Origin of the sequence: Mesorhizobium sp. M0563 (assembly GCF_040321065.1) — a bacterium.
Taxonomy (GTDB): domain Bacteria; phylum Pseudomonadota; class Alphaproteobacteria; order Rhizobiales; family Rhizobiaceae; genus Mesorhizobium.
Map to the genome: position 1 here is coordinate 228,045 of NZ_JAMYQV010000002.1, position 221,165 is coordinate 449,209.

The window sequence follows — 221,165 nt, forward strand, 5'->3', positions numbered from 1 at the left end:
CTGCTCGTGCCGATCCGTACCGGCGTCGGCGCCCGTCTTGGCGTCAATCTCGGCTACCTCAAGCTCACCCAACGCGCGACCTGGAATCCGTTCTGACCTGCACGATGGCGCCACTGCGGTTGGCCCTGTGATCCCACGGTCTGAGCTTTGCCGCGGCAGACCCTTGCCGCGGCGCCGGATTTCCGTCATGCGAAGATGGCAAAGTCGAACTTTGACCATTGCCTGCCGCCCATAACGGCCGGCCATGCATAACGGATAGTCATCTTGGTCCAGTCGATCCTGTTCTTTGTCCTCGGCTTTCTCTGCGCGGGCTTTCTGGCGCTGATGATTGCCCCGGCCGTCTGGCGGCGGGCGGTGGCGCTGACGCGCAGGCGCGTCGAGGGTTCGATGCCGCTGACGCTGGCCGAGATCCAGGCGGACAAGGATCGCGTCCGCGCCGAGTTCGCCGTTTCGGCGCGCCGGCTCGAAATGACCATCAAGTCATTGCGCGAGAAAGCCGCCGAACAGCTGGTCGAGATCGGCCGCGACCGCGAAGCCCTGAAGGAATTGACGGCCGAGCGGCAGGACAAGAACCGGGTCGTCGCCGACCTCACAACCAGGAGCGAGGAGCTTCGCAAGCGCGATGAGCAGCTGCAGCAGCTGTCGGAGAGGCTTGCGGAGACCGAGCGCGCGCTCGAAAAGCGCGGGCTCGAACTGCGAAAACTGGAGCACATGTATGACGACGCCAGTTTTTCGTCCAGCAGCCGGCAGATCGAGCTGGTGGCGCGCGAATCCGAGCTGCAGAAGCTGGCAAGCGACATTTCGCTGCTGCGCGGCCAGCGCAAGGAGGCGGACAGGCGCAGCCAGGAATTGACAGCCGAAAGCAAGGTTTTGCGGGACGCGCTGAAGGCCGAGAAGAAAAGAACCGGCGACTTGGAAAAGAAGGTCGAACGCCTGCTCGCCACGTTGGCCGATCGCGAGGACAGGCTGGAGCGCCGCGAAAAGGAACTGGTGCGCCTTCGCGAAAGGGCGAAAGGCGCTGAAAGCCCGCCTGCGGCGGCCCTTGCCGGCATGCCAGGAAGCCAGGTCAATGCGACCGCCAACGGCGACATCGAAAAGGCAAGCGCCAAGCTCGATGCCGACCGCGAGCGGCTGGAGGCCAGGCTGACATCGCTGGCACGCGAGAACAGGAGGCTGAAGACAGATCTTGCTGCCGTCGAAACATCGAAATCACACGCCGGAGACGATACCGGCAGCGCCAGCGCGGCATTGCGCGAAGAGATGAACGATCTGGCAGCGCAAGTCGTCGCCTTGACGGCCAAGCTCGACGGCCCGGATTCGCCGATCGCCCAGGCGCTTGCAGCGCCTGAGGATGCGCGGCCGGAGAGCGGCGGACGCAGCCTTGCCGATCGCGTGCGGGCGCTGCAGAAGGCCGCATCGACCAACTGAGACGCCGCAAGCGCAAGAGCGAGACGCCCGGCTCTAAAGCGCGTCGTGTTCGACCGGCCTCATGCGACGCGCTTTATGCTCTTGTTTTGATGCATGTCGTTACCGCAAAACCGCTGCACACTTTTGCGCGACATGCATCAGGCCCCGGAAAAATGATGAAGTGCGATGGCTGACGCCGCTGCGACATTCAGGCTGTCGAAATCCTGCGCCATACCGATCCGCAGCGTCTGCAGGCGAGCAAGCAGGCTTTCCGGCAGGCCTTCGCCCTCGGTGCCGAGATAGAGAGCCAGCCGCTCGTTTCTCTTGGCATCGCGAATGTCGATTTGCCCGTGCGGCGACAACGCGAATTGGCTGAAGCCTTGCTGGTCGAGTATGGCGATGCAGCCGGCGGCGTCGGCAAAGGAGGCGAAGGGGACTTTCAAGGCGGCGCCCACCGAGACGCGGATTGCCTTGCGGTACAGCGGATCGCAGCAGGTCGGATCGAGAAGCACGGCATCCGCGCCAAAGGCGGCGGCATTGCGGAAGATCGAGCCCATATTGTCATGATTGGCGATGCCGACCAGCACAACGATCAGCGCGCGGGCGGGCAGCGCGCCGAGCAAGGCCTCAGCGGAGATGGCCGCACCTTTGCGGCCGATCGCCAATATGCCGCGATGCATGTGGAATCCGGCGATCCTGTCCATGATTTCGCTGGATGCGACATAGATCGGGAGCCCGGCAGGCGCCTTGCGCAGGACGTCATCGAGGCCGGCCAGCCGGTTTTCGAGTACCAGCACCGATTCTGCCTCGAAGCGCCGGGCGGCGAGCAGCGTGTCGAGCACCACCTTGCCTTCGGCGACGAAACGGCCTTGCCGGCCGGCAAGATCTCGCTCCCGGATGTCGAGATAGGCAGCGACGCGGGGATCCTGCGGGTCGTCTATGCGGATCGGATTCATGGCTTCCTCGGCCGACCATGGCATCGGCCGCGAATCGGGATTCGGTTTCGGAAGGCATGATGCCGGATCCGAAGCTCGGACCGTATCTCAGCGTCCAAATGGATGCACGCCGTTCGAACGGTCAAGCTCAATCACTGGACGCCGGGCCGAGCCCCCCCGACGACGAGAAATACTTGATTCCCGCGGCACAGCCCTTCGGCCAAGCCGCTTCAATTCAGAATTTCGATCGGGCGAAGGAACCACACAGGGCCATGCCGCGTCATAGAAGCGGGCTCCTGCTGCAGTCCTGGGAGGACATCGATGATCAGGCTCCTCCTCGTCTTCGCCGCCACGCTTGCCCTCGCATGCGGCGTGGCTCGCGCAGCCAAGCTCGATCCAGCCACCGTCAATCAGGCCCAATTCACTATGGGCGAACCGAAGGGTGTCGATCCGATGCTGCTGAAGGCGCAGATCCTTCTGGATCGCGCCCGCTTCTCGCCGGGCCTGATCGACGGTCGTCTTTCCCAGAACTTCGCCAAGGCCGTCGCCGCGTTTCAGGCGGCAAACGGACTTCCGCCCGACGGCAAGCTCGATCCACAGACCTGGAGCAAACTCATCGCAACCTCCGCCAGGCCGGTGCTGGTGACCTATGAGGTGATGCGCAAGGACGTGCGCGGACCTTTCACCAAGCGTATTCCGGCCCGCTTGGAGAGGATGGCCCGCTTGCGGCGGCTCGGTTACCGCAATGCGGTGGAGAAGTTGGCCGAGCGCTTCCATATCAGCGAACAATTGTTGAGAATGCTTAATCCTGGCACCAGTCTCAGGAAACCAGGCAGGACGTTGGTGGTGCCTGATGTCGGCAGGGGCGACCCTGCCGCCGGGGTTGCCGCCGTCGAGATCGACAAGGGCGCTCGCCTGGTGCGTGTGCTCGACCGTGCCGGCAAATGGCTGGCGGTCTACCCCGCCTCGATTGGGAGCGACGAGAAACCGGCGCCAAGCGGCACGGCAGAGGTCAAGCGCGTGGTGCACAACCCTACCTATCACTATGATCCGGACTTCGCTTTCAAGGGGGTCAAGACCAAGCGGCCCTTCACTATCGCTGCCGGGCCGAATAATCCGGTGGGATCGGTCTGGATCGATCTTTCCATCGAAAGCTACGGCATCCACGGCACGCCGGAACCGGGCAAGATCGGCACGACCTTTTCCCATGGCTGCATCCGGTTGACCAATTGGGATGCCGAAGACCTCGCCTCCATGGTGCAGCCTGGCACGAAGGTCGAGTTCAAGGACGAGATTGCGCAGGCCGCCGAAGAGCGCGCTCAGTAGCAGGCGGACTTGGCAGCAAAGCGGACTTGCCGGCCAAACGGACTTGCCGGCCAAACGGACTTGCCGGCCAAACGGACTTGGCGACCAAACGGACTTGGCGGGGCGTTCTCCGCCCCGGCCAATCAGGTCCCGGCGCGACGCAGCCGGTGAGCCATCTGCGACAGTTCACCTTCGCCGAAAATGCCGTCCAGCATGTGCAGCAGTTCGCGTACCGCGCCGGATTTGCAGGAATAATAGATCATTTGCCGGTCGCGACGGGTCTCGACAAGGTCGGAAGCCCTGAGCTTGGCCAGATGCTGCGACAAAGCGGATTGGCTGAGCGACACTTTCTCGGCTATGGCGCCGACCGACATTTCGCCCTCGGCCAGATAGCTCATGATCAACAAACGTTTTTCGTTGCCCATCAGCGTCAGAAACGCGGCCGCGGCTCCGGCGTTGGCGACTAGCTTGTTCGAGACCATAGATCCCCCATGCCTTCCTGCTCATCCGCCGCTATGGGGGCAATAGCGTCGGATTCCATAGACTTTCCCTATAGATGCACGCCAGCGATTCAGCGTCACTCGCAAAGGTAGAACATTTCGCTCAAATCTCAAGGCTTGCTTTCCATGCAAGCCGATTAACTGTGCGGCTGTGATCAATTTGCCGATCGGGCAGCCTTTGCCATGTCGACCAGGACAGGCCTGAGGTCGCGTGCCGCCTGCAGCGGATTGGGAAAAAAGACCCGGCAGACATTGTCGCCGGATACGAGATCCATCCCGTCGGCGTCGAAGCCGGTGACGATCCAGCCGTCGCGCTCGGCCCCGCCGAAATGACTTGCGTAGAGGGCAATCGCATCGAGATGGTCGGCGTTCATGTGGTCGAGTGCCGATTGCTCGCCGGCGGCAAGCTCTTCAACGATTGCTCCCGTCGCGACCAGATCGGCGCGTTCGAGCAGATAGGCCTTGCCGAAGCCGCCGTTCAGGCTGGCGCGCTCCGGTTCGAGCCGGAAGATCGAGAAGTCGCCGAGCCCGGCATAGAGCTTCGCCTTGGGATTGCGGTTGAGGTAGCGCCGCTCGGCGCGGGCGTGTTCGTTCGATCCGCGTTCGAGCCGTACGGCGCGGCAGACGAGCGTCAATCGCGGATGCGCCAGCGGATCGCCCTTGCCGGGTTCGCCGACGAGCAGCGAGCAGCGCGGGTCGGCAAGGATAGCGCCGGTATGGGCGGACAGCATCGACACCAGGATCAATGGCGTGCCGTCGATGTCGGTGGCGACACCGACCCTGCTGGCCAGCGGCGAACCGGTTCCTGGCTCGAGCACTGCCAGCGCGCCGAAACGGGCGCTGCGGATCAGCGTCTTTGCCAGCCTGATCGCCTCGGCGTCGGTCGCGCGGATCACGTCTTTCCTGGGTTCGTCCAAAGCACCACCGTCGCGTTTACTTCGGCGCCATGCGGATGGCGCCATCGAGGCGAATGGTCTCGCCGTTGAGCATCTGGTTCTCGATGATGTGCAAGGCAAGTGCGGCATATTCCGAAGGCTCGCCCAAACGGGAAGGGAAGGGCACTGCCGCACCGAGCGAATCCTGCACCTCCTGCGGCATGCCGGCCATCATCGGCGTCCTGAAGATGCCGGGCGCGATGGTGCAGACGCGAATGCCGGAGCGGGCGAGATCGCGCGCCACCGGCAGCGTCATGCCGACGACGCCGCTTTTGGATGCCGAATAGGCCGCCTGGCCGATCTGGCCGTCATAGGCGGCGACCGATGCGGTGTTGACGATGACGCCGCGCTCGCCGCCCTGCAGCGGCTCGAGCTTCGCGGTCCGGTCGGCAACCAGGCGGATCATGTTGAAGGTGCCGATCAGATTGACCTCGATCACCTTGCGGTATTGGTCGAGCGGATGTGGTCCGTCCTTGCCGATCGTCTTCATGCCGATAACGATGCCGGCGCAATTGACCAGGATGCGCGGCTCGCCGAGCGTCTCAGCCACTTCCGCGACAGCAGCGGCACCGCTTTCCGCGTCGCTCACATCACATCGGACGGCGATGCCGCCGATGTCGGCCGCCACCTTGGCCGCCCGCTCGATGCCGAGATCGAGGACGGCAACCCTGGCGCCGCCGGCGGCAAGTGCGCGCGCCGTCGCCTCGCCAAGGCCGGAGCCGCCACCGGTGACGATCGCAATCTGGCCGTTCGGGTTCATCTCGACATCCTCCTCCGTGCCCAGACTATGCTGCCAAGCCACCGTGCGACAGCACCGGCATGGTCACGCCATCGCCACGATGTGCCCGCCAATCCTTGCCTGGTCGGCGTGGCAAACCTCGCCCACCAGCCTTGCCACTGCGCCCGGCACGATCTCGTGCGCCAAAAGCCGGTCGGGGTCGACCGGACGCGGCATCGAGATCTGCCCGCGCGGCAGCCTCTTGAAGCCGAGCGGGCCGTAATAGGGTTCGTCGCCGACCAGCATCACGGCCGGCGCGCCGGCGCTGGCGGCGGCTTCCAGCGCGATTGCCACCAGCCGGCGGCCGATGCCGAGGTTCTTGAAGGCCGGCTGCACGGCGAGCGGCCCGAGCATCAGCGCGCGGCCGGCGCCCGCGGCGATGCGTGTCATCCGTACCGAGGCGACGACGGTTGCGCCGTCGACGGCCACGAAGGACAAAGCCCGTTCATGCGGGCCACCTTGGCGGATCCTGTAGGCAGCAAGCACGAAACGGCCCGGCCCGAAGGCTTCGTCATTGATGGCTTCGATTTCAGGATCATGCGCCGGAGTTTCCGGCAGGTATTTCACGTCGGCAAGGCTCATGGTCTTTGCGTTCCGGTATGCGAGGAAAGGTTTGCTGCAAGCGGCAGCGTTCGCCAGTCAGCGCTTCATCAAGCGCGGGCGCTCTTTCGTCGTCGGTCGAACCGGATTAGGGCAAAGTCGAACATGCGGATTGTCCGCTAGCACCAATTTTCAGCCGCCGCAATCGGCCGGTTGCGCTCGACGACGCAGCTGTTGACGATCTGTTCAGCGCTGGCGATTTCGGCAGGTCCATTTCATGCCCTACATCAGGCAGGAACGCGAAAGGACATTTCATGGGATTGCTAGTCGAAGGCCAATGGCAGGACCGCTGGTACGATACCGGGGAGAGCGGCGGCAAATTCGTGCGGGCGCGGTCGCAGTGGCGCGACTGGGTGACCCGCCACGGCTTCCCGGCCGAAGGGCGAAAACGTGGCTTCAAGGCCGAGCCCGGCCGCTACCACCTCTATGTCTCGCTCGCCTGCCCGTGGGCGCATCGGACGTTGATCTTTCGCGTGCTCAAAAAACTCGAGGACGTGATTTCCGTCGCGGTCGTCCATCATTTCATGGGAACCGACGGCTGGACGTTCCTGGCCGAGGACGGCGCCACCGGCGACACGCTCTACGGCCTCGATTTCCTGCACCAGATCTACACCAGGGCCGATCCCGGCTATTCGGGCCGGGTCACCGTTCCCGTGCTGTGGGACAAACGCGAGCAGACCATCGTTTCCAACGAATCCTCCGAGATTATCCGCATGCTCAATTCGGCCTTCGACGAATGGGGCGATGCCAAGCTCGATTTCTATCCGCAACCGTTGCGCGGCGAGATCGATGCGGTCAATGCGCTGGTCTATCCCGCGGTCAACAACGGCGTTTACCGTGCCGGCTTCGCCACCACGCAGGCAGCCTACGAGGAGGCGTTCGGCGAATTGTTCTCGACCCTCGACATGCTGGAGGACCGTCTGTCAAGGCAGCGCTATCTCGTCGGCGGCCGCATCACCGAGGCGGATTGGCGGCTGTTCACGACATTGGTCCGCTTCGACCCGGTCTATGTCGGCCATTTCAAGTGCAATCTGCGCCGCATCGCCGACTATCCGAACCTGTCGAATTATCTGCGCGACCTCTACCAGGTGCCAGGCGTCGCCGGCACGGTGAATTTGCACCACATCAAGTCGCACTATTACGGCAGCCACGAGACCATCAACCCGACACGCATCGTGCCGGTCGGGCCTGAGCTCGACTATGGCGCGCTGCACGACCGCGACAGGTTCAGGAAGGCGGCGTGAGACCGGCGCCCTAGCGGGAGGTTTCTGAGTCCATCTTTGCCCTTCTGACGAGATCAGCTTTCAATGTGGTATTTCCAAATCGATTGGAGTAGCCGAGCGACGTTGCCAGGAACGCCACGATGCCGCCGATCATGACGATCTGGACCGACATCTGGAGCGGGATTGCGCGAAACGATCCCGACAGCAGAAGCACGGCCATTCCCAAACCCATTTCTATCAGGCTTGAGAAGCCGACCATTTTCCAGAATTCAGTGCGAGTAAAAAGCCGAGCATGTCGCTTTATAAAAACGAAATATGTCACGAATGCCGCAAAAAGTTGTATTGCGAACTGGATGCCTCTTCCACTTTTTTCCAACCTTGATGGATCTATCCCAAGGACCATTGTCGAAATTAAGGCTGTAGCAAGAATTGTTGTCACAGTAATTACCGTGTAAAGTGAGATATATAGTACGATTCTAAACCTGTCGTTTTGGCTATGTTTCATTTTTCTCTTATCGCCTAATATATATATTGCTCTCGGAGAACAATGGATGTTGCCGGCCTAAACCGAAGCAGCCAAAGCTGTTGGAGAGATGATCTACCAGTAAGGCGATGCCGAATTCCCCTCAAAAACTTCGGCAATCCGCCGCAGCGTCGCCGGTGTCGTGCCTTCCGGCAAGCGGTCGAGCGGAAAGAAGCCGGCTTCGGCGATCTCGCGGTCGGGCAGCTTGGGTGCTGGCTGGTCGAACTCCTCGACCAGATAAAGGCCGACATGATCGCGGCGGCTGGCGCGGCGGTTGAAATGCAGCGATTTCAGCACCGGCGGTCCGGTCAGCGCGATGTTGCCTTCCTCGAAGACTTCGCGCGTCAGCGCCTCGATCATCGTCTCGCCCAACTCGACGCCACCGCCGGGCAGGTGCCAGCCAGGGACATAGGTGTGGCGGATGAGGAAGACGGAATTGGAAGGGCGGTCGTGGATCAAGCCGCGCACGCCGAGCGTCATCGGCCGCCGCAGTACGAAGTACAGGTGAAACAGCCTTGCCCTGAAGCCCGGCCAGCCGGTCTGGCGCAGGGCTTGCTCCGGATCCGGCGTCATCGTCCGCAAAACCGTGAGTGGAAAGCCGCGCGCGCCTCGCCTATGAAGAAAAGATGTTCAGGCTCGCGCATATTTCCGATGTCCACCTGGGGCCGCTTCCCGATGTAACCTATCGCGATCTCGCCTCCAAGCGCGTGGTCGGTTACGTCAATTGGCAGCGTAACCGCCGCCGCCACATGCACGACGCCGTCATCGACACGATCGTCGCCGACATGAAGGCCAGCGGGCCGGACCATCTCGCCATCACCGGCGACCTGGTCAATCTGGCGCTCGACGGAGAGATCGAGATGGCCAAGCACTGGCTGGAGACGCTGGGCTCGCCCAATGACGTGTCGGTCGTGCCGGGAAATCATGATGCCTATGTGCCGGGCGCCTTCGACAAGACCTGCCGGTCCTGGGCAGCATGGATGACCGGCGACGGCGTCAATACGCCGGTCGACCGCAACACCTTTCCCTATCTGCGCGTGCGCGGCGATGCTGCGCTGATCGGCGTCTCCACGGCGCGCGCCACGGCTCCGTTCATGGCCAACGGCTTCTTTCTGGAAGGCCAGGCGGAAAGGCTGCGCGACATGCTCGACGCCACAGGCAAGCGCGGCCTGTTCCGGGTGATCATGATCCACCACCCGCCGGTGCGCGGCGCCGTTTCGCAGAACAAGCGGCTGTTTGGCATCTCGCGCTTCCACAAGGTTCTTCACCGGCACGGCGCCGAGCTTGTGCTGCACGGCCATTCGCATGTGCCGTCGCTCTTCTTCATCGGCGCCCGCAAGGCCAAAATCCCGGTGGTCGGGGTCGCCGCCGCCGGGCAGGCCCCCGGCAGTTCGCATGCGCCGGCGCAATACAATCTGCTCGACATCGACGGTGAAAAGGACAATTGGCGGATCAAGCTGACGCGCCGCGGCCTGACCGGGCCGGCATTGCCGCCCAGCGACCTGCAGACAATGGAGCTTGGCGTCGAGGCCGAGGCGTCGATGGCTAGAGTAATTCCAGGAAAAGTGTGAAACGGTTTTCCGTCCGGAATTGCGTCAAAACAAAGAGATAGAGCCGTTCAGCGTTTCCGCTAAACGCTGAACGGCTCTAGAAGCTGATTTTCATTGCGACGATGCGGTCCCAGAACAGCACGAGCGAAATCGCCAGGCCGACCAGGGCGCCGGCGGCGATCAGGCCCAGGCCCGAGAAGAAGGCCGACCAGCCGTTGCTGCGCGCAGGGACATGCAGCGGCGGCTCGGCCTCCGCCACCAGGGCGCGTTTCAGGCCGGCGACGGCCTGCTCGATGCCGCCTTCCATCATCCTCTGGCGTTCGACGACGCGCTCGGCGACATAGCGCGTCACCTGATCGGCAACGACCTTCATCTCGGTCGACTCGGCGAGCACGACGCGGCCGATGCGCGTGTCCTTGAGAAAGCGGTAGGTGCGGCGGTCGCGTCCCATGGCGACATGGCTGACGGCGTCGATCCACAGCCTTGGCTGCAGGCCGGACGAGACGGCGAAGTCGAAACTGTCCATGTCGGTGGGTACGTCGCCGAACACCGGGGCGAGTTCGGCGGCAAGCAAATCGAGCCGCATGCGATGCGCTTCGCGCATGTCGACGACGACGTCGTCGCGGTCGGCGAAGGCGTTCTTGACGTCGCGAATGGCATCGGACAGTTTTCGCGACTGATCGATCTGAGTGATGTTCTCGCCTGCATCCTTCATCGGCGTTGCCTCGCGGGTTTGGTTAACACCGAATTAACACAGCCGCCGGCAAAATGCACTTGCGAGATCGATGGGTGGGCAAGGGTTCGCTGGAGCAGCACCAGCGCCGCCGCCGTGCGTGTGCGAAGACCGATCAGCTCGCCGCAGCGGCGAATCCCGGACGAAGCCGCCTGCTGCGGCGTCGCATATTGCGACGGATGGCCTCGGCGATCAGGCCGGGCGCTTCCTCGACCAGCATATGGCCGGCTTCCAGCACGTGGTGCAGATGAAAACGCTTCGGCAGGCCGTCCGCTTGGCTGACAGGCAGCACCGCGTCGTCCGTCCCCCAAACCACCATCACCGGCATGTTCAGCGTTTCAAGCCGCTCGCTCGGGATGACACCTTGCCGATCATCCCTGGTCATTGCAGCTGCGAGCTCGACAAGTGTCCCCAACTGGCCGGGACGCTGGCGCATCTCGTTGAGGAGATCGACCCGGTGCTGCGGGGGGTGGCTTTGCGGTCCCGACATGGCGGCAAGGCAGGCGCGGATTTCGTCGGTGCCGGCAGCGGCGGCGTAGCGGCGCAGCAGCGGGCCATTGATCTCAGGACCAAGACCGCCCGGTGCCAACAGCGTCAGCGAGGCCATTCTTTCGGGCTCGCTCAATGCCATCAGGGCGGCCACGGCGCCGCCCATCGAATGGCCGACGAGATGGGCCCGCTTTATCCCGCGTGCGGAAAGGTCCGCAAGGACGGCACTGGCTGCGATCCTGGCCGGACCGCCGTCCGGAAAATCGAGCGACAGCCCGTGAGCCGGCAGATCATAGGCCAAGGTCCGCGCGCCGGGCGCCAGGGACGCGACCACATCGCGCCAGTCGTCGTGGCAGCCACCGAAGCCATGCAGGAAGACAATCGTCGTCGGGCCGGTGCCCCGTTCGGCAGCGTAAAGGGATCGGGTCATGCAAACTTAATGGGTTTGTGCCGGGATCAGTCCGGATGCCGGGGGGATCAGTCTTTGTGCCGCGATTGGTCTTTATGCCGCGATGGGTTTGGGCCGGTTCAATCGTGTCTGAATTGCGCTTTGGCCGTGCGGATGGCCAGTAAAATTTTCGCGATCAGCTGACGTCGTTCGCGCGCCGGAAGACGTCAGCTGGCACCGCCAAGCCCGGCGGCGCGCAGGGCCTCTACCAGCCGGTTGGTCAGATCGGCGGGATATCTTCGCTCGACGAACGTTGCACGCGGATCGGCTGCGAATTTCGGGAATTTGGTCGTCAGTTCCTGCAGCAGCCTGCTTGCCAGCTTTTCGCGGCCGGCAGCGTTGGCACCGATCAGCCGCGCCGCCAGATAATGCGATTTCATTTCCGTCGTTCGCAAGCCGTCGCTGGCAAGCGTCGCCTTGTTCATGTCGCCCATCATGAACTCTCCTGCGAACAGCCCGTAATCCCACCATGTCGGATGGGCGCTGGCGATATCCACCGCGTGAGCAAGGATCGGGGTGCCCTCGCTGTACCTGCCGGCGAAAACGAGCCCGTAGCCATAGGCGGCGGCCATTGCGAGATCGTAAGGATTGAGTTCGTAGGCCTTGCGCATCCAGCGGATCGATTCCTCGGAATTGCCGATGCGCGAATTGAGATAACCAAGGGCGCGGTGCGCATAGGGGCTGGTGGGGCCCATCTGGATGGCGCGATGGGCAAACATCATCGCCTTTTCCATCGTCGCGTCGGCGGGGTAGGGGTAATGGTCGGTGACCGCCTCCAGATGCAAGGACGCGAGTTCCGAATAGACGAGCGACGACTTCGCCTCCCGGTTGGCAAGATCTTCGAGGCAGCGGTAGGCGGCTTCGTGCGTCTGCGCGTTCTGGTCGAGATAATATTTGCCGTTGAGCACCAGACACGCCGTCAGCCCGGTCTGGATGCCGCTCTGCTCGATGTAATTGTAGATCGTGCCCGAGGCGGGAAGAGCCGAGCTCAAAATGCCGGAGATTTGGTCCTCGATAGCGGTGTTTGCGCTGTCGCCGGCGGTCAGGTTGCGTGACAGCAGCACGCGGCCGGTCGCCACGCTCTGCAGCTCGAGCATAGTGTCGCCGCTGCGCGGCCCGGGCAGGACATCGAACACGAAGCTGGCGGCGTCGGTAAGTGGATCGGGCGGGCTGTCGGCATCACGACCGATGAAGTTGATGGTATCGAAGCCGCTAAGGCCGGCGCGCAGCGATGCGGCAACGCGGCGAGCCAGGTCGCTGTCGGCCTTGATGGTGATGTAGATTTGGGGGAGGTTTTCAACTGGAGGGGCCGCTATGCTGCCGGTCGCCACCGCGGTCTCGACCGCCGTGTCGCCGCCGGTCAGCAATACCACGCTGCCCTGGCGAAGGATCAGCACACCCAGCATGAGGATGACCAGCGCGATCGCCAGCCAGAAGAACTGCAAATGGCGCTGCAGTGACGGTGCGGCGGGGGTGAGCGCTGGAACGCTCAGCAACGCAGCCGGATGTGCCCGGTTGCGGGCATCCTCGAGCGATCCGGGCGGGGCGGTTGTCGCCGCGTCCTCTGTCGCCGGCTGCGGCTTGCTCTCTGCCTCGGCCTCCGCCGGCAAGCGAATGGCATTGAGTTCGTAGGATGGAACATAGCCGCCGCGCGGAATGGCGATGCGAACCGGTTCGGCAACGCCCTCGTTGGCGAAGTACTGCTGCAGCAGCTCGCGCAGCCTGCCGGCCTGCACCCGCACCACCGCATCGGTCGACGGATCGAAATCGCCGTCCTTGCCGAAGACGTCCATCGCTATAGAGAAGCCCTTGAGCCTATCGGCTTCGCCTGCCTGCTCGCGCTCGACCAGGTAGCGGAGCAGCTTGCGCGCGCGCTCGGATCGTCCGAACGTTTCGCTGGCAAGCAATCGCTCCAACGTTTCGCGCACTGCGGGGGCGGCAGGCGTGGTATGCTGCAAGTGTCGATCCCTTCGAATTCGGCACAGGTTGAGGTACGATCATATAGCGCTGGCGCCGCCTTACAAGCATGTGCTTATGGTGCGATAGCGTACCCACCGGATAAATATCCGGTGGCTGATGGCGCGGGCCTGGCAGTTTCGGCTAGCCGCCCTTCCGGCCGACGATGCGGTTGGCGGCCGAAACCACGGCTTCGAGCGAGGCGGCGACGATATTGGTGTTGATGCCGGCGCCGAACAGCTTGCCGCCCGGATGTTCCATCTCGACATAGGAAATGGCCGAGGCATTCGAGCCGCGCTGCATGGAATGCTCGGAATAATCGAGCACCGACATCGGCACCCCGACGTGGCGCGACAGCGCATCGACGAAGCCGTCGATCGGGCCAGTACCGGTGCCGGATATGGTCACCTCCTTGCCCCCGTCGAGGATCACCGCTTCGACCACACGCCGGCCCTTGACCTCGGTGTCGGGGTAGGTGTGGTGGTCGAGGAACTTCAGCCGCGCGCCGGGCTGGTCGACATAGGTGTCGAGAAAGCGCTCGTAGATGCGCTTGGCCGGCACCTCCTTGCCTTCGGCGTCGGTGATCGCCTGGATGGCCTGGCTGAACTCGATCTGCAGGTTGCGCGGCAGGTTGAGGCCGTAATCCGCATGCAGCACATAGGCGATACCGCCCTTGCCGGACTGCGAGTTGATGCGGATGATGGCTTCGTAGCTGCGGCCGACATCGGCCGGGTCGATCGGCAGGTAGGGCACCTCCCAGTGCGGCGTGTTGGCCTTGCGCAGCGCCTTCATGCCCTTGTTGATGGCGTCCTGGTGCGAGCCGGAAAAGGCGGTGTAGACGAGCTCGCCGACATAGGGATGGCGCTCGGGGATCTTCAGCTGGTTGGAGTATTCGTAGACGTCCTTCATGCGGTTGATGTCAGAGCAGTCGAGCCCGGGATCGACGCCTTGCGTGTACATGTTGAGCGCCAGCGTGACGATGTCGACATTGCCGGTGCGCTCGCCATTGCCGAACAGCGTGCCTTCGACGCGGTCGGCGCCCGCCATCAGGCCGAGTTCGGTGGTGGCGATGCCGGTGCCGCGGTCGTTGTGCGGATGCAGCGAGATCAACAGGTTCTCGCGGTTGTCGAGATTGCGGCACATCCATTCGATGCGGTCGGCATAGATGTTGGGCGTCGACATCTCGACCGTGGAGGGCAGGTTGATGATCAGCTTGTTTTCCGCCGTCGGCTGGACGATTTCGGTGACGGCGTTGCAGATCTCCAGCGCCACTTCGAGCTCGGTGCCGGTAAAACTCTCCGGCGAATATTCAAAACGATAGCCGCCGCCGGCCTTCGCCGCCATGTCGGTGATCATCTTGGCCGCATCGGTGGCGATCCGCTTGATGCCGGCGACGTCTTTCTCGAAGACGACGCGGCGCTGCAGCTCGCTGGTCGAATTGTAGAAATGGACGATCGGGTTGGTGGCACCCTTGAGCGCCTCGAAAGTGCGGGTGATCAGTTCCGGCCGGCACTGCACCAGCACCTGCAGCGAGACGTCGGTGGGCACGTTGCCTTGTTCGATGCACCAGCGGGCGAAATCGAAGTCGGTCTGCGAGGCCGACGGGAAGCCGATCTCGATCTCCTTGAAGCCCATGTCGAGCAGCAGGGCGAACATGCGCGCCTTGCGTTCCTGGCCCATCGGATCGATCAGCGCCTGGTTGCCGTCGCGCAGGTCGACCGAGCACCAGATCGGCGCCTTGTCGATCACTCTCGAAGGCCAGGTGCGATCGGCAAGGCCGACGGTCGGATAGGGCTGGTATTTGCGGGCGGCGTCCGGCATGCCCTTTACCGCAGGCTTGCTGATTTCCTCTACATTCAGGCGGATATCTTCTCGTGCGTTCATCGTCGTTTCTCCCGGCGGCTCGCGGATCCAGCTTCAGGCGGATTGGTGGCGAGCGGCGCCTTTACCAGAATTTCGTTCGCTTGATGTGACGTGCCAATTTGTGACTGGCCAAGGAGCGTGCGCGTGAGCGGCAATTCGACCGCCGGGCGCTCCTTCAGCGAACCCGGCGATCGCCGATAAGGCCGAGAAGCAGCAGGGTGGAGGCAAGCGCGCGAACGGTCTGGCCGGCAATGCCGGTCGGGCGGGACGCAAAAGAGGTGGCGCGCGGGCTCATGGCGGATTTCATACAGGAGCGGGCAAAGCGAGGCAAGTGGGAGCCTCGCCGTCGCAGAAGCTGCCGATCTCCCCCCGCAAGGGGGAGATTGGATGTCGCCTTGGTTTTCGCCAACATTCAAAGTTGAGGGTGGGGCAACTTTGTTCTTGCTTTGTGCCGGCAGCTATGCTACTAATCTGGCTATGGTGCTGATTGGCGCCGAGGACCCGCCGTCGAGGCGGGTTTTTTATTTCCGGCACCTCCCAGGAGGAAACATGACCACACCCGATCCGATCCGCCGCTTTGTCGAAGCCACCAATGCCGGCGATAGCGAAGCCTTCCTGGACAGTTTCACGCCCGACGCCTTCCTGAGCGACTGGGGCCGGTCGTTCAAGGGCCGCGAGCAGATTGCGCGCTGGAACCAGTCGGACAATATCGGCGTGCAGTCCAGGCTCAGCATCGTTCGCGTTGCTCCGGCGGGCGAGAGCTATCACGTGCGCATTGCCGTCACAGGCAACGGCTTCAACGGCGAGGGCGACATGGCGTTCACCCTGGACGGCGAGCGCATCTCCAGCCTGGTGATCAGCTGACGCGCTGCCCGGCTGGTCTTTACTCCCGAAGGCTTCTCGCCACCAGCCGCGCCACGCTTGGGCCGACCAGAAGCACAATCAGGAAGCGTGCCGATTGCAGCGCCATGACGAAGGAGATGTCGACATGCTGCGCGGCGGCGGCGATGATAGCGACGCTGTCCATGCCGCCGGGGCTGGTCGCCAGATAGGCGGTCAGCGGATCGATGCCGAGCAGGCGGCTGATCAGGAAGGCGAGGCCGCCGCAAAAGACGATCAGGGCAATGATCGAGCCGACGATCTGCGGCAGCGCGCGGGCCGCGTGGCGCAAGATGGCTCTGGTGAAATTCAGGCCGATGCTCCAGCCGATTATCGTATAGCTCAAGGCGAGCAGCCAGGGCGGCAGCTGCATGGTCACGCCGAGCCCGAGATGGATCACGGTGCCGAAAATGAAGGTGCCGAGGAAAAACGGCGACGGCAGCCGGAAAAAGCTTTCCGGCGAGGCCGCCGACCAGCGCCACGCCGAATGTTGCGGCCAAGCCCTGCGGGTCGACCGGCGGGAACCAGACGATGGCCGGCACCTCGATGCCTGAGGTGTCGACCCAAAGCTTGGCCACCAGGGCTGCCGTCATCGAGACGCAGATGACGCGCAGATAGAGCATGAAGGCGACGAGGCGCTGGTCGGCGTCGAAGGCACCGGCCATCAGCACCATGGCGGTGGCGGCGCCCGGCGACGAGCCCCAGACCGCGGTGGTGCCGGGCAGGATGCGCCAGCGGCTGATCAGCCAGCCGAGCAGGCTGGATGCCGCGACGGTCGCCATCACGACGCCGAGGAATAGCGGCCATTCCTTGTAGAAGACGGGAAAGATATCGGCCGAGATGGAACTGGCGATCAGGCAGCCGACGACCGCCTGGGCGGAGCCGAACAGAACCCGCGGCACGCGCACCGTGGCGCCGTTGGTGCCGGCAGCGATGGCAGCCAGCATCGGCCCGATCAGCAGTGCGGCGGGCAGGTTGGCGAGTTCCAGCGCGCCGGCAAACAGCACCGAGACCACCACCAGGACCGGCCACTGCCAGCCCTTGTGGATCCGCGCCAGATGCTCGATGGCCGGCGGGTTCGGGGAAGAATCCATAGATCGGCTCTTAGACCGGTCGCGAAAAAATGCGAACCCTTTTTGCGGGGGGAAAAGGGCTTGGGTGGTAATAGGACCACGAAGGCCGAAGTGACATTCAATCTCCCACTTGAGGGGGAGATGGCCGGCAGGCCAGAGGGGGGCGCTGTCCCGCCGGCCTCTCCCTCTATTCCGCCTTCGCCGGCAACCCAAACCCACCAACAGGATGCGTCTCCACCTGGAACTCGAACCCGGCGATGATCGGCCGTGCCTTGGCGATTGCCGCCTGGACTTCGGGCAGCTGCAGCGAAGCCTTGTGGCTTTCGGCGTCGGTCCACACTTCGGTCACCCAGATCGCGTCGGCGTCGGCCGGGTCGGTGGCGATGATGTAGTTCAGGCAGCCGGGCATGGCGCCGGTGCTGGCGAGCAGGACCTCCATGACCGCGTCGCGCTGGCCGCGCGTCGCCCGCATCTTGCCGATCAGTCCGTACATTCGCTTTGCTCCGTTGAGATTACGCAACCAGGAGTATGCAGTTCGCCGTCTACGGCATCAACTGGCCGCCATTCACCTCGATCACCTGGCCGGTGATGTAGCCGCTCAACAGATCGGAGGAGAGGAACAGATAGGCGCCAACGCAGTCCTCGGCGGTGCCGGCGCGGCCCTGCGGGATGGTGGCGATCATGCCTTTCATCTGGTCGTCGGTCGAGTAGCGCTCGTGGAAAGGTGTCGCGATCGTGCCGGGCGCCACCGCGTTGACGCGGATGTTGAAACCGATCAGCTCCTTGGCCATGCCGCGCGTGACGTTGGAGACGAAGGCCTTGGCGGAGCCGTAAAGGCCGGCGCCGCCACCGGCGCCGTTGCGCGCGGCGATCGACGAGGTGTTGACGATGAAGCCGCCCTGCCGCTTCAGCCATGGGATTGCCTTGCGCGAAGCTGTCAGCACCGAACGGGCGTTGAGGTCCATCACCGCGTCGTAATGCGCCTCGGTCTGCTCGGCATAGGGCACGCGGCCGAGCATGCCGCCGGCATTGTTGACGAGGCCGTCGAGCCGGCCGAAATGTTGCGCACTGTCCTCGACGACGCGCTCGACATCGGCGGGGATCGAGAAATCGCCGTGGGTCAGGAACACGTCGCCGCCACCGTTGCGAATGGTCGCCGCCAAGTTTTCGGCAGCCACCCGGCTCGAATTGTAGTGCAGTGCGACGCGACATTTCTGCGCGGCATAGGCAAGTGCAAGCGCCGCGCCGATGCCGGTCGATGCGCCGGTGACCAGCACCGCCTTTCCGGCAAGGTCGGGGATGACCAGAGAGGGGCTGACAAGGGTGGTGGTGGCTGGCACGTCTTATTCCTCCGGGGGACTCGGCCTGCTCTTCGTAGGCCCTCGCAGTCCTCGCGTTCAAGTCCGTAAAAGCCTATGGCCTGAGATAGGCGTAGCCCTGGCGCTGCAATTCGGCGAGCTTGACGACACCGCCTCTGTCGGCTGCATGGAAGCCGTCGAGCAGGTCGGCCAGGCCGATATCCATGCCGTGCATGGTATTGGCGCAGGCGTGCGGGCTGAGCCCGTCCTGGACAAGGCCGGCGAAACGCCCGGAAATGGCGGCGGATATGCCCTTCGACTTGAAGGCGGCAAGTGCTGGGCCGTGCACGACAAGCGCGATGTCGACCTTGCCGTCGGTACCTTCGAAGTGGTTCTTGATGTTGCCGAGCACGAAATTGACCTTGTCGAGATCGCTGAGGTGATAGGCGACCTTTTGCCTTTCCTCTTCGACGGGCTTGACTTCAATGGCTGCCGCCTTGGTGGGGCGCAGCCCGAAAAGCCCGGCGGCCCCGGCAAGACCGACGCGGAAAATATCGCGGCGTCGCATGGCTTCATCTCCCATTTAGCCGGCCCGCGCAAATTGCGTGGCCTCGGCCTCGATCCTAGCATAAATTGAAGCCACGTCTTGTCGGGGCAATGGAGGGGGTAGCATGACGTCGAGGACCATAATGGGGACCATTGTGGGCGCCGGGCTTGGGGTTGCCTTGCTTGCCGCCGTCGCCGGCACTGCTTTCGCCGACGACACGCTCAAACTCACCGAGCTCAGCCCCGACGGCAAGGACGCCTGTTTCGGCCGCGTCTACGACGCCGCGCATCTCAAGTCGCATCCACACCAGAAGGTGACGCGCATCTTCTTCTATTACGGCCGCGATCCGGTCAGCCGGCCAAACGAGGAGCCAAGCACCGGCATCGATTCCTCCTACAATGGCTTCATGGCGACGACGGTACGCGGCGCCAAGGCGCCGGAATGGCTCGGCGGTTGGTGCAGCCATGAATCGGAGGACGGCAAAACCAGTCCGATCCGTTGCGGCATGGACTGCGATCGCACCATGGCTTCGCTGAAGGTCGACGACAAGGGCCGGCTGATCGTCTCGGACGTGCAGCCCGATCTCTATCTCGACGCCGGATCGGAAGACGAGCTCGGCAAGGCGGAGTACGAAAGGCAGGCGTTGGGCAAGGACGACAACGGCTTCAAGCTCGACCCGATGCCGGCCGCGACTTGCAAGGCGGAGTTCGCCCGCATCGACCCGATCGATCCGGCACTTGGCCCGCCATTGCGCGAGCGGCTGAAGCCGGACCAGGCCTTCTGCTACGGGCGTGACTACGATGCCGCGCATCTCGGCTCGCATCCCGATCAGCTGACCCAGACGATCCGGGTTTATCGCGGACCGGTCGAGCTGGCGTCTTTCGCCGGGGCTGGCGATCCGGCCAATTGGCCAAGCGGCGCCGATATCGCCGTTTCGGTCACCACACGGCAGAAATCGGCCAAGGTCACGCAGGTCTATAACTGCCAGGGCGAGGGCGACCAGTGGCGCTGCGCGGCGAGCGCGAAGACGGGTGGTGCCTCCTGCGATATCGCGCAAAAGGAGGTCTTTCTTCGCCGCGGCGCCAACGGCACGATGATGCTGGGCAACCCGAACAGCGGCCTGCCGATCGTCGATCTGTGCTCGAAGGCGGCGGAAGGCGACACCAGCTCCGACGACAAGGTCTACCGGCTGGAGCCGATGCCGCAGGCCGCCTGCGGGCTGTAGCAACCGCAATGCTGGAGGGACAGCGCCCCCCTCTGTCCTGCCGGACATCTCCCCCACTTGGGGGGAGATCGGCCGTTACCGCCGCTTTCGCCAATCACCATCGTCGCCGGAGTGAGCGGCGCGCTGAAGCTGCCAATCTCCCCACTTGTGGGGGAGATGTCCGGCAGGACAGAGGGGGGCGCGAAGGATCACGACTGAGCGATTTTTCTGCGCGAATTGCTTCACGCGAACGGCACGGCCGTCGTGCCCTTGGGCAGTTTCGCTTCGTCGTCGGGCTCGACATGGATGATGACGCGGACGGAAGGGATCTCTGCCTGCAGTGCGTCCTCGATGCGGTCGCAGATGACGTGGCTGGCGCCGACCGACATGTCGGCGTCGACGACCAGATGGAACTCGATGAAGGTGGCGCGGCCGGCGATGCGCGTCTTCAGGTCGTGGACCTCGAGCGCGCCCTTGCAATTGGCAGAGATGATGTCGCGGATACGGATATGTTCCTGGGTATCGACGGCGCGGTCCATCAGCCCGTTCATCGACGAGCCGATGACGTGCCAGCCTTGCCACAGGATGTTCAGCGCCACGATCACCGCAAGAGCCGGATCGAGAACCTGCCAGCCGGTCAGCACGGCGCCGACCAGGCCGATGAAGACACCGACCGAGGTCGCTACGTCGGTCATGATATGCCTGCCGTCGGCAACCAGCGCCGGTGATTTTTCACTCCGTCCGGTGCGGATCAACGTCAAGGCCCAGACGGCGTTGATGACGGTTGCGACGCCGTTGACGGCAAGGCCGGTCCATGGCTGTTCGAGCGGGGCCGGATGCTGCCACGACCACCAGACCTCATTAAGGATCAGCAGGGCGGCAAGCACGATCAGCACGCCTTCCAGGACGGCCGAGAAATACTCGGCCTTGTGGTGGCCGAACGGATGGTCCTGGTCGGCTGGCTTGTAGCTGACCTGGATCGCCCAATAGGCGGCGGCCGAGGCAATGACGTTGACGATCGATTCCAGCGCGTCCGAATAAAGCGCAACCGAACCGGTGACGTACCAGGCCACCAGCTTGAGGCCGAGCACGACGAAGGCGACGACGATCGACCAGAAAGCGAGGCTGGCGACCTTCTGCCTGGCGGCTGCTTTGATTTCTGCCGCGGTCACTGGGGAAGAAATCCCAACACTGAGCCCTCGAATTAAGCGGCCTTTTCCTTGGCCTTGCGCGGCAGGTGCGCGACGATGTTCTCGATGATGCGCATGCCGGCATTGTGGCCGAGCGTCATGATCGATTCCGGGTGGAACTGCACAGCGGCGATCGGCTCCTTGCGGTGCTCGAAGGCCATGATGATGCCGTCCTCGGTCTCGGCGGTGACGACAAAACCATCGGGCAGCCGCACCGGATCGGCAAAGATCGAATGATAGCGGCCGACCGTCACCTCCTTGGGCAGGCCGGAGAAGATGATGCCCGGCTTCGACACGCGGATGCGCGACGGCTTGCCATGCATCGGGATGTGCAATTGCCGCAATTCGCCGCCATAGGCCTCGGCCAACGCCTGCAGCCCGAGGCAGACGCCGAAGATCGGCAGGTCGCGCGCACGGGCTCGCTTGATGGTGGCGGCGCAGTCGAAGTCCTTCGGCGTGCCGGGGCCGGGCGACAGCACGACCAGGTTGGGCTTCAGCCGGTCGAAGACCTCGTCCGGCACCGGCGTGCGCACCGTCGAGACATTGGCGCCGGTCTGGCGGAAATAATTGGCCAGCGTGTGGACGAAGGAGTCCTCGTGGTCGACCAGCAGGATGTTGACGCCATCGCCGACCCGCGCGGTGCTGCGTTCGGTGCTGGCGGCATTGCCTGACTTGGCGTCGCGGATGGCGGAGATCATGGCGGATGCCTTCAGTTCGGTTTCGGCTTCTTCTTCTTCGGGTATGCTGTCGAAGAGCAGCGTGGCGCCGGCGCGCACCTCGGCAATGCCGTCCTTGATGCGGATGGTGCGAAGCGTCAGGCCGGTGTTCATGTCACCGTTGAAATTGACCATGCCGATCGCCCCGCCATACCAGGCGCGCGGGCTCTTCTCGTTCTGCTCGATGAAGCGCATGGCCCATAATTTCGGCGCGCCGGTGACGGTGACGGCCCAGGCATGCGACAGGAAGGCGTCGAAGGCGTCCATGCCTTCGCGCAGCCGTCCCTCAATGTGGTCGACGGTGTGGATCAGGCGCGAATACATCTCGATCTGGCGACGGCCGATGACGCGCACCGAGCCCGGCTCGCAGACCCTCGACTTGTCGTTGCGGTCGACATCCGAGCACATGGTGAGTTCGGACTCGTCCTTCTTGGAATTGAGCAGCTTGAGGATCTGCTCGCTATCGGAAATGGCATCGTCGCCGCGCTTGATAGTGCCGGAGATCGGGCAGGTCTCGACGCGGCGGCCGTTGACGCGAACGAACATTTCCGGCGAGGCGCCGATCAGATATTCGCCCTCGCCGAGATTGATGAAGAAGGAATAGGGCGAGGGATTGATGCTCTTCAGCTTGCGGGAAATCTCGGAGGGCTGGGTTTCGCAGCGTTCGTAGAACATCTGCCCCGGCACCACTTCGAACAGGTCGCCGCGCTCAAAGCTCTTCATCGCCTTGCGCACCAGCTTGGCATATTCGCCGGGCTCGTGGTCACCGCGCGGCGGGATGCGGTCGGCGGTCCTGAACGGCTCGACGATTTCGTCGCGCGGCAGGCCTTCGGTCGAAAAGCCGTCGCCGGAATAGTCGTAGCGGTCGGTCCAGGCCTTGGTCGAATAATGGTCGACGACGAGGATCTCGTCGGGCAGGAACAGCACGAGATCGCGCTGGCTTGGCTTGCGCTCGAGCTTGTAGTCGACCGGATCGAACTGGAAGGCGAGGTCGTAGCCGAAGGCGCCATAGAGGCCGAGATTGGCGTCTTCCTCGGTTTTGAACAAAGCGGTGATGGCGCGCAGCACGGTGAACACGGAGGGAACGCGGCTGCGTTCCTCTTCGGTGAAGACACGGCCGGGCTTGGCGACCTCGAGGCGGATGAGTTTGTTCGACGTCTCGGCGATCGTGACGTCGTCAAGGCCGGCAAGCACCGTACCGATCACCGGCAAAAGCACCTCGCCACGGCGGTTCAGTGCCTCGATGCGCATGGCGCGGCCGCGTGCCGAGATCACCAGCGGCGGATCGATGATGGCGGTATCCCAGCGCGTATAGCGGCCGGGATATTCGTAATTCGAGGAGAACACGGCGCCGCGGCGCGAATTCAGGCCATCGACGTAGCCGTCGATCGCGCCCTCGTAAGGCCGGTCATGGCGCTGGCGGGTAATCACCACGCCACCCGCGGTGACGAAGCGCTCGGCGCCATTCTCCAGAATTTTCGTCGTCATTGCCGTCTCCATCAGCGTCTTTGGGGCAACGGACCCGGGAATGGCTTGAAAAAACAAATGGCCGCCCGGACATTCCGCTGCGGCCACCTTCTATTGTCACGCGAACGCGTTCGAACAGGCCGCTGTCAGCGAGCCCACCACCAAATGGTCTTGATCGAACGCATATTCATGGCGAAATCCATAGCCGCGAAAAGCGGTATGCGCAACAGGTTTGAAAGTCTGTGGGGTGGCTGCTGCTTTCGCAACCCATGGCACATGGCCAAGACCGGCAGTCCTGCCTAGACTCTGCATCAAACAGCAGGAAGACGGGAAAACATCGATGACCGAGCAGATCGACCGCGCACGGACGTTCCATTCCCTCCATGTCAAGGGCAACCCGATTGTCCTCTACAATGCCTGGGACCCAGGCTCCGCCAAGATCATCGCGCAAGCAGGGGCCAAGGCCATCGCCACCGGAAGCTGGCCGGTCGCGGCCGCTTTCGGATTCGCCGATGGCGAGAAAATCCCGTTGGAACTGGCGCTCGAAAACATCAAACGCATCGTTGCGGCGGTGGATCTGCCGGTAACCATGGACCTCGAGGGCGGTTACGGGGTCGCTCCGGAGGTTGTCGCCCGCAGCGTGGGGCTCGCCGTGCAGGCTGGAGCCGTCGGCTTTAATTTCGAGGATCAGATTGTCGGCGGCAGTGGGCTGCACGACATCGCCATACAGGTGAGGCGGATCGAAGCCGCCGCGGCGGCCGTGAAGACCTCGGGTATTCCGGCCTTCATTAACGCCCGAACCGACATTTTCCTGAAGGCGAAACCGGATGCGCACGACAAGGCTCTCCTCGATCAGGCGATCGAGCGGGCGCACGCCTACGAAAGGGCCGGAGCGCATGGCTTCTTTGCGCCGGGGCTTGCCGATGAAGGCCTGATCGAGGCGCTCTGCCAGGCAACGGCATTGCCGGTCAACATCATTGCACTGGCGCATGTGCCGCCGCGCCAGAGGCTTGCCGAACTCGGCGTCGCCCGCGTGAGCCATGGTCCGGTGCCTTACCGGCAGATGGCCGAATGGCTGGAGTCCAAGGCGCGACAGGCGATTTCGGGGTAGCCTGGCGGGTTGCGTCAGTCCTCCAGCGTCCCCGACCTTGCATCGGCACTCTTCCTGTCGCCGACCAGCTTCAAGAGGTCCTCGCCGGCGCGAATTATGCGGCGCGAGCGGCGTGTCAGGATGAGGCCGGCCTGGGGCGCCAACACTTCCGTGCGGCCGTCGGGCTCACCCGGCGCGTGGACGATGGTGGCAAGGCGCGCACCCTTGGTGACGCGGTCGCTCGGCTTCACGTGGTAGAGGATCGCGCCCGAACGGGGCGCCGGCATCATCTCGATATTTTCGATCGGCGCGACGAGTCCTCCGAAGCTGCCAGACGCGGGCAGCGCCTGATCCCGGATGACGCCGCGCGCCACCAGCAGCCGGTAGAGCCCTTCGGCGTCGGCGCTGGCGAGGGCGCCGTCGACGTCGAGTATGCCGCGATATTCGACGGTGGTGGCGACGCGCCGGTCCAGGCGCGCGACGTCGGCGGGGACGTTCTGATACGGCATGACCGAGGCGCCTTCGAAGGTGCCGTCGGGGTCTTCGTGCCACAGCATCACCGCATCGACGCCCATGGCCGCGGCACAATCCGCCATGGCCGGCCACAGGCTGGTGTGGACGTAGAGATAGGCGAGGCCTTCATCGTCACAGTGCAGGTCGAGCACGATGTCGTGGCCGATGGAGAGCTGCAGCAGCCGCGTCTTCAGCCGCTGATCGACCGTGCCGTGCGCCGGCAGGAGCGTGAGGTCGGGCGCGGCGAGCCGCGGAAAGCCGCGATTGAAATTGGTGCGCGTCCCCAGATGGAAGCGGCCCTGATGGTCGCCATAGAGATATTGCGCGCGGCCGATCGGATTGGCCCAGGGCACGATGGTCATATTGCCGCTGATGCGGCCTTCGGCTTCCGCCCTGCTGAGCATCGGCATCAGCGCATCGATGGCAACGACGCCCGGCAATTCGCCGGCATGAAGTGCCGCCTGCAGATAGGCCGAAGGCGCTGTCTTGTCCGTTCCGGTGAAGCGGAAGACGGGGAATTCGTAGGAAACGCCCTCGCTGTCGCCGGCGATGCGTTCGATGGATTTCTGCATGGACTGTCTCCAGGAAACGAGACCGAACACATGCCCTTTCGCCAATACACTGTCGATTGGTCCAGCTTTTCGCGCTATGGGCGCACGGCTCTATCCGGGCCTGGCGCTCAAAGGATCGCGAGATAACGCCTGCGCCCGGCCTATGCCAGCGGCTTCAATTCCTGGGCGATGGTCGGCAGAAGCTCCGAGACGTTCGGGTGGATGTGCACCGCGCGCGCCAGCGTACTGACCGGCGCCTTGGCATACATCAGATCGAGCACGCAGTGCACTGCCTCGTCGCCACCCGGGCCGAGCACCGAACAGCCGAGGATTTCCTTGGTGTCGGCATCGACCAGGATCTTCATGAAGCCTTGCGTCTCACCTTTTTCGACGGCACGGCTGACGCGGGTCATTGGCCGCTGGCCGACAAGGGCGCGGCGGCCGGATTTCCTTACCGCGGCTTCGGTCATGCCGCAGCGGCCGAGTGGTGGGTCGATATAGAGCGCATAGGCCTCGATGCGGTCGCTGACCTTGCGCGGATCGTTGTCGAGCAGGTTGGCGGCGACAATCTCGTAGTCATTGTACGAGGTGTGGGTGAAGGCGCCCTTGCCGTTGCAGTCGCCCATCGCCCAGATGCCGGGCACGCTGGTGCGCAGCTGGTCGTCGACGACGATGAAGCCGCGTTTGTCGACCTCGACGCCGGCTTTGTCGAGGCCGAGATCGTCGGTGTTTGGCGTGCGGCCCAGGGCCAGCAGCACATGCGAGCCGACCGCAGCCGCCTTGCCTGGCGAGAAGGTCACGGCGATTTCGTTGCCTCGCCTGGCGAAGCGGATATCGTCGGCGCCGAGATGGACGGCAATGGCTTCGTTTTCGAGGATCGACAAAATGGCGTCCGAGACGTCATCGTCCTCGCGGCCGATCAGGCGCGGGCTCTTTTCGATGACCGTGACTTCGGAACCGAAGCGGCGGAACATCTGCGCGAATTCGAGCGAGACATAGCTGCCGCCGACGACGATGAGATGGCGCGGCAGCACGTCGAGATCCATCATCGACGAATTGGTCAGGTAAGAAATGCCGTCGATGCCGGGCAGATCGGGCACCGAGGCGCGGCCACCGGTGTTGAGGAATATCTTTTCGGCGCTCAGCAGATCGTCGCCGACGCGCACCGTATTGGCGGTCACGAAGCGCGCATGGCCGCGATAGAGCGTGCATTTGTCCATGCCGGCAATCCAGTCTTCGAGATTGCCGCGAGCGTCGTTCGAGACTTTGTCCTTGCGCGCCTTGATCGCCTTGTAGTTGACGCCGACGGGACCGGAGAGCGTCACGCCATAGTCCGCGGCGCAGCGGGCGAGATGCGCGGCATAGGCGCTTGCCACCATCGTTTTGGTCGGCGTGCAGCCGGTGTTGACGCAAGTGCCGCCGACCAGCTTTCGCTCGATCAGCGCCACGCTCATGCCGGCCGCATTCAGCCGGCCGGCAAGCGGTGGGCCGGCCTGCCCGGCACCGACGATGATGGCGTCGAATGTCTTTGCCGTCATGCCACCGCCGCCACGATCAGAAGTCCGCCGACGATCGCCACCGCGTCCTCGATGAGGGCGGCGGGCGGGTCCTTGCCGAAGGCGGTGGCCAGGCGTTTACGCGCCTCGGCGCCGCCCAGCGTGCCGATCACCGCGCCGACGGCGCCGGCGATCAGGCCGCCGATGGTGGCGCCGCCGGTGGCGCCGATCACCGCGCCGGTGAAAGCGCCCGAGACGATGCGCGTGCCGAATTGCTGCGGCACCTTGCGGCTCGGCGCCGATGGCAGCTGGTCGGTGACCAGTTCGGCGATGGCCAGGATGGTGAAGATGCCGACGGCGATCCAGTGGCCCATGAAACTCGCCCAGGTGCCGGTGACCGGCAACCAGCCTAGCCAGGCGCCCCAGGCGACCGCGGCGGGCGCTGTCATGGCGCGAAGCCCGGCAACGATGCCAATCAGGAGTGCAAGAATGTACAGCATGATTGATCCCTCGATGGCCGGCTTGGGACAGGTCCGAGAGAGCAAGCTACCATAGGTCCGGTATTTGACCAGAGGTGGTGTCGCCGCCGGCGCTTCCGTATTTTCACCAGTTGTGCTTGGCAAAGATTGAGACTGGAGTTGCGGCCATGACGGGGAGCGAACGCACGAAAATGGCGGCGGGCGAGTGGTATTGCTGCCTCGACCCGGAACTGGAGGCGCTGCGGATCACGGCACGCGACGCGGTGTTCGAGCACAACAGCCTGCCACCACGACAGCGCGGCGATATCGGGCCTGCCTTGCGGGCGCTGCTCGGCGCTGCAGGCGAGGGCGCCCGGATCGAAGCGCCGTCCCACTGCGCTTATGGCTTCAACATCTTTCTCGGCGACCGCGTCTTCCTCAATGCCGGCTGCACTATTCTCGATACGGCGCCAGTGCGCATCGGCAAGGGAACGCTGCTCGGCCCGAATGTGCAGATCTATTGCGCCGAGCACCACAAGCAGGCTGCGGGGCGACGGGCAGGGCTGGAGATCGCCAGGCCGGTCGAGATCGGCGACAATGCCTGGATCGGCGGTGGTGCCATCATCCTCGGCGGGGTCAGGATCGGCGATTGCGCCATCGTCGGCGCCGGTGCCGTGGTGACGCGCGACGTGGCGGCGAACACCACGGTGGTCGGCAATCCGGCACGGGTAATCAGGAGCGGGTGAGCCGGATCAGCGTGAAGCGCCGCGTCTATCCAAATCGACACTCCTCGAGAATTCGCGCCGGTATTGCACGGGCGAGGTTCTGAGCCGCGCTGCGAAATGCTGGCGCAGCGAGGTGGCGCTGCCGAAGCCGGCCTCGAAGGCAACCGTATCCATCGATTTTTCCGTTGCTTCCAGCAGCCGCTGTGCGAGTTGCACACGCTGGTCGGTCAGCCAGTCGCCGAAACTGGTGCCGATCGTTTTCTGGAAACGGCGCGTGAACGTCCGGCGGGTGAGGCCGGCGAGACCGGCAACGCTGTCCAGACTGTGCGGATCACCCAGGGTTTTGCGCACCGTTTCGAGAGCCTGGGTGAAGCGGTCCGCATTGCCGGTTCTGGCGATGGGACGTTCGATGAATTGCGCCTGCCCGCCCTGCCGATGCGGAGAAAGCACAATCTGCCGGGCAAGGCGAAGCGCTGCCTCCGCGCCGTAACGAGCCCGTACGACGTGCAGGCAGCAGTCAAGCCCGGCGGCGACGCCGGCGGATGTCACGACATCGCCATCGTCGATGTAGAGCACTTCTGGTTCGACGAGAATGTCGGGATAGAGTTCCTGCAGCTGATCCGCGTAGGCCCAGTGCGTCGCGGCTCGCCGCCCCGAAAGCAATCCGGTCGCCGCGACAGCGAACGTTCCCAAGCACAGTCCGACAATCAGCGCGCCGCGCTCGTGCGCGCCAAGCAACGCCTCGATCAGTGTCGTCGGCGGTGAGATCCCGAGATTCTTCCAACTCGGCACGATGACGATGTCGGCATCATCGAGCGCTGAAAGCCCGTGCGGGACGCTGATGGTCAGCCCGGCATCAGTGCGGATCGGCCCGTTCTCAATCGCGCAGACCCGGAAGTCGAAGCGCGGCAGGCCGAGCGTCGTGCGATCCGCGCCGAACACGAGACACGGCACGGAGAGATGAAACGGGCTGATGCCATCGAAGGCGATGGCGGCAACGACAGGATCGGCCATGGGAGCTCCAGCAAAGGGTGACACCGATTGTCCCAATTCTTTCGAACAATGTCAATCGGGACACTTTTTGCGATCCGGCGCCGCGCTTATCGTCCACCCATCAATGCCAAACGGGAAAGGAAAACCCCATGTCGGACCCAGCCAAAGGCAAAGCTCCACGCCGCGCCCTCATCGTCATCGATGTTCAGAACGACTATGACGGCGGCAACCTCGCCATCCAGCATCCGCCGTTCCGCGAGAGCGTCGTCAATGTTGCGCGAGCGATGGACGCGGCCACCGAGGCAGGCGTCAAGGTGGTGGTCATCAAGCAGTTGGCACCGGAAACCTCATCGGTCTTCGCCAAGGGCAGCCATGGCGCCGAGTTGCACCCGGAAATCGCCAGGCGAAACCGCGACCACTACATCGAAAAGAACTTGCCCAGCGCCTTCACCGGCACGGATTTAGAGGAGTGGCTGCGCGCCAACTCTATCGATACGATCACGGTCATCGGCTACATGACGCATAATTGCGATCTGTCCACGGTCATCCATGCCGTGCATATGGGTTTTGAGGTCGAGTTCCTGTCGGACGCGACGGGGTCGTTGCCCTACGCCAACAGCGCCGGCTACGCTTCGGGCGAGGAAATCCATCGCGTCGTGACGATCGTATTGCAGTCGCGCTTCGCGGCCGTTCTCAAAACCGCCGAATGGATCGATTGCCTGAAGACCGGCGTGGTCCCCCAGCACGACACACCCTATGCCTCCAACCAGCGCGCGCTGGCGCGAAGCGCGGCGTAGGAGACTATTGCGAGCAGGCAGAAGGGCGCCGCAGCGTTGCGGCGCCCTTTGCCGTTCGAGCGTTGATATCCTTAGAACAGGCCCTCGATCTGGCCCATTTCGTTCAGGAAGATCTTTTCCGAGGATGGCGCTTTGGGCAGACCGGGCATGGTCATCACCTCGCCGCAGATGATGACGACGAAGCCGGCGCCGGCAGACAGCCTGACCTCGCGCACCGGCACGGTGTGGCCGGTCGGCGCGCCGCGCAGATTCGGATCGGTGGAGAAGGAATATTGCGTCTTGGCCATGCAGACCGGCAAATGACCGTAGCCGGCGTGCTCCCAGGCGTGGAGCTGGTCGCGCACCGATTTGTCGGCGATCGCTTCGGAACCGCGATAGATGCGCTGGACGATGGTGTTGATCTTCTCGAACAGCGGCATGGCGTCGGGATAGAGCGGGGCAAATTGCGACGCGCCGGATTCGGCCAACGCCACGACTCTTTTGGCCAGTTCCTCGATGCCGGCCGATCCCTGAGCCCAGTGCTTGCACAGGATCGCCTCTTCGCCCATCGAGGCGACATAATCCTTCATCGCCTGGATCTCTGCCTCGGTGTCGGAGTAGAAATGGTTGATGGCGACCACGGCCGGCACACCGAACTGGCGGATGTTCTCGATGTGGCGGCCGAGATTCGCACATCCCTTCTTGACCGCCTCGACGTTCTCCTTGCCGAGTTCCTCCTTCTTGACGCCGCCATTCATCTTCATGGCGCGAACCGTGGCGACGATGACCGCCGCTGCCGGCCTCAGGCCGGCCTTGCGGCATTTGATGTCGAAGAACTTTTCGGCACCGAGGTCGGCGCCGAAACCGGCTTCGGTGACGACGTAATCGGCAAGCTTCAGCGCCGTCGTGGTGGCAACGACGGAGTTGCAGCCATGCGCGATGTTGGCGAAGGGGCCGCCATGGACGAAAGCCGGGTTGTTCTCCAGCGTCTGCACGAGATTGGGCTGCATGGCGTCCTTCAAGAGTACGGCCATCGCGCCGTCGGCCTTGAGGTCGCGGGCATAGACGGCCGACTTGTCGCGACGATAGGCGACGATGATGTCGCCGAGGCGCTTTTCCAGGTCCTTCAGGTCGGTCGACAGGCACAGGATGGCCATGACTTCCGAGGCGACTGTGATGTCGAAACCGGCCTCGCGCGGGAAACCGTTGGCGACGCCGCCGAGCGAACAGATGATCTCGCGCAGCGACCGGTCGTTCATGTCCATGACGCGGCGCCAGACGACACGGCGGGTGTCGATGCCGAGCTCGTTGCCCCAATAGATGTGGTTGTCGATCAGCGCCGACAGCAAGTTATGGGCGGTGGTGATGGCATGGAAATCGCCGGTGAAGTGGAGGTTCATGTCCTCCATCGGCACGACCTGCGCGTAGCCGCCGCCGGCGGCACCGCCCTTGACGCCGAAATTCGGTCCGAGCGAAGCCTCGCGGATGCAGACGATGGCCTTCTTGCCGATGCGGTTGAGGCCATCGCCCAAGCCCACCGTCGTCGTCGTCTTGCCTTCGCCGGCCGGTGTCGGGTTGATGGCGGTCACGAGGATCAGCTTGCCGTCCTTGTTGCCCTTCACCGACTTGATGAACTCGGCCGAGATCTTCGCCTTGTCGTGGCCGTAGGGCAGAAGATGTTCGCTCGGAATGCCGATCTTCTGGCCGATCTCCTGGATCTGCTTCTTCCTGGCGCCGCGCGCGATCTCGATGTCGGACTTCACTTCGGCCATGACGGCTTCCCTCTGAATTGAACGGATTCGATTACTGTGGTCGCAAGCCCGGCACTGCAGGCGCGGGCATGTTCTACCCCTGTCGCTGCCGCGGCGTCAACTTTCATGCAACTATGTTTCCTACGAAGAAAGTGCCTCTGCGGTCGGCTGCCCTGCTACAGGTTCTTTTTTCGCGCCGGTCGCCGCGCCGTATAGAAGCCAGAGCAGGCGCGGTTCCGCCGTCTCAAAACAGCCGCGTAATACGCGAAAAGCGACAGAAGCAACGGCGCAAATTCACCAGCGCCGGCTGCGCGGAACAATCCGCTACTGCGTCAGCACGTTGCTGATCTCGACCATGTTCGAGCGGACCCTGAGTATGTAAAACCCCATCGTCGTCAGATGTGTCGGCAACAGCCAGCCGTCCTCGCGGCCATTGGCGATGATGAAGGGCTGGATGCGCAGCGCCGAGACGAATTGCGCGTCCATCGTATCCCACAGGTTCTGCAGGTGCTTTTCCTTGATGACGTCCTCGAAGTCGGCCTGCGCGCCCTTCATCAGCCCGTAATAGGCATAAAGCTGGCCATAGGCGAACCAGAAGCGGTCGTCGGCACGGGTGTCGAACCAGCCATTGTTGTGGTTTTCGGCACGCTCCTTGAGGATCGCCGAGGTCGAGCCGATGTCGGACGAGATGCGGTCGATATACTGCTTGAGATTGTCGGCGCGGGCATCGAACGTGGCCTGGCAGGCTGCCAGACGGGCGTTGAAGGAACGCAGCTTGCGCACCGCGTCGCGATAATAGCTCGGCGTCGGCGTCTTGGGACCAAACGGGTTCAAGCCGAAGTACCAGGTTTCCTCATCGAACTGCAGATTGCCGCGGGCGTCCTGCAGGTCGGCGTCGATCTGCGAGGTGGTGCGGACGCGGCCGAGATTGTCGGCAAGCTCGGTCGCCGTGCGCCGCACCGCCTGGTTGATGCCGCGCTGGAACGAAGCCTTGTTGTCCATGAACGGCGTGTGGTCCCAGTCGATGCCGAACAGGCCGAGCTTGTAGAGGATCATCGACGACACCCAGGCATTCTGGTTGACGTTGAAGTCGGTCAGGTCGGCCGCAACCTGGGCAATGGCTGAATTTCCGCAGGTCTTGGCCGTGTCGGTGCCGGCGCCTGCAGAGACCTGTTCACCGGCGGAGCTGTTGCGCTTTTCGAACGTGTATTTGTCGACGTAATTCGGGTCGAAATTGTTCCACCACTGGGTGGCGTAGAAGAAATTAATGTAGAGGCCGATCAGCACGACGACAGCCAGGCCGAGCACCGCCTTCAGGATCCAGCCGCGTTGCGTGTACCAGCGCCCCGCCCATAGGAACGGCCACAGGATCGCGCCGATGAGCAAGCCGATGCCGCGGCCAATCCACTGGAAAATCCGGGTGAAGAAATTCACGATCGGATCAAGCATGGCGATGTCACCCCCTCAGTCAGTCAAGCCGTAGAGGCGTGTGCGAAACGCCACCTTGTCCTTCAAATATGTGGTTTTCAGAACGTCCACAACATGCGATCGCCAAGCGTCGCTGAAGCCGTCATAATCCCTGTAGAAGCCCGGCTTGTTGAAGACGTAACGCGAGACGAAGTCCTGCGGCACGAAGTCCGAGATCAGCTGGTTGGTCAGCCAGGCGTCTTGATGGTCCGGCTTGGCGCGGATCACCAGGAAGCGCTGCTGCGGGAACACATCCTCTATCTTGAGATGGCCAAGTTGGGCGATCTCGCGCTTGGCGGCGTTGAGGAAGGGAAAATTGCCGTCCCTGGTGATCAGATCGGCGTGGCCGTGGATCCAGGTCTGCAGCCAGACCTTATCGACGTCGGTCAGATTGCGGTCGGGCTCGGCGTCGCGGATCAGGGCGCGCACCACCATTTCGGCGCGATGCTCGAGATAGCCGGAGGTTTCGATCCATGAGGCGCGAGGCAGCTCGATGCGGCCGGTCGAAGCGAGGAACTTGAACACCTTGTCGGCGTCATGGATCGAGAGATAGCTCACCTGCCACGGCCGCGAGCGGCGGAAGCCGGGCGCTGCCGGGTCGCTGATCACCGTCGTCACGTCGGGATCGACGAACACATAGAGCCCGCCGAAATGGCTGGTCCAATAGGCGTTGTGGCGGAAGATCACCTGGTCCGGCACCAGCGCATTCTCGCGGATGTCGCCGCAGACCTTCGCCAGCTCGACCATGTGTGCAAGCATGGCATTGTCGCGCCAGGCATCCGGTTCCTGCTTCAGCCGGTCGACCAGCTTGCCGAGCTCGGCGGCCTTGCCCAGCACGTCCTCGGCCGACAGCACCTTGAACTCGACCTGATTGATCGACAGCAGATCCTCGATGTCGTCGACCTTGGGGACTGAATCCTCGATCTCGCCGTAGATGACGTCCTTGATTGTCAGCGCATCGATGGCGCGCTGGTTCTTCGACATGAACTCGTACATCAGCAGCGAGGTGTTGGAGAAAGCCGTGTGCACCACCGGCAGGTCGATCTGCGACGGCGTCAGGATGATGAAGCGGCGGTTGACCTCGTTCGGATCGAGGTAGCTGTAGTCGCCGCATTCCTCGGCGACCTGCGGCGAAAAGCCGGTACGGTCGATCTCGAAGCTTTTCAGCTTGGTCGGCTTCAGCCCGAAGGCGACCATCGCCTTGTTGTAGCGCTGGATCAGATGCGGCTCGTCGACCGTCAGCAGCCGGCCGTAGATCAGCTCGTTGTCGCGTAGCAGGTCGGGTTTCTTGGCAGGGCTCATGCGCGTAGTCCCAACGGATCTTGCGCTGGATGACCGAGCTCCAACGCTGACGCCCCCCTCTCCCCGTTCTTCACGGGGAGAGGGTAAGGGTGAGGGGCAGCGCAAACGGTCAAGGACATGTCTCTCCATAGCCTTTGGCGGCGACAAATCGAAGATCACGCGTTTCGATATGGCGTTCGAGGCGCCCTTCGATCGCAGCCACCACTGTTTCAAGGACTGCTTCCCGCTCCTTCAATACGTCTACGTTCCAAAAGCGAAGGATAGACCAGCCATCGGAGACGATGAAGCGATCTCGGATTCGATCATATTGGCTGCCGACATGCTGACTGCCATCGACTTCGACGACGAGCTGGCAGTCTCTGCAGGCGAAATCGACGAAGTAAGAGCCTATCGGCAACTGCCGTACGAATTTATGGCCGTTCAGTCTGCGGTCGCGCAACTCCAGCCAGAGCGCGGTTTCTGCATCGTTGTCGGATTGACGCAGGCGCCTTGCGCGCTTGGTTGTGTCTATTTCTGGCCCACGCATGCGCTGCCCCTCACCCTTACCCTCTCCCCGTGAAGAACGGGGAGAGGGGGGCGTCAGCGTTTGAGCCACGTCTTTCAGCGTTGCTGTGGGAGCTTATGCATCGCACCGGAAACAGTGCTATCCGGTGAGAAGGAAGATCACGCATTCCACATTCCCTTCTTCTTCAACTCCTCGATCTCGCGGACGGCACGCTCCCGCAGACGGGTGTCGCGGATCATCTTGGTCACCGCCGCATCGTCCGACTTGTCGGAATAGCGGAATTCGGAATCCGCATAGCGGTTGATCTCCTGCATGACCATGTCCATCGAGAACGGCCCGCGCAGTTCCTCGATCATCGCCTTCTTGTCGTCGTAGCTTTTGTGCATGAAGGCTTCCGGCTTTTCGAACCACTCGTCGGGCAATTCGATGTCCATGGCGCGCATCTTGATCGCGTCGGTGACGTTCTTGATGGCGCGGCCGGTGAAACGCGGCTCGGCATCCTTGATCAAGTGCAGATAGGTGCCGATATCGGCCATCGACTTCGGCGCGCCGTTCTCCTTCATGTAGCGCTCATAGACCTTCATCAGCCCGTCTTCCTGCGGCTTCTCATGCTCCTCGTAAGCCTCCATCACCGCGCGCTGGATTTCCTGAGCGGCATAGAGCTTGTGGTCGCCGAGCGGGATCTTGTGGTTCTTGCCGGCGAGCAGGACGAAGATGTCGATGTAGTCGTCGCGGCTCTGCGGGCCGTCGACCAGCCAGCGGGCGCCGGCGCGCTGGCGCAATGCGTCGTCAACGTTTTCGGGATAGTTGGAAAACATGCCGAACGAGCAATTGCCGCGCACCACGGTTGCCGCGCCGGCAAATGCGTCCATCAGCACACCGGTGATTTCCTGCTGGCCGGCCGAGGCGCGGTCGTCTGAGCGGCGTGCGGCGACCTGGTCGATATCGTCGATGGTGCCGAAGCCGATGACGCGCGGGTTCAGCACATTGTTGATGAACTGGCGGCAGTTCTGGCCGGACTTGCCCTGGTAGGAGGAGATCTGGTCGACGCCGAAATTTTCGTAGGCGAAGGGATAGCCGGCGACTTGGCAGTAGCCGTTGAGAAGGCCGGCGATCATCTGGATCAGCGTCGTCTTGCCGGTGCCGGGCGCGCCGTCGCCGATAAACGTGAACAGGAAGCCGCCAAGCTCGACGAATGGGTTCAGCTCGCGCTCGAAGTCGTACGCCATCAGCATCTTGGCGAGCTTTACCGACTGGTACTTGGCGATGTGGTTGCCGACGACCTCTTCCGGTTTCTTGAAGGTCATCACCAGCGGTTTTGCCCGCTTGCCAGGGGCGACGTCGAAACCATCGAGGGTAAAATCGTCGACGTCGATGCGGATATGGGCGTTCTCGAACGGGCCGATGCCGTCGAAGCGGCCCTTTCGCGCCAACAGCCCGTCGATGGCTACGCGGGCAAAGGCGCGGGCGCGGGTCATCAGGTCGGCGTCGTCCTTCGAACCTGCTATCGCCCTGTCGAGCCCGGCCACGATCGACTTCACCGCATCCTGCGGGGTGTCGAACAGAAAGTCCGGCTCGGGCGTGTCGTTCGGCGCCTCGCCGTCGCTGTCGATCAGCTGGAACAAATAGGAGGCGAGGCTGAAGGCGGAGATGTAGGCAGAGGCCGACAGCAGCTTCTTGAAGGTGGCAGCTTCGTCGCCTTCGAGCGGCGCGCGGGCGTTTTTCGCCTGCAGGCTTTCGAGGTCCGAGCCTTCGGCGAAGACATCCGATATGGCTAGCGCTATTGCCGCCCCGCGCCGAGCGCGAAACAACAGCATGTGCTGCGGTATGGTCAGCAATTGGTCGTCGGGATGGACGGCGGCGACGGTTTTGGCGAGCTCGACCTCGCGCGTGCGGCGAACCGAGCCGACCGAGACGGTCGAGACGAAGCGGCGGTTGGTGCCGGCAAGCGCTGTGCCGGACTCGCGCGATGGGTCTTCCAGCACGACGATGCGGGTGATGAAACTTTGCGCAGTGGCGCGGTGCTTTTCAATTGCCGCTTCCGGGATGGTGGTCAGGCCGGTGTCCATGGAAGATGCTCCGCGATTTGACGGTCAGACGTCGCTGATGACCTGCCCTTTGGACAGGATGTGGACCTTGTAGCCCGAAAAGATCTTCTGCGCCTCGCCGGCGGCATAGAGCGCCTGATAGGCCTCGTGCGGGATCAGCGCATGGTTCTCATAGCTCGACACGCCCTGGCGCGCGGCCTCGAGATCGTCGGTATTGATGAAGAATTCCTGCGTCGTCTTTTCGCTCGAGAACAGCCCCTTGCGGCCTGGCTTCTCGGCCTTGGAAAAGACCTCCTGGATGGTCCAGGTCAGCAGCCAGGCGTTTTCCGGCTTGCGCACCTTGGCCAGCACTTCGCTTACCGTCGAATTGTTGTCGGTAATCCCTGCAGAATAGAACGGGCCGAGCACGACGCGACGCAGCTGCTTGGGATGCAGCGGTTCGAAATCCTTGTCGAGGTTGACCGCGATGGTCGCCGGCGACAGCGTGTAGGCGGAATTCTTCTCGGTGAAATCGTCGAAACGGTGGGCGAGCTCGGGATTGAGCAAGCCGTCGACCGGCAGCGGAATGTCGACCCTCTCATTAAGCTTGCCGCCGGAGTCGACCAGCTGCCGGATCATGTCGTCGGAGGAATCCTCGACCGTCAGCATATAGACCAGCGGCAGGTTGGCGCTGCCGTCGAAGCAGGCCCAGTGGACCAGATAATAGGGCCGCAACGTCTTCGGATTGACCGAAACCTTGGCCGTCTGGGCCAGCGTGAACGGGCCAAAGGTGGTCTCGCTCTTGACGTCTTCGAGGTAGAGCCGCTCGGCCATCGACTTCTGCAGCGCTTCGGGGAATTCCTTGTGGCGCAGGATGAAGTCCGCCATTTCCTCGCGCAGCTCGTCGGCCAACGGGAGGTTGGCGAGGCGCGCATCGGCCTGGCGGCGGTCGTTTTCCAGCTCGAGCAGGTTCTGGAAGACCGGAAAACCGCTTTCGGCGCGCGAGATGCGGAACGTCTCGGTGAAGCCCAGCCGGTTGCGCCAACACGAGAACGACTTGTCGAGCCGCGCGATGTATTCGGCGACGATCTTGGCGACGATGCCATGCCGGTAGAGCGGCGAGCGATCGTCGCGCATGAACACTTCGAGGCCGCCAAGTGCCGCCGCGATCGCCGAGAAATAGCGCGCCGCCGCTTCGTTTTCGGGGGTCATGCTGCCAGCCCTTGGGAGCAGTGCACGTGCAGCAATTACGACTGCACGTAATTTGCCGAATTGTGCTTCTTCATCACGTCGTCGAAGCGGCGGGCGAAGGCATCGTCGGCGAGCTTCTTGCGGCGCTGGATGTCGGCGGTGGCGACCATGTTCTTCTCGTGCATTTCAAGCAGATCGCCAATGTGCTTCTGCGAGGCAGCACCAATGCCGGCCATCGTCTCTTCGGCGGTGTTGTCGACCTGGCTGCCCAGCGTGTTGATCTTGTGGGCGACATCCTGTTGGGCGGCGGTCTTCAGCGAATCTTCCAGCGCCTTGTACAGCACGATGCGCTGCTCGGTATCGATGGTCAGCTTGTTGATCAGCGTCGATTGCGCCGCGATCTGGTTGTTGAGCGAATCGACGAAGGTCTGGAACATCGAGGTGTAGCGCTCCAGCGTCTGGCTTTCGGCCAGCAATTCTTGCTCCTTGGCCTGCTTCTCGTTGTATTCCGTGGCCAGTTTCGAACGCTCGCCTTCAAGCTGCGTGCGCTCCTTCTGGCTGGTCGAGGCGGCGATCTTGTTCTCGATGTCGAGCAGCATCGGGTTGAGCTCCTCGATGCGCTTCTGCACGGTCTCGAGATTGGACATCGTGGTCTTGCGGCGCTCGATCACCTGCGACAGGCTGGCCTCGGAGGTTTTGTAGCGCGTGTCGAGAACCTGCTTCTGCGCCTTGAGGATGCCGACGATGGTGTCGGACTTCGCCAGCAGTTCCTGCAAATTGCCGGCCAGCGACATGTTGCGGACGCGGTCGGTGCGCATGCGCTGCTTGCGCTGGCTGGAGAAGACGCCGACGAAACTTTCCCAGCCGGTGTAGTTCTTCATGCTCTCGAATTCGGCGCCGAAGACGTTGGTGGCGTCCTCGAGGCCGATGATCAGGTCGGCGATATTGCCTTCCATCACCTTCTGCTGCTTCAGCACATCCTCGATGCGGGCATTCTCGATGTCGAAATTGGCGTCGCCGATCCTCTTGTCGGCGGTGGCGAGCGTGTCGAGCACGGCACCGGACTGCTCAATCTTGGTGCGCATGTCCTGCACGACCTGCTTGGTCTTGGCAATCTCGGCATCGAAATTCTGCAATGTCGCCATTGGGGCCTCCCGCTTCGGCATCGGTTTCGTTTCGCAAACCGCCGCGAATATATGTGCCGGGTTTGGCGAATGAAAGACGGAAGACATGGGATTACAGGAAAACAAAGAATTTCAGGAGGCGACTGCAGGATAATCAAGCCATGATTACGCTGTAACTGCCGGCCGGTCAGGCACCGCTTCGACCTCGGCTGGACTTTTGCGCGGGAGCGACGCTCAGGGCTTGGGATCGGCTTTGAGGTAGGCGATGACGTTGGCGATGTCATCGTCGCTGGTCAGGCCGGAGAAGGCCATTTTGTTGCCGGGGATCTTCTGCCGGGGTGCGCGCAGGTATTCGGCAAGGTTTGCTTGGTCCCAGACCAAACCGGCGGCGCCGGCATCCTTCATCGCCTGCGAGTAACGGCTGAGATAACTGTCCGCGGTGCCGGCGGTGCGGCCGACGACACCCAGCAGATGCGGGCCGACCTTGTCGCGGTCGCTCGTTGCCTCGTGACAGACCATGCATCTGTTGAAGACCTTTTTGCCGAGAGCAGCATCGCCGTCGGCATGCGCGGCAACAACGCCGGCGATGAGGAAAGCAGTTGCAGACGAAATTACTCGAAGCATGGGAACTCCCGACGGCTCTGGCAGTGGATCAAAATAGGCGGCACGCTCAACAAAGGCTGCAATGGCGCGATTGCGGAACGAATGTCAGCCGGGAGGTCGGATGAAAGCAATAGCGCTGGTTTAGGCTTTGGTGAAGCCGATGAAATCGTCTGGGGCGGCGCGGCCCATTTCCTCTTCCCAATGGCGGCGGCAGAGCGAGACATAGACGTCCTTGCCGATCGCCACCTGTTCGCCCTGTTTGGCCACCTTGCCGTCGGCGCCGAGGCGCACCACCATCGTCGCCTTGCGGCCGCAGCGGCAGATGGTGCGCACCTCGCGCAGGTCGTCGGCGATCGCCAGCAGGGCGCGCGAGCCGGAAAACAGCTTGCCTTGGAAATCGGTGCGCAGGCCGTAGCACATGACCGGGATGTTCAGCCGGTCGGCGATGCGGGCGAGTTGCCAGACCTGCTCCTCTTCGAGGAACTGCGCCTCATCGATAAAGACACAATGGACCGTGGCGTGGTCATGATGCTCGGCGACCCGGGCGAATAGGTCGTCGCCGTCGCGGAACATCTCGGCTTCCGTCTCCAGGCCGATACGCGACGAGATCAGCCCGGTATCGCCCTTGCGATAGTGGCCGGCGATGAACAGCATCGTCGTCATGCCGCGCTCGCGGTAATTATACGAGGCCTGCAACAACATCGTCGTCTTGCCGGCATTCATCGTCGCATAGTGGAAGTACAGCTTGGCCATGCCGTCCTTTTAAGCCGAGTTGCAACAAAGCGGGGAGGGGGAGCGCCTACATTCCACCGGGAAAAGACGACTTCCATCCGGAAAGCGGCGGGCGTGTCGTTGATCGACCAGCCTGCGCCGTTGATCGTGGTTGCCTTAGTGCTTGAAACCGCAGCAGAATGGTGTTTGGCTGACGGAACAAAGGTGGAGATAAAACCGCCACTTCGCTTCACCGAGAACTGAAATGGGAGAATTTCTATGTCGCGCATGAATTCATTCGTCGCCGGTCTCGGCCTGGCGGCTTTTCTATCCACGACTGCGGCCTTCGCCGGCGATCCGGAAAGCTGCAAGGCGGTTCGTCTGTCGGATGTCGGCTGGACCGACATCCAGGCGACAACCGGTATAGCCTCGGTGCTGCTCACCGCGCTCGGCTACGAGCCGCAGGTAATCCAGCTTTCGGTGCCGGTGACGATGGCGTCGCTGAAGAACAAGGACCTCGATGTCTTCCTCGGCAACTGGATGCCGTCGATGACCAACGACATCAAGGACTACACCGCAGAAGGCTCCATCGAGACCGTGAGCGAGAATTTGAGCGGTGCCGGCTACGGCATCGTCGTGCCGACCTATGTCGCCGACGCCGGCGTCAAGACGCTGACCGATCTCGGCAAGTTCAAGGACAAGTTCGACGGCAAGATCTACGGCATCGAGGCCGGCAATGACGGCAATCGTATCATCCTCGACATGATCAAGAACCCGGCCGACAATCTCGAAGGCTTCGAGCTGGTCGAATCGTCCGAAGCCGGCATGCTCACCCAGGCCGAGCAGTCGATCAAAAACAATGAATGGATCGCCTTCCTCGGCTGGACGCCGCATCCGGTGATGGGCGCCATGAAGATCACCTATCTCGACGGCATGGGCGACACTGGCTTCGGCGCCGCCACCGTGCATACGATCGTGCGCAAGGGCTATACGACCGAGTGCCCGAACGCCGGCAAGTTCATCACCAACCTGAAGTTCAACCTGGACATGGAAGGCGAGATGATGGACGCGATCCTGAAGGGTGGCGACGCCAATACGGTCGCGACCGACTGGCTGAAGAAGCACCCGGACGCGGTTGCTCCCTGGATCGCCGGCGTCACCACCTTCGACGGCGGCGACGCGGCGGCAGCGGTGAAAACAGCGCTCGGAAGCTGACCTGACCGCTTGCACGACAAGACGAGGGGCAGCCACGGTAGAAATGGCTGCCCTTTTTCATATCCTGTGACAAGATGACCGTCCGGCAAAGGACGGCGCCGGCAGAAGAGGGGCTAGATGGATCCGATCTCCAAATTCCTGGTCAGCTACAAGATCCCCGTTGGCGCGTGGGGGAAGGCGTTTTTCGGCTTTCTCACCGACAATTTCGACACCGTCTTCAGGGCTTTCTCCAACAGCCTCAACTTCCTGCTCGACGGCATCGTCGACGGGCTGCTGTTGCTGCCGCCGGTTCTGCTGATCGCCCTGATCGCTTTGCTCGCCTATTTCCTGCAGCGTTCGAAAGGCCTGGCCCTAGCGGTGTTCATCGGATTGCTGTTCATCCTCAACCAGAACCTGTGGAAGCAGACGGTGGAGACGCTGGTGCTGGTCGTTGCCGCCGCCGCCGTCTCGATGGCTATCGGCGTGCCGCTCGGCATCTGGGCCGCGCACAAGCCGAAGATCTATCGCGTCATGCTGCCGGTACTTGACCTGATGCAGACGCTGCCGACCTTCGTCTACCTGATCCCGGTGCTGACCCTGTTCGGCCTCGGCAACGCGCCCGGCCTGATCGTCACCATCATCTTCGTCATCCCGACCTCGGTTCGGCTCACCCATCTCGGCGTCACCTCGGTGCCGAAATCGATCGTCGAGGCGGGCGAAGCGTTCGGCGCCACCAAGCGCCAGCTGCTGTGGAAGGTCGAGCTGCCTTCGGCACTGCCGACCATCATGGCTGGGCTGACCCAATCGATCATGTTGTCGCTGTCGATGGTGGTGTTCGCCGCCCTGATCGGCGCCGGCGGCCTCGGCACAGAGATCAACCGGGCGCTCGGGTCGCGCCGGATCGACCTCGGGCTTGAGGCAGGTCTGGCCATCGTCGTGCTCGCCATCGTGCTTGATCGAATGACGCGCATCGGCGTGGGAGGCAAGAAATGACCGTCGCCGTCGATTTCAGGAATGTCGACATCGTCTTTGGCGCCGACCAGGCCGGTTCGCTGGCGCTGATCGACAGCGGCGCCACCCGTGCCGAGATCCTCGAACAGACCGGTAACGTGCTGGGCTGTGCCGGTGCCAGCCTCACCGTGCACGAGGGTGAGATTTCGGTGCTGATGGGCCTGTCCGGCTCCGGCAAGTCGACGCTGCTCAGGGCCGTCAACCGGCTGAACGTCGTCTCGCGCGGCCAGGTGCTGGTCAAGGACGGCGATGGTACGGTCGACGTCGTCACCTGCGACGAGGCGACGCTTCGGCGGTTGCGGCAAAAGCAGGTGGCAATGGTGTTCCAGCAGTTCGGCCTGCTGCCTTGGCGCACAGTGGAGGAAAATGTCGGCCTTGGCCTCGAGCTCGCCGGCGTACCGGAAGCCGAGCGCAAGGAGCGGGTGAGCAAACAGCTGAAGCTGGTTCATCTCGACCAGTGGTCGAAGAAATACGCGCATGAGCTTTCCGGCGGCATGCAGCAGCGCGTCGGCCTGGCGCGCGCCTTCGCCACCGAGGCGCCGATCCTGCTGATGGACGAGCCGTTCTCGGCGCTCGATCCGCTGATCCGGACCAAGCTGCAGGACGAGCTGCTGCAGCTTCAGGCCGAACTGAAGAAGACCATCATCTTCGTCAGCCACGACCTCGAGGAGGCGCTGAAGATCGGCACCCACATCACCATCATGGAGGGCGGGCGCATCGTGCAGACCGGCGCGCCGGAAGACATCGTGCTGCGGCCTGCCAACGACTATGTCCGCGACTTCATCGCCAATGTGAACCCGCTCTCGGTGCTGACCGCCTGGAACGTCATGCGCGACCGCCGCGACCTCGAACATGGCGAAAACGGCTGGGTGTGGCTCGACCGCCGCAAGACGACGCGCTTCAAGATCGACGAGCATGGGCTGGTGGCGGCGGCCGAGCGCGACGGCAAGCCGGCGGTGTGGGTCTCCTGCGCCGACGTCGAGGCTCAGCCGGAGGAGACGGCGCAGGTGTTCTGGGCCAATCCCGGCACCTCGCTGAAGACGGTGATGCTGGCCATGCATCGCTCACAGACAGCACCCGTGGCGCTATTCGACGACCAATCGCGCTTCGTCGGCGCCATCGGCGTCAGGGATGTGCTGAGCGCGGTGTTGCGGCGGTAGTTTTTCTCCTTGGGGAGAGAACCAAGACCAACGCCGAGTTCTGTCGCGCCCCCCTCTGTCCTGCCGGACATCTCCCCCACTTGGGGGAGATCGGCGGTTTCGCAGACGGCTCTCACACTCCAACGTTTGTAGTTGGCGAAATCGGCGACGACAGCCAATCTCCCACCTGTGGGGGAGATGTCCGGCAGGACAGAGGGGGGCGCGAAGGAACGCCAGCTTAGCCCGATACCGCAAGCTAAACCGCCAGCGGCAGGCGCAGCTCCGTCAACAGGCCGCCATCGGGATGGTTGGACAGGCTGACTTCGCCGCCGGCGCCGCGGGCGATATTGCGGGCTATGGTCAGGCCGAGGCCGAGGCCGCCGGTCTGGCGGTTGCGCGACTGGTCCAGGCGTACGAACGAGCCGAACACGGCGTCGAGCTCGGCCTGCGGTATGCCCGGCCCCTCGTCGCGGATCGCCAGCGCGATGATCCTGTCCGATTGGCGCAGGTTGAGATGCGCCTTCTTGCCATAGGTCACCGCGTTCTGGACGAGATTGGTGACGCAGCGCCGGAGCGCGACTGGGCGCGCTATGCAGATCAGGCCGCGCGAGCGCGCATCGTCATTGTCGAACGAAACCTCTTTGTAGCCGTCGGCGACCGATTCGACGAGCGACCAGAAATCGATCCTCTCGCTCTTCTCTTCGGTCACCTCGAAAGTGGCGAAGTCGATGACCGAGCTGGCAATGCCTTCGATGTCGGCGAGGTCGTACCCCAGTGCGGCGCGAATGGTCGAATTCCTGAGCAGTTCGAGGCGCAGCCGCATCCTGGTCAGTGGCGTGCGCAGGTCGTGCGCGAGCGCCGCAGCGAGGTGCTCGCGGTCCTCGACATAGGCGCGCAGCCTTGCCTGCATGGCATTGACCGCCTTCGCCGCGGTACGCACCTCGCGGCTGCCGCTCTCGGCGATCGGCGGGCTCTTCAGGTCCTCGCCGATCCGCTTCACCGCGGTCTCCATCATCCGGTAGGGCGCCGTCAGCCGGCGCAGCGACCAGATCGAGGAAGCCACCACCAGCCCGGCGATCAAGGCATAGAGTGGCAGGCTATCGAAGCTCAGTATCGGCCCGGCCGGCGTGTTCGGTTCGGTGAAGTTCAGCCATTGGCCGTCGGCAAAGCGAAGCGAAGCGGTCAGCTTGTCGCTCTGGGCGAAATCGGCGGCCAGCACCAGCAGGTCGCGCTCGACCTGGCCAATATCGGGACCTGCGACCGTCCCACCGGGAGCGTCGGCTTCGTGCGTTGCCGGGTCACGGCGGACCCGCGCGTCGGTGATGCCGAACTTCGATAGCCGGCCGACCAATATGTCCTCCAATTCGGCCAGCTCGTCGTCGCCGGCTATCGACGAAGTAACAGCGGGCGTGCCGGAGACGGTGAGCGCGTAAGTGGCGTTGAACAAGCCGGAGGCCGTCGCCTTGCGCTGTTCCGGCGTGGCATCATGCATCAGCTGTACCAGCGAGAAGGCGCGGTCGTTGAGCCGGTAGAGATCGACGACGTCATTGGCGGCGGCACGGTCGCGCGAGACGATGTAAAGGGTCGCGATCTGGCTGATCAGCAGGCCGGCGATGACGATGAGCAGCACCCAGACCGGCAGCGTTTGCGGCAGGATGCGTCTCATTCGGAGGTCGTCTCAGGCAGGAACTGGTAGCCGCCGCTGCGCACCGTCAGGATCAGCTTCGGCGTTTTCGGGTCGTCCTCCATCTTGCGCCGCAGCCGACTGACCAGAATGTCGACGCTGCGGTCGAAGCTGTAGCCGCTGTCGCCGCCGGACAGCTCGATGAGCTGCTCGCGGCTCAGTACGCGCTGCGCGCTCTTGACGAAGGTCTGCAGCAGATTGAATTCGGCCATCGTCAGCTCGATCCTGACGTCGCCGGGCGCCATCAACCGGCGGCGCGAACAGTCCATCGTCCAGCCGGCGAAATGGTAGATCTGCCGCGAAGCGGCACGTCGTGGTTCGGCGGTGCCATTACGCCTCAAGACGGCACGAATGCGTGCGAGCAGCTCGCGCGGATCGAAGGGTTTCGGCACGTAGTCGTCGGCGCCCATCTCCAGGCCGACGACGCGGTCGGTGGTCTCGGTGACCGCGGTCAGCATGATGATCGGTGTCGAATAATTGGCGCGCAACTCGCGGCAGAGCTCCAGGCCGCTCTTGCCGGGCAGCATGACGTCCAGAACGATCAGGTCGACCTGGGCGCGGCGCAGCACGGTCTCCATCTCGGTGCCGTCGGCGGCGACCGATGTATGCAGCCCTCGCTTCTGGAAAAATTCCTGAAGCAGGTCGCGAATGCCCTTGTCGTCGTCGACGATCAGTATGTGGGGGTCGGATTTCACAGGAAACCTGTCATTTGTGGATCGCCCAAGCGGTGCTTCGGCCGTCAGCCAGACGATAGAATTCAGGCCATAAGTTGGCCAGTGGAGATCGGCGGCTTGATCCGGCCGCCCAGAAACAATCCAGAAACAAAATTCTACAATCCGGAAAAACTGCCGAAAAAAATCAAAGGCATAAGTGGTGCCGTGGCGGTCGGGTCATCGGCTGCGACACGCGTTACGGGATTACGGACAGACCAATGCAAAGGTTCTCGATCAGTCTGATGGGTGCGTTGCTTTCCATTTCGCTCGTCACGGCTGCGGTCGAACATGCCGATGCAAAGCTGGCCGATGCAAAGGCGGCCAATTCAAAGGCGGCCGATGCAAAGGTGGCGACCACCCGCAGCGAGCGTTGCATCGATCTGAACCGCCAGTTTGACGAAGCCCTCGAAACCCATGCCGCGGCAACGCAGGTCACCGCGGCGAAAGCACTTCAAAGAAAGGGAAACCGGTTCTGCGCCAACAAGAAACAGGCACAGGGAATCCGGATGCTCGCGAACGCTTTGAAGCTGCTTGGAGTGACACCGATCGATCCCGTTCAGTGACACTCAATCCGATCTGCACAAAAAGGAAGTGAAGCCATGAAAAAGTCCCTCCTCTCCGCCCTCGGTCTCGCCATCGCGCTGGCCCTCTCGATGCCGGTTCTCGGCGCCAGCAGCGCCAATGCCGCGACCACCACCTCGGCTGCGACGACAACGACGACCGCTGCGCCGGCCAAGGCCGTGAAGAAGGTCGCTGCCAAGAAGACCGTCAAGAAGCACAAGAAGCACGCGGTCAAGGCAGCTCCGAAGGCCTGATCAAGCGACATCTTCTGCCGTATGAGAAGACCGCTCCAGTTGCGATTTGCCTGGAGCGGTCATCTTTTGTTGGCGTGCAGACAGTACGGCCGGTCCCGGCCCACACCGCCGGTTGAACGCCAAACGGCAGTTCCCACATAGGCATGGATTTGTGAACTGCGCTCGCCGGGAAGCCGATCGCGCGCGGTTGAATGGACGACCGCTTTTGCCCATGTCAAAATGACCGCAAAGCTGTCGTACGCAATTGCCGGTCCAATGCCTGAAATCACGACAAAACCCCGTACCAGCACGAAGCCGAAGGTCGAACGGCCGAAGCTCTACAAGGTCATCCTGGTCAATGACGACTTCACGCCGCGCGAATTCGTCGTGACGGTGCTCAAGGCCGAGTTCAAGCTCAGTGAAGACCAGGCACATAGGGTTATGATCACCGCTCACCGGCGCGGCGTCTGTGTCGTCGCCGTCTTCACCAGGGATGTCGCCGAGACCAAGGCGGCGCGGGCAACCGATGCCGGCAAGGCTAAGGGCTACCCGCTGATGTTCACGACGGAGCCGGAGGAATAGAGCTCCTCCCTCGCCCCGTTTGCAGGGAGAGAGAAGGGAACTACCGTCCTTCGCGGTACCACATCGAGCCCATCGCCAGAAGCAGCAGGCCGAGGCCGAGGAAGCCGCCGAACAGCGGCACGCGCGAGACGGCCTTGAGCACGCTGTCGTCGGTGGTGCGCAGGCCGATCCAGTCGTTGCCGGAGGCAGCGCCCGAGGCACGAACCGGGACGATGGAGGGCAGCGTGACAGTGCTGGTGAGATTGCCAATCGCCGAGGCCGGCGCCAGCCGGCGAACGCTGCCGCCGGTTGCCTCAGCCGGCGGTTTCAGCCGGTTCTCGGTGGAGACGACGTCGGTGAATTCCGGCGCGTTGACAGGCCCGACATGGGCCAATGCCGTCAGGTCGCCATTGCCGACCTGATAGAGACCGATTTCGCTGGTCTCGACGCTGCCGAGGAAGACGCCTGGCTCGGATTTCTCGAGCCTGACGATCAGTGCCTTGCCGGACGGCGTGATGACCTGCGCCGGGCCGGGGTCGTCGCTCATCGTCTGGCGGCGAATTTCAAGCACCATGCCGCGGCCGTCGGCGGTCAGCCGCTCCTCCTCGAGTTCGGGCTCCTTCATCAGCCAGTGGGCGATGCGTCGGTAGAGCTGGACATGCGGGCCGCCGCCCTCGAAGCCGCGCGCCCATAGCCAGCCCTGATCGGACAAAAGCATGCCGACGCGGCCTTCGCCCTTGCGGTCGAGCAGCAGCAGCGGCCGGTTGTCGGCGCCCTTCATCACCACCTCGCCCTCGGGGTTCTCGACGCCGATGGTGCGGAACCAGCGGCTCCAGTGCGGCGGCTCGGTTGCGGAGCCGTCGAGCCCGCGCGTGACCGGATGGCGCTGGCCGGTATCGGTGAGACGTGGGTAGAAGGCCTTGTCGATGACCTCGCCGGTCGGCATTGCCGGCAGCGCCGACATCAGCGGCGTGCGGGCGATCGAGCTTTCGCCGGCATATTCGGGGCCTGCCGCGATTAGCAGCGCGCCGCCTTTTTCGACATATTCGGAAATGTAGTCGTAATAGAGGATCGGCAGCACGTCGCGGTGCTGATAGCGGTCGAAGATGATCAGGTCGAAATCCTTGATCTTCTCGACGAACAGCTCGCGTGTCGGGAAGGCGATCAGCGACAACTCGTTGATCGGCGTGCCGTCCTGCTTTTCCGGTGGGCGCAGGATGGTGAAGTGCACGAGGTCGACCGAAGCGTCGGATTTCAGCAAATTGCGCCAGGTGCGCTCGCCGGCATGTGGTTCGCCGGACACGAGCAGCACGCGCAGATTTTCGCGGATGCCGTCGATCAGCGCGATGGCGCGGTTGTTGGTATCGGTGAGTTCGCCCGGTTCGTGGTCGATGGCGAGTTCGACGATGTTGCGCCCGGCGCTGGGAATGGTCACCTGCAGCGGCATCGCCTGGCCGATGTTGGCGTGCTCGACCGATACCTGCTCGCCGTTGACCGATACGCGGACATCGACCGGGCCGGTTTCGTTGTTGGTGGCGATGACGCGATAGGTCATGTCGAGCGGCTTGCCGACGAGGCCGAAGCGCGGCGCATTCTCGAAGCGGATGCGACGGTCCTTTTCATGGTCGTTGCCGGTAATCAGCGCATGCAGAGGGGCATTGAAGTCGGGTGCGCCAAGCGGCGCGTCATGCACCTCGCCGTCGGTGATCATGATGGCGCCGCCAATGCGCGACGGCGGCACGTCTCGGAAAGCATTTTCGAGCGAGGAAAACAACCGCGTCTCGGTGCGCTCGTCGGCGGCTTCGGACTTGCCGGCTTCGACGACACGGACGTCGAACTGCTTGAAGCGGCCGAGACGCTGCTGAAGCCCGGCCAAGGCCGCGTCGGTCTGCTTGGTGCGGTCGCCTATATCCTGGCTCTGGCTGCGATCGACGACGACGGCGACGATACTTTTCAGCGGCTCGCGCTCTTCGTCGAGGAATACCGGATTGAGCAACGCCGCAGCCAGCGCAATCAGGGCTGCCAGGCGGAAGATCGCGCCGCGCTGGCGAAACCAAAGGCCGACCAGCGCCAGCAGCAGCAGCGGCAACAGAACCACGGCGAGCAGCGGCCAAGTGATGAGCGGTTCGAAGGCGAGCGACCAATTCATGGTCTATTGCCCCAGCCGTTCGAGCAGCACCGGGACGTGCACCTGGTCGGATTTGTAGTTGCCGGTCAGCATGTACATCATGATGTTGACGCCGGCGCGCAGCGCATAGATGCGCTGCATCGGATCCGACGGCACGGTCGGCAATAGCGGGTCGCCATTCTCGTCGACCGCCCAGGCGCCGGCGAAATCATTGGCGGTGATCATGATCGGGGAAACGCCGTCGCCGGTGCGCACCGGGCGGTGCTCGGTGTTGCTGGCTTCGAGCGATGCCTCGACCCAAAGCGGGCTGCCGGCAAAGCGGCCGGGAAACTCTGGAAGGATGTAGAAGGATTTGGTCAGCACGTGGTCCGAAGGCACCGGTTCCAGCGGTGGCACGTTGAGGTTGCCGAGGATGTCGCGCAGCCGCTCCGTTGCGGGGCTGGTCGAATCCGCACCAATGCCGTTGGCGAACTGGTCGCGGGTGTCGAACAAGACCGTTCCGCCCTGCTGCATATAGGCGTCGATACGGGCGATGGCGGCCTCGCTCGGCATCGGGGCGGCGGGATCGATCGGCCAGTAGATCAGCGGGTAGAAGGACAGTTCGTCCTTCGAGATGTCGACGCCGGCCGGTGCTCCGGGTTCGAGCGCGGTTTTTTCGATGAGAAAGCGGGTCAGGCCTTCGAGCCCGGCGCGGCTGATCGAGTCGACACCCGGCTCGCCGGTCAGCACATAGGCGATCCGGGTCTTTGAAATGTCCCCGATCGCCTCCGTATCTCCCGGTTTGGCGTCGTCGGCACGCGCGACGTCCGCGTGGCCAATCAAGGCGCCGAGCGCAATCAGCAGGACGGCTGCCGTCGCCGCAGCACCGGGACGGCGCGGGCGGCGCGACAACAGGCCGCCCATCCAGAATACGGCAAGCGTGTCGAGCACCATCAGCACCAGGGTGGCCGTGACAAGCGGACCTTTGAGGTTGCGCTGCTCGTCGAAGGCATACTGGACGGTGGTGACCGGCACGGTGATCTCAGGCCGGGCCAGCGGCGTGAATGCGCTGTCGCCACCGAGCAGATTGTGAGCGAATACCCCCGTCTCGGAGCCGTAGAGGCCGGGCGGGTTTTCCAGCGTCACCGGCAGCGGGCCGGCGCCGGGCACCAGCGGCCTGGCGTCCGGCGTCGGCGGCACCAGCGTGCCGTCGGCGGCGATCATGCGATAAGGTGCCAGCGACGTGGCGGCGGCTTCGGCATTGGCGACCGCCGCTCCCTGGTTGCGCGACAGTTGCACGATGCGCCGCAGCATCTCGACGAAGCTGCCGGAGATCGGCAGGTTGGACCATGTCGCCTCGGGGGTGACGTGGAACAGCACGAGCGTACCCTTGTCCTTCTTCATCCCGGTCACCAGCGGCGTACCGTCGGCAAGGGTGGCCCAGGTGCGCTCGACGATATCGGGCGTCGGTTCGGCCAGCACCTGCCTGGTGACGGTGACCTCGGTGGGCGGCGCGAGGTCGGCGAAGGGGCCGGTTTTCGGGAATTCGGTGACCGGCTGCGGCGCCGTCCATGACAGCGCGCCGCCCAGCGAGCGCTCGCCTGTGCGGAGCCGGACCGGCAGCAGGTCGTCGTCATTGCCGGCAGCGGCGAGCCGCGAACCGGCAAAACGCACCAGCGTGCCGCCCTTGTCGACCCAGTCGACCAGCCTTTCCCGGGCCTGTTCCGGAATGGTGCCGACATCGGCCATGACGATCATCGCCGGTTTCTGATCGAGCAGTTGCGGGATGGCATCGGCGAGATCGACGCTGGACGGCTCGACGAGATCGGCGAAGGGCTGCAGGGCGCGGCGGATGTAGTAGAGCGGCGACAGCAGCGGTTGCGCCTGGTCGGCCTCGGCCTGCGACAGCAGCCCGACGCGGCGGCGTTTCGAGCTCTCATCGAGCACGCGGACGGCACCGGCCTGGCGTTCGCCATCGAGCGCGATGTAGGCGAAGTCGTTGCGGAGTTCGAACGGCACCGCCATCGTGGCGGTGGCGGTGGTTATGCCCGGGGCAAAGGTCAGCGTCGCGTCGGCGATGCGGCGGCCCTTGTCGTCGAAGGCGCCGGCCGTCACCTGTGCAGGTGCCGGATCGCCCGGTGCGCGGATGGCGGTCAGGGCGAAGCCGTCGACCTGGTTATCGGCGCCGGTCAGGCCGGTCAGCGACAGTCGGTCGGAGACGGCCCAGACGACGCGTGCTGCGTTCTTCGACAACAGCGTGTTGAAGGCGGCTTCGTCGCCTTGCGCCGCCAGGCCATCGGCGAGCACGGCAACGCTGGTGCCCGGCAGCGACTCCAGGGCTGATGCGACGCGGGCATAGACGGCGGGGCGGTCGGTCGGGATCGGGCGCGGCTTTGCCGCGCGCAGCCGGTTGAGCGCGGCAGCGGCATCGAAGGGACCGATCTCGGCATTCGGCTTCTCGGCGGTGAAAGCGATGAGCACCGGCACACCGTTCGAATTGGCATCGGCGATCAGCCGCTCGGCGGTGGCGACGCGCTTACCCCAGTCGGCGGCACTTGCCCAGTCATTGTCGATCACCAGCGCCAGGGCAGCGCCCTCGGCCGGCAGCTTTTCGCGCGGGTTGAAGACGGGCTCGGCAAGTGCTGCCACGATAAGCGCGGCCATCAGCAGCCTGAGCAACGTCAGCCACCACGGGCTCTGCTGCGGCGTTTCTTCGCGCCTCAGCACGCGGGCGAGAATCCTGAGCGGCGGAAACACCTCGGTTTGCGGCCTGGGCGGGGTCAGCCGCAGAAGCCACCAGATCACCGGCAGCGCCAGCAGGCCCCACAGCACCATCGGCGCCCCGAAGGAGAGCGGCAGCCAACTCATGCGCGAGCCCTCCCGGCAAAGGCGCCCTCGGCGGTCATCGCCATGTGGATGCGCACCAGCGCCTCGGAGGCAAGGCGGTCGGTATGATTGACGGTAAAGCTCCAGCCAAGCCGTTTGCACCACGCGGCCAGTTCCTGGCGGCGGGCGGCATAAAGCAGGCGATATTCTTCGCCCAGCATTTCGGCGCGGCCGGCGGTCAGCTTGTCGCCGGTCTCAGGATCGGTGAATTCGGTGCGCCCCGCATAGGGGAAGCTTTCCTCGGCCGGATCGGCGACCTCGATCAGATGGGCGCGCACGCCGTGGCGGGCGAGCACGTCCAGCCAGGCTATGGTGTCCTCAACCGGGTCGAGGAAATCGCTGACGATGACGATGTCGCAGAAGCGGCGGATGCCGGACAGGTCGGGCTTTGCCGGCAGGTCGGCGGCGTGCATCAGTTGCGCCGCGATGCGCTCGGCGCCATTGCGGGCGGTGAACGGGTCGGTCAGGCCCGGCCAGGCAATGCGCTCGCCGCTGCGCGACAAAAGCTCGGCCATGGCCAGCGCCAGCACCAGAGCGCGCGACTCCTTGGAAACGCTGGCTCCGGTCGATTTGTAGAGCATGGAAGGCGAGGGGTCGGCCCACAGCCACACCGTATGGGCGGCCTCCCATTCGCGGTCGCGGACATAGGTGTGGTCGTCGCGCGCCGAGCGGCGCCAGTCGATGCGCGAGGAATCGCCTTCGACATAGGGCCGGAACTGCCAGAAATTCTCGCCGATGCCGCGCTTGCGACGGCCATGCCAGCCGGCAATCACCGTGTTGACGATGCGGCGCGCCTCGACCAGCAGGTCCGGCACCAGGGAAGCCCGCAACCGGCCTCTGGCGAGCGCATCGCGCGTCGCTGTCGGTGCCTGCGCTTCACCGATGCGCGCCATCAAATCCCTTTCGCGAGCTTCGCCACGACGTCGCGTACCGTGGTGCCCTCGGCGCGGGCGGCGAAGGTCAGCGCCGTGCGGTGCTGCAGCACCGGCTCGGCCAGTGCGCGGACATCGTCGACCGACGGCGCCAGCCGGCCGTCATAGAGGGCGCGGGCGCGGGCGCACAGCGTCAGCGCCTGACTGGCGCGCGGGCCCGGGCCCCAGGCGACGTGCTTGTCGGTATCGGCGTTGCCCTGGCCGGGACGCGCCGAGCGCACCAGCTTGAGGATCGCCTCGACGACGCTTTCAGGCACCGGCATGCGGCGGATGAGCGTCTGGATGTCCTTCAGCCGCGTCGGCTGCAGCACGTTTTCGGCCTTGGCATCCTCGATGCCGGTGGTTTCCAGCAGGATGCGGCGCTCCGCCTCGATCTCGGGGTAAAGGATGTCGACCTGCATCAGGAAACGGTCGAGCTGAGCCTCGGGCAGCGGATAGGTGCCCTCCTGCTCCAGCGGGTTCTGCGTCGCCAGAACATGGAACGGCGCCGGCAGGTCATGGCGCACGCCGGCAATGGTGACGTGGTATTCCTGCATCGACTGCAGCAGCGCCGACTGGGTGCGCGGCGAGGCGCGGTTGATCTCGTCGGCCATCAGCAGTTGCGCGAAGATCGGTCCGGAAATGAAGCGGAACGAACGCTTGCCGAATTCATCCTGCTCCATCACCTCTGAGCCGAGAATGTCGGATGGCATCAGGTCGGGCGTGAACTGGATGCGGCGCGAATCGAGGCCGAGCACGATGCCCAGCGTTTCGACCAGCTTGGTCTTGGCGAGGCCGGGCACCCCGACCAGCAGTGCATGGCCGCCTGCCAGCAATGCGACGAGCGTGCGCTCGACGACGCTTTCCTGGCCGAAGATGACCCGGCCGACGCCGTCGCGGACCCTCGAAATGTCAGCCAGCGCCTTCTCGGCCTGCGCCACCATGTCCTTTTCGCTGATCGGGCTTTCCTTGATCATAACGCTCATGCAGCATCGATCCTTCTGGTTGGAAATACCGCTTGGCACCTTGGGGGCCGCAGAATGCCGCGATTCGGCCTCGCATGGCGCCTGCAAAGAACTTAAATCACAGACTTAGGCTGACAAGCGGAACAACAGTGACTATTTCGTGACCATGACAGAAGCCGCCGAGCATCGTGAAGAGAGCCTGACGGCCGCGACCGAGGCGCGTGGGCTAGAGGCGCTGGTCTCGCGCGCGACGCGCGCCGGCAAGGGGCCGGCGCCGGTGGAACGCTGGAATCCGGCATTTTGCGGCGATCTCGACATGGAGATCAAGCAGGACGGCACCTGGTTCTATCTGGGAACGCCGATCGGCCGGATGCCGCTGGTGCAGCTTTTCTCCTCGGTGCTGCGCAAGGACGACGACGGCAAGACCTATCTGGTGACGCCGGTGGAAAAGGTCGGCATCCGCGTCGCCGACGCGCCCTTCATCGCCGTCGAGATGGATGTGTCGGGCGCCGGCGACGGGCAAATCATCACCTTTCGTACCAATGTCGGCGATGTGGTCGAGGCTGGGGCGGAGCATCCGCTGCGATTCGTCGACGAGGACGAGACAGGTGGCCTGAAGCCCTATGTGCTGGTGCGCGGGCGGCTGGAAGCGCTGGTGGCGCGGCCAGTGATGTACGAGCTGGTCGAGCACGGCGAAGAGATCGACATCGGCGGCAAGACGATGTTTGCCGTCCGTTCCAAAGGCGAGGTCTATCCGATCATGCCGGCTGAGAAACTGAAACGGCTGAGCGCATGATGGACCGCCTATGATGGATCAGGTGACGCCGGTGCCATTTTCCGCCGCCGAGTTTCGCCAGCGCGTCGTGGCGCAGCCGCAGGCGCATGCCGGTGACGATTTTGGCGACCACCGCTTCAATCCGGGTCATCCCAGGCTGAAACTGGCCAAGGCGCTGCGCGATGCCGCCGTGCTGATCCCGGTGGTCGACCATGGCCACGAGGCCACGGTCCTTTTGACCCGGCGGGCGGAAAAGCTGCGCAACCATTCGGGGCAGGTGGCTTTCCCCGGCGGAACCATCGATCCAACCGATGTGAGCCCGGAAGCGGCGGCATTGCGCGAGACGTTCGAGGAGATCGGTCTCGATGGGGATCATATCGAGATCCTCGGCCGCATGCCGGACTACGTCTCCGGCAGCGGCTATCGCATCGCCCCGGTGCTCGGGATTGTGCGGCCCGGTTTCAGCCTGACGCTGAATTCCGACGAAGTCGATGCCGTCTTCGAGGTGCCGCTGGGCTTTCTGATGGACCCCGCCAACCACACCAGGGACAGCCGCATGTGGAACGACCTCGAATGGTTCTTTTACGAGATGCCCTATGGCGGCCAGCGCATCTGGGGCGTTACTGCGGGCATCATCCGAACGCTTTATGAAAGGCTCTATTCGTGAGCGATCCGGTGTCGATCGCGGGCAAGGCCGGCTGGCTCGACGAAAGCCACTTGCAGCGCCTCCTCGCCGCGCTGACCGACGGTGGCGAGGAGGCGCGTGTCGCCGGCGGTGCCGTGCGCAATGCGCTTATCGGACAGCCGGTTGCCGACATCGACATCGCCACCACCACAGTGCCCGAGGAAACCATCCGGCGCGCCGAGGCGGCAGGCTTCAAGACGGTGCCGACCGGCATCGAGCATGGCACCGTCACCGCGGTCGCCCACGGCAAGGCCTATGAAATCACCACGCTTCGTGCCGATATCGAAACCGACGGCCGCCGCGCCAAAGTGTCGTTCGGCCGCGACTGGAAAGCCGACGCGGAGCGGCGCGATTTCACCATCAATGCACTCTACGCCGAAGCTGACGGAACTGTCGTCGATCTGGTCGGCGGTATCGCCGATATCGAAGCGCGGCGGCTGCGCTTCATCGGCGATCCGGAAGCGCGCATCCGCGAGGATTATCTGCGCATCCTGCGTTTCTTCCGCTTTTTCGCCTGGTATGGGGACGGCAGGCCGGATGCCGAAGGGTTGAAGGCTTGCGCCCGGCTGAAGCAGGGGCTCGACCAGCTCTCGGTCGAGCGCGTCTGGTGGGAGTTGAAGAAATTGCTGTCAGCGCCAGATCCGTCGCGGGCGCTGCTGTGGATGCGCCAGGCCGGCGTTCTGACCGGCGTTTTGCCGGAAAGCGAGAAATGGGGCATTGATGCCATCCACGGGCTGACCAAGACCGAGAAGGATCTGGCCTGGGCGCCGGACCCGCTGCTCAGGCTGGAAGCCATCGTGCCGCCGGATGCCGCGCGCATGAAAACGCTTGCCGAGAGATTGAGGCTTTCCGTGAGCGAGGCAAGCCGCCTGCGGTACTGGGCGATGACAGCTGCCATCGATCCGAAAACAACCGAAGGAGAGTTGGCGAAAAAGCTCTATTCTGGCGACCGCCAAGGCTTTGTCGATCGGTTGCGGCTGTCGCTCGCTTCCGCTCGAGCCCGCGCGGTCGAAGACAATGACGCACTGCTCGAAGCCGGCGGCTTCTCGCGCCTGCTTGCCTTCGCCGCAAAATGGCAAAGCCCTGTTTTTCCGATCAAGGGCGCCGATCTGACGACACTTGGCGCCTCACCGGGGCCGAAGCTTGGTGCAACGTTGAAGAATCTTGAAAAGGAATGGGTCGAGTCCGGTTTTGCGCTTGATCGCGGCGCGCTGCTCAAGCGCGCCGCAGAGGCACTCCAATCCTAACCATCACGCTGCGTCACGGACCTTTTCGATGCGCGAGCGGATCGCCTCGATCATCGTCTCGCGGATCACCGTCTCGCCATGCGTCTCGCGCAGATGCTCGACGGCACGACGCATGACCTCTGCCTCCTCCTCGGCGCGTGTGTGCCACTCGCAGCCGGGTACGAGCGACCCGCAATGGAATTCCTTCATCGGCTTCTCCTCATTTCCTCCTTGGAGCGCTGCGCAGCGCACTGACACGGAAGCTCCAGACCTTTGATCTCGCGCATGATCTCGAAACCGGGTTCCGGCATTCGGGTTATACGCTGGCCAGCTAAGCATAACACGATCGAACGGTTTTGGTTGCCTTAGAGCGCCGCGCGTCCAAGCCGACAAGCGGCGTTCTAGTGTACGGGTTTGCGAAAAGGCGGAGCATCGCTGCTCCGCCCTCTACGCTACCTCCGAGGCAAGACGTTGTCTTGCTCCAGCGGGCAGGCCATCACTTCACGATCTTGACTGCCTCGGCAATTTTGTCCTTGCCGCTCATATCCCACGTGACGCGGACCTTTTCGCCGACCTTCAGGCCAGGATCCTTGAAGGTCTGGGGCAACGTAAAGGTGGCTCCGTTATCCAGAACTAGGCTCATCGCCGTTCCATCAAAGCTTTTGATCGTGCCGGTGGTGTGCTTGACCGCGGCGAATGCGGCGGTACCAGAGGCGAGAACGGCAGCAGCGGCTGCGGTCATAATAAGCTTGCGCATGGCATGCTCTCCTGGAAAATGCGGGCACCTGCTTGGGAGAGGTACCCCACTTAATCATGGGCCGTCCGGTCACGTCGGGTCGCAGCTCTCGGGGGGTAAGAACCGCCGGCGTTTCCCGGCCCGACGCGACAAATAGCCCAATATTTTCAATAGTATATTAGACGAAAAAGATATTTTCTGGCGCGCCTTGCGCCACATTCGCCGTCAAATTCTCGGGATTTGGACCCGATTGCGGCTCACGTCGCGCTCACCGAGATTTTACGGCCATTTCACCTCTGGCGGCAGGCTGGACAGGATCGAGGCGACATTGCCGCCGGTCTTCAGCCCGAAGATGGTGCCGCGATCGTGAAGCAAGTTGAATTCGACATAGCGGCCGCGGCGGATGAGCTGCTCGTCACGGTCGCCATCGGTCCAGTTGTCGTTGAAGTTGGCGCGCACCAGATGCCCGTAGACGACGAGAAAGGATCGCCCGACATCCTGGACGAAGTTGAAATCGGCGTCCCAGCCGCCTTTGTCCTCGCCCGAATGCAGCCAGTCGAAGAAGATACCGCCGGTGCCGCGTGGCTCGTCGCGGTGCGGCAGGTAAAAGTACTCGTCGCACCAGGCCTTGAATTTCGCGAAGTCGGCGATCGCCGCGTTCTTCTCGCAGGCAAATTGCATCGCCCTGTGGAAGGCGATCGTGTCGGGGTCGTCCTGGCTGCGGCGGCGATCGAGCACCGGTGTCAGGTCGGCGCCGCCGCCGAACCACAGGCGCGATGTGACGACCATGCGCGTGTTCATATGCACGGCCGGCACGTTGGGGTTCCACGGATGGGCGATCAGCGAAATGCCGCTCGCCCAGAAGGACGGGTCGTCGTCGGCGCCCGGCATCTGCTTCCTGAACTCGGGCGAGAATTCGCCATGAACGGTCGAGGTGTGGACGCCGACCTTTTCGAAGACGCGGCCATGCATCATCGACATGATACCGCCGCCACCGTTGCCGGCATCGCGTTGCCACGGCGTCTTTTCGAAGCGGCCGGGCGACCAGCTGGCCTGCGGCCCCTGCAGGTCCTGCTCGATCTGCTCGAAGCTGGCGCAGATGCGCTCGCGCGACGTCTCGAACCACAGCCGTGCCTTCGTCTTCTTCTGTTCGATGTCGGCTGGCAGCCCCGCCGGTATCTCGGGTCGTTGCAAATGCTGTCTCCGGTTGCGGGCGCGCCCGACAAATGACTCGTCTTTTCCGGCCGCGATCCCTAATCTCTTGGATGCAAGGGTCAAGTTTGAATGGAGTTCTTTCGTGCGCACCCCGGCAAGACCGCCGCTGGATGGCCTGAAGAAAAGGCTCGACCGTTCGCGCGCCGAGAACGCGCGCATGCCGCGCGACGGCTTCCTGCGCGAGACCTTCGTGCTGCCGCGCTCCGACGCGCGCCTCAAGGCGAAAGAGTGGTTCGAGCGTTTTCCCAAGCAGGCCTATTGGACAGAGATCGAAAGCTGGTTCGAGCGGCCGGGCGACGTCATCGAATTCACCATCAGGCGGCTGCCGGCGGCGGATTAACGCTCGATCAACAGCCGTCTCGCTCCCGGCCCCCGGGTGCTCAGCCGATCGCCCTTGTTCCGCAGCGGGCATTTGTCAATCGACATGCAGCCGCAGCCGATGCAGTCCGTCAGCCCGTCGCGCAGCTTCTTGAGCTGGGCAATCTTCTGGTCGAGTTCGTCGCGCCAAGCCGTCGACAGCAGATTCCAGTCCTCGCGCGTCGGCGTTCGGCCTTCAGGCAGTGATCGAAGTGCTGTGCCGATCTCGGCCAACGAAATGCCGACCTCCTGCGCCACCTTTATGATCGCCACACGCCTCAGCACGTCGCGGCCGTAGCGCCGCTGATTACCGGCGGTACGGTGGCTGCGGATCAGCCCGCGCGCTTCGTAGAAATGCAGCGCCGACACCGCGACGCCGCTGCGCATCGCCACCTGGCCGACTGTTAATTCCGTTGCCGCAGCCATCTCCGATTTTCCGCTTGACCTCAAGTTAAGTTGAGCTTGTAACGAAGAAATTCTGGATAGGCAAACCGCAGGAGAAGGCGATGTGCGCCTGGGTTAGAATGACAAGCGAGGGCGCAGTCGTCGACCAGAAAGCGGCCGTACTCGCCGCGCGCGCTGACGGTCTGCAAATCCTATCCAAGCTGCCGCATCGCCTCGCCAGCCACCATGGCGACGGAAAGCGCGACGTTGATGCTGCGCGCGGTGCCCTGCATCGGGATGGTCAGTCGCGCATCCGCCGCCTCGTGGACATGATCCGGAACGCCTGCGGATTCGCGGCCGAACAGAAGAACGTCGGCGCCGGTGAAGACGAAATCCGTATAGGCGCTCGCGGCTTTGGTCGACAGCAGCACCAGCCGCCGCGCTTCGCCTTTACGCCAGTCCTCGAAGGCGTGCCAGTCGACATGCCGGGTCAGCGCCGCCATTTCGAGATAGTCCATGCCGGCCCGTTTCAGCGCCCGGTCGGAGAGCGGGAAGCCGGTCGGTTCGATGATGTCGACCCCAAGGCCGAGGCAAGCGGCGAAGCGCAGGATAGTCCCGGTATTGCCGGCGATATCCGGCTGGTAGAGCGCAATGCGGAGACGGTCGTTCATTTCCGCGTCTTTCTAATAAGTGGCAGATCAGCCACAGAGCTCTCGCGGTTTTGGAAATTCCTGGACTGGCGGGTGGTCATTTTCTGCGAAGTCGGTTATACGGCCAGCATTGTCAACCCGAACCGATGAAGGGGTAATTCATGATGGCCATGCACATCCACCACCCCTCTCGTGGGCTTACCAGCCCGACGGCGGTTTCGGTACGACGATTCTCCTGAACTTCTAGACTTCAATCGCACCGATTCCCGCCGAAACCTTTTTCGGCCTTCGAAGGAATCCGGCGATGTTTTTCAAGCTGTCGAAGGGGCTGAACGCCCCACCTGAACGTGCTTCGACCGATATCACCCTTGCCGCGCGGCGCGTGCCCACGGTCCGGGTTGGTTCACCCTTCTATCTGCATCTTCAACTGGAGGACGGACCGATGTTCGATCCCTGTAGAATACCCGGCTCAAGAAGCCTGCACGAGCGCAAAACCGCGACTTGGGCGCTTTTAATCGGCGAGACCTACTCGTCGGCGGTTCACGCCGAGACCCGCCAGCGTCCGCATCGCGGCATGCTGCCGGACGTCGATTTCTCGCATGCCGTTCCGGACTATAGCCGGCCGTCGCTGGTGCGCCGGATCATCAGGCTCATCCGGCCTGGTGCAAAAACCGGCGCGAAAATCCGGATCGTCAAAACGTCGTCAGCATCGTCAAACGAAACTGTCGGCGAAAGGCCCGCGACAACCTATATAGCGCGAAGCAGGACCGGCGAGGCGGACGATTCCGTATCGCCGGTCCTTGACGCCATGCGGTCTGGGCACGTCGTCCGTTCCCGTGCCGCGTGAGCGGAAACAATATTGTGAGCATCACTATGTTTAGCTGGTTTGAAAAAAGGCTCGATCCGTTTCCGGCTGCGGAACCGGTCGAGCCGCCGAGGACGCTGATCGCCTTCTGCGTGCATTATACGCGCGGCGCCTGGCCCTACATCGCTCTCGATGCGGTGCTGGTGACGGCCATCGCGCTGGCTGAGGTGTGGATGTTCGGCTTCATGGGCCGGATCGTCGACTGGCTGTCGGCGCAGAATCGCGAGACGTTCCTGCAGACCGAAGGCTTGAAGCTGGCCGGCATGGCCTTCATCGTGGTTTTCGCGCTGCCGGCGACGGTCTGGTTCCATTCGCTCCTCAACCAGCAGACGCTGATGGGCAACTATCCGATGCGTATCCGCTGGCAGGTGCATCGCTATCTGCTCAAGCAGTCGATGAGCTTCTATCAGGACGAGTTCGCCGGACGCATCGCGACCAAGCTGATGCAGACTGCGCTCGCGGTGCGCGAATGCGTCATCAAGCTCATCGACGTGCTCAATTATATCGTCGTCTATTTTCTCGGCATGCTGTTCATCGTCGGCTCGGCAGACTGGCGGCTGGCGGCGCCGCTTGCCGTCTGGCTTGCCGGCTATGTCCTGCTCTTGCGCTATTTTATCCCGCGGCTGGGCAAGGTCGGTGAGGAGCAGGCCAATGCGCGCTCGACCATGACCGGCCGTGTCGTCGACAGCTACTCCAACATCCAGACGGTCAAGCTGTTCTCGCATGCGCGGCGCGAAGCGTCCTTCGCCCGGGAAGGCATGGCCGGCTTTCTCGATACCGTCTATCGGTCGATGCGGCTGGTGACGCAGCTCTACGGCCTGCTCTACATCCTGAATTCGCTGCTGTTGTTTTCGGTCACGGCGATCTCGCTGTGGCTGTGGCTCGGCCAGGCCGTAACGATCGGCGCCGTCGCCCTAGTCATCGGCCTCGTGCTTCGGCTGTGGGGCATGTCGCAATGGATCATGTGGGAGATGTCCACGCTGTTCGAGAATATCGGCACGGTGCAAGACGGCATCAGCTCGATCTCGCTGCCCCGCCTCGTCGAAGACAGGCCTGGGGCCAAGGATATTGCCGTGACCAAGGGCGAGATCCGTTTTGAGGACATCCGCTTCCACTACGGCAAGCAGAAGGGCGTGATCGAAAGCCTGTCGCTGACGGTGAAGCCGGGCGAGAAGGTCGGCATCGTCGGCCGTTCGGGTGCCGGCAAGTCGACGCTGGTCAATCTTCTGTTGCGCTTCTACGACCTTGAAAGCGGCAAGATCCTGATCGACGGCCAGGACATCGCGGCGGTGACGCAGGACTCGCTGCGCGCCCAGATCGGCATGGTCACGCAGGACACCTCGCTGCTGCATCGTTCGGTGCGCGAGAACATCCTCTATGGCCGGCCGGACGCCAGTGACGAGATGCTGGTCGAGGCGGCACGCCGCGCCGAAGCGCTTGATTTCATATCAGGGCTTTCGGACGCCGGTGGCCGCAAGAATTTCGACGCGCATGTCGGCGATCGCGGCGTCAAATTGTCCGGCGGCCAGCGGCAACGCATTGCCATTGCCCGCGTTATGCTGAAGGACGCGCCGATCCTCATTCTCGACGAGGCGACGTCCGCGCTCGATTCCGAGGCCGAGGCGGCCATCCAGGAGAACCTCTACAAACTGATGCAAGGCAAGACCGTCATCGCCATCGCGCACCGGCTGTCGACGATCGCCGCCATGGACCGGCTCGTCGTCATGGACAAGGGCCGCGTCATCGAAGAAGGTTCGCATGAGGAACTCGTTGCCAGCGGCGGGCTCTACGCCCAGCTCTGGCAGCGCCAGTCGGGCGGCTTCCTGCTCGACGACGGCCCCTCTGCCAACGATGCAGCCGCCAACGATGCACTCGCCAAGGGTGAAGCCGCCGAATGATGACTGCCATCTACCGCTGGTTCGAGAACTGGGTCTATCCGTTCCGGGAGCCCGCGGACCTTCGGCCACCTGCCGGCGTCAGGGGTTTCCTCTGGCACTATGTCGGGCAGGCGAAGATCGCTTTCTTCGCCATGCTGGTGATCGGCGGCATCGCGCCGTTGGTCGAGGCCGGACTGTTCTACTTCGTCGGGCGGCTGGTCGACATCCTCGACCAGCTTCCTGGCGAACGTAGCTGGCATGCCTTGTGGACTGCCGCCGGCCCCGAACTTGTCTTCATGATCGCCGTGGTGCTGGTCATCCGCACCATCGTCGTCGGCCTGTCGGCGCTGGTCGACGAGCAGACGATCACGCCTGGTTTCTATAATCTGGTGCGCTGGCAGGCGCATCGCCATGTGTCGCGCCAGTCCTACGCCTTCTTCCAGAACGATTTTGCCGGACGTATCGCGACCAAGGTCTGGCAGGCGGGGCAGGCGACCGGCGATCTGATGGAAAGCTTCATCGAGGTCGTCTGGTTCATGGTCGTCTATACGGTGACGACGCTGGCGCTGGTCGCCGGGCTCGATCTCAGGCTGGCGGTGCTGGTGGTGATCTGGATCTCAGCCTTCGGCCTGCTGGCCAGACGCTATTTGCCGGCGATCCGCAAGCATGCCGAGGCCACCGCCGAAGCCGGCTCGATGATCGCCGGCCGCATCGTCGATTCCTATTCGAACGTGCAGACGCTGAAGCTGTTCTCGCCCGATGGCGACGACCGCTATATCAGGAACGGCTTCGACATCTATCTCGACGCGCTGCGCCCGTTCACCCGCCGGCTGACCGGCGTGCGCATGGCGCTGACCATGCTGTCGGGGATCATGATCACGGCGATCGCCTGCTTTGCCGTCTATCTCTGGGTCGAAGGCTCGATCACCGTCGGCGCCGTCGCCTTCACGCTGTCCTTGGTGCTGCGGCTGAACATGCTGCTCGGCCGGCTGATGATGCAGCTCAACAGTATTTTGCGGAACCTCGGCGTGCTGGAAAACTCGAAGGCGCTGATCTCGAAGCCGCTCGGCCTGACCGATGCGCCCGACGCGAAAGAGCTTCTCGTTGGCGGTGGGCGCATCGACGTCAGAAACGTCGAGTTCCATTACGGCAAGGGGTCCGGCGTGCTCAACGGCATCGACCTCGTGGTGCGGCCGGGTGAAAAGGTCGGACTGGTCGGGCCGTCCGGCGCAGGCAAGACGACGCTGGTCAACCTGATCCTGCGCCTCTACGACCTCGAGAGCGGCAAGATCACCATTGACGGGCAGGACGTCTCCAGGGTCACGCAGAATTCGCTGCGCGCTAATATCGGCGTCGTCAGCCAGGATACGGCACTTTTCCACCGTTCCTTGCGCGACAACATCAAGCTCGGCATGTCGGAAGCAACCGACGCCGAGGTGATCGCGGCAGCGGAGAAGGCCGAGGCGCAGGAGTTCATCCTCGGCCTGCGCGACAGTCGCGATCGTACTGGCTATGAAGCCTTTGTCGGCGAGCGCGGCGTCAAGCTCTCGGGCGGCCAGCGCCAGCGCGTGGCGATCGCCCGCGTCTTCCTCAAGGACGCACCGATCCTGGTGCTCGATGAGGCGACCTCGGCGCTCGATTCCGACATCGAGGCGGCAATCCAGGAGAATCTGGCAAGGCTGATGGAAGGCAAGACAGTCATCGCCATCGCGCACCGGCTGTCGACCATCGCGGCACTCGACCGGCTGGTGGTGCTCGACGAGGGCCGCATCGTCGAACAAGGCACGCATGACGAACTGGTTGCGCTCGACGGGCTCTATGCACGGCTGTGGAAACGGCAGTCCGGCGGCTTCCTGTTCAACGAAGAGAGCGCGTTGGCCGAGACCCGGCCGGCGGAGTAGTTTTCCATAAACCGGAGTGAGCCATGGCGGTGAGAATGCCATCGAATTTCGGACGGTCCGGCGCGCAGGAGAGCGCGTTGGATCTGCTTGGCCACGAAATCCTCGGCGAAAAGGCGGCAGCGCTCGGCCGCGCCGGCCGGCGCGTCGAGGAAACACTGACGAGGCTGCGCGAGAATGGCGACAGCGACGATCGAGCCCAGCTGCTCAAGGACGCAGCCGAAGCGGTGCACGGCTATTTCATCCAGCGCGAACTCTGCGGCCTGCGCAAGCACGACGCGGTGATCCGGGAATACAATATTCCCAAGGCCGTGCTGGCCAGGCTCGGCGCCAGCGTATGATCCGAACCGGAATCGGTTTGGGAGGCGTTATTCCAGCCACTCGGTGATGAAGCTGCCGTTCTCGTGTATGTCGGTGGTTTCCAGCGGGCCTGGCCCGAGATTGGTGAATTTGTGTGGCGTGTCCGGCGGTACGATCAGGATCTAGCCGGATGTGGCCTCGATCTGCCGGTCGCCGACGGTGAACAGGCCGGCCCCAGTCCGGATGATAAAAATCTCGCAATAGGGATGGCTGTGCAGCCTGGGGCCGCCGCCGATCTCAGGCAGGTAGTTGAAGATCAGGCAGCTGTTGGAGCCGTAGGCGCCGCACTGCAACTCGCCCTGCCAGTGGTCGGGCGCTTCGGCCCATTTGTCGCGGTCTATAACATGCGCCATAGGGCGAGGATAAACCGCGCCAGCGCCCGCTGTCGAGGCGAACGCAGTCGTTTGGTTTTCCTGCGATTTTCCAATCATTCCATCGGGCAAATTCCGTCCCCGCGACAATCTGCCCTTGTGCCTTCACCCGTCTGGACAAAAACAGGCTTCACGCATAAACCCAAGTCCCAAATGCCGGAGGAATTCGCTAGCCTGTTCGCCATGCGCTGTCGGGCCGGCGCGATTGAGCGGGAACAAGGCTCGGCCGCCGGCATGGAAGAGGCGAAAGGATCAGGCACCCGTGAGCGCAACCGACACCCAGGATCCCAACCGTCGTGATTTTCTCTACGTCGCCACCGGCATGGCCGCGGTGGTCGGCGCGGGCGCCGTCGCTTGGCCGTTCATCGATCAGATGCGTCCGGATGCCTCGACGCTGGCCCTTGCCTCGGTTGAGGTCGACGTCTCTTCGCTGACGCCAGGAATGTCGCTCGTTGTGAAGTGGCGGGGCAAGCCGGTGGTCGTGCGCAACCGCACTGAGCAAGAGATGAAGGACGGCGAGGCGGTCAATCTCGCCGAGCTCAAGGATCCAATTGCCCGCAATGCCAATTTGCCGGCCGACGCGCCGGCGACCGACGCCAACCGCACCACGCCGGGCAAGGAAGCGTGGATGGTGATGGTCCAGGTCTGCACCCATCTCGGCTGCATCCCGCTCGGCCAGGAAGGCGATTTCGGCGGCTGGTTCTGCCCGTGCCACGGTTCCGTATACGACACCGCCGGCCGCATCCGGAAGGGGCCGGCACCCGAGAACATGGCGGTACCGGTGTTCCAGTTTATTTCCGACACCAAGATCCGTATCGGCTGAGGCAAGGGATATTTCGATGAGCGAGGGACACTCGACCTATACGCCCAAGACCGGCATCGGACGCTGGTTCGATTCGCGCATGCCCCTGCCGCGGCTGGTCTATGACAGCTTCATCGCCTATCCGGTGCCGCGCAATTTGAATTATGCCTGGACCTTCGGCGGCATCCTCGCGCTCATGCTGGCGGCGCAGATCCTGACGGGTATCGTGCTGGCCATGCACTACGCGGCCGACAGCACTCTCGCCTTCGATTCGGTCGAGAAGATCATGCGCGACGTGAATTCGGGCTGGCTGCTGCGCTACCTGCATTCGAACGGCGCGTCGTTCTTCTTCGTCGCCGTCTACATCCATATCTTCCGTGGCCTCTACTACGGCTCCTACAAGGCGCCGCGCGAGCTGCTGTGGATCCTCGGCTGCATCATCTACCTGCTGATGATGGCGACCGGGTTCATGGGCTATGTGCTGCCTTGGGGCCAGATGAGCTTCTGGGGCGCCACCGTCATCACCGGCTTCTTCACCGCCATACCGCTGGTTGGCGACTGGATCCAGCAGCTTCTCCTCGGCGGCTTCGCGGTCGACAATCCGACGTTGAACCGCTTCTTTGCGCTGCATTACCTGCTGCCGTTCATGATCGCCGGCGTCGTCGTGCTGCACATCTGGGCGCTTCACGTCGTCGGCCAGAACAATCCGACCGGCATCGAGGTCAAATCGAAGACCGACACGCTCGCCTTCACGCCTTACGCGACCATCAAGGACGGGTTCGGCATGATCGTGTTCCTGTTCGTCTTCGCCTATTTCGTGTTCTACCTGCCGAACTATCTCGGCCATCCGGACAATTACACCGTGGCCAACCCGCTGAAGACGCCGGCCCACATCGTGCCGGAATGGTACTTCCTGCCGTTCTACGCGATCCTGCGCGCCATCACCTTCAATATCGGGCCCATCAACTCCAAACTCGGCGGCGTGCTCTGCATGTTCGGCGCGATTGTAATGCTGTTCCTGGTGCCGTGGCTCGACACCTCGAAGGTGCGCTCGGCTGTCTACCGGCCCTGGTACAAGCTGTTCTTCTGGCTGTTCACGGCCGACGCCATCCTGCTCGGCTGGCTGGGCTCGCAGCCGGCCGAGGGCAGCTATGTGTTCATGGCGCAGATGGCGACGCTGTTCTACTTCGCCTTCTTCCTGGTAGCGCTGCCGGTGCTTGGGCTGATCGAGACGCCGCGGCGGCTGCCGAATTCGATCACCGAGGCGGTGCTCGAGAAGAACAAGGGTGGCGGTGGACATCCTGCCGGCGCCACGGCCGCGCCGGAAACCAAAGGCTGAGCATGATCCCGGAAAGTGGAAACCGGTTTTCGGACAAGATCATGCTCGGGACGATGACCGCGCGTCAGAGAATCTCAAGGGGATATGGCATGAAGAAGATTCTCGCCTCGTTGGCGCTGCTTGGCCTTGTGGCCGCGGGCATTGGGGCCACAGGCACTGGAGCGAGCGCCCAGGAAGAGGCGCACAATGAGGCGGCGCCGACGCATTTCCCGATTGACGAACCGAAGGAAATGGACTGGAGCTTCGCCGGGCCATTCGGCACCTACGACAAGGCCCAGCTGCAGCGCGGGCTCAAGGTCTACAAGGAAGTCTGCTCGGCCTGCCATTCGATGAATTTGGTGGCGTTCCGTACGCTGGAAGGCCTTGGCTATTCGGATGCGCAGATCAAGACGCTGGCGGCCGAATATACGATCCATGACGGCCCGAACGATGCCGGCGACATGTTCGATCGTCCCGGCAAGCCGTCCGACCATTTTCCGCCGCCGTTCCCCAACGAGGAAGCGGCGGCGGCGGCCAATGGCGGTGCAGCACCGCCCGACATGTCGCTGCTGGCCAAGGCGCGCGGCGTCGAGCGCGGCTTCCCGCGCTTCGTGTTCGACATCTTTACGCAATATGCCCAGGGCGGCCCCGACTACATCCACTCGCTGCTGACCGGCTACGACCAACAGCCGCCGGCGGGCATGGTCATACCAGAAGGCACGCACTACAATCCGTACTTCCTGTCCGGCGTGTCGCTGAAGATGCCGAAGCCGCTCTCCGACGGCCAGGTTACCTATGATGACGGGGCGCCGCAGACGGTCGACCAGTATTCTCGCGACGTGTCGGCCTTCCTGATGTGGGCGGCAGAACCGCACCTCGAGGACCGCAAGAAGACCGGCTTTCGCGTACTGGTCTTCCTGCTGCTGTTCGGCGCACTGGTCTACCTGACCAAGCGCAAGGTGTGGGCCGGCGTGGCGCACTGAGCCCTGCGATATAAGAGAATGCGAGGGCGTCGAAAGGCGCCCTTTTCATTGCAGGCATGTCGATTCATCGCAGCCGGCGCTGAACAAGGCCCTTTGCCGGACAATTTTCCGTCAGGCGTCACATGGCGGTAGCCGGACTTGGCTGCACCGGGTTACGATTGGCCAATTCCTTTCACGTCTTTAGCCGAATCTGAATGGCCCGGAGAGCCGCTTGATGAAGTCCTCGCTCGAAGAGACGCTGCTTGCCGCGATCCGCACCATTCCGGATTATCCCAAGCCGGGCATCCTGTTTCGCGACATCACCACGCTGCTCGGCAATGCGCGGGCCTTCCGCCGCGCGATCGACGAACTGGTGCATCCCTATGCCGGCCTGAAGATCGACAAGATCGCCGGCATCGAGGCGCGCGGCTTCATCCTCGGCGGCGCCATCGCCCACCAGCTCTCAGCCGGCTTCGTGCCGATCCGCAAGAAGGGCAAGTTGCCTTACGAGACGGTGCGCGTCGCCTACAGCCTGGAATACGGGCTGGACGAGATGGAGATGCACAAGGACGGTGTTTCTCCGGGCGAGAAGGTAATCCTCGTCGACGATTTGATCGCCACCGGCGGCACGGCGGAGGCGGCCGTCAAGCTATTGCGGCAGATCGGCGCCGACATTCTCGCCGCCTGCTTCGTCATCGACCTGCCGGACCTTGGCGGCCGCGAGAGGTTAGAGGGGCTCGGCGTGCCGGTGAGGACGCTGATCGGGTTTGAGGGGCATTGAGCGTTTCTTCCTTCTCCCCCGTGGCAGAAGGGAAGAATTCCGCTCACCCCACCTTCACCAGCACGGCACTTTCGAATTCGATCACCTTGTCGCCCGTCGAATCGAAGGCCTCTGAGCGGAGCGTCAGCAGCCGCCAGCCCGGTCGCGAGGCAATGGGGCGGTGGGCCAGCGCCGTGCGGGTGAAAGTCACGGTTTCCCCGGCATAGACAGGTTTGGGCCATTTGAGGTTCTTGAAGCCGGGCGAGGGGCCGAATTCCGGCACCGGCCCGGGGCCGGGCCAGCGGGCGACCTCTGCCTCTATGCCAGCCTGGAGGTTCAATTTCATCCAGGTGGCGGCGGTGTGCCAGCCCGAGGCGCAGAGCCCGCCGAATATGCTGTTCCTCGCCGCCTCTTCATCGATGTGGAAAACTTGCGGATCGTATTTGCGGGCGAACGCCTTGATCGCCTCCGGTTCGAATCGATGCGAACCGAGTGTGACGGTGATACCGATGCAGAAGAATTCGTCGAGGCTCACGCACTGCCCTCGCGGGTGAGGAACATGACGGTGTTTTCGAGCTCGAAAACACCTTCGCCGCGCTGGTTGAACAACTCGCTGCGCATGGTCACCAGGCCAAGCCGGGGCTTCGATCTAGACAGGCGCTTGGCAAGGACGGTGGTGCTGCCGCTCAACAGGTCGCCGGCCAGGACCGGCCGTTTCCATTTGACCTGGTCGACGCCTGGCGCGCCCTGGGAGGTCGAGTCGAGCAGGAAGGCATCGCACAGCATGCGCATGAACATGGCGCAGGTGTGCCAACCCGAAGCCGCCAGCCCGCCGAGGATGCTGGCCTTACCCGCAGCCTCGTCGAGATGCATCGCCTGGGCATCGAACTCGCCGGCGAATTCTATGATTTCGGCGGCGCTTACCAGCTTGGTGCCGAGGTCGAGCGAAGCGCCCTCGACAAAATCCTCATAAGCCCAGGTCTTTGCGGTCATGGTCTGGAAATCCTGTTCAGGATTGTACGATCGCTGCGGGTCGGGGTCCCGGATGCAGGCAGCGCGGCATTTGGTCAAGCAATTTCTAGTGCGCCAGCCTGCGGCGCCCAAGCCGCAGCGGAGGTATTGATGACCCTACAGCCAGCCGCGGCGGCGGAAATACCAGAAGGGCAGGATTGCCGAAAGCACCATCATGCCGATGGCGAAGGGATAACCAAAGTGCCATTTGAGCTCGGGGATGATGTCGAAATTCATGCCGTAGATTGAAGCGACAAGCGTCGGCGGCAGGAAGATGACAGCGGCGACGGAGAAGATCTTGATGATGGCGTTCTGCTCGATCGAGATCATGCCGAGCGTCGCGTCGAGCAGGAAGCTGATCTTCTGCGACAGGAACGTGGCGTGGTCGGCGAGCGACAGCACATCGCGCGACAAGGTCTTGATGCGGGCGCGGGTATCCTTGCTCATCCTGGTCTGCGTGGAGGCATGGGCGAGGAAGCCGGCAAGGCGCTGCAGCGAGATCAGGCTGTCGCGGACCGAGGAGGCGAGATCCTCCTTGCGGCCAATGCCTTTCAACAGCTCCTGGAAGTCGCGGTTGCGCTTGGAAACCTTGGTCGAGCGTGCCTCGAAGATGTCGCGCGAGATCGCCTCGACGTCGCGGCCGGCGCGCTCCAGAATGTCGGCGAGGCGGTCGACGATCGCCTCCAGTAGTCCGATCAGGATGGTGTCGCCGCTGGTGCAACCGGTCGCCACCTTCTCGGCGCGCTGCGGAAAGGTCTTAAACGCCTTCGGTTCGTGGTACCGCACGGTGATCAGCCTGCTGCCGGCGAGCACGAAGGTAACCGGCGACATCAACGGATCGTCCACCTCGGTCTGCGCAGGCAGAATGGCGGTCATGAAGTAGGCGCCGTCCTCGACGTAGAGACGGCTCGAGATCTCGATCTCTTCCATCTCTTCGCGGGTCGGAACGGCGATGCCGAGCCAGGTCTCAATTGTCGTCTCTTCTTCCTTTGTCGGGTTGAAGAGGTCGACCCAGACCACAGTGTCGCTGTTCTGCAGGAGATCGTCGACCAGGCGCAGGCGATCATTGTCGACGACGAAGGCCTTGATCATCGCCGGGTCTCCCTTGCTGTTGCCAAAGAGCGTTCGTTGGAGGGGCGCGTCAGTCAGATCGCACGGACACGGGCAGGTGAGGCGCGAGGCCGGTGCAAAGGCCCCTTAGACCCCGCACGACGGCCCGTCAAGCAGCGCAAGAGGCACTGCGACCCCTGCTTTGAAGTTTGGCATCGAGCGGCGGCAATGGTGGCCGCTGGGCTCCCTCGCCTGGTCAGGTGTTGAACTTGAACAGCATGATGTCGCCGTCCTGGACGACATACTCCTTGCCTTCGTCGCGCGCCTTGCCGGCCTCCTTAGCCGCCACTTCGCCGCCCAGCCTGACGAAGTCGTCATAGGCGATGGTCTGGGCGCGGATGAAGCCGCGCTCGAAATCGGTGTGGATAACGCCTGCCGCCTGCGGCGCCCTGGCGCCCTTGTTCACGGTCCAGGCGCGTGTCTCCTTCGGCCCGACGGTAAAGTAGGTGATGAGCTGCAGCAGCTCGTAGCCGGCGCGGATGACCTTGTTCAAGCCGGGTTCGTCCAGGCCGAGCGTTGCCAGGAATTCCATTTCCTCTTCGTCCGAGAGCTGGGCGACCTCGGCCTCGATCGCCGCCGAAATCACAACGGTGCGGGCACCTTGCGCGGCCGCCATCTGCTCGACCGCCCTGGTATGGGCGTTGCCGATGGCGGCATCGGCTTCGGCGACGTTGCACACGTAAAGCACCGGGTGCGACGTCAAAAGGTTCAGTCCCTGCAGGATGCGCAGATCCTCAGCCGAGATGCCGTTGAGCAGGATGCGGGCGGGCTTGCCGGCCTGCAGTAGTTCAAGCGCCGCTTCCATCATGGGAAGTACGGTCGCTGCCTCCTTGTCCTTGCCGGCGGCACGCTTGCGGATCTGCACGATGCGGCGCTCGAGGCTGTCGAGGTCGGCAAGCATCAATTCGGTTTCGACGGTCTCGGCATCGGCGACAGGATCGATGCGGCCCTCGACATGGGTGATGTCGTCATCCTCGAAACAGCGCAGCACATGGACGATGGCGTCGACCTCGCGGATGTTGGCGAGGAACTGGTTGCCCAGCCCTTCACCCTTCGAGGCGCCGCGCACCAGGCCGGCAATGTCGACGAAGGAGATGCGCGTCGGGATGATCTCCTTCGACTTGCCGATCGCGGCGATCTTCTGCAGGCGCGGGTCGGGCACCGCCACCTCGCCGGTGTTCGGCTCGATGGTGCAGAACGGATAATTGGCGGCCTGTGCCGCCGCCGTCCTGGTCAACGCATTGAAGAGCGTCGACTTGCCGACATTGGGCAAGCCAACGATGCCGCATTTGAAACCCATTTTTGTCTGGTCCTATCGGGAAATCGAAATTTGATCAGGGCTATGGGCGAAAGCGCCGACGATCGTCAAGGCGCAATTCAATTCAGACGCTGCGCGATGTCATCGGTGCCTATCGCCAACGCGTGAACGCCGGACCTGCTCAGTATTTGCAGAAGATGCCAGAACGCGTCGACATCCGCGGTTCCGAAATCGATCGTCAGTTGCCCCTCGAGCAATTGCGCACTGTGAATGATGCTTCCTAAGGTCTCCGATGTTTCACGCTCGCCATCGATATCGAACCAGCCGCGAAACCATTCGTCGAAGAGATCGCCGTCAAGCTCATTTACGGGGAATTTGAAATGAACCTCGTCCCACTTGAACGGTGAGATGAGGACATCCATTCCACCGATCCCGGCGTGAATATCCGGAGAGAATTTCACATAGGTATCGCTATTGATGAACTGCGGATTTGGCTGTCCGTCATTGCCGACGAAATCAACCGCGATGAGATTTCGATAGAAGGAATCGACGTTCGAAAACTTGACCTCGGTCGCATGCGATCCTTGGCCGTTGCGAGCAAGTTCGCCGGCAGCGGCGACGAAATAATCAACATACTTCTGCCTCACGCGGCGAACCAATTGCTGGACGTCATCCATATTCATGGCTCAGTCCTTGCCGCCAAAAAGCTTCTTCAGCATCGCCGCCATCGGGCCGGTTTTGGGCAGCTTGGCCGCCGGTTGCTGCGGCCGTGCCTGACGGACGTGGCTTTGTGCCTTTGGCGCGTTGGGTGGCGGGCGGTCGTCGTCGTCCGTCGGCGTGAGCTTGTCGCGCAGCGCCAGCGTCACGCGATTCATGAACGAATTGTCGTCGCCCTTGGCAAGCAATCCGGCACCATCGGCGATTGCGTCGAGCAGCACGTCCAGCCATTCGCGGTCGGCCTTGGCGAAATCGCCGAGCACATGGCCATGCACCATTTCCTTGACGCCGGGGTGGCCGACGCCGATGCGCACACGGCGAAAATCCTTGCCGACGTGCTGGTCGAGCGAGCGGATACCGTTGTGGCCGCCGGAGCCGCCACCGACCTTGACCCGCACCTTGCCGGCGGCAAGGTCGATCTCGTCATAAAAGACAGTCAGCGCCGAAGGGCCGAGCTTATAGAAGCGCAAGGCTTCGCCGACCGATTGGCCGGACAGGTTCATGAAGGTCTGCGGCTTGATCAGGATCACCTTGTCGCCGGCAAGCGTGCCTTCGGCGATCAGCCCCTGGAATTTCTTCGACCAGGGCGAAAAGGAATGGCGGCGGGCGATCGCGTCCGCCGCCATGAAGCCGACATTGTGCCGGTTGTTGGCGTATTTCGCGCCCGGATTGCCGAGGCCTGCAAAGACAAGCATCGTCGCCTCCGGGCGGGAAGGGGTTACTTCTCTTCGGCGGCAGGAGCCGCTTCGGGCGCAGCCGCTTCAGTCGTCTCTTCTACGGCCTCCGGCTTCATCGCCGAGGAGCCGGCAATGGTCGCGATGGTGAAGTCACGGTCGGAGATCACCGGCTTGACGCCGGCCGGCAAGGTGACGGCCGAAATGTGGATCGAATCGCCAATATCGGTGCCGGTGAGATCGATGGTGATGAAATCCGGGATCGCATTGGCCGGGCAGTGGAATTCGACCTCGTGGCGCACGATGTTGAGCACGCCGCCGCGCTTGATGCCGGGCGACTTGTCTTCATTGATGAAGTGCACGGGCACGTCGACATTGACTTCGGTGTCCTTGCCGATGCGCAGGAAATCGACATGGACCGGGAAATCCTTGACCGGGTCGAGCTGGAAGTCCTTGGGCAGAACCTGGATCTTGTTCCCGTCGACATCGATCGTGGCGACCGTGGTCAGAAACCCGCCGCCATGGATCTTGTAGTAGATGTCCTTATAGGTCAGCGCAATCGCCAGGGGAGGCTGCTTGTCGCCGTAAATCACTGCAGGCACTTTACCGTTGCGGCGAACTGCACGGGCGGACCCCTTACCGACCTGTTCGCGCGCTTCGGCCTTGAGCTCGTAAGTATCGTGGCTCATGGCATTTCCTTTCGCGTTGTTCTGGAGCGTTCGCGGCCGGCAACGTGCCGGGGCCGTAAACGTCGAAAGCCGACATAGCTAACGCATGACCTGGTCCGAAAACCGGAATCCACTTTTCGGGATCATGCGGGAAGGCGGCCTTCCGCCGCGTTGCCTCCAAGGGTGTCTACGCGGGTGGCGGCTCTATAGCGGAAGGCGGCGCGAGGTGCAAGCGGGGCGGAAGGTGCCCAGGGACGGACCGTGTCCCATCAATGTCAGGCCGGAAACGGCAGTGCCGAAAGCAATGCTGCAATGTACAGTCCGACGCCAAAGGACAGATGGGTCATAAGGCTGCGCAGGCGCGCAGTGCGCGGATTGGGAACTTTCGAAGCCGCGATGCCGATCCCAAAAGCCGGTTGCATCACGAAGAACGGGGCGACGATGGTGCAGACGCCGACCAACAGGGCCGGAAGCACTGTCGGGTGCCGTGCCCAGTCGAGGCTCCACACTCCAATCAGCGCCGCGGCAAATACGATGCCGGTCGCGTAATGTGCGCTCCATCCAATGGCGGTTTCGCCGCGAACGCGAGCAGCTTGCGCGATATTCGCGTGCGCGAAACGGCCACGCGGAAAGTGTCCGATCCAGCGGCCGACCCAGGCGTAATCAAGCGATGGAATCGCGAGCATTCGCTTCAGAAACCATCCCCAAAGGTCCATCAGGGCTGTCGCGCCGATACCAATGACGGCCGCACGGACAACGAACTCCAACATTTTTGCTCTCCTGTTTCACCCGTCAGACATTAACCAATTAGAATCAATCATTCAACATATTGATTGATTGATTGATTAATGCTAGCCAAGTCAAATGAAAAGCACGGACGTTCACCACCCGATCTTCGACGAAGTAGCGGATCTCGCCCGCACCTTGGGGCATGCCCACCGGCTGGTTCTGCTGCGTCACATTGCCGATGGCGAACTGGCCGTCGAGCAGCTGACGCAGCTTTCGGGGATCGCATTGGCGAATACGTCGCAGCATCTTCAACATCTCAAGCGAGCGGGCCTGGTGCAGACCCGGCGAGACGGAAAACGCGTTCTGTACCGGCTTGCAGATGTCCCAATCGAAAACGTGTTCGCGGCGCTGCGAAGCCTTGCAAACCATAGACGCGAGCAGATCCGTGAGTTTATCAACGACAGCATTAGCCAGCCGGACAGGCTGGAAAACATCTCGCGCGAGGAACTCGTGCGCCGCATGCGAAACGACGAAGTCGTGCTGCTCGATGTCAGGCCGCAGAACGAATTCGCGACGGGGCATTTGCCGGGTGCGATCAACATTCCCGCTGATGAGCTGGAGCAGCGGCTTGCGGAGCTTCCACGAGAGAAGGTCGTTGTCGCCTATTGTCGTGGGGTCCAGTGCGTTCTGTCGGCCGACGCTTTGGCAATCCTGAGGGCACGAGGCTGGGCCTCGCGCCGTTTCGAAGGCGGCTTGCCCGAGTGGGCAGCTGCAGGCCTGGGTGTAGAGGGAACGAACTACGAAAGCGGCTGACGGCCGCCAAATCGGCGTCGCCGGGCCTGGCCCAAATAACCGCAGGCGGCTGGACGGGCGCGTCGGAAGAGGGGATTCGCTTAGAAACCGAACCCGGGCTTCACCCGACCGTGGTCACCTTCCTCGCTTCCTTCATGTTAGGCAGAAAAACCGTCAGCAGCCCGAGTAGCGGCAAATACGAGCAGACCTGGAAGACGAAATCGATGCCTTTCATGTCGGCGACGACGCCAAGCACGGCGGCCGCGATGCCGCCCATGCCGAAGGCGAAGCCGAAAAAGATGCCGGCGATCATGCCGACCCGGCCGGGCACGAGTTCCTGCGCGAAGACGACGACGTTCGAGAAGGCCGAGGACAGGATCAGGCCAATCAGCACGGTGAGAACCATCGTCCACTCGAAATTGGCATAGGGCAGGGCCAGGGTGAAGGGCAGCACGCCGACGATCGAGAACCAGATCATCGCCTTCTGCCCGTAGCGGTCGCCGAACGGGCCGCCGAGCAGGATGCCCAGGGCCGAGGCGCCGAGGAACAGGAACAGCATGACTTGCGACATCTGGACTGAAACGCCGAATTTATGGATGGAATAGAAGGTATAATAGCTGGCAAGGCTGGAAATATAGGCGTTCTTGGTCAGTACCAGCAGCGTCAGCACCAGCAGCGCTCCCATCACCTTGCGGCGCGGGAAGGGCGAGACGAAGCCTGCCGCCTTGCGGGTGCTCTGCGCGGCACGCAGGCGGCTGTACCAGCCGCCGACCTGCCACAGCACGATGATGCCGATCAGCGAGCCGCCGGCGAACCAGGCGATGCTGGTCTGGCCGAAGGGCACGACGATGAAGGCTGCCAGCAGCGGCCCCATGGCCTGGCCGAAATTGCCGCCGACCTGGAACAGCGACTGTGCCAGGCCGAACCTGCCACCAGAGGCGAAGCGCGCGATGCGCGAGGATTCCGGGTGGAAGATCGCCGAGCCAATGCCAATCAGCGAGGCGCCGATGAGGAGCAGCGAGTAATGTCCAGCATAGGCCAGCACGACCAGGCCGATCAACGAAGAGGCCATGCCGTAGGGCAGCGAATACGGCATCGGCCGCTTGTCGGTAATCATGCCGATCACCGGCTGCAGCAAGGATGCCGTCACCTGGAAGGTGAAAGTCAAAAGGCCGATCTGCCAGAAATCGAGACCGTAATTGTCCTTCAGCAGCGGATAGATCGCCGACAGCAGCGACTGCATGATGTCGTTGATGCAATGGCAGAAGCTCACCGCCAGGATGACGGTGAAGGCCGTCGCCTGAGCTGAAATGTGGCTGGCCGCTGCCGGCTTGGCGTCGGCGGTTGCTGTGGTATCGGTCAAGGCAGGCTCCGTGGTCTTTTTGGCGGGCGCTCCCGCAGGCGGTCTTATGGGCCGGCTGCCTTATACGTTGCTTGTCATGCGACTTCTTTCGTGGTTTGGTCCAATAGTTTCGCAAGTGGGCCATAGCTGATGCCGCATGGCAGGGAAATGTTCAGAGCGGGCGATACCGATCTTGGGCTGTTGCATGAGCGTCGCTGGCAATGGCTGGAGCAGGCCGTCGGGCCGGCGGTGGCGCTGCCGACCGAATATCCGGACGGCTATCACGTGCCGCGGCACCATCACAGCCGCAGCCAGTTGCTGCACGCGCTGGTCGGTGTCGTGCTGGTGACGACGCGGCATGGGCGCTGGATGGTGCCCCCCGACCACGCGATGTGGATCCCAGCCGGCACCGAACACTCGGTTGAGATGCTGGGCGACGTCAGCATGCGCTCCGTCTATGTGATGCCGGAGGCCATTCCCGGCCTGCCGGACGGGTTGCGCGTCGTCGGCATCACCGACCTGATGCACAGCCTGATCGTGGAATCGGAAAAGCTGCCGCAGGGCGCCGAGCTGGAGGGGCGGGGCGGGCTGATCATGAAGCTCCTGCTGCACGAAATCCCGAACCTGCCGCAACGGCCACTCGGACTGCCGTTCCCGTCCGACGCAAGGCTGGCAGCGCTGTGCCGGCGCTTCGTCTCGGCACCGTCACCGCACGCGACGATCGATGAATGGGCCGCTATCGTCGGCATGAGCCGCCGCTCTTTCACCCGCGCCTTTCATCGCCAGACCGGATTGTCGCTGTCGACTTGGCGCCAGCAGGCCTGTCTGTTCGCGGCGCTGCCACGGCTGGCCGACGGCGAGCCGATCACAAGGGTGGCGCTCGATCTCGGCTATGACAGCGTGCCGGCGTTCATCACCATGTTCAAGCGCATGCTGGGAGCCTCGCCACGCGGTTACATGCGCGGCGCCCGTGATGCTGGTGAAGGTGTGCGGCGAATAAGCGGTCCGGCTCGGCCTGAGTCGCAGCCCTAAAGCGCGTCGCGTTCGACCGGTCTCATGCGACGCGCTTTAGGGTCTTGTTTTATGCATGTCGTTGTCGCAAAACCGCTGCTCACTTTTGCGCGACATGTATTAATCGAACAGGCTCGACACCGATTCCTCGGTTGCCGTGCGGGAGATCGCCTCGCCCATCAGTTCGGCGATGGAGATGACGCGGATATTGGCGGCGTCCAGCACTGCCTGGGTCGGCTGGATGGAATCGGTGATGACCAGTTCCTGCAGTTTCGAGGCGCCGATGCGGGCGATGGCGCCGCCGGACAAAACGCCATGGGTAGTATAGGCGGTGACACTGGTGGCGCCGTCGGCAAGCAGCGCATCGGCCGCATTGCATAGCGTGCCGCCCGAATCAATGATGTCGTCGATCAACAGGCAATCCTTGCCGCGCACGTCACCGATGACGTTCATGACTTCCGATTCGCCGGGGCGCTCGCGACGCTTGTCGACGATGGCCAACTGGGCATCGATGCGCTTGGCGAGGGCACGGGCGCGGACCACGCCGCCGACATCCGGCGACACCACCATGACATTGGCGAGCTGCTTGTATTTCGCCTTCACGTCACGCGCCATCACCGGCACGGAAAACAGATTGTCGGTCGGGATGTCGAAGAAGCCCTGAATTTGCCCGGCATGCAGATCCAGCGTCAGCACCCGGTTGACGCCCGCCCGCGTGATCATGTTGGCTACCAGCTTGGCCGAGATCGGTGTGCGGCCGGAGGCGCGGCGGTCCTGCCTGGCATAGCCGAAATAAGGAATAACCGCAGTGATACGCTTGGCCGAGGAGCGCATGAAGGCGTCGATCATGATGAGCAGTTCCATCAGATGATCGTTGGTCGGGAACGAGGTGGACTGCAGGATGAAGACGTCCTCGCCTCGCACGTTCTCCTGGATCTCGACGAAGATTTCCTGGTCAGCGAAGCGCCTGACGCTGGCCTTGCCCAGCGGAATGTTGAGGTAGCGGGCGACTGATTCGGCCAGCACCCTGTTGGAATTGCCCGCGAAGAGCTTCATGCACCGTTCCTGGCGAAGGATTGAGAGACTCCGATAGCACTCCAGCCTCTTAGTCGGGCTTTTAGCGGCCCGCGCCGGTATTGCAAGCGTCGTGAATGGGAATCCGCCGGCTAATCTCAATAATCGCTTACGGCTTGACGATGCGGCGATAGGTCCACTTCGATGCCGACAGAATCGGGATAGCTTCTATCTTTCAGTCTGAGCATGCTCTTTTCCGAAAACCGGATTCCACTTTTCGGAATCATGCTCCAGGTCAGCCGGCGCCGCCGCCAAGCCAGGTGGCGAACTGGTCGATTGTCTGGTCGGCAATCGCCTGCATGGTCGCCGGCGCGACCGCCGCCCAGCCTTCGCCGCCACCGACGGAGGGCGCCTTCTGCTGGCCGTTGATGCGATGCAGCCGGTTGCCGGCCGGGTCATAGATGTCCCAGACATAGATGACGGTGGTGTCCTTGCCTTCCGTCATGGTCGAGAAATAGCCCTTGAGCACGTGCGTTGGGGTCTGGTCGGTGCTGCCGGCCAAGGTGATGCCACGCTGCCTGGCGCGTGTCTGAAGCTCGGCGGTCAGCGGTGTCGCGGCTTCTACCGAGGCGCCGACGATCGGCGCCACCTGCAGCCGGGTTCGCGCAATGGCAGCGGCGCTTTTGGCGGGCGGCACGGCTGCTGCCGCCGGAGGCTGCGCTGTATCTGCAGTTGGCGCGGTGCCGGAAGACGGCGCCGCAGTTGAGGGGGGCGTTGCGGCGCCGCCGGCTCCGGGCAGGGATTGGGTCGATTGCGGGGCGATGGCCGAGGGTTCGAGAACGTCCTTCGCATTGGTGCAAGCCGCCAGCGCCAGCGCCGCGAGCAATGACACGGTCGTCACATGCGATCGTCTCATTAGCCTGAAAACTCCTTGGCGACGAACGCCCCTCACACTTTTTCCATTATGGATTCACTGCACGATCAAGTCGAGATCATGGCGGGACAGCGGCTTCGGCTGGGATTCGGTCGTCAGGTAGGTGCGGCCAAGGGTCATCGCCGTTTCGGTTTCGGAGTCCATGATGATCATATGGGCGAACAGCGTCATGTTCGGCGCAATCGGTTCGGGATTACCCTGATAGAACATCGGCATATCCATCCAGGACGGGGTGAAGCGGGCGCCGAGCGAATAACCGCAGGCATTGAGCCGGTGCTTGGTCAAATTGTGGGCTTCGAGCGTGCGGGCATGGGCGTCGAACACGTCGCCGAACGTATTACCAGGTGTCATCGCCTTCTCGACTGCAAGTAGCGCGGCGCGGGCGGCATCGAACAATTCCTGGTGGCGTTTCGATACCTTGCCGGTCAACACCGTGCGCATCATTGCCGCATGGTAGTGATGGAAGACACCGGCCCATTCGAGTGTCAGCTGGTCGTTCTTGGTGAGCTTGCGGCGACCGGCCTTGTAGCGGCAGAGCAGGGCGTCGACGCCCGAGCCGATGATGAACTCGTTGGCCGGATAATCGCCGCCGCCGGCAAAGATCGCGCCTTGCATGGCGGCGAGGATCAGCGCCTCATCGCCGCCCTGCTTGATCAGCGGCAGTGCTGCGTCCAGCGCGTCGTCGGCCAGATTTGCGGCTTTTTCCGCCTTGGCGATTTCGGCCGGGCTCTTGAACAGCCGCAGCCGGCTGACAATGCCAGAGGCATCTGCGATCTGCCCGAAGGTCTGCAACTGCTCGTCGAGGCGCCGGCCATTATATGCCGTCAGGCCGTGGGTGTCGTATTCGACGCCGATGCGGGCGCCGAGCAGGTCAAGCTCGTTGAGCAAATTGCGCAGGTCGACCGCCGGATTGGCGCCGTTGCGATCCGTCCACAAAACGATGTTGTCGATGATCGAGGTGTGGCGTGCCTGGCGCAAATCGGCCGAACGCGTCAGCAGTACCATCGAGCCGTCGGCCTTGACCACCAGGCACTGGAAAAAGCAGAAGCCGAACGTGTCGTAGCCGGTTAGCCAATACATGCTTTCCTGCGCAAACAGCAGGACGGCGTCGAGCTTCTTTTCGGCGATCTCGATCATCAGTCGATCGCGCCGCGCGTCGAATTCCGAGCGTTCGAAATGCAGCGCCATCAGTCAGTCTCCAAAACGATTGCCGAAACCTGCCGTCCGTAGTCGGGCTCGTTGCGATGCGTGCTGCGCCGATAGGAGTAGAAAAGCTCTTCCTCGGCATAGGTGCAGCGGCCGAGCCCTTCGGCATTGACGCCAGCCTTGGTCAGCCGGTCGACCGTGTAGCGGTTGAGATCGAACATCGCGTGTCCGGCATTTGCGGAGGGCGCGAAATAGCGGGCATTACCGGCATCGGCGTCGACGAAGCGGGCGACGAATTCCGGTCCGACTTCGTAATTCTGTGGGCCGATGGAAGGACCGAGCACTGCGACGATGCGGTCACGCCGGGCGCCGAGGCTTTCCATTGCCGCGATGGTGTTTTCCAGCACTCCCGTGAAAGCGCCTTTCCAGCCGGCATGGGCGGCTCCGATAATGCACGCCTCGGCGTCAGCGAAGAGGACCGGTCCGCAATCGGCGGTCGAGGCCCCGATGGCAATGCCCGGCCGGTCGGTGACGATGGCGTCGGCCTTGGGACGCTCGCCGGCAAAAGGTTCCCTGGCGATGACGACGTCCGGCGAATGAACCTGATGAGCAGTCAGCAGATGGCTTGCCGCCACGCCCATCCATTCGGCGACGCGGCGGCGATTCTCGCGCACCAGCGTCTGGGCGTCGCTCGATCCGGTGCCGATGTTGAGGCCCCGGTAGATGCCGCTGGAAATGCCGCCGACGCGTGTGAAGTAGCCGTGGCGGATGCCTTGCACCGTTTCCAGCAAGGGCGACCGAACGGGATCCGGTTTGGTCTGATTCAGCATGGCGGCTTTGTTGTCCGTATGGGCGATTTCGTCAAGCGCGTTGAAGGCGGCGAGTTGAAGGTAGGCAAGTTGAAGGTAGGCGAGTTGAAGGCGGGCGCAGTTGAAGGCGAGTGCAGTTGATGTCGGGCGCAGCCGGAGAGGGGAGAGTGGTAGAGGCGACAGCGAAAAGTCAATCCGCGCTTGCGAACGGCGGAACGGCAATGCCGGAAGGAAGGATGGCAAGCACCTTGAAGAGCTCGCCCATGGCCTGCTGACCGGCGAGGCGCTCGACGTCGGCCGCGATCTTTTCACGAGCTGCCTGATCGGCATTGGCGCCGAGCCGGCCAGCTCGTTCGAGAAGCCCCATTTTGAGCAGGAATTCACCTTGCGTGGAGAGGTGGGCATCGAGGCTGTGTGCCCGAACGGTTGCCGCGAGGGCAGCGAAATCGACATGGGCGGTGAGATCGGCCTCCCCCGGATTGGCCAGCACGTCCTCATGATCGTGCTTGCGCAAGGCCTGCAAGGTGTCGCCGATGCCGGGCTGGAGGTGACCGTAGTCGAGAAACAGGCCGGCGCCGCCAAATCCGGCAAGTCGCCCGGCGATGGCCGCCATCAGAGCGGCGCGGGCCGGCGCCACCTCGACGATCGCACCTTGCGGCGCATTCTCGGCACCCTCCGGCAGCAGCATCGGATCGAGCGAGCCGGCGCCGACGAAAAAGCGCAGCCGGTTCGCATCGTCGAGACCGATCATCCGTTCGCGCCAGCCGGCTCCGGCGCGGACGAACTGGCGAATAGGCACCGCGTCAAACAGCTCGTTGCCAACAATCAGAAGCTGCCCCTGCGGTAGTGTGTCGATGGTTTCATTCCAGGCGATGGTGGCCGACGTCCCGGCAAGCGTCCGTTTCTGGACCTCGGTCAACCGCGGACTGGTCTCGATCAAGGCGAATGATGCGCTGGCGGTAAGCGTCGGATCGAGCCGCGAAAGCGTGCGCAGCATATCTCTCATCAGCGTGCCGCGGCCGGGGCCTATTTCGGCGATGGCGACCGGCGTCGGCCGGCCGATCGCCAGCCATGCCTGGTAGAGCCAGACGGCGACCATCTCGCCAAACATCTGGCTGATCTCCGGCGCGGTGACGAAGTCGCCGGCGGCGCCGAACGGCTCGCGTGTCGTATAATAGCCGTCCTGCGCATCGAACAGGCAGAGCGCCATGTATTCGCTGATGGGGATCGGTCCCACCGCACCGATCAGCTCGGCGATGCGTGTCTTCAGCGGCGTCATGCGGGCTGCGGTTTTGTCACCGGCTTGGCTGTAGCCATCGCCCAGATGCCGGCCAGCACCATCGGCAGCGACAGCACCATGCCCATGGTGAGCCAGCTCGTGCCAAGGAGATAGCCGAGCTGCTGGTCGGGCTCGCGGAAGAATTCGACGAAGACGCGCGAGGCGCCATAGCCGGCAATGAAGGCGCCGCCGACGAAGCGCGGCGTCTTCAGCTTGAGCCGCGAATGAGTGAGAAAGCGCAGGACAAGGAACAACACCAGCCCTTCGAGCAGCGCCTCGTAGATCTGGCTCGGATGGCGTGCAAATGGGCCGCCATTGGGGAATTCGAATGCCCATGGAACGTCGGTCGGTCGGCCCCATAGTTCGGAATTGATGAAGTTTGCCAGGCGAACGAGGCCAAGCCCCACCGGCACGCCGGCGGCAACAACGTCGAACAGCGACCATGTGCGGATGCCACGCGCCCGGGAAAACAGCGTCATGGCGAGAATGACGCCGAGCAGGCCGCCATGAAACGACATGCCGCCCTGCCAGACGGCGACGACATCGAGCGGATTGGCGATGTAACGCGGCAGGTCGTAGAACAACACGTAGCCGGTGCGTCCGCCGAGCACCACGCCGATGGCCGCCCAGACGATGAAGTCGTCGAGATCCACGGGCTTCATCGGCAGGGTGCCGTCGGGCCAGAGTTTCGGGTTGGTGACGAGGCGCTTGGCATACCACCAGGCGAACAGGATGCCGACGATGTAGCCGACGCCGTACCAATGCACCGCCAGCGGTCCGATCCGGACGATGACCGGATCGATGTTGGGGAAGGGCAGGGCAGCCAGCGGCAGCAAATATTCGCTCAACAGGGTCTCCCGGTTCCGGTCAGGTTCGGGCGCGGACCATGCGGCAGGGTTTTGGCAGGGTCAAGGCGAGCATATGCTTGCATTCCGCATCGTGCGCCACTACGTCAATTCGACCAAGCGAGGATTTGCCATGGCGACCGGACCGAACCGCATTCTCGATGAATTCGCCAAGCTGATGACCGACGCAGCCGGTGCCGCGCAAGGCGTGCGGCGCGAGGTGGAGACCGCCTTCAGGGGCCAGGCCGAGCGGATACTCAACTCCATGGACGTCGTGCAGCGCGAGGAATTCGAGGCCGCTCGCGACATGGCGGCGAAGGCCAGGGAAGAAAACACCCGCCTCGCTGCTCGCATCGAAGCGCTCGAGGCCAAGCTTGCCGAAATGACCGGTCAGGCAGCGCCTGTGGCTTCGGCAAAGCCGCGTGCAAAAAAATAATAAAAATATTCGTTAAACTTTTCCACAAAGCCGGATCGCAAAAAGCGCTTTGTCGTGAATCGCTTACCGGTACTGCGTGGATCTTTCCGACAGCGCCTTTCCACATGCGAATGACGCAGTGCGAAAAATTGGGCTGGTCACGCGACTCCCGATCAATAGACTGAATTTGTTGCATGATTCGGAGCAGGGTCATGCGCCGGGCGGTGGGGTCCGGTCCGGGGTCTTTGCGTTGACGAAGTCCTGGCCGTCCGAGTTCTAGGCAGAATTGTTCGAGTGTGCCTCTCCCGCGGAGCGTGTGGTGGCGCTCCCAGAACGACAGGAAGCATTTCATGGAACTTCTCGAACTCGAATTCTCCCGCGAAATCCATCCGGTGGATGTTATCGAGCAGGTGGCGCACAACAACGATTGGTCCTTCGAGCGGGCCGGCGATGACGAGATCTCGATCTCGGTCGCCGGAAGCTGGACCGACTACCACGTTTCATTCTCCTGGATGGAGGACTACGAGGCGCTGCACCTGGCCTGCGCTTTCGACATCAAGGTGCCTGAGGCGCGCGCGCTCGAGGTGATGCGGCTGCTTTCGCTGATCAACGAACAGATGCTGTTTGGGCATTTCGACCTCTGGGAGCAGGAAGGCGCCATCATGTTCCGCCAGTCGCTGCTGCTGGCCGGTGGGGTTGAGCCGTCGAGCCAGCAGGTCGAGGTGCTGCTGTCGTCGGCGCTGGAAGCCTGCGAATGCTATTTTCAGGCCTTCCAGTTCGTCGTCTGGTCGGGGACTTCGGCCAAGGACGCGCTGGCCGGCGTGCTGTTCGAAACCTACGGAAACGCCTGACCGTCGATGGGTTCGAGCAACGCGAGAAAAACCGAGATCAGCTTCGCCGATTTCGACCGCGTCGACATCCGCGCCGGCACGATCGTCGAGGCCGAGCCTTTTCCCGAGGCGCGCAAGCCGGCGATCAAGTTGAAAATCGATTTCGGTCCCGTGATCGGGGTGAAGAAATCCTCGGCCCAGATCACGAAATACTATACACCTGAAAGCCTGATCGGCCGGCAGGTGTTCGCGGTGGTCAATTTCCCGCCGCGTCAAATCGGGCCATTCATGTCGGAAGTGCTGACGCTCGGTTTTCCCGATGAAGAGGGCGCCGTCGTCCTCGGCGCGATCGAGCACAAGGTGCCGGACGGCGGCAGGTTATTCTAACTGCGGTTTGCTCAGGCGGCCAGTTTTCGCGTGGTACCCAGTGCTCCTTCGACCGTTTCCATGAACATTTCTGCACAGGCCTTCCAGCTGTAGCGCATAGCACGTTGCCGCGCCTCGGTGCGGTCGACGAGAAGCGCGGCGAGCGCTGCTTGCCTCAGGTCTTGCGAGACTGCGCCGCCTATGCCGTCGCCCACAATATCGATCGGCCCGGTGACGGGATAGGCTGCGACAGGCGTGCCGCTGGCCAACGACTCGATAATGACGTTGCCGAATGTGTCGGTGCGGCTGGGGAAGACGAAGACGTCGGCCGAGGCGTAGATCTCGGCCAGTTCGTCGTTCGGGCGATGGCCGAGAAAATGGGTATCGGGATATCTGGCCTTCAGCTTCGCCAATTCCGGCCCTTCGCCGACAACCACCTTGCTGCCGGGCAGGTCCAGGTCGAGGAAAGCCGGCAGGTTCTTCTCGATCGCGACGCGGCCGACGCAGAGGAAGATCGGTCCCGGAAGCCCCAGGTCCTTTCTTTTATCCGGCCGAAAATGATCGGTATCGACGCCACGCGTCCATGGCCGAAGCTTGGTGAAGCCGCGTGCCGCAAGATCGTCGGCAAGCGACTGGGTGGCGACCAGCGTGCCCTGTCCTGAATTATGGAAATCGCGCAGCCAGCGATAGGCCCATGCTTCTGGCACCGGCAGACGCGCGCTCAGATATTCCGGAAAACGTGTGTGATAGCTGGTCGTGAACGGACGGCCGGCGTTGCGGCAGTAGCGCCGCGCCATAATGCCGAGCGGTCCTTCGGTGACGATATGGATGTGATCCGCCTTGCGTGCCTCGATCAGCTGCGCCACGCGGTGCGGCGTCGTCAGCGCCAGCCTGATGTCGGGATAGGTCGGCAGAGGCAGGGTGCGAAAGATGTTCGGCGTCAGGAAGTCCGTCTCGACATCGAAGGATTTCAAAGTCTCCGAGAGGCGCTCCAGCGTGTGGACGACGCCGTTGACTTGCGGGCGCCAGGCATCGGTGACCATCAGGATGCGCATGGCGGTCCCTTGGCGGAGAGCTTGATTGCTTTGCCGCGATGCCTGAACGGCGACCACGCCGCCGCTCTGGCCTCGCACCAGCGCACCCGGGCAGGCGCGGGGTCGAAATGAGGCCGCAGGGCCGAATCAATCAGGATCGCGCGCTTCATTGGCGCTCTTCACCATGGTTTCATGACGGGCGGATGAAGGCCGGCCTCGCTCCCGTCAAGCCGGAACCTTGATCACCGCCCGCAGGCCGCCGAGCGGGCTGCGTTCGAGGACGATGTCGCCGCCATGGCTGCGGGCAATGTCGCGTGCGATGGAAAGGCCAAGGCCGGTGCCGCTGGCGTCGAGGTTGCGGGCCTCGTCCAACCGCACGAAAGGCTTGAATACATCCTCCCGCTTTTCGGGCGGAATGCCCGGACCGTCATCGTCGATAGTGACGAGCAGCGAACCGCGTCCATGATTGGCATTGATCTCCACCGTCTTGGCATAGCGGAATGCATTGCCGACGACGTTGGACAGCAGCCGGGCAAAGGCATTGGGGCGCACATGGACATGCGGATCGCCGGCAAGCACGGTCGACAGCTTGCGCTTGCGCAGCGCGGCTTCCTCGCGAAGCTTGTCGAAGAAGGCTTCGAGGTCGAACCGGCCGGCGTCTTCCGATGCTTCGCCGCGTGCAAAGGCAAGGTAGCCTTCCAGCATCGACTGCATGTCGTCGATATCCTGGTCGAGTGCCTGGGTGTCGGCCGCCTTGGTCCCGGCCAGCGCCAATTGCAGCTTGAAGCGGGTGAGGATGGTCCTCAGATCGTGGCTGACGCCGCTCAGCATGGCGGTGCGCTGCTCGAGCTGGCGTTCGATGCGTTCGCGCATCTGGATGAAGGCAAAGCCGGCGCGGCGGACTTCCTCGGCGCCGCGCGGGCGAAAATCGCGAGGCATCGGCCGGCCTTTGCCGAAGCTCTCGGCCGCCTCGGCCAGCGTCAGAATCGGCCGGATCTGGTTGCGCAGGAAGGGAATGGCGATCATCAGCAGCACCAGTGAGGTGCCGACCATCCAGATCAGGAAAATATGGGTGTTCGATGCATAGGCCTGGCTGCGGCGCACGAAGACCCGCAGCACCTTGTTCTCGAGCTGGACGCGGACCTCGACGATATTTGAATTGCCGACCGTATCGATCCAGAACGGACGGTTGATCTGGCGGGTGATCTCGGACGAAAGGATCTCGTCGAGGATCGAGAAGAACGGCTTTGGCCCGGGTGGCGGCAGCGGGTCTGGCGGCAGGAGGTCGACCTTCAACTGCATGCGATCCTGGGCGATGCGGATGACGTTGGCGTAGTCGGCGTCGTGCGGATAGGTCTCTATCAGGTCGATGATGGCGGCGATGTCGCGCACCGTGGCCTGCGACAGGCGCTGCGTCACGGTCTGCCAATGGCGCTCCATGAAGACAAAGGCGACGACCGACTGCAGCATGATCATTGGCGCGATGACGATGATCAGCGAGCGGGCATAGAGCCGCTTCGGCATGTAAAGCGACACCAGGCGCCAGAAACGGTTCCAAGCGCGCGGCACGGCCTTGAGCGCCCGCGTCGCGCGGGCGCTCAAGCCGCCATCTTCCGGCCGTTCGAGTTGCGTGGTCGCCATTCGTCTTTTCGCTCACCGGCGGCCCAGCAAAGGACCGCTGTCGGCGGCATTCTATTCCACGCTGAGCCGATACCCAATACCGCGCACGGTCTGCAGCCAGACCGGATTGGACGGATCGCGTTCGATCTTGCGGCGCAGCCGGTTGATCTGGACGTCGATCGTGCGCTCGCCGACCTCGGACTCGTCGCCGACAAGCTCATGCCGCGGTATCGTTTCGCCGGCACGCGCAGCGAAGATCGCCAGGATTTCCTGCTCGCGGTCCGTCAGCTTGAGCGCCTCGCCGCCGCGCTTCAGCTCACGCCTGGCGATCTGGAAGGTATAGGGGCCGAAGACCAGCTGTTCGACCTTGGGCGTCGTCGCGGGGCCGCCGCGGCGCAAGATATTGTTGATTCGCAGGATCAGCTCGCGCGGGTCGAACGGTTTTGGCAGATAGTCGTCGGCGCCGGCCTCGAGCCCGGTGATCCGGCTGTCGGTTTCGGACAGTGCGGTGAGCATCAGGATCGGTACGTTCTTTTCCGCCCGCAGCGCCTTGGTGAGATCGACGCCGCTTTCACCCGGCATCATGACGTCGAGCACGATCAGATCGAAATCGAGGCCGGTGAGCTTGCGCCGCGCCTCGCCGGAATTTCCGGCAACGGTGACGCGAAAACCGTTTTCGGTCAGATACTGTTTCAGAAGATTGCGGATTCGGGTGTCGTCGTCGACCACCAGCAGATGCGGCGCGTCGTCTTCCGGTGCTGTCGGATGATCAACCCTCTCAATGGTCTCCATGGCTTTTCCCTGACATCTTTGCGGGCACAATGTCGATCTGCGCCCTTAGTTCCGGATTGACCATCGCCTCAAGGAACCGTTCGATAACGGCGCGTTCGGTGGCTCCGGAATCCTCCAATGCAGCATGGATGCGGCGCGACTGTGGCCGCGCCAGTGCCAGCGCCAGCGCACGGCCCTTGGCCGTCGGATAAAGCTCGCGCTGGCGGCGGTCGCGAGGGCCCTGCAATTGCACGATATGGTCGGTGTCGATCAGTTGCTTGAGCACGCGCGCCAGGCTCTGCTTGGTGATCTTGAGCACGTCGAGGAGCTCGGCGACCGTCAGGCCGGGCCGGCGATTGACAAAATGCAGAACCCGGTGATGAGCACGGCCAAAACCGTAGTCGGCCAGGATCTGGTCCGGATCGGAGGTAAAGTCGCGATAGGCGAAGAAGAACAACTCGATGATGGCGAAATCGATGCCATCCTCGTCGGTGATCGCCGTCCTGATCGGCTCTGCGGCTGCGTGGCTCGTCATCTTTTCTCCGTGTGAAGCAGGAAATTATGTCAGCACTATTGACGTATTTACCGCGCGATGGTAATTTTTGGCAAGCTTTTCGGCGGATTGCGAACGAAAAGGCAAACGAAGCCCTTTTTTCCGGAACTTCCTGAGTTTGCCAGACCTTAAATATCCGCCTACGCTTTGAGACAATGGCCGCCCGCGGCGGCCGAGGCGAAACACGCAACGACACAATGATGTGCGGGCTGCCGCCCGCGGGAGGTTACCATGGCATCCGTTCCCTTCGACCAACTGGACGGCTTTATCTGGATGAACGGCGAATTCGTCAAATGGGCCGCCGCCAAGATCCACGTCTTGACCCACGGGCTGCACTACGCCAGCGCGGTATTCGAGGGCGAGCGCGCCTATGGCGGCGAAATTTTCAAGCTGACCGACCACACCGAACGCCTGCATGAGTCGGCGCGCCTGCTTGGCTTCAAGATACCCTACTCGGTCGCCATGATCGACGACGCCTGCCGCACGCTGTTGAAGAAGCAAGGTTTCCAGGACGCCTATGTCCGGCCGATCGCGTGGCGCGGCAGCGAACAAATGGGCGTTTCGGCGCAGAACAGCCGGATCAACTGCGCCATCGCCATCTGGCAGTGGCCGAGTTATTTCGACCCGGCGCAGAAGCTGAAGGGCATCCGCCTCGACATGGCCGAATGGCGCCGCCCCGACCCGCGCACCGCACCGTCGAAATCGAAGGCGGCCGGCCTCTACATGATCTGCACCATGTCCAAGCATGCCGCCGAGGCCAAGGGCTATGCCGACGCCATGATGCTCGACTGGCGTGGCCAGGTGGCGGAAGCGACAGGCGCCAACATCTTCTTCGTCAAGGACGGCAAGATCCATACGCCCAAGCCCGATTGCTTCCTCGACGGCATCACCCGCCGCACGGTCATCGGCCTTGCCAAGGACCGCGGTTTGGAGGTGATCGAGCGCGCCATCATGCCGGAAGAGCTTGAAGGCTTCCAGCAGTGCTTCCTCACCGGGACAGCGGCCGAGGTGACGCCGGTTTCGGAGATCGGCCCGTACCGATTCGAGGTCGGTGAGATCGCCAAGACGCTGATGAATGACTATTCTGCAGCCGTTCAACCCAACCACGCGATTGCTGCAGAATAACGAAAGTCACAGCTTTTTTATCAAGTAGGGGCGGTTTTCGGGCCGCCCCTTTTATTTAAGCGTTTGCGCATTTGACTTTCGTCCAATTCGGCGTCTCATGATGGCGTCGGCCCGGGAGGCTGGCAGCTATGGAGGGATTGGAAATATGGATATGAACACGCTTCTTCCGATCATTATTCAGGTGATTACGGGTATCATCGGTGGTCAGGCGGTGGGCGCGGCTATCAAGACGGCGGCGATGGGTCAGCTTCCCAAAATCCTGGGCGGCGCTGTTGGCGGCGTCGGCGGGGCGGCCATCCTCAGCAGCCTGCTGGGCGGTGGGGCGGTCGATCCGGCAGCAGCCGCCACGGCGGCAGGGGCCGGCAGCGCGTTGAACATTCCCAACATCGTTGGCGGTGCCGGCGGCGGCGCCATCCTGACCGGCATCATCGGTGCGGTCATGAACGCGATGAAGAAATAAGCTTTCGACGTTTCAGGCTTTTCAAATGGGCGGCTTCGGCCGCCCATTTCGTTTGCCGTTTGCGGGAGCGGTGGACGCCGTCCGCGTGTGTCTCTACATCAGGGCCTGATTCAACAAGGTTAGAGCTTTCCTGACGCGTTCGAGGGGACGCGCGGAGCTCCGACAGTGTGAAAGGACAAATATGGGTCAGCTCAACGCCGGCATCGTGCCGGTCACGCCGTTCCAACAGAACTGCACCATCCTCTTCGACATGGACGACAGACAGGGCGTCGTCGTCGATCCGGGCGGCGACATCGACAAGGTGCTGGCGGCGCTCAAGGACAATGCGATCACTGCCGGCGCGATCTGGATCACGCATGGCCATATCGACCATGCCGGCGGGGCCATGGAACTGAAGGAGGCGCTCGATATCGAGATCATCGGCCCGCATGCCGCCGACCGTCCGCTGCTCGCCAATCTCCAGAACCAGGCAAAGCGCTACGGCATCACCGATCCCGTGCGCAACTGTGTCCCCGACCGGTTCCTCGCCGAGGGCGAGACCGTTTCGTTTGGCTCACAGGTGTTTGAGGTATTCCATTGTCCGGGCCACGCACCCGGCCACATCGTCTACTATAACCGGGCGGCGAAGTTCGCCCATGTCGGCGACGTGCTGTTCCGCGGTTCGGTCGGCCGCACCGACCTGCCGGGCGGCGACCACGCCGCGCTGATCGCCTCGATCAAGGAGAAGCTGTTGCCGTTGGGCGACGACATCGGCTTCATCTGTGGCCATGGTCCCGGCGGCCGTTTTGGTGAGGAGCGGCGGAGCAATCCTTATTTGGTCTAAAGCCGGCCTGGTCTGAAACCGCGAAAAACAAAAAGCGCCACCCACCGGGCAGCGCTTTTGTTCAGGACAGGAAAACTGTCTTAATTGGCGGTGCAAAAATGCTGTTCGCCGTCATAGCCAGTGAACGTGCCGGTACGCGCGTTGAAGCTCTGGTAGCGGTCCGAGCAGTATTCGTACCAGCCGCGGGTCCACGGCTCCGCATAGCTTTCGGCATAGGCTACTCGCGGCTGCACGTAATAACGGCGCACCGGGGCAGGCCGGTAGTATTCATCATCATAGGCCGGGTCGTAATAGCGGGGCTGCGGGCTGGCGAGGGCACCGCCGATCAAGGCACCGGCCGCAAGACCAAGGACGCCGGCCGCAACGGCGTCGCCGTGGCCGTGGTGGCGGCGGTGATGGCGCCATTCATCGGCACTGGCCGCAGGCAAGGTCGCAAGCGTGGTCGCAACGACCGCGGCGGACAGGATGGCAGTCTTGAAAATTCCGTTCATGTCGGTCTCCTTCGTGCCGGCCCGGGTCGTTTTCGGGGGGGATGCGGTCCGGCTTTAACGAAGATTAATATGCGACCGTGGCTGAACGGGGGCTGAACGAAATTTGACCAAGCGGTTCATTTAACTGGGGTTCAAACATGCGGCAAACACCGCAGGCCAGACCGGCCCACGTCCATTCTGTCCGGGGCTGGTTCAGCCGATCGACAGGTTGACGGCTTTCGGACCCTTGCCGCGCTTGTCCGGCTCGGTGTCGAATGTCACTTTCTGCCCATCCTCAAGACCGGGAAGACCCGACGCCTGCACGGCCGAAATATGGACGAAGACATCCTTTGCCCCGTCGTCCGGCGTGATGAAGCCGAAGCCCTTGGCGTGATTGAAGAATTTGACGGTGCCGGTCTGCGGCATGGGAAGCTCCTTTGATCCCACAAGTCCAGTCTCGGGCCGGCAAATGCCCGGACGGAAATTTGTCCTTTATTTTAGTGCCATCGGCAAGAGAAAGTTTTGCGGGTGCCGGCAAGCATCCCGGAACACAAAAGGCGCGACGAAAACCGCCGCGCCTTTATAAAATTCGAGTTCACACCAAAAGCCTTGCAGCATCCTCACACACCCGAAAGGACGCGCGGCACGCCGCCGTTCAGGCGGCGCGGAGATTGACCGCTTTCGGACCCTTACCCATACGGTCGGGCTCGACATCGAAGGTGACCTTCTGACCGTCGACGAGCGTGCGCAGCCCGGAAGCCTCTATCGCCGAGATGTGGACGAATACATCCTTGGCGCCGCCATCGGGCGTAATGAAGCCGAAGCCTTTGGTAGCGTTGAAGAATTTAACGGTGCCGGTCTGGGCCATTGGGGAAACTCCTTCACCCGTGTCAGTCTTGGTGGTTCCGCCCGCCGCCTGGCGCCGTGGGCAAGTCCCGGTGGTTGCTTCGGCAGTCATGCATTGGCGCATGGTAAAACCCCCCGCCGAAAACGGGGCTGTCAGAGATTCACAGTATCGGGGAAAGGTCGTCCAAAACGTTCCGCTCTCCGGGTCGCAAATGCCCGAACACAAAATTTATCGCACGGAAACGTGATGCTTGCAAGATAGAGCCGCGGGCGGCCCAACAGGCGCATCCCGACGCATCGCACCGATAGAACTGGTTCTCCGCGCGGTCATCGGCCAGACGCAACCCAGGCATGGTCCAGCAAGCTGGGCCGGTGCTGTTTTGGACTTGCGCCGGCATACCGCCTTGGTTTGCATGCGCCAGGCTGCAAACGGGGTTGCATTTCGCAGCAGAATGGCGAGATTGACGAAGATCGGCCCGATGCAGGCGCGATTACGCGGGGGCGGGAGTTTCGAGGGAGGGAATATTTATGCGGCTTCTTGCGGCAATCTTCTCGCGGCAGGGTTTTTCCATCTTGTTCCTGTCGGCAATTCTTGCGGCCTGCACCGTCGTGGTCGATGAGGGGCCAGGGCCGCGCCCGCCACGGCCGGGGCCGCAATTCTGCACCAGGCAATATGACCCGGTCTGCGCCAGGCGCGGCGGCGACCGCCAGACCTTCGCCAATGCCTGCCTTGCCGAACGGGCCGGATACCGCATCATCCGTGAAGGCGAGTGCCGTGGCGGTGGCGGCGGCGGGGAGCAGACATTCTGTACCCGCGAATACCGCCCGGTCTGTGCCCGTCGCCATGGCGAACTGCGCACGTTCCCCAATGAATGCGAGGCCCGCGCGGCGGATTATCGGGTCGTCGATGATGGGCCGTGCTAGCGCACCGGCCTCACTGTTCGTCCGGATAGGCACCATCGGCGGGGCCGACGTAGAGCTCGGCGCCGTCCTCGTTGGAGATGCGCAGGCGATCGGGGATCTGCGGCATCATCAGCGTGTGAAGCAGCGTGGCGGCGCCTTGCAGGGCGGCGCGCAGGTTCGGTGCCTCCAGCGACACTCGATCGAGTGTCGCTTCGTCGGCATCGCGCGAGCGGTAGAACTCGATGACGAAGTTCAAGCACGCCTCCAGGCAGATTGTCGTGCGATCGAACCCTAGCCTTTGGACTTGGGTTTCACAGCGGTCTCCGCCTGCTTGACCGCCGAGCCGAAGGGCGAGGCTGGTTTTGCCGCCACCTTGTCCTTCTTGGGCTTGCGTGTCTCGCGATTGCTGCGCTGTTGACCCTTGGCCATTTTCTGATCCCTTATACGTGTTGCGGATTGCTTTCGGCTCAGTTGGCCGGGTTGTCGACCGGTTCGAGATTGTCTTCCGTGGTGACCCGCTCATAGGTCTCCTGATCGCTGCGAATGCGATATTGCGGCGAGCCGTCCTTGACCGGCAGCCGGCTCTTTATCTGGAACAGCTCCGCGGTCTTTTGGGCAAGGCCGGTGCGGCTCTTCATGCGAACAGTCTGGCCGACGGTGAAGATATGCGAGGGCGTGTCCGTGCGCCGCGCACTCTGCTGGAAGCGGATCATGTGGCATTCTCCTGGTCGTGCCGAAGCGCTGCTTCGAGTTCGGCGTGGTCGACGGCGACAAGCCGGCCGGTTGGGCTTTTCACCGTCCTTGCCGGCAGATGGATGAAGGTGGCGACGCGGCGCCAGGCAAGCCACGACATGCCGTCGATCAGTTCCTCGTCGTGGTCGATGTCATAGTCGCCGGCCGGCTGCATGCCATCCAGGCCGCCAAGCACGAAAGGTGCCGCGAAATGCGCGATGGAATGAGTGGTGCGGGCAGACATTCTCGTGCCTTGAAGTTTCTTTCCGGCCTGGCTCCGAAAGCGGAGCCTGCATTGCGGTACCAGGTGTCGGCGATTTGGATCAGTTTGGCGGGCCGAGAACCCTGACGCCGCGAGGGCCCAAGCATGACCCAAAAACGGTTTCATACCATTAGTCCGAAAATGCGGCTTATTCAAGAAGATTCCGGCCTCTTACCCCTACCAACGCAAAATTACTTTTCTATAGTTATTTGCAGAACGATGATACGATCCCGGTGCACCTCAAAAATTGTTTGAAGAACTTCCGGAAAAATTCCTCCGGCATTTGTATTTATTTAGGTATGAAAGGAAGAGAGTCATGAATTCCGCAAGAACACCGGATGTCCCGACAGTTGCAGTCAATCCCGTCGCAAAGCCGATAAAGGTTATGTCGCCGCGCCTCACGATAAGAAGCGACGAGGCGGCAAGGCGAAGGCTTGCCGACACCGATGGCACGGTGCGGCGGGCGCGCCAGCTTGCCGAAAGCAACCGCCTGATTTGACGCGCAGCCATGACACTCAATTTTCCCAATCCCAGCCGTTCCTACGACGCGGCGGCCAAGCGTATTCGTTTCGTCGGCCATGACGGCATGTTCGAAGTCCCGTTCTTCGTCGAGGTTGCGGCACTTTCGGCGGCAAACCCGGCCGCAAGCGGAGCCGAAGCCGAATTTCTCAGCGCCTTCGACGCCAAGCGTTCGTCGATCCACGATATTGCGCGCGAAGCCTACTCGCATGGCCGCAGGAACATGTATGTGCTGACGCCGGCCGACTTCCGCTAGTTTGGGGTTTGCTCCATAGTGCCCGTCGTCTGCTCTTGCACGCGCCGCAGCGATGGCCTAGATCGCGGCAGGCGGACAACACGGCAGGTTTCCCATCAACAGAAATCCGAGACAACCGGCAGGCGCACGTTACGGCTCAGGCGGGCAGCCGCCCCTGGGGCTTGACCAGTACGTGCAGCAGGCGCTGCAGCTGCACCAGGCGGGGCGCCGGCAGGAGGCCGAGGCGCTTTACCGTCAGGTGCTGGCGCAAAAGGCTAACCACTCGGCCGCCGCGCATTTCCTCGGGCTTCTGCTGCACCAGACCGGGCGCAGCGCCGAGGGGCTGGCGCTGATCGAACAGTCGGTTCGGCTGCAGCCGAACAATCCGGATTTCCTCAACAATCTCGGCACCGTGCTGCGCGACCTCGGCCGGGTCGCGGCCGCAGCCGATCTCTTCCGCAAGGTGGTGGCAACCAGGCCGGACCAACTGGCGGCGCGCGACAATCTCGGCTCGTCGCTGAAGCAGCTCGGCCAATTCGAAGGCGCCGAGGATATTTATCGCGGTACGATCGGCCGCAACCCGTTCCATGTCCGCGCCCGTGTCGGGCTTGCCGAGACGCTGCAGGAAGCGGGCCGGCTGGATGAGGCATTAGCTGTTTTTCGCGAGGCGCTGACGATCCGGCCGAAGGATGCCGATCTTTTGCATGGCCTGGGTGTCGGGCTGATGGAAAAGGGCAGTCTCGACGAGGCTGCGGATCTTTTCAGGCAGGCGCTGGCGGTGGATCCCGGCATGGCAAGGGCCTGGCTAATGCTCACCCAGGTCAAGCGCCAGAAGGAGCGCGACGCCGAGCTTGCCCGGATGGAGGCGGAGCACGCCAGGGCGCCGCAAGGCAGCCTGCCGCGCATGCAGCTTTCCTTCGGCCTCGGCAAGGCCAATGACGACCTCAGGGATTATGGTCGCGCCTTCGACTATTTCGCCGAAGGCAACGCGATCCGCCGCCAGGGCATCGACTACGACGCCGACAAGACGCGCGGCGAGTTCGAGGCGATGAAGGCGGTGTTCGACAAGGCCTTTTTTGAAAAGCACAGGCCGAGCGGGATTACCGACGACACGCCGATCTTCATTGTCGGCATGCCTCGTTCCGGTACCACGCTGGTCGAGCAGATCATCGCCAGCCACCCGCAAGTCTATGGCGCTGGCGAGCTCAGCATATTGAAGACGGCGGTCGGCAAGCAGTTTCCGCTCAGCATGAAGGGCGGCTTTCCCTGGGGCATCGCCGACATGTCCGATAAGGCCTATGCCGAGGCCGGCCAGGCCTATCTCGATATGCTGCACACCCGCTATCCCGGGTTCCGGCACGTCACCGATAAGATGCCCGGCAATTTCCTGTTGGTCGGTTTCATCCACATGATGCTGCCGCAGGCCAAGATCATCCATTGCGCGCGCGATGCGGCAGCGACCTGCCTGTCGATCTACAAGGTGCACTTCCGCGGCGACAGCCACCGCTACGGCTACGATCTCGGCGAACTCGCCGATTTCCACAATCTCTACACCGACATCATGGCGCACTGGCACGCCGTGCTGCCTGATGTCGTGCACGACGTTCGCTACGAGGATTTCGTCGCCGACCAGGAAGGCCAGTCGCGAGCACTGATCGCCCATCTCGGCCTGCCATGGGATGACGCCGTGCTGTCGTTTCACCGGACCGACCGGCCGGTGCGCACGGCGTCCGCCGCGCAAGTGCGGCAGCCGATGTATCAGGGCTCGGTCGATCTGTGGAAGCGCTATGGCGACCGGCTGAAGCCGCTGCTCGACAGGCTGGCTTAGAGCGCCGCTGGGCCTTAAAAGCGCGTCGCGCTCGATCGGCCTCATGCGACGCGCTTTAGATCCTTGTTTTTATGCATGTCGTTATCGCAAAACCGCTGCGCGACATGCATCAAAGCTCCATAAACGGCTGAAAGCCGCCGAAGATCATGCGCTTGCCGTCGAACGGCATCGTCGACCAGTCCGACTTGATGCGTGGGTCGGCCATCACCTTGGCCATCACCGCGTCGCGGCTCTGCCGCGATTCATAGACGACCCACGAGAAGATGACGACCTCGTCGTCCTTGGCCTGCACGGCGCGCGGGAACGAGGTGATCTCGCCATAGGGCACGTCGTCGCCGACGCATTCGACATAGGCAAGCGCCCCGTGCTCCTTCCAGACGGCGCCGGCGGTTTCCGCCAGCTTCTTGTAGGCATCGAGCTTTGCCTTCGGCACGGCAAGTACGAAACCATCGACATAAGACATCTGATTTCCTCCATGCGATTGTTTTCCGCCCTCTTGAGCGGTGATTTCCGGTACATACCTGTGTGGGGATCCTAAGCCGCTTTCACCGGCGCGTTCATTGCCCATTCGACGCCGAACGGATCACGCATATTGCCCCAGCGGTCGCCCCAGAACATCACCTGCAACGGCACGACTTCCTCGCAGCCCGCCTCGATGGCCCGCTTCCACCAAGCGTCGATGTCGTCGCTGCCGAGATGGAGCTGCATGGTGTAGCCCTGCGGCTTCACAGCGGGCATTCCATGCTCGGGATAGAAGTCGGAAAGCATCAGCGTCGAACCGTTGATGTGGAGATGGATATGCATGGTACGGCCCTGTTCGTCCGGCGGATAGGCAAAGACCTGCTCGGCACCGAAGGCCTTTTGGTAAAATTCGGCGGCTTTGAAAGCGCCGTCCAACTGAAGGTAGGGCGTCAATCCGCCAAGCACTTTGGCGGCGGGCTGGGTCTGCGCCTGGTCATTCATGTCATGCTCCTCTTTGCGTCTGGTTTGCCTTTGCGAACCACAGGACGAACGAAATGGCGACGATCCTACACGGCCGATGGTTTTTTGGATTCGAAATGGCGCCTGCCGCAACGGCCAACTGCCACCTTTCAACCTTCGATGCGAATCCGCGGGCTGTTTTGCGCGTCGACGACGATTTCCGGCCAGCCGATATCTTTGCGCAACTCGATCGGCAATGAAAGGATGGCGCGTTCGCTGCGATAACGGGCGCGAGCCGCCGAGTAACGCGTCACGGCGTGACCTATGGATGACAGAATAGACATGATGCTTTCTCCTCGATTGGCGCCGGCATCACCGTGTCGGCAACCCAAGGACGTGGCATGCGATCATCATCCGACAGAGCGCCGGAATTTTTTTTCCGCAATTTTTCAACCGCCGGTTTCGGCAACGTCCCGGAAGAAAGCTTCCGGGTCGTCGACCTCGGTCAGCCGCCGTTTCTCGATCAGCCAGAAGCGGTTGCCAACCGCGCGGATGAAGGAGCGGTCGTGCGAGGCGAGCAGACAGCTCGCCTGACGTTCCAGCAATTCCGCTTCCAGCGCTTCCTGGCCATCGATGTCGAGGTGGTTAGTCGGCTCGTCGAGTAAATAGAAATTGGGATTGGCGAGCCTGAGCGCCAGCATCATCAGCCGCGCCTTCTGTCCGCCCGACAGCACGCCAATCCTGCGCTCCTGCATGTCGATGCTGACGCCGGCGCCCGCGAGCAGCGAGCGGGCGCGCTGCTCGCCAACGTCGAATCTGTGCGAGAGCATCGCCAGCGGCGTGTCGTCGCCGCTGATGCCCGACAATGCCTGGTCGCTATAGCCGAGCACCGTCGACGGCGTCACCTTCAGGCTTTGCGCCGCCATTTCCGGCTCGACGATGGCGTTCCGGATCAGGCCGATCAGCCGTGATTTGCCGACGCCGTTACGGCCGAGCAGGACGATGCGGTCGCCTTGGCAGATGTGGCGCTTGCCGGTGCTGAACAGAACCGTGCCGTCAGGTGTTCCGACCACCAGATCATCCAGCGTGATCAGCACCTTGGCATGGCTGCCGCGATTGGCGAGCTTGATCGCGCCCGCCGATTTTTCGCGGTGTGCCGGCGCTGCCGCTTCTTCCAGGCGCTCTGCCCGCTGGTTGAGCTGCTTGGTCTTGACCGTCAAAAGGTCGCTGCCGGAATTGATGCCGATATTGTTGAGCTTGGCCGCCTGCCGGCGCAGCTTCTGCGCCACTTTCATGTCGCGCTGGAATTTTCGCTCGGTCGAAGCGTCGACCTCGTCCAGCGCAAGCCTCGCCCGTGAATAGGGCAGCGAGAACACCGGTGACTGTTCGGGGCGCAGGAACATGGTGCGGTTGGTCGTCGCATCGAGAAAAGCCCGGTCGTGGCTGGCAATCACAACCGGCACCTCGCGCGGCAGGGCGTTCAGCCAGGTCTCGAGCTGGCTGATCTTGCCGAGGTCGAGATGGTTGGTCGGCTCGTCGAGAAGCAGGACGTCGGGATCGGTGACCCAGACGCGGGCGATCAGCGCCAGCCTTTGCCAGCCGCCGCTCAAGGCCCGCATCGGCCGCTCGCGCATTGGCTCGGGCACGTCGAGCGAATCGAGGACCACATCGACGCGCCACAGCTCGCTTTCGGCGTGCTCGGACGGCAAGGCATCGGCCACCACCTCATGAAAGCTGCGCCCGGCCAGCGCTGCGGGAATGACCTGCTCGACATAGCCGACGCGCAGGCCGCGCGTGCGGGTGATGTCGCCTGATGTCGGCTCCATGTCGCCGGTCAGGCACTTCAACAAAGTCGATTTGCCGCGACCATTGGCGGCGACGATGCCGAGCCGGTCGCCGGCGCCGATGGTGAGATCAAGGTTGGAGAAGAGCGGCGCACTCATGGTGACGCCGAGGGACTTGAGGCTGATCAGGGCCATTTTGATTTCTCTGGTCTTGCCGGAGTCCGGCTCAATGCACTTTGACGGTGCGCGTGCTGGCCATCAGGCTCGGCGTTGCGGCACCACGAAGGGCAGACCAAAAAATCGAAGCGGGAAAACCCGGACCGTCCCTGGTCAGCCCTGCAAGCAAGCTCGCAGGGCAGAAATCGGGCCACGCTGACGATGGTGGTCGAAAGACACGCAGCCCTCCTTTCAAGAAGTTTGAGTGAGGGGAAGCGATTACACCAAAGGCAGGGCGGATGGCAAGGGAGGGGTGGAATGCGGGGTGTCAGCCTCGCCTGATCCCTTCGGCCCAGGCCACCAAGTCCTCCTCGCTGCTGCGCAGCCGCTTCATGACCCGTTGCATGGGCCAGCAGGTCACTCCACTTGCAACTTCGAGGGCCGCGTTGATTTCCCCTTCGGGATCGTTGTCATCCGTCAGCCAATGCCCACCGAGTTCCTTGCGGAGCACCTCACCGCAGTAACATCCCAACGCAAACAGGCGTGGCCCGACATCTTGTGAAATCAACCCGCCAGAGATGGGTTCTCCATCCTTCGTCTGCTCGCGAAAGAACCGTTCTACCTCCGATATGCTCCGTGGCGTGAAATCGACGCGATAGCCCGAACTTTGCAATGCGCTGGATATCCATTGCGCGGCGACCGGAATGTCGTCCTGCAAGCGCCGCGGCGCGCTCGTTGTTTGAGACGTCGCGCGTGACGGCAGGAAGGCTGCGGCAACGGCGGCGAGAAGTCCAAAGAAACGACGCGTCATCATCTGTAGCCACCCAAGCGGTGGCGTGAAGTTACATGTGTCGCTTGAGGAGCGCCATGGGTAGAATCGCTGCTATTTCCCTGGTCTGCCAGTCTTGCCAGGACGACGCTTTTCGCGCTGGGCGTCGCCTGGATCTTCGTAGGAGCCGATGCCGGCGCGCTGACGAACGACTGGCTTGACGGAATCGTCGCGATCCTTCGCGCCCCCCTCTGCCCTGCCGGGCATCTCCCCCACAAGGGGGGAGATCGGCTGTGGCTTGGCCGGCACTTTTCCTTCGACCGGTTTTTCCGTCCGCCGCACCGTCATTTCGTCCAGCGAATTCTTCTTGAACAGCGGCTTGTTTGGCTCGCCCGGGATGCCGAAGTCGGAGCCGTGTGCTTCCGATGCCGACTGCTTCTTGAACAGCGAGCGCGACACCGCGCCGGCCAGCGTCGGCATGTCGGTGCCCGGTCCCATGGCGTCGAGCGAGGGTTTGGCGAATAGCGGCTTCTTCACCGGCACGGCGCCGTCGGCGCCCATCTCGTCCAGCGCCGGCTTGCGGAAGAGGTTGGGCCGGGCAGCCTTGGCCGCTTCTTCAGCGGCATGTGCTTCGTCGAGCCTGCGGAAACGCTCCCGCTCCTCTGATGTACGATGTTTGGCCACGCCCTTGTTGTGCTTGCCCTTTTCGCGGCCCGAAACCGGGCTTTCCATGTCGGCATATTTGGCCAGCGGGTCGTCGGAGATGGACAGCTCCATCTCGCGCAGCCGCTTGATCTCGTCGCGGATGCGGGCCGCCTTCTCGAAATCGAGGTTGGCGGCGGCGTCGCGCATCTGCTTGTCCATCGCGTCGAGATGGGCTTTCAGATTGTTGCCCATCATCGCGCCGGCGCTGTCGGTGAACTGCGAGATGTCGGCGCGGACATGGTCCTTCTCGTAAACCGAGTCCAGGATGTCCGAAATGCGCGACTTGACCGATTCCGGGGTGATGCCGTTGGCCGCGTTCCACTCCATCTGCTTTTCGCGACGGCGGTTGGTCTCGGCCATCGCCCGCTCCATTGAGCCGGTGATCTGGTCGGCATAGAGGATGACCTTGCCGTCGACGTTTCTGGCGGCGCGGCCGATGGTCTGGATCAGCGATGTCTCGGAGCGCAGAAAACCTTCCTTGTCGGCATCGAGAATGGCGACGAAGCCGCATTCGGGAATGTCGAGGCCTTCGCGCAACAGGTTGATACCGACCAGCACGTCGAAGGCGCCGAGGCGCAGGTCGCGCAGGATCTCGATACGCTCCAGCGTGTCGATGTCGGAGTGCATGTAGCGCACGCGAATGCCTTGCTCATGCAGATATTCGGTCAAATCCTCGGCCATGCGTTTGGTCAGCACGGTGACCAGCGTGCGGTAGCCGGCCTTGGTGGTCTCGCGGATTTCGCCGACAACGTCGTCGACCTGGCTCTTGGCCGGGCGCACTTCGACCGGCGGGTCGATCAGGCCGGTCGGGCGGATGACCTGTTCGGCGAAGACGCCGCCGGACTGCTCCATCTCCCAGCCGCCGGGCGTTGCCGAAACCGCGACGGACAGCGGGCGCATGGCGTCCCACTCCTCGAAGCGCAGCGGCCGGTTGTCCATGCAGGACGGCAGGCGGAACCCGTACTCGGCCAGCGTCGCCTTGCGGCGAAAGTCGCCGCGATACATGCCGCCGATCTGCGGTACGGTGACGTGGCTTTCGTCGACAAAGACCAACGCATTGTCGGGGATGTATTCGAACAAGGTCGGCGGCGGATCGCCCGGCTGGCGGCCGGTCAGATAGCGCGAGTAATTCTCGATGCCGGCGCAGGAGCCGGTCGCCTCAAGCATCTCCAGGTCGAAGCGGGTGCGCTGCTCCAGCCGCTGCGCCTCCAGCAACCGACCGGCCCGTTCGAGTTCGACCAGCCTATGCTTGAGTTCTTCCTTGATCGACTTGATGGCCTGGTTCAAGGTCGGGCGCGGCGTCACATAGTGCGAATTGGCGTAGATCTTGACGCTCTTCAGCTCGCCGGTCTTTTGGCCCGTCAGCGGATCGAATTCGGTGATCGCCTCGATCTCGTCGCCGAACAACGAGATGCGCCAGGCACGGTCCTCGAGGTGAGCCGGGAAGATCTCGATCGTGTCGCCGCGCACCCGGAACGAGCCGCGGACGAAGTTTATGTCCTGGCGCTTGTATTGCTGGGCGACGAGGTCGGCGAGCAACGCGCGCTGGTCTAGGCGGTCGCCGATCTGCATCTGGAAGGTCATCGCCGTATAGGTCTCGACCGAGCCGATACCGTAGATGCAGGAGACCGAGGCGACGATGATGACGTCGTCACGCTCGAGCAGCGAGCGCGTCGCCGAGTGGCGCATGCGATCGATCTGCTCGTTGATCGAGGATTCCTTCTCGATGTAGGTGTCGGTCCGGGGCACATAGGCCTCAGGCTGGTAATAGTCGTAGTAGCTGACAAAATACTCGACGGCGTTTTCCGGGAAGAATTTCTTGAACTCGGAATAGAGCTGCGCGGCAAGCGTCTTGTTGGGGGCCAGGATCAGAGCAGGGCGCTGCGTCTCCTCGATCACCTTGGCCATGGTGAAGGTCTTGCCGGAGCCGGTGACGCCGAGCAAAACCTGGGTGCGGTCGTTGCTGTTGACGCCCTCGACCAGATCCTTGATCGCCGTCGGCTGGTCGCCGGCCGGCTCGAAATCCGAGACCATCTTGATGGCGATGCCGCCTTCGGATTTCTCCGGTCGGGCAGGGCGGTGCGGCGTCCACAGCACGCCGTCCTTGTGCAGCGGATTGCCGGATTCGATCAGCGCCGACAGCGCCGCGACGGTGGCGGTGACGCCGCCCGAAGCCATGGTCTCGGCCTCTTCCAGTGAGACATCGAGGCCGGCGACAGGATTGAGACCGGCCGCGGTGCGCTCCCGCGCCGAAGCCGCGCCGCCCATCGAGGTGCCGCGTGCCGTACGGCCGGGGGAAGACGAGCGCTCGGGGATCTTTTTCGCCGGCTTCGCTAATTTGCCGCCGACTTTGCCGGAAACGCGCCCTTCCTTCTCGGCTTCCTGCTCGATCTGCTCGGCCCAGTCGGCGATCGAGCCGGTTAGCGGCGCGCCGGTGAGCTCGGCCTGCGGCGCTTCGGCAAAGCCGTGCAGTGGCTCCGAGGCATCGAGGAAATCGGTCAGCGGGCTGCGCCGCTTGGGCGGCGAAGCGCGATCGTCATTCGCCGGCGGCGGCGTTTTCTTGTCAGAGAGTCTGGCCATGGCCCGAATATGGGAGGTATCGGCCAAAATGGAAAGAGCGGAGTGGTGAGGGGTGCTGCGCGCAATTTGGCTGCTGACAGCAGGGTGTCAGGAGCACCGTCCAAGCTTCCCGCTCAATTAAACCACAACGCGAACGTCAGAAACCCGGCGCCGCCGAATTGGCGCTGGATCTGGTCGAACTCCTCGCTGGTGAGAATCTTGCCGCGCTCGAGATAGGGCGCGATGGCCGGGCCGGTGATCGACAGCACCAGGTCGAAGGGCTTCGGCTCGTCGAAGAAGCGCTTCATGTTGATGCCTTTGTCGGCGATGCGGAAATGCGGCAGCAAGGTGCGGCCTTCCAGAAGATCCTCGGCCATGGCCAAGGCGGCGAGCCAGGCCTGCACCTGCTGCTCGCCGACGTCGAGGCCGGTGAGCGGGCTGGCGCCTTTCTGCTGCGGCCCGGGCAGCCATTCACGGTCATTGTCGGTTTCGGCGCGGATGGCTTTCCAGTCCTCGCGCGACAGCCGGATCATTTCCATGAGATGGCGGCGTGCCGCTTGCCGGCGCTCCGGCTCGACCACTTGCCAGTTGATGAGGTGCACCAGGGAGATGAAGTCGGCGAGGCGCCATTCGGACGTCAGGATGCCGCCGCCCATGCCGCCGTCCAGCGGCACGAGCGTGTCCTGAAGTGGCAGTTTGGCGTGGGGGAACAGCATGTGGAAGGAGCCGTCGAACGTGTTCCTGAAATCATGCGCCAGCCAGAAGTCGGCCTGCGCCATCAGGAACTCGGCATAGCCCTGCAGCCAATAACCGTCGGCGCGGTCGAAGCGGAACGTGAAGGCGGGTGCGGCCGCGTCTGGCGCACCGCCGCCGCGTGACAGAGACGCCATGACCGCGGCGGCACTTTCGTCCGGCGCGATCTGGCCGTCCTCGTTGAGGTCGATGCCGAGACGGGTCAGGTCGATGACCATGCCGATGTCGGCGTCGGCGGGTACCGAGCCCAGCGTGGCTGCGGATTTCTCCAACCGGTCGCGGAAGGCGACGAGAATGGCGCGGAATTGTTCGTAGGTCAGCGGCTCGGGATCGGCATTGTCCGGCACCGGCAGCCGCATCAGCGGCAGCATGAACGATTGCGGGCTTTCGAAACCGTGGCGGTGCAGACCGCCGGCCAGGATCTCCAGCGCGGTGAAGAATTCACCGGCGCCGGTGGCATAGGCCGATGCAGGATCGCCGGGCGCGGCGGCTTCCAGCGCGGCTAGCGCGCTGTCGCGCTCGGCCACGGTTTTTGCCTCGAACAGGGCCGCCGGTTCGGGAGCCGCGGCTCCGGCCGCGGACAGCGGCAGGAGAAGAACGATGGCGCCTGCCATCAGCCTGGAAAAACGCTTCATCGTGATCGCCCCTTTTGTCGCTCCGCAGTGGATCATACACGCATTTGGTTCGCGCGCCTGTAGCCCTGTGGTTCACCGATAACAGTCGAAGCTTCAATCAATCCGGCGGACGGTTTACACAGGGCAAACGATTGGGCGTCGCGTGTCGAATTATCCGCTTTCCTACAAACTGTCCTGGCTGCCCCGTTTCCTCCGGCCTTCGCTCGGCGGCGCAGCTCGCGGCTTCGCTCCGATGGCGGCAACCCTGCTCGAACCGGCGCCGGCGCGGACGGTACGGCTGGCTTTCGTCGGCGACATCTCGGCGGTGGCCAATCGCAGCGCGCCGGAATGCGATCCGGCGATCGCGGCGCTGCTCGCCTCGGCCGATCTGGTAGTCGGCAATTGCGAAAGCCCGGTGGTGGAACGGCCGAGCGCTGTTTGGGGCACAAGGCTTGGCACGCACCATGCGATGAGCGAGCGGTTTCTTGCCGAGGCGCTGGCCGCCGCCGGCATTTCGCCGGAAAGACTGGTGCTGTCGCTGGCCAACAACCATGTGCTCGACCAGGGCATTGCCGGCTTCGACGAGACCGTTGCCGCGCTGGCGCGGCTCGGCATCCGTACTGTCGGTGCTGGGGTTCCAGTCGAGCGGTTTGCCGTCGGGGCGCTGACCATCGGCCTTGCCGCCTTTACCTTGTGGCGCAATGCCGATGCGGTCCAGTTCGCGGGCCGTGTCTCGATGGCAAGCGATCCGGGACAATGGCCACGCGATACAGTTGAGAGTGTCGACCTCCTCTGCGCGGTACCGCATTGGGATTGGGAATTCCGGCATTTTCCACGTGCGAAGACGCGGGCACTGGCGCGGCTTCTGGCCGAACATGGCGTCGGCCTGGTCGCCGGACATCATGCCCATGTCGTGCAGCCGATCGAGCGGCTCGGCAAGACGCTCGTCGCCTATGGGCTCGGCGATTTCTTCGGCACCGCCTTCGCGCGCCAGCCATGGCCGGGCCGTATCGGCGCCATTCTCGTCGTCGACATCAGCGACGATCTCGACACGCGCGGGGCCATCGCCGCCTACCGGCTGCATGCCTTCATGCGGCTGCGCGCCGGCGATCATGAGCGGCTGGTCCCGGTTGAAGCGCTAGCGGGAAAATCGAGGCAAAGGGTTCTGGCCCGCCTTGATGCGATCTTCGCCGCGCGCTGACGGCTGCGCTGACGCGGTCCACAAAACCAGCTATCATGCGCTACGCGGGCAAGCTTGTGGCGGCGGGTGGGCGATGGAAACAGCGGATTTCATGCCGAGCGAAGCGGTGATCGCCGGCATCAGGAAGAACATCGAGGCCTACGAGGCCGAAAGAGCTTCGGCCCATCGCCAGACGCGCTGGCGGGTGCCGATGTTCATCGGACTGCTGCTGGTGTTCGTGGCGCTTGTGGCCTGGCTTTTCAACGGGGTTGCCGACCCGAACGAGCAGTGGTTCTCGACCCCGCATGTGTTCCTCTATATCGGCGGCTTCCTGGCGGCGATCCTGCTCTATTTCCAGGCGATCAAGCCGGCGGGCAAATTGCAGCAGTCGTTCCGCAGCACGCTGCTGCCGATCGTCTTCGGCTTCATCGAGGACATGCGGTACCGGCACAATATCAAGCCGAATTCGTTCGACCGGCTGCCGCGCGAGACGGTTGGCCCGTTCAACCGGCAGTCTTTCGACGATGTTTTTTCCGGCCGCTATGAAGGGTTTCCGTTCGAGCTTTACGAAGCAGATCTCCGGGAAGGGACGGGCAAGAGCACGACGGCAGTGTTCAAGGGCGTCATCGTCGCCTTCGAGACGATCGTGCCGTTCCCCGGCACATTGGTCGCCGCGCGCCGGACCAACAAGGTCGTCGGCTTCTTCCGCGGCATCTTCGGCAGCAAGATGCAGGAATTGTCCAGCGGCGTGCCGGAGCTCGATGCCGCCTACGAGTTCCGCACCGACAATATCGAGGCGGCGCGGCCGCTGGTGACCGGCCGGCTGGCGCAGGCGCTGCAATGGCTCGGCGAAACCCGGCCGAACGATCCGGCACGCGTTGCGCTCAGCGGCAGTGACGGTTTCCTGCTGCTGCCGCAGGAAAGGAATTTCTTCGAGCTGCCGGATATCTCCACGCGTCTCGACTACACCAAACACGTCGCGCCGATGATCGCCGACATGGGCGCGATCCTGGCGACCGCGGCACTGGTACGAAAGATCGGCGTGAAGGATGTAGAAGCCGGTTGAACTGGAATTCAGCCGTCAACAATCGAAGCCATAGTTCTGGCGATAATAGTCGGCGTCATCCTTCGACATCTTTTTGAAGAGAACGCAGACAGTGAAACTTCCCACCCGGCGGCCGTTCTTCATATAGCCCCAGTCGGAAATATCGTCCCGGCTGAATTCGATCTCCTGGCCTGCCACGACGTTGTGAACGGTCTGCGGCTCGTTGTCCAAGGTTCCCGCAAATCCGGCCGCCGTACGGTGGAAGGGAATGACCCAGAAATGTTCAGTGGCGTCCCCATCCCTGACCATGACTTTCAATTGGAAGTCGGCCGTTCCGGATGGCGGCGCGTCGGCCAATGCCAGGAAGTCGTCGAGACCGGCACGCGCCTGCTCGATAGCGGCCGCCATCTCCGGATCGTCGCCAGCTACGCTGACGACCTTGTCGTCGCCTTGACCAGGAGTCTGCGCGCCGGCTGATGATGCCGGAGCAAACGCGAGCAACATGGCAAGTGCGGTACGGGCTGCAAGCTTCATGGTGAGACTGCTTTCGACATTTCCGCCAGACAAACCGGATCATCATTCGCCGAACGTCTGATTGGCAACTGGTTTTTGTCTCCATCCGGCGCTATTCCTGGGACAGTGGGGTGGGGCTATGATCGAGGAACGCAAGGGGTTTCGCCTGTCGCGGCGGTTGCTGCTGGGTGCGGCGGTGGTCGGCGGCGCGATGGTCTGGGGCGGCACGACCGTGGCGCGGCTGGCGCGCGGCCCGTCGGCGCAGAAGAATTCCGGCCGCATTGCCGACATTGACGGCATCGACCTGGCGCTGAAGCCGCTGGAGAACGCGCCAGCCTACGATCCGGCGCTGCCATGGCTGACCAAGGGCGGCGACATCAACGATGCCAGCGGCCTGTCGATGACGCCGGTCTACGGCGTTATCGAAGTCAGCGAGGAAGACCACATTGCGAGCGCGTTGGCCTTTGCCCGCACCAATGGCCTGAAGGTCTCGGTCGCGGCGGTGCGCCATTCGATGGGCGGCCACGCTTTCGACGATAATGCGCTGGTCCTCGACATGCGCAAATTCAACAAGGTCAGCGTCGATGCGGCGGCGAAGACGATGACCTTGCAGCCGGGCGCGCGCTGGCACGACATCCAGGACCTTTTGCACCCGCGCTTCGCGGTGAAGGCGATGCAGTCGACCGACATCTTTTCGGTCGGCGGCTCGCTGTCGGTCAATGCGCATGGCATGGACCATCAGGCCGGCTCGGTCGCCGGCTCGATCCGTTCGATGCGGGTGATGCTGGCCGACGGCTCGGTGACGACCTGCTCACCGGCCGAAAACACCGAGCTGTTCCGCCACGTCGTCGGCGGCTACGGCCTGTTCGGCGTGGTGCTGGAGGCGACACTCGACATCGTCGACAACGCCGTCTACCGCACCTCGCGCGAGATCATCAAATCGGACGATTTCCCGACGTTCTTCGCCGAGGCGCTGGAGCCAAACAGGGCGATTGGTCTGTTTTATGGGCATCTGTCGACTGCGCCGGGCAATTTCCTCGAGGATATGATCGTCTATCGCTATGACAAGGTCGCCGACCAGCCGCCGGCCGACCAGCCGGCAATCGGTGAACCGGGCTCGGTTGGGCTCAAGCGGGTGATCATCAACCTGGCGAAATGGGGCAGCCTGTTCCAGGAGCTGAAATGGTTCACCGAAAAGACGCTGGAGCCGCAATTCGAGAGCTGCACGGTGGCGCGGACGACGGCAATGGCCGAGGGCGAGGCCTGCCTGGTCACGCGCAACAACCCGATGCACGATTCAGTGCCCTATCTGTTCAACGACCTGCTCGACGAGACCGACATACTGCACGAATATTTCATCCCGCGGGCGGCCTATAACCCGTTCATCGCGGAAGCGCGCGAGATCCTGCGCAACCAGAGCCTGCCGGTGCTCAACGCGTCGGTACGCATCGTCCACAAGGAGGATGTGGCGCTGAATTATGCGCCGGAGCCGGCCTATTCGCTGGTGCTCTACATCAATCAGCCGACCGACGCCGACGGCAATGCCAGGATGCGGGCACTGACAAGGGCGCTAATCGACGTGACGATCAAGCATGGCGGGCGTTTTTTCCTGCCCTACCAACTCCACTACACGGGCAAGGAGCTGCTTGCCTCCTATCCGGAACTGCCGTCCTTCCTGGCGAAGAAGCGCCAATACGATCCGGGGGAGCTGTTTTCCTCGACTTTTTACCGCGCCATCAAGGCACTGATCGGCACGGCCTGAAGTGCCGGTTACAGACCGTCAGGCAGCTTCGCCGCCAGCCAGTTCGCCGAGCGCCTGGCGATGCCGATCGTTGCCGATGCGGCGCGGCCGAAATCGGTCTTGACCACGGCGTACCCGGTCTTCGTGCGGTAGAGCAGGGCGCTGCCGCCATCGACCGCCGCTTCGTAGGCGACCGGCCGGACGGCTTCTGTTTCCGTCGCCGTCGCCTGCGTTCCGACCGCTGCACTGGGCCGATGGCTCAGTTCTGCTGGCAGCGGGTCTGTCGCGGCCGTGCTGGCCGTCGTCAATTCGGGCTCCGAAGTGGTCGCCGCGAGCTGCGATGACGAAGACGAGTTCTGTGTCCGGCAGATGCCCGAGACCAGCGGATAATCGAAATTGCGCTCGCGCAGCATCTGGCTTTTCATTGCCGCTTCGCATTCAGCGATGGTCGACCACTTGGCGGGCGTCTCGCCGATATATTCGCAAAGCCTGGCGTCGCAGTCGCAGCCGACGATGGTCATGGCGACAAGGGCGGTCTTGATCACGGTCTTGTCCCTCCGAATTGCCCGGCGCATGTGCGCAAGATCAAAGTGCTACGGCATCATCAATCGTTGCGGAACAAGGCGGGATTTGGCCGCGATTGTGGCATGAGCGTGGCGGAGCGTCACGCAGCGTCTTGCCGAGGCCGGCTGTGACTGAAAGGCCTCAGTAATCGTAGACGTGTTCGAGCCTGGCGCCTGCCGTCATCAGCGCCGGCAGCACGATGTGCAGCTTGCGCACGGCGACGGTCAGGCCGGTGCGGCGCGTCGAAGGTTCCGCCGGAAGCGGGTAGCTGAACAAGGTGCGTGCGCCTTGGGGAACATTGATCTCGTCATTGGAAAGAACGGTGACCATGATCTCGTCATTGCCGCCGATCTCGACGAAGGAGACGCCCTTGCCGATCAGGCGCGGGATCATGTCGGTGAACACCTGATAGCGCCTGGTGACGAAGACCGTGCCGTCGGCGCCGAGATCGCGCTCCAGCAAGGTGTCGGGCTCGTTGCGGGTCACCTCGCTGACCGGACCCTTGGCCCAGACGTGGATGTCGAGCAAGGCCGGGTCGGTGGTGGCGGCGAGCGCCGACTTGATCAGATCGGCGTAACCCTGCTTGATGGTGTAGGCGAGGCCGAAGGCGAGCTTGCGTTCGCTGGTGCGGACGGCGCTGTCGTCCGCTGCCGGCTGGACGGCAAACAGGCCGGCACGCTTTTCGGCATAGGGAAACTGGTACCACGGCACCTGGTCGAGAAAACCAGCATAGTCGGCCGCTACCTTGGCCTGGTAGATGTCGACGGCGGTGCGCTTGCCGGCCGTCGCTTCGGTAATGCGGCCGACCGTATTTTCATAGGCCCACTGGATTGCGTGCTCGATCGTGTGGCTGGTGCCGATGATCACCAGCATCTGGTGGTTGTTGAGGTTGAACTTGTAGGCGGAGCTGGCGCGGACGACCATCGCATAGTCCTGCCAGAAGCGGCCGATATAGGAGAGATAGGGAAAACCACTCGGCTGGTTCTTGTCGATGAAGCCGGCATATTCGCGGGCGGCGTAGACGATGGCCCATTCCGGATAGGTGAGAAAGGTCGATTCCTCCGGCCGCTGGTAGCCGGGGATCTCGGCACGGACCTTGTCGGCCAGCGCCTTTGGCGGGGCACCCTCGGCGATCCCCGGCAATGGTGTTGTGTCCAGCGACGGCGTCGTGAGAAAGCCGTAGGCCAGCCCGGCGATCGGGATCAACACGACAATGACGACGAGCCAGAGGATCGCCTTGATGATGCGCTTCAGCCAGCGGAACAGGAACATGGCCGCTCAGGCCGTGGCGAAATGGTCGTACACGCGTTTCGACAGCCAGAACCCGACATAGACGGCGAAGCCGCCGATGACGATGTGCGGCAGGTTGGCGAAGAAGCGGGCCGGGAATTCGATGTCGTTCAAGGAGCGGAAGCCGTTGATGAAAATGCCGCCATCGAGGCAGCCGGAACCGGTGACCAGGCCGAGCACGCCGTCGAACAGATAGACCGATCCGAACAGCTTGAAATAGAACACCGCCTGGCGGTGCGAGATGAAGGCGGCGGCCAGCGCCCACACGCCGGAGAAGGCGTGCAGCAAATCGTCATACCATTGCAGCGAGAACAGGCCGAACAGATTGCCGCCGGCATCGTTGAAGGCCGGCACATAGCCGATCGCAACAACACCGAAGAACAGGAAAGCATAGGCAACAGCAAGCTTCTGGATGAGCGTCATGAAGTATCCCCCTGCCGTCAGCCTTCTCAAACGGCCCCCGACGGCTAATGGATAGTAGCTGATTTTGGCGCAGGGTGAAGCGTCGCCGGCAAAATCGTCAGGCGGAGCCACAAAGACAGTCGGCGCCGGGATTTCTCCCAGCGCCTCCCTGTCAGATCAGGACACGGTCGCGGCGGCAACTCCCGAAAGATGTCCCGCCATGCCGGCCTTGATTTTGACGGTCCCGCCAGTCGCCACCCGAGGGCAGCGTCCGTTCCGGACCACGCCGGTCTCCACTCTTGCGAGCTTTGCCCAGCGCGCCATCGAAGGTTTTTGCCGTCCTTCATGGCAGCATCGGTCCGCCGTTGGCGTTCGCACGCTTTCCGCGGCCCCGTAGGTCTCGGCTTCCATCCCTCCAACAAGCAAGCCTGTTCTCGTTCAGGGCCGTACGGGCCTCAGGAAATCCGCCGTTCCGCTTTGCCTTTCGGCGTGGCGATCGGTAGCCGCCTGAGATGGGTTTAATGTACGCCGGATAAGCGTTTGGCGAAACTGCCGCAAGCCTGTGAATAGCGGGATTATCGGGGACTGACCCTGCCAAAATAGCGACTTTCCGATCTCTGCCGACGCCGGCCGGGATTTGCCGCCTCGATGCGGAGGCCGCATTGTCGGACATTCGATCTTGCCCCGCGGGCCGGCGCGGGCTTCAATGGCGGCAAATGATTGGAAGGCGTGTTCGATGGCCTTGGGGAGGCAGGCTTGAAGGTCGCGGTGGTTCTCAATCCGATCGCCGGCGGCGGCAGGCTCAAGCGGCATTGGCCAGAGGTTGCGGCTTCGCTGAAAAGACATTTCGGCGATTTCGAGCTGCGTGAAACGCAGGCCGAGGGCGATGCCGAACGGCTGGCGCTCGACCTTGCCGCCATCGGCTTCGAGCTGGTGATTGCGGCCGGCGGCGACGGCACCGCCAGCGAAGTCGCCGACGGGCTGCTGAAGGCTTTCCGGGAAAGCGGCCGGACGGCCGAACTTGGGCTGCTGCCGTGCGGCACCGGCATCGACTTCGCCCGCGGGCTCGGCCTATCGAATAATGTCGATCTGACACTGAAGCGGATTGCCGAGGCCAAGGGGCGCAAGGTCGATGCCGGGTGCATCAGCTATGTCGACGACCACGGCGCGCTGGCCAGCCGCCATTTCATCAACATCGCCAGCCTCGGGCTTTCCGGCGCCACCGACCGTGCCGTCAACGCCGACAAGCGCAAGGGCAAGGTTTCGGCCAAGGCGCTGTTCTACTGGCGCACGGTCTGGGAATTCCTTCGCTACCGGTTCCAGGACGTTGCGATCACCGTCGATGACGGTGCCCCGGTCGAGGCGCGCATGGCGCTGGTGGCGGTGGCCAACGGGAAATTCTTCGGCGGCGGCATGATGATCGCGCCCGACGCCGAGCTTAACGACGGCGAGTTCGACATCGTCATCCTGCGCGCCGCCGGCAAGCTGAAGTTGATCTGGGACATTCGCCTGCTCTATGGCGGGCGGCACCGCAACCATCCGGCGATCACCATTCTGCGTGGCAAGAAAGTGGTTGTCGAGCCGCTCGGCGATGTGCAAAAGAACGCCGCGCTGATCGACATAGATGGCGAATCGCCGGGTCGCATACCGGCGACCTTCGAGATACTGCCCGGCGCATTGACGCTGAGATATTGAATCAAGCTGTTAAGACTTTGATTCAGTTGACTGCGGCTCTGGTTCCGGCGATCTCTCCAATCGACTGAAATCAATTGATAATCCGGCCAATATCAACTTGCGAGTTTAGCCGGGAAACCGGGTGCGCGCAGGTCGGTGCCGACGGCATCCTCGAGCAGTTTCACGATCATTGTCGACCAGGCGCTGCCGCCATAGGCCTGCTTGCCTTGCCTGAAGATTGCGTCGACGCGCGAGGCAAGCTCGAGCGGCACGCCGAATTTTTCACCCATGCCGAGGGCGAAGCCGAGATCCTTCAACGCCGGGTCCATGGTGAAGCCGATGTCGTAGGAGCCGTTCAGCACCAGCTGGCTTTCGGTCTCATGGACGAAGCTGTTGCCGGAGGAGGCGACGATGGCGTGATAGGACTGGGCAAGGTCGAGCCCGCCCTGTTTGGCCAGCATCAGCGCTTCGCCGGCGGCGACCAGATGGATGAAGGCCAGCATGTTGGTGATGACCTTGATCACCGCCGCCGAGCCGACCGGACCCATCAGGAACGAGCGCGCGCACATCGCCTCGACGGCCGCGCCGTGGCGCGCATAAAGCGCTGCGTCGCCGCCGACCAGCGCAGTGATCTGTCCGGCCGCCGCCAGATGAACGCCGCCGGTGACCGGGCATTCGAGCGTCTCGACGCCTCTTGCCGAGGCGAGGGATGCAAGGCGCACGATCTCGTCTTGGCCATTGGTCGACATCTCGATCCAACTGCCGCCTGCGGGCAGGCCTTCGAGCAATCCGCCGGGGCCGGCCAGCACCGCCTCGCTGACTTTTGGCGAGGGCAGGCAGGTGACGGCATTGCCGGCGCGGCCAGCGGCCTCAGCTGGGCTGTTGGCGGCATCGGCACCAAGCATCACCAGCCGCTCGACGGCCGCCGGGTCGCGGTCGAATACGGTGACGGCAAAGCCGTTGCGGATCAGGTTGGCGGCGAGCTGGCCGCCGAGATGGCCAAGACCGATGAAGGCATAGCTCTGACGCGCGCTCACGGCATCAACGGCGTCTGCAGCATCTGCAAATGCAGGTCCTTGCCGGTCCAGGGATGCGCCTCGCAGACGGCTTCGTCGAGCTCGACGCCGAGGCCTGGCTCCTTAGACGGGATGACGTTGCCGTCCTGCCATTCGATTTTCTTCTTGAGCAGCTTCGCGTGAAAACCGTCCCACTGTTTCAGCGATTCCAGAATGAGGAAATTGGGTAGCGTCACCGCGAGCTGGATGTTGGCGGCGCCGACGATCGGTCCGCAATAGCAGTGCGGCGCGATCTGGATGTGATAGGCCTCGGCCATGGCCGCGATCTTCTTGGTTTCGAGAATGCCGCCGGAGCGGCCAAGGTCCGGCTGAAGAATGGTCGCCGCACGGTTCTCGATGACGCGGGCGAATTCGAACTTGGTCGTCAGCCGCTCGCCGGTGGCAATCGGGATCGAGGTCGCGCGGGCGACCTGCGCCATCACCTCGGGCATGTCGGGCGGCACCGGCTCCTCGAACCACAGCGGATCATAGGGCTCGATGGCGCGAGCCAGGCGCAGCGCGCCCGATGCGGTGAACTGGCCGTGCGTACCGAACAGGATGTCGGCTCTTGTGCCGACCGCCTCGCGGATCGCCTTGACCATGCGGGCGGAGAGGTCGATGTCGACGAGGCGCGGCTGGTGGCCGTCGAAGGCGGTGTAGGGGCCGGCTGGGTCGAGCTTGACCGCGTTAAAACCCTGCTCGACATATTCGAGCGCGCAGGCGGCGGCCAGATCGGGGTCGTTGTAGACGTTCTTGCCGCGGGCGTCCTCCGAATGGACGCTGCCGCTGTGCGGGTAGAGGTAGGTATAGGAACGCAGCGTTTCGTGAACCTGGCCGCCGAGCAGCTTATAGACCGGCTTGCCGGCCTCCTTGCCGATAATGTCCCAGCAGGCGATTTCGAGCGCCGAAAAGCATCCCATCCCGGACACGTCGGGGCGTTGGGTGAAGCCGGACGAATAGGCGCGGCGGAAGAAATTCTCGACGTCGTGCGGATCGCGGCCGATCAGATAGCGTTCGGCCATGTCCTCAACCATTTTCGCCGTGACATGAGCCGAAAAGGTGGCGTTGTAGGCCTCGCCATAGCCGACGACGCCGCCATCGGTGGTGAGCTTGACGAAGATGAAATACTTGCCGCCGATGCCGGGCGGCGGATTGCCCACCACCCAGGTCTTGACGTCGGTGATTTTCATTTCTGATCCTCCAGAACCAGTTCGGCGCCCTTCCATCCGGTCATGATCGCGGCGGCGTTGGTGTTGCCGGTTATGTTGTCGGGAAAGATCGAGGCATCGATGACGCGCAACGCCTGGATGCCGTGTACCTTGAGGCGCGGATCGACGACGGCGTGCGCCGCGTCCGGCCCCATGCGGCAGGTCGAGACCGGGTGATAGACGGTGCCCGAGCGCTTCCTGAAATCCTGAATGAGATCCGCATCGGAGGTGATCGAGGGACCGGGCAAAACCTCTTCCTCGATGATCTCGGCCATCGCCGGCATCGAGGCGATCTTCCTGACGAATTTCACCGCCGCCAGCATTTCAGCGACGTCCGCCTCGGTCGAAAACGCGTTGGCGACGATTTTGGGATAATCGCGCGGATTGGCGGAACGGATCATGATTTCGCCGCGGCTCGACGGACGGCAATTGGAGAGGCCGATGGAAAAGCCCGGCCATGGATCGGGCGTCAGGATCGGGCGTTCGCCGCTCTTCGGAATGACGGTCGAAAACGCCTGGAAATAGAGCTGCATGTTGGGCCGCGCCGCAGCCGGATCGGTGCGGAGGAAGCCGCCGGCATTGTTCATCGACAGCGACAGCGGGCCTGAGCGCAAAAACACGTATTGCATGCCGACCAGCAGCTTGCCCCACCACGGGCGCAGGATCTGGTTGAGCGTCGGCAGCCTGCCCTTGAACGTGTAGTTGATGCCGACATGGTCCTGCAGGTTTGCCCCGACATTCTCGTTGGCGTGAACGACGGGAATGCCGAGCGCGCCAAGAAGCGCCGACGGGCCGACACCGGAGAGCTGGAGAAGTTGGGGCGAATTGACCGAGCCGCCCGACAGGATGACCTCGCGGCCGGCGCGGGCGGTTTTCGTCGCGCCATTCTGGAGATATTCGATGCCGACGGCGCGTTTGCCCTCGAACAGGATCTTTGTCGCCAGCGCGTTGATCTCGACGCGGACATTTTTGCGCTTCATCGCCGGGCGCAGGAAGGCGCGCGCCGCCGACATGCGGCGGCCGTTCCTGGTGGTGATCTGGTAGATGCCGACGCCTTCCTGCGAGGCGCCGTTGAATCCGGGTTGAGCGGCAGGCCGGCTTGGTTGGCGGCGGCGAGATAGCGCTTGGTGAGCGGATGGACGGAGGTCGAGCAGTCGGTGACATGCAGCGGCCCGCCGACGCCGCGCCATTGGTCGGCGCCGGCCTGGTTATCCTCCAGCGCCTTGAAGGCGGCCAGCAGGTCATCGAAGCCCCAGCCGGGATTGCCGGCCGCTGCCCAAGCGTCGAAATCCTCACGCGCGCCCCTGATCCAGACCATGGCGTTGATCGAACTCGAGCCGCCGAGCAGCTTGCCGCGCGGCCAGTGGTCGGCATTGCCGGCCAGGCCGGGATCCGGCTCGGCCTTGTAGTTCCAGTTGACCGCCGGGTCGAAGAAGGTCTTGCCGTAGCCGAGCGGCATCTGCACGTAGAAGCGACGGTCGCTGCCGCCGGCTTCCAGCACCAGCACCGAGAAGCGGCCGGAAGCCGACAATCTTTCGGCCAGGACCGAGCCGGCCGAACCGGAGCCAACGATGATGAAATCATAGGTCTGCATGGTGGCTGCGGCTGGCTCCGGAATTCGGCTCTAACCTAGGCTTGGGCGCGACGCGGCGTCGCCGGGTCTTCCGGCATCCGTTGTGAAAAAAGCGACCGGGGATATTCAGTCTGAATGTCAGCCTGTCGCCTGCTGCCCGAGTTCAGTCGTGTTCGCGCCCATCCGGGTCGAACAGGGCCGCCGCCTCATTGGCTTCTTCCAGCAGGAAGGTGAACACGCTTGAGTAGGACTTGGTCGAACCGGACAGAGGATCATCACTCTCCCAGCGAAAGACCCCCCCGTCCGGATTCATGCCAATTAAATCGTCATTGTCCCCTAGCGCACCAATAAAGAGAACATCGTCTGGTGCATTGCCTGGTCGTCTCTTTATATTTGGTTCCAGTATGGAGAAGGGTTGTTGACCCGCCTCCACCAAATTCGTGCGTGACCAGCTACGTCGCAGCCCATAGACGCTTATATAATTCGCAAACAGACCTATCCCGTTGTGGAGCATGAGAAAGCAACGGAAATTATCTGGGAGTCGACGCGAAATTTCAGACTCCATCTGCCCAATTCCGATGGCGCCAAGTGGTGCGTACAGCTGATGCAAATACGCTTGAGGCGCTCGATGCGGGGTATGGCCAATCCACTCGGTTCCATCCGGATAGGTCTTGTATCCGAGGCGTTTCCATTTATCGACCAAGGTTCGGAGCTCTCGGTAGGCACGAGCGTCTTCTTCGCTTGACCATTCTTCCTGCCCAGGCATTTCCTTAATAGGCTCCATTTACCCAGTTCGACGGGTTCGTAAGGTCTAACCTGTCGAACGCATCCATCGCATCGAAAACTTTACCAAGTGGCTCTAGCGACCGGCCGGAAGCCGACAATCTTTCGGCCAGGACCAAGCCGGCCGAACCGGAGCCAACGATGATGAAATCATAGGTCTGCATTGTGGCTGCGGCTGGCTCCGGAATTCAGCTCTAGCCTAGACTTGAGCGCGGCGCGGCGTCGCCGGGTCTTCCGGCATCCGATGTGAAAAAAGCGACTGGCAACTTCGTTTGAATTTCGACTTTCAGCGCCAAGAAGATTGATGAAGACCTAACTTGCCCACGCATCGAGTTGATTGAGGACAGCAATGGCTGGATAGGATTTCCGGTTGGGATAAGCACGCCTGTAATAGGCATTCCAATAGCTTGTGGCCTTGCTGCGCATTGCACGCATTACGTCTCGGTTCTGTCGGACAAAACTGGCATAGGCTGAAGCGTCCAGACCAGGTACTGCGGCGTAGATGTCTTCGGCGATTTCGACGACATATTCGCCCAACAGCAGAACGACGAAGGCGATGCTCCAACTTTCGTTCAGCGACAGGATCACCTTGGCTGATTTCTGCCGCAAAAAGCCATCTGTCGATCGTGTCAGCAGGCAATGCGACGGAAATGAAAAGCCAAGGTGATGCTCTCGCACGCTTGGCAGAAAATGTAACCGATAAGGAATATAGATGACCGCTCCATCAGAAATGAGATGTCGGGACGTCGTTCGGTAAGTGTCGTCGACAAAGGGCGTCAGCTCCTCCTCTGCCATGGTGGTCAACATGCTGAATGGGAAAGCTGACTTCGCAGCGCCCGAGAACGGCTTGCGTCGTGTGAACCAATCCACGTTGTGCCTCTGACCAAAAGTTGAAAACGATCCGGCTTCATTTCGAAGTGCCTGCGCTTCCTCGACAAGCGATCCAAGCATTACAGGCGATGATCGGCAATCTGCTTGAAATCATAGCGCATGATCGGGCGGGCCGGCGTTCTGCGAGCGACGACCCGGAACCCGGCGCGCGCGAAGGTGGAGGCATATCCGCTGCCGGAAGCACTCGGCGATACGTCGGCCTCGAAAGGATAGGCTTCGAGTGCCGGAGCATTTGCGCGCCTTGCGACTTCCAGTGCTTCCGCAATCAGCTGGAATGTTACGCCCCGCCTGCGGTATCGTTTTCGCACGTAGAGGCAGGACAGGGACCAGACCGGCCTGTCGTCCACGCGCTTGAGCTGCCATAGCCGATCGAGCCAGGGCAGGGCATCTCGCGGCGTCAACTGGCACCAGCTGACAGCGGTATCGCCGTCGAAGGCGAGGATGCCCGGAGGCGGACCATGCTGGACGGCCTGCCGGAACGCGGCCTTGTTTTCCTCGCCGGGTCGCTTTCGATAAGAACTGCCGATCCGTCCGTACATACACCAACAGCGACTGCATACGGCGCTGTCACCGAATAGGTCCTCGAGCGCCGGCCACAGATCGGGCGTTAGTGGGCGAAAGCCAAGTTCCATGTCAGCCGTCATCCGCTATCGATATTGCCCAGTCTAGCCTGCACTGCGCGCTAGCGCATCATAGGTTTCGGTCCATGCGGGTGATGTTCGAAACAGCATTCACTCAGCAAACCCGTCGTGCTCCGCTCAGCGCAGAAAACCGAGCACGGCCTGCATGAATTCGGCGGGGTACTCGACGTTCGACAAGTGGACCGCGGGCAGAACAACCAGTTTCGCGCCGGGCACCGTCGCCGCGATTAGCTCGCTGTGGCTGGCGGCTGTGACAGTGTCGTGCCGGCCGGCGATCACCAGTGTTGGCCTGGAAATCAGCGCAATGGTTCGGCGAAGGTCCGCATCGCGAACCGCCGCGAACAGACCAGCCAAGCCTTGCCGGTCGATGGCCAGCAGCATGGCGCGAAATTCCTCGATGACGGGCTCGTTGGCCGCCAGCATACGCGCAGGAAACCAGTTGCCCAGGAACATCTCGGCGGTTTCGGACATATCCGGCGCCTGCAGCACGGCGGCAATCCGCTCGTCAAACTGCTTTGCCGGTCCGAGGTAGGATGAGGTGTTGCTCAGGATCAAGCGCTCGATCCGCTCGGGCGCGTGGATGCCGAGCCACTGCCCGACGAAGCCGCCCAACGACAGACCGAGGAAGTGTACGCGTTCAATGCCCAGGGCATCGAGCAACTCGATCACGTCGCGGCCAAGCCGGTCGAGCGAACAAGCGCCGGCCGGAACGCTCGACCCTCCGTGGCCGCGAAAATCATAGCGCAGAACACGGAAATGCTTCGACAGCTCGTTGACCTGCATGTCCCACATCCGCAGCGTGGTGGCGATGGAATTCGACAGCACCAACACAGGCTGCCCGGCGTCGCCGTCGATGCGGTAGGCGATGCGCGTGCCATCGCCGACGGTCACGAAATCCAGCTCATTCATGGTGAATACACCTTCCTTTTGGAGCTTTGAACGTGGCAAAGCCTAGCGGCGGCACGCTTTTGATGATATTACAAAGACGGGACCATCTCTGTAATAGAAGCTGACATGGCCGAATTCACCCTGCACGACCTGCAATGCTTCGATGCCGTGGTCCGCTGCGGCGGCTTTCAGCCTGCGGCGGCCATGCTGCATCGCTCGCACCCGGCTGTGTTCGCAGCCGTTGCAAAGCTGGAGCGGCAACTCGACCTCGTTCTCTTGGATCGCAGCGGCTATCGCGTGCGCCCCACCGAGGCAGGGCTGTCGTTCCATCGCAGGGCACAATCGCTGCTGCGCGAGCTCGAGGGCTTGCGGCTTCATGCTGCTCAGCTGTCAATGGGCGAAGAAAGCGAGATCCATGTGGTGATCGGCGACCTGTGCCCGCGCCCGCAGGCACTGGGCATGCTCGGACGGTTCTTCGCCCAGTGTCCGGGCACACGCCTGCACCTGCATTTCGAGGCGGTGGGCGGCCCGTGGGAGCGCCTCTTCGATGACGAAGCCGATTTGATCCTGCACTGGATCGACAAGAGCGATCCGCGGGTGGAATGGATCGATCTGTGCAAGGTGCCGTTCGTTCCCGTAGTGGCTTCGGGCTTTCTACCGGAGCGGATCAAGCACCCCATCACGCCGGATCAGATGCACGCGTTCACCCAATGTGTCATGCGCGACACGGCCCGCCATTCACCGCAACAAGACTACTTCATGATCGAGGGTGCGCCGCAATGCATGGTGGCCGATCAGGGCATGAAGAAGGAAATCATCCTGCAAGGCCTCGGATGGGGCCACATGCCCCGCTTCCTGATCGAGGAGGAACTGCGCGACGGACGCCTGCAATCCGTTGCCGGCCGTCATCTGCCAGGCCGCACCGAGGAGTTGGTGGTGGCGCGCCGCCGCGACCGGCCGCACGGGCCGATCTCGAACCGTCTGTGGGATCATATCGAGCAAGAGGCGCCGACGTTGCGCCGAGCGCTCGAACCCCGGCAACCTGTCCAGTAGGCGAAGCCAGGGCTCGGCGAGGCCGTTCAGCGGACGGCCGAACCAGCAGCCTTACCCGCTTAAGTCGATTGCTGCATAAGCTGCAGCAGTGAACTGCATCCCATCGCTATTCCCGCTGTTTATGAGGCGGATTATTGATGTCGCAAGGAGTTGGCCATGACCCGCGCCGACCGCCGCCGAAGGGTTGTCCGAGCGGTCGGCATCCGCCCCGGCAGCGACGACGTCTGGGACTAGCTTCATCTGCAATTCGAAGGACAAGACCATGAATATCGACCGTCGAACGTTCGGCATCGGCACCTTTAGTGCCGGCGCCCTGCTACTTTCCCCGATCAGCCTCTTTGGGAGCAACGCTGCGGCTGTCGCCGCCCGGTCTCCGGCTTCGCTTGCGAGCGCCCACAGGTTCACGCTCGGCGACCTCGAGATCACAGCACTGAGCGACGGCTACCTCAATCTCGGCCTCGAACTCTTCCCTTCCGCAGATACGGCTGCCGCCGAAGCGCTGCTGGCAAAGGCATTCCTGCCAAAACCACTCCCGACCTCGGTCAATGCTTACCTTGTCACCAAAGGTGACAGACGGGTGCTGATCGATACCGGCACGGCATCGGCGATGGGGCCTATGTTGGGACATATACCTGAGGCGCTCGCCGCCGCCGGCATCAGGCCGGAAGAAATCGAAACGGTAATCATCACCCACCTCCATCCCGACCATGCCAACGGCCTTGTCGGTATTGGAGGCAAGGCCGCCTTCCCGGCAGCGGAGGTCGTGGTTGCCGCGCCGGAATTCGCTTTCTGGCACGATGACGGGATCCGGTCCAAGGCGCCCGACCAGATGAAACCGTACTTCGAAATAGCGCGCAAATCGCTGGTGCCTTACCATGGCAAGGTCCGGAAGATCGAAGGCGAAGTCGAGATCGCGCCTGGGATCAGGGCGTTGCCTGCGCCTGGACACACGCCGGGGCATCTCGCGCTTCGAATTGGCTCTGGTGACGCCAACCTGCTGCTCTTCACTGACGTAATCCACGCCTCCGCGCTGCAATTTGCGCATCCGGAATGGGCAATCGCCTTCGACGTGGACCAGGAGGCCGCAATCGCCACACGCAAGAAGGTGCTCGACATGGTGTCGGCGGATGGCCTGCTCGTCGCAGGCATGCACCTGCCCTTTCCAGGCATCGGTCATGTTATTCGCGAGGGCAACGCCTACGCCTACGTCCCGACGCCCTGGCCCGCTTTGTGAAGCACGCCTATTGGTAAGCTTTCTTACCTCGGCCATGGAATGCAATCCTGCTGGTGCGCTCGTCTAGCTCCGCACAGCATCTTTTCAACACTGTCGACCGATAGCCGAACCTCAGGCCGCGACCTGTTCAGTGGCGCGTTGACCTGTCCGTGCCATGACGATACGGGATCGGGACAATCGGCTTCGAGAGGATTGGCCAAATGGTGCATTACGCGGACGGGCGGCCGATCGGCGATCTGACGCTCAGGACGCTGGCCATGCCTTCCGACGCCAATGCGGCGGGCGATATTTTTGGCGGCTGGGTGATGGCGCAGATGGATCTCGCCTGCGGCATCCGCGCCGCCGAGCGCGCCAAGGGCCGCGTGGTGACGGCGGCGGTGAAGGAAATGTCCTTCGCCAAGCCGATGAAGATTGGCGACACGCTGTGCATCTACACGCATGTCGAACGCGTCGGCCGCACCTCGATGACGCTCAAGGTCGAGGCCTGGGCGCAGCGCTATCTCTCCGACCTGATGGAGAAGGTCACCCATGCCGACTTCGTCATGGTGGCGCTGGACGGCGAAGGCAAGCCGAAGGCGGTTCCCGCGGAAGGCTGACCGGCCTGATTCCAGAAGATGGATTTAAACAGCCGTCTCTCCCGCGCGGGGGATGCGGGCAGCGATGCGGCGTGGTCTTTGACCAACGGGTTCCCGCATGCGCGCCTGCAGCGCGAGCGACGGGATCTTGGGAGGAAAGACAATGCGTCAACACATGCTGAACGCTGCCCTGGCCGGTGCGTTTGCAGCCTTGCTCTGCCTGTCGTCCGCAAGCGCTTTTGCCGAGGTCAAAAAAGGCGATCCAGGCGCCACCTGCACGTCGGAAAACCGCACCATCAACGGGCAGGCGGCCAAGTGCGAGATCTGCTCGGCGACGAAATGCGACACCAGCGGTACGACGGTGAGCAATTGCCGGAAGGAGACGACCACGACCTGCACGATTGGCGGCAAGGTGGTCAGTCCCAACCCGAAATGGAACCGGATCGAGAAGCTGCCGAAGAGCAAGATGCAATTACAGCAGTAGGGCTCATCCGGAGGATCCCCGTCAGGTTCAAACCCTTGCAGCGCAAGGGCTCAGCTGTGCATGGCGTCGAATTTTTCGCGCGCGACCTTGACACGCTCGGTGTTCTTGCGCGCCCATTCGCCGAGTGCACCGACCGGCACCAGAAGCTCGTAGCCAAGGTCGGTCAATTCGTAGTCGACCCGCGGCGGGATGGTCGGGAACACGGTGCGCGTGACGAAGCCGTCGCGCTCGAGCCCGCGCAAAGTGGTGGTCAGCATCTTCTGTGAAATGCCGCCGACCGCGCTGCGCAGCTCGTTGAAACGCAGCGGCCCGTCGCCGAGCTTGCCGACGACGAGCACGGTCCATTTGTCGCCGACGCGCTGCAGGATTTCCGAGATGGCGCGGCAGTCCTCGGTGCGGTGCGGGTGCCTTGGTAACAAAAAAGTGCCTCCTTGCACATTGAGCGGCCAGTTACTCATATAGCGCAGGTATCTAAACGATACCAGTATTCCTGTAAGGAGAGCCCCTCTATGTCAAAACCCAAAATCGCCATCGTCATTGGTTCGACCCGCGCCGCGCGCTTTGCCGACGTCCCGGCCCAATGGATTGCCAAGATCGCCAGGTCGCATGCCGACATCGATGTCGAAGTCGTCGACCTGCGCGATTTCCCGCTGCCGTTCTTCGATGAGGTCGCATCCTCCGCCTGGGCGCCGTCGCAGAACGAAGTGGCGCAGCGCTGGCAAAAGAAGGTCGCCGGATTCGACGGCTTCATCTTCACCGCCGCCGAATACAATCATGGCCCGACGGCCGTGCTGAAGAACGCCATCGACTACGCCGCCAACGAGTGGAACAAGAAGGCGGCCGGCTTCGTCGGCTATGGCAGCGTTGGTGGCGCGCGTGCGGTCGAGCAGCTGAGGCTGCATGCGGTCGAGTTGCAGATGGCGCCGGTGAAGTCCGCCGTCCACATCGCCTGGGCCGATTTCCTTGCCGTCAAGCAAGGTGAGAAGAAGCTCGATGAATTCGAGCACCTCAACCAGGCGGCAACCGCGCTCGTCAACGACATTGCATGGTGGGCCAGGGTACTGAAGACGGCGCGTCAGGCCGATGCCGTCGCCGAGGAAGTCAAGGCGGCCTGAGCGCAGGTTCGAACAATCCTCCCAAGGATTAATTCTCCCAAGGATTCAGGGCGGCGCATGCGCCGCCCGTTTTTTTTCAGACGGCATGCGCGTCCTGCGCTTGCCTTGGCCTGATGATGCAATCGGCAAGGCGGTCCATCTCATTCAACTCGTCGGCGTGGTGCTGACCCCACTGGCAAAGTGCCAGCAGGATGGGCTCGAGGCTGAGGCCGAGCCGCGTCGCCGAATATTCCACGCGCGAGGGGATCTCGGCAAAGATCTCGCGGCGAACGAGGCCGTGCTCTTCCATTTCGCGAAGCTGCTGGATCAGCACTTTCTGCGTGATATTGGGCATCAACCCTTGCAGCGCCGACAGCCGCCGCGGCCCGTCGAAGAGATGGTAGAGGATGATCGCCTTCCAGCGGCCCGAAATCACTTTCAGCGCGCGCTCGGCCGGCAGCATCGGCAGTCTCTTGATCAGCTTGGCCATGGTCACCTCCCGGTCAGCGGCGGACAAATCGGTGTGTGGTCGAAGCCAGGCAGATAGTGGCAAACAGCGGCCGATGCCAATAACGATCGGTGCATGTGATGAGAGCCATTCAACTGAACCGTTTCGGCGACCCTGACGTTCTCGAAATGGTTGAGGTGCCGAAGCCCGAGCCGCAAGCCGGCGAGGTCCTGGTCCGCGTTCGTGCGGCCGGGGTGAATTTCTTCGAAGTGCTGATGCGCGCAGATCGCTACGCGGTGGCGCCGCAACTGCCGATGATCCTTGGCGTCGAGGCCGCCGGGATCGTGGAGGCGCTCGGGCATGGGGTGGATGCTTCCTTGCTCGGCACGCGCGTCGCCGCGCCGTTGTTCGCCTCGAGCCGCCCGTTAGGCGGCTATGCCGATTATGTGACGATTGACGCAAGCCTGGCCGTGCCCTTGCCGGATGCGCTCTCGTTCGAAGCCTCGACGGCATTGATGGTGCAAGGACTGACGGCGTTGCATCTGTCGCGGCAAAGCCCGCCGGCCGGCAAACCGGTGCTGGTCGCCGCTGCCGCGGGCGGCGTCGGTTCGTTGCTTGTCCAGCTTGCGAAGCGGGCAGGGGCGAGCAATGTCATCGCGGCTGCCGGCAGCAAGGCCAAGCTCAATCTTGCTTTGTCGCTGGGGGCCGACGTTGCCGTCGACTACAGCAAAACGGACTGGCCAGAGCGCGTCCGGGCAGCGGCCGGCGGCGCCGGCGTCGACATAATCTACGACATTGTCGGCGGCCCGCTGACCGCGGTTGCGCTGGAGGCTCTAGCACCTCGCGGAGAGCTGGTGTTTGCCGCACTTGGCAGATACGCGCTCGGCGGCCCGGAGATGGAGGCGATGATCGGCCGCAACCAGTCGCTGAGAGGTTTTGCACTGCTGCCGCTGCTCTCTCCAGACGTGCTCCGTGACGACCTGTCGGGGCTCTTCAATCTGGCGGCAAGTGGTGAGCTTAAAGTGACCAACGGCGGTCGCTTCCCGCTCGACCAGGCCAGTCAGGCGCATCGCCTGCTGGAGGAGCGCGGCGCGACCGGCAAGGTCGTCTTGATACCCTAGTAGTGCTCGGCAAGGAGCCGGGGATCCGGGCTTGTGCCGTTCCGGCCGTCAGCGAACCCGATAGAACGGATTTGGCAACAGGAACAGCTTCTCGGCATGCCCCCCGAACAAGTCGGATGGCTGGTCGCCGACATTGGCAATTATCGTGTAGCCGGCCTTTTCGATTTCGGCTCTTATGGGTGCCTTGAAATCTGCGGCGGAACCATATTTGGCTCCAGGCTGGACCATGTAAAGGTGCTCATAGCCGGCATAGCCCGCCGACTGCAGGTTCTGTTCGGTTGCCTGACGCTGGTCCTCCGGACGTCCGGTGATGAAGAACACCGCGACTTTCGCCGTTCGCGCCTGCCGGAAGACCTCCAGCACCGGGTCAATGGCCGGATCCTTCGCAAGCTGGTCCCAGGCGGCCCAGCCACAGGGACCGTCGATTGCGATATCGCAGGCGCCGCTGATCGGGCGGCCGAAATTGTCACGTGTGATCACTTCCCAGTTGGCCAAAGCCGTCTCGTCGGTGTCGAGCACCAGTGCGGGGCGAGGCACCTCCGTCGCGCGCTTGACGACCCAGTCGCCGGCCTGCTTCGCCACTGCGGCAAGGTCGCGATCATAGTCGCCGGAATCATGATAATTGGCAGCCGCCAGCATCGCATCGCCGACATTGGCTGGCTGGGACGGGCTTGTGAGAAGGAGCGAATCGGAACGTGCCGGCACAGGAACATTTGTGCCGATCATCAGCACGATTGCCCCGACACGCGCAATTCTATTCCAACCAATCGCCCGCATCACGAGACTTTGCGGCCACGAGAAGTCCGCTGTCAAGCGAGACCGAACAGATGACCGTGCTCCCGGGTGAATTGTGACACGCTTTCGTAACCGACCGCGAACGCCGCGCTGCTCGCGGTCTTTTCCTCCGACAGGTGACGCACCGCCGAAATCTCCGGCGCAAGTGCGTCACCCCAGGTCATAGCCAACACGGCCTTGTCCGTGCCCTACGCCGCCTGAACGATCTCGACCAGTTCAACGTCGAACACCAGATCCCGCCCGGCCAACGGATGATTGCCGTCGAGCTTGACGCTGGCGTCGTCCACGCCGACGACTGTTACTGGCATCGGGCGCCCTTCTGGGGTTCTGACCTGCAATCGAGTGCCGATATCGACGTTGATGTTGTCTGGTACGCGGGCGCGGTCAACGGTCATGACCGCTTCGGGGCGGTGGGGGCCATAGGCGGCCTCGGCGGGAACAGTCACGGTGCTTTTCGCGCCCACCTCCATGCCCTCGACATGGGTTTCAAGACCGGGAATCACCTGTCCTTCACCCAGCGTGAATTGCAGCGGTTCGTTGCCGGAAGAATCGAATTGGGTGCCGTCTGCGAGGCGGCCATTGTAATTGATGCGCACGGTGTCGCCATTCTTGGCCTGTGTCATGGTAGTCATCCTTTTGGAAGGTTTTGAGGGGCCGGCCAGAGCTCACGGTCCCGTCCTCGATCATCCACGCACTCAAGTGCACGGCGCGAAACGTTAAAACTAGGTGCCTGGCTGCCGATGTAAACCCCGATTGAGCGACGCCGGCATGACGCCGCCGGCGCTCGCCGCCTCCGGCAGCAGTGCGCCGGACTGGCGGTCATGCCGCCTCAACCCATTCAGGCGGCGTGCAAATGGCGGCTAGATCAGGTTATGGCCGCCATCGATGCGGATTGTCTCGCCGGTCGTGAAGTCACTTTCCATGAGGTAGAGGTAGGCGGCGGCGACGTCCGCGGCGGTCGGAATTTTTCTCGATGGCAACCGGGCAGCCATGTCGGCAAAGAAGCCGGATTTGGCTTCTCCAACGATGTCCCACATCGGTGTGTCGACCCATCCGGGAGACACGACATTGACGCGTGTCGGGGCCAGTTCGAGCGCCAGGGCGCGGGCGAAGTAGCTGAATGAGCCGGCAATCGCGGAGACGACTGCACCTCCCGGCACCGGCGGCTTGTCCTTGTTGATACCCGACGTGAAGGTCATGGAGCCGCCGGCCCTCAGGGTGCGCACAGCGTGCTTGGCGAGCATGACGGCGCCAATCAGCTTGTTGTCGACGAAGCGCTGCACCGCCTCCATGTCGGCGCGCTCGATGGGGTCGCCGGGCGGCAGTGTTCCGGCGGTCGATACGAGGTGATCGAAATGACCGGCCTCTTCGAACAGGCGAGCGACGTCTGCTTCGTCGGTCATGTCGGCGACCAAACTTGTCACGCGATTACCCGCATTGAGCGTCCGTTCGGCCGCCTGCAGTTTCTCTTGCGACCGGCTGACGATCACGACCGTCGCTCCGCTGTTGAGCGCAGCTTCCGCGACGCCAAGACCGATGCCGGAGCTGCCTCCGACGACGATGACTTTCCTGTCCACGAGCGATGTCACGGGAGGTCTCCATTCGTTTGCGATGTAGGTGAGGGTCAAGCCTTGCCGGCGTAGGCGGCTTCGAGGTCGGCGATGATGATCTTGCGCATCCCATACATCGCCTGCCGGACGCGGTTGGCCTTTTCGCGATCCGGATCGGCACTGAGCCGCGGCAGGATTTCCGGGATGACCTGCCAATAGACGCCGAACTTGTCAGTGAGCCAGCCGCAGGGTTGTTCCCTGCCGCCGCCGGCGGTGAGCGCCTCATAGTAGTCGGTCTCGGCCTGGTCCTTGGTCTCGATGTAGAGCGAGAGCCGCTCGTTGAAGGGCGGCTGCGGCCCGGCGTTGAGCGCTGTAAGGTGCAGTCCCTCGAGCTCGAAATCGAAGGTGGCATGCGGGACCGTCTTGTTGGTTCCGGACACCCAGTCGGTGTATTCGATCGTCTCGAGCACTTTGCCGTTCTTGAAGACCGAGAGATAGAAATCGCGGGCCTCCTTGGCGTCGGTGTTGAACCAGAGGAATGGATGGATGGTGGCCATGTCCGTTCTCCGTTAATTCCTTGCGACAGCGATCTTTCGCGAAGAACCTGTCCGCCGTTACTTTCGTTCAGGCTAGCGGCGGTCCGACTGCCGATAGATCGAGCCGTCCCAGTCGCGGGCAAACCCGAGGTCTTCGAGCCGGCGGGTCGAGAAGCGTGCAATCAGCCGCTCGGTCCGGCGCCGGCTGCTCGAGGCGAGGATGCGGCCGGCCATGCCGGTCAGGACGTCGACGATGGGTTCAACTCGTTTGGCGCTCATGGTGCTCTCCGTGGATGTGGGCGGTTGCCCCGCGACTTTCGTCAGCGAGAGTATCAGTCACATCAGACTTGCCTCTTGCAGCGGCGGCGGATGACTGATTACGTGAGCAAACATGCCGTCTTCCGGTCTGGACGACAAACGATTTATCGGCGACAGTATGTGAGCAACGCTCACACATGCAGGTATCGAATCATGCCCCGGAAGCTGCCTCCCCTCACCACCTTGCCGAGCTTCGAGGCGGCGGCGCGCCTGTTGAGTTTCTCCAAGGCGGCAGAGGAACTTCATGTCACCCACGGCGCCATCAGCCGGGCGATCAAGAACCTTGAGGATCAGCTCGGTGTGCAGCTGTTCGAGCGCGGTACGCGTTCGGTGAGCCTGACCGCCGTCGGCGAGCCCTATGCGCGGGCGGTGCGCGAGGTGCTCGACCAGTTGGCCGCCGCCACCGCTGCAGCAACGGCCCGCTATTCGAGCTCGACACTGAACGTCAGTACCTCCGATGGCTTCGCGGGGAGATGGCTGGTGCCACGCCTCTATCGCTTTCACCGCGCGCATGGCGACATCGATGTGCGGGTTTCGACGAGCGGGAAGCTGACGAATTTCCTCGGCGACGGCATCGATGTCGCGGTCCGCTATGGCAGCGGAAATTATCCGGGGCTCACGTCAGAGTTTTTGACCGGCGAGGAGGTGTTTCCAGTGTGCAGCCCAAAGCTTCTTGAGGGTGCACATCCGCTCCGCACGCCTCAGGATCTCAAACATCACACGCTGATCCGTGACAGCTTTCCGATCGACTGGGCGACCTGGCTCGCAAGCGCCGGGGTCGAGGGCGTGGACCCGCAGAGCGGGATTACCTTCGACTCTGCCACCTTTGCCATGGAGTCGGCAGCACAAGGCGAAGGGGTGGTGCTCGGCCGGACCATGCTCGTTGCAGCCGACCTTGCCGCCGGGCGACTTGTCCGGCCCTTCGGCCACGCCCTGAAATCCCCCTCCAGCTTCTATCTCGTCTACCCGCCAGCGGCGATCCGTCAGCGCAAAGTCAAGGCTTTTCGGGATTGGCTGCTTTCGGAAGTCACGCCGTAAATGGGGTGACGGGAAGGCCGAGCCGAGGGGACAGTTCGCCTACAGATCAATGTCCGAAAAACCGCTACTATCAGCTCGCCCGAACTGCGGTGATGATCCAGGCACGCGAGTCGAAAAGCACGCCGTCCGCGGTCAAGCGCGCGTCGAGCAGTTCGCGCAACCGCCGCAGCGCCGCAGCGACATCCACATCCGCGCTAGCCAGCGGATGCTTCACCAGTTGCAGGCCAAGCAAAGCGTCATAAGCCGCGTCGACGTCCAGGCCATAGAAAACCGGTTCATGCACTTCGGCAAAGTCGACCGAAACAAAACCGGACGCACGCAAGACCTCCGCGGTGATGACGGGGTCACCGAGCGAAAACGGGGTGGTGGCGGCTGCCGATATGGCGGTCCCCGGCGCAATCGCCCGCTGAATGGCAGTCGCCCACTCGTTGCGGTCCTGGCCCTGCCATACCATCCACACAAGACCTGCCCCTGGTCGCATCGCCCGGCCGATATTGGCGAACGCCGCCGCCGGATCGGCAAAGAACATCACGCCAAAGCGACTGATGCACAGATCGAAGCCGGCAGGCGGAAACGCCAGCAATTGCGCATTGCCGCGCTCGAAGGCGACGTTTCGCAATCCCTCGTCCGCGCTACGCCTCCGGGCGAACTCGAGCATCTCGGCCGATACGTCCACCCCGAGCACGCTGCCTTCCACCGCGACGCGGGCAGCATCGCGAGAAGATTGTCCCGAGCCGCATCCGATATCGAGCACGCGATCACGCGTTCCCGCCTTGACGGCAGCCCTGAAGACCTCGTTGTGCCGTCGCAGCTCGGCGTCGTAAAACTCGGCGCAGTTCAACACCATCGCACGCCTGCCTGGACATGATGGGCACGGCGGCATTCCCAGCCGCTCCGCTCTGATCTTGTCGATGATCTCCTCAGCCGGGTGATGCACCGACTTCTGCTTCGGGTCACCCCAGCACTATCAGCCGCGCCGCGCTGCCTCGATCGCGGCAACGTCGATTTTCTTCATCTCCATCATCGCCTCGAATGCGCGCTTTGCTTCGTCGCCGCCGGCAGCCATCGCCTCGGTCAGAACGCGCGGCGTGATTTGCCAGGAGATGCCCCATTTGTCCTTGCACCAACCGCAGGCACTTTCCTGGCCGCCTTTGCCGACGATGGCGTTCCAGTAGCGGTCGGTCTCCTGCTGATCGTCGGTGGCGATCTGGAAGGAGAAGGCTTCGTTGTGTTTGAACGCGGGACCGCCATTGAGGCCGAGGCAGGGGATGCCGGCGACCGTGAACTCGACCGTCAGCACGTCGCCCGCCTTGCCGGACGGGTAGTCGCTGGGAGCGCGGTGGACGGATTTCACCAAGCTGTCGGGGAAAGTCTCGGCATAGAAGCGGGCCGCAGCCTCGGCGTCCTTGTCATACCAAAGGCAGATCGTGTTCTTGGCGATTGTCATTGCTGGTCCCTTTGCTTTTGAATCAAACCTGGGCTTTTGATCAACCTGGGCTTTTGAAATCAACCCGGGCCTTGAAGTCAATCCGGGCTTTTGCACAGCCAGCCTCGGCGTTGCACTACGAAAATGGAATGCGCTCGTGCCATCTGACGTTCCGACAGCAACACCTGCACGGCATCAAGGTATCACGGCTGGCACTTTTAAGACCAGATGTGGGCAGTGACTCGAACGGGCGACGGTCCGCCGGGTCCCGATCGGTGGCCTTCACTTTTTTGTCTGGGGCAGCTTTGTTTGGGGCAGCGCCGCTTTGCTCAAGGGCGTGCTGGCTTTCGGTTGGGCGCCCCGGTGCCTCAGGAGGCGCACAAGCAAGTTCCGTCTGCCCTTGCGCGGGACGAGATCGATATCGCTGACAAGCTTTGCGCCGCCCTCGCGACGCTCCAACGTGATCTTGCGGCTATGAAAGGTTTCCAGCTCGGCGCGATGCGCTACGCTGATGATGGTGACCTTCGGCAATTCGCGAATGATCATCTCCATCATCTTGTCCTGGCTCTTCTCATCAAGTGCTGAGGTTGCTTCATCCAGCACTATGATATCGGGGCTGTGCAGCAGAAGACGCGCGAAGGCGAGCCGCTGCTTTTCGCCACCCGACAAGGTCTGGTCCCATGGCGCGTCCTCTTCGATCTTGGCGTTGAGATAATCGAGTCCCACCTTGTCGAGAGCCGCCTTGATCTTTTTCAGCGTCCAGTTGTCGGCGGCGCCTGGATAGGCGACTGCGCGGCGAAGCGTCCCGGTGGGGATGTAAGGCCGTTGCGGCAACATGAACAACCGTCTGTCGGCGTGGATGTTGACGCTGCCGCTACCCCACGGCCACAGGCCTGCGACGGCCCGCACCAGCGTGCTCTTGCCTGAGCCGGATTCGCCGGCAACGAGCACCCGCTCGGCTGGTTTGATCACGACCTCGGTTTCCTTGACCACGGCGGTACCGTCGTCGAGCGACACGGAGAGATTGTTCAGCCCAAGCATCGCATCGCCTTGGGTTTCGCCGCGCTTAATGCGTCCAAGGGTGTTGCTCTGTTCCGCCCGCTCGAGCCCGTCGAGCGACATCATCAGCGAGGCGATGCGCCGTGCACAGGCATTCCAATCAGCGAGACGGGGGTAGTTGTCGACCAGCCATCCGAACGCGCCCTGCACGATGGCAAAGGCCGAGGCAGCCTGCATTACCTGTCCAAGTGTCATGCTGCCTTCGAGAAACTTTGGAGCGCAAAGCAGAACCGGCACGACCGGCGCAAACAGGCTCGACCCCTGCGACACCAGCGCTGTGCGCATGTGCTGGCCTGCAAGGAGCGCCCACTGCCTGAGCACATGGGCGAATGTCTTGTCCATGCCGCTGCGCTCCTCCTCCTCGCCGCCGAGCAATGCGATACTCTCGCCGTTTTCCCGCACGCGCGTCAGCGTGTAGCGGAACTCAGCTTCCGCCTGGTTTTTTTCCTCGGAGAGGTGGACGAAATGGCGGCCGATGACCGCCATCGAGGTGGACGTGATTGCGGCATAGATTACCGCGGTGACGACCAGGAAGCCGGGAATGGTGACGGTCGAACCTGCAATCGGCAGGGTCAAGGCGCCGCCGATCGTCCACAGCACCACGATGAAGGTCGAGGCCGACAGAAATGCGACGATGACACCGGCAATGAAATCGACGGGCGATTCTGTGGCAATCCGCAAATCCTCGGCGATGCGGGCTTCGGGATTGCTGTGGTCACCGCCGACGAGGTTCAGCTGATAGTAGCGGCCGCTTGCGAGCCAACGTGCGATGACTGCGGTGGTGAGCCAGGAGCGCCAGCGGCGCTGTATCGTCATACGAAAGAAGACTTGTGCCACCACAAGGCTTGTGCTTCCGAGCACGAGCGGCACGAAAACGGCGCTCAGCCGATATACGGTATGGGCGTTGCGTTGCTCAATGGCGTCGAAAATCGCGCGATTCCAGACATTGATCCCATACTGGAAGCCGACATTGGTGACGATCAGGACCAACAGCCCGATCGTGCACGGCCAAGCGAGCCTATCGCCAATGCTGCCCCAGTAACCGCGCGCGCTGATCCAGAAACGCTTCAGCAGGTACCTCTTGCGCGCCTGCTCGGCCTCTTCGGGTGTCAGCTCCGGATCGGGTTCGATGAAATCCGGCGGCGGCGCGGCCTCGCCGACGACCTCGGACGCGGCTTCGACAGTCGATTGTTTCTCGTGGCGCGACTTCTCGGCATCGCGCAATTGGGCGACGTCAACCGATTTCGGCTTGAATCTAGCCTCGGGCATCCGGCGATAACGGCTTAAAAATCAGAAGGTTTCATAGCGTCCGCTCGAGATGGTCAGCTGCCAACAGCGCCTGGGTTTCGCTCATGATTGCCGGCTGCCGTAGCGGCCTCGCTCCTGCATCGGCTCCTGTGACCGCGACGCAGCTCCGCCGGCAGGCGCATCGCATGGAGAAGCGCCGCGCAAAATTAGCTGCAAGGTCGGCCTGACATCGCTTTTCCCGAAGCGACTGCCTCAGGCCGCCTTCCGCTGGGATTTCCATGCTTCGTGGTGCTTTCCCCACGCCGACATCACTGTCACGGCATCGTTCAGGCTAAAGCCCAGCGGCGTGATCGAGTATTCCACGCGCGGCGGAACCTCGTCGTAAGAGCGCCGGCTGATCAGGCCGTCGGCTTCCATCTGCCGCAATTGTTGCGTGAGCACTTTCTCGCTGACGCCGGGCAGCAACCGGCGCAGTTCCGCGAAGCGGTATGGCCGCAGATGCAGTTCCCACAGCAGCGAGGTTTTCCATTTTCCGCCGATGGCCTGCAGTGCGGCGGCAAAACCGCAGCTGTCCGGTTCCTTGCATCTCATTTGGCAGTCCCTGTCATGATAGCGCTCGCTTACCTCAAGGTGCGTACTTCTCAGCGCATTGAGAATTTATATCTTCGGCTTGGGCGCGCCAAACATAAACGAACCCTCGTCGCGAGGGCCAACGCCTATCGGAGAAGTCATCATGATATCGAATGTCTGCGTGCTCGGCGCGGGCCGAATGGGCTCGTCCATTGTTCGAACGCTGCTCGGCTACGGCTATCCAACATGGGTCTGGAATCGGACCGCGGCAAAATGTGGCCCGTTGGCGGCTTTGGGCGCGACGGTCGCCCCTTCGGTGGCGGATGGATTCCGAGCAGCCGATGTCGTGATCATCAATGTTCTCGACTATGCCGCCAGCGACGCTTTGCTGAAGCAGGACGGCGTCGCTTCGGTATTGGCCGGTAAAGCCGTCGTGCAACTCACCTCCGGCTCACCGCGCCTGGCGCGGGAAGAAGCTCGCTGGGTGGAGGCGCATGGTGCCGGATATCTGGACGGAGCAATCATGGCCACTCCGGATTTCATCGGAAAACCGGAGACTGCATTGCTCTATTCGGGTTCCCGCGACGTTTACGAGGCGCACAAGCCCCTGCTTTTCGCGCTCGGCGGCGGTACCAGCTTTGTCGGGGAGATTCCCGGCCAGGCTTCCGCGCTTGATACCGCACTGCTCACCCAGATGTGGGGCGGGCTCTTCGGAGCATTGCAGGGGATGGCTATTGCCGAGGTCGAAGGTCTCAGCCTGGAGATGTTCCGGAGCCATCTCTCGGCATTCAAGCCGGTGGTCGATGCGGCTCTCTTCGACCTGGTCGATAGGACAAATGCCAGGCGCTTTGCCGGCGACGACGCAACGCTGGCATCATTGGGCGCCCACTACAGCGCCTTCCAGCACCTGCTCGAGGCATGCGAGGAGCGAGGGCTCGACGCGGGTATGCCTCGCGCCATGGATACGATCTTTCGGCAGGCGCTTTCGCTCGGGCGCATGGAAGATGATTTTGCATCTCTCGCGCCTCTGTTTCGGAACGGCTCACCGCATCAGAGCAGGAAAACGGCAAATGCATAGCGGCGGTAAGACGAGACGAACCGCGACCTGCTCATGCCGGGCGGTGGAACTTATCCTCACCGGAGAGCCGCGGGGTGTCTACGCGTGCAGTTGCCTGGAGTGTCAGCGATGTACCGGCACGGCGTTTTCGTACCGGGCCATCTACGCCAACGCGGCCCTCGTCGGACAGAAAGGGGAGACCAGATTTTGGCGCAGAACCGGGTCGTCGGGACAATGGTTGAAGCAGACATTCTGCACCATTTGCGGATCGGTCGTCTTCATGCGGGCAGAAGGATTGAAGGATGCGCTGTCGGTCTCGGTCGGCTGTCTGGAGGACCCGCATTTTCCGGCCCCGGCAACGCTCCACTGGCCTGACAGGAAACATAAATTGCTTTGTTTGGAAGGCTTGCCCAAGGTCGCTTGAGGAGCGAAATGGCGATGCGTGCAGACGCTGGCACAGAGTTGCAACAGAACTTCAGGGATCACTCTGCTGGACGAGCAGTCTCGACAATTCGCTTCAGGCTCTCAAGATTTATTCGCATGCCGCGTTCGAAGAAGCTGGACGCGAGCGGCGCGAGAAGCGCCATCGGCCCGGGAAGCCCTTTTCCGGTAATCGAACCCTCGAGGTGGAGATGCGTTCTGTGGCCTGTCGGCGCCAGCCGAAAGCGGTAGGTGAATGGCGTCGGCCCGCTCAAGCTGGACAAAGTCAGCAGTGCATCGACTTCGAACTCGGTGACCTCCACGATGTTTTCGAGGACCCGCCCGACCGGGCCGGCCGTGAGCTTGGCTACGGACTGCACAGCCGAGTACCAGGCCGGAGCCGCTTCAATATCCTCGATATGACGGAAGACGGTCTGGGCAGGCCTGTCGATCTCGATTGATATGTCGAACATTTGTGACTTATTCCTTCGGGAGATCGGATGATGGCCCATCGCGCCGGGCGATTGCGTTGCCGGCGGCTGTTCCGGCGACCAGAACTCGCAGCAGCCCGACGGCGGTTGTGACCTCGTTCGGCGTGAGCCGCTGGCCCAGCCATCCGTAAAGCCGGGATTCGACCTGCCGGATTTCGGCGGCGAGCCGGTGCCCCTCCTGTGTCAGTTCGAGCTCCACCTGCCGGCGATCGTCGGAGTTTTCCCGCCTGACGACGAGCGCCCGCTCGACCAGCGTGCTTACCAGCCGGCTGGGACTGCCGGTCTCGCAGACCAGCAGCTTGCCAACAGCATTGAGCGACATTGGTCCGCCGGCCTTCAGGCAGCTGATGACTTCAGCCTGGGAAGGGGTGACGCCAAGCGGCGAGAGCAAGTCGGTAAGCAGCCTGTTGCCTTCGCGCTGGGCGCCGAGAATGAGGAATCGCAGCTCCTCTTCCGGTTTCATGCCGCCGCTCCCAGTTCGAGCGGGGCGGTCACCAGCTGACGCGTCGCCAGCCGCACGGCGCTCTCCGGATCATGGGTCGGCAGATAGATCGTCGGCCGCTGCTGGGCGAGCTGCCGGACGGCCCTCAGGGTCGTCGCGGCAAGTTGGGTATCGGGTCCCACGCCGTCCACCTTGCCGGCAAGCATCAGTGCCTGGTTGTATGAGGTGTCGCCGGCGAGAAAGAGCGTTGCGTCGCCATCCTCCACCAGCACCGAAAGATGACCGGCAGTGTGACCAGGAGTTGCGATCGCCACGACGTCGCCCGCTTTGGTCAAGCGCTTGCTCGCCGCAAATTGGCCGAACGGTCCATCGTCGAGCTCGAGCCGTATGGGGTTGAACCAGTCGGGCCAGCGCTGCGGCAGGTAGCCGCGGAGCATTCCCATGAAACCCGACGCCGTGTCGATCTCACTGGGGGCGGCGAGTATCTGGCTATGGGGAAAATGCACCAGGCCCGCATCGTGGTCCATGTGCAGATGCGTGAGCACCACCCGTTTCACGTCGCGCGGCCCGATGCCCAGGCCACGCAGCTGCGGCCCGATCTCTTCTTCCGGCTCGATACGAAAGTGCACTTCCCAGCGAAAGAACGGATGCAGCGAGCGTCCGTGCCCGTTCAGCAGATGCGCCGCCTGTCCAGTGTCGACAACAATGACGCCTTCGTCATGCTCGATGGCCCAGGCGAAGGTCGGCAACCAGCCGGACCAGTTCCTGTCGGCAAAGATGCTGGCAAGCCCATGGCCGCGTCCTTCGATCTGGGCCGTCTTGATGCGGACCGACCCGGTCCGGATGGCATGTACTTTCATTTTTTCCTCTCCATTAGATGATATGTCATCGTATGACACGTCATATATTTAGGAGTCAATAGAACGGAGGAGAAAAGATCAGCGCGACAGCGATCGCGAGCATCTGCCGCTCAGCCCGACCGCGCAGGCGCTGAATTCCGGAACAAGGGTGCGATTTTGCCGTTGAGCCAGAACTGGAAGCGACCCGCATGTCCGAATTGCCGAATGAAGAGATCGAAGGGCGGCTGAACGCCCAGCGCGAGACTTTGGCGCTGGTCGTCGCACTGCTTGCCAGCAAGGATACGGCACCCGAGCGAATATGGGCCGAGCTGGAGGCCCGTTTTCAGTTTCAGAACAGTCAGGAGGACCCCGGCGTCCTGCCAAGCAGCGCATTCGCCATCGAGGCTGCGAAGATGCGGGAGTTCAAGCTGATCGCCGAAGAGGCGCGGGCGCGCACTGCGGAATGGAACGGCAGGGACAAGCCACAGGGCGCCAGCTGAAGCCCCGGCGAGTGGTTGCAGGACCGGCTATTTTGCGAGGGGCCGAGCAGGCGTCAGCTTTGCCCTAGAAGTGCACGCGCCAACTCTTCCCATTCCTCGTCAAGCGTTGAGGTCGACGGCGCGGCATTGCTGCGGCGATACCAATATTCGGCATTCGACTGGTCGCCTTCCTTGCGGTGGAGATAGGCATGCACGTGCATGCCCGCCGTATCGTCGCGCTGCTGCGCGCATTCGTGCGCCTTAGCCCAATCGCCCTTTGCCTCCCACCACAGCGCCTGCAGGGCAGGGCTCAAGCCGGCTGGCGGCTGTGGTTTTGCAATCGAATCCCTGAAGATTTGCAGATCCATTTTTCCACCCTAGCAACGTACAGGGCGCCGATAATACCTGCACCGGCAGCCGACCGATAGCGTGCATCGGGCGGGACAACCGGAATGGGTGTCGGGAGCCGATAACCGCACGGCCAGATGCTTGATTTGGTGACGTGCATGAAATAGTGCGCACCACGACACCATGATGCCTGAGACAGCGAGGATGGGTAGCGAGCCGATGAAAGCCACCGACAACGCACGCCAATTCTACCACGGCACCCGGGTCGACCTTAAACCGGGAGACCTGATAGAAGCCGGCTACAGCTCCAATTACGGCGCGAGAAAGCGGGCAGCCTGGGTCTATCTGACCGGCACTCTGGATGCGGCCATCTGGGGTGCCGAGCTGGCCGCTGGTGACGGACGGGAAAGGGTCTATATCGTGGAGCCAACCGGCCCGATCATGGACGACCCCAATCTTACGGACAAGAAATTTCCCGGCAATCCGACGCAGTCCTATCGCTCCCGCGAGCCGCTCAGGATCACGGGCGAGGTCGCCGAGTGGCAGGGCCACTCCCCCGAGCGGCTGAAAGAGATGAAGGACCATATCGAACGGCTGAAGGCGCAAGGCATCGAGGCGATCGATTGATCGCTAAGTATTGCCAGGCCTGGCTCTGACTTACGGTCGGTGGCAATCGCCGCGAAACACGGCTCGCCGTCTGCAATGGATCAGGACCCGACCGCACCGCCTCCTACCGCACGACCTCGCGGTGGGCGCCGGGCAGTCGGGTGGCGATGAGCTTGTCGATGCGGCGGCCGTCGAGGTCGACGACCTCGAAGCGCCAGCCTTGCGCGTCGACGCATTCGCCGGTCGCCGGCAGATGGTGCATATGCGACAGCACATAGCCGGCGACGGTTTCGTAGTCGCGGTTCTCGGGCAGGTCGATGCGGAGAACCTCCGCCATCTCGTCGGCCTGCATGTAGCCGGCGAGCAGCCATGAGCCGTCCTCGCGCTTGACGGCGTTTTCCTCGTCGCCGGCATCGAGGTCCGAGCGGAAGACGCCGGTGATCGCTTCCAGTATGTCGGCTGGGGTGACGATGCCTTCGAAATGGCCGTATTCGTCGTGCACCAGCGCCATGGGCACGTCGGATTCCTTCAGCGTCGCAAGCACATCCAGCGCGTCGGCCTGGTCATGCACGATCGGGGCGGTGCGCACGTGCCGGCGCGGGTCCAGGGCGCGGCCGCCCAGCATCGCGGCCAGCACGTCGCGGGTCTGGACGACACCAATCATGGCGTCGACGCCGCCGTCGCCGGCCGGCAGGCGCGAATGCTGGGTATCCATCAGCAGCTTCCTGATGGCGGCCTCGTCGGCTTGCAAATTGATCCAGTCGACCTCGGTGCGCGGCGTCATCACCGCGCGCACGGCACGGTCGCCGAGCCGCATGACGCCCGCGATCATGCGGCGTTCGTCGGATTCGATGGTGCCGTGGTGCTCGGCCTCGGCGACCAGCATCTTGATCTCCTCGTCGGTGACCTTCTCCTCGCTCTGGCCGCGCTGGCCAAGCAGCCACAGGAGGGCACGGCCGGAAAAGTCGAGCAGGAAGACCAGCGGCGCCGAGAAGCTGGCGAGGATGGTCATTGCCGGAGCGACCCTGACGGCGACCCGTTCGGGGTCGCGCAAGGCGATCTGCTTAGGCACCAGTTCGCCGATGATCAGCGAGCCATAGGTGATTAGGGCGACGACGATGCCGACGCCGAGCGGGTCGGCGAGGCTTTCGCGGATACCGGCCGACGCCAGGAAGGTGGCCAACCGCTCGCCAAGCGTGGCGCCGGAAAAGGCGCCGGACAAGACGCCGACCAAAGTGATGCCGATCTGCACCGAGGACAGGAATTTTCCCGGATTGGCGCCGAGCGCCAGAGCCCGGCCAGCGCCCTTGACGTTGCGGTCGATCATCGCCTTGAGGCGCGCCGGCCGCGACGAGACGATGGCGAGCTCGGACATCGACAGAAGGCCGTTCACACAGATGAGGACGACCACGATGGCAATTTCAGCATAAAGCATGCCGGGTCCATAGCATTGCCACGCGGTTTTCGAAAATAGGACGGTTGCGATTTTTCAGGGCAATCGCTTCAGGCAGAAAAGATAATGCCCAATTCGTCTTGGAGGTTATCAATTGTCGAAGTCGGCGCCGCCCTGGCAGCGCAAACCTTAAGCAATGGCCCTTTGTCTTTTCAACTAGCCGGCGGAGCAATCAAGCGGCATCCCAGGGCGGCGCGGAAAAATGCTCGATCAGGGTGTCGACGACGACGCGCACCTTTGGCGCGAGGTTGCGTGTTACCGGCCAGATGGCATGCACCACGGTATTTTCGACAAGACAGTCCGACAGAACCATTTCGAGCTCACCGCGCCTGATGCTGTCGGCCGTCAGCCATGTCGGCAGAAAGACGATGCCGCAGCCGGCCAGTACCGCATCGAGCATCGGTTCGCCGTGGCCGAGCACCAGCCGCGCCTTGGGCGCGAATTTTTCGAGACGGCCGTCGGCATGCCTGACGGTCCAGGGATGGACAGCGCCGTCGCGGCCGTAGCCGATGAGGCTATGCCTGGCGAGATCCTCGATCGATTGCGGCCTGCCATGGGCGTCGAGATAGGCGGGGACGGCGACGATGCCCGAACGCTGGGCATAGATGCGGCGCGCGGCGATCGAAAGGCTGTCGTCGAGATCGCCCATGCGCACCGCCAGATCGATGCCTTCCTCGATCAGGTCGACGCGCCGGTCGTTGAACGAGATTTCCATCGTCAGATCCGGGAATTTTTTGGAAATGTCGAACAGCACCGGGGCGACGCATCGCCGGCCGAAAGCCAGAGGCAGGTCGACGCGCAGCCGCCCGGAAGGCACCTGCTTGCGGGAAGCGAGCAGTGACTGGGCGGCTTCGATCTCGGCCAGCGCCCTGACGCAGGCTTCATAGTAGCTCAGGCCCTCGCTGGTTGGGCTGAGGCTACGGGTGGTACGGTTGAGCAGGCGAACGCCCAACCGCTGTTCCAGCTGTGCGATCGACTTGCCGACCGCCGATTTCGTGACATGCAACCGGACAGCGGCGCCGGTGAAGCTGCCAGCCTCCACGGTATGAACGAATGCGACGATGCCCTGCAGATTGGCCGATTCCAATGAAGCGCTCCTATTGTAGAGTTTCACTCATTAATCCGTTGCAAAACATGCCACATAGAAGCTCTTTTCTCCATAGTGAAACGGCGTAAATGTCCGCGCAGCCATCAACCGCGGAGCGCGAACCAAATGAGCACCGAAAACAAATCCTGGCAGATGAACGGTTTCGGTCTGTCCAGGCTGAAGCCGGCTGAGGGCAAGCTGCCCCAACCCGGGCGGCATGACCTGCTGGTGCGCGTCACAGCGGTATCGCTGAATTACAAGGACAGGATGATCGTCGATGGCGTGCTGATACCGGACCTCAGCTTTCCGTTCGTGCCGACATCGGACGCGGTTGGCGAGGTGGTGGCGATCGGCGGCAAAGTCAGCCGCTTCGGCATCGGGCAGCGCGTGCTCGGCCAGGTCATCGCCGACTGGCCGGACGGCGACGCGCCGCCCGTGCTGCACAAGCATACGCTGGGTTCGTCACTGCCCGGCACGCTGTCCGAGCATGTGCTGTTTCATGAGGATGCCGCCGTGGCGGCGCCGCCGTCGCTCAGCGACATCGAGGCATCGACGCTGCCGATCGCGGCGCTGACGGCCTGGTTCGCGCTGGTCGAGGCGGCCAAGCCGATCCCGGGCGAAACCGTTCTCATCCAGGGCACTGGCGGCGTGTCGCTGTTTGCGCTGCAATTTGCCGCCGCCTTAGGCCTGCGCGCCATCGTCACCTCGAGCTGCGACGAGAAGCTCGAGCGGGCGAAGGCGCTCGGCGCCTGGAAGGGAATCAATTATCGCAGCCAGCCGGCATGGGACGAGGCGGCGCGCAAGCTGACAAACGGCGCCGGCGTCAGGCATGTGCTGGAAATGGTCGGCGGCGACAATGCGCGGCGCTCGCTCAATGCGCTGGGCGCCGACGGCAGGCTGTCGCTCATCGGCCTTCTCGGCAGCATGGAGCTTAGTTTCCCGATCATTCCGATCCTGCGCAACCGGATCGTCGTACAGGGCATATCGATCGGCCATCGCCGCGCTTTCGAGCGGATGAACCAGGCGATCGAGACGCTTGCGATCAAGCCGGTGATCGACAAGGTGTTTGGCTTCGACGAGGTGCCGCAGGCATTTGAGCGATTGGAGACGGGACCGTTCGGCAAGATCGTGATCGCCGTGCCCTGAACCCCGTCGGCACGAAAATGGCTGTCAGACGGGAAGGCTGATGGCGCCTACGGCAGTTGCAGCAGCACGCCGACAATGGCCTTGCCGTCGGTGAAATAGGGATCGCCTTCGCCGTTGCGCCCGGCCTTTGTGGCGCCGACGCCTGGTATCTGGCTGGTCGAGATCAGCATGCCGGCAGCGGCGAGGTCGCGCATCAACCCGTCGCGCTCGGCGTCGATGTCGGGGCCGATGTGATGGGTGATCGCGCCGGTATCGTGGCTGAGGCCGACGCCGCGGTCGAAGCTTGCCGAGCCAAGCCAAAGCGGCCGGCCGTCGTCGCCGGTCGCATCGGTCTGCCAGAAACGGACGTGGTGGCGCCGGTCGGCGCTGTCGCCGACCGGCTTTTCGAAGGCGAGGTCCTGGGCGCGGCCTTCGAACAGCAGCCGGCTGACCGGCGCATCGGGATAGGGGCGGTTAAACAGCACGCTTTCGCCGATCTCGATCGCGGTCTTCAGCGTGATCGCGTCTGCCGTATCCCAGCCGGCGACGGCAAAAGCATGGACAAGCTCCTTCCTGGTGCCGACAAGGCCGACATTGATCGGATCGCCCAGAATGCCTTGCGGCGTGTGCGTCACCATCTCGAATTGCCGGCTGCGAAAATTGCGGTCCCGCAACGTCCAGAACTCAGGCGCGGCGAAATAGGCGAGCGAAAGATAAGCGGCACAGCATGCCACCAGCCAGGTCGTTGCACGTCGTCGAAGGCTTCGTTGGCTCATGCATTGGCGCTCGAATTGGCAGGCCCGTCAGGCCGTCGAAATCCTTGGCAAGCGGCGCGCAGCCGGTCTATCGTAGCATGAAATGGCGTAGAACCGGCTAGCACGAATGAGGGCGTGATGAAGGGCAAACCGGCGCGCGGCACTGCCATGGCGTTGACCGCCGACCTTGTCGCGCTGGTCGAACGTGTCGAGCCCGACCCCGGCCCCGAGCCCGGGACGACAGAGCACACCGACGCGGAGTTCGATGGTCTTGTCGAGCAACTGCTGCTGAAATACCGGCCCGAAATGCTCTGGGTCTTTGCCTACGGCTCGCTGATCTGGAATCCCGAATTCGACTATGTCGAGCAGCGCCCGGCCACGGCGCCAGGGTGGCACCGCTCGTTCTGCATGAAGCTGACCCGCTGGCGGGGAACCCGTGATGTTCCGGCCTTGATGCTGGCTTTGGACCGTGGCGGCAGCTGCAAAGGCGTTGTCTACAGACTTCCGGCAGAAGATCATTTCGGGCAACTCGGTCGGCTGATGCGACGGGAGATCGACGCCAACCCGCCTACCAACGTGCCGCGCTGGATCTGGGTCGAGACCAGCGATGGTCCGCTACGCGCCCTGGCATTCGTCGCGGCGCCCGACGGCAAGGCTTATGCCGGGCGGCTGCCGCTCGATCAGGTGGCACAGACATTGGCGCGCGCAGCCGGACATTGGGGTTCGTCCGCCCAGTATCTGTTCCGCACCGTCAGCATGCTCGAGGAAAGCGGAATCCGCGACAGAAACTTGTGGCACGTCCAGGGTCTGGTCGCGCAGCACATCAAGGCTTCCACCGGCGGCACGCAACGCAGCTGATCCGGACGCTCTCGCGAAATACTTGTTCCAATTTCATCTGAAAACCGGAACGGTCAGCGGCAGGCGCGGTAGCCGTTCTTGCGGTTCTTGATGTCGAAATGGAAATGGTTGCGGTGATCGTAATTGTAGCCGGGGCCGAGCACGGTGGTGAAGTACTGGCAGCCGTCGGCGCGCACATTGTTGAGGAAGCCGCGTGTGCGGAAGGCGAACAGGCCGGGCTTGCGGACGTCGATGTCGTCGCCATTGTTGAGCTCGATGCTCATCACGTCGAGCGCATTGCCCTTGCCGTGTTCCGACAAAACACCTTCGCCGGCAATCCTGCGGCAGGAATAGCTCGAGCCCTGGTGGATGGTCCTGACGCCTGAAAAATAGCGCCAGCGGGCCGACGGGACGAGTTCGTTCCTGGTCCAGCCGGCAAAGGTGGCGGCCATGTCGCAGGTCAGCGTCGCGGCCGGCTTCATCTCGACGCTGCCGATGGCCGAGACCTTGACCGGATAGTCGATGCCGCACTGGCCTTCGTGGATCGGCGCAACGTCGGTGTAGATGACGCCGAGGCGCTTCAGTTCCTTGCGGCAATCGATCTCTGCGGCCGGCATCTGTTCGGCCGGCGACATCGGGTTGTCCAAGCGCGGATAGGCGGCCGTCAAATAGGGGTTGGACGGGACGAGGCGCTGCATGCCGGAATATTCCGGGCCGGAATCTTGGGGGCCGGAATCTTGCGGGTCGGAATTGGGCGGAACGGCAGCGGTCTGGCTGCCGACATCGACGGCCGGCTGCAGCGACAATACGCTGCCGGTGTTGCAGGCGGAGATCGCCGCAATGGCAAGCATGGCGGCAAGCCTGTCGGCCATGCGCGCGCGTCCTGTGTGCCGCGCAGCGGCAAGCGCAGCGCCAAATAGCCCGGCCATCGGAAGGGTCCCTGTCCCTGGATGGCACAGACTCTAAACCTGAAGTGTAAAGGAAAAATCAGCGGCGCCGTTCACGCCTGCGGCCAAATTGCGGCGCCACTGTCGGCGCCCGGCGTCATTGGCAAAACGTGCCGCCATTGCGGCGCGGTTCGAGGTCGAAGTGGAGATGCAGGGAATGATCGGCGTCGCTGCCCGGGCCAAGCACGGTCTTGAACGGCCCGCAGGCGGCCTTGCGCACTGCATCCAGGAATTCCGCGTGCTTCTGCGGCGGCGTTGGACCGACATCGATCTCTTTCCCGTCGGAAAGCGTGAAGCTGGCGATGTCGAGGGCGTTGCCGAAGGCGTGCTCCGACAGTTTGCCGCCGGCGTGGCGCGGCCGGCAGACGAAGGCGGAGGCCTGGCCGATCGATTTGATATCCGTGCCGAACTCGGCCTTTGCGGCAGGCTGGATGACCGAAGCAGCAAAGCGGGCGGCCGCTTCCGCCATCTGGCAATTGAGCTCGGTTTCGGGACCGATGGCGATGGATTTGCCGAGCGTTTTCAGCACGACCGGGTAAGGGATCGAGCAACCGACCGCCGTATCATGCTCGGGCTTGCGCTCCTCGAAATCGACGCCCATCGACTTCAGCCGCCTGCGGCAGGCCAATTCTTCGGCCGGCATTTCCTTCCCGGCAATGGCGGCCGAGCGAGGATCTGGAAGGATTTCTTGCTCCGTCTTTTTGTCTGCCTCGGCCGGGTTTGGTGGCGCGGCCGGTGGGCTTGCCGGCGGCTCAGCCTGCGCCGGCTTTTCAGGAGGCTGTGGTGCAATCGCCGGCGGCTCCGGCTGCTGGGTCTTGGGCTGGCCATTTTGCGGCTGCTCGTTTTGGGGCGGCTCAGCCTCCGGGGCATCCGCCGGGCGCGGCTCGGGGACCGGGATGTCGGCTGGCGACGGCGGCGTGGCTTCCTGGTTGAACTGCGGAACCGGTGCAGTTTGCGGCAGTTCGGGCGCCTTGGCCAGAGCGGGTCCCGTCAGCGACGTAGCCGTAACGGCCAGCAGCAATCTACCCAATCTGAAAAAGCCAAACGCCGCCATTACTTCGCAACGGCCAGAATGCAGGGAAGTTGCCTTGGGCGAGGCGGGCCGGCGATCACAATCGGTAACCGCGCCGTCACGCGCCGATCGCTTCCAGGCCCTCCTCGAGCCAGTCCGCCAGCAGCGGCATGCCGAGCAGGTACTTTGCCGTGCGCTTGTTGGCGCGCTCGCGGGCGGCGGTCAGCGCGTCCGTCCATTCCGTCGCGTCATAGTCGCCGCGACCGACCCAGGCCAACGCAATCAGTTCGGCCGCTTCGTCGACATTGAGGTCGTCGATCAGTTCGCGCAGTTCCTCCTCCGTGAGATTTTCGGAGCTTTCCTCGGCAAGGCCGTCGTGATGGTGGTTGTCGTGCGCGTTGCCGTCGAGCTCTACCTCGTGCTCGGCGCCGTCGGCATAGTCTTCGTTGACGGCGGCGCTGAGGGCCTTCGCCTTCAGGATGAACAGGCGCACGGTGTCGGGACCGATCGAAAGCTCCCAGTCTCGTTCAACGCGTTGCTGCACCGGCCGTCTCCCTGCTTCGTGCTCGGTCGGCCCGATGATAGCGGATTTGCAGCGCTCGTCACGTTCTCTTGCGCGTCGGCGTTAATCGTGAACCATGATTTCCGACGCCCTCTGTTCCCGGGATAAGATGGCCTTCCTGGGAGAGATCGCGGTTTTGAGATAGAATGGCATTTTCCGGGGACGAAACGGCTTCGGCCCGGCGTTAGTGTTGCATTGTCAGGTTCAAAGGAGAGTGTAATGCGCAGACGACTGCTGATTCAGGTCATGGCCATCGCCGCCCTACCGCTGTTTGTGGCGCCGGCGTTTTCGGCTGGTGAAGGCGGGGGAGGTGGCGGCGGCGGCCAGAGCCAGTGCAAGAAGGGGGAGGTTTGGGACAAGAAGCAGAAGAAATGTGTCTCGCCGAAGCAAGGCATGCTGGACGACGACAGCATCTATGATGCCGGTCGCGCGCTGGCCATGGATGGACGCTATGACGAGGCGATCGCCGTGCTCAGCCTCGCCGCCAACAAGCAGGATCCGCGCATCCTCAACTATCTTGGCTATTCGCACCGCCATTCCGGCCGTGTCACCGTCGGCCTCGGCTATTACGAGGAAGCGCTGCGCATCGACCCGAATTACACGCTGGTGCGCGAATATCTCGGCGAGGCGCACCTGCAGATCGGCGATCTTGCCGGCGCCCAGGAACAGCTCCGCGAAATCGAGAAGCGCACGGGCAAGGGGTCTCGCGAATACGGCATGCTGTCGGAGCAGATCGATCATTTCATGAGGAGCTGATCCTCCGGAACGCTCCTCATAACCGGCTGTGAGCGATCGCAGCCGGTTTTTTGCTGTGCTGCGCACGTTTGGCCACAACCGTGATTTGGCATCACGGTACACACGATGCGATCTTGGAAACCCGCTTGACGTCGGGTCAGCCGCGCAATTGGTGGATGATTTTTCAAAAACCGACTTTTTGGACGTGAAAAACCCGCGAAGATTGCTATATCTTGCGAAATTGTGGTGAGACGGTTCCGTTAGCCCGAGGCTGCCGGACCGTTTTCTTTTTGTACCATCGACAAGGTCGCTCCCGATTGCGGGGGCGGCGGCAGGAAAGGTCAGGCATATGAACAAGGTCCCGATGACAGGCGAGGGGTTCGCGTCATTGAAGGAAGAACTGCGCTGGCGCCAGCAACAGGAGCGGCCGCGTATCATCGAGGCGATCTCCGAAGCGCGCTCGCATGGCGACCTCTCCGAAAATGCCGAATATCACGCGGCAAAAGAGGCGCAGAGCCTCAATGAGGGCCGGGTCAACGAACTCGAGGATCTGATCGCGCGGGCCGAGGTGATCGACGTCACCAAGCTCAGCGGCGACAAGGTCAAGTTCGGCGCCACCGTGGTGCTGGTCGACGAGGATACCGAGGAGAAAAAGACCTACCAGATCGTCGGCGACCAGGAGGCTGACGTGAAGTCCGGCCGCATCTCGATCTCCTCGCCGATCGCGCGTGCCCTGATCGGCAAGGAAGTCGGCGACGCCATCGAGGTCAACGCGCCCGGCGGCGCCAGGGGCTACGAGATCGTCCAGGTGCAGTTCATCTAGGACCTTTTGATAATTCTACTCTGGCGGCCGACTAGCGCGGTTTTCTGCGCTTCCGGTGCTCACGTACTTTAAGTACGCTCCGCTCCGGTTCTCGAAAACCACGCTATTCGACTCGCCAGAGCGAGTTCTGAAAAGGTCCTATGCAGCGCCTTGTAATTTAAGCGCCAGCAATCTCTCGGCTTCCGCCATCACCTCCGGCGGCGTGATGCTGCGGCCGGGTCTGGCAAGCAGCGTCGATGAGAACGGGCCGCGCGGGCCGGTCAGGCCGGGCTCGGTGGCGAGGAATACCGCCACCGTCGGCAGGCCGAAGGCGCTGGCGAGATGGGTCAGGCCGGTGTCGGCGCCGATCACCAGCGCTGAGCCGCCGATGACAGCGGCGATCTCGGCAAGCGGCGACCTGGGAACCACCACGGTTTGCGAAACGGCGCCGGCGATCGCCTCGGCAACTGCCTTTTCCCGGTCGTTCGACCAGGTGGTGACCGGCGTCATCCCCTTATCCACCAGCAGGCGGGCGGTTTCGATCCAGTCCGCGACCGGCCATTTCTTGTCCTCGCGGCTGGTGCCGTGCAGCAGGAAGGCGGTCTTTTCGCCGACAAAAGTCGATCTTCCGGCTGGCGGCACGATGCCGGAGTCAAGCCGGGAAAAATCCGGCTCGTAGCCGAGCGCCAGCCCGAACAGCCGTCTCGTGCGCTCGATGGCATGCAGGTCGCGCGGCACGGCGTAGCGATGGCCATAAAACAGGCTCGCCGAAGGCTCGCGGGCGCTCGAGCGGTCGAACCCGGCGATCGGTCCTGCCGCCAGCCGCGCCACCAGCGCCGATTTCAACAAGCCTTGCGCATCGAGAACGAGGTCGTAGCGGCAATCGCGCAAGGCGCGGCACAAGCCGACCACTTCCCGCCATGTGCCGGGCTCGAGCAGCTTCCTGCGCCAGCGCCGGATCGCCACGCTGTGGATGGTTTGGATGGCGGGATGCAGCGCCACGATGCCGGCAAAGGCCTCTTCCACGCACCAGTCGAACGACAGGCCGGGCCGGGCGCGGCGCGCATCCTCGATCGCGGGAAAGGTGTGGATGACGTCGCCCATCGACGACGTCTTGACGATCAGCACCTTCATGCGGCGGCCGGCATTTCCAGCAGCCGCTCCGCCGCCACCACGACGCGTTCGACGTCCAGCGTCTTCAGGCAGTTGAGATGACCGAGTGGGCAGGTCTTCCTGTGGCACGGCGAACAGGACAGGCCGAGCCAGACCAGTTCGCGACGCTCTGCGAGCGGCGGCGTGTTCTGCGGCGAGGTCGAGCCGTAGACGGCGACAACCGGCGTGCCGACCGCGGCGGCGACATGCATCAGCCCGCTGTCGTTGGAGACGGCGAGCCTCGCCGCGGCGATCAGGTCGATGGCATCCTCCAGCCGCGTCTGGCCGGCGAGATCGACGGCGCCCGGCGCAAGCGCGGCGATTTCAGCCGTCACCTCGGCGTCGTTCTTCGATCCGAACAGCGCCACGCCAAACCCCTTCGCCATCATCTCGCGGGCGAGGCCGGCATAGTGTTCGCTCGGCCAGCGCTTGGCCGGGCCGAATTCGGCGCCGGGCATAAGTGCCACGAATTTCCTCGCCGTCAGCCCGAAACGGCCGAGCAGTGCCGCCTGGTTATCCTGATCGACGGCAAGCTTGGGAGCCCGGAAGCCGCCGCCCTGGGCAAGGCCGAAATAGGCCTGCGCGGTGCGCCGTTTCAGGCGATCGGGCAAGGGCACGATGTCGGTCAGCAGCCCATAGCGCATTTCCTTGAGATGGCCGACGCGGCGCGGAATGCCGGCAAAGAACGGGATCAGCGCCGACTTCCAGCTGCCCGGCAGGATATAGGCCATGTCGTAGCGGCCGCGCAGCAGGCGGCCGAAGCGCCTGCGGACGCGGAATTCGAACGCGCCGGATTTCAGCGGCAGATCGATCTGCTGGCGTATTTCGGGCATGCGCTTGACCAGGGGGGCTGCCCAGGCCGGCGCCAGCACGTCGATGGCGGCGCTCGGATGAAGCTCCCTCAGCGCCTGGAACAGGCACTGCGCCATCACCATGTCGCCCACCCAGCGTGGGCCGATCACGAGGATCGTTGGGCTTTCAGCCATTCGACATAGTCTCTGACGCCGGTTTCCACTGTGCGGAACTGGCCATTGTAACCGGCTGCGCGCAAGCGGGACATATCAGCTTGCGTAAAGCTCTGGTAGCTGCCCTTGAGGTGGTCGGGAAATTCGATGAATTCGATCTGGCCTTGGCCGAGCGTATCGATCACCGTTTCGGCAATGGCGCGGAACGGCTGGGCCTTGCCGGTGCCGCAGTTGAAGATGCCGCTCGAGCCGCGTTTCCACAGCCACAGATTGACGTCGGCGACATCGCCGACATGGATGAAATCGCGGCTCTGCTCGCCGGGCCCGAAACCGTCATAGGCGCCGAACAGCTTGGGGTTTTCGCCGCGTTCGACCTGGTTGAACAAATGGAAGGCGACCGAGGCCATGGCGCCCTTATGCGCCTCGCGCGGTCCGTAGACGTTGAAATAACGCAGGCCCGCCACCGGGGAATAATCGGTATCGAACACGGTGCGGCGTACATAGTCGTCGAACAGCTTTTTCGAATAGGCATAGACGTTGAGCGGGCGTTCGTATTGCGGATCCTCGCGGAACTCGGCGCCGCCGCCGTAGACCGAAGCGGACGAGGCATAGAGGAAGGGTACGCGCAGGGCCAGGCAGGCGTGCAGCAAGTGCTTCGAATAGGTGTAGTTGACCTCCATCATGAACTTGCCGTTCCATTCGGTGGTGGTCGAGCAGGCACCCTGGTGGAAGACGGCCTCGATGCGGCCGAGGTCGCCGGCCTCCATCCGCGCCAGAAAATCGTCCTTGTCGAGATAATCGGCGATCTCGAGATCGGCGAGATTGGCGATCTTGTGGCCGTCGGTGAGGTCGTCGACGACGAGGATGTCGCTGAAACCGTCGGCGTTGAGCGCGGCGACGATGTTGGAACCGATCATGCCGGCGCCGCCCGTGACGATGATCATGAAAGCCTCTGGTACCTTGTGCCGGTTGTAGCCCTTGTGGGATTCTGGCCTTATAGGGGAGCCGGGCCGGGCTGTCGACAAAGCAGGTGGCGGGCGGCAGGATGAGCGTCATAGTGGCGCCGCAAAGGTCTCGTTTCGGTCGGCCTGCCGGCCGACCGGCGACAGGAGCAAGGTAATGCCGTCAACCGAACTGCTTGTCGCCTTTTTCGCCACCACGGCGATCTTCGCCTATATCCCCGGTCCGGCGATGCTCTATGCCGCCGCGCAAACCATGGCGCGCGGCCGCTGGTCCGGCCTGATGGCGGCGCTCGGCATCCATCTCGGCGGCTATGTCCATGTCTTCGCCGCCGCTGTCGGCCTGTCGGTGCTTTTCCATGCCGTGCCGGTGCTTTACATGGCGGTCAAGCTGGTCGGTGCACTGTATCTGATCTGGCTCGGTGTTTCGCTGTTTCGCGCCAAGGCCCAAGGCGATGCGGTTTTGCCGGGAATTCAGCCGAAATCCGCCCGCCGCGCCTTTTTCGAGAGCGTTGCCGTCGAGGTGCTCAATCCCAAGACGGCGATTTTCTTCATGGCGTTCCTGCCGCAATTCATCGATGCCTCGGCAGGGTTTCCGGTCTGGCTGCAGTTCGTCGTGCTTGGAACGATCGTCAATTTGATGTTCTCGTCGGCCGACATTGTTTGCGTGATGCTGGCCGGCGCGGTGACCGCCAGGCTGCGGCGCTCGAGCCGGGCGCAACGACTGATGCGGCGCGCCGGCGGTGCGGTGCTCGTCGGGCTGGGCGTGCATGTCGCGTTGCAGAAAAGCTGACGCACCGTCGCGCTGCCGCGATCGGTCGAAGGCCTGCCGTTGCGTTGGCTGGAATTGCGGTATATCGGCATCGCCATGAACGGCCGGCCCTGCCAATCGAATTTCCCTGTCACTGAAATCGGCTCTCCCGCGCGTTGACATGATCAAGCTGCCTTCACCCGAACCTCTTCACCGCGCCATCTCGCGCTTCGGCAGCGCCACTGTGCTGGTGGTCGGCGATTTCATCCTCGACCGTTTCGTCAATGGCGTAATCGAGCGCATTTCGCCGGAAGCGCCGATCCCCGTGCTGCACGGGCGCGGCGAAACGCTGGCGATGGGTGGCGCCGGCAATGTCGTCGCCAATATCGTTTCGCTCGGCGCCGCCGCCATACCGGTCTCAGTGATCGGTGCTGACGAGGCCGGCAAGAACCTCATGCGCATGCTCGACGAGTTTGGCGTCGACACCGGCGGGCTGGCGCAGGATGCCGATCGCATGACGTCGTCGAAAAGCCGCTTCAGCGCGCTCAACCAGCAGGTGCTGCGTTTCGACGAAGAGGAAATCAAGCCGCTGGGCGATGCCGAGCGGGCGATGATGGTCGGGCATTTCCGCGACGCGCTGGCGCGCGCCGACATCGTCATCCTGTCCGACTATGGCAAGGGCGTGCTGCTCGACGGCGTCGCCGGCGAGCTGATCTCGATCTGTCGGGAAGCGGGCAAGCCGGTGCTGGTCGATCCGAAGGGCAGCGACTATGCGCGTTATGCCGGCGCGACGGCAATCACGCCCAACCGTAAGGAGCTCGGCGAGGCGGTCGGCCGCGCGGTGTTCGCCGACGACGAGATCGAGGCGGCGGCGCGCCAGCTGATTGCGGCGCACGGTTTCGATTTCGTCGTCGCGACGCGCAGCGAAAAGGGCATGAGCGTCATCGGTGCGGACGACGCCCGGCATATCGCCACGCAGGCGCGCGAAGTGTTCGACGTTTCAGGCGCCGGCGACACGGTGATCGCGACGTTTGCACTGGCGCTTGCTGCAGGGGCGGATCGCGTCATGGCCGGATCGATCGCCAACGCCGCCGGCGGCGTTGTCGTCGGCAAGCGCGGCACGGCGCGGCTGACGATCGAGGAACTCACCGGCGCGCTGTTTCGCTCGCATGGTCCGGTTGCCCACAAGGATGCCATCCTCGATGCCGCCGCCGCCGCGCGGCTGGTGGCGGGCTGGAAGGACGAGGGCTTGAGCGTGGGCTTCACCAATGGCTGTTTCGATATCCTGCATGCCGGCCATGTCAGTCTGTTGCACGCGGCGCGCAGCCTGTGCGACCGGCTGGTGCTCGGCCTCAACAGCGATGCCTCGGTGCGCCGGCTGAAAGGGCCGGGGCGCCCGGTCAACGACCAGCATGACCGGGCCTGCGTGCTGGCAGCACTTGCCTCCGTCGACGCCGTCGTCATCTTCGAGGAGGATACGCCGTTTTCGCTGATCGAGGCGCTGAGCCCCGACATACTGGTCAAGGGCGCCGACTATACGGTCGATCAGGTGGTTGGCGCCGATGTCGTGCAGAAGGCCGGCGGGCGCGTCGTGCTGGTCGACCTCGTCGCCGGCAAGAGCACCACCGGCACCATTGGCAGATTACGCGCCGGAAACTGAGGATTTCATGTCCGAACTGAACGATTACCTGGCCCGCTCGGCGGCCGCCATTTCGGCGATGGTCGAGCGCGACCTGACCAGCGAGATGGAGCGGGCGGTCAGCGCCGTCGTCGCCGCGCTTTCGCAGGGCAAGGCGTTGCTGATCGCCGGCAATGGCGGCTCGGCCAGCGATGCCATCCACATTGCCGGCGAGCTGGTCGGCCGCTTCCTCAGGGAGCGCAAGGCCTACAACGTCATCGCGCTGCCCGCCAATGCGGCGGTGCTGACAGCCTGGGGGAACGACTACGGCTTCGACACGGTGTTTGCGCGCCAGGTCGAGGCGCATGGCTCGGCGGGCGCCGTGCTGCTCGCCATCTCGACCAGCGGCAATTCGCCAAGCATTCTCGCCGCCGCCCAGCAGGCGCGCATGATGGGCATGACGGTCATCAGCCTGACCGGCGACACCGGCGGCAAGCTGAAGCCGCTATCCGACATCCTGCTCAACGTACCCTCGACCTCGACGCCGATCATCCAGCAGGGGCATTTGTGCCTCTACCACCATCTCTGCGAAATGGTCGAAACGCGCCTCTGCGACGCGGGGTGATTGGGTATTCGATTAGGCGCCAGCGCTGAAGCTGCCGATCTCCCCCCTTGTGGGGGAGATGCCCGGCAGGGCAGAGGGGGGCGCTGTCCCGCCGACCTGTCGATGGATTTTCAATCATGCCCTCAGACATGTTATCGGCTGGTCGCAGGTGAACGAGGTTGGCGTTCCTTCACGCCCGCTCTGTCCTGCCGGACATCTCCCCCACGAGGGGGGAGATTGGATGTAGCCTCGGTTTTCGCCAATCTTCAACGCTGAAGACAATTTTGTTCTTGCTTTGTGCCGGCAGCTATGCTATTAATTTGGGTATGGTGATGATTTCCACCAACGACCCGCCCGCCGAGGCGGGTTTTTTGTTTCCGGGTTTTTGTTTCGCAGGCGCTTTGCCTGGTCTCTCAAGCTGAAAGTGCCACCAGCCCTTTGTCCTTGACCCGGCGGATGGTCAGCGCGGTTCGCACCGTATCGACCGAGGCGCTTGGGTCAGAGCACAATTAGTTGGCTTCTGCCAATGTCGCGAAGTTTAGGATTTTTGCGTCATCCAGCGGCGAAAAAGCCGGCCATCTATGATGAGCAGGCTTGCAATGATCGATGTCATCCCCGCGAACTCGAACGGCTCCAGCCTTTCCCCGAGAAACACTGTGCCAAGCAGGATCGCGCTGGCAGGCACCAGAAGCGTCACGAGGGAAGCGTTTGTCGCTCCGGCCGAGGCGATCAGGTTGAAATAGAGGATGAATGCCAGCGCCGTCGTGAAGACCGCAAGAACAGCCACTGCCGCCCATATGGGGACGCTTGACGTCACGATCGCCGCCGGACTGTAGAGAAGGAAAACGATCGGTAACATGACTATGGTGGAGGCAGTGAGTTGGCCGGTCGCCACCACCGATGGCTTCATGTTCTTGAACCGCTTGGCGTAGACGACGCCGAAGCCGTATGAGATGGCCGCCCCGATCACGGCGAGCTTCGCCCAGGCAGGGCCACCAAGATTGGACAGCAGCCCGGGGCCGATCATGATGGCGGCTCCGGCGATTCCGAGCCCCACTCCCGCAAGCTTGGTTGCCGACAATTTCTCATCCGCCGTCAGCAGGTTTGCAATGAGGATCGTCCACAGAGGTGTTGTTGCGTAGAAGATAGAGGCAAGACCCGCACCAATCTCGGTTTGTCCTGTGAAGATCAGAGAGAACGGAATCACGTTGTTGAGCAAAGCCAGGCACAGGAAGGAGCCGGACCTCGCCAGTGCGGGAGCGAACGAAATGCCACATGTCCTCAGCCATAAATGCAGAACCAAGGCGGCGATCGACACCCGATAAAGGACAAGGGCCAGTGGCGGAATCTCGGCTACCGCGATACGCGCGAAGAAGAAGGTGCCGCCCCACAGAAAACCCAGAAGCAGCAACTGCCCCCAGTCGCTTGCCGACATTGAGCGTGTCGGTGCTGTCGTGCTCAACGCTTCGCCTGTCTAATTTCGGAGTGTAAGTGCAGACGATAATACGAATTAAACTGGCGATTATATTGGAAGTTTTGCCTGAATCGACGAGATTTATTAGAATATTAATATTGGAATTAATATTCTAAAGTGTTTTAGAATTCCTATTGTCGAATATCAAAGCTTCCGTTGCTGCGGTCCGGATCAGGCGTGGAACGCCACTAGCCCTTCATCCTTGACCCGGCGGATGGTCAGCGCGGTTCGCACCGTATCGACATTGGCTGCCGAGGCCAGTTCCTCGATGACAAAGGTCTGGAAGGTGCCGAGGTCGCTCGCCACGCAATGCAGCAGGAAGTCGGACTCGCCCGACACCATCCAGGCATCGCGCACGATCGGCCAGCCGCGGGTGCGCTCGGCGAAGGTCTTGAGCTCGGCGTCGGCCTGGTGATGCAGGCCGATCAGGCAGAAGGCGACGACGTCAAGGCCGAGCGCCGGCGCGTTGAGCAAGGCGCGGTAGCCGCGGATGATGCCGGCTTCTTCCAGCCGCCTGACGCGGCGCAGGCATGGCGGCGCCGAAATGCCGACGCGGCTCGACAGTTCGACATTAGTCATGCGCCCGTCCTGCTGAAGCTCGCGCAGGATCTTCCAGTCGATGGCATCGAGATCGGCCTTGATCGGCATGGCGGCTTCCGTGCGGGCTTCCGTGGTGACGCGAAAGATTCTTTCGCGACTTTGTAGTTAAACGACTTTGCTGTCTATTCCATCCGGTGGATCGAGGATTTTCGCATCATCTTGCTACCGGTTGCTTGTCGCCGTCGCCGGTGCGGAAGCTTTCCGGGGACGAACGGCAACTTGCCTTGCTGGCGTCGCAGGCAACACTTACATTACGCGCAACAATCGACGAGAGTTCATGCCACAATCCATGGCTGCTCCCCCGCAGAGGCTTTTCATGATCACCAAGCACGCGCCTGTTCTCATCATCGGCTCCGGCCCTGCCGGCTATACGGCGGCGATCTATGCCGCCCGCGCCATGCTCAAGCCAATGCTGGTCGCCGGCCTGCAGCAGGGCGGGCAACTGATGATCACCACCGATGTCGAAAACTATCCGGGCTTCGCCGACCCGATCCAGGGCCCATGGCTGATGAGCGAAATGCTCAAGCAGGCCGAGCATGTCGGCACCGACATCGTCAACGACATCATCACCGAGGTCGACCTCAATGTGCGGCCGTTCCGCGCCAAGGGCGATTCCGGTACGACCTATACCGCCGACGCGCTGATCATCGCCACCGGCGCGCAGGCGAAGTGGCTGGGCATCCCGAGCGAACACACCTTCATGGGCTTTGGCGTCTCGGCCTGCGCCACCTGCGACGGCTTCTTCTATCGCGGCAAGGATGTCGCGGTGATCGGCGGCGGCAATTCGGCGGTGGAGGAAGCGCTCTATCTCTCCAACCTGGCCAAGAGCGTCACCGTCATCCACAGGCGCAGCGATTTCCGCGCCGAGCGCATCCTGCGCGAGCGGCTGCTGCAGAAGGACAATGTCCGCGTCATCTGGGATACGGTCGTCGACGAGATCACCGGCCGGCCCGGCAAGGCGCCGATGCCGCCTTCGGTCGAAGGGCTGAAGCTGCGCAATGTGGTGACCGGGCAGGAGATGCATCTCGTGGTCGACGGCGTGTTTGTGGCGATCGGCCACGCACCGGCGGTCGAGCTGTTTGCCGGCAAGCTGAAGCAGAAGCCGAACGGTTATCTGTGGACGGCACCGGATTCGACCCGCACCGACATGCCGGGCGTGTTCGCCGCCGGCGACGTGACCGACGATATCTACCGCCAGGCGGTGACGGCGGCCGGGCTTGGCTGCATGGCCGCGCTCGAGGCGGAAAAATATTTGGCGGGGATCGAGGTTCACCGCGAAGCGGCGGAGTGATTGTTGAACAAGCGGCTGAGAAAAGCCGCGCAAAAGCCTGATTTTTCATTCAGACGCCAAAACAGGCGGACGCCAGAAAACAGGACGAGGGGAAATCATGGCGTTGGATTGGGACAAGCTACGCGTGTTTCACGCCGCAGCAGAAGCGGGGTCGTTCACCCATGCCGCGGAAACACTGCATTTGTCGCAATCGGCGATCTCGCGGCAGGTCAGCGCGCTCGAGCATGACGTCGGCGTGCCGCTGTTCAATCGCCACGCCCGCGGCCTGGTGCTGACCGAACAGGGCGAGATGCTGTTCCGCACGGCGCACGACGTGCTGATGAAGCTCGAAACCATCAAGTCGCGGCTGACCGAGACTAAGGACCGGCCCTCCGGCGTGCTCAGGGTGACGACCACGGTCGGCCTCGGCGCCGGCTGGCTGACCGAGCGCGTGCAGGAATTCATCGAGCTCTATCCTGAGGTCAGCCTGCAGCTTATCCTCGCCAATGAGGAGCTCGACCTCACAATGCGCCAGGCCGATTGCGCCATCCGGCTGCGCCAGCCGCAGCAGCCCGACCTCATCCAGCGCCGCCTGTTCACCGTGCATTTCCATCTCTACGCGGCGCCCTCCTATGTGAACAAATACGGCAAGCCGAATTCGATCGCCGAGCTGAAGGCCCATCGCATCGTCACCTTCGGCGTGCCGGTGCCGGCGCATTTGTCGGAACTGAACTGGCTGGAAACGGTCGGCGATTTCGAAGGCGGGCAAAGGGTGCCGACGCTGCAGATCAATGACATCCTGTCGATCAAACGGGCGGTGCAGGGCGGCGCCGGCATCGCCATGCTGCCGGATTACGTGGTCAGCAAGGATTCCGGGCTGGTGCAGTTGCTGCCCGAGACCGAGGTGCCGTCCTTCGACACCTATTTCGCCTATCCCGACGCGATGAAGAACCAGGCGAAGCTGCATGTCTTCCGCGATTTCATCATCGCCAAGGCGCGCAGCTGGTCGTTTTAGTTTCTAGTGCAGCTCGTCGACTTTTCCGAGCAGCGCCGGCGATTGGCGAAAGCTTCGGTGAAAGCGTCATTCTCCCCGTATAGTGACGGGGAGAAGGGGGCCGTATCGCCGGTTTCGCTAATTGTCGGCGTCCAGAAATTACCCGCGCCAAGGCGTCAGGCGGGGCAGCCAACCGGGCACGGCGCAGCGGTAGGCTTCGTATTCGGCGCCGTAGCGGCGGGCAAGCGTCGGTTCCTCATATAGTTTCACGAAGGAGATCAGGGCGGCCGCGGCGATGACTAGATAGGCGGCGACCGCCCAGCTCGAAAACAGCAGTGCCTGGCCGAGGATGATCGACAGCACAGCGACATACATCGGGTTGCGCACATGGCGGTAGATGCCGCCGACCACCAGCCTTTCGGTCGGCGCGACCGGGGCTGGCGTACCCAGGCCCTCCAGGGCAAAACGGGCAAAGGCGTGCAGCAGTATGGCTGTGCCGGCGATAACCAGCAGCCAGCCCACAAGAACGAAACCGGGCAGTCTCGACCAGGGCAGGCGATAGCGGTCGGTCAGCAGCCAAGGCAGCAGTCCGGCGACCACGCCGGGCGCTACAGCAAGGAAGATGACGCTGCCGGCGATCGCCGAAGCGGGCCGCATGGAGGTCTCCTTACCTAGAGCCTGTTCCATCCCGATGAAATCGGGATGGGCTCTATCTTCCTGTTCGACCGGGATCATGCTCTAAGGCGCGCCCTTGAACGGTTTCCTGCAACGCTCCTCAGGTCTTGTCCTTATTCATGCATCACAAACCGCTGCACCCTCGGGTCAAGTCCGAGGCGGGATTTTAGGCAACATGCACCAGCAAGGTCTGGCTGCCGAAAAAACAAACGCGTGCTGCACGATTCCACGTCATCCTGTGTTTTTCGACTTTCGGAGCAAGAATCGCTGCTGATTCGCGGCTGCAGATCGATTTTTGCCTTGCCGCACGCCGCATTTCAGCGATTCAACTGGTCCTATTGCGCTTCGGGACGGATTAGACCACAGCCGGCGCCTTTTTGCATGTGTGTGTTGCAAAATAGATGCTTGTTTCTTGGGCATGAAGAGCACATATATAGATCATCTCCTGAGCGCGTTCTCCTCCCATTAGCGCTCTCGAGTGTTCCCCTCTGGAGGTTAGCCTTAACAGGCACTTCCAATCAAACTCAGCCGGGTCTTCATTGATCCGGCTTTTTTGTTGCCCGAAACCAACACATCGCCAGAAAATTGGCCGGAACGGTCGCGTAACAGTGACATGTAACCTCGGGTAACATGCCGCGGGCGCGCCAAATCGATTAAGCAGAACATAGGACGCGGTGTGGCTCGTCCGGGGGATGGGGGCATCACTCGGACGACCGGGCTCAGGCAGCTACCGCGTCCGAACCTTCTTCCGCCGCCACGCATCGGCGGCAAGCATGCGGCGGACCTGCCGTTTCGCCTCCCACGAAGACGGTCCGCAACGACACGGCGCCCGGATGATCCGGGCGCCGTTTCCTTGTGTGCTTCCTTGTGTTCTGGCCGCAAGCTGCCGTTTCAGGCGGCCTTGCCGTTGGCGTTCAGCGCTTCGTCGGCCAGCCGGCCGGTGAGTTCGGCCATGTGGTCGAAGACGGCCCGGTAGCTGGCGACACCCGCAGTGGCCGAGCGCAGCTCGATGATGAGGTCGCCGATCTCGGCCTGCGGCATGGTCGCCTCAACAACGTCCCATCCGGGCCAATCAGGCCGCGCGTCATAGCCGAGGATCTGGCCGCGCCGCTGCGGGATCAGTGCGATGATCTTCGACGTCGCGTCGGACGGCGTGACGATCTCGACCTTCATCACCGGTTCGAGCAGCACCGGCGAGCACGCGGCCATGCCTTCCTTCATCGCCAGCTTCGCCGCCATCTGGAAGGCCATATCGGAGGAATCGACCGCATGGTAGGAGCCGTCGGAAAGGTTGACGGCAACATCGACGACCGGGAAGCCGAGCGGCCCGGATTTCAGGTAATCGCGCACGCCGGTCTCGACCGACTGGATGTAGGTCTTCGGCACGACGCCGCCGGTGATCGTATCGGTGAACTGGAAGCCTGACCCGCGCGGCAGCGGTTTGATCTCGATCACCACGTCGCCGAACTGGCCGTGGCCACCCGATTGTTTCTTGTGGCGGCCCCGCTGCTGCGTCGCTTTGCGGATCGTCTCGCGGTAGGGCACGGCCGGCACATGGCCTTCGACCGGGATCTGGTTCTTGCCTTCCAGCCGCTCGCGCACGACGCGCAGATGCATCTCGCCATGGCCGGACAGCACGGTTTCGGCCGAATCCTGGTTGTGATGCAGGTTGAGCGAGGGATCTTCCTCGGCCAGGCGCTGGATGGCCGCCGACATCTTGACCTCGTCCTTGCGCTCTTTCGGCCGCAGCGCGAAGGCGAAGACCGGTTGCGGCGGCGCCAGCGTGACCAGCGGCTTGATGCCGCCCTTGGTCGAGCTCAGCGTCTGGCCGGTCCTGACGGCGTCGAGCTTGCCGAGCGCGACCGTGTCGCCGGCCTTGGCCGAAGTCAGCTTGATCTGGTCCTTGCCGAGCATCTTGTAGATGCCGGAGACCTTTGCCGTTTCGCCATTGGAAAGGAACAGCTCGGCGGCGTCGGCGACCTGGCCGGACAGGATGCGCGACACCGATAGCTTGCCGCCATGCGCGGTGTGGACGGTCTTCATCACCTGGACCACGGTGGCGTTGCCATCGGGCGCGCCGAGACGCTGGCGCGTCGCCTCGATGTCGGGTGCGTCGTGACGGATTGTCTTCAACAGGCGCAGCACGCCATTGCCCTTCTCGGCGGTGCCGATCAGCACCGGCGTCACTATGCCGTCGCGCAGGTCGGCGGCAAGATCGTCGAAGATGGCATCCTTTGGCGGTTCGATCTCGTCCAGCAATTGCTCCATCAGCCGGTCGTCATGGTCGGCGAGCGTCTCCAGCATGGAAAAGCGCGCCTCGAGCTCGCGCGCCTTGTCGTCGCTCGGGATCTGCGCGACCTCGCTCTCGGCATATTCGCGGTAGATGTAGGCTCGCTCCAGAGCAAGATCGATCGAGCCGATGACGACGCCGTCCTTGCGCAGCGGGATCTGGCGCAGCAGCAGAGGCACCGAGCTTGCAGGCTGGAGCATCTTCAGCGTGTCGCGCACGCCTGCTATCGCCTTGTCGACCTTGTTCAGGAACAGGATGCGCGGCACGCCGAGATCATCGAGCTTGCGCATGATCAGCTGCAGGGCAGGAATCTTCTTCTCGTCGGCTTCGGCGACGACCACGGCGACGTCGCAGGCGGCCAGCACCGGCTCGGCTTCGAAGGAGAATTCGATGGAACCGGGACAATCGACGAAGGTGAACGGCTCGCCCATGAATTCGGTGGTAGCGAAGGTCGCCTCGACGCTCATCGCATGGGCACGCGCCTCGGGCGAATGATCGGAAACGGTATTTCCCGACGAAGCGGGATTCTGGCGGGGAATGGCGCCTGTACGGGCGAGTATGGCTTCGAGAAGTGTCGTCTTACCGCTTGCGAAGGGACCGACTATGGCAATGCATTTCGGTCCCGTGCGTCGTCCTCCGGCGCGAGTACCCATGGCTGACCTCCACTCAGGCGTTTCCCTGTGAGCGGCGGCCGGCCTGTCGGCCGTCGCGGGCGAGGCTTTTTTCAATTTGCCACCTACCCAAAGGGCATCGTCCCACGGGCAGGCCGGGAGGGCAAGGGATTTGAAGTTGAAGGGATTTGAAGTTGACGTTCGGGTTCAGCCGGTGCCGGCTAGGCGCGACGCCAGCGGGGTTGCGTCCACGCGCTGCACTGCCACCGTCTCGGCAAAGCGCGCGAGCAGCGGATTGAACAGGTCCGCACGTTCCCAGAAAGGCGCATGCCCGGCGCCGGGGACGATTTGGCAATGCTCCCACAGCGAGCCGTAGGCGAGCGTCTCAAAATAGCCGAGCCGGACGAACGGATCGTTCTCGCCATTGACTATGGCGACCGGAAATGCGGCTTGCTCGACCACCTGTCGCTGGTCGGCGCCCTTGCCTGTGAGCATGCCGCGCGTCACCGCGGCGCGCAGCCGGCCGTCGGTGCGCAGGATGGTTTTGCGGAAGGACGGGTCGGCGGTGTCGCCGAAGCAGAGCGTTTCGAAGCGCTCGGCATCGCGTTCGGAATACGTCTTTTTGGACGCCAGCAGCATGTCCCAATGCGCATGGAAGCCGCGCAGCATGCCGAAAGGGCCCTTGGATACCGGCGGCGCGCCGGTTAGCATCAGCCCGCCGACGGCGCGGTGGAAACTCGCGAGCTCGATTGCCACGTGCCCGCCAAGCGACCAGCCGAAGACGACGGCGCGGCCGATCCCCAAGGCATCGAGGAGCTGAGCCGCCGACTGGGCAAGGCCGGCGATGGTGTAGTCCGTCGCCGGATCGCGGGCGTCAGACGATTCGCCATGGCCGGGCAGGTCGAAAGCAATCAATCGATGGGCAGCGGCCAACGGGCTGTCGAACTGGCGGGCGAATACGGCGCGCGAACTGCCCGAGCCGTGGATCAGGACAAGCGGGATGCCTGGTCCCGACGACTGGCTGAGGCGCAAATCCGCTTGCGGCGTGCGGATCGTGCGGTGGGAAACGGCCATAGCTGGTTGGACCTTCGGATTGTCTCGAGGTCAACATCGCATGCCGAGGTCACCATGTTGTTTAGAACGGTGGTTAAGAAATGATTTCTCGGTTTCTGCCGAGTATGATGCAGCGAATCCACCACAGCTAACCCCGGGACCCTGATGATGGAATCCACACTCGACCTTCTCCTCTCGATCAGCAGCATCGCCACGCTCGGCCAATATGCCTGGTCGATGCGCGCGCATTTCCAGTCATCGAGCATGTCTCAAGGCGCCATGATCATTTCGGCCGTCGTGGTCGGCACGGCGCTGTTCTTTCTTGCACTGCTGTGGATCGAGCGGCAGCCGGTTGCAGCGAAGATCGTCGGGCTCGCCATCGAACTGGCAAGCTCGGCGCTTTTCTGGTGGGCGATCTCGGTCTCACGCAAGGCGCGGCTGCGTTTCGCGTTCGATCCGGACAATCCCGACAGCCTGGTGACCGAAGGCCCTTATCTCCATGTCCGCCATCCGTTCTACACGTCCTACATCATCTTCTGGATCGGATGGGGCATCGCGACCTGGTCGGTGTGGGCGGTGGTGCCGGTCGCCGGCATCGTTACGATCTATGTGATCGCGGCCTTGGACGAAGAGCGAAAATTTTCGCGGACAAGGCTGGCCGATGCCTACAACGCCTACCGCACGCGCACCGGCCTGTTCTGGCCTCGCCTTGCCCGTAGCCGGGCAGGACATGCAGCCGGCATCGGACGAAAGTGGTAGGGTCTAAGTCCGCACACCGAGGAATCAAATCGAGGATTGCGACGATGAAGATCATTGCCTGCGGCAGCGTGCCGACGATCGTTGCGCCGGAGACATATTTCACCGGCCGGGTTTTGCAGACGCCGATCATCGAGAAAGAGGCGCCGGCGCGGCTCAGGGCCACGCTGGTCAGCTTCGAGCCCGGCGCCCGCACCCACTGGCACACGCATCCGCTCGGCCAGACGCTCTATGTCACGTCCGGTGCCGGCCTCGCGCAAAGCTGGGGCGGGCCGATCCAGGAGATCAGGGCCGGCGACGTCGTCTCCTTTGCGGCCGGCGAAAAGCACTGGCACGGCGCCGCGGCCAAATCGGCGATGACCCACATCGCCATGCAGGAGGCGCTCGACGGCTTGCATGTCGACTGGCTGGAGAAGGTCAGCGACGAGCAGTATGGCGGCTGAAACGTCTCAGGCCAGCGAGGCAGTAAAGCGCTGGATGCGCGTGCAGGCCTCTTCGAGCAGTGTCTCCGATGTGGCGTAGGAGATGCGGAAGTTCGGGCCGAGGCCAAAGGCCGAGCCGAAAACAACCGCCACGCCCTCGGCCTCGAGCAGTTCCGAGCAGAAGGTTTCGTCGCTGTCGATCACCTTGCCGCTCTTGGTCTTCTTGCCGATCAGCTGGGCACAGGAGGGATAGACGTAGAAAGCACCCTCCGGCGACGGGCAGGTGATGCCGCGCGCCTGGTTGAGCATCGAGACGACGAGATCGCGCCGGCCCTGGAAGATCGCCTTGTTCTTCGGGATGAAATCCTGCGGGCCGTTCAGCGCTTCGACCGCCGCCCATTGGGCGATGGTGCAGGCGCCGGAGGTCTGCTGGCCCTGGATCATGTCCATCGCCTTGATCAGCGGCACCGGGCCTGCCGCATAGCCGATGCGCCAGCCGGTCATGGCATAGGCCTTCGACACGCCGTTCATGGTCAGCGTGCGCTCATAAAGCTTAGGCTCGACCTCGGCGATCGTCTTGAAGACGAAGTCGCCATAGGTCAGATGCTCGTACATGTCGTCGGTCAGCACCCAGACATGCGGGTGCTTCAACAGCACGTCGGCCAGGCTCTTGAGCTCCGCTTCGGTATAGGCGGCGCCCGAGGGGTTGGACGGCGAGTTCATCAACAGCCATTTGGTGCGCGGCGTGATCGCCTTCTCCAGCACGGCCGCCGTCAGCTTGAAGCCGTTGTCGATCGAGGTCTCGACAAAGGCCGAGGTGCCGCCGCAGATCGCTACCATTTCGGGATAGCTCACCCAATAGGGCCGCGGGATGATCACCTCGTCGCCGGGGTTCAGTGTCGCCATGAAGGCGTTGAACAGGATCTGCTTGCCGCCGGTGCCGACGATGGTCTGCTCCGTCCGGTAGTCGAGATTGTTCTCACGCTTGAACTTTTTCGCGATTGCTTCGCGCAGCGGCACGATGCCGGAGACCGGCGGGTACTTCGTCTCGCCGCGGCGGATCGCCTCGATTGCGGCGTTCTTGATGTTGTCGGGGGTGTCGAAGTCCGGTTCGCCGGCGCCCAGCCCGATCACGTCCCGGCCGGCGTTTTTCAGCTCGCGCGCTTTCTGCGTCACCGCGATGGTCGCGGAAGGCTTTACGCGGGAAAGGGCGTCGGCAAGAAAGGCCATGAGAGATATCTCCAGAAAGCACCGGCGCGGCGAAGGCGCCGCGGCGCCTCTCATGTCGCATCATCTGGTCAAGCGCAAGCCCCGGCGCAAGCCCAGCGCAGGCATTGTCGAATGAGCCAACGCGCAATGCTGGCAACAATAAATTCATCAACGATCGGTAAAAGCTTGAACGGCAGGACCGTGGCCGGTCTGCCAGTCTCGTACAGCGAGGAACCGTGACGCGCAGCATCGAGCTTGCCCATATCATCCGCCATGATGACGGCACCGCCAGCGGTGTCTGGGGGCTCTATACGCTGCAAAGCGCTTTCCAGCCGATCTTCGCCTTCAACAAGGGCAAGCTTTCCGTCGTCGCCTTCGAAGGGCTGATCCGGCCGTTCCGCGACGGCGAGCCGCAGCAGCCGATGAGTTTCTTCAACAGCTGTCCGGCGGTCGACCGCCTGCATATCGAGGCGCTGACACGGACGCTGCACCTTCTGAACGCCGGCGCCTGCCTGCCGCGAGACGCCTCGATCTTCATCAATTTCGATCCGTCGGTGTTCACCGACCGCGGCATCGCCGACAAGGCGCTGCGCGACATGCGGCTGGTGCTGCACGAGGCCGACATCGATCCGCGCCGCGTCGTCTGCGAGGTCACCGAGCAGAAATCGGCGTCGCAGGAAACGCTCTACAATTTCGTCGAGGCGCTCAGGGGCAACGGTTTGCGCATTGCAGTCGACGATTACGGCGCCGACGAATCCGACATCAATCGTATCAAGGAACTCAGACCCGACATCGTCAAGTTCGATGCCGACTGGATCATGACGCTGATGGAATCCGGTGCCGGCTTCGCCTTGCTGACCGCCATGGTGACCAGCTTCGAAGAGCAAGGCATCCGTACGGTATTCGAGGGCATCGAGACGGGCTGGCAGCTCGAGCTTGCCGAAAAGTCGGGCGCCTCGATGGTGCAGGGCTACGTGCTGGCGCGCCCTGAGCTCGCGCCGACCAGCTTCCGCGTCTTCGACACGAGCGGGCAGGCGGCCGCGGTGTCGGCCGATGCGGAGAAGGTGCCTGCGGCGGTTCCGCCATCGCGACGGCCGATGCGGCCCTTTGGCCGCAGGGTGGCATCGTGACCGGGCAAGCCGACATGCGGCGCAAGGTCGGAGAGGCGATCTTTGCCGACGAGGTCGGCATCGAATATGGCGTCTACGGCGCATTCCGGCTGAGGAGCGCCTACCAGCCGGTCTTCGCGTCGCGCGGCAGATTTCTCGCCGCCGTCGCGGTCGAGGGACTGATCGAGCCGCATCGTGCCGGCAGGCCGGTGGCGCCGCAAATGTTCTTCGAAGGCGTGCCGGCAGCGGATCGGCTATTTGTCGAAACCATATGTCGGGTGCTGCATTTGCGCAACTTCCGCAACATCGGCGTCGACGGGCTCGACCTGTTCTTCAACTACAATCCGCTGATCAACGATGACCCCGCACGGGCGCTGGCCGAAATCAGGCTGATGACCAGGCATCTGGCGGATTTCGGCCTGCATCCCGGCATGCTGGTCTGCGAGATCACCGAGCAGGCTGCCGGCGACAAGGTGCTTGTCAGCCTGGCGCGCGAGATGCGGCGCGACGGCGTCCGTATCGCCATCGACGATTTCGGCACCGGGCATTCGACGGAAGAAAGGGTCGCGCTGGTGCAGCCCGACATCGTCAAGATCGACGGCACCTGGTTCGCCGAATTCTGCCGCCATGCCGCCGCCGAGCGGTTTTTCCGGCCGTTGGTTTCGACGCTGCACGACCGTGGCGCCAAGGTGCTGGTCGAAGGCATCGAGAACGCCACGCATCTGCGCGTCGCGCTGGATGGCGGCGTCGACCTGCTGCAGGGTTTTTACCTCGCCCGACCGGCGCTGGCCGGCACGCTGTTCGACGAGGAGCCGCTGTCGATCGACGGGCTGCTTGGCAGGGATAGCAACGTCATTCCCTTGTTCGGCTAGGATATGTCGAGATTCAAGTGATGCCGGCCTGCGAACGGCGGTTTCCTGCGCTTCCGGTGCTCACGTACCCAAAGTACGCTCCGCTCCGGTTCTCGGAACCCACCAGTCTGGTCGCTTCGCGCCCGTCTTCGACTCCGGCTCGGCCTGACTTGAATTTCGATATATCCTGAAATGCATCAGCGGCGCTGATGGTTACGCCAAAACAAATCACTGGATGAAGCCGCCGCTGCCGCGATAGAGGCTGGATCAAGCCCGGAGACGGGTGGTTGCGAGCAAGGGGGAGCACCGATGATACTCTATGGAATGATCGACAGCGGCAATTGCTACAAGCCGCGCCTGTTGATGGCCAAGCTCGGCATCGCTTTCACCAATGTCGAGGTCAGCTCGCACACCGGCGACACGCGCAAACCCGACTATGTCGCGAAAAACCCGAACGCCATGGTGCCGCTGCTCGAACTCGACGACGGCCGCCGGCTGGCCGAATCCAATGCCATCCTGCTCTACCTCGCCGAAGGCACGCGGTTCCTGCCGGCGGACAGATACGAACGCGCGCTGGCCTATCAGTGGCTGTTCTTCGAGCAATACAGCCACGAGCCCTATATCGCCGTGCGCAGAGCGCTGCTGACCTTCCCTGAAAGAGCCAAGGACGCGACGCCCGAGCGGCTGGCGCTGACGCTGGAGCGCGGCAACAAGGCGCTCGGCGTCATGGATAAGCACCTAGCCGGGAGCAGCTTCTTCGCCGGCAGTGCGCTCAGCGTCGCCGACATTGCGCTCTATGCCTATACGCATACGACCGAGACGGGCGGCTTTCAGCTCGACGCCTATCCGGCGGTCGCCGCCTGGCTGCAACGGGTCGAGGCCGACCCGGGGCATGTGCCGCTGGAGTGGTTGCCTTAGTTCTGTGCTCACGCTTGTCGCCGCTTCGCGGCTCGCTCCGGACGTCGCGCTTGTGGCTTCGGCCCGTGGCGTGAATGGTCGCGCGGCTATTTCAGCAGGCGATCATATTCGGAATGGGTGCCTATCCAGAACCAGACCACGTCATCGTGGTCGCGAACAGCTACGGCGCGGTAATTGACATCAACCCGCGCCGACCAACAGCGCCCGACCTGTTTGAAAAGCAACGACGGGTGGAACGGCCCAGAATTCAGTTTGGCGAAACGTCTGTTCGCCTTTGCTTTGATCAACGAGGGCAGTTTTGCGTAAGCCTCCCAAAACGAGGGAGTGGCAAAATGCTTCACAGCGGCCGAGTCCGGCCGGCCCGATGATCAGCCAAGGCCTGCTCGGCAAGCCTGTCCAGCCTGCCGGCCTTGGCGTCGGCTTCGAACTGACGGTCCCACATGTCGGCCTGCAGCGCCTCGAACCATGCGGCAAACGCCTTGAGCTCTTCGGGGTTTAGTTCGGCGACGGATTTCTCAATCTGTTCAAGCTTGCTCATGGGTTGATGATACCATGACCGGGGTAAAAACACCACAAAGTGGTCCCATAGGACCAAGGCGGTGGTTCATCGGAATCCAGACAGCAAAAAGGCGGGACAAAATCCCGCCTTCCCATGCTTGGTAGCCTGATCGGGAGCGTTTTGGCCGGGCCGGCAGCAATCTGCTGCGTCGACTTGTCGGGGTCTTTCGCTCCGGCGCGCTTCTCGCGCGACCGCCAGTACATCCGTGACTTGCCGCGCGCCCCGGGCTATCGCCCGGCGCGCACCATTCGCAAAATCAGGCTGCCTTGCTCAGAGATCCAGCGGACGACTTGCCAGTGCGGCGGTCCTGCTCGATCTCGAAGTTGATCTTCTGGCCTTCGACCAGGGTCGACAGTCCAGCGCGCTCGACTGCGGAGATGTGAACGAAAACGTCCGCGCCGCCGCTGTCAGGCTGGATGAAGCCAAAACCCTTGGTGGAATTAAACCACTTGACCGTACCTGTTGCCATTTCGATAGTCCTTTACGTTTGCTTTAGTTTGACTGGACCGAAACCCAGCCGGTTTGTATCGAGATTTTGGAGATAGAACGTCAGCAAACGCGAATATCGCGAGGCCCGGATCGATCGGCCGAAATATCAATGGACCGCATATAATATGCTTCCGCACAAAAAACAAGACGGGGCGGAAAATGGCGCCGCGGCAACGCTGCCCAACGGCCGCCCCAATCGCGTGAGAGCGTCGTCGTTGCGCGCCTGACGCGAGAGGATCGCGCCGGCTTCAGGCGCGACCGGGTTTGGGGAGAGGGCCATGAAAATCGTTCTACTTGCCGCTTGCCTGACGCTGGTGGCCGCCGAGGCGCAGGCGGTCTCGCGCTACGACCCGACGCGCATGAGCTGCGGCAAGGTGCAGGCGACGATCGCGCGCGAGGGTGCGGTCATCCTGCGCTACAGATCGGCGCGCGTGCCGGGGCTGGCGCTCTACGACCGCTATGTGCGGAGCCAGCAATTCTGCGACATCGGCGAGGTCAGGGCGCGGGCCTCGGTGCCGAGCGCCGATACGAATTCCTGCACCGTCTACAAGTGCAAGCGGGTGGAGATCGACCGGCGTTTCCGCCGGCGCCTGCTTCCGGATTAGGGGCGGTTGACGTCCCAGGGTGCCGGCATCACCTGAATATCGACATACCTAAAACCCGAACGACACCTGCGCGGGCGGCGGCGGGCCAACCCGCACGCCTTCCATGGCCAACATCTTTTCCTTGGTGGCCGAGCCGCCGGGCGCGGAAAATCCGCCGATCTTGCCACCGGCGGCAAGGATGCGATGGCAAGGGATGACCAGCGGCACTGGGTTGGCGCCGAGCGCCGCGCCCGTCTCACGCGCGAGCCCGGCATGGCCAGCGCGTTTGGCCAGTTCGCCATAGGTGGTGGTTTCGCCGAAGGCGAGCTTTCGCGCCGCGTCATAAATCGCCAGGCGGAACTCGTCGACGCCGCTGAGATCGACCGGCACACCGGAGAAATCGACGTCCTCGCCGGCGGCATAGGCCTTGATCGACGCGATCAGTTCGGCAACCCATTGCGGCTCGGGCTTCGCTGCCTGGTCGGCGGCGGCATGGCGCAGCAACCGGCGCTCGACCGCGTCGCGATTGCGCTGCGGCAGGCAGAGCCGGGTCAGCCCGGCCTCGCTCCAGGCGATGCCCATGAAGCCGAGCACGGTTTCGAAGACCGCGTGGCCGGCGGTAGCATGAGAGGCATTCATGGCGTGCTCCTTTCCGGAATCCTTCGAAGTACAAATCCAGAACAATATCGCATTTCCCGGCCCGGCTCGCCACCCGAAAACCACCATCTACCGCGGATTGCAGGGGGAAAGATGCTGGTGTAAGGACTTTCTTAACACCCGACGAACCGGACCCGAGCGCCGCTTGCCAGCAAAATTCCTCTTTCCCGTCCTTGCGGCGGTGTTGGCCGTGGCCGCTCTCAGCGGTTGCACCTCGACTTCGCCGGTGACCCCGGCGCCCGCCTTCATGGAAAATACGGCCAACACCGATGCCGGCTTCACGCTGGCGCTGCCCGACACGGTTTCGGTGCTGCCGGAACCGTCCGACCTCGCCCAGACGGCAGCGCTGCCGGTCGAGCCGGCCGCCGCCTTTGCCGGGCCGACGCCGCTGGCGGCTTCTGCGCCCGCCGTCATGACCGCCAATGCCCAGCCAGCCATCGCAACGGCCGCTGTCGCCATGCCGGTCACCGAACAGACCGCCGCCATGCCCGGCGTTCAGCCGGTTTCCTACACCGTGCCGCAGAACCCGGCCGCTCTGGCCGCGACCGACCTGGCAGAGGGCCAGTCGAACGCCGGCGGCCGCAGCGAGATCGAGCGGCTGATCGAGAAATATTCCGCGCTTTACCAGGTACCGGTCGATCTGGTGCGCAGCGTCGTCAACCGCGAGAGCACCTTCAACCCGAAAGCCTACAATCGCGGCCATTGGGGGCTGATGCAGATCAAGCACGCGACGGCGCGCGGCATGGGTTATGATGGACCGGCAAGCGGCCTGTTCGACGCCGAGACTAATTTGAAATATGCGGTGAAATATCTGCGTGGCGCCTGGCTAGTCTCAGGCGGCAACCCCAAGCGCGCCGACCGGCTCTACCAGAGCGGCTATTACTACGACGCCAAGCGCAAGGGGATGCTGGGCGAAACCGGACTCGGCAGCGACCGCCTGCGCCGCCGCATGCAGCCCGATGCCTGAGCCGCGTCCGCCGGCGCCAAACGAAATAAGACTGCGCAAGATCCTCGACGACACGCTTCTGGCGCCGCGCTGGCCGGAAGGTTTCTTCATGCGCGCCTTCGAAGCCGCCGATGCACTCGCTTTGCATACGCTGTTGACCGCGGTGTTCGACGACGGCGCCGACGGGCCGTTCGACGAATGGTGGCCGCGCATTTCGGGCGACGCGGAATTCGACCCGGCTTTGTGTTTCCTGGTCATCGATCGCAAGGGCCGGCTGGCGGGTGCCGCGCTCTGCTGGACGCGGGCTTTCGTCAAGGATCTTGCCGTCCATCCCGAGGCGCGCGGCAAGGGCATTGCCGAGGCGCTAATGCGGCACGCCTTCGCGGTGTTTCAGGCAAGGGGCGCGACGCATGTCGACCTCAAGACCAACACGGTGGAGAACGCGGCTGCGGTGCGGCTTTATGAGCGGCTGGGGATGGTCGAGGTGGACTGGGCGGGTGAGAGGTCGGGGCAAGCGCCTTGGTAAGTGCGGCGATGTTCAGCAGAGGCTCCGACGCTCGAAGGTAACGGCATGGATCCTAGGGTCTCCGCGACGTCGCTTCGCTCCTGCTCCGCCCTAGGATGACGAAGGTACAGTGCATAAGGCCAATCGCGGACGTTGGAGATTGGCTGGAAACCTCCCCTCGCTTCGTCATCCTAGGGCGGAGCGAACGCGGAGCGCAGACCCTAGGATCCATGCCGTTACCATGGCTGTGGAGCGCAGCGCCCAAAAGGCCCTCATGTGATTTGACGCTGCGGCGCGCTGACCTACCCTCTAATGCCGGAACCGAGGAGACGAGCGATGCAGTCACCTTTCAACCGGAGCGTCGCGCTGGCCGCGGCGGTGATCCTTGTCGCCGCCACCGCAGCCTATGCCCATCATGGCTGGTCGTGGACGCAGGACGGGTTTTTCGAACTCAAGGGCCGGATCACGGCCATCTATATCGGCAACCCGCACGCCACGCTGGATGTCGACGCCGAGGGCGCGGTCTGGCGGGTGGAGATGGCTCCGCCCTCCCGCACGATCGCTGCCGGCTTCACGGAAGGTGTTGCCAAGGTCAGCGACGAGGTGACGGCGATCGGCCATCGCTCGCGCGACGAGAGCGAAAAGCGCATGAAGGCAGTCCGCATCATCGTCGGCGGCAAGACCTATGATGTCTATCCCGACCGCGTGCCGCCGGCCTGAATGGACGGGTTTTTCGCCGGCATCGAGCAACTCGCTTTGGTGCGGGGGCTGAAGGCCTCCTTCGTCGCCTACCCCATAATCAATGCGCTGCACATCATGTCGATCGGCGCGTTGCTGACCAGCGTCTGGCTGATCGACCTCAGGATTCTGGGCGCCTTCCGGTCGCTGCCGCAGGCGGCGTTCGTGGCGCTGCTGCGCCGCACCGCATTGGGCGCGTTCGGCGGTGCGCTTGTCACGGGCTCGCTGCTGTTTTCGGTCAGGGCGAGCGAGTATGCGGCGATGCCGATTTTCCTCACCAAGATGACACTCATCCTCCTCGCCGGCGCCAATTTCCTCGTCTTCATGCGCCGCGCAAAAGGCGGTGACGAGCCGGCTGGTGGGGGCACGGCCGTGCTGGCTGTGCTTTCGCTGATGCTGTGGACGTCTGTGCTTTTCGCCGGGCGGTTTATTGGGTTTCTCGGCTGAGGCGAGCGAGGCGCTGGCGTTCGCAACGTGCGAGATGGTTCGTGGCTCGAAACGCAGACCGAGGCGTGGCTGAAAGGCGCTGAAACATTGCCTCGAAGCGGCCGGCACCTCGTTGGAAAACATAGTCATGGTGCGCATCTACGCCGTCAATTCCGGCTTCTACAAACCATCAACCGCGTCTATGCGAAGTATTTTTCGACGAACTCGCCGGCGCGGAGTTTTGTGCCGGTGGCCTCGTGGCCGATGGAGTTTGATATCCAGATCGAGTGCGTGGCGGTGGCGTGAAGCGTCAACTTCTGCCCTTCCAGGATAATTTCCGCTTGTCTTTAAAGTAAAGTCGTCCCCAAATCCATCTGGGGATAGGGAGGGCGAGTCATGAACAAGCTGCCGAAAAAATTCGTCGCTTCAGCTTGTCGAAAATGAAGTGATCAAACGCGACACAATTGACGGCGACAAGGCGAAGGAAGCTGTAACTAGGATGCGCAAGGCTGCAAGCAAGTTGGAGAGAACAAAGAACAAAATCGTGAAGGAAGCCGTCGTCGATGTTGTGGATTAGCCTACTAAAGTACCAGACATTTTTATGGATCAGGCTGCCGCTGGCGATGTTCGTCGCTTTTATGGCTTTGCCTCAACCCGCCACTGCAAAATGCGCCGATATTCCCATGGCAGTGGTCGGTCCTATGACCGGCGATTGGGCGTACGACGGTGAGGAGATGCGGCGGGGCGCTCAACTTGCAGTAGACGACATTAATGCCAAGGGCGGGGTACGAGGATGCAAGATAGTACTCACCGTGCTCGATGATCAGTATACACCAGCCACCGCGATAGCCCTCGCCAAGAGATTGGCAAAAGAGGGGGTTCGCTTTGTTATCGGCCATTTCAACTCAGGCAGTTCTGTCCCTGCCGCGATGATCTATGCCAAGAACAACACTTTGATGGTCAGCCCCGCGTCGACAAATCCCGCTCTTACCGAATTCAAACTTTGGAATGTCATTCGCACGGTCGGTCGTGACGATGTTCAGGGGATGTTTGCCGGCGAGTATATGGCCGATCATTTCTCAGCACAAAATCTTGCCATCGTTAGCGATGGTACGCCCTATGGTGATGGCTTAGCGAACAAGGCAAGAAAAGCGCTGCGAGCAAAGGGGCATCCTGAAAAGCTGGCCAAAAAGATCAAACCCGGCCAAGGCGATTTTGCAGACCTCATCAGCAAACTTAAATCGATGAAGATCGAAGTTCTCTTCTTCGCGGGGCTTGCCGACGATTTTGGTCCGCTCGTTCGCCAAACCAAGGAAGCTGGGCTGAAGGTTCAGTTCATCTCCGGAGATGGAGCTCTAGTTCACGATCTGCCCGGGAAAGCGGGCCCCGCATTGGAAGGCGTGCTAATAGCATTTTCGCTCGAGGACCGGAGCAATCCTGCCGCAGCCGACGTTGTCGCGCGCTTTCGTTCTCAAGGATTCGAGCCGGCAGACTACACGCTGAAGTCCTATGCGGCAGTCCAAGTGGCGGCCAAGGGTATCGAAATGGCAGGTGGTCAGGCGCCAAGGGCTGTTGCGGCTTCTATAAAATCCGGCCAGCCAATTCCGACCGTGTTGGGGAACCTGACCTTCGACGCGAAGGGAGATCGAAATCAGCGTGACGTAACAATGTACGTCTGGAAAAGGCGGGGAGACGGCACACTCATGATGGATTTCCAATCCCCATAGCTTACGCAAAATACTCCTGCAGCGGCCGCACTTCCAAACTCCCCGCCCGCAGCGCCGCAATCGCCTCCGCCACCGCAGCTGCACCCGACAGCGTCGTGTAGTACGGCACTTTCTGCATCAGCGTTGCGCGGCGCAGCGATTTCGAATCCGATACCGCCTTCTGGCCGTCCGTGGTGTTGAAGACGATTTGCACCTGGCGGTTGCGGATGGCGTCCTCGATGTGCGGGCGGCCTTCCAGAACCTTGTTGATTTTCTCGGCGGCGACGCCGTTTTCGGCGAGGAAGCGGGCGGTGCCAGAGGTGGCGAGCACCTTGAAGCCCTGGCCGGCGAGCCGCTTGACCGCCGGCAGGATGCCTTTCTTGTCCTCGTCGCGCACCGAGACGAACAGCGTGCCGGAGCGCGGCAGGTCGACGCCGGCGCCTAGCTGGCTCTTGGCGAAGGCCAGTGCGAAGTCGCGGTCGAGGCCCATGACCTCGCCGGTCGAGCGCATTTCCGGGCCGAGCAATATGTCGACGCCGGGAAAGCGGGCAAAGGGGAATACCGCTTCCTTGACCGCGATGTGGCCGGGATTGCGTGGGTCGGGCATGGCGCCGTAATGGGCGAAGGCGTCTTCCAGGCTTTCGCCGGCCATGATGCGGGCAGCAATCTTCGCGATAGGCCGCCCGATAGTCTTGGCGACGAAGGGCACGGTGCGCGATGCCCGCGGATTGACCTCCAGCACATAGACGGTGCCGTCCTTGATCGCGTACTGCACGTTCATCAGCCCGCCGACATTGAGCGCGCGGGCAAGGGCTGCCGTCTGGCGCTCCAGCTCGTCGACGAGCTCCGAGGGCAGCGAATGCACCGGCAGCGAGCAGGCGCTGTCACCGGAATGGATGCCGGCCTCCTCGATGTGCTCCAATATGCCGGAGACGTAGGTCGCCTTGCCGTCGCAGAGGCAATCGACGTCGACCTCGATGGCGCCTGAGAGATAGGTATCGAACAAAAGCGGGTTCTTGCCGAGCAGCGTGTTGATCTGGCCGGTCTTGTCGTTGGGGTATTTCTGCTTGATGTCCTCCGGCACCAGGCCGGGCACGGTGTCGAGCAGATAGGATTGCAGCATGCTCTCGTCGTGGATGATCTGCATGGCGCGGCCGCCGAGCACGTAGGACGGGCGCACCACCAGCGGGAAGCCGAGCTCGCCGGCGACGAGGCGGGCCTGCTCGACCGAATAGGCGATGCCGTTCTTCGGCTGGCTGAGGCCGAGCTTGTGCAGCAGCTTCTGGAAGCGGTCGCGGTCCTCGGCGAGATCGATCATGTCGGGCGAGGTGCCGAGGATCGGGATGCCGGCCTTCTCAAGCGCGTCGGCGAGCTTCAGCGGCGTCTGGCCGCCGAACTGGACGATGACGCCGACCAGTTCGCCGGCCGCCTGCTCGGCGCGCAGGATTTCCAAAACGTCCTCCGGCGTCAGCGGCTCGAAATAGAGCCGGTCGGAAGTGTCGTAGTCGGTCGAGACGGTCTCCGGGTTGCAGTTGATCATGATCGCCTCGAAGCCGGCGTCACGCAGCGCAAACGCCGCATGGCAGCAGCAATAGTCGAACTCGATGCCCTGGCCGATGCGGTTGGGGCCGCCGCCGAGGATGACGACCTTTTTGCGCGACGAGACCTGCGCCTCATTGGCGAGCGCGCCGGCGAACGGCGTCTCATAGGTCGAATACATGTAAGCGGTGGGCGAGGCGAACTCGGCCGCGCAGGTGTCGATGCGCTTGTAAACCGGATGCACGTCGAGTTTTTCGCGAATCTTCTGGATTTCTTCGACGTCTTTCCTGACCAGGGACGCGAGGCGGGCATCGGAAAAACCCATCGCCTTCAACATGCGCAGATTGGCGGCGTCCTCGGGAATGCCGTGCTCGCGGATGCGCGCTTCCATATCGAGAATGCCGGCGATCTGTTCGAGGAACCACGGGTCGATCTTGCACATTGCGTGCACGTCTTCCAGCGAGGTGCCCATGCGGATCGCTTGCGCCACCATGCGCAGCCGGTCCGGCGTCGGCGTGCCCAAAGCGGCGCGAATGGCGTTGCGGTCGTCGACGTGGCTGGCGGCCGTGCTGCCATGGCCGATGCCGGGGATCTCGATTTCGTCCAGACCGGTCAGGCCGGTCTCCAGCCCGCGCAGCGCTTTCTGCAGCGATTCCTGGAAAGTGCGGCCGATGGCCATGACCTCGCCGACCGACTTCATCGAGGTGGTCAGCACCGGCTCGGCGCCGGGGAATTTCTCGAAGGCAAAGCGCGGGATTTTGGTGACGACATAGTCAATGCTCGGCTCGAACGAGGCCGGCGTCGCGCCGCCGGTGATGTCGTTCTCCAGCTCATCCAGCGTGTAGCCGACGGCGAGCTTGGCGGCGATCTTGGCGATCGGGAAGCCTGTCGCCTTGGAGGCCAGCGCAGACGAGCGCGAGACGCGCGGGTTCATCTCGATGACCACCAGACGGCCGTCGGCCGGGTTGACGGCGAACTGCACGTTGGAGCCGCCGGTCTCGACGCCGATCTCGCGCAGCACCGCGATCGAGGCGTTGCGCATCATCTGGTATTCTTTGTCGGTCAGCGTCAGGGCCGGGGCGACGGTGATCGAATCGCCGGTATGGACGCCCATCGGGTCGATGTTCTCGATCGAGCAGATGATGATGCAGTTGTCAGCCTTGTCGCGGACAACCTCCATCTCATACTCCTTCCAGCCGAGCACGCTCTCCTCGATCAGCACTTCGGTGGTCGGCGAGGCGTCAAGGCCGGACTGGACGATCTCGTAGAATTCGGCGCGGTTGTAGGCGATGCCGCCGCCGGTGCCGCCCATGGTGAAGGACGGGCGGATGATGGCGGGCAGGCCGACATGGTCGAGCGCTTGTGCTGCGATCGCCATGCCGTGGCTGATGTAGCGCTGCTTGCGGTCGCCCTCGCCGAGGTTCCAGCGCGTTTCCAGCGCGTCGAGTGCGGCGTCAAGATTTTCGGGCTTCTCGGCCTTCAGTGCGGCGCGCTCGGCTTCATGCGTCTTGCGGTCGGCGTTCTTGACGTCGGTGGCGTTGGCCAGCATCGACTTCGGCGTTTCCAGGCCGATCTTGTTCATCGCCTCGCGAAACAGCGCGCGGTCCTCGGCCTTGTCGATGGCGTGCGCGTCGGCGCCGATCATCTCGACATTGTAGCGATCGAGCACACCCATGCGGCGCAGCGACAAAGCGGTGTTGAGCGCGGTCTGGCCGCCCATGGTCGGCAGCAGCGCGTCGGGCCGCTCCTTGGCGATGATCTTGGCGACAACTTCCGGCGTGATCGGCTCGATATAGGTGGCATCGGCCAGCTCCGGATCGGTCATGATGGTGGCCGGATTGGAGTTGACCAGGATGACGCGAAAGCCCTCTTCCTTCAGTGCCTTGCAGGCCTGGGTGCCGGAATAGTCGAACTCGCAGGCCTGGCCGATGACGATGGGGCCGGCCCCGATGATCAGGATCGACTTGATGTCGGTGCGTCTTGGCATGTCGAGGTCCGTTCGGCGGGCGGCTTGCACGAAAAGCCGGACGGGATGACCCGGCCGGTTGTGCTCGCGATTCTGGTATCAGGCTAGGAGGGCCTTATAGGGAAGAGTTTTGCCGGATGTAACCCCCTAAAATGCGGGTAGGGCAGTAGGGCAGTAGGGCAGTAGGGCAGAGGTTCGAGCGCCCTTTAAACATATTGCCCTACTGCCCTACTGCCTTATTCCCTTACCACTATCCCCCAACGCCAAAACATCCGTGATCTCGAAACGTTCGGAAACGCCGACGCGGATCATGTTCAGGCTGCCCTCGCGGGTGAAGCGGAATTCGCCGGGCCCGTTTGAGCCGGCCGGCTTGCCGGCCTTGAAGCTGATGATGCGCGTGCCGCCATCGGGCCATGTCACGGTCACGTCGGTCTTGTCGCCGGTGCGCACGCCCGCCGCCTTGCAGTTGGTCATCGGCTGGCCGAGATAGCGCGCGCAAGGGATGGCGTTGCCAGCACCAGGGACCGGTGTCCCCGGCGGCTGAAGCCGCGCAACGGTCTGTGCGTCGGGCGGAGGCGCCGCGTTGGCCGCGCCGAAATTTTGGACGGGACCCATTGCCGCGGGCGCCGATCCATCAACCTGTCCGGTCGAGGGGTTTCCAGCGGCCAGGGCCAGGCGGTAAGCATCCTCGATCGCCACCCTGCCGATTGCGTCAGCGGAGTTCAGCTCCGTTTCGGGAGCGGTCGCGCCGAGGCGCGTTGTCAGATCGGGCAGCGGTTGAGAGGCAGGGCTCTCCGTATTGGCCGCCGCCTGGGGTGTCACTTGCTGGGGATTGATAGGGTCGAGGTAGCGCGCGGGCGCCCATCCGCTCAGCTTGGGGTCGTCAATGTCTTCAACCTTGCACCACCGATGGCCGCTGACGTCGCCGCAGCCGAGATTTTTGACGCTCGAACCAATCGGCAGCCGCGCCTCGATCTTGCCCATCGCCGATGCCGTGGCGCGCACGTTCAGGAGATCACCCGGAGCGAGACCAGTCACAATCGAGACGATGGGCTCCGGCTCCTGGGCACTGGCCGGCGGGCCCGCCAACATCAGCGGAGCGGCAATCAGCGCAAGCAGCGGGGATCGGAGTGTTATTGTGCGCCTAATCATCTGCCATGGGCGGTAGGTTGCATTGCCGAAGGCGCGGCCAGGCACGGAAACGCCATCGCACGCCAGCCGGTTTTTATAGGCGACGAGGCGGCGCTGCGTAAGCCCGAAAATGAGTAAGGTGCCGCGTGTTGAATCGCGGAGCAAGCCACTTTCGTGAACTAAAAGCCGGCAAAATATTGCACATTTCATGTAAATATGCACTCTCTCAAGTAAGGTTGAGGAGGGCAATATGGTCGACCTTGAAATATTGGCGCAGGTGGAAAACATAGTTCGCCAGCGTGTCAAGAAAACGCGCGCCGAGATTGAGGCTTCACTTGGTCACATCGCCAACGGTAATCCGCTGGCCGCCGAACAGACCCTCTCCAGGCGGCTCGACAGGTTGCAGGTAAAGGCGTCGCTCAGCCGCACCGAAGCGGAGATGATATCGGCAGCGATCGACATGAGGTCTGCCGGTGAAAGAAAGGCCGCCGCCAAGCAGCCGGGGCCGGAGGCAATTCTCGGCCCAACGCTCGACTTCATCGGGATCGCATTCCTCGAGCGTGGGCGTCGTGCTGCCGATGCGGTCGGCCGCGTTGCCTTTCTCAACGGCAATCCACAAGGATCGGGTTTCCTGGTCGGGCCAAGGCTGTTCCTCACAAACAACCATGTGATTTCGTCGCCGGCGGATTCCCGGCGCTTCCAGGTCCAGTTCGATTATGAGCAGGACGGTGCGAATGCCGTGCGTACGCCGACGACGTTCCTGTTCGATCCTGAATCCTGTTTCGTGACCGATAGCATAGAGGGTCTGGACTATACGCTGATCGGGGTCGGTGAGCGGCGCTCCGGCCCAAAGGAACTGGGGGAGTTCGGTTTTATCTCGCTGTCGGATGCGCGCGACAAGCATATGCTTGGCGAAATCGCCAACATCGTTCAGCACCCCGATGGCCGCTTCAAGGAACTGGTGCTGCGTGAAAACCGGCTGGTGGCCCGCGACGAAACGGTTCAAGTGCTGCACTATGTTGCCGATACCGAACAGGGTTCCTCCGGTTCACCGGTTTTCAACAACGAATGGGAGCCTATTGCCCTGCACCATTGGGCCGGCCCGTTCCACGAGGTGACGGGCATAGGTGGCTATGCGCTTGCGCGCGAGATCAACGAAGGCATACGGATCAGCGCCATCGTTGACGATCTCGGCGCTAGAAAGTCCAGGCTGCCGGGCTCCTCGGCATCGGCGGTTTCGCAAGCTCTGGCGATTTGGGCCGGCACGCCGCGCATGATGGACGAAACAGTTCGGCTGAACGCCGACATTCGCGAAGATGTGCCGGACAAGCCGGTGCAGCGGCCGGAACCGGATGACAATCCACCGGCGACGAGACACAACGCCGATGGCTCGGTCACCTGGACTTTTCCCGTCGAGATAAATGTCCGGGCGCCCTTGATCGACCGCGACGGAGGCGATGCAAGACGAAACGACGGCAAAGGCCCGGCAAGCGAACCCGCGAAGGTGGCCATCGCCGAGGCCGCGGGTTGGAAAACGGAGGATTTCGACGATCGTGGAGGGTATGAACCCGGCTTCATACCAGGCTTTGTCCTGCCAATGCCGACGGTTGCCAATTCACCCTACCGGTTGGCCAAAAACCTCCTTGCCAAACCGGGCGAGGACCCACACGAATTGCGCTATCATCATTTTTCGATCTTGATGAACGCCGATCGCAGGCTTGCCTTCGTCACCGCCTGCAATATCGATGGATCCCGCACCAAGGCGGTCAATCGTGAGGACAAGACCGTCATCGACAACCCGTCGCTTGTCCAATTGGGGGTAGAGTCGATTTCCGGTTCGGAAGCCAGCGACGCTTTCCGGCCCGACCGTCGCATCGACCCTGGCGAGCAGATGACCCACGAATTCTATTCGAGCCAGAATGTGCCTGGATTTCCCGAGCCAAAGTCCAAGGAACGAATAGCTCGAATGTTCCAGAAGGGCCATATTACGCTTCGCGGCGACCCTGCATGGGGAGTGGATCAGGAGGCGGTCGCGGCAGAACGGGACACGTTCTTCTATCCCAATGCTGCGCCGCAAGTCGGCTTTTTCAATCAGGGAAGCTCGCTTGACCATCCCGGCTCCAAGGGGAAACTGAGATGGCGCGCGGTGGAAACCTATGTGCTGCGCAACGCCTATACGATGCGAGGCCGTGTCACGGTGTTTGCAGGCCCAGTGTTCCGCGAGGACGATCCTCCTTACCGCTTCGACACCCATATTCCGCTCAAGTTCTGGAAGATCGCGCTGTGGTCCGATCAAACTGGCCTGCGCGCCATCGCGCTGCTGGCGGACCAGAAGCCGGTTTTGGAAGTGATGCCCGAAGCGTTCGGTGGGCGTGCCGAGGCATTCGACGACCCGCTTGAAATTGCCAGGGTATCGGAGTTCCTTTCGACGGTGGCCGAGATTGAACGGCTGACCGGCCTGAACTTTGGCCAGCAGGTGCGCGCCGCCGACATTCGGGCCGGCTCCGAATCGGTTCCGGCACAGACTTTCAACCCAAAGCAACTGGCGCCCAGTGCGTCACGGCCAAAGGCTTCATCGCCCAAGACTTCGGCGGCCAAGACTTCGGCGGCCAGCACCCGACGTCCTGCCAGGCGATCGAAGCGATCCGCGTCCGACAAGTGAAGATGGACCGGTCGCGGCCATTGAGGCTGCTTGCCTGCCGCTCGAAGGCGGTCATCCGTTCAGCCTGGCATGAGCAAGCTCAGCCCGGCATGAAGCCGGTGCGCAGCGCGTGAGCCCATTCCGGCCGTCCCGCCTGATCGGCCTGACGCGCTGCCGCCTCATGGTCGTAATCGACGGCGATGGCCTCGAAGCGATCGGGATGCAGGTCGACGATGCCATAGCGGGCGTGCGGCGAGCCTTGTTGGGAGACATGCGCCGGCGGCGTGTCGTCGTGATAGGCCGGGCAGCCGATGCTGCCTGGATTGAAAATGACCGGACCGCCGGGAATGCGGACCAGCTCGCTGCGGTGGCTGTGACCGCAAAGCATGATGCGGCAGGCGGGATCGATCGCGCCGAGTCGCCGTTCGATGGCGGCCAGTGGGGCGCGCACCAGCCGGCCGTCGACTATCGCGTCAGCCAGGTATTTTTCATCGTGGTCGGGCCGGGCATGGAAGGCGAGCACGCCAGGCGCCACCTCCAGCGTGACGGGCAGCGCGAACAGCGCCTCGCGCTGGGCTGCCGCCAGCCGTTCATGCGCGTAGCGGTCGGAAGGCCACATGGTCTCGTCGGCGGTGTCGTAGGCAACGCGGCGGTCGTGGTTGCCGCGCACCGTCGGCAGCTCGAGCGCCTCGAGCCGCTCCATGGTCTCGCGCGGCCACAGCGGGCCGGAAACGCAATCGCCGAGATTGACGATGAGGTCGGCGCCGCCGCGTCGCCGCAGATCATCGAGCACGGCGTCGAGCGCCAGGACATTGCCGTGGATGTCGGCGAGGACGGCAATGCGCATGGCAGGCTCCGTTTGTTGGAATGGCTGGAGGACAATTATCTTCCTCACCTCGCGAAGCGGGCGAGAGCGGAATGCAGCTTCGGGGTCGCTCTAGGCGCGGACTTCGATCTCATGGCCGCCGACCGCCGGCAACGATGCATCGTCGCCGGCCGCGGCAATCACGCTGTCGAGCAGGCCCGGGAAGCGGCGGTCGAGATCGTCACGGCGCAGCGTGATCAGCCGGCTGGTGCCAACCGCCTCGGTGCGGGTAACGCCGGCCTCACGCAGCTTGGCCAAATGGTAGCTCAGATTGGTCTTCGAGCAGAGGTCGAGGAACCGGCTGCAATTCAGCGGCACGCCCTCCTTGCTCGCGAGATAGCGCACGATGGCCAGTCGCGTCGGGTCGCCGAGCACGGCAAGCACGTTCGGCAGGCTGATCTGGTCGGCGGTGGGATGGGGCAAGGTCATGACCAGGAATTAAGCACATTCGGGGCCGATTTCAACGCATCTGATCCTTCGCGGTTCTGGTGGTATTCGGGCCTGTCCTGACACAGGGCTGTCAGTAGGGTTCGATTAGTCTGCACAAGCTCATTGACATCATGCCCTGTTATGTCCAATTGTTCAATAACCTTTGAACTAAGGAAATTGCCATGGATAAGCGCCTCATCTGGCTTGCGCTCGGATCATTCACGATTTCGACCGAAGGTTTCGTCATCTCCAGCCTTTTGCCCGACATTGCAAAGGATGCCGCCATCTCCGTTCCGCTCGCCGGCACGCTGATCACGGCGTTTGCGCTCGCCTATGCGATCGGCACGCCGATCCTGGCAACGCTGACTGGCGAATGGGACCGGCGCCGCGTCATCCTGTGGACGCTGGTGTTCTTCGTGTTGGGCAACGTCGCCGCGGCGCTGAGTTCCTCCTTCGAATTGCTGTTGATCGCGCGCATCGTCATGGCGCTGTCGTCAGGCCTGTTCGCGGCGACCGCGCAGGGAACGGCCGTTGCGCTTGTCGACGATCATCACCGCGCCCGCGCCATTGCCGTGGTCGTCGGCGGCACCACGGTTGCGGTGGCGGTCGGCGCGCCGCTTGGCGCGCTTGTTGCGACGGTTGCCGGCTGGCGCGGCACCTTCTTTGCCATTGCCGGCCTTGGCGCGCTCGCCGGCGCGATCCTGTGGTACCGGCTGCCGCGCGGCATCGTCGGCACCAGGCTGCCGCTCCGGATGCGATTGGCAGCGGCACTTCGCCCCGGCGTCATGCCCATCCTGGTGACGACGATCCTGGCACTGATCGGCGCCTTCACTGTCTTTGCCTTTGTCGCGCCGCTCGCCATCGAAGGCGGCGGCCTGAGCCCGATCGCGCTACCCGGAATGCTGCTCGCCTTCGGCGTCGGCGCGGTCATCGGCAATATCGGCGGTGGGCAGGCCGCCGACCGTTTCGGCGCGACGCGCACCGTCTGCTGGTCGCTGGCGCTGAGTGCCGCCATGCTGGTCACGTTTTCGCTGATCCCGATATTCCTGCCACGCGAGATCGCCGGGCCGGCACTGATGGCCATGATGGTGCCGTGGGGCATCGTCGGCTGGGCATTCCCGCCGGCGCAAGCCAGCCGCATCATCAAGCTGGCGCCCGATGCCGCGCCCATCGTGCTGTCGCTGAACGCTTCGGCACTCTATCTCGGCGTCGCACTGGGTGCCGTGGTCGGCGCCGCGGTGCTGCGCTATGGCGCACCGGCCGACCTCGGCGTGGTCGCGGCGGCATTCCCGATCATTGGTTTGGGCGTGGTGCTGGCGGGCTACCTGGCGGCGCGACCGGTGGCGATGCCGGCCGAATAAGGCTTGTTAGCAAAGCTTGGCTGCCGGCCGCCGACAATTCAAGTCGCGGCCGGCGGTGCGTCAAAATCCAGCGCGGCGATTTCGTCCAGTGCCACTCGCAGGCTTGCCGCCTGCTCTTTTCCAAACATCTCCTCGAAGCGCTGCTGGGCGACTTGCCACAGCTTCAGGGCTTCTTCGAGCTTGGTCCGGCCCTGCGGCGTCAGCCTGACGCGCCTGATGCGGCGGTCGGCAGGGTCGGCGAAGGCCTCGACATAACCGTCCCGGATCAGCGGCTTCAGCGTATGACCGAGGGCCGACAGATCCATGACGAGGGCCGCGGCAATCGCACCCATCGTCGGTTCATTGCCGACGTGGATTTGATAGAGCAGGCCCTGCTGCGTGGCCTTAATGCCCGAGGGTGCGAGCACATCGTCATAGAACTGGCCGAGTTTCCGCGTCGCGCGGCGCAGCATGGCGTTGTTGCAAAACACCAGGCCGGGCAGGGTGGTTCGGGACATTGGCGGATTTCCGATGAGGGGACCGGGAGGGACCCTCGATGCGAACCAGAAATAGTCCTTGCTCCGCGGATTGACAAGATGGTGGCATATGCCTACGTACGGATAGTGGCATATGCCTTTAATTAGCCTGCCGGTCGAAGCAAGGGTGTTGCCCCGCGGCACCGGCATTTGGAATCGAACCAGAAGGAACAAGACAATGAGCGAACAGAACAAAGGCACGGCGGTCGTCACCGGTGCCTCGTCGGGCATCGGCGCGATCTATGCCGACCGGCTCGCCGGCCAAGGGTATGATCTGGTGCTGGTGGCGCGGCGCGCCGACCGGCTGGAGGAATTGGCGGAGAGGCTCCGCTACGCGTATGGCATCAAGGTCAGCGTGATCAGCGCCGACTTGGCCGACGACGGCGATCTGCGACGGGTCGAACAGGCGATATCAACCGACGACAGCGTGACGCTGCTGGTCAACAATGCCGGCCTTGGCGGCGCGCCGGTGGTGGCAACGGCCGACGCCGATGTGGCCGAGCGCATGATCAAGGTCAATGTCGTGGCTTTGACTCGTTTGACCCGCGCGGTCCTGCCGGAGCTGCTGGCGCGCAACCGCGGCGCCATCGTCAACATCGCCTCGGTGCTGGCTTTCGATACCTCGTTCGGCGGCATCTACAGCGGCACCAAGGCCTATGTCGTCAACTTCACCGAGGCCCTGCAGCAGGAAGTCGCCGATAGCAAGGTCGCCATACAGGTCGTGCTGCCGGGGGCTACGCGGACCGAGTTCTGGGAAGTCGCCGGAAGCGATATTGCCAATGTGCCCCAAGAGATTGTCATGACTGCGGACGATCTGGTCGATGCCGCGCTTGCCGGCCTGGCCAAGGGTGAAGCGTTCACGGCACCGGGTCTTGCCGACGTTGCCGGGGTGGATGCCTTTCTTGGCGTCCAACAAGGCTTCTTCGGTAGCCTGCTGGCCGGCAAGCCGGCGGCACGCTACGCTGCCTGAAATAACTGGTCTTACGCTGTCCGCCACATCGGAATGATCGAGGCGGCCAGCAGCAAGCCAAGCACGGCGTTGAGGATGCGCCACTGCCGCTCGGTTCGCAGCAACCGGGCGAGCAGCGTGCCGGCCACGCACCACGCCGCCAGCGATAGGGCCGCGGCAAGACCGAAGACCGTGCCGAGCAGCAAGGCGAGCTGCAGCGGCCCGTTGGCGAGCGCGGCAAAAGATGCCGCCGCTCCCAGCCCCATGGCCCAGCCCTTTGGGTTCATCCATTGCAGGCCGGCGCCACCCAAAAAGCTGTTCGGCTTTGCCATGGCCACGTCCAGATTGGGCGGGCCGCTGCGGCCGATCTTGAGGGCAAGCCATACCAGATAGAGGGTGCCGGCTATTTTCATTGCCAGTTGCAAAGAAGGGGCGGCGGCCAGCAGACCGGCGAGCCCGGCAGCACCTGCCGCAGCCACCGTGGCCAGGCCGGCCGCACTTCCGGCCATCAGCGGGATAGAGCGGCGAAAGCCGAACTGCGCGCCGGACGCCGTCGACAAGGTCGTGGCCATGCCGGGCGTTGAGGTTGAGACCAGCGCGAACAGGACGAGGGGAAGGACAGTTTCAAGCATGCTGCTTCCTTTGAAGCCTGCACGGTAGGTCTTTTGGCTCATCAGTAAATGCAATGTTTGCAATGGTTGCTATTAAGAAGCATAATAGTCAGATGGCTCGCAATCTCGATACCGCCTTGATCCGAACCTTCGTCACCGTTGCGGATAAGGCCAGCATGACGGCAGCGGCCAACGCGCTGCATGTGACCCAAGGCGCCGTCAGCCAACATATCAAGCGCTTGGAAGAGGTTCTTGGCTGCAGCCTGTTCGAGCGCGACCGGCGTGGATTGCGGTTGACCCGCTCTGGCGAGCGACTGCTCGGCAAGGGCAAGCGCCTGCTTTCCCTCAATGACGAGATCTTGGCGGAGATGGCGGGCGATGCGGTTGCCGGTCAGGTGCGGCTTGGCGTGCCGTATGACCTTGTCGGCACCTTGCTTGCGCCGGTGCTCAAGGCCTATGCCGAGGCGTATCCGCAGGTCGAGATTTCGCTGATCTGTGCTTCGTCGCCGGAGTTGGCTGCGGCCTTGGCGGCCGGCACGATAGAGCTCGCGGTGGTCGAGGAGGCGATCGGTCGGTCGACCGGCGAATGCCTTGTTGTCGACCGGCTGGTTTGGGTCGGCGCCAAAGGCGGCGGGGCTCGCAGCAAGCGCCCGTTGCCGGTTTCGATGGTGGCCGAGACCTGCGCGTTCCGCCCGGTGGTGCTGGAGGCGCTTAACGAGCACGGGCTGGAATGGCGCACCGTATTCGAAAACGGCACCATCGACGCGACGACGGCGACGGTGCGTTCGGACTTGGCCGTCACCACCTGGTTGGCGTCGACCGTGCCTGCCGACCTCGATATTTTGGCCAACGATCCGGAACTGCCGTCGCTGCCGAATTTTTCGATCAATCTGCATTTGCCGAAGCACGGCCTTGCGCCGGCTGCACTGGCGTTCGCGGGCCACCTCCGCGATGGGTTGGCACGACGACGGGAGGCGGCTTAGAAAACAGCAAAAAGGACGGCCAGTGTTCAGCCGTCCTTGATCGCCTCGGCAGCCTCTATTTCCAGTTCTTGCGCCGCTTGATCTCGGCTTCGGACGGCTGCTCCGTGGCAAAGGACCCGGTCTTGATCTCGCCGGAGCGTTCATAGCTCGCCATGAGGACGCCGGTGGTCGATGCCTGCGAACGGGTCAGCTTGAAGGCGGCGGGTATGGTGCCGCTGCCGAACAGTTTTTTGCCCTTGCCCAGCACCAGCGGGAAAATCAGCAGGCTGATCTCGTCGATCAGGTCATTGGCGAGCAAGGTCTGGATCAGTTCGCTCGATCCCTGAATGAGCAGGTCCGGGCCGTCCTCCTGCTTCATCCGGCGCAATGTCGCCACGACGTCGCTGCCGAGCGGCTGGCTGTTTTGCCAGGACAGCGTATCTGGCCTGTGCGTCGCCACATATTTGGTGACGGCGTTGAAGCTGTCGGCGATCGGGTCATTCTTCTGATAAGGCCAGTGGGCGGCGAAGATATCGTAGGTCTTCCGAGCAGCAGCACGAACGGTTTTGAAAACGTCTCGCCCATGGCGGCGCCCATCACATCGTCCCAGTAGTGGAACGTCCAGCCGCCGAACTTGAAGCCGCCGACCGGGTCCTCTTGCGGGCCGCCGGGCGCTTGCATGACGCCGTCGAGGCTGACGAATGTTGCGGCGATGATCTTCCTCATTGGAGCTCCTTCCCTGATCCGTGCCGTCATGGCCGGACTTCGAGCCAAGGACGAGCGAACGGACATTTGTCCGACAGCGGCCGGCAAATTTCCAGGGCTGGAAGGGCGGATGACTGCCGACCTCGTTGCGTCAGTTTGGAGCAGACGCTCAGCCTAAACCGACGACCGTATCGTAGAGCAGCTTGAAGTTGAGCACCAGGATGAGGGCGGCAACCACCCAGGCCAGCACGGCGACGGCGCGGGAAATGGCGAAATTGCCCATTTTGCGCTTGTCCGAGACGAATTGCACCAGCGGGACGACCGCGAAGGGAAGCTGCATCGACAGGACCACCTGGCTGAAGACCAGCAACTGGCCGGTGCCCTTCTCGCCATAGAGGGCGGTGACGACCACCACCGGGATGATGGCGATGCCGCGCGTCAGCAGGCGGCGCGCCCATTGCGGGATGCGCAGCCGCAAGAAGCCTTCCATCACGATCTGGCCGGCCAGCGTCGCCGTCACCGTCGAGTTCAGGCCGGAGGCAAGCAGCGCCACGGCAAACAGAATGGAAGCAATGCCGAGGCCGAGTAGCGGCGACAGAAGCTCGAAGGCCTGGCCGATCTCGGCGACGTCATGATGACCGGTGCCGTGGAACGCCACCGCCGACACGATCAGGATGGAAGCATTGACGAACAGCGCCAGTATCAGCGCGATGGTCGAGTCGGTCGTCGCCCATTTGATGGCGTCGCGCTTGCCGCGATCGGTGCGCTCGTAGGCGCGGGTCTGCACGATCGAGGAGTGCAGATAGAGATTGTGCGGCATCACCGTGGCGCCGATGATGCCGATGGCAATGTAAAGCATCGCCGGATTGGTGACGATCTCGGACGACGGCACGAACATGGCGTGCAGGATGGAGCCGACCGGCGGCGCGGCGGCGAAGATCTGAATGGCGAAGCAGCCGAAGATGATAATCAAAAGCGCTATGATGAAGGCCTCGAGGAAACGGAAGCCCTTGTTCATCAGCAACAACAGCAGGAAGGCATCGAGCGCGGTGATGATGGCGCCGCCGATCAGCGGAATCCCGAACAGCAGTTGCAAGGCGATCGCCGTGCCAATGACCTCGGCCAGGTCGCAGGCGATGATGGCCAGTTCGCAAGCGACCCACAGCATGAAATTGACCGGCCGCGGGTAATAGGCGCGGCACGCCTGCGCAAGGTCACGGCCGGTGGCGATGCCGAGCCGGGCGGCGAGCGCCTGCAGCAGGATCGCCATCAGGTTCGACAACATGATGATGAATAGCAGCGTGTAACCGAACTGGGCACCACCGGCGAGGTCGGTCGCCCAATTGCCCGGATCCATGTAGCCGACCGAAACCATGTAGCCCGGCCCCACGAAGGCGAACAGCCGGCGAAGCCATATCCCCGAGTGCGGCACCGCGATCGTTGCGTTGACTTCGCGAAGGCTGGGCTGCTCGTCGTCTTCCGGGCGGGCAAATCGCCACATGGATCGGGGGGCTGAGGTGGCTTCGGCTTCCGACATGAAATGGCTTTCCACTGGAACGATCGATGTTGTCTCCTTATCTATGCCACGGCTGAACATTATGCAATATGCTATATTTCATTGTTCGTGCTTTTTCGTATGGCCGCTTGACGGTGCGACCGGAACGGCAGTGAACGCCGGTTGCGCCGGCCACCGAATGGAAATAAACGGCCAGAACCAATAGGGTTCCGTGTTATGACTGCAATGCCGATTCAAACTGCCGGGAGGAGCGCGTATTGGCGCTGAAGAAAAGACCGGTTCCTCGCGAAAAGCCGCTGCCTGACGCAGAAATCCACTCGGAAGGCTTCCGGCAGACGCGTGAAGCGCGCCGCAGCGCGCTGGTCGAGGATTATGTCGAGCTCATCGCCGACCTGATCGAGGACGGCAACGAGGCGCGCCAGGTCGACATCGCGGCACGGCTCGGCGTCGCCCAGCCGACGGTGGCAAAAATGCTCACGCGGCTGTGCGCCGACGGGCTGGTCTCTCGGAAACCCTATCGCGGCGTGTTCCTGACCGATGCCGGCCGCAAGGTTGCGGAAGAGAGCCGCATTCGCCACCAGACGGTCGAGGCTTTCCTGCGCTCGCTCGGCGTCAGCGCCGAGACGGCGCGGATCGACGCCGAAGGCATCGAGCACCATGTCAGCGCCGAGACGCTCGAAGCCTTTCGCAAGGCAATAATCGCCGCCCGCTGATTGATCGAAGCGATATGCAGTGCGACTGACCTGCTCACTCGTTCGTATCCTGCACCCAGTTGCGCGGGTGACCATCGACGCGAAACTGGAAGATGAAATAGGGTGGGATGCAAGTGCCCTTGCCGGGCTTTGCTTCCGGCAGATCGTCAAAACCGGCGGTGCAGATATAGTCCTCGCGGCAGGGATGGGCCTTGTCGCAAGCACGCAGGCCAGCGGTCTTGGTGAATTCCCTGGTGCAGAATTTGTGGTCCTTGCCGGAGCCTATGCAGTCGTTGAAGCCGGTCTTGGCGAGGCGGCCGCAGCTTGCCTCGTCGGGCAGCTTTTCGCAGGTCGCCTTGCGCAGCATGCCGCCGGGAAAGCCGCCAGTCTTCTGCTCGGGATTATCGTAACGCTGGCGCGCCGCGCCATAGCCGGCGAGCTTTATCGGCGGTTTTCTATCCCTGGCCGGGTCGATGGCGCAGGCCTTCGCGGTTGCCGGTGACAGACGGCAATATTGGTCGTTGCCCCATTTCGACATCCTGATCTCGCCGAACTCCACCGGATCGCCAACCGCGGTGCCGGCCTCGCTGACGCAGGTACCAAAGCCCGGATGGATGGCGCTCTCGTGGACCCCGGCGCAACGCAGGCCTTCGTCGCAGGTCCAGTCTGCGAAACTTGGGTCGGTGCCGCGATAGCAGATCGAGCCCCATCCATTGTAGAGATCGGTGCCTTTCAGCGCTTCGGCGTATTTTGCCTCCGGACGGCCGGCAAAGCCGCGGCTGAAATCCGGGTGTCTGCCAGCGGCGAACGACTCGACAATGGCGCGGCGGCGCGGCAGGTCGGCAAAAAACACAGCCGAGCCCGGCACGAACACCGCGTTGCGGCGCGGTTCGCTGGCCGGGTCGGCGCCGGTGTAATGGAACCCGGCGATGCCGTGCGTCTGGTGACAGCCGGTGCAGGTCATCTCGTTGAGGCGCAGATTGAAGCCGGCCACCGATTTGACGGTGCGAAGCGTATTGCCCTTTGCGACATAGTCCTTGAGCGCTTTGTCGATAGCATCGTCGTCGAGCAGCCCAAAAGCCAAATTGTTTTGCGACCGGCTCATACCGCCGGGTGCCACCGAAACCGCGGTGGTCGCGAGGAATTTTTCGTCGATCACCAGGCGGCCACGGTCGAGATCATAGATGTTGCGGTCGGTGAGCAGCCATCTTTCGAAGGTTTGCCTGTCGGCCAGCACCAGCTTGCGGTCGATCTGGTTCTCCATTTTCGCTTCCTGGAAAATGGCTTTGGCTGGGTCCCACTTGAATACCTTCAACAGATACTCGGCGTGGCCGCCGAAATCGCGCCGGCTCGAAGCCGATAGGCGCACGACCTGCATGTTGAGCTCGAGCCGCATGATCTGCGAAGAATTCAACATCGCACTGGAAAGCGGGCCTTCTTCCGAGCGCAGCCAGACCGCCAGTTGATCCGGCTCCAGATTCTTCTGCCCGGCGACAAGCCAGCGCTTCGCCACGTCCGCGCAGGAACCGTTAGCCGAGCGCGGACGGTCCTTCGAGGCGCGAGTCTGTGCCGAAGCCGGTATGGCGTTGAAGACCAGGCTCAGGGTCAGCGGCAGGCGCGACGAGATGCGTTGCCCAGGCTTCTCCTCGACCGAATAGTGGAAGCGGTAGATCAGCCTGATCTCGCCGCATTCGGTGTGGCCGAGATAGCCGCGATCCATGCGATTGACGATGCCGGTCAGGTCCAGCGTCGAACCGTCGTCGTCGATGTATTTCGGATTGAACTTCTGGGTGATGTCTTTTCGAGTTTGCCAGAGCGGCTACATAGGAGTCGGGGCTGTTCCTTGGTTCGTCTACGATCTGCTGTTTGACGGCGTTGCGGACCGGGCTCAGCGCGCGCACCGAAAACAGCCCGCGATTGTCGACGTCGCGTGTCAGTCCGAGCGCTGGCCCAAGCAGACGGCTGATCGATAGCCCGCCGCGCTCGAGCGCCTGCAAGGTCTCGGGATCGGTGATTGCGACACTGGAATCGAGAGTGACGGCGCTGGCCGGCGCGGGGCCTAGGCAAGACAATGCCGCAAACAGCAACAGAACCCGCCCGATCATCCGCAAGCGCCCCCTCGCTTCCACAGCCACGGTGGATGCTACAGACCTTGCGACGTCTAAGCCAGAGCAGACCCGCGTCAGCCGGCATTGCTTGTTAGCGCGAAAAATACTGTGACTTGGCGTAACCATTGGGATAATTGTTTGCTGGGTTGGAACCGGCCAGGACATCGGCGGGTTGATTGCAAACATGCATCACGGGGTTGCCATGCTCTGGAAGGGCCGTCGTCAGAGTGACAATGTCGAGGACGAGCGCGGCCAGAGCGGCGGGCTTGGCGGCGGGCCGGGGCAGTTTCGCATCCCGATCGGAGGTCGCGCCGGCGGCGGCGGCATGTCGGGCATCATCATCGTAGGATTGATTTTCCTGGCAGGGTGGTATTTCGGCTTCGACCCGAGTCAGATCCTCGATAACAGCGGCTTGCAGCCCGGCGGCGGCGGCCAGATCACCGACAATAGCGGCGAGCAAGGCGGCGGTACCGGTGCGCCGGCCTCCGACGAGATGAAGCAGTTCGTGTCGACCGTGCTGGCCGAGACCGAGGATACCTGGACTGGTATTTTCCAGTCCGAGGGCCTGACCTATCAAGATCCAAAACTGGTCCTGTTCAGCGGCCAGATTCGCTCCGCCTGCGGTTCTGCCTCGTCAGCGGCCGGACCATTCTACTGTCCCAACGATCGCAAGGTCTATCTCGACACCACCTTCTTCCAGCAACTCGATCAGCAGTTCGGTGCCTCGGGCGATTTCGCACAGGCCTATGTTATCGCGCATGAGGTTGGCCATCACGTGCAGAACCTCGTCGGCATCCTGCCCAAATTCAACCAGATGCGGCAGAATATGAGCGAGGCCGACGCCAACCACATGTCGGTGCAGGTCGAGCTGCAGGCCGACTGCTTTGCCGGCATCTGGGCACATTTCACCGGCCAGAAGGGCATTTTGGAACAGGGCGACATGGCGGAGGCATTGAACGCCGCAAAGCAGATCGGCGACGACACGCTGCAGAAGAAGATGCAGGGCTACGTCGTGCCGGAAAGCTTCAACCACGGCACGTCGCAGCAGCGGCAGGCCTGGCTGGCGCGAGGCTTCCAGAACGGCAAGCTTTCGGACTGCGACACGTTCAACAATCCGATCTGAGCCGACGGTTTTCTCGCGAATCCGAGAGACTGGATAGCAGTCAGGGGATGTCAGGATGAAAACACCCTGCCCGTTCCCTCATTGTTCCCAGCGATGTGTTCGCCTATAAGGTGCGTTCGCCTTCGCCCCAGGCGGCCCGAGGAGATACCATCATGATAGACCCCAAAACCGCCAGGCGGGGCCTTGCGCTTGTTTTCACCACCCTGCTGCTCGACATCATCGGCTTCGGCATCATCATGCCGGTGCTGCCGGCCTATCTCAGAGAATTGACCGGCGTCGGCATCAGTGAGGCGGCTATCGAGGGCGGCTGGCTGTTCTTCGCCTATGCGGCGATGCAGTTCATTTTCGCACCAGTGATGGGCGGGTTGAGCGACCGGTTCGGACGGCGGCCGATTCTGCTCGCCTCGGTGCTGACGTTTTCCATCGACAATCTGATCTGCGCTATCGCCTGGTCCTATCCGATGCTGTTCATCGGCCGGGTGCTGGCCGGCATTTCCGGCGCCAGCTATTCCACGACATCAGCATTCATTGCCGATATCTCGACCGACGAAAATCGTGCGAAGAATTTCGGGCTGCTCGGCATTGCTTTCGGCGTCGGCTTCGTCATCGGGCCGGTCCTGGGCGGGTTGCTCGGCACGTTCGGGCCGCGCGTGCCGTTCTATTTCGCTGCCGGGCTTGCCTTCGTAAACTTTTTGATCGCGCTGTTTCTGTTGCCGGAAACGCTTGATAGCAAGCATCGTCGCCGCTTCGAGTGGAAACGCGCGAACCCGGTCGGCACGCTCGTCCAGATGCGCAACTACGAAGGCATCGGCTGGATCGGGCTTGTCTTCTTTCTGATGACGCTGGGGCACATGATGTATCCTGCGGTCTGGTCGTTCGTCTCCAGTTATCGCTATGGCTGGAGCGAACAACAGATCGGCTTCTCGCTCGGTGCCTTCGGCCTGTGCGGGGCTATCGTCATGGCGACGGTCCTGCCGCGCGTGATCCCCAAGCTCGGTGAGTGGAAGACGGCGGTAATCGGTCTGGCATTTACGGCACTCAGCGCCTTCGGCTACGCATTCGCGTCGCAAGGCTGGATGATCTATGCAGTGATCGTCGTCGGCTGCCTCGAGGCGTTGGCCGATCCGCCGCTCAGAAGCCTTGCCGCCGCCAAGGTGCCGCCTTCGGCACAAGGCGAACTCCAGGGCGCGATGACGTCGATCTTCTCGATCACCTCGATCATCACGCCGCTGCTTTATACGGCGATCTTTTCCTGGTTCACGGGGCCGAACGCGCCCGTGACCTTCGGCGGCGCACCCTACCTGCTCGGCGCGATTTTCCTGACGCTGGCGCTCATCGTCTTCGTCACGAAAGTAGCCAAGCCGGCGGCGCTCAGAAACGTCACGTCCGGCGTTGCTGAAGACGGAGCACAGATATGAGCCATGACGGCCGCATCGCCCTGACCAAGGACGGGCTGTGGAGACAGATCCGGCCAACGAAATGCCCGTCACACTGGTTCTTCGGGAGCCTTCTTCTCTTTGCGCGACTTAAACAGACCGGTTGACCGGTTTTAATGGCTTCATTGAAAAAAGGCGATAGGAATGAGGGCAACAACGCAACTCCGGTAATCGCGCAGTCCGGCCTCGAGGCATTCGCGCGCATTTTGTAACTCTGACCATTCGAACTCCCGCCCTAGTTTACGTCAGAAGCAACAAACGCGGGGCCTGGATCGAAGACGAGAGGAGAGCAACATGTTGAACCGGATACTTCATCGCGCGGCGCTCATGGCTGTGGCTGTCTGCGCGGTGCTCGTTGTAGTGGCGGCTCATGCGGCGCCTGCTGGACGGGCAGGTCAGGTGCCGCCCGGGTTCACCTCGGCCAAAGCCGCGGTGAACGGCAGCAGCATGCACTACCTGCGTGGCGGGCACGGACCAGCCCTTATCCTGGTGCATGGATTTCCGGAAGATTGGAACGAATACCAGGCCGTCATGCCGAGACTGGCGCAACGCTTCACCGTCGTTGCCGTCGACCTGCCCGGCATAGGCCGCTCGGAGCCTGCCAGGGGCGGCTATGAAGCCGCCAATCTTGCGGCGCAGATCCATGGGCTTGCCGACGCTCTGCATCTGGAAAAACCCTATGTGGTGGGTCACGACCTTGGCGGCATCGTCACCTATGCCTATCTCAGGCGCTTTCCCGACACGCTGCGCGGTGCGATGATCCTCGATGTTCCGATGCCCGGCATCGACGGCTGGGACAAGGCGATATCAGGCACGTGGCATATCGGTTTCATCCAGGCGCCCGGCGGCCTCGCCGAAAAGGTGGTTCCCGGTCGGCAGGCCGCCGTGCTTGGCTGGTTCCTCGACTTCGGCAAGTTCACCAGGCAGGAACGCAAATACTATTTTCGCATCTATCGAGCGCCTCAACTGCATGCCGCGTTCGAGATCTACCGCGCCTTCCCCAGCGATGCCGAATGGAACGCCGCCCAGACGGCGCCGAGCACCGTTCCGCTCGTCATCGCCTTCGGCCAGAAGTCCCCCTTTGTTGCGCTGCTGCCGACCTTCCTCGCCGGCTACCGCGCCAAGGGCATGAGCCATGTCGAGCGCGCCGAGATCCCCGATGCGAGCCACTATGTACTGGCCGACAATCCTGATGCGGTTGCCGAGCTGATCGAGAAGCGGGGGGGCGCCGGCGCGCCATGACCGGGATCAGCTAAAACCAAGGGAGAAGAAGCCGCAAACCAGTGTAGCATCACCTGGTGCTCAATCCATTCACTTGGAATGTCGAGCGCCTTGACCAGCATTGCACCTCTCTACGCCGATAGTTTGCGGTGATTGGACCCCAGGTCCGACAGAAAACCCTGGCTGACGCCGATCATGGCCGCCAAATCGGCTTGCGTCAGCCGCCGCCAGTTGCGCAGTGCCTTGAGCCGGCTGGAGCCCCGCAAGATGTCCATGGTCACGTCCGCGGGCAGTGCCCTTTCCGCTCGGAGATCAGCCTTACGCTCGTCGTAGATCGCCGCATCGGCAGCGTCTTCCAGAGCTTCTTCGGCGGCACGCAAAAGGATCTCGTAGTCCGCCTTGGGATAACGACCAGTTCCTCGCCGGTTGGGGTCTTGATAATTTGCGGGGCGTTCATGGTGTTCTGTCCTACTATGGCCGACGGTAGGTTGTCGTTTCGCGTGTGCCGACATAGACCGCAAGGATCGTGGCGCGGTCTTCGTCAAATATGACTCGGTAGCGACCGATCCGAAGTCTGTAACCTTTCCTGCCGACAAGACGCTTGGTATCTCCGCGACCGCCGACTGCGTAAGAAATCGGACCTTCCGAGACCTGCTCGCGGACGTCCGGCGGCAAGTTGTCCAGATCACGCGCCGCCGAAATATTATAGCTGATGCATCCGCTTGGTCAGCGCTCGGCCAGTGCCGGCTCGCCACGCTTTTCGCGGATCAGGTTGACGAAACGGCGGAACAGATAGTGCGAATCCTGCGGGCCGGGCGAGGCTTCGGGATGATGCTGGACCGAGAAGACCGGCTTGCCGGTGAGCGCGATGCCGCAATTCGAACCGTCGAATAGCGAGACATGGGTTTCCTCGACGCCGCTCGGCAATGAGTCGGCGTCGACGGCAAAGCCGTGGTTCATCGAGACGATCTCGACCTTGCCGGTGGTGTGGTCCTTGACCGGATGATTAGCGCCGTGGTGGCCCTGATGCATTTTTGCGGTCTTGCCGCCCAGCGCCAGCGCCAGCATCTGGTGGCCGAGGCAGATGCCGAACAGCGGGATATCGGTCTTCAACAGATCCTGGATGACCGGAACGGCGTAGTCGCCGGTGGCTTCCGGATCACCGGGGCCGTTGGATAGAAAGATGCCGTCGGGCCGCATCGCCAGGATCTCCTCGGCGCCGGTCTTGGCCGGCACCACGGTGACCCTGGCGCCGAGGCCGGCAAGCAGGCGCAATATGTTGCGCTTGACGCCATAATCGATGGCAACGACGTGCATCGACGGGTCGGCCTGTTCGCCAAAGCCCTCGTTCCAGACCCAGGGTGTCTCGCGCCAGACCGAGGATTGGCCGGAGGTGACCTCCTTGGCCAGATCAAGCCCGATAAGCCCCGACCATGCGGCGGCGCGGCGCTTGAGGTCATCGATGTCGAAGATACCGTCTGGGGCGTGCGCGATAACGGCATTGGGCATGCCCTTTTCGCGGATCAGCGCGGTCAGCGCGCGCGTGTCGATGCCCGAAAGTGCAACGATGCCGCGCTTCTTCAGCCACTGGTCGAGACCGGTTCCGGCGCGGTAATTCGACGGGTTGGTGACATCGGCCTTGAACACGGCGCCGACGGCGCCGGCGCGGGCCAGCGGATTGAGATCCTCGATGTCTTCGTCATTGGTGCCGATATTGCCGATATGCGGGAAGGTGAAGGTGACGATCTGGCCGGCATAGGACGGGTCGGTGAGGATCTCCTGATAGCCGGTCAGCGCAGTGTTGAAACAGACCTCGGCGACGGCGGAGCCGGAAGCGCCCAGACCACGGCCCTCGATGACGGTGCCGTCGGCCAGCACCAGCAGAGCGGTCGGCTTGTCGGTGGCCCAAGGGGGGGTCGATGCGGCGGTCATCGTTGCCATGGCGGCACTCCTAAAGGCTGCGCCCCTCAATCGGCGCAACAAAAAGCGCGAAGCGGCAATCTCACAGCCTCGGCGCGCTGCATGTCGTTGCCCCAAAACCGCTACGCACTTTTGGGCGACGTGCACTAGAATTCAATTCATGCAAGGCGCAGTACATAGGGGAAGGCGCCAAGGCGGTCAATGATGCCGCGCCGTACGTGCCTGGATTTATTTCGTCGAACAATATCAGGGATTTGCCGGACAGACTTGAATTTGCCTTGGGCTTTCGGCACGGCTATTGTCCGCCGCATTCGAAGGAGAAAGCACCATGCGAGGCAAAATCGCCGAATCCCTGAAGAGCGCGATGAAGGCGCAGGACAAGCGCCGGCTGCCGACATTGCGGCTGATCCAGGCGGCCATTCATGATCGCGACATCGCCAATCGCGGCGCCGGCAAGGAGCCGGCCAGCGACGACGAGATCCTGCAGATCCTGGCCAAGATGGTGAAGCAGCGCGAGGAATCGGCCAAGGCGTTCGATGACGGCAAGCGGCCGGAACTTGCCGCGCAGGAGCGCGACGAGATGGCGATCATCCGCGACTTCCTGCCGACGCAACTGGGCCAGGCCGAGACGGAAAGCGCCGTCCGTTCCGCTATCGCCGAGACAGGTGCCAGCGGCGTCAAGGAGATGGGCAAGGTGATGGCGGCGCTCAAGGAGAAATATGCTGGCCAGATGGATTTCTCCAAGGCGAGCGGCATCGTCAAGAGCCTGCTTCAGTAGGGATTTTTCCCGCCTTAGCGGTGCTCATGAGACTCGAAGAGACCATCGCGAGGAGCCAGGCCAGGAGCGGGCGGAGCGGACGGCAGTTCGCACCGACATGTTCATCGCCACGGCCGCGCGAATGAACCTGTATGTTCGACGTCTGGCGTCTCACGACGGCATCGATGCGGCGAGCCGTTTGCTTGTTAGGCCTCGTGCCGATGCCGGGCGGCAACGTCTCAAGTCGAGGAGGAACCTTCCTCCCTGCGGACACGTTTGCGAGACGATCATGCGAAAATGGAGCTTCGATTTGGCGGCGCGTTTGTTGAATATTATCGGTGCGGCCACGAGTGCCGGCGCCTATTCGCCGGGTCAGGAACAGGCGCCCGCGGCCTTTCGGCGAAATGGGCTCGCGGAAGCGATCACGAACCGAGGCAGATCCATCAGGGATCATGGCGATGTTGCATCGTTCCGATGGCGACCGGACCCTTCGCGGTCGCAGGCTATGAACCTGGAAGCCGTGCGCGACGCCTGTGAGTTAGTCGCAAGCCACGTAGCGACGGCGATCGCAGCGCAGGAAGACGTGCTTGTTTTAGGTGGCGATTGTACTGTGGAACTGGGGACGGTCGCCGGGGCGAATGCGGCCGGCGCGCGGATCGGACTCGTTTACATTGACTTCGACGCCGATCTCAACACACCTGACACGAGCGACGGCGCCTTGGACTGGACCGGCGTCGCCCATCTGCTCGATATCCATGGATGCGAGCCTTCGCTCGCGAGGCTCGGCCCGACCCGCCCGATGCTCGTGCCTCAGCAACTCCTCTATTTCGGCGTCGAGAACATCACCCCGCCCGAAGCGGCCGTGATCGGAAATGACGCGATCAAGATCATATCGCGTGAGGAAGCTTTGAGTGACATCGAGGCGGCGTCGGCGCGCGCGGCCGAATGGGCGGCGCGCTTTGACTGCGTGCTTATCCACTTCGATGTCGATGTGCTCTCCTTTATCGATTTTCCGATTGCGGAGAATGTGCGCCGTTGCGACGGTCTCAAACTGGAGCAAGTCGCCTTTGTCCTAAAGCAGCTGACAGCCCTGCCGCAATGGCGCGGCCTGACCATCACAGAAGTTAATCCGGCCCATGCGCCAGACGAGTCCGCAGCGTTCGCACGCTTGAATGAGGTGCTTGCAGACGCCCTTGGATAGTTCGAGATCCATCTCACGGTCGTTCGCCGGCAATTGGCCGGCTTGCTTCATCCAAGCGGGGCCAGCCTTATGCGCCCGGTCGCAATCATTGCGCGACATGGGCGCAATGCGGAAAACTTGGGAATTGCGGTCGATGGCGGGGCAGTTTTGTCGTCGCTACAGCCGCACGCCCGCCGTTGAGGGCGGACAGCCAAAAGCTCGCGCTCATGATCGAACTCGTCAAACCGGCGTTTGAACACCTGCCGTCCTACAAGGCGGCCCTCGAGCGCGGCTGGTCGCCGGACAATGTGCGGCTGCTCGACGCGACGCGCGAGCAGCTTGCGGCTATCGAAAAGGATCCAGCGACTTTCCTTGCCGATCTCGACGATCCTGAAGGTAAGGGACCGCCGATCGCCTTGCCGGACGGTTCGACGGTGCCGCGGCTGCCTGGATTTCGGCGCTGGATCTGGGACGGGGAAGTCTCAGGCTCGATCGGCTTGCGCTGGCAGCCCGGAACCGCGGCGCTGCCATCGCACGTGCTCGGCCACATCGGCTATGCGGTGGTGCCGTGGAAACAGGGATGCGGCTATGCGACGGAGGCGCTGCGGCTGATGCTGGAGGAGGCGAGGGCGGTTGGCCTGCCCTTCGTCGAAATCACCTGCAAGCCTCACAATGTGCCCTCGCAGAAGGTCGTTCTGGCCAATGGCGGCGGGCTCGTCGGGCGTTTCTTCGAGGATGCTTCCTATGGCGGCGCGGAAAGCCTGCGTTACCGGATCGATCTGTAGCCCTATTCGGCGGCAGCCGGCAGCGGCGGCGCAGCCCGGCTCCGCCATTCCCAGACATGCGAGGCAAGCGCAACCGCGACCGCGACCAGCATGGCGATCGCGCCAACCACCGGCAGGCTGCGATAGCCATAGCCGGCATTGAGCACCGCCGCGCCGAGCGATGCGGCGAGCGCGATGCCGACATTGAAGCCCGACGGAATGAGCGACGAGGCGAGATTGGAGGCGTCCGCGGTCCAGGTCAGGATGCGGGTCTGGATCGGCGTGCCGATGGCGAAGTTGAGGCCGCCCCAGACGAAGATCGCCATCACCATCGGCAGTGGGTAAGAACTGACGGCGTAGATCAAGGCGAGCACTACCGCCTGCAGGAAAAGCATGACGATGAGCGACGGCATCAGCTTCCAGTCGGCGAGGCGCCCGCCGACGAAGACGCCGATCGTCGCGCCGACACCGTTGAGCAGGAGCACCCAAGGTATCCATTTCTCGTCGAGGCCGGTGAGCTCGAGCAGCGTCGGCGTGATGTAGGTGAACAGGCCGAACTGGCCGATCATCAGCATCAGCATCATGATGAGCGAGGTCCAGACCTGCTGGCGTGCGAGCACGCGTACCTCGCTGCCAAGGCTGACGGACGGGCTCGACGATCCTGTCTTGCGCGGCAGCAGGGCGCCGATGGCGGCGAAGGCCACCACGCCGAGAGCGCACATCACCCAGAATGTCGCACGCCATCCCCAGATGTTGCCGATTGCCGTGCCGGCCGGAACGCCGATGACATTCGATACGGTGAGGCCGGACAGGATCAGCGCCACCGCCATCCCGCGCTGGTCTTCGCGCACGAGGCCGACGGCCACCACCATGCCAACGCCGAAATAGGCGCCGTGTGCCACGGCCACCGCAATCCGCAACAGCAGCATCGAGGCGAAGTCGGGCGCCAGCGCGCAGGCCGCCTGGCCGATGGTAAAGGCTGCAGTCAGTCCAAGCAGCAGGGCCTTGCGGGAGAACCTTTTGGTGGCGAGCGCCAGCAGCGGGCCGCCGACTGCAATGCCGCCGGCATAGCCGGAAACGAGATAGCCGGCGGTCGGGATCGCGACGCCAAGGCCATCCGCCACCTGCGGCAGCACGCCGGCGATGACGAATTCGGTGGTGCCAAAGGCGAAGGCGGCAATGAACAGGGCAATGAGGGGAAGCATGGCGGGAAGGCGATCCTCGGATAAGGTGACCTCAAACCACGGATAAGGGCACCGGGCAATCCAGAAATTGGCGACGCCGCTTTAGATTTTCTTGCTTACCGGTCAGGTGCCTGCGGCGGCGGCAAGAGCTACGCGGCCGCCTTCCTTCCGTAAGGAATTTTCAGCCACGCCCGCTCATGAAGGTAGTAGAGCAGCGACTTGGTGACGACCTCGGTCAGGCCGATGGCCGCGGCGAGCTTGATGCTTCCCGTCACGACGAGCGAAATGATCATCGTGTCGATGGTACCGGTGACGCGCCAGGAAAGCGCTTTGGCGAAGCTGCGAGAATGGGTGTCCATCGACTTTCCTTCCGGTAGATCTGGCGATCTTTAGCCGACAGAGAGGAGGTGGCGCAAAGGTAATTTTGCGCATTGGCTCACAGCATAGGCGAGCTTCTGAAGCTACCGGCCTGTGGACGCAATCTATCCGGCCTTCAGCCGCGAACCGGTTAGCAGGCCGCGTTCCTCAAGCACGGGATAGGCCATCGAGGCGAGCAGCGAGTTGATCTGCTTGAGGTCGCGAATGGTGTCGAGATGGATGGAACTGGTCTCGACGCTCTTGGCGGTGCCGTCGCGCAGCCGCACGAAATGGCTCTGGCTGGTTTCCTTCTCGCGGTCGCGCAGCCGGTCCTTTTCCAGCACCAACTGGCGAGCGGTCTCCGGATCGCGGGACACCAGGACGTTGAAGGCTAGCCTGGCATTGGCAAGCACCAGGGCATGGAAGGCGCAAAGCTCGCGCCAGCCTTCCGGCGTGAACTCCAGTCCGCGCTCGAATTTCTTCTTCACATGGACCAGCATGTTGCGCACGATGATGTCGCCGACCTGCTCCAGCTTGACGCAGGCGCCGATCAACTCCTGGCAACGCAGGGCCTCGTCCTCGCTCAGCGGGTTCTTGGTGACCTTGGCGAGATAGAGCTTGATCGCCGCGTGCTTCCTGTCGACACGGTCGTCGAGCGCGGCCAGCGCACTGATCTTGTCGGCGTCGGCGCTCTCATAGAGTTCGATGATCCGTTTCAGCATGATCTCGACCGTCTCGCAGACCCGCACTACCTCGCGGGTGGCATTGGCGAGTGCTTGGCTCGGCACGTCGAGCGCACTTTCGTTGAGCGCCGAAAGCTCGATGACGTCGAGCGCGTTGGCGGGCTGGGGCCTGGTGCCCAGCGCCACGATCTTTTCCGAGGCACGATAGACCAGGCGCGCCAGCGGCAGGCCGGCGATCAGGATCAGGATGTTGAAGACGATGTGGGCATTGACGATCTGCTCGGGCACGGTGCTGCCCAAGAAGGCGACTGGCGGCTTGAACGTCAGGAACAGGATCAGCATGATCAGAGAGCCCATGCCGCGCATCAGGAGATTGCCGATCGGCACGATGCGAACGCCGGGTTCTGCGTTGCGGGTTAGAAGCGGCGCGATGATCGAAGAGCCGAGATTGACGCCGAGCACCAGCACGATGCCGAGTTCGGGCGGGATGAAACCGCGGCCGGCGAGCGTCACCATAAGCAGCACCGCGGCGATCGAGGAATGGAACAGCCAGGTGACCAACGCCGCCAGAAGGTAGGCGGTGACCGGATCGCCGGAGAAGTAATCGACGATGAGCGGCATCAGCGTGCTCTGGCGCAGCGGCTCCGACGCCTGGCCGATCATCTCCAGCGACAGAAGCAGCAGGCCGATGCCGACCAGGATGCGGCCGAACTGGCGCCAGTCGCGCCGCTCGGTGGCCATGAACATGACGGTGCCGGCGACCAGGCAGACCGGTACCAGCAGCGACAGATCGAAGGTAAGCAGCTTGACCACCAGCGCCGAGCCGATCTCGGCACCGCGCACCGCAAGCTGGCCCGACATGCCGCTGACAATGCCGGAGCCGGCGAATGAGCCGACCAGCAAGGTAACGGCGGTCGAGCTTTGCAGCGCGACCGCCAGGCCGCAGCCGGCCAGAACCGCCATGAAGGGATTGCGCATGGTGGCGCGCAGTTTGTGGCGCAGCACATCGCCATAGGCGCGCTCGACGCCGGTCTTCACCAAACGGGTAGCAAACAGCATCAGTGCCACCGCACCGGCAAGGTGCAGCAAAACGACGGAGCCACTCATGCCAGGCCCCGCAACGCGACAGGTGCCAGCGACGCGGGCGCCGTGACGTCAAGGGGGCAAAAGTGGGCGCGAATCGTGGACATTGCAGAGGTTGATATTACTCCGATTTATTTTAGCCGAATAATAAATTTTGCCCGGTTCGGACGCCTGTTGGCACGCGACGGGGCGTGTCGGAAATGGATGGTCGGCAAAATGGTTGCATTGGCTGCGAGGCTGCGGACGGTCACGCAGCCAGCCCGAATGATCGCTTTAAAGATAGTGCTGAATTAGGCGTGCTAAATGTAAGAAATCATTACGAAAACGTAATCTCTGCGTTCAGTTTCGGTTCATCGTTCCGGCTCTATTCCAGAGGCATCGACAACCAAGGAGTACCCGCTATGAAACGCATCGTTTTTTCTGCCATTGCCTTCTCGATGCTGGCTGCAACGGCCTTGCAAGGCCAGGCTGCACCGCTGAACACACCAAACGCGCCGCAATCGAGTTATAGCCAGGTCGACTGGCAAAAGCCCGGCAGGCATGTCGACGTGAACAAGCAGGTCGAGGTGAACAAGCGCGTCGTAGTGACGAAGAAGATCGTCGTGAAGCGCAGCCATTGGCGCAACGGCCAGAGATATTCGAGCTGGAAGCGTCACCAGCCGATCCGCGACTATCGCCACTATGGCCTGCGCCGTCCCGGTCCCGGACAGGAGTGGATCCGGGTCGGCAACGACTATCTGCTGGTCAGCGTTCTCTCCGGCCTGATCTTCGGCGCCATCGCCGCGCAGTAGGTGCGGAACGGCTGACCGGCGCTGCGCCGGATTAGATCGAGAAGGCGGCCCGCGGGCCGCCTTGTCTTTTTGGCCCTGTGAAAACCGGGTATGGTCGCCATTAGGAGTCGTCGGGCTTGGCCCGTGTGATTATATGGAGGCCAAACGAGCTGTCCCTCATGCGCTTTCCGCCTGCTTTCCTCGACGAGATCCGCGACCGCGTGCCGATTTCTTCGGTGATCGGCCAGCGCGTCGCGTGGGACAGGAAGAAGACCAATGCGCCGCGCGGCGATTATTGGGCGTGCTGTCCGTTCCATGGCGAGAAGAGCCCGTCCTTCCATTGCGAGGACAAGAAGGGCCGCTATCACTGTTTCGGCTGCTCGGTTTCGGGCGACCATTTCAAGTTTTTGACCGAACTCGACGGGATGAGCTTTCCCGAGGCCGTCGAGAAGATCGCCGACATGGCCGGCGTGCCGATGCCGGTTCGCGACGCCGATGAGGAACGGCGCGAAAAGGAACGCGCCAGCCTGACCGATGTCATGGAGATGGCGACGGTGTTCTTCCAGGAACGGCTGCAGGGACCGGAAGGCGCAAAGGCCCGCGCCTATCTGCGCGACCGGGGACTGACACCGGCGACGCAGCAGTCCTTCCGCCTCGGCTATGCGCCCGACAGCCGCAACGCGCTGAAGGAGCATCTTGCCGGCAAGGGCGTCCTCAAGGCCGACATCGAGGCGTGCGGGCTGGTGCGCCATGGCGACGACGTCCCGGTTTCCTACGATTGGTTCCGCGACCGCATCATGTTCCCGATCCCGGATTCCAGGGGCAAGATAATCGCCTTCGGCGGGCGGGCGCTGGCGCCGGATGCGCTGGCCAAATATATGAACTCGCCCGATACGGAGCTCTTCCACAAGGGCAACGTGCTCTACAATTTCGCTCGTGCGCGGCAAGTGCTGGGAAAGGGGGCGCTGGGAAAGGGGGCGCTGGCCAAGGGCGGCACGGTCATTGCCGTCGAAGGCTACATGGATGTGATCGCGCTGGCGCAGGCCGGCTTCGAAAACGTGGTGGCGCCGCTCGGCACCGCATTGACTGAAAACCAGCTCGAACTTCTATGGCGCATGGCCGGCGAGCCGGTGCTGTGCTTCGACGGCGACCAGGCCGGGTTGAAGGCAGCGTGGCGCGCCGCCGACATGGCGCTGCCGGCGGTCCAGGCGGGCCGCTCGGTTCGCTTCGCCCTGCTGCCGGAGGGCAAGGATCCCGACGATCTGGTCAAGGGTGACGGACCGGATGCGTTCCGCGCCGTGCTTTCCGAGGCGCGGCCGCTGGCCGACCTCTTGTGGATGCGCGAGACGGCCGGCGGCATCTTCGACACGCCGGAACGGCGAGCCGAGCTCGAAAAGACGCTGCGCGAACTGACCAGCCGTATCCGCGACGAGAGCCTTCGCTATCACTACCAACAGGAAATGCGCGAGCGGGTGCAGAGCTTCTTCGGTGCCCAGCGCGGACGCCAGGGGCGTCAGGACGGACGGCCCGGCGAACGTTTCCAGGGCAAGGGTTCAGCACCCGGCGGACAGTTTGCGCGCGGCGGCAATTCCGGTGGGCGCACCGCGATCACCGAAAGCCTCGGTCGCTCGGCGTTGGTCAAGCGCGGCGGCGAGGGCATGTCGGTACGCGAGGCGACGATCATTGCCGCCCTCGTCAACCATCCCGTGCTGATCGACGAGAATTTCGCCCATGTCGAGTTCCTCGATCTCGCCAACTCCGATCTGAAGCGGCTGCATGCGGCGATCCTCGACGCCATGGCGCATGATATGGCCAATGACCGCGACGCGGTGATCGCGACGATCGAGCGGGCCGGCTGCGGCGAGATCTGGCAGCGTGCGGTGGCGCTGATCAAACGTGCGCGGCAATGGCCGGCGCTGGAAACGGCGGCACTCGACGATGCCCGCGATGCGTTCAGCCAGGCCCTCCACTTGCAGCGCAGCGCGCGCACCTTACATAAGGAGCTGAAGCAGGCGGAAGCAGCGCTCGCCAGCGACCCCACGGACGAAAACTACCGGCACCTGGTCGAAATCCAGGCGCAATTTCGTGATGTGCAGGCAACGGAAGCGCTGATCGAAGGGTTTGGCGTATCGTCGGGCAGGGCTGGGCGCGTTTAGATCGAAGCCTCCAGAAGACTGAATGTAAGGACGTGCTTGCGCGTCGAATCAAGCGTGCGGCGCTCTAAGTCGGGTAATTGATTCGCTTTTTTCATGCGAATCATGCGAGAGGCGCTTGACCTTCCGGCAGAATGGCGGAATCAGGTCGATTCGAAACGTTAACCCGCCCCGGCATCGACGGGAATGCAGCGATGTAAGGTACTGATCACTGGACAGGCAGTCAGCTTGCCACAGATATCAGGGTTAATCTGGACTTAACGAGAGATGCAGTTACTGGCCCGGTAAAGCGCGTTCTGGAAAGAGCGCATCCAATTTGACCGGACCGGCAGCTTACGCGGCTTTGATACTCAGCCGCTTGGAGAAAATAAAGACTATGGCGACAAAAGAAAAGGAAGAAGTCGAGACCGAACGCGAGGCCGCGACCGATGGCCCTCTGCTCGACCTTTCCGACGATGCTGTCAAGAAGATGATCAAGGCCGCCAAGAAGCGCGGCTATGTCACCATGGACGAGCTGAATTCGGTGCTGCCCTCGGAGGAAGTGACCTCCGAGCAGATCGAGGACACGATGGCCATGCTTTCCGACATGGGCATCAACGTGGTCGAGGACGACGAGCAGGGCGAGGAGCCCGAAGCCGCCGATACCGCCGCTGACGCCGAGGAGGATGCCAACGAGCTGGCCGAGCAGACCGGCACCGCCGTCGCCGCCACCACGACCAAAAAAGAGCCGACCGACCGCACCGACGATCCGGTTCGCATGTATCTGCGCGAGATGGGCTCGGTGGAGCTTCTGTCGCGCGAGGGCGAAATCGCGATCGCCAAGCGCATCGAGGCCGGCCGCGAGACGATGATCGCGGGCCTCTGCGAAAGTCCGCTGACCTTCCAGGCCATCATCATCTGGCGCGACGAGCTCAACGAATCGAAGATCCTGCTGCGCGAGATCATCGACCTCGAGGCGACCTATGCCGGGCCGGAGGCCAAGCAGGCGCCGGTGGTCGAGCGTATCGAGGAAGCCAAGACCGAGGAAAAGCCGCGCCGTTCGCGCGAGGACGAGGACGACATCACCAATGTCGGCGGCGACACCCGTGGCCTGGTGGACGACGACGAGGAGGACGATGACGAGGCGAGCCTGTCGCTGGCGGCGATGGAAGCGGAACTGCGCCCGCAGGTGATGGAGACGCTCGACGTCATTGCCGACACCTATAAGAAGCTGCGCAAGCTGCAGGACCAGCAGGTCGAGAACCGGCTGGCCGCCGCCGGCACGCTGTCGCCAAGCCAGGACCGTCGGCTCAAGGAGCTGAAGGACCAGCTGATCAAGGCGGTGAAGTCGCTGTCCTTGAACACGGCGCGCATCGAGGCGCTGGTCGAGCAGCTCTACGACATCAACAAGCGCCTGGTGCAGAACGAGGGCAAGCTGTTGCGGCTGGCCGAAAGCTATGGCGTGCGCCGCGAGGAGTTCCTCAAGGAATATCAGGGCTCGGAGCTCGATCCGAACTGGACGCGTTCGATCGGCAATCTGACCTCGCGCGGCTGGAAGGAGTTCACCAAGAACGAGAAGGACGCCATCCGCGACCTGCGCGCCGAGATCCAGAACCTCGCCACCGAGACGGCGATTTCGATCCAGGAATTCCGCAAGATCGTCAACCAGGTGCAGAAGGGCGAGCGCGAAGCCGCGATCGCCAAGAAGGAAATGGTCGAGGCCAATCTGCGTCTCGTCATCTCCATCGCCAAGAAATACACCAATCGCGGCCTGCAGTTCCTCGACCTGATCCAGGAAGGCAATATCGGCCTGATGAAGGCGGTCGACAAATTCGAATACCGCCGCGGCTACAAGTTCTCGACCTACGCGACATGGTGGATCCGGCAGGCGATCACCCGTTCGATCGCCGACCAGGCGCGCACCATCCGCATTCCGGTGCACATGATCGAAACGATCAACAAGATCGTACGCACCTCGCGTCAGATGCTGCATGAGATCGGCCGTGAGCCGACGCCGGAAGAACTGGCGGAAAAGCTCGCAATGCCGCTGGAAAAAGTGCGCAAGGTGCTGAAGATCGCCAAGGAGCCGATCTCGCTCGAAACGCCGGTCGGCGACGAGGAGGATTCGCATCTCGGCGATTTCATCGAGGACAAGATGGCGATCCTGCCGATCGACGCGGCGATCCAGGCCAATTTGCGCGAGACGACGACGCGCGTGCTGGCCTCGCTGACGCCGCGCGAAGAGCGCGTGCTCAGAATGCGCTTCGGCATCGGCATGAACACCGACCACACGCTTGAGGAGGTCGGCCAGCAGTTCTCGGTCACCCGCGAGCGCATCCGCCAGATCGAAGCCAAGGCGCTGCGCAAGCTCAAGCACCCGAGCCGGTCGCGCAAGCTCAGAAGCTTCCTCGACAGCTGAGTCTGGGTGACGGATAAGCAGTTTAAAGGGCGCCGGTGGCGTCCTTTTCCGTTTGGGCACAGGCGATCACGATTGGACGCGCCGCTCTTGCGGGTCGTGCCCTACGAGAGGATAATTCCGCGACGGATGCATTTTCTGGGCGACAAACCCGGATGCCCGCCCCGGCTGTGACGCCGTGCTCCGTGGCCCCGGAGGGAGGTGTGCCATGACAACTTACATCGTGCTGATCAACTGGACGGAGCAAGGCGCCAAAAACGTGCGCGAGTCGCCGAAGCGGCTCGATGCCGCCAAGAAGCTGTTGGGAGACATGGGCGGGTCCTTCAAGGCATTTTATCTCACCATGGGGGATTGCGACATGGTGGCGGTGGTCGAAGCCCCCGACGATGCCGTACTAGCTCGTTTCTCGCTGATGCTGGCGGCGGGCGGAAACGTCAGGACGCGGACACTCAAGGCTTTCCCGGAGGATGCCTATCGCGAGATCATTACCTCGCTCGGCTGAGTGCCGTGCCTGAAGCGCGTCGCGCTTGAACGGCCTCTTGCGACGCGCTTTACGCTCTTCTTTTTAAACAGGTCGGTATGGCAAACCGCCGCGCACCCTCGGGCCAGGCCCGAGGACATGTTTTTGGGGCGACGTGCATTAGCCGAAGCCGGGACATTCCGCGGTGTCGCGTCACGTTGCGGCGCAACGGCATTTGCTGGATAGTCGTCGCGCGTCCTCCGCTGGTGTTGCGAACCATGGCCAAGCCTCTGCTGACCGTCTGGTACAATACGCGCTGTCCGGTCTGCGATGCCGGCATCAGCCGGCAGAAGCGGCGGCTGATCGAGGCGGTCAAGGCGGGGCGGATCGAATTTCGCGACATCAATGCCGAACCGACGGCGCTGGCCCGCTACGGCATCGGGCTGGAGGATATCCGGCGCCGGCTGCATGCGACCGACGCCGGTGGCAAATTGCTGGTCGGCGCCGATGTTGCCGTTGCGGCTTGGCTGATAACGCCGGGCGAGGGCTGGTTGGCGACGCTGTTCGGCAATCCCGCCACGCTGCCGTTGACGCGCTATGCCTATGATCGCTTCGCCGATCTGCTCTATGCCTGGAACCGCCGCAAAGGCCGTTGGTGATAGTGTCCGTTCACTTCGCACTGAAAGACCCGTAAGTTGCTTCGGGCCCTTGGCGCAGCCTGCTATCGAGCCACGGGCTCGCAAAGCCAGCCAACGATGCGGCGCACCGCCGGCAGCAACAGCAGCAGCGTCGGAAAGGCCACCATCCAGGACAGGCCCCAAGCCGTCAGCCAGGTGGCCGGCAGGTCGGAAGCCAAGGCTTTTCAGTGTCGAGATGAACGACACGATGAACGTCATCAGCAACGACGCCACCAGCGGGCCGAGGACGGCGGCATAGCGCGCAGGCAGCTTCCTGCGCGGGGTTTTCATGGTCATTTGGATTTTTCCCTGAAGCATCCGGTCCGTCGCATTGGCATCCATTCGCCGGTCTTCCGGCGTAACTGCCCGGAAACGACCGGGGTGGATGCGTTGCTTCACGTCAGACGCTTACGGAGGGGTCTTCGACCCTCACGCGCTTCCTAGCTGCCCTTGCCGGCGAAATCAATCCTGCTGGCGCACTTTCAGATACATCGTAAGATATATCTTGACTCGATCGTGGCGAGCACCTAATTGAGATATATCGTAAGACATAACTCAAGGAGCAGACAATGCACAAAGACAATCATTTCGGGCATCATCGTTTTGGCGAACACGCCGAGCGCGTTTTCATGCATATGGCCGGCAAGTTCGGCGGACGCGGCGGGTTCGGCCCGTTCGGGCATGGCATGAGAGGCGGCGGCGGACGCGGCGGACCAGGCGACATGTTCCGCGCCGGGCGTATGCTGGCTGACGGCGATCTCAAGCTGATCACGCTGTCGCTGCTGGCCGAGGCGCCGCGGCACGGCTACGACATCATCAAGGCGCTGGAGGAGCGCACCAGCGGCGTCTACAGCCCGAGCCCCGGCGTCGTCTATCCGACGCTGACCTTCCTGGAAGAGGCCGGCTATGCCGTTTCTGCGGCGGAAGGCAACAAGAAGGTGTTTTCGATCACCGAGGCAGGGCAGGCGCATCTCAACGAAAATCGCGAGATGATCGACCACGTGCTCGACCATCTCGAGCGCTTCGGCCGCAAGATGGCGAAGGCGCGCGAGTGGTTCGGCTGGAACGACGACGGCGACGGTGGCCGGCGCGGCCGCGGCCGCTCGGAAAAGCGCGACGAATTCCGCGCCGTGCGCCACCGGCTGCGCGCCGCGCTCGGCGAAATCGTAGATGCGCCTGAAGCAAAGCAGGCCGAGGCAATCAGCATATTGGAAGCTGCCGCAGAGGCCCTGGAAGCGCTGTCGCGCGACTGACCCCTGAGTGCCAAGCCAGCTGCGGCCCTTGCCCGCTCGGCCAAGGACCGGTACTGAAAATCATCCTGCACCACGCTATGTGGTGCAGGATGATTGCCGTTGGAGGATACCCCATGTCTTTTCTGAAGCGTCTTTTCGGCGGCGGCAACGAAGCCGCTGAGCCAAAGACAGCGGCGCCGGTAAAGCAAATCGAGCACAAGGGATTTTTGATCAGCGCCACGCCCTACAAGGCGGAGGGCCAGTACCAGACCTGCGGCGTGGTTTCGAAGGAGATCGACGGCGTGATGAAGGAGCACAAATTCATCCGCGCCGATCGCTTTGCCGGGCTTGATGACGCTGTCGACATCTCGATCAAGAAGGGCATCCAGCTGGTCGATGAGCAAGGCGAGAAGATCTTCGGGTAGATCGTTATTACAGCCTTGGGTCGATTGGCTCGCTTTCCAGCGCCAGCACGGCGAAGACACACTCGTGAACGCGGCGTAGCGGCTGCTTGGCGACAAATCGCGTCAGCGCCTCGTGACCGAGCGCGAACTCCCTGAGTGCCAGGCTGCGCTTGCCGCTCAGGCCGCGTTCTCGCAGGCGGATGAGATTGTCCGGCGCGTCATATTCGGGACCATAGATGATGCGCAAATATTCCGGGCCGCGGACCTTCAGCGCCGGCTGGATGAGTCCCTTCTTGCCACGGCTGACGAAGTCGCGTGGTTTGACCACCATGCCTTCGCCGCCCGAGCCAGTCAGCGCCTCCCACCAGGCAATAGCCTCCGCACACGCGCTGCCGTCGGCCAGATCAACCGTACGCCATCGGGTCGGCGTGACCACGCCAACATGGGCAGCCAGACGGTCCGCGAGCGACATGTGCCAGACATGATCCTGGTCAAACCAAACACGTCCCTCGCTGGCGAGCAGGTGGAAAGGCGCGACCTTAAGGTCGTCGACGCCGGAGACCGGCCACACGTAAGGCGCCCAGGCCGTGGCGTATTTAGCCGCACGGGCGGCCCGGTCTTCAAGGCGTGCGTTCAGGCCGGCCGCATCGACGCCGCGCGCCATCGCACGGGCTAGCGCCTCGCGGCTGACCTTGAAACCGGCGGCTGAGGATGTCGCCACCGGCGCATACTGGCTTTCGATCAGGCTGCCGGCCTTTGCCGACCAAGGCATTATCTCGGTGTCCAGCAGCAGCCAGTCGCTGTTCAATTCCGTCCACAGATCCGCCGCGTCGACCTCGACCCGGAGACGGGCGAGCAGGCCTTCCGTCATGGTGCCGTCGTTGAAAAAGGAACGTCCGGTGCGGGTCCAGATTGCGCCGGTCTCGTCGCCCGGGATCCCGAAGCGGCTGCGCGCCGCCTGCGCGTTCCGGCACAGCGCGACCACCGCCCGCGAACCCATATGCTTTTCCTCGCACACGACCTGGGCGACGTCGCGTTCGCGGAAATAAGCGAAGGCATCTTCCGGACGTTCCAGCCAGCCGTGTTGGCTGCTGGTCTCGGACGGCGACATGGTCGGCGGCAGATAGATCAGCCATTGCGGCGACAGCGCGAAGCGGCTCATCACTTCCAGTGCCGCCGAGGCGTTCTCCTCGGCCACCACAATCCGGCCCCTCAGCCCGGTCTCGATCCAGCGGCGACCGGAGACATCCTGGTAATCGAGCACGCCGTCGGCGTCGGCCTGTGCCGATTTGCCCAGACAGGACCCGCCCAGCGGACGTATCGGCTCCGACCATGTCTGGATTGCCGGCACCTCTACCAGTTCGCGTTCCGGCCAGCGTAAGGCCGTCAGCTTGCCGCCGAACACGCATCCAGTGTCGATACACAGGGTGTTGTTGACCCACTCGGCCGACAGCGTTGGCGTATGTCCATAAATTACGGCTGTCTTGCCACGGTAGGCTGCGGCCCAGTCCGCGCGGACGGGCAGCCCGAACTCGTCAGTCTCGCCTGTGGTCTCGCCGTACAGAGCGAACTCGCGCACGGCGCCGGAGCCGCGTCCGATCATTTCCTCCTTGAGACCGGCGTGGGCGACGGCGAGGTGTCCGCCGTCCAGCCAGACGTGGCTGCGCAGGCCGTCGAGAAAGGCCGGCAGCGCCTCTCGCAGGCCGCGGTCCTGCGTGTTCAACTGGTCTATCGTCTGCTCGAGGCCGTGGGCGACCGTGACCTTGCGACCTTCCAGCCAGCGGCCGAGTTTGCGTTCATGGTTGCCCTGGACACAATAGGCGGTCCCGGCCGCGACCATGCTCATGGCGATGCGCAGTACGTCGGGCGAGTTGGGGCCGCGATCGACGAGGTCGCCGACAAAGACGATCTTGCGGCCCTGCGGCGGGATCACAGTGGCCGTTCGGTCGCCCTGATGTTCAGACCAGGCGACGCTGTAGCCCAGTCGAGCGAGCAGCATCTGAAGTTCATCCGAACAGCCGTGGATGTCGCCAATGATATCGAACGGGCCGTGGTCGTCGCGCTTGTCGGTCCATAGCGGCTGCCGCGACACCTCGGCCGCGTCGATGCTGGCCTCGCTGGTAAGCGTCCAGACCTGGCGGAAGCCCTCGCGTTGCAGGCCGCCAAGACCCTTGCGGATCTCGGTTGTCATGCGCTGGGCGACCCCGGCGCCGACCGGCCGGTCGGCTCGCACCGCATTGCGTGCGACGCACACCTCGACGCCTGGATCGAGGACCACGGCGACGGGCAAAGCGTGCCACTTGCGCGCCAGCTCAATCCAGGCCTTGCGGTCGGCGGCTCGCACGTTGGTGGCGTCGATGACGGCCAGCCTGCGGTGTTTAAGCCGCTTGCCGGCTATTTCGCGCACCAGATCGAAGGCATCTGCAGAGACGTCCTGGTCAGTCTCATCGTCGGAGACCAGCGCCCGGCACTGATCCGAGGAGATGATCTCGGTCGGCAGAAAATGCCTGGCCGCGAAAGTCGACTTGCCCGATCCGGTCGAGCCGATCAGCACGACGAGGGCAAAGTCAGGAATGGCGAGATCGGTCTTGTCCAGTTCTCTCATCGGGTGAACACCGCCATCTGCGTGGGCGCGCCGAGGGTAGAATCCTGGGCTCCGATACCGCTGAAGGTGGCTGCATAGCCATAGATCTCACCGATTTTGGCCGCCCAGGTTTCGAACTGAGCCCGGCTCCATTCGAAACGGTGATCGGGATGGCGAAATGCGCCAGGGGCCAATCTGGGAAACAGAGCGTTGTAGTCCGCGTTCGGAGTGGTCACGATGACGGATTTAGGCGCCGTCTCGCCGAAAACGATGCGTTCGACCAGGGGCAGCCTGTCCTCGTCGAGATGCTCGATGACCTCGACCAGCACGGCGACGTCGGCTGCCGCCCAGCGGCCGTCCCGGTATGTCAGAGATCCGTGCAGCAGCGTAACCCGGCCCTCCGGCGGCCCGCCAAACTCGTTCAGCTTGAGACGCTTTGCAGCCCATTCCAGTTCGCGTGCCGCTGGATCCAACCCGAACAGCTTATGGACCCATCGCTCGCGCACGAGCCGATAAAGTAGCTTGCCTTCGCCGCATCCCAGGTCCGCAACCGTGGTTGCACCCGTTGCCTGGATGGCTCGGACAACAGCTTCCATGCGCAGATCGTTGAGCCGGATCGGCGTCTCCAGCGCTTCCTCAGGTGTGACACGCAGTTCGGGCGGCAAAGTCTCCCTGGCCGTTTCAGGAACCAGTCGTTCCAGAGCGATGCGGGCCAAGGCACCGCGGTTGCGCAAGTATCGGCGAACTATCAGGTCCTTGGCGGGATGTTTTTCCAGCCAGCCCTCTCCCTTGGACAGCAGCTTGTCGACCTCTGCTTCGCCGACCCAATAATGCTTGGCATCGTCCATCACCGGGATCAGTACGTAGAGGTGGTTCAACAAGGCGCTGAGCCGGCCCGTGCCGGTCAGCTTCAGATGGCCGTACCGGGACTCGCCTGCACCAGACCCGATTCCCTCGATTGGCGTCAGATCGACTGTCCAGCCCAAGGGTTCGAACAGGCTTCGAACCAGAGCCTCACCGCCGCGCATCGGCAGTGGAGTCACGACTGCCTCCAGCGGCAGTTCGCCGCTAGCCAGTTCCTGGCGCTCCTTTGACATTCCGGTCATCGCCGTCCGCAGCATTTTGTTTAGCGCCACGGACAGGAAAGACGATGCCGCGTAAGGCCGGTCGTTCACATATTGGTCCAGCAAGCCTTCCGCCCGCCCCTTGCCGCGCACTAGCCCTATCGGGTCGACATCGAGCAGGAGTGCTGCCTCGCAACGCTCTTCGGTCGCTTCGGGATAGAATAGCCACCCTTTGCCAAAGGAGAGGTCGGTCTCGTGCAAACGATCGGGATGCTTGTGCAGCAGGAAACCGAGATCGGTGGCCGGACGGTGCGTTGTGGCAACGGACAGGAACATCCGCGACCGATAGCGCAGACAAGCGGAATAACCAATGGCAGTTGTTGGCCCACCACAATAGGTTGTCGCCAACGACAGCAAGGGCAGGCACCGAGCGCCTGCCCTTGTTCAATTCAAACGATGCTGGCTTTACGCCGCGGCGGCGACGCGCTCGGCGCTTCCGGTCGCGGCCACAATGGCGTCGACCTTGGTCGAGGCCTTGGCCAGCGCTGCTGCTACCGCATCGGCGCCCATGCCGACTCCTTCGATGCGGATGACCTCGACATCGGTCATGCCGAGAAAGCCGAGCACGCTGCGCAGGTAGGGAATGGCGTGATCGAACTGCACGGCCGCACCTTCGGAATAGATACCGCCCGAAGCCAGCACGATATAGACCTTCTTGCCGGTGACGAGGCCTTTCGGGCCAGCATCGCTATAAGCAAAGGTTTTGCCGGAGCGGGCGACGTGGTCGACCCAGGATTTCAGCGTCGACGAGATGTTGAAGTTGATGAAGCCGGTGGCGAGAATGACGGTGTCGGCCGCAAACAGCTCGTCCAGTACAGTATCGGAAACGCCGACGACCTCAGCCTGGCGCTGGGTGCGCGCTTCGGCCGGCGTATAGATGCCGGTCGAATAGTCGGGGTCGATATGCGGCAGCGGGTTGGCGACGAGGTCGCGGGCGACAAGCTTGGCCGAAGGATCGGCGGCAAGCAGTTTGTCGGCGAGTTCGTTGGCGACGCGGGTCGAGTGCGAGGCGGCGCCGCGTGGGCTGGATGTGACAAGAAGGATGGACATGGTGACTCTCCAGGGTTGGATTAAAATCTCCCGGCAAATATGTGTGCGCAGACCCATTTGAAAAACTGGTATATTTTGTATATGATCCATCTAAATTGTGGATTGAAAGATGCAGCCCAACCCGACGCTTGACCAACTGCAGATCCTGGTTGCGGTGGCCGACACCGGTTCCTTCTCGGCTGCCGGCCGTAAGCTCAACCGCGCGCAGTCGGTCATCAGCTACGCCATTGCCA

230 protein-coding genes and 7 pseudogenes (2 of these 237 cut by a window edge) are annotated in these 221,165 nt (G+C 62.9%); 97 read left to right on the top strand and 140 right to left on the bottom strand.

The features are described from left to right. Positions 1 to 96: the end of a DUF1134 domain-containing protein gene (locus NKI50_RS03715; protein ID WP_245278600.1), read on the top strand. It extends 441 nt beyond the left edge of the window; only the last 96 of its 537 coding nucleotides appear in the window; its start codon lies beyond the left edge, outside the window; its stop codon occupies positions 94 to 96. A gap of 168 nt (positions 97 to 264) precedes the next feature. Beyond that, positions 265 to 1,428, top strand: a complete 1,164-nt coding sequence (locus NKI50_RS03720; protein WP_352715446.1) for a coiled-coil domain-containing protein — start codon at positions 265 to 267, stop codon at positions 1,426 to 1,428. A gap of 137 nt (positions 1,429 to 1,565) precedes the next feature. Here NKI50_RS03720 and NKI50_RS03725 read toward each other — a convergent pair whose 3' ends face one another. Beyond that, complete coding sequence (locus tag NKI50_RS03725; RefSeq protein ID WP_023719270.1) at positions 1,566 to 2,363, bottom strand: TrmH family RNA methyltransferase; 798 nt, start codon at positions 2,361 to 2,363, stop codon at positions 1,566 to 1,568. Between the two features lie 300 nt (positions 2,364 to 2,663). Here NKI50_RS03725 and NKI50_RS03730 point away from each other — a divergent pair, with 300 nt between their 5' ends. After that, entirely contained in the window at positions 2,664 to 3,668 is a 1,005-nt protein-coding gene (locus NKI50_RS03730; RefSeq protein WP_352715448.1) for a L,D-transpeptidase family protein, read from the top strand. Between the two features lie 122 nt (positions 3,669 to 3,790). Here the strand turns inward: NKI50_RS03730 and NKI50_RS03735 are convergent, their stop codons facing one another. The 4 genes from NKI50_RS03735 to NKI50_RS03750 form a co-directional block, all read right to left on the bottom strand. Next, the gene (locus tag NKI50_RS03735) at positions 3,791 to 4,129 is read right to left on the bottom strand and encodes an ArsR/SmtB family transcription factor (RefSeq protein ID WP_023719268.1); all 339 of its coding nucleotides are present in this window, start codon (positions 4,127 to 4,129) and stop codon (positions 3,791 to 3,793) included. Positions 4,130 to 4,302: 173 nt separating this feature from the next. Beyond that, positions 4,303 to 5,109, bottom strand: coding sequence for a HugZ family pyridoxamine 5'-phosphate oxidase (locus tag NKI50_RS03740; RefSeq protein WP_198030492.1), 807 nt, complete (start codon positions 5,107 to 5,109; stop codon positions 4,303 to 4,305). Next, complete coding sequence (locus tag NKI50_RS03745; RefSeq protein ID WP_352642757.1) at positions 5,081 to 5,842, bottom strand: 3-hydroxyacyl-CoA dehydrogenase; 762 nt, start codon at positions 5,840 to 5,842, stop codon at positions 5,081 to 5,083. The genes NKI50_RS03740 and NKI50_RS03745 overlap by 29 nt, the downstream gene beginning before the upstream one ends. A gap of 63 nt (positions 5,843 to 5,905) precedes the next feature. Then, positions 5,906 to 6,442, bottom strand: a complete 537-nt coding sequence (locus NKI50_RS03750) for a GNAT family N-acetyltransferase (protein ID WP_352642759.1) — start codon at positions 6,440 to 6,442, stop codon at positions 5,906 to 5,908. A 272-nt stretch (positions 6,443 to 6,714) separates the two neighbouring features. Between NKI50_RS03750 and NKI50_RS03755 the strand changes: the two genes are divergently transcribed. After that, complete coding sequence (locus tag NKI50_RS03755; protein WP_352642761.1) at positions 6,715 to 7,704, top strand: glutathione S-transferase family protein; 990 nt, start codon at positions 6,715 to 6,717, stop codon at positions 7,702 to 7,704. Between the two features lie 10 nt (positions 7,705 to 7,714). Here the strand turns inward: NKI50_RS03755 and NKI50_RS03760 are convergent, their stop codons facing one another. Both NKI50_RS03760 and NKI50_RS03765 read right to left on the bottom strand, forming a co-directional pair. Next, positions 7,715 to 8,188: an ABZJ_00895 family protein gene (locus NKI50_RS03760; RefSeq protein WP_352642763.1), complete on the bottom strand. Its 474-nt coding sequence runs from the start codon at positions 8,186 to 8,188 to the stop codon at positions 7,715 to 7,717. A gap of 93 nt (positions 8,189 to 8,281) precedes the next feature. Continuing rightward, on the bottom strand, positions 8,282 to 8,779 hold the full coding sequence (locus NKI50_RS03765; RefSeq protein ID WP_352642764.1) for an NUDIX domain-containing protein: 498 nt from the start codon (positions 8,777 to 8,779) through the stop codon (positions 8,282 to 8,284). A gap of 53 nt (positions 8,780 to 8,832) precedes the next feature. Here NKI50_RS03765 and NKI50_RS03770 point away from each other — a divergent pair, with 53 nt between their 5' ends. Next, positions 8,833 to 9,777 carry a metallophosphoesterase family protein gene (locus tag NKI50_RS03770; RefSeq protein ID WP_352494797.1) on the top strand — a complete coding sequence of 315 codons (945 nt, stop codon included), beginning with the start codon at positions 8,833 to 8,835 and terminating at the stop codon, positions 9,775 to 9,777. 76 nt (positions 9,778 to 9,853) lie between these two features. On the opposite strand, the gene NKI50_RS03775 is transcribed toward NKI50_RS03770, so the two are convergent. The 4 genes from NKI50_RS03775 to leuA form a co-directional block, all read right to left on the bottom strand. Further along, complete coding sequence (locus tag NKI50_RS03775) at positions 9,854 to 10,471, bottom strand: hypothetical protein (protein ID WP_352494772.1); 618 nt, start codon at positions 10,469 to 10,471, stop codon at positions 9,854 to 9,856. Between the two features lie 133 nt (positions 10,472 to 10,604). Further along, on the bottom strand, positions 10,605 to 11,408 hold the full coding sequence (locus NKI50_RS03780) for an alpha/beta fold hydrolase (RefSeq protein ID WP_352482044.1): 804 nt from the start codon (positions 11,406 to 11,408) through the stop codon (positions 10,605 to 10,607). A 185-nt stretch (positions 11,409 to 11,593) separates the two neighbouring features. Continuing rightward, entirely contained in the window at positions 11,594 to 13,384 is a 1,791-nt protein-coding gene (locus NKI50_RS03785) for a tetratricopeptide repeat protein (protein WP_352640741.1), read from the bottom strand. A gap of 142 nt (positions 13,385 to 13,526) precedes the next feature. Further along, entirely contained in the window at positions 13,527 to 15,203 is a 1,677-nt protein-coding gene (gene leuA, locus NKI50_RS03790) for a 2-isopropylmalate synthase (RefSeq protein ID WP_352640817.1), read from the bottom strand. Positions 15,204 to 15,794: 591 nt separating this feature from the next. Between leuA and NKI50_RS03795 the strand changes: the two genes are divergently transcribed. Then, positions 15,795 to 16,109 (top strand): nuclear transport factor 2 family protein, encoded by a 315-nt coding sequence (locus tag NKI50_RS03795; protein WP_352640743.1) that lies wholly within the window; start codon positions 15,795 to 15,797, stop codon positions 16,107 to 16,109. Between the two features lie 19 nt (positions 16,110 to 16,128). Here the strand turns inward: NKI50_RS03795 and NKI50_RS03800 are convergent. The 4 genes and pseudogenes from NKI50_RS03800 to NKI50_RS03815 form a co-directional block, all read right to left on the bottom strand. Continuing rightward, positions 16,129 to 17,218 (bottom strand): annotated as a pseudogene (locus NKI50_RS03800) (AbrB family transcriptional regulator). 166 nt (positions 17,219 to 17,384) lie between these two features. Further along, a complete protein-coding gene (locus NKI50_RS03805) occupies positions 17,385 to 17,690 on the bottom strand; it encodes a putative quinol monooxygenase (protein WP_352640747.1) in 306 nt (101 codons plus the stop codon). Between the two features lie 49 nt (positions 17,691 to 17,739). Then, complete coding sequence (locus tag NKI50_RS03810; protein WP_352640749.1) at positions 17,740 to 18,537, bottom strand: SDR family NAD(P)-dependent oxidoreductase; 798 nt, start codon at positions 18,535 to 18,537, stop codon at positions 17,740 to 17,742. A gap of 73 nt (positions 18,538 to 18,610) precedes the next feature. Next, a complete protein-coding gene (locus NKI50_RS03815; protein ID WP_023719252.1) occupies positions 18,611 to 19,063 on the bottom strand; it encodes a DsrE family protein in 453 nt (150 codons plus the stop codon). 103 nt (positions 19,064 to 19,166) lie between these two features. On the opposite strand from NKI50_RS03815, the gene NKI50_RS03820 reads away from it, so the two are divergent. Further along, on the top strand, positions 19,167 to 20,267 hold the full coding sequence (locus tag NKI50_RS03820; RefSeq protein WP_352715457.1) for a hypothetical protein: 1,101 nt from the start codon (positions 19,167 to 19,169) through the stop codon (positions 20,265 to 20,267). Between the two features lie 221 nt (positions 20,268 to 20,488). Here NKI50_RS03820 and NKI50_RS03825 read toward each other — a convergent pair whose 3' ends face one another. Further along, the gene (locus NKI50_RS03825; RefSeq protein WP_502897764.1) at positions 20,489 to 21,418 is read right to left on the bottom strand and encodes a cation diffusion facilitator family transporter; all 930 of its coding nucleotides are present in this window, start codon (positions 21,416 to 21,418) and stop codon (positions 20,489 to 20,491) included. Positions 21,419 to 21,450: 32 nt separating this feature from the next. Then, positions 21,451 to 23,640, bottom strand: a complete 2,190-nt coding sequence (locus NKI50_RS03830; RefSeq protein ID WP_352640752.1) for an anthranilate synthase — start codon at positions 23,638 to 23,640, stop codon at positions 21,451 to 21,453. Positions 23,641 to 23,959: 319 nt separating this feature from the next. Here NKI50_RS03830 and NKI50_RS03835 point away from each other — a divergent pair, with 319 nt between their 5' ends. Further along, positions 23,960 to 24,730 carry an isocitrate lyase/PEP mutase family protein gene (locus NKI50_RS03835; protein WP_023719246.1) on the top strand — a complete coding sequence of 257 codons (771 nt, stop codon included), beginning with the start codon at positions 23,960 to 23,962 and terminating at the stop codon, positions 24,728 to 24,730. 14 nt (positions 24,731 to 24,744) lie between these two features. Here NKI50_RS03835 and NKI50_RS03840 read toward each other — a convergent pair whose 3' ends face one another. The 3 genes from NKI50_RS03840 to NKI50_RS03850 form a co-directional block, all read right to left on the bottom strand. Beyond that, positions 24,745 to 25,794, bottom strand: coding sequence for a M14 family metallopeptidase (locus tag NKI50_RS03840; protein WP_352640754.1), 1,050 nt, complete (start codon positions 25,792 to 25,794; stop codon positions 24,745 to 24,747). Positions 25,795 to 25,934: 140 nt separating this feature from the next. Further along, positions 25,935 to 27,311: an FAD-containing oxidoreductase gene (locus tag NKI50_RS03845; RefSeq protein WP_352482056.1), complete on the bottom strand. Its 1,377-nt coding sequence runs from the start codon at positions 27,309 to 27,311 to the stop codon at positions 25,935 to 25,937. Beyond that, positions 27,308 to 27,769, bottom strand: a complete 462-nt coding sequence (locus tag NKI50_RS03850) for a DUF4126 domain-containing protein (RefSeq protein ID WP_352640755.1) — start codon at positions 27,767 to 27,769, stop codon at positions 27,308 to 27,310. Before NKI50_RS03850 ends, NKI50_RS03845 begins: the two co-directional genes overlap by 4 nt. Before the next feature lie 146 nt (positions 27,770 to 27,915). On the opposite strand from NKI50_RS03850, the gene NKI50_RS03855 reads away from it, so the two are divergent. Further along, complete coding sequence (locus NKI50_RS03855; RefSeq protein WP_352715462.1) at positions 27,916 to 28,473, top strand: sugar O-acetyltransferase; 558 nt, start codon at positions 27,916 to 27,918, stop codon at positions 28,471 to 28,473. Positions 28,474 to 28,479: 6 nt separating this feature from the next. Here the strand turns inward: NKI50_RS03855 and NKI50_RS03860 are convergent, their stop codons facing one another. Beyond that, positions 28,480 to 29,466: a helix-turn-helix domain-containing protein gene (locus NKI50_RS03860; RefSeq protein WP_352482060.1), complete on the bottom strand. Its 987-nt coding sequence runs from the start codon at positions 29,464 to 29,466 to the stop codon at positions 28,480 to 28,482. A 128-nt stretch (positions 29,467 to 29,594) separates the two neighbouring features. On the opposite strand from NKI50_RS03860, the gene NKI50_RS03865 reads away from it, so the two are divergent. Beyond that, positions 29,595 to 30,242, top strand: a complete 648-nt coding sequence (locus tag NKI50_RS03865; protein ID WP_352482061.1) for a cysteine hydrolase family protein — start codon at positions 29,595 to 29,597, stop codon at positions 30,240 to 30,242. Positions 30,243 to 30,313: 71 nt separating this feature from the next. On the opposite strand, the gene NKI50_RS03870 is transcribed toward NKI50_RS03865, so the two are convergent. From NKI50_RS03870 to NKI50_RS03910, 9 genes are all read right to left on the bottom strand, one after another. Further along, positions 30,314 to 31,993 carry a formate--tetrahydrofolate ligase gene (locus NKI50_RS03870; protein WP_352494783.1) on the bottom strand — a complete coding sequence of 560 codons (1,680 nt, stop codon included), beginning with the start codon at positions 31,991 to 31,993 and terminating at the stop codon, positions 30,314 to 30,316. A gap of 303 nt (positions 31,994 to 32,296) precedes the next feature. Then, positions 32,297 to 33,421 carry a DUF2333 family protein gene (locus NKI50_RS03875; RefSeq protein ID WP_023719239.1) on the bottom strand — a complete coding sequence of 375 codons (1,125 nt, stop codon included), beginning with the start codon at positions 33,419 to 33,421 and terminating at the stop codon, positions 32,297 to 32,299. Between the two features lie 15 nt (positions 33,422 to 33,436). After that, a complete protein-coding gene (locus NKI50_RS03880; protein WP_023719238.1) occupies positions 33,437 to 34,741 on the bottom strand; it encodes a DUF6638 family protein in 1,305 nt (434 codons plus the stop codon). A gap of 109 nt (positions 34,742 to 34,850) precedes the next feature. Beyond that, entirely contained in the window at positions 34,851 to 35,267 is a 417-nt protein-coding gene (locus NKI50_RS03885) for an endonuclease domain-containing protein (protein ID WP_084642682.1), read from the bottom strand. A 137-nt stretch (positions 35,268 to 35,404) separates the two neighbouring features. Next, entirely contained in the window at positions 35,405 to 37,315 is a 1,911-nt protein-coding gene (locus tag NKI50_RS03890) for an AAA family ATPase (RefSeq protein ID WP_352591707.1), read from the bottom strand. A gap of 24 nt (positions 37,316 to 37,339) precedes the next feature. Next, positions 37,340 to 38,485 (bottom strand): hypothetical protein, encoded by a 1,146-nt coding sequence (locus NKI50_RS03895; RefSeq protein ID WP_352591710.1) that lies wholly within the window; start codon positions 38,483 to 38,485, stop codon positions 37,340 to 37,342. A gap of 35 nt (positions 38,486 to 38,520) precedes the next feature. After that, on the bottom strand, positions 38,521 to 39,609 hold the full coding sequence (locus NKI50_RS03900) for a hypothetical protein (protein WP_352715467.1): 1,089 nt from the start codon (positions 39,607 to 39,609) through the stop codon (positions 38,521 to 38,523). A gap of 213 nt (positions 39,610 to 39,822) precedes the next feature. Then, on the bottom strand, positions 39,823 to 40,212 hold the full coding sequence (locus NKI50_RS03905) for a c-type cytochrome (protein ID WP_352640760.1): 390 nt from the start codon (positions 40,210 to 40,212) through the stop codon (positions 39,823 to 39,825). 120 nt (positions 40,213 to 40,332) lie between these two features. After that, positions 40,333 to 40,944 (bottom strand): thymidine kinase, encoded by a 612-nt coding sequence (locus tag NKI50_RS03910; RefSeq protein WP_023719232.1) that lies wholly within the window; start codon positions 40,942 to 40,944, stop codon positions 40,333 to 40,335. A gap of 93 nt (positions 40,945 to 41,037) precedes the next feature. Here NKI50_RS03910 and NKI50_RS03915 point away from each other — a divergent pair, with 93 nt between their 5' ends. The 4 genes from NKI50_RS03915 (at position 41,038) to choV (ending at position 44,267) form a co-directional block, all read left to right on the top strand. Beyond that, positions 41,038 to 41,166 carry a hypothetical protein gene (locus NKI50_RS03915; RefSeq protein ID WP_280940418.1) on the top strand — a complete coding sequence of 43 codons (129 nt, stop codon included), beginning with the start codon at positions 41,038 to 41,040 and terminating at the stop codon, positions 41,164 to 41,166. Positions 41,167 to 41,181: 15 nt separating this feature from the next. Continuing rightward, the gene (choX, locus tag NKI50_RS03920) at positions 41,182 to 42,117 is read left to right on the top strand and encodes a choline ABC transporter substrate-binding protein (protein ID WP_352591725.1); all 936 of its coding nucleotides are present in this window, start codon (positions 41,182 to 41,184) and stop codon (positions 42,115 to 42,117) included. Positions 42,118 to 42,234: 117 nt separating this feature from the next. Next, a complete protein-coding gene (gene choW / locus NKI50_RS03925) occupies positions 42,235 to 43,089 on the top strand; it encodes a choline ABC transporter permease subunit (RefSeq protein WP_352640762.1) in 855 nt (284 codons plus the stop codon). Further along, positions 43,086 to 44,267 (top strand): choline ABC transporter ATP-binding protein, encoded by a 1,182-nt coding sequence (choV, locus tag NKI50_RS03930; protein ID WP_023719229.1) that lies wholly within the window; start codon positions 43,086 to 43,088, stop codon positions 44,265 to 44,267. The genes choW and choV overlap by 4 nt, the downstream gene beginning before the upstream one ends. A 235-nt stretch (positions 44,268 to 44,502) precedes the next feature. On the opposite strand, the gene NKI50_RS03935 is transcribed toward choV, so the two are convergent. Beyond that, positions 44,503 to 45,912, bottom strand: coding sequence for an ATP-binding protein (locus NKI50_RS03935; RefSeq protein WP_352640764.1), 1,410 nt, complete (start codon positions 45,910 to 45,912; stop codon positions 44,503 to 44,505). Next, entirely contained in the window at positions 45,909 to 46,625 is a 717-nt protein-coding gene (locus tag NKI50_RS03940) for a response regulator (RefSeq protein ID WP_023719226.1), read from the bottom strand. The genes NKI50_RS03935 and NKI50_RS03940 overlap by 4 nt, the downstream gene beginning before the upstream one ends. 236 nt (positions 46,626 to 46,861) lie before the next feature. Here NKI50_RS03940 and NKI50_RS03945 point away from each other — a divergent pair, with 236 nt between their 5' ends. From NKI50_RS03945 to clpS, 3 genes are all read left to right on the top strand, one after another. Then, entirely contained in the window at positions 46,862 to 47,206 is a 345-nt protein-coding gene (locus NKI50_RS03945) for a hypothetical protein (RefSeq protein ID WP_023719225.1), read from the top strand. Between the two features lie 36 nt (positions 47,207 to 47,242). Further along, entirely contained in the window at positions 47,243 to 47,458 is a 216-nt protein-coding gene (locus tag NKI50_RS03950) for a hypothetical protein (protein ID WP_352640766.1), read from the top strand. Positions 47,459 to 47,713: 255 nt separating this feature from the next. Then, positions 47,714 to 48,019, top strand: a complete 306-nt coding sequence (gene clpS / locus NKI50_RS03955) for an ATP-dependent Clp protease adapter ClpS (protein ID WP_023719223.1) — start codon at positions 47,714 to 47,716, stop codon at positions 48,017 to 48,019. Positions 48,020 to 48,059: 40 nt separating this feature from the next. Here the strand turns inward: clpS and NKI50_RS03960 are convergent, their stop codons facing one another. From NKI50_RS03960 to NKI50_RS03975, 4 genes are read right to left on the bottom strand one after another with little or no spacing between them, the layout of a single operon-like run. Then, complete coding sequence (locus NKI50_RS03960; RefSeq protein WP_023719222.1) at positions 48,060 to 50,147, bottom strand: membrane protein; 2,088 nt, start codon at positions 50,145 to 50,147, stop codon at positions 48,060 to 48,062. Positions 50,148 to 50,150: 3 nt separating this feature from the next. Then, the gene (locus NKI50_RS03965; protein ID WP_023719221.1) at positions 50,151 to 52,973 is read right to left on the bottom strand and encodes a DUF4159 domain-containing protein; all 2,823 of its coding nucleotides are present in this window, start codon (positions 52,971 to 52,973) and stop codon (positions 50,151 to 50,153) included. Next, entirely contained in the window at positions 52,970 to 53,884 is a 915-nt protein-coding gene (locus tag NKI50_RS03970) for a DUF58 domain-containing protein (RefSeq protein WP_352546818.1), read from the bottom strand. Before NKI50_RS03970 ends, NKI50_RS03965 begins: the two co-directional genes overlap by 4 nt. After that, positions 53,884 to 54,888, bottom strand: a complete 1,005-nt coding sequence (locus NKI50_RS03975; protein WP_352715473.1) for an AAA family ATPase — start codon at positions 54,886 to 54,888, stop codon at positions 53,884 to 53,886. The genes NKI50_RS03970 and NKI50_RS03975 overlap by 1 nt, the downstream gene beginning before the upstream one ends. A 145-nt stretch (positions 54,889 to 55,033) precedes the next feature. Here NKI50_RS03975 and NKI50_RS03980 point away from each other — a divergent pair, with 145 nt between their 5' ends. From NKI50_RS03980 to NKI50_RS03990, 3 genes are read left to right on the top strand one after another with little or no spacing between them, the layout of a single operon-like run. Then, complete coding sequence (locus NKI50_RS03980) at positions 55,034 to 55,663, top strand: DUF1285 domain-containing protein (RefSeq protein ID WP_023719218.1); 630 nt, start codon at positions 55,034 to 55,036, stop codon at positions 55,661 to 55,663. Between the two features lie 13 nt (positions 55,664 to 55,676). Next, the gene (locus NKI50_RS03985; RefSeq protein ID WP_023719217.1) at positions 55,677 to 56,309 is read left to right on the top strand and encodes a CoA pyrophosphatase; all 633 of its coding nucleotides are present in this window, start codon (positions 55,677 to 55,679) and stop codon (positions 56,307 to 56,309) included. Further along, positions 56,306 to 57,574: a CCA tRNA nucleotidyltransferase gene (locus NKI50_RS03990; RefSeq protein ID WP_352482077.1), complete on the top strand. Its 1,269-nt coding sequence runs from the start codon at positions 56,306 to 56,308 to the stop codon at positions 57,572 to 57,574. The genes NKI50_RS03985 and NKI50_RS03990 overlap by 4 nt, the downstream gene beginning before the upstream one ends. 3 nt (positions 57,575 to 57,577) lie before the next feature. On the opposite strand, the gene NKI50_RS03995 is transcribed toward NKI50_RS03990, so the two are convergent. The 3 genes from NKI50_RS03995 to hemF form a co-directional block, all read right to left on the bottom strand. After that, positions 57,578 to 57,763, bottom strand: coding sequence for a DUF1059 domain-containing protein (locus NKI50_RS03995; RefSeq protein ID WP_023679490.1), 186 nt, complete (start codon positions 57,761 to 57,763; stop codon positions 57,578 to 57,580). A 286-nt stretch (positions 57,764 to 58,049) separates the two neighbouring features. Then, a complete protein-coding gene (locus NKI50_RS04000) occupies positions 58,050 to 58,310 on the bottom strand; it encodes a DUF1344 domain-containing protein (RefSeq protein WP_023679489.1) in 261 nt (86 codons plus the stop codon). A 258-nt stretch (positions 58,311 to 58,568) separates the two neighbouring features. Continuing rightward, positions 58,569 to 59,483: an oxygen-dependent coproporphyrinogen oxidase gene (gene hemF, locus NKI50_RS04005; RefSeq protein ID WP_352640771.1), complete on the bottom strand. Its 915-nt coding sequence runs from the start codon at positions 59,481 to 59,483 to the stop codon at positions 58,569 to 58,571. A gap of 103 nt (positions 59,484 to 59,586) precedes the next feature. Between hemF and NKI50_RS04010 the strand changes: the two genes are divergently transcribed. Then, positions 59,587 to 59,844 carry a hypothetical protein gene (locus NKI50_RS04010; protein WP_023679487.1) on the top strand — a complete coding sequence of 86 codons (258 nt, stop codon included), beginning with the start codon at positions 59,587 to 59,589 and terminating at the stop codon, positions 59,842 to 59,844. Here the strand turns inward: NKI50_RS04010 and soxR are convergent. Both soxR and NKI50_RS04020 read right to left on the bottom strand, forming a co-directional pair. Further along, positions 59,841 to 60,287: a redox-sensitive transcriptional activator SoxR gene (gene soxR, locus NKI50_RS04015; protein WP_023719213.1), complete on the bottom strand. Its 447-nt coding sequence runs from the start codon at positions 60,285 to 60,287 to the stop codon at positions 59,841 to 59,843. The genes NKI50_RS04010 and soxR overlap by 4 nt on opposite strands. 170 nt (positions 60,288 to 60,457) lie before the next feature. Next, positions 60,458 to 60,916: a tRNA (cytidine(34)-2'-O)-methyltransferase gene (locus NKI50_RS04020; RefSeq protein WP_023719212.1), complete on the bottom strand. Its 459-nt coding sequence runs from the start codon at positions 60,914 to 60,916 to the stop codon at positions 60,458 to 60,460. 283 nt (positions 60,917 to 61,199) lie between these two features. On the opposite strand from NKI50_RS04020, the gene NKI50_RS04025 reads away from it, so the two are divergent. The 4 genes from NKI50_RS04025 to NKI50_RS04040 are packed head-to-tail and all read left to right on the top strand — an operon-like array spanning position 61,200 to position 65,876. Then, the gene (locus NKI50_RS04025; protein WP_352482080.1) at positions 61,200 to 61,742 is read left to right on the top strand and encodes a hypothetical protein; all 543 of its coding nucleotides are present in this window, start codon (positions 61,200 to 61,202) and stop codon (positions 61,740 to 61,742) included. Between the two features lie 26 nt (positions 61,743 to 61,768). Then, on the top strand, positions 61,769 to 63,658 hold the full coding sequence (locus NKI50_RS04030) for an ABC transporter ATP-binding protein (protein ID WP_352482081.1): 1,890 nt from the start codon (positions 61,769 to 61,771) through the stop codon (positions 63,656 to 63,658). After that, entirely contained in the window at positions 63,655 to 65,538 is a 1,884-nt protein-coding gene (locus NKI50_RS04035) for an ABC transporter ATP-binding protein (protein WP_352715477.1), read from the top strand. Before NKI50_RS04030 ends, NKI50_RS04035 begins: the two co-directional genes overlap by 4 nt. Before the next feature lie 23 nt (positions 65,539 to 65,561). Continuing rightward, the gene (locus NKI50_RS04040; protein WP_023719208.1) at positions 65,562 to 65,876 is read left to right on the top strand and encodes a DUF6665 family protein; all 315 of its coding nucleotides are present in this window, start codon (positions 65,562 to 65,564) and stop codon (positions 65,874 to 65,876) included. Between the two features lie 27 nt (positions 65,877 to 65,903). Here the strand turns inward: NKI50_RS04040 and NKI50_RS04045 are convergent. Next, a pseudogene (locus NKI50_RS04045) lies at positions 65,904 to 66,248 on the bottom strand (cupin domain-containing protein). Between the two features lie 280 nt (positions 66,249 to 66,528). Between NKI50_RS04045 and petA the strand changes: the two are divergent. From petA to NKI50_RS04065, 4 genes are all read left to right on the top strand, one after another. Continuing rightward, complete coding sequence (petA, locus tag NKI50_RS04050) at positions 66,529 to 67,089, top strand: ubiquinol-cytochrome c reductase iron-sulfur subunit (RefSeq protein ID WP_023719206.1); 561 nt, start codon at positions 66,529 to 66,531, stop codon at positions 67,087 to 67,089. 16 nt (positions 67,090 to 67,105) lie between these two features. Then, positions 67,106 to 68,407 carry a cytochrome b gene (locus NKI50_RS04055; protein WP_352715480.1) on the top strand — a complete coding sequence of 434 codons (1,302 nt, stop codon included), beginning with the start codon at positions 67,106 to 67,108 and terminating at the stop codon, positions 68,405 to 68,407. Positions 68,408 to 68,496: 89 nt separating this feature from the next. Next, a complete protein-coding gene (locus NKI50_RS04060) occupies positions 68,497 to 69,369 on the top strand; it encodes a cytochrome c1 (RefSeq protein ID WP_023719204.1) in 873 nt (290 codons plus the stop codon). A 214-nt stretch (positions 69,370 to 69,583) separates the two neighbouring features. Beyond that, complete coding sequence (locus tag NKI50_RS04065; protein WP_023719203.1) at positions 69,584 to 70,129, top strand: adenine phosphoribosyltransferase; 546 nt, start codon at positions 69,584 to 69,586, stop codon at positions 70,127 to 70,129. Positions 70,130 to 70,172: 43 nt separating this feature from the next. Here NKI50_RS04065 and NKI50_RS04070 read toward each other — a convergent pair whose 3' ends face one another. The 8 genes from NKI50_RS04070 to NKI50_RS04105 all read right to left on the bottom strand — a co-directional run bounded on the left by NKI50_RS04070 (position 70,173) and on the right by NKI50_RS04105 (position 76,316). Further along, positions 70,173 to 70,643, bottom strand: coding sequence for a MaoC family dehydratase (locus NKI50_RS04070; RefSeq protein WP_023719202.1), 471 nt, complete (start codon positions 70,641 to 70,643; stop codon positions 70,173 to 70,175). Continuing rightward, a complete protein-coding gene (locus NKI50_RS04075; protein WP_352482086.1) occupies positions 70,640 to 71,101 on the bottom strand; it encodes a MaoC family dehydratase in 462 nt (153 codons plus the stop codon). The genes NKI50_RS04070 and NKI50_RS04075 overlap by 4 nt, the downstream gene beginning before the upstream one ends. Before the next feature lie 135 nt (positions 71,102 to 71,236). After that, positions 71,237 to 72,211, bottom strand: coding sequence for a magnesium/cobalt transporter CorA (gene corA, locus NKI50_RS04080; RefSeq protein ID WP_023719200.1), 975 nt, complete (start codon positions 72,209 to 72,211; stop codon positions 71,237 to 71,239). A 214-nt stretch (positions 72,212 to 72,425) separates the two neighbouring features. Further along, positions 72,426 to 73,529 carry a redox-regulated ATPase YchF gene (gene ychF, locus NKI50_RS04085; RefSeq protein WP_023719199.1) on the bottom strand — a complete coding sequence of 368 codons (1,104 nt, stop codon included), beginning with the start codon at positions 73,527 to 73,529 and terminating at the stop codon, positions 72,426 to 72,428. Positions 73,530 to 73,606: 77 nt separating this feature from the next. Next, positions 73,607 to 74,170 (bottom strand): hypothetical protein, encoded by a 564-nt coding sequence (locus NKI50_RS04090; RefSeq protein ID WP_023719198.1) that lies wholly within the window; start codon positions 74,168 to 74,170, stop codon positions 73,607 to 73,609. Positions 74,171 to 74,173: 3 nt separating this feature from the next. Next, complete coding sequence (gene pth / locus NKI50_RS04095; protein ID WP_352715484.1) at positions 74,174 to 74,899, bottom strand: aminoacyl-tRNA hydrolase; 726 nt, start codon at positions 74,897 to 74,899, stop codon at positions 74,174 to 74,176. 23 nt (positions 74,900 to 74,922) lie between these two features. Further along, positions 74,923 to 75,567: a 50S ribosomal protein L25/general stress protein Ctc gene (locus NKI50_RS04100; protein WP_023719196.1), complete on the bottom strand. Its 645-nt coding sequence runs from the start codon at positions 75,565 to 75,567 to the stop codon at positions 74,923 to 74,925. A 254-nt stretch (positions 75,568 to 75,821) separates the two neighbouring features. Next, a complete protein-coding gene (locus NKI50_RS04105; protein WP_023719195.1) occupies positions 75,822 to 76,316 on the bottom strand; it encodes a DUF2938 domain-containing protein in 495 nt (164 codons plus the stop codon). Between the two features lie 94 nt (positions 76,317 to 76,410). Here NKI50_RS04105 and NKI50_RS04110 point away from each other — a divergent pair, with 94 nt between their 5' ends. Further along, the gene (locus NKI50_RS04110; RefSeq protein WP_352496089.1) at positions 76,411 to 77,088 is read left to right on the top strand and encodes an ArsR/SmtB family transcription factor; all 678 of its coding nucleotides are present in this window, start codon (positions 76,411 to 76,413) and stop codon (positions 77,086 to 77,088) included. Between the two features lie 100 nt (positions 77,089 to 77,188). Here NKI50_RS04110 and NKI50_RS04115 read toward each other — a convergent pair whose 3' ends face one another. Next, positions 77,189 to 78,430, bottom strand: a complete 1,242-nt coding sequence (locus NKI50_RS04115; RefSeq protein WP_352496090.1) for an MFS transporter — start codon at positions 78,428 to 78,430, stop codon at positions 77,189 to 77,191. A gap of 129 nt (positions 78,431 to 78,559) precedes the next feature. Here NKI50_RS04115 and NKI50_RS04120 point away from each other — a divergent pair, with 129 nt between their 5' ends. Beyond that, positions 78,560 to 79,441, top strand: a complete 882-nt coding sequence (locus NKI50_RS04120) for an AraC family transcriptional regulator (protein ID WP_023719192.1) — start codon at positions 78,560 to 78,562, stop codon at positions 79,439 to 79,441. Between the two features lie 99 nt (positions 79,442 to 79,540). Here the strand turns inward: NKI50_RS04120 and NKI50_RS04125 are convergent, their stop codons facing one another. The 6 genes from NKI50_RS04125 to lgt form a co-directional block, all read right to left on the bottom strand. Next, on the bottom strand, positions 79,541 to 80,476 hold the full coding sequence (locus NKI50_RS04125) for a ribose-phosphate pyrophosphokinase (protein WP_023678427.1): 936 nt from the start codon (positions 80,474 to 80,476) through the stop codon (positions 79,541 to 79,543). A gap of 253 nt (positions 80,477 to 80,729) precedes the next feature. After that, a complete protein-coding gene (locus NKI50_RS04130; RefSeq protein ID WP_352591747.1) occupies positions 80,730 to 81,350 on the bottom strand; it encodes a hypothetical protein in 621 nt (206 codons plus the stop codon). Positions 81,351 to 81,404: 54 nt separating this feature from the next. Continuing rightward, on the bottom strand, positions 81,405 to 82,556 hold the full coding sequence (locus tag NKI50_RS04135) for a M24 family metallopeptidase (RefSeq protein ID WP_023678425.1): 1,152 nt from the start codon (positions 82,554 to 82,556) through the stop codon (positions 81,405 to 81,407). Then, positions 82,556 to 83,344 carry a peptidoglycan editing factor PgeF gene (pgeF, locus tag NKI50_RS04140; RefSeq protein WP_352640780.1) on the bottom strand — a complete coding sequence of 263 codons (789 nt, stop codon included), beginning with the start codon at positions 83,342 to 83,344 and terminating at the stop codon, positions 82,556 to 82,558. Before pgeF ends, NKI50_RS04135 begins: the two co-directional genes overlap by 1 nt. Positions 83,345 to 83,513: 169 nt before the next feature. Then, entirely contained in the window at positions 83,514 to 84,602 is a 1,089-nt protein-coding gene (locus tag NKI50_RS04145; RefSeq protein WP_352640782.1) for a class I SAM-dependent methyltransferase, read from the bottom strand. Continuing rightward, positions 84,599 to 85,450 carry a prolipoprotein diacylglyceryl transferase gene (gene lgt, locus NKI50_RS04150; RefSeq protein ID WP_352483082.1) on the bottom strand — a complete coding sequence of 284 codons (852 nt, stop codon included), beginning with the start codon at positions 85,448 to 85,450 and terminating at the stop codon, positions 84,599 to 84,601. The genes NKI50_RS04145 and lgt overlap by 4 nt, the downstream gene beginning before the upstream one ends. Before the next feature lie 130 nt (positions 85,451 to 85,580). Between lgt and NKI50_RS04155 the strand changes: the two genes are divergently transcribed. The 3 genes from NKI50_RS04155 (at position 85,581) to NKI50_RS04165 (ending at position 87,079) form a co-directional block, all read left to right on the top strand. Then, positions 85,581 to 85,883: an accessory factor UbiK family protein gene (locus NKI50_RS04155; RefSeq protein ID WP_352640821.1), complete on the top strand. Its 303-nt coding sequence runs from the start codon at positions 85,581 to 85,583 to the stop codon at positions 85,881 to 85,883. A gap of 329 nt (positions 85,884 to 86,212) precedes the next feature. After that, a complete protein-coding gene (locus NKI50_RS04160) occupies positions 86,213 to 86,713 on the top strand; it encodes a type III secretion system chaperone family protein (RefSeq protein WP_023678420.1) in 501 nt (166 codons plus the stop codon). Positions 86,714 to 86,719: 6 nt separating this feature from the next. Next, entirely contained in the window at positions 86,720 to 87,079 is a 360-nt protein-coding gene (locus NKI50_RS04165) for a tRNA-binding protein (protein WP_352483084.1), read from the top strand. 11 nt (positions 87,080 to 87,090) lie between these two features. Here the strand turns inward: NKI50_RS04165 and NKI50_RS04170 are convergent, their stop codons facing one another. The 4 genes from NKI50_RS04170 to NKI50_RS04185 form a co-directional block, all read right to left on the bottom strand. Continuing rightward, positions 87,091 to 88,113: a glycosyltransferase family 4 protein gene (locus NKI50_RS04170; RefSeq protein ID WP_352715488.1), complete on the bottom strand. Its 1,023-nt coding sequence runs from the start codon at positions 88,111 to 88,113 to the stop codon at positions 87,091 to 87,093. Positions 88,114 to 88,317: 204 nt separating this feature from the next. After that, positions 88,318 to 89,733, bottom strand: a complete 1,416-nt coding sequence (locus NKI50_RS04175; RefSeq protein ID WP_023719184.1) for an ATP-binding protein — start codon at positions 89,731 to 89,733, stop codon at positions 88,318 to 88,320. A 51-nt stretch (positions 89,734 to 89,784) separates the two neighbouring features. Continuing rightward, the gene (locus tag NKI50_RS04180; RefSeq protein ID WP_023719183.1) at positions 89,785 to 90,504 is read right to left on the bottom strand and encodes a response regulator; all 720 of its coding nucleotides are present in this window, start codon (positions 90,502 to 90,504) and stop codon (positions 89,785 to 89,787) included. Continuing rightward, a complete protein-coding gene (locus NKI50_RS04185) occupies positions 90,491 to 91,018 on the bottom strand; it encodes a MarR family winged helix-turn-helix transcriptional regulator (RefSeq protein WP_023719182.1) in 528 nt (175 codons plus the stop codon). The genes NKI50_RS04180 and NKI50_RS04185 overlap by 14 nt, the downstream gene beginning before the upstream one ends. A 249-nt stretch (positions 91,019 to 91,267) precedes the next feature. Here NKI50_RS04185 and NKI50_RS04190 point away from each other — a divergent pair, with 249 nt between their 5' ends. From NKI50_RS04190 to NKI50_RS04200, 3 genes are all read left to right on the top strand, one after another. Beyond that, positions 91,268 to 92,161 (top strand): branched-chain amino acid aminotransferase, encoded by an 894-nt coding sequence (locus NKI50_RS04190; protein ID WP_352483089.1) that lies wholly within the window; start codon positions 91,268 to 91,270, stop codon positions 92,159 to 92,161. Between the two features lie 145 nt (positions 92,162 to 92,306). After that, entirely contained in the window at positions 92,307 to 92,621 is a 315-nt protein-coding gene (locus NKI50_RS04195; protein ID WP_023719180.1) for a hypothetical protein, read from the top strand. A 181-nt stretch (positions 92,622 to 92,802) separates the two neighbouring features. Continuing rightward, the gene (locus tag NKI50_RS04200) at positions 92,803 to 93,444 is read left to right on the top strand and encodes an MBL fold metallo-hydrolase (RefSeq protein ID WP_023719179.1); all 642 of its coding nucleotides are present in this window, start codon (positions 92,803 to 92,805) and stop codon (positions 93,442 to 93,444) included. 80 nt (positions 93,445 to 93,524) lie between these two features. Here the strand turns inward: NKI50_RS04200 and NKI50_RS04205 are convergent, their stop codons facing one another. From NKI50_RS04205 to NKI50_RS04215, 3 genes are all read right to left on the bottom strand, one after another. After that, positions 93,525 to 93,935, bottom strand: a complete 411-nt coding sequence (locus NKI50_RS04205; RefSeq protein WP_023719178.1) for a BA14K family protein — start codon at positions 93,933 to 93,935, stop codon at positions 93,525 to 93,527. Between the two features lie 192 nt (positions 93,936 to 94,127). Beyond that, positions 94,128 to 94,340, bottom strand: a complete 213-nt coding sequence (locus NKI50_RS04210) for a cold-shock protein (protein ID WP_006202521.1) — start codon at positions 94,338 to 94,340, stop codon at positions 94,128 to 94,130. A 229-nt stretch (positions 94,341 to 94,569) separates the two neighbouring features. After that, positions 94,570 to 94,782 (bottom strand): cold-shock protein, encoded by a 213-nt coding sequence (locus tag NKI50_RS04215; protein ID WP_006202520.1) that lies wholly within the window; start codon positions 94,780 to 94,782, stop codon positions 94,570 to 94,572. A 506-nt stretch (positions 94,783 to 95,288) separates the two neighbouring features. On the opposite strand from NKI50_RS04215, the gene NKI50_RS04220 reads away from it, so the two are divergent. Continuing rightward, entirely contained in the window at positions 95,289 to 95,684 is a 396-nt protein-coding gene (locus NKI50_RS04220; protein ID WP_352483091.1) for a Kazal-type serine protease inhibitor family protein, read from the top strand. A 10-nt stretch (positions 95,685 to 95,694) separates the two neighbouring features. Here the strand turns inward: NKI50_RS04220 and NKI50_RS04225 are convergent, their stop codons facing one another. The 4 genes from NKI50_RS04225 to NKI50_RS04240 are packed head-to-tail and all read right to left on the bottom strand — an operon-like array spanning position 95,695 to position 96,639. Then, positions 95,695 to 95,919 carry a hypothetical protein gene (locus NKI50_RS04225; protein WP_254819206.1) on the bottom strand — a complete coding sequence of 75 codons (225 nt, stop codon included), beginning with the start codon at positions 95,917 to 95,919 and terminating at the stop codon, positions 95,695 to 95,697. Between the two features lie 35 nt (positions 95,920 to 95,954). Next, a complete protein-coding gene (locus tag NKI50_RS04230) occupies positions 95,955 to 96,092 on the bottom strand; it encodes a hypothetical protein (protein ID WP_023719175.1) in 138 nt (45 codons plus the stop codon). 38 nt (positions 96,093 to 96,130) lie between these two features. Continuing rightward, positions 96,131 to 96,376 (bottom strand): hypothetical protein, encoded by a 246-nt coding sequence (locus tag NKI50_RS04235; RefSeq protein ID WP_023719174.1) that lies wholly within the window; start codon positions 96,374 to 96,376, stop codon positions 96,131 to 96,133. After that, positions 96,373 to 96,639, bottom strand: coding sequence for a hypothetical protein (locus tag NKI50_RS04240; RefSeq protein ID WP_023719173.1), 267 nt, complete (start codon positions 96,637 to 96,639; stop codon positions 96,373 to 96,375). The genes NKI50_RS04235 and NKI50_RS04240 overlap by 4 nt, the downstream gene beginning before the upstream one ends. Positions 96,640 to 96,973: 334 nt before the next feature. On the opposite strand from NKI50_RS04240, the gene NKI50_RS04245 reads away from it, so the two are divergent. The 3 genes from NKI50_RS04245 (at position 96,974) to NKI50_RS04255 (ending at position 99,239) form a co-directional block, all read left to right on the top strand. After that, positions 96,974 to 97,156 (top strand): hypothetical protein, encoded by a 183-nt coding sequence (locus NKI50_RS04245; RefSeq protein WP_023719172.1) that lies wholly within the window; start codon positions 96,974 to 96,976, stop codon positions 97,154 to 97,156. A 9-nt stretch (positions 97,157 to 97,165) separates the two neighbouring features. After that, positions 97,166 to 97,432, top strand: coding sequence for a DUF1488 family protein (locus NKI50_RS04250; RefSeq protein WP_023719171.1), 267 nt, complete (start codon positions 97,166 to 97,168; stop codon positions 97,430 to 97,432). A gap of 172 nt (positions 97,433 to 97,604) precedes the next feature. Next, on the top strand, positions 97,605 to 99,239 hold the full coding sequence (locus tag NKI50_RS04255) for a tetratricopeptide repeat-containing sulfotransferase family protein (protein WP_352640789.1): 1,635 nt from the start codon (positions 97,605 to 97,607) through the stop codon (positions 99,237 to 99,239). 109 nt (positions 99,240 to 99,348) lie between these two features. On the opposite strand, the gene NKI50_RS04260 is transcribed toward NKI50_RS04255, so the two are convergent. The 7 genes from NKI50_RS04260 to NKI50_RS04290 form a co-directional block, all read right to left on the bottom strand. After that, complete coding sequence (locus NKI50_RS04260; RefSeq protein ID WP_023719169.1) at positions 99,349 to 99,702, bottom strand: DUF1428 domain-containing protein; 354 nt, start codon at positions 99,700 to 99,702, stop codon at positions 99,349 to 99,351. Between the two features lie 71 nt (positions 99,703 to 99,773). Further along, the gene (locus NKI50_RS04265; protein ID WP_352483095.1) at positions 99,774 to 100,202 is read right to left on the bottom strand and encodes a VOC family protein; all 429 of its coding nucleotides are present in this window, start codon (positions 100,200 to 100,202) and stop codon (positions 99,774 to 99,776) included. A 128-nt stretch (positions 100,203 to 100,330) separates the two neighbouring features. Beyond that, complete coding sequence (locus NKI50_RS04270; RefSeq protein WP_023719167.1) at positions 100,331 to 100,504, bottom strand: hypothetical protein; 174 nt, start codon at positions 100,502 to 100,504, stop codon at positions 100,331 to 100,333. 105 nt (positions 100,505 to 100,609) lie between these two features. After that, positions 100,610 to 102,139: an ABC-F family ATP-binding cassette domain-containing protein gene (locus NKI50_RS04275; protein ID WP_352640792.1), complete on the bottom strand. Its 1,530-nt coding sequence runs from the start codon at positions 102,137 to 102,139 to the stop codon at positions 100,610 to 100,612. 289 nt (positions 102,140 to 102,428) lie between these two features. Then, a complete protein-coding gene (locus NKI50_RS04280; protein WP_023719166.1) occupies positions 102,429 to 102,914 on the bottom strand; it encodes a hypothetical protein in 486 nt (161 codons plus the stop codon). A 69-nt stretch (positions 102,915 to 102,983) separates the two neighbouring features. After that, on the bottom strand, positions 102,984 to 106,154 hold the full coding sequence (gene uvrB, locus NKI50_RS04285; RefSeq protein WP_352640795.1) for an excinuclease ABC subunit UvrB: 3,171 nt from the start codon (positions 106,152 to 106,154) through the stop codon (positions 102,984 to 102,986). A gap of 113 nt (positions 106,155 to 106,267) precedes the next feature. After that, positions 106,268 to 107,521, bottom strand: a complete 1,254-nt coding sequence (locus NKI50_RS04290) for a hypothetical protein (protein WP_352640797.1) — start codon at positions 107,519 to 107,521, stop codon at positions 106,268 to 106,270. Between the two features lie 142 nt (positions 107,522 to 107,663). On the opposite strand from NKI50_RS04290, the gene NKI50_RS04295 reads away from it, so the two are divergent. Further along, positions 107,664 to 108,701, top strand: a complete 1,038-nt coding sequence (locus NKI50_RS04295; protein WP_352640799.1) for a CapA family protein — start codon at positions 107,664 to 107,666, stop codon at positions 108,699 to 108,701. Between the two features lie 73 nt (positions 108,702 to 108,774). After that, a complete protein-coding gene (locus NKI50_RS04300) occupies positions 108,775 to 109,746 on the top strand; it encodes a hypothetical protein (protein WP_352640800.1) in 972 nt (323 codons plus the stop codon). 15 nt (positions 109,747 to 109,761) lie between these two features. Here the strand turns inward: NKI50_RS04300 and NKI50_RS04305 are convergent, their stop codons facing one another. After that, positions 109,762 to 110,259, bottom strand: coding sequence for a YegJ family protein (locus NKI50_RS04305; protein WP_023719161.1), 498 nt, complete (start codon positions 110,257 to 110,259; stop codon positions 109,762 to 109,764). Positions 110,260 to 110,377: 118 nt separating this feature from the next. Between NKI50_RS04305 and NKI50_RS04310 the strand changes: the two genes are divergently transcribed. Continuing rightward, a complete protein-coding gene (locus tag NKI50_RS04310) occupies positions 110,378 to 112,000 on the top strand; it encodes an FAD-binding oxidoreductase (RefSeq protein ID WP_352640802.1) in 1,623 nt (540 codons plus the stop codon). A gap of 8 nt (positions 112,001 to 112,008) precedes the next feature. On the opposite strand, the gene NKI50_RS04315 is transcribed toward NKI50_RS04310, so the two are convergent. The 3 genes from NKI50_RS04315 to NKI50_RS04325 form a co-directional block, all read right to left on the bottom strand. Further along, positions 112,009 to 112,524 (bottom strand): hypothetical protein, encoded by a 516-nt coding sequence (locus tag NKI50_RS04315; RefSeq protein ID WP_352640804.1) that lies wholly within the window; start codon positions 112,522 to 112,524, stop codon positions 112,009 to 112,011. 160 nt (positions 112,525 to 112,684) lie between these two features. After that, complete coding sequence (locus NKI50_RS04320) at positions 112,685 to 113,815, bottom strand: hypothetical protein (protein ID WP_352640806.1); 1,131 nt, start codon at positions 113,813 to 113,815, stop codon at positions 112,685 to 112,687. A 6-nt stretch (positions 113,816 to 113,821) separates the two neighbouring features. Beyond that, on the bottom strand, positions 113,822 to 114,256 hold the full coding sequence (locus NKI50_RS04325; RefSeq protein WP_023719157.1) for a DUF4383 domain-containing protein: 435 nt from the start codon (positions 114,254 to 114,256) through the stop codon (positions 113,822 to 113,824). A gap of 735 nt (positions 114,257 to 114,991) precedes the next feature. Here NKI50_RS04325 and NKI50_RS04330 point away from each other — a divergent pair. Next, positions 114,992 to 115,930, top strand: a complete 939-nt coding sequence (locus tag NKI50_RS04330; protein WP_352640808.1) for a diacylglycerol/lipid kinase family protein — start codon at positions 114,992 to 114,994, stop codon at positions 115,928 to 115,930. 92 nt (positions 115,931 to 116,022) lie between these two features. Here NKI50_RS04330 and NKI50_RS04335 read toward each other — a convergent pair whose 3' ends face one another. From NKI50_RS04335 to NKI50_RS04370, 8 genes and pseudogenes are all read right to left on the bottom strand, one after another. Next, positions 116,023 to 116,946 (bottom strand): NAD(P)-dependent oxidoreductase, encoded by a 924-nt coding sequence (locus NKI50_RS04335; RefSeq protein WP_352640810.1) that lies wholly within the window; start codon positions 116,944 to 116,946, stop codon positions 116,023 to 116,025. Beyond that, on the bottom strand, positions 116,943 to 118,154 hold the full coding sequence (locus NKI50_RS04340) for a mandelate racemase/muconate lactonizing enzyme family protein (RefSeq protein WP_352715497.1): 1,212 nt from the start codon (positions 118,152 to 118,154) through the stop codon (positions 116,943 to 116,945). Before NKI50_RS04340 ends, NKI50_RS04335 begins: the two co-directional genes overlap by 4 nt. Continuing rightward, positions 118,151 to 118,801: a GMC family oxidoreductase gene (locus tag NKI50_RS04345; protein ID WP_352715645.1), complete on the bottom strand. Its 651-nt coding sequence runs from the start codon at positions 118,799 to 118,801 to the stop codon at positions 118,151 to 118,153. The genes NKI50_RS04340 and NKI50_RS04345 overlap by 4 nt, the downstream gene beginning before the upstream one ends. A 141-nt stretch (positions 118,802 to 118,942) precedes the next feature. Then, a pseudogene (locus NKI50_RS04350) lies at positions 118,943 to 119,766 on the bottom strand (GMC family oxidoreductase); the annotation flags it as partial. 142 nt (positions 119,767 to 119,908) lie between these two features. After that, the gene (locus NKI50_RS04355) at positions 119,909 to 120,529 is read right to left on the bottom strand and encodes an SMI1/KNR4 family protein (protein ID WP_352640815.1); all 621 of its coding nucleotides are present in this window, start codon (positions 120,527 to 120,529) and stop codon (positions 119,909 to 119,911) included. A gap of 311 nt (positions 120,530 to 120,840) precedes the next feature. Beyond that, a complete protein-coding gene (locus tag NKI50_RS04360) occupies positions 120,841 to 121,479 on the bottom strand; it encodes a hypothetical protein (protein WP_352639983.1) in 639 nt (212 codons plus the stop codon). After that, a complete protein-coding gene (locus NKI50_RS04365) occupies positions 121,479 to 121,958 on the bottom strand; it encodes a GNAT family N-acetyltransferase (protein ID WP_352639982.1) in 480 nt (159 codons plus the stop codon). Before NKI50_RS04365 ends, NKI50_RS04360 begins: the two co-directional genes overlap by 1 nt. A 219-nt stretch (positions 121,959 to 122,177) precedes the next feature. Next, entirely contained in the window at positions 122,178 to 122,969 is a 792-nt protein-coding gene (locus NKI50_RS04370; RefSeq protein ID WP_352715500.1) for an alpha/beta fold hydrolase, read from the bottom strand. A 105-nt stretch (positions 122,970 to 123,074) separates the two neighbouring features. On the opposite strand from NKI50_RS04370, the gene NKI50_RS04375 reads away from it, so the two are divergent. The 4 genes from NKI50_RS04375 to NKI50_RS04390 all read left to right on the top strand — a co-directional run bounded on the left by NKI50_RS04375 (position 123,075) and on the right by NKI50_RS04390 (position 126,294). After that, positions 123,075 to 124,001 (top strand): LysR family transcriptional regulator, encoded by a 927-nt coding sequence (locus NKI50_RS04375; protein WP_352639980.1) that lies wholly within the window; start codon positions 123,075 to 123,077, stop codon positions 123,999 to 124,001. 262 nt (positions 124,002 to 124,263) lie between these two features. Beyond that, entirely contained in the window at positions 124,264 to 125,235 is a 972-nt protein-coding gene (locus NKI50_RS04380; RefSeq protein WP_352639979.1) for an MBL fold metallo-hydrolase, read from the top strand. 200 nt (positions 125,236 to 125,435) lie between these two features. Continuing rightward, positions 125,436 to 125,831: an acyl-CoA thioesterase gene (locus tag NKI50_RS04385; protein WP_023678380.1), complete on the top strand. Its 396-nt coding sequence runs from the start codon at positions 125,436 to 125,438 to the stop codon at positions 125,829 to 125,831. A gap of 97 nt (positions 125,832 to 125,928) precedes the next feature. Further along, positions 125,929 to 126,294, top strand: coding sequence for a hypothetical protein (locus NKI50_RS04390; RefSeq protein WP_245278591.1), 366 nt, complete (start codon positions 125,929 to 125,931; stop codon positions 126,292 to 126,294). Between the two features lie 50 nt (positions 126,295 to 126,344). Here the strand turns inward: NKI50_RS04390 and NKI50_RS04395 are convergent, their stop codons facing one another. Further along, positions 126,345 to 126,713, bottom strand: coding sequence for a winged helix-turn-helix transcriptional regulator (locus NKI50_RS04395; RefSeq protein ID WP_352494900.1), 369 nt, complete (start codon positions 126,711 to 126,713; stop codon positions 126,345 to 126,347). Positions 126,714 to 126,803: 90 nt separating this feature from the next. Between NKI50_RS04395 and NKI50_RS04400 the strand changes: the two genes are divergently transcribed. Then, positions 126,804 to 127,409, top strand: coding sequence for an NADPH-dependent FMN reductase (locus tag NKI50_RS04400; protein ID WP_023719141.1), 606 nt, complete (start codon positions 126,804 to 126,806; stop codon positions 127,407 to 127,409). Positions 127,410 to 127,485: 76 nt separating this feature from the next. On the opposite strand, the gene NKI50_RS04405 is transcribed toward NKI50_RS04400, so the two are convergent. Further along, the gene (locus NKI50_RS04405; RefSeq protein WP_352639978.1) at positions 127,486 to 127,878 is read right to left on the bottom strand and encodes a winged helix-turn-helix transcriptional regulator; all 393 of its coding nucleotides are present in this window, start codon (positions 127,876 to 127,878) and stop codon (positions 127,486 to 127,488) included. A gap of 98 nt (positions 127,879 to 127,976) precedes the next feature. Here NKI50_RS04405 and NKI50_RS04410 point away from each other — a divergent pair, with 98 nt between their 5' ends. Then, positions 127,977 to 128,957: a quinone oxidoreductase family protein gene (locus NKI50_RS04410; RefSeq protein ID WP_352639977.1), complete on the top strand. Its 981-nt coding sequence runs from the start codon at positions 127,977 to 127,979 to the stop codon at positions 128,955 to 128,957. A 48-nt stretch (positions 128,958 to 129,005) separates the two neighbouring features. Here the strand turns inward: NKI50_RS04410 and NKI50_RS04415 are convergent, their stop codons facing one another. The 6 genes and pseudogenes from NKI50_RS04415 to NKI50_RS04440 all read right to left on the bottom strand — a co-directional run bounded on the left by NKI50_RS04415 (position 129,006) and on the right by NKI50_RS04440 (position 132,117). Further along, positions 129,006 to 129,683, bottom strand: a complete 678-nt coding sequence (locus NKI50_RS04415; RefSeq protein WP_352715504.1) for an HAD family acid phosphatase — start codon at positions 129,681 to 129,683, stop codon at positions 129,006 to 129,008. An 83-nt stretch (positions 129,684 to 129,766) separates the two neighbouring features. Continuing rightward, a pseudogene (locus NKI50_RS30510) lies at positions 129,767 to 129,850 on the bottom strand (helix-turn-helix domain-containing protein); the annotation flags it as partial. Positions 129,851 to 129,940: 90 nt separating this feature from the next. Continuing rightward, the gene (locus NKI50_RS04425) at positions 129,941 to 130,375 is read right to left on the bottom strand and encodes an FKBP-type peptidyl-prolyl cis-trans isomerase (protein ID WP_023719136.1); all 435 of its coding nucleotides are present in this window, start codon (positions 130,373 to 130,375) and stop codon (positions 129,941 to 129,943) included. A gap of 237 nt (positions 130,376 to 130,612) precedes the next feature. Further along, the gene (locus tag NKI50_RS04430; RefSeq protein ID WP_352639975.1) at positions 130,613 to 131,341 is read right to left on the bottom strand and encodes an SDR family oxidoreductase; all 729 of its coding nucleotides are present in this window, start codon (positions 131,339 to 131,341) and stop codon (positions 130,613 to 130,615) included. Between the two features lie 35 nt (positions 131,342 to 131,376). After that, positions 131,377 to 131,859 (bottom strand): VOC family protein, encoded by a 483-nt coding sequence (locus tag NKI50_RS04435; protein ID WP_352639974.1) that lies wholly within the window; start codon positions 131,857 to 131,859, stop codon positions 131,377 to 131,379. 72 nt (positions 131,860 to 131,931) lie between these two features. Then, entirely contained in the window at positions 131,932 to 132,117 is a 186-nt protein-coding gene (locus NKI50_RS04440) for a DUF1127 domain-containing protein (RefSeq protein ID WP_352483125.1), read from the bottom strand. A gap of 192 nt (positions 132,118 to 132,309) precedes the next feature. Between NKI50_RS04440 and NKI50_RS04445 the strand changes: the two genes are divergently transcribed. Beyond that, the gene (locus tag NKI50_RS04445; protein WP_352639973.1) at positions 132,310 to 133,194 is read left to right on the top strand and encodes a transcriptional regulator GcvA; all 885 of its coding nucleotides are present in this window, start codon (positions 132,310 to 132,312) and stop codon (positions 133,192 to 133,194) included. Between the two features lie 70 nt (positions 133,195 to 133,264). Here NKI50_RS04445 and NKI50_RS04450 read toward each other — a convergent pair whose 3' ends face one another. The 4 genes from NKI50_RS04450 to NKI50_RS04465 form a co-directional block, all read right to left on the bottom strand. Further along, positions 133,265 to 134,041 carry a class I SAM-dependent methyltransferase gene (locus tag NKI50_RS04450; protein ID WP_352639972.1) on the bottom strand — a complete coding sequence of 259 codons (777 nt, stop codon included), beginning with the start codon at positions 134,039 to 134,041 and terminating at the stop codon, positions 133,265 to 133,267. Between the two features lie 120 nt (positions 134,042 to 134,161). Beyond that, on the bottom strand, positions 134,162 to 134,635 hold the full coding sequence (locus NKI50_RS04455; RefSeq protein ID WP_352639992.1) for a VOC family protein: 474 nt from the start codon (positions 134,633 to 134,635) through the stop codon (positions 134,162 to 134,164). A 267-nt stretch (positions 134,636 to 134,902) separates the two neighbouring features. Then, positions 134,903 to 136,948, bottom strand: a complete 2,046-nt coding sequence (locus NKI50_RS04460) for an ABC transporter ATP-binding protein/permease (RefSeq protein ID WP_352639971.1) — start codon at positions 136,946 to 136,948, stop codon at positions 134,903 to 134,905. A gap of 231 nt (positions 136,949 to 137,179) precedes the next feature. After that, on the bottom strand, positions 137,180 to 137,518 hold the full coding sequence (locus NKI50_RS04465; RefSeq protein WP_352639970.1) for a winged helix-turn-helix transcriptional regulator: 339 nt from the start codon (positions 137,516 to 137,518) through the stop codon (positions 137,180 to 137,182). Between the two features lie 142 nt (positions 137,519 to 137,660). Here NKI50_RS04465 and NKI50_RS04470 point away from each other — a divergent pair, with 142 nt between their 5' ends. Together NKI50_RS04470 and NKI50_RS04475 are read left to right on the top strand one after the other, a co-directional pair. Beyond that, the gene (locus NKI50_RS04470; RefSeq protein ID WP_352639969.1) at positions 137,661 to 138,575 is read left to right on the top strand and encodes an NAD(P)-dependent oxidoreductase; all 915 of its coding nucleotides are present in this window, start codon (positions 137,661 to 137,663) and stop codon (positions 138,573 to 138,575) included. After that, on the top strand, positions 138,568 to 138,978 hold the full coding sequence (locus tag NKI50_RS04475) for a GFA family protein (protein WP_352715512.1): 411 nt from the start codon (positions 138,568 to 138,570) through the stop codon (positions 138,976 to 138,978). The genes NKI50_RS04470 and NKI50_RS04475 overlap by 8 nt, the downstream gene beginning before the upstream one ends. 58 nt (positions 138,979 to 139,036) lie before the next feature. Here the strand turns inward: NKI50_RS04475 and NKI50_RS04480 are convergent, their stop codons facing one another. From NKI50_RS04480 to NKI50_RS04490, 3 genes are read right to left on the bottom strand one after another with little or no spacing between them, the layout of a single operon-like run. Next, entirely contained in the window at positions 139,037 to 139,447 is a 411-nt protein-coding gene (locus NKI50_RS04480; protein ID WP_023719128.1) for an SRPBCC family protein, read from the bottom strand. Between the two features lie 7 nt (positions 139,448 to 139,454). After that, positions 139,455 to 139,928: a MarR family winged helix-turn-helix transcriptional regulator gene (locus tag NKI50_RS04485; RefSeq protein ID WP_023719127.1), complete on the bottom strand. Its 474-nt coding sequence runs from the start codon at positions 139,926 to 139,928 to the stop codon at positions 139,455 to 139,457. Continuing rightward, complete coding sequence (locus NKI50_RS04490; protein WP_352639967.1) at positions 139,925 to 140,767, bottom strand: N-acyl homoserine lactonase family protein; 843 nt, start codon at positions 140,765 to 140,767, stop codon at positions 139,925 to 139,927. The genes NKI50_RS04485 and NKI50_RS04490 overlap by 4 nt, the downstream gene beginning before the upstream one ends. 188 nt (positions 140,768 to 140,955) lie before the next feature. Here NKI50_RS04490 and NKI50_RS04495 point away from each other — a divergent pair, with 188 nt between their 5' ends. Then, positions 140,956 to 141,246: a hypothetical protein gene (locus NKI50_RS04495; protein WP_352639966.1), complete on the top strand. Its 291-nt coding sequence runs from the start codon at positions 140,956 to 140,958 to the stop codon at positions 141,244 to 141,246. 53 nt (positions 141,247 to 141,299) lie between these two features. Here the strand turns inward: NKI50_RS04495 and NKI50_RS04500 are convergent, their stop codons facing one another. Further along, positions 141,300 to 141,593: a hypothetical protein gene (locus tag NKI50_RS04500; RefSeq protein WP_352639965.1), complete on the bottom strand. Its 294-nt coding sequence runs from the start codon at positions 141,591 to 141,593 to the stop codon at positions 141,300 to 141,302. A gap of 199 nt (positions 141,594 to 141,792) precedes the next feature. On the opposite strand from NKI50_RS04500, the gene arr reads away from it, so the two are divergent. Then, a complete protein-coding gene (gene arr, locus NKI50_RS04505) occupies positions 141,793 to 142,200 on the top strand; it encodes an NAD(+)--rifampin ADP-ribosyltransferase (protein WP_352715516.1) in 408 nt (135 codons plus the stop codon). Positions 142,201 to 142,303: 103 nt separating this feature from the next. On the opposite strand, the gene NKI50_RS04510 is transcribed toward arr, so the two are convergent. Both NKI50_RS04510 and NKI50_RS04515 read right to left on the bottom strand, forming a co-directional pair. After that, positions 142,304 to 143,614: a hemolysin family protein gene (locus NKI50_RS04510; RefSeq protein WP_023719122.1), complete on the bottom strand. Its 1,311-nt coding sequence runs from the start codon at positions 143,612 to 143,614 to the stop codon at positions 142,304 to 142,306. Between the two features lie 190 nt (positions 143,615 to 143,804). Continuing rightward, the gene (locus NKI50_RS04515) at positions 143,805 to 144,719 is read right to left on the bottom strand and encodes a LysR family transcriptional regulator (RefSeq protein ID WP_352592479.1); all 915 of its coding nucleotides are present in this window, start codon (positions 144,717 to 144,719) and stop codon (positions 143,805 to 143,807) included. 126 nt (positions 144,720 to 144,845) lie between these two features. Between NKI50_RS04515 and NKI50_RS04520 the strand changes: the two genes are divergently transcribed. Then, a complete protein-coding gene (locus tag NKI50_RS04520; protein WP_352715519.1) occupies positions 144,846 to 145,865 on the top strand; it encodes a zinc-dependent alcohol dehydrogenase family protein in 1,020 nt (339 codons plus the stop codon). Positions 145,866 to 145,912: 47 nt separating this feature from the next. Here NKI50_RS04520 and NKI50_RS04525 read toward each other — a convergent pair whose 3' ends face one another. Continuing rightward, entirely contained in the window at positions 145,913 to 146,620 is a 708-nt protein-coding gene (locus NKI50_RS04525; protein WP_352483134.1) for an LssY C-terminal domain-containing protein, read from the bottom strand. 117 nt (positions 146,621 to 146,737) lie between these two features. Here NKI50_RS04525 and NKI50_RS04530 point away from each other — a divergent pair, with 117 nt between their 5' ends. After that, positions 146,738 to 147,457: a gamma-glutamylcyclotransferase gene (locus NKI50_RS04530; RefSeq protein WP_352483135.1), complete on the top strand. Its 720-nt coding sequence runs from the start codon at positions 146,738 to 146,740 to the stop codon at positions 147,455 to 147,457. Between the two features lie 53 nt (positions 147,458 to 147,510). On the opposite strand, the gene NKI50_RS04535 is transcribed toward NKI50_RS04530, so the two are convergent. The 3 genes from NKI50_RS04535 to NKI50_RS04545 form a co-directional block, all read right to left on the bottom strand. Then, a complete protein-coding gene (locus NKI50_RS04535) occupies positions 147,511 to 148,365 on the bottom strand; it encodes an extensin-like domain-containing protein (RefSeq protein WP_352639962.1) in 855 nt (284 codons plus the stop codon). A 115-nt stretch (positions 148,366 to 148,480) separates the two neighbouring features. Beyond that, a complete protein-coding gene (locus NKI50_RS04540; protein WP_352639961.1) occupies positions 148,481 to 149,437 on the bottom strand; it encodes an extensin-like domain-containing protein in 957 nt (318 codons plus the stop codon). 76 nt (positions 149,438 to 149,513) lie between these two features. Beyond that, positions 149,514 to 149,939 (bottom strand): DUF3775 domain-containing protein, encoded by a 426-nt coding sequence (locus tag NKI50_RS04545; protein WP_023719115.1) that lies wholly within the window; start codon positions 149,937 to 149,939, stop codon positions 149,514 to 149,516. Between the two features lie 237 nt (positions 149,940 to 150,176). Between NKI50_RS04545 and NKI50_RS04550 the strand changes: the two genes are divergently transcribed. Both NKI50_RS04550 and greA read left to right on the top strand, forming a co-directional pair. Beyond that, a complete protein-coding gene (locus NKI50_RS04550; RefSeq protein ID WP_352494917.1) occupies positions 150,177 to 150,713 on the top strand; it encodes a tetratricopeptide repeat protein in 537 nt (178 codons plus the stop codon). A 328-nt stretch (positions 150,714 to 151,041) separates the two neighbouring features. Next, a complete protein-coding gene (gene greA / locus NKI50_RS04555) occupies positions 151,042 to 151,515 on the top strand; it encodes a transcription elongation factor GreA (RefSeq protein WP_023719113.1) in 474 nt (157 codons plus the stop codon). 138 nt (positions 151,516 to 151,653) lie between these two features. On the opposite strand, the gene waaC is transcribed toward greA, so the two are convergent. From waaC to rfaD, 3 genes are read right to left on the bottom strand one after another with little or no spacing between them, the layout of a single operon-like run. Beyond that, a complete protein-coding gene (gene waaC / locus NKI50_RS04560) occupies positions 151,654 to 152,628 on the bottom strand; it encodes a lipopolysaccharide heptosyltransferase I (RefSeq protein WP_352483138.1) in 975 nt (324 codons plus the stop codon). After that, entirely contained in the window at positions 152,625 to 153,632 is a 1,008-nt protein-coding gene (gene waaF / locus NKI50_RS04565) for a lipopolysaccharide heptosyltransferase II (protein WP_023719111.1), read from the bottom strand. Before waaF ends, waaC begins: the two co-directional genes overlap by 4 nt. Continuing rightward, entirely contained in the window at positions 153,605 to 154,555 is a 951-nt protein-coding gene (gene rfaD, locus NKI50_RS04570) for an ADP-glyceromanno-heptose 6-epimerase (protein WP_352494918.1), read from the bottom strand. The genes waaF and rfaD overlap by 28 nt, the downstream gene beginning before the upstream one ends. Positions 154,556 to 154,730: 175 nt before the next feature. On the opposite strand from rfaD, the gene NKI50_RS04575 reads away from it, so the two are divergent. The 3 genes from NKI50_RS04575 (at position 154,731) to NKI50_RS04585 (ending at position 157,564) form a co-directional block, all read left to right on the top strand. Further along, positions 154,731 to 155,363 carry a LysE family translocator gene (locus NKI50_RS04575; RefSeq protein WP_023719109.1) on the top strand — a complete coding sequence of 211 codons (633 nt, stop codon included), beginning with the start codon at positions 154,731 to 154,733 and terminating at the stop codon, positions 155,361 to 155,363. Between the two features lie 139 nt (positions 155,364 to 155,502). Further along, positions 155,503 to 156,981 (top strand): D-glycero-beta-D-manno-heptose-7-phosphate kinase, encoded by a 1,479-nt coding sequence (rfaE1, locus tag NKI50_RS04580; RefSeq protein WP_352715524.1) that lies wholly within the window; start codon positions 155,503 to 155,505, stop codon positions 156,979 to 156,981. A 7-nt stretch (positions 156,982 to 156,988) separates the two neighbouring features. Further along, positions 156,989 to 157,564 (top strand): D-sedoheptulose-7-phosphate isomerase, encoded by a 576-nt coding sequence (locus tag NKI50_RS04585; RefSeq protein ID WP_023678348.1) that lies wholly within the window; start codon positions 156,989 to 156,991, stop codon positions 157,562 to 157,564. Between the two features lie 517 nt (positions 157,565 to 158,081). Here NKI50_RS04585 and NKI50_RS04590 read toward each other — a convergent pair. Together NKI50_RS04590 and NKI50_RS04595 are read right to left on the bottom strand one after the other, a co-directional pair. Further along, entirely contained in the window at positions 158,082 to 158,978 is an 897-nt protein-coding gene (locus NKI50_RS04590; protein ID WP_352494919.1) for a DMT family transporter, read from the bottom strand. 210 nt (positions 158,979 to 159,188) lie between these two features. Further along, positions 159,189 to 159,665 (bottom strand): Lrp/AsnC family transcriptional regulator, encoded by a 477-nt coding sequence (locus NKI50_RS04595; protein ID WP_352494920.1) that lies wholly within the window; start codon positions 159,663 to 159,665, stop codon positions 159,189 to 159,191. Between the two features lie 268 nt (positions 159,666 to 159,933). Between NKI50_RS04595 and trxB the strand changes: the two genes are divergently transcribed. Beyond that, positions 159,934 to 160,908, top strand: coding sequence for a thioredoxin-disulfide reductase (gene trxB / locus NKI50_RS04600; RefSeq protein ID WP_023719101.1), 975 nt, complete (start codon positions 159,934 to 159,936; stop codon positions 160,906 to 160,908). A gap of 97 nt (positions 160,909 to 161,005) precedes the next feature. Then, the gene (locus tag NKI50_RS04605; RefSeq protein WP_023719100.1) at positions 161,006 to 161,902 is read left to right on the top strand and encodes a LysR family transcriptional regulator; all 897 of its coding nucleotides are present in this window, start codon (positions 161,006 to 161,008) and stop codon (positions 161,900 to 161,902) included. A gap of 138 nt (positions 161,903 to 162,040) precedes the next feature. Here NKI50_RS04605 and NKI50_RS04610 read toward each other — a convergent pair whose 3' ends face one another. The 3 genes from NKI50_RS04610 to NKI50_RS04620 all read right to left on the bottom strand — a co-directional run bounded on the left by NKI50_RS04610 (position 162,041) and on the right by NKI50_RS04620 (position 166,531). Then, complete coding sequence (locus tag NKI50_RS04610; RefSeq protein WP_352592445.1) at positions 162,041 to 162,538, bottom strand: methyltransferase family protein; 498 nt, start codon at positions 162,536 to 162,538, stop codon at positions 162,041 to 162,043. Between the two features lie 909 nt (positions 162,539 to 163,447). Beyond that, entirely contained in the window at positions 163,448 to 165,499 is a 2,052-nt protein-coding gene (locus tag NKI50_RS04615) for an elongation factor G (protein ID WP_352639958.1), read from the bottom strand. A 165-nt stretch (positions 165,500 to 165,664) separates the two neighbouring features. After that, entirely contained in the window at positions 165,665 to 166,531 is an 867-nt protein-coding gene (locus NKI50_RS04620; protein WP_023719380.1) for an alpha/beta fold hydrolase, read from the bottom strand. 144 nt (positions 166,532 to 166,675) lie between these two features. Between NKI50_RS04620 and NKI50_RS04625 the strand changes: the two genes are divergently transcribed. Both NKI50_RS04625 and NKI50_RS04630 read left to right on the top strand, forming a co-directional pair. Further along, the gene (locus NKI50_RS04625; protein WP_245278596.1) at positions 166,676 to 167,269 is read left to right on the top strand and encodes a methyltransferase family protein; all 594 of its coding nucleotides are present in this window, start codon (positions 166,676 to 166,678) and stop codon (positions 167,267 to 167,269) included. A 44-nt stretch (positions 167,270 to 167,313) separates the two neighbouring features. Next, positions 167,314 to 167,709, top strand: coding sequence for a (R)-mandelonitrile lyase (locus NKI50_RS04630; protein ID WP_023719378.1), 396 nt, complete (start codon positions 167,314 to 167,316; stop codon positions 167,707 to 167,709). 6 nt (positions 167,710 to 167,715) lie between these two features. On the opposite strand, the gene NKI50_RS04635 is transcribed toward NKI50_RS04630, so the two are convergent. Next, a complete protein-coding gene (locus NKI50_RS04635) occupies positions 167,716 to 168,918 on the bottom strand; it encodes a pyridoxal phosphate-dependent aminotransferase (protein ID WP_023719377.1) in 1,203 nt (400 codons plus the stop codon). Between the two features lie 215 nt (positions 168,919 to 169,133). Between NKI50_RS04635 and NKI50_RS04640 the strand changes: the two genes are divergently transcribed. The 3 genes from NKI50_RS04640 to NKI50_RS04650 all read left to right on the top strand — a co-directional run bounded on the left by NKI50_RS04640 (position 169,134) and on the right by NKI50_RS04650 (position 171,775). Continuing rightward, positions 169,134 to 170,027, top strand: a complete 894-nt coding sequence (locus NKI50_RS04640) for an EAL domain-containing protein (RefSeq protein ID WP_023719375.1) — start codon at positions 169,134 to 169,136, stop codon at positions 170,025 to 170,027. Further along, on the top strand, positions 170,024 to 170,878 hold the full coding sequence (locus NKI50_RS04645; RefSeq protein ID WP_023719374.1) for an EAL domain-containing protein: 855 nt from the start codon (positions 170,024 to 170,026) through the stop codon (positions 170,876 to 170,878). The genes NKI50_RS04640 and NKI50_RS04645 overlap by 4 nt, the downstream gene beginning before the upstream one ends. A 288-nt stretch (positions 170,879 to 171,166) precedes the next feature. After that, a complete protein-coding gene (locus NKI50_RS04650; RefSeq protein ID WP_023719373.1) occupies positions 171,167 to 171,775 on the top strand; it encodes a glutathione S-transferase family protein in 609 nt (202 codons plus the stop codon). A gap of 86 nt (positions 171,776 to 171,861) precedes the next feature. Here NKI50_RS04650 and NKI50_RS04655 read toward each other — a convergent pair whose 3' ends face one another. The 3 genes from NKI50_RS04655 to NKI50_RS04665 all read right to left on the bottom strand — a co-directional run bounded on the left by NKI50_RS04655 (position 171,862) and on the right by NKI50_RS04665 (position 172,803). Further along, positions 171,862 to 172,116: a type II toxin-antitoxin system RelE family toxin gene (locus NKI50_RS04655; protein WP_023719372.1), complete on the bottom strand. Its 255-nt coding sequence runs from the start codon at positions 172,114 to 172,116 to the stop codon at positions 171,862 to 171,864. Then, a complete protein-coding gene (locus tag NKI50_RS04660) occupies positions 172,113 to 172,313 on the bottom strand; it encodes a hypothetical protein (RefSeq protein WP_023719371.1) in 201 nt (66 codons plus the stop codon). Before NKI50_RS04660 ends, NKI50_RS04655 begins: the two co-directional genes overlap by 4 nt. Before the next feature lie 277 nt (positions 172,314 to 172,590). Continuing rightward, complete coding sequence (locus NKI50_RS04665) at positions 172,591 to 172,803, bottom strand: cold-shock protein (RefSeq protein ID WP_023678332.1); 213 nt, start codon at positions 172,801 to 172,803, stop codon at positions 172,591 to 172,593. Positions 172,804 to 173,101: 298 nt separating this feature from the next. On the opposite strand from NKI50_RS04665, the gene NKI50_RS04670 reads away from it, so the two are divergent. Further along, positions 173,102 to 173,428, top strand: coding sequence for a hypothetical protein (locus NKI50_RS04670; protein ID WP_023719370.1), 327 nt, complete (start codon positions 173,102 to 173,104; stop codon positions 173,426 to 173,428). A 48-nt stretch (positions 173,429 to 173,476) separates the two neighbouring features. On the opposite strand, the gene NKI50_RS04675 is transcribed toward NKI50_RS04670, so the two are convergent. Continuing rightward, positions 173,477 to 174,046, bottom strand: a complete 570-nt coding sequence (locus NKI50_RS04675; protein WP_352639957.1) for a methylated-DNA--[protein]-cysteine S-methyltransferase — start codon at positions 174,044 to 174,046, stop codon at positions 173,477 to 173,479. 208 nt (positions 174,047 to 174,254) lie between these two features. On the opposite strand from NKI50_RS04675, the gene NKI50_RS04680 reads away from it, so the two are divergent. From NKI50_RS04680 to NKI50_RS04705, 7 genes and pseudogenes are all read left to right on the top strand, one after another. Continuing rightward, positions 174,255 to 175,031 carry a transglycosylase SLT domain-containing protein gene (locus NKI50_RS04680; protein WP_352715530.1) on the top strand — a complete coding sequence of 259 codons (777 nt, stop codon included), beginning with the start codon at positions 174,255 to 174,257 and terminating at the stop codon, positions 175,029 to 175,031. Further along, positions 175,024 to 175,536, top strand: a complete 513-nt coding sequence (locus tag NKI50_RS04685) for a GNAT family N-acetyltransferase (protein WP_352639955.1) — start codon at positions 175,024 to 175,026, stop codon at positions 175,534 to 175,536. The genes NKI50_RS04680 and NKI50_RS04685 overlap by 8 nt, the downstream gene beginning before the upstream one ends. Before the next feature lie 315 nt (positions 175,537 to 175,851). After that, positions 175,852 to 176,235 (top strand): DUF6152 family protein, encoded by a 384-nt coding sequence (locus NKI50_RS04690; protein ID WP_352483163.1) that lies wholly within the window; start codon positions 175,852 to 175,854, stop codon positions 176,233 to 176,235. Beyond that, on the top strand, positions 176,236 to 176,700 hold the full coding sequence (locus tag NKI50_RS04695) for a hypothetical protein (protein WP_352483164.1): 465 nt from the start codon (positions 176,236 to 176,238) through the stop codon (positions 176,698 to 176,700). Between the two features lie 45 nt (positions 176,701 to 176,745). Continuing rightward, positions 176,746 to 176,985 (top strand): annotated as a pseudogene (locus NKI50_RS30515) (Rid family hydrolase); the annotation flags it as partial. A 139-nt stretch (positions 176,986 to 177,124) separates the two neighbouring features. Further along, positions 177,125 to 177,256 carry a hypothetical protein gene (locus NKI50_RS04700; RefSeq protein ID WP_302897169.1) on the top strand — a complete coding sequence of 44 codons (132 nt, stop codon included), beginning with the start codon at positions 177,125 to 177,127 and terminating at the stop codon, positions 177,254 to 177,256. Then, on the top strand, positions 177,243 to 178,406 hold the full coding sequence (locus NKI50_RS04705) for a branched-chain amino acid ABC transporter substrate-binding protein (RefSeq protein ID WP_352639954.1): 1,164 nt from the start codon (positions 177,243 to 177,245) through the stop codon (positions 178,404 to 178,406). Before NKI50_RS04700 ends, NKI50_RS04705 begins: the two co-directional genes overlap by 14 nt. 1 nt (position 178,407) lies before the next feature. On the opposite strand, the gene carB is transcribed toward NKI50_RS04705, so the two are convergent. Both carB and NKI50_RS04715 read right to left on the bottom strand, forming a co-directional pair. Next, positions 178,408 to 181,911 (bottom strand): carbamoyl-phosphate synthase large subunit, encoded by a 3,504-nt coding sequence (gene carB / locus NKI50_RS04710; RefSeq protein WP_352639953.1) that lies wholly within the window; start codon positions 181,909 to 181,911, stop codon positions 178,408 to 178,410. Positions 181,912 to 182,118: 207 nt separating this feature from the next. Further along, positions 182,119 to 183,186, bottom strand: coding sequence for an SH3 domain-containing protein (locus NKI50_RS04715; RefSeq protein ID WP_352715536.1), 1,068 nt, complete (start codon positions 183,184 to 183,186; stop codon positions 182,119 to 182,121). Between the two features lie 85 nt (positions 183,187 to 183,271). On the opposite strand from NKI50_RS04715, the gene NKI50_RS04720 reads away from it, so the two are divergent. Further along, positions 183,272 to 185,683, top strand: coding sequence for a DNA/RNA non-specific endonuclease (locus NKI50_RS04720; protein WP_352715538.1), 2,412 nt, complete (start codon positions 183,272 to 183,274; stop codon positions 185,681 to 185,683). A 79-nt stretch (positions 185,684 to 185,762) separates the two neighbouring features. On the opposite strand, the gene NKI50_RS04725 is transcribed toward NKI50_RS04720, so the two are convergent. Next, positions 185,763 to 186,509 carry a metallophosphoesterase family protein gene (locus tag NKI50_RS04725; RefSeq protein WP_352592410.1) on the bottom strand — a complete coding sequence of 249 codons (747 nt, stop codon included), beginning with the start codon at positions 186,507 to 186,509 and terminating at the stop codon, positions 185,763 to 185,765. 90 nt (positions 186,510 to 186,599) lie between these two features. Continuing rightward, positions 186,600 to 186,956 (bottom strand): ArsR/SmtB family transcription factor, encoded by a 357-nt coding sequence (locus NKI50_RS04730; protein ID WP_023719360.1) that lies wholly within the window; start codon positions 186,954 to 186,956, stop codon positions 186,600 to 186,602. Positions 186,957 to 187,138: 182 nt separating this feature from the next. On the opposite strand from NKI50_RS04730, the gene NKI50_RS04735 reads away from it, so the two are divergent. Beyond that, the gene (locus NKI50_RS04735) at positions 187,139 to 188,317 is read left to right on the top strand and encodes an MFS transporter (protein WP_352639949.1); all 1,179 of its coding nucleotides are present in this window, start codon (positions 187,139 to 187,141) and stop codon (positions 188,315 to 188,317) included. Between the two features lie 38 nt (positions 188,318 to 188,355). Here NKI50_RS04735 and NKI50_RS04740 read toward each other — a convergent pair whose 3' ends face one another. Continuing rightward, entirely contained in the window at positions 188,356 to 188,814 is a 459-nt protein-coding gene (locus NKI50_RS04740) for a MarR family winged helix-turn-helix transcriptional regulator (protein WP_352639948.1), read from the bottom strand. Positions 188,815 to 189,010: 196 nt separating this feature from the next. On the opposite strand from NKI50_RS04740, the gene NKI50_RS04745 reads away from it, so the two are divergent. Continuing rightward, positions 189,011 to 189,802, top strand: coding sequence for an SDR family NAD(P)-dependent oxidoreductase (locus NKI50_RS04745; protein WP_352639947.1), 792 nt, complete (start codon positions 189,011 to 189,013; stop codon positions 189,800 to 189,802). An 11-nt stretch (positions 189,803 to 189,813) separates the two neighbouring features. Here the strand turns inward: NKI50_RS04745 and NKI50_RS04750 are convergent, their stop codons facing one another. Continuing rightward, positions 189,814 to 190,413, bottom strand: a complete 600-nt coding sequence (locus NKI50_RS04750) for a LysE family translocator (protein WP_352639946.1) — start codon at positions 190,411 to 190,413, stop codon at positions 189,814 to 189,816. A 92-nt stretch (positions 190,414 to 190,505) separates the two neighbouring features. Between NKI50_RS04750 and NKI50_RS04755 the strand changes: the two genes are divergently transcribed. Next, positions 190,506 to 191,375, top strand: coding sequence for a LysR family transcriptional regulator (locus NKI50_RS04755; RefSeq protein ID WP_352715543.1), 870 nt, complete (start codon positions 190,506 to 190,508; stop codon positions 191,373 to 191,375). A 55-nt stretch (positions 191,376 to 191,430) separates the two neighbouring features. On the opposite strand, the pseudogene NKI50_RS04760 reads toward NKI50_RS04755, so the two are convergent. Next, positions 191,431 to 192,080 (bottom strand): annotated as a pseudogene (locus NKI50_RS04760) (dihydrofolate reductase family protein). A gap of 148 nt (positions 192,081 to 192,228) precedes the next feature. Next, on the bottom strand, positions 192,229 to 193,596 hold the full coding sequence (locus NKI50_RS04765) for an Nramp family divalent metal transporter (RefSeq protein WP_352639944.1): 1,368 nt from the start codon (positions 193,594 to 193,596) through the stop codon (positions 192,229 to 192,231). Between the two features lie 236 nt (positions 193,597 to 193,832). Between NKI50_RS04765 and mntR the strand changes: the two genes are divergently transcribed. Continuing rightward, complete coding sequence (gene mntR / locus NKI50_RS04770; protein ID WP_023678308.1) at positions 193,833 to 194,288, top strand: manganese-binding transcriptional regulator MntR; 456 nt, start codon at positions 193,833 to 193,835, stop codon at positions 194,286 to 194,288. A 34-nt stretch (positions 194,289 to 194,322) separates the two neighbouring features. Here the strand turns inward: mntR and NKI50_RS04775 are convergent, their stop codons facing one another. Then, positions 194,323 to 195,987, bottom strand: a complete 1,665-nt coding sequence (locus tag NKI50_RS04775; RefSeq protein ID WP_352715547.1) for a hypothetical protein — start codon at positions 195,985 to 195,987, stop codon at positions 194,323 to 194,325. Positions 195,988 to 196,577: 590 nt separating this feature from the next. Here NKI50_RS04775 and ypfJ point away from each other — a divergent pair. The 3 genes from ypfJ to NKI50_RS04790 all read left to right on the top strand — a co-directional run bounded on the left by ypfJ (position 196,578) and on the right by NKI50_RS04790 (position 200,176). Then, positions 196,578 to 197,498, top strand: a complete 921-nt coding sequence (gene ypfJ, locus NKI50_RS04780) for a KPN_02809 family neutral zinc metallopeptidase (protein ID WP_023719351.1) — start codon at positions 196,578 to 196,580, stop codon at positions 197,496 to 197,498. Positions 197,499 to 197,650: 152 nt separating this feature from the next. Next, entirely contained in the window at positions 197,651 to 198,916 is a 1,266-nt protein-coding gene (locus NKI50_RS04785) for a TCR/Tet family MFS transporter (protein WP_023719350.1), read from the top strand. Between the two features lie 312 nt (positions 198,917 to 199,228). After that, entirely contained in the window at positions 199,229 to 200,176 is a 948-nt protein-coding gene (locus NKI50_RS04790) for an alpha/beta fold hydrolase (protein ID WP_352715549.1), read from the top strand. A 110-nt stretch (positions 200,177 to 200,286) separates the two neighbouring features. On the opposite strand, the gene NKI50_RS04795 is transcribed toward NKI50_RS04790, so the two are convergent. After that, positions 200,287 to 200,535, bottom strand: coding sequence for a helix-turn-helix domain-containing protein (locus NKI50_RS04795; RefSeq protein ID WP_352715552.1), 249 nt, complete (start codon positions 200,533 to 200,535; stop codon positions 200,287 to 200,289). Between the two features lie 346 nt (positions 200,536 to 200,881). Next, positions 200,882 to 202,096, bottom strand: coding sequence for a glutamine-hydrolyzing carbamoyl-phosphate synthase small subunit (carA, locus tag NKI50_RS04800; protein WP_352639941.1), 1,215 nt, complete (start codon positions 202,094 to 202,096; stop codon positions 200,882 to 200,884). A 307-nt stretch (positions 202,097 to 202,403) separates the two neighbouring features. Between carA and NKI50_RS04805 the strand changes: the two genes are divergently transcribed. The 3 genes from NKI50_RS04805 to NKI50_RS04815 all read left to right on the top strand — a co-directional run bounded on the left by NKI50_RS04805 (position 202,404) and on the right by NKI50_RS04815 (position 204,797). After that, positions 202,404 to 202,853 (top strand): GatB/YqeY domain-containing protein, encoded by a 450-nt coding sequence (locus NKI50_RS04805; RefSeq protein WP_023719346.1) that lies wholly within the window; start codon positions 202,404 to 202,406, stop codon positions 202,851 to 202,853. A 97-nt stretch (positions 202,854 to 202,950) separates the two neighbouring features. Further along, entirely contained in the window at positions 202,951 to 204,033 is a 1,083-nt protein-coding gene (locus NKI50_RS04810; RefSeq protein WP_352715555.1) for an arginase family protein, read from the top strand. Positions 204,034 to 204,239: 206 nt separating this feature from the next. Continuing rightward, a complete protein-coding gene (locus tag NKI50_RS04815) occupies positions 204,240 to 204,797 on the top strand; it encodes a GNAT family N-acetyltransferase (protein WP_352639939.1) in 558 nt (185 codons plus the stop codon). 2 nt (positions 204,798 to 204,799) lie between these two features. On the opposite strand, the gene NKI50_RS04820 is transcribed toward NKI50_RS04815, so the two are convergent. The 3 genes from NKI50_RS04820 to NKI50_RS04830 form a co-directional block, all read right to left on the bottom strand. Next, positions 204,800 to 205,981 carry an MFS transporter gene (locus NKI50_RS04820; RefSeq protein WP_352715559.1) on the bottom strand — a complete coding sequence of 394 codons (1,182 nt, stop codon included), beginning with the start codon at positions 205,979 to 205,981 and terminating at the stop codon, positions 204,800 to 204,802. A gap of 128 nt (positions 205,982 to 206,109) precedes the next feature. After that, positions 206,110 to 206,319, bottom strand: a complete 210-nt coding sequence (locus tag NKI50_RS04825) for a DUF2061 domain-containing protein (protein WP_023678301.1) — start codon at positions 206,317 to 206,319, stop codon at positions 206,110 to 206,112. Positions 206,320 to 206,442: 123 nt separating this feature from the next. After that, a complete protein-coding gene (locus NKI50_RS04830) occupies positions 206,443 to 208,107 on the bottom strand; it encodes a Na/Pi cotransporter family protein (RefSeq protein WP_023719342.1) in 1,665 nt (554 codons plus the stop codon). 377 nt (positions 208,108 to 208,484) lie between these two features. On the opposite strand from NKI50_RS04830, the gene NKI50_RS04835 reads away from it, so the two are divergent. The 5 genes from NKI50_RS04835 (at position 208,485) to NKI50_RS04855 (ending at position 214,520) form a co-directional block, all read left to right on the top strand. Beyond that, positions 208,485 to 208,874, top strand: a complete 390-nt coding sequence (locus NKI50_RS04835) for an RcnB family protein (RefSeq protein ID WP_352639937.1) — start codon at positions 208,485 to 208,487, stop codon at positions 208,872 to 208,874. Positions 208,875 to 209,032: 158 nt separating this feature from the next. Continuing rightward, positions 209,033 to 211,009, top strand: coding sequence for a DNA primase (gene dnaG, locus NKI50_RS04840; protein WP_352639936.1), 1,977 nt, complete (start codon positions 209,033 to 209,035; stop codon positions 211,007 to 211,009). A 373-nt stretch (positions 211,010 to 211,382) separates the two neighbouring features. After that, positions 211,383 to 213,404, top strand: coding sequence for an RNA polymerase sigma factor RpoD (gene rpoD, locus NKI50_RS04845; protein ID WP_023719339.1), 2,022 nt, complete (start codon positions 211,383 to 211,385; stop codon positions 213,402 to 213,404). A gap of 205 nt (positions 213,405 to 213,609) precedes the next feature. Then, a complete protein-coding gene (locus NKI50_RS04850; RefSeq protein ID WP_023719338.1) occupies positions 213,610 to 213,903 on the top strand; it encodes a GYD domain-containing protein in 294 nt (97 codons plus the stop codon). Positions 213,904 to 214,139: 236 nt separating this feature from the next. After that, positions 214,140 to 214,520, top strand: coding sequence for a thiol-disulfide oxidoreductase DCC family protein (locus tag NKI50_RS04855; RefSeq protein WP_352494943.1), 381 nt, complete (start codon positions 214,140 to 214,142; stop codon positions 214,518 to 214,520). Positions 214,521 to 214,582: 62 nt separating this feature from the next. On the opposite strand, the pseudogene NKI50_RS04860 reads toward NKI50_RS04855, so the two are convergent. Further along, positions 214,583 to 214,835 (bottom strand): annotated as a pseudogene (locus NKI50_RS04860) (DUF2798 domain-containing protein). A 272-nt stretch (positions 214,836 to 215,107) separates the two neighbouring features. On the opposite strand from NKI50_RS04860, the gene NKI50_RS04865 reads away from it, so the two are divergent. Continuing rightward, on the top strand, positions 215,108 to 215,791 hold the full coding sequence (locus NKI50_RS04865) for a PadR family transcriptional regulator (protein WP_023719335.1): 684 nt from the start codon (positions 215,108 to 215,110) through the stop codon (positions 215,789 to 215,791). Between the two features lie 113 nt (positions 215,792 to 215,904). Continuing rightward, entirely contained in the window at positions 215,905 to 216,195 is a 291-nt protein-coding gene (locus NKI50_RS04870; protein WP_023719334.1) for an HlyU family transcriptional regulator, read from the top strand. Positions 216,196 to 216,202: 7 nt separating this feature from the next. On the opposite strand, the gene NKI50_RS04875 is transcribed toward NKI50_RS04870, so the two are convergent. Genes NKI50_RS04875 through NKI50_RS04885 form a run of 3 tightly spaced genes read right to left on the bottom strand, consistent with a single transcriptional unit; the run spans position 216,203 to position 220,932 of the window. Further along, positions 216,203 to 218,779, bottom strand: a complete 2,577-nt coding sequence (locus NKI50_RS04875) for a polynucleotide kinase-phosphatase (protein ID WP_352548193.1) — start codon at positions 218,777 to 218,779, stop codon at positions 216,203 to 216,205. Next, the gene (locus NKI50_RS04880; RefSeq protein ID WP_352639935.1) at positions 218,776 to 220,239 is read right to left on the bottom strand and encodes a 3' terminal RNA ribose 2'-O-methyltransferase Hen1; all 1,464 of its coding nucleotides are present in this window, start codon (positions 220,237 to 220,239) and stop codon (positions 218,776 to 218,778) included. The genes NKI50_RS04875 and NKI50_RS04880 overlap by 4 nt, the downstream gene beginning before the upstream one ends. Positions 220,240 to 220,287: 48 nt before the next feature. Continuing rightward, entirely contained in the window at positions 220,288 to 220,932 is a 645-nt protein-coding gene (locus NKI50_RS04885; RefSeq protein ID WP_352494946.1) for an FMN-dependent NADH-azoreductase, read from the bottom strand. A gap of 109 nt (positions 220,933 to 221,041) precedes the next feature. Here NKI50_RS04885 and NKI50_RS04890 point away from each other — a divergent pair, with 109 nt between their 5' ends. Beyond that, on the top strand, positions 221,042 to 221,165 hold the start of the coding sequence (locus tag NKI50_RS04890) for a LysR family transcriptional regulator (protein WP_352639934.1). Its footprint extends 833 nt past the window's final position; the window shows 124 of its 957 coding nt (coding positions 1-124); the start codon lies at positions 221,042 to 221,044; the stop codon falls past the right edge of the window.

Bases quoted from the DNA above. Each gene is read 5' to 3' on its own strand.
- NKI50_RS04035 (WP_352715477.1), top strand. From the start codon at position 63,655: ATGATGACTGCCATCTACCGCTGGTTCGAGAACTGGGTCTATCCGTTC.
- NKI50_RS03765 (WP_352642764.1), bottom strand. From the start codon at position 8,779: ATGACGCCGGATCCGGAGCAAGCCCTGCGCCAGACCGGCTGGCCGGGC.
- NKI50_RS03775 (WP_352494772.1), bottom strand. From the start codon at position 10,471: ATGAAGGATGCAGGCGAGAACATCACTCAGATCGATCAGTCGCGAAAA.
- NKI50_RS04195 (WP_023719180.1), top strand. From the start codon at position 92,307: ATGGATATGAACACGCTTCTTCCGATCATTATTCAGGTGATTACGGGT.
- NKI50_RS04040 (WP_023719208.1), top strand. From the start codon at position 65,562: ATGGCGGTGAGAATGCCATCGAATTTCGGACGGTCCGGCGCGCAGGAG.
- soxR (WP_023719213.1), bottom strand. From the start codon at position 60,287: ATGGCTGCGGCAACGGAATTAACAGTCGGCCAGGTGGCGATGCGCAGC.
- choX (WP_352591725.1), top strand. From the start codon at position 41,182: ATGTCGCGCATGAATTCATTCGTCGCCGGTCTCGGCCTGGCGGCTTTT.
- NKI50_RS04410 (WP_352639977.1), top strand. From the start codon at position 127,977: ATGAGAGCCATTCAACTGAACCGTTTCGGCGACCCTGACGTTCTCGAA.
- NKI50_RS04730 (WP_023719360.1), bottom strand. From the start codon at position 186,956: ATGACCTTGCCCCATCCCACCGCCGACCAGATCAGCCTGCCGAACGTG.
- NKI50_RS04270 (WP_023719167.1), bottom strand. From the start codon at position 100,504: ATGTCTATTCTGTCATCCATAGGTCACGCCGTGACGCGTTACTCGGCG.
- clpS (WP_023719223.1), top strand. From the start codon at position 47,714: ATGCCTGAAATCACGACAAAACCCCGTACCAGCACGAAGCCGAAGGTC.
- NKI50_RS04290 (WP_352640797.1), bottom strand. From the start codon at position 107,521: ATGAAGCGTTTTTCCAGGCTGATGGCAGGCGCCATCGTTCTTCTCCTG.
- NKI50_RS03965 (WP_023719221.1), bottom strand. From the start codon at position 52,973: ATGAGTTGGCTGCCGCTCTCCTTCGGGGCGCCGATGGTGCTGTGGGGC.
- NKI50_RS03895 (WP_352591710.1), bottom strand. From the start codon at position 38,485: ATGACCCCCGAAAACGAAGCGGCGGCGCGCTATTTCTCGGCGATCGCG.
- NKI50_RS03845 (WP_352482056.1), bottom strand. From the start codon at position 27,311: ATGACGGCAAAGACATTCGACGCCATCATCGTCGGTGCCGGGCAGGCC.
- NKI50_RS04870 (WP_023719334.1), top strand. From the start codon at position 215,905: ATGTCTTTTCTGAAGCGTCTTTTCGGCGGCGGCAACGAAGCCGCTGAG.
- NKI50_RS03985 (WP_023719217.1), top strand. From the start codon at position 55,677: ATGGATCAGGTGACGCCGGTGCCATTTTCCGCCGCCGAGTTTCGCCAG.
- NKI50_RS04125 (WP_023678427.1), bottom strand. From the start codon at position 80,476: ATGAAGCTCTTCGCGGGCAATTCCAACAGGGTGCTGGCCGAATCAGTC.
- NKI50_RS03900 (WP_352715467.1), bottom strand. From the start codon at position 39,609: ATGGCGACATTGCAGAATTTCGATGCCGAGATTGCCAAGACCAAGCAG.
- NKI50_RS04625 (WP_245278596.1), top strand. From the start codon at position 166,676: ATGATGGAATCCACACTCGACCTTCTCCTCTCGATCAGCAGCATCGCC.
- NKI50_RS04190 (WP_352483089.1), top strand. From the start codon at position 91,268: ATGGCATCCGTTCCCTTCGACCAACTGGACGGCTTTATCTGGATGAAC.
- NKI50_RS04875 (WP_352548193.1), bottom strand. From the start codon at position 218,779: ATGAGAGAACTGGACAAGACCGATCTCGCCATTCCTGACTTTGCCCTC.
- NKI50_RS03795 (WP_352640743.1), top strand. From the start codon at position 15,795: ATGACCACACCCGATCCGATCCGCCGCTTTGTCGAAGCCACCAATGCC.
- waaC (WP_352483138.1), bottom strand. From the start codon at position 152,628: ATGAAGGTGCTGATCGTCAAGACGTCGTCGATGGGCGACGTCATCCAC.
- NKI50_RS03835 (WP_023719246.1), top strand. From the start codon at position 23,960: ATGACCGAGCAGATCGACCGCGCACGGACGTTCCATTCCCTCCATGTC.
- NKI50_RS04075 (WP_352482086.1), bottom strand. From the start codon at position 71,101: ATGACCGCAAAGACCTGGGCTTATGAGGATTTTGTCGAGGGCGCTTCG.
- NKI50_RS03945 (WP_023719225.1), top strand. From the start codon at position 46,862: ATGCAAAGGTTCTCGATCAGTCTGATGGGTGCGTTGCTTTCCATTTCG.
- NKI50_RS04185 (WP_023719182.1), bottom strand. From the start codon at position 91,018: ATGACGAGCCACGCAGCCGCAGAGCCGATCAGGACGGCGATCACCGAC.
- NKI50_RS04000 (WP_023679489.1), bottom strand. From the start codon at position 58,310: ATGCGCAAGCTTATTATGACCGCAGCCGCTGCTGCCGTTCTCGCCTCT.
- NKI50_RS03840 (WP_352640754.1), bottom strand. From the start codon at position 25,794: ATGCAGAAATCCATCGAACGCATCGCCGGCGACAGCGAGGGCGTTTCC.
- NKI50_RS04695 (WP_352483164.1), top strand. From the start codon at position 176,236: ATGGACGGGTTTTTCGCCGGCATCGAGCAACTCGCTTTGGTGCGGGGG.
- NKI50_RS04375 (WP_352639980.1), top strand. From the start codon at position 123,075: ATGGCCGAATTCACCCTGCACGACCTGCAATGCTTCGATGCCGTGGTC.
- NKI50_RS04435 (WP_352639974.1), bottom strand. From the start codon at position 131,859: ATGGCCACCATCCATCCATTCCTCTGGTTCAACACCGACGCCAAGGAG.
- waaF (WP_023719111.1), bottom strand. From the start codon at position 153,632: ATGGCTGAAAGCCCAACGATCCTCGTGATCGGCCCACGCTGGGTGGGC.
- NKI50_RS04090 (WP_023719198.1), bottom strand. From the start codon at position 74,170: ATGAATATGGATGACGTCCAGCAATTGGTTCGCCGCGTGAGGCAGAAG.
- NKI50_RS04690 (WP_352483163.1), top strand. From the start codon at position 175,852: ATGCAGTCACCTTTCAACCGGAGCGTCGCGCTGGCCGCGGCGGTGATC.
- NKI50_RS04215 (WP_006202520.1), bottom strand. From the start codon at position 94,782: ATGGCCCAGACCGGCACCGTTAAATTCTTCAACGCTACCAAAGGCTTC.
- NKI50_RS04810 (WP_352715555.1), top strand. From the start codon at position 202,951: ATGTTCATCGCCACGGCCGCGCGAATGAACCTGTATGTTCGACGTCTG.
- NKI50_RS03750 (WP_352642759.1), bottom strand. From the start codon at position 6,442: ATGAGCCTTGCCGACGTGAAATACCTGCCGGAAACTCCGGCGCATGAT.
- NKI50_RS04590 (WP_352494919.1), bottom strand. From the start codon at position 158,978: ATGTCGGCAAGCGACTGGGGGCAGTTGCTGCTTCTGGGTTTTCTGTGG.
- NKI50_RS04345 (WP_352715645.1), bottom strand. From the start codon at position 118,801: ATGCAATACGTGTTTTTGCGCTCAGGCCCGCTGTCGCTGTCGATGAAC.
- NKI50_RS04055 (WP_352715480.1), top strand. From the start codon at position 67,106: ATGAGCGAGGGACACTCGACCTATACGCCCAAGACCGGCATCGGACGC.
- greA (WP_023719113.1), top strand. From the start codon at position 151,042: ATGAACAAGGTCCCGATGACAGGCGAGGGGTTCGCGTCATTGAAGGAA.
- NKI50_RS04610 (WP_352592445.1), bottom strand. From the start codon at position 162,538: ATGCGGCCCGCTTCGGCGATCGCCGGCAGCGTCATCTTCCTTGCTGTA.
- NKI50_RS04440 (WP_352483125.1), bottom strand. From the start codon at position 132,117: ATGAGCGCCAAACGAGTTGAACCCATCGTCGACGTCCTGACCGGCATG.
- NKI50_RS04120 (WP_023719192.1), top strand. From the start codon at position 78,560: ATGCCGCATGGCAGGGAAATGTTCAGAGCGGGCGATACCGATCTTGGG.
- NKI50_RS04670 (WP_023719370.1), top strand. From the start codon at position 173,102: ATGAAAATCGTTCTACTTGCCGCTTGCCTGACGCTGGTGGCCGCCGAG.
- NKI50_RS04025 (WP_352482080.1), top strand. From the start codon at position 61,200: ATGTTTTTCAAGCTGTCGAAGGGGCTGAACGCCCCACCTGAACGTGCT.
- NKI50_RS04130 (WP_352591747.1), bottom strand. From the start codon at position 81,350: ATGAGACGATCGCATGTGACGACCGTGTCATTGCTCGCGGCGCTGGCG.
- NKI50_RS04165 (WP_352483084.1), top strand. From the start codon at position 86,720: ATGGGTTCGAGCAACGCGAGAAAAACCGAGATCAGCTTCGCCGATTTC.
- NKI50_RS04425 (WP_023719136.1), bottom strand. From the start codon at position 130,375: ATGACACAGGCCAAGAATGGCGACACCGTGCGCATCAATTACAATGGC.
- NKI50_RS04060 (WP_023719204.1), top strand. From the start codon at position 68,497: ATGAAGAAGATTCTCGCCTCGTTGGCGCTGCTTGGCCTTGTGGCCGCG.
- NKI50_RS03730 (WP_352715448.1), top strand. From the start codon at position 2,664: ATGATCAGGCTCCTCCTCGTCTTCGCCGCCACGCTTGCCCTCGCATGC.
- NKI50_RS04415 (WP_352715504.1), bottom strand. From the start codon at position 129,683: ATGATCGGCACAAATGTTCCTGTGCCGGCACGTTCCGATTCGCTCCTT.
- NKI50_RS04475 (WP_352715512.1), top strand. From the start codon at position 138,568: ATGCATAGCGGCGGTAAGACGAGACGAACCGCGACCTGCTCATGCCGG.
- NKI50_RS04790 (WP_352715549.1), top strand. From the start codon at position 199,229: ATGTTGAACCGGATACTTCATCGCGCGGCGCTCATGGCTGTGGCTGTC.
- NKI50_RS04465 (WP_352639970.1), bottom strand. From the start codon at position 137,518: ATGAGATGCAAGGAACCGGACAGCTGCGGTTTTGCCGCCGCACTGCAG.
- NKI50_RS03735 (WP_023719268.1), bottom strand. From the start codon at position 4,129: ATGGTCTCGAACAAGCTAGTCGCCAACGCCGGAGCCGCGGCCGCGTTT.
- NKI50_RS04815 (WP_352639939.1), top strand. From the start codon at position 204,240: ATGATCGAACTCGTCAAACCGGCGTTTGAACACCTGCCGTCCTACAAG.
- NKI50_RS04170 (WP_352715488.1), bottom strand. From the start codon at position 88,113: ATGCGCATCCTGATGGTCACCGATGCCTGGCGCCCGCAAGTCAACGGC.
- NKI50_RS04480 (WP_023719128.1), bottom strand. From the start codon at position 139,447: ATGTTCGACATATCAATCGAGATCGACAGGCCTGCCCAGACCGTCTTC.
- pgeF (WP_352640780.1), bottom strand. From the start codon at position 83,344: ATGCTGAATCAGACCAAACCGGATCCCGTTCGGTCGCCCTTGCTGGAA.
- NKI50_RS04280 (WP_023719166.1), bottom strand. From the start codon at position 102,914: ATGATGACGCGTCGTTTCTTTGGACTTCTCGCCGCCGTTGCCGCAGCC.
- NKI50_RS03875 (WP_023719239.1), bottom strand. From the start codon at position 33,421: ATGCTTGATCCGATCGTGAATTTCTTCACCCGGATTTTCCAGTGGATT.
- NKI50_RS04400 (WP_023719141.1), top strand. From the start codon at position 126,804: ATGTCAAAACCCAAAATCGCCATCGTCATTGGTTCGACCCGCGCCGCG.
- NKI50_RS04585 (WP_023678348.1), top strand. From the start codon at position 156,989: ATGTCCGAACTGAACGATTACCTGGCCCGCTCGGCGGCCGCCATTTCG.
- NKI50_RS03830 (WP_352640752.1), bottom strand. From the start codon at position 23,640: ATGACGACGAAAATTCTGGAGAATGGCGCCGAGCGCTTCGTCACCGCG.
- NKI50_RS04865 (WP_023719335.1), top strand. From the start codon at position 215,108: ATGCACAAAGACAATCATTTCGGGCATCATCGTTTTGGCGAACACGCC.
- NKI50_RS03755 (WP_352642761.1), top strand. From the start codon at position 6,715: ATGGGATTGCTAGTCGAAGGCCAATGGCAGGACCGCTGGTACGATACC.
- NKI50_RS04235 (WP_023719174.1), bottom strand. From the start codon at position 96,376: ATGATCCGCTTCCAGCAGAGTGCGCGGCGCACGGACACGCCCTCGCAT.
- NKI50_RS04620 (WP_023719380.1), bottom strand. From the start codon at position 166,531: ATGGCCGTTTCCCACCGCACGATCCGCACGCCGCAAGCGGATTTGCGC.
- NKI50_RS04365 (WP_352639982.1), bottom strand. From the start codon at position 121,958: ATGTACGGACGGATCGGCAGTTCTTATCGAAAGCGACCCGGCGAGGAA.
- NKI50_RS03860 (WP_352482060.1), bottom strand. From the start codon at position 29,466: ATGGCCGATCCTGTCGTTGCCGCCATCGCCTTCGATGGCATCAGCCCG.
- NKI50_RS04510 (WP_023719122.1), bottom strand. From the start codon at position 143,614: ATGCTTTATGCTGAAATTGCCATCGTGGTCGTCCTCATCTGTGTGAAC.
- NKI50_RS04630 (WP_023719378.1), top strand. From the start codon at position 167,314: ATGAAGATCATTGCCTGCGGCAGCGTGCCGACGATCGTTGCGCCGGAG.
- NKI50_RS04100 (WP_023719196.1), bottom strand. From the start codon at position 75,567: ATGAGCCACGATACTTACGAGCTCAAGGCCGAAGCGCGCGAACAGGTC.
- pth (WP_352715484.1), bottom strand. From the start codon at position 74,899: ATGCTTGTCTTTGCAGGCCTCGGCAATCCGGGCGCGAAATACGCCAAC.
- rfaD (WP_352494918.1), bottom strand. From the start codon at position 154,555: ATGATCATCGTCACGGGCGGCGCCGGCATGATCGGTTCCAACATCGTC.
- NKI50_RS04745 (WP_352639947.1), top strand. From the start codon at position 189,011: ATGAGCGAACAGAACAAAGGCACGGCGGTCGTCACCGGTGCCTCGTCG.
- NKI50_RS03745 (WP_352642757.1), bottom strand. From the start codon at position 5,842: ATGAACCCGAACGGCCAGATTGCGATCGTCACCGGTGGCGGCTCCGGC.
- NKI50_RS03970 (WP_352546818.1), bottom strand. From the start codon at position 53,884: ATGGCGCGCATCGGTGAAGCGCAGGCACCGACAGCGACGCGCGATGCG.
- choW (WP_352640762.1), top strand. From the start codon at position 42,235: ATGGATCCGATCTCCAAATTCCTGGTCAGCTACAAGATCCCCGTTGGC.
- NKI50_RS03980 (WP_023719218.1), top strand. From the start codon at position 55,034: ATGACAGAAGCCGCCGAGCATCGTGAAGAGAGCCTGACGGCCGCGACC.
- NKI50_RS04470 (WP_352639969.1), top strand. From the start codon at position 137,661: ATGATATCGAATGTCTGCGTGCTCGGCGCGGGCCGAATGGGCTCGTCC.
- NKI50_RS03725 (WP_023719270.1), bottom strand. From the start codon at position 2,363: ATGAATCCGATCCGCATAGACGACCCGCAGGATCCCCGCGTCGCTGCC.
- NKI50_RS04740 (WP_352639948.1), bottom strand. From the start codon at position 188,814: ATGTCCCGAACCACCCTGCCCGGCCTGGTGTTTTGCAACAACGCCATG.
- NKI50_RS04275 (WP_352640792.1), bottom strand. From the start codon at position 102,139: ATGGCCCTGATCAGCCTCAAGTCCCTCGGCGTCACCATGAGTGCGCCG.
- NKI50_RS04595 (WP_352494920.1), bottom strand. From the start codon at position 159,665: ATGCCGATCAAGGCCGATCTCGATGCCATCGACTGGAAGATCCTGCGC.
- NKI50_RS03890 (WP_352591707.1), bottom strand. From the start codon at position 37,315: ATGGACACCGGCCTGACCACCATCCCGGAAGCGGCAATTGAAAAGCAC.
- choV (WP_023719229.1), top strand. From the start codon at position 43,086: ATGACCGTCGCCGTCGATTTCAGGAATGTCGACATCGTCTTTGGCGCC.
- uvrB (WP_352640795.1), bottom strand. From the start codon at position 106,154: ATGGCCAGACTCTCTGACAAGAAAACGCCGCCGCCGGCGAATGACGAT.
- NKI50_RS04530 (WP_352483135.1), top strand. From the start codon at position 146,738: ATGAAGGGCAAACCGGCGCGCGGCACTGCCATGGCGTTGACCGCCGAC.
- NKI50_RS04300 (WP_352640800.1), top strand. From the start codon at position 108,775: ATGGAAACAGCGGATTTCATGCCGAGCGAAGCGGTGATCGCCGGCATC.
- carB (WP_352639953.1), bottom strand. From the start codon at position 181,911: ATGCCAAGACGCACCGACATCAAGTCGATCCTGATCATCGGGGCCGGC.
- NKI50_RS04450 (WP_352639972.1), bottom strand. From the start codon at position 134,041: ATGGTGTTGAACTGCGCCGAGTTTTACGACGCCGAGCTGCGACGGCAC.
- NKI50_RS04650 (WP_023719373.1), top strand. From the start codon at position 171,167: ATGATACTCTATGGAATGATCGACAGCGGCAATTGCTACAAGCCGCGC.
- NKI50_RS04175 (WP_023719184.1), bottom strand. From the start codon at position 89,733: ATGGCGACCACGCAACTCGAACGGCCGGAAGATGGCGGCTTGAGCGCC.
- NKI50_RS04485 (WP_023719127.1), bottom strand. From the start codon at position 139,928: ATGAAACCGGAAGAGGAGCTGCGATTCCTCATTCTCGGCGCCCAGCGC.
- NKI50_RS04220 (WP_352483091.1), top strand. From the start codon at position 95,289: ATGCGGCTTCTTGCGGCAATCTTCTCGCGGCAGGGTTTTTCCATCTTG.
- NKI50_RS04615 (WP_352639958.1), bottom strand. From the start codon at position 165,499: ATGGGTACTCGCGCCGGAGGACGACGCACGGGACCGAAATGCATTGCC.
- NKI50_RS04765 (WP_352639944.1), bottom strand. From the start codon at position 193,596: ATGTCGGAAGCCGAAGCCACCTCAGCCCCCCGATCCATGTGGCGATTT.
- NKI50_RS04445 (WP_352639973.1), top strand. From the start codon at position 132,310: ATGCCCCGGAAGCTGCCTCCCCTCACCACCTTGCCGAGCTTCGAGGCG.
- dnaG (WP_352639936.1), top strand. From the start codon at position 209,033: ATGCGCTTTCCGCCTGCTTTCCTCGACGAGATCCGCGACCGCGTGCCG.
- NKI50_RS03865 (WP_352482061.1), top strand. From the start codon at position 29,595: ATGTCGGACCCAGCCAAAGGCAAAGCTCCACGCCGCGCCCTCATCGTC.
- NKI50_RS04265 (WP_352483095.1), bottom strand. From the start codon at position 100,202: ATGAATGACCAGGCGCAGACCCAGCCCGCCGCCAAAGTGCTTGGCGGA.
- NKI50_RS04885 (WP_352494946.1), bottom strand. From the start codon at position 220,932: ATGTCCATCCTTCTTGTCACATCCAGCCCACGCGGCGCCGCCTCGCAC.
- NKI50_RS04310 (WP_352640802.1), top strand. From the start codon at position 110,378: ATGATCGAGGAACGCAAGGGGTTTCGCCTGTCGCGGCGGTTGCTGCTG.
- NKI50_RS04535 (WP_352639962.1), bottom strand. From the start codon at position 148,365: ATGGCCGGGCTATTTGGCGCTGCGCTTGCCGCTGCGCGGCACACAGGA.
- NKI50_RS04305 (WP_023719161.1), bottom strand. From the start codon at position 110,259: ATGAAGCTTGCAGCCCGTACCGCACTTGCCATGTTGCTCGCGTTTGCT.
- NKI50_RS04735 (WP_352639949.1), top strand. From the start codon at position 187,139: ATGGATAAGCGCCTCATCTGGCTTGCGCTCGGATCATTCACGATTTCG.
- NKI50_RS04145 (WP_352640782.1), bottom strand. From the start codon at position 84,602: ATGACGCCGCTGAAGACACGCATCGCCGAGCTGATCGGTGCGGTGGGA.
- NKI50_RS04340 (WP_352715497.1), bottom strand. From the start codon at position 118,154: ATGAAAATCACCGACGTCAAGACCTGGGTGGTGGGCAATCCGCCGCCC.
- NKI50_RS04675 (WP_352639957.1), bottom strand. From the start codon at position 174,046: ATGAATGCCTCTCATGCTACCGCCGGCCACGCGGTCTTCGAAACCGTG.
- NKI50_RS03950 (WP_352640766.1), top strand. From the start codon at position 47,243: ATGAAAAAGTCCCTCCTCTCCGCCCTCGGTCTCGCCATCGCGCTGGCC.
- NKI50_RS04065 (WP_023719203.1), top strand. From the start codon at position 69,584: ATGAAGTCCTCGCTCGAAGAGACGCTGCTTGCCGCGATCCGCACCATT.
- NKI50_RS03770 (WP_352494797.1), top strand. From the start codon at position 8,833: ATGTTCAGGCTCGCGCATATTTCCGATGTCCACCTGGGGCCGCTTCCC.
- NKI50_RS04110 (WP_352496089.1), top strand. From the start codon at position 76,411: ATGAAAAGCACGGACGTTCACCACCCGATCTTCGACGAAGTAGCGGAT.
- NKI50_RS04855 (WP_352494943.1), top strand. From the start codon at position 214,140: ATGGCCAAGCCTCTGCTGACCGTCTGGTACAATACGCGCTGTCCGGTC.
- NKI50_RS04355 (WP_352640815.1), bottom strand. From the start codon at position 120,529: ATGGAGCCTATTAAGGAAATGCCTGGGCAGGAAGAATGGTCAAGCGAA.
- NKI50_RS04635 (WP_023719377.1), bottom strand. From the start codon at position 168,918: ATGGCCTTTCTTGCCGACGCCCTTTCCCGCGTAAAGCCTTCCGCGACC.
- NKI50_RS04830 (WP_023719342.1), bottom strand. From the start codon at position 208,107: ATGAGTGGCTCCGTCGTTTTGCTGCACCTTGCCGGTGCGGTGGCACTG.
- NKI50_RS04160 (WP_023678420.1), top strand. From the start codon at position 86,213: ATGGAACTTCTCGAACTCGAATTCTCCCGCGAAATCCATCCGGTGGAT.
- NKI50_RS04245 (WP_023719172.1), top strand. From the start codon at position 96,974: ATGAATTCCGCAAGAACACCGGATGTCCCGACAGTTGCAGTCAATCCC.
- NKI50_RS04380 (WP_352639979.1), top strand. From the start codon at position 124,264: ATGAATATCGACCGTCGAACGTTCGGCATCGGCACCTTTAGTGCCGGC.
- NKI50_RS03880 (WP_023719238.1), bottom strand. From the start codon at position 34,741: ATGAGCCCTGCCAAGAAACCCGACCTGCTACGCGACAACGAGCTGATC.
- NKI50_RS04550 (WP_352494917.1), top strand. From the start codon at position 150,177: ATGCGCAGACGACTGCTGATTCAGGTCATGGCCATCGCCGCCCTACCG.
- NKI50_RS04390 (WP_245278591.1), top strand. From the start codon at position 125,929: ATGCGCGCCTGCAGCGCGAGCGACGGGATCTTGGGAGGAAAGACAATG.
- NKI50_RS04540 (WP_352639961.1), bottom strand. From the start codon at position 149,437: ATGGCGGCGTTTGGCTTTTTCAGATTGGGTAGATTGCTGCTGGCCGTT.
- NKI50_RS04200 (WP_023719179.1), top strand. From the start codon at position 92,803: ATGGGTCAGCTCAACGCCGGCATCGTGCCGGTCACGCCGTTCCAACAG.
- NKI50_RS04260 (WP_023719169.1), bottom strand. From the start codon at position 99,702: ATGTCTTATGTCGATGGTTTCGTACTTGCCGTGCCGAAGGCAAAGCTC.
- NKI50_RS04665 (WP_023678332.1), bottom strand. From the start codon at position 172,803: ATGGCAACAGGTACGGTCAAGTGGTTTAATTCCACCAAGGGTTTTGGC.
- NKI50_RS03805 (WP_352640747.1), bottom strand. From the start codon at position 17,690: ATGTACGGACTGATCGGCAAGATGCGGGCGACGCGCGGCCAGCGCGAC.
- NKI50_RS03820 (WP_352715457.1), top strand. From the start codon at position 19,167: ATGACGTCGAGGACCATAATGGGGACCATTGTGGGCGCCGGGCTTGGG.
- NKI50_RS04825 (WP_023678301.1), bottom strand. From the start codon at position 206,319: ATGGACACCCATTCTCGCAGCTTCGCCAAAGCGCTTTCCTGGCGCGTC.
- NKI50_RS04820 (WP_352715559.1), bottom strand. From the start codon at position 205,981: ATGCTTCCCCTCATTGCCCTGTTCATTGCCGCCTTCGCCTTTGGCACC.
- NKI50_RS04460 (WP_352639971.1), bottom strand. From the start codon at position 136,948: ATGCCCGAGGCTAGATTCAAGCCGAAATCGGTTGACGTCGCCCAATTG.
- NKI50_RS04360 (WP_352639983.1), bottom strand. From the start codon at position 121,479: ATGCTTGGATCGCTTGTCGAGGAAGCGCAGGCACTTCGAAATGAAGCC.
- ychF (WP_023719199.1), bottom strand. From the start codon at position 73,529: ATGGGTTTCAAATGCGGCATCGTTGGCTTGCCCAATGTCGGCAAGTCG.
- arr (WP_352715516.1), top strand. From the start codon at position 141,793: ATGAAAGCCACCGACAACGCACGCCAATTCTACCACGGCACCCGGGTC.
- NKI50_RS04750 (WP_352639946.1), bottom strand. From the start codon at position 190,413: ATGCTTGAAACTGTCCTTCCCCTCGTCCTGTTCGCGCTGGTCTCAACC.
- NKI50_RS04720 (WP_352715538.1), top strand. From the start codon at position 183,272: ATGGTCGACCTTGAAATATTGGCGCAGGTGGAAAACATAGTTCGCCAG.
- NKI50_RS03885 (WP_084642682.1), bottom strand. From the start codon at position 35,267: ATGCGTGGGCCAGAAATAGACACAACCAAGCGCGCAAGGCGCCTGCGT.
- NKI50_RS04500 (WP_352639965.1), bottom strand. From the start codon at position 141,593: ATGGATCTGCAAATCTTCAGGGATTCGATTGCAAAACCACAGCCGCCA.
- rfaE1 (WP_352715524.1), top strand. From the start codon at position 155,503: ATGATCAAGCTGCCTTCACCCGAACCTCTTCACCGCGCCATCTCGCGC.
- NKI50_RS04230 (WP_023719175.1), bottom strand. From the start codon at position 96,092: ATGGCCAAGGGTCAACAGCGCAGCAATCGCGAGACACGCAAGCCCAAG.
- NKI50_RS03960 (WP_023719222.1), bottom strand. From the start codon at position 50,147: ATGAATTGGTCGCTCGCCTTCGAACCGCTCATCACTTGGCCGCTGCTC.
- NKI50_RS03740 (WP_198030492.1), bottom strand. From the start codon at position 5,109: ATGGCGCCATCCGCATGGCGCCGAAGTAAACGCGACGGTGGTGCTTTG.
- NKI50_RS04525 (WP_352483134.1), bottom strand. From the start codon at position 146,620: ATGAGCCAACGAAGCCTTCGACGACGTGCAACGACCTGGCTGGTGGCA.
- NKI50_RS04155 (WP_352640821.1), top strand. From the start codon at position 85,581: ATGGCGACCGGACCGAACCGCATTCTCGATGAATTCGCCAAGCTGATG.
- NKI50_RS03850 (WP_352640755.1), bottom strand. From the start codon at position 27,769: ATGCTGTACATTCTTGCACTCCTGATTGGCATCGTTGCCGGGCTTCGC.
- NKI50_RS04605 (WP_023719100.1), top strand. From the start codon at position 161,006: ATGGCGTTGGATTGGGACAAGCTACGCGTGTTTCACGCCGCAGCAGAA.
- NKI50_RS04320 (WP_352640806.1), bottom strand. From the start codon at position 113,815: ATGTTCCTGTTCCGCTGGCTGAAGCGCATCATCAAGGCGATCCTCTGG.
- NKI50_RS03905 (WP_352640760.1), bottom strand. From the start codon at position 40,212: ATGCTTCGAGTAATTTCGTCTGCAACTGCTTTCCTCATCGCCGGCGTT.
- NKI50_RS03935 (WP_352640764.1), bottom strand. From the start codon at position 45,912: ATGAGACGCATCCTGCCGCAAACGCTGCCGGTCTGGGTGCTGCTCATC.
- NKI50_RS04180 (WP_023719183.1), bottom strand. From the start codon at position 90,504: ATGGAGACCATTGAGAGGGTTGATCATCCGACAGCACCGGAAGACGAC.
- NKI50_RS04240 (WP_023719173.1), bottom strand. From the start codon at position 96,639: ATGTCTGCCCGCACCACTCATTCCATCGCGCATTTCGCGGCACCTTTC.
- NKI50_RS04660 (WP_023719371.1), bottom strand. From the start codon at position 172,313: ATGAGCAAGCTTGAACAGATTGAGAAATCCGTCGCCGAACTAAACCCC.
- NKI50_RS04385 (WP_023678380.1), top strand. From the start codon at position 125,436: ATGGTGCATTACGCGGACGGGCGGCCGATCGGCGATCTGACGCTCAGG.
- NKI50_RS04835 (WP_352639937.1), top strand. From the start codon at position 208,485: ATGAAACGCATCGTTTTTTCTGCCATTGCCTTCTCGATGCTGGCTGCA.
- NKI50_RS04775 (WP_352715547.1), bottom strand. From the start codon at position 195,987: ATGGATCGCGGCTATCTCGGCCACACCGAATGCGGCGAGATCAGGCTG.
- NKI50_RS04370 (WP_352715500.1), bottom strand. From the start codon at position 122,969: ATGAATGAGCTGGATTTCGTGACCGTCGGCGATGGCACGCGCATCGCC.
- NKI50_RS04520 (WP_352715519.1), top strand. From the start codon at position 144,846: ATGAGCACCGAAAACAAATCCTGGCAGATGAACGGTTTCGGTCTGTCC.
- NKI50_RS03995 (WP_023679490.1), bottom strand. From the start codon at position 57,763: ATGAAGGAATTCCATTGCGGGTCGCTCGTACCCGGCTGCGAGTGGCAC.
- rpoD (WP_023719339.1), top strand. From the start codon at position 211,383: ATGGCGACAAAAGAAAAGGAAGAAGTCGAGACCGAACGCGAGGCCGCG.
- leuA (WP_352640817.1), bottom strand. From the start codon at position 15,203: ATGCCGGACGCCGCCCGCAAATACCAGCCCTATCCGACCGTCGGCCTT.
- NKI50_RS03760 (WP_352642763.1), bottom strand. From the start codon at position 8,188: ATGAAACATAGCCAAAACGACAGGTTTAGAATCGTACTATATATCTCA.
- NKI50_RS04490 (WP_352639967.1), bottom strand. From the start codon at position 140,767: ATGAAAGTACATGCCATCCGGACCGGGTCGGTCCGCATCAAGACGGCC.
- NKI50_RS03780 (WP_352482044.1), bottom strand. From the start codon at position 11,408: ATGACCCGATCCCTTTACGCTGCCGAACGGGGCACCGGCCCGACGACG.
- NKI50_RS04575 (WP_023719109.1), top strand. From the start codon at position 154,731: ATGCCGTCAACCGAACTGCTTGTCGCCTTTTTCGCCACCACGGCGATC.
- NKI50_RS03870 (WP_352494783.1), bottom strand. From the start codon at position 31,993: ATGGCCGAAGTGAAGTCCGACATCGAGATCGCGCGCGGCGCCAGGAAG.
- NKI50_RS04755 (WP_352715543.1), top strand. From the start codon at position 190,506: ATGGCTCGCAATCTCGATACCGCCTTGATCCGAACCTTCGTCACCGTT.
- trxB (WP_023719101.1), top strand. From the start codon at position 159,934: ATGATCACCAAGCACGCGCCTGTTCTCATCATCGGCTCCGGCCCTGCC.
- NKI50_RS04105 (WP_023719195.1), bottom strand. From the start codon at position 76,316: ATGTTGGAGTTCGTTGTCCGTGCGGCCGTCATTGGTATCGGCGCGACA.
- NKI50_RS04210 (WP_006202521.1), bottom strand. From the start codon at position 94,340: ATGCCGCAGACCGGCACCGTCAAATTCTTCAATCACGCCAAGGGCTTC.
- NKI50_RS04685 (WP_352639955.1), top strand. From the start codon at position 175,024: ATGCCTGAGCCGCGTCCGCCGGCGCCAAACGAAATAAGACTGCGCAAG.
- NKI50_RS04020 (WP_023719212.1), bottom strand. From the start codon at position 60,916: ATGAACGACCGTCTCCGCATTGCGCTCTACCAGCCGGATATCGCCGGC.
- corA (WP_023719200.1), bottom strand. From the start codon at position 72,211: ATGATCAAGGCCTTCGTCGTCGACAATGATCGCCTGCGCCTGGTCGAC.
- NKI50_RS04785 (WP_023719350.1), top strand. From the start codon at position 197,651: ATGATAGACCCCAAAACCGCCAGGCGGGGCCTTGCGCTTGTTTTCACC.
- NKI50_RS04850 (WP_023719338.1), top strand. From the start codon at position 213,610: ATGACAACTTACATCGTGCTGATCAACTGGACGGAGCAAGGCGCCAAA.
- NKI50_RS04205 (WP_023719178.1), bottom strand. From the start codon at position 93,935: ATGAACGGAATTTTCAAGACTGCCATCCTGTCCGCCGCGGTCGTTGCG.
- NKI50_RS04135 (WP_023678425.1), bottom strand. From the start codon at position 82,556: ATGGCGCTGCATTTCGAACGCTCGGAATTCGACGCGCGGCGCGATCGA.
- NKI50_RS04705 (WP_352639954.1), top strand. From the start codon at position 177,243: ATGTTGTGGATTAGCCTACTAAAGTACCAGACATTTTTATGGATCAGG.
- NKI50_RS04030 (WP_352482081.1), top strand. From the start codon at position 61,769: ATGTTTAGCTGGTTTGAAAAAAGGCTCGATCCGTTTCCGGCTGCGGAA.
- NKI50_RS04405 (WP_352639978.1), bottom strand. From the start codon at position 127,878: ATGGCCAAGCTGATCAAGAGACTGCCGATGCTGCCGGCCGAGCGCGCG.
- NKI50_RS03910 (WP_023719232.1), bottom strand. From the start codon at position 40,944: ATGGCCAAGCTGTACTTCCACTATGCGACGATGAATGCCGGCAAGACG.
- carA (WP_352639941.1), bottom strand. From the start codon at position 202,096: ATGGCAACGATGACCGCCGCATCGACCCCCCCTTGGGCCACCGACAAG.
- ypfJ (WP_023719351.1), top strand. From the start codon at position 196,578: ATGCTCTGGAAGGGCCGTCGTCAGAGTGACAATGTCGAGGACGAGCGC.
- NKI50_RS04725 (WP_352592410.1), bottom strand. From the start codon at position 186,509: ATGCGCATTGCCGTCCTCGCCGACATCCACGGCAATGTCCTGGCGCTC.
- NKI50_RS04495 (WP_352639966.1), top strand. From the start codon at position 140,956: ATGTCCGAATTGCCGAATGAAGAGATCGAAGGGCGGCTGAACGCCCAG.
- NKI50_RS04250 (WP_023719171.1), top strand. From the start codon at position 97,166: ATGACACTCAATTTTCCCAATCCCAGCCGTTCCTACGACGCGGCGGCC.
- NKI50_RS03815 (WP_023719252.1), bottom strand. From the start codon at position 19,063: ATGCGACGCCGCGATATTTTCCGCGTCGGTCTTGCCGGGGCCGCCGGG.
- NKI50_RS03855 (WP_352715462.1), top strand. From the start codon at position 27,916: ATGACGGGGAGCGAACGCACGAAAATGGCGGCGGGCGAGTGGTATTGC.
- NKI50_RS04805 (WP_023719346.1), top strand. From the start codon at position 202,404: ATGCGAGGCAAAATCGCCGAATCCCTGAAGAGCGCGATGAAGGCGCAG.
- NKI50_RS03975 (WP_352715473.1), bottom strand. From the start codon at position 54,888: ATGAGCGTTATGATCAAGGAAAGCCCGATCAGCGAAAAGGACATGGTG.
- NKI50_RS04325 (WP_023719157.1), bottom strand. From the start codon at position 114,256: ATGACGCTCATCCAGAAGCTTGCTGTTGCCTATGCTTTCCTGTTCTTC.